Below are 203,509 nucleotides of genomic sequence, written 5' to 3' on the forward strand. Positions count from 1 at the left end.
GAAGCTTTCAATGAAGATATTAGACATTGCTACCACTTGGAGTTCATCCAGATTAAGTTCCGGTTTTATAGTTTCCATTATTTTAGCAACTGAAACTTCAACAGGAATTTCCTTAGGTTTTTCAGGAGTTCTGGTTTGATCCATTCCGCTATTCATCCTACGATTTCCTCCGTAACCGTTCCCGTTTCCATATCCATTATTATAACCGCCGTTTCCGTATTGTGCTGAAATGGTGTGGACTGATAATAATACAAATGTGATCACTAGTACTGATTGAATTGTTTTCATGTGTAGCATTTAAAATATTAAAAAATCGTTTAAAAAATTATACCGGTTCTCCGTACAAATCAAATTCCGTTGCTTCGATAATTTTGATCATCACAAACTCTCCTGTTTTTACATAATGTTTTGATGCATCTATTAAAACCTCATTGTCTACGTCTGGACTGTCAAACTCAGTTCGGCCTACAAAATGGCCACCTTCTTTTCTGTCGATGATGCATCGGAACGTTTGACCTACTTTTTCCTGATTTAAATCCCATGAAATTTGTGATTGTAACTCCATAATCTCATTGGCGCGCTCTTGTTTTACAGTATCTGGAACATCATCTTCCAGTAAATAGGCATGTGTGTTTTCTTCATGAGAATAAGCAAAACAGCCCATTCTATCAAATTTCATTTCCTGAACCCAGTCTTTCAATATATTGAAATCTTCTTGTGTTTCTCCGGGGTATCCTACGATCAAAGTGGTGCGTATTGCAATTCCAGGTACTGCTTCGCGAAACTCTTTTAATAATTTTGTTGTTTTTGCTTGCGTTGTTCCGCGACGCATGGATTTCAAAATTGAATCTGAAATGTGTTGCAACGGAATATCAATGTAATTACAAATCTTAGGTTCGCGTTTCATGATTTCCAGTACATCCATAGGAAAACCGGTTGGAAAAGCATAATGCAAACGAATCCACTCAATTCCTTCTACTTTAACTAAAGCTTCCAGTAGTTCTCCAAGCGCTCTTTTTTTGTAGATATCTAATCCGTAATACGTCAAATCCTGAGCAATCAAGATCAATTCTTTAACGCCATTTTTTGCTAGACCTTCGGATTCTTTTACCAGTTTTTCAATTGTTTGTGAAACGTTTTTTCCTCGCATTAAGGGTATTGCACAAAAACTGCATGGTCTGTCACAACCTTCGGAAATTTTTAGATAGGCATAATTTTTTGGAGTTGTAGTCAGTCGTTCTCCAAGCAACTCGTGCTTGTAGTCCGCTCCCAAGGCTTTTAATAATTGTGGTAGCTCTGTAGTTCCAAAAAATTGATCCACATTTGGAATCTCTTTTTCTAAATCAGGTCGGTAACGCTCGGACAGACATCCAGTAACAAATACTTTATCAACTAATCCTCTTTCTTTTTTGTCCGCATATTCCAGAATCATGTTGACAGATTCGGCCTTGGCATTATCAATAAATCCGCAGGTATTTATTACAATGATATTTCCCTCTTCGGCTTCCGGAGCTTCATGCGTAACGTCTTTGCCGCTTGCGCGTAGCTGACCCATAAGCACTTCACTATCATATACATTTTTTGAACACCCAAGAGTGATCACGTTTATTTTATTCTTTTTTAAAGACTTCGTTCTCATAACATTAGAATCCCGATAATTTGGGAATTTTGCAAAATTACACTTTTTTATTCAAACGGAACTTGTTTCTGTTTCTTTTACACTTTTTAAGGAGCTATTCCTGCTGTACGCTACAAACAAAGTTCACTGAACTCCTATAAAAATGACTACTAGAGGAAGTAATCTCCCGAAAATAATCGGGAGGATTTTCACTGCCATCAGGGCTAAAAAAAATCCGTTTCACAATCACGAAACGGATTTTTCTAATTCATTTTTCAGGACGTTACAACTCAAACAATAGTGTCAAAGAAACATTGTTGTTAATAGCATCTATACTTGCTCCATCAGTGAATCCTTGGTTAAAAAAACCTTGTTGGGAATTTCTTTTGGCATAGGAATAGGCTAAATCCAGTTTGGTAGATCCAAAATTATATCCTAAACCTGCGGAATACCCAGTTAAATCACCCACGGTTACGGCATTTTTATACGGACTTTGTTCGTGCCGGTATCCTGCTCTTAGACTTAATGCCTTAATTTTATATTCGGCACCTATTCTTAACTCTCCGGTAACGTTGAGCAATTCATTCATGTCATTATTTAAGGTTCTGAATAAGGGATCGTTTTCAGGTTTAAATTTGGTGTCGCTGTAATCTTTAAAAGCGTAATCGATACTGATTAATCCAGATTTTCCAAATACGTAGGCAAAACTCCCGGTCAACTTACTTGGCGTTTGCAATTTATAGGGCTCGTAAACATTAACCACTTGCGGGTCTACCACATCTTGCGGTAATTCACCGGTTGAATTGCCGCTTACCGTAATTAACTTTTGTGAAAGCTCGTCGTTCAAAGTATACCATGTAGAAGATTCATAGACCATACCTACTCGAATTTCGTTAGTAATTTTTGCAATAGCACCTACTTGAAATGAAAATCCCGATCCGTAAGTATAAAGATCATTGTCAAATTGTACTCTTGTGATTTGATCATTAGTGCCTAATGGGTTGCTATTGTCTTCGTAAAAGCTAGACGATTTATTGAAATCAGTAAAGTGAGAATTTAAATTTAGTCCAAAATAGAATTGGTCATTATAAGAGGTTGCTGCATTAAAGGATAATTTTCCGTTGTATCCCGTACTGTAAACGGAATTTTCTTGATAATAATTTCCTCCAGCAGGAACGTTGGATAAAAAAGTAGAGTTGTTATTGGACTCGTCTGCGGCATTTAAAACATAACCTTGATACCCCAAAAAAGCTTGCTGAGCTGCGAAGCCACTTAAATTAGGATATTGACCATTTGGAAGATTGCTACCCAAGAAAGAATACAATTGGGATATAGATTCTCCCGGATTTGTGTTTACAAAATCTTGAGGAACTGGAGCACCACCGTTCCCATTATTGGCATAACTCAAAAAATAATTAGCTATAGAATTGTTTGGATTGGTTCCTGCGGAAAACAGCCCATTATCAAAATTATTGGCGTTTTCATAATTTATGGCTAAGGAAATTTTTCTCCACTTGCTGTTTGGGTTTCTGGTATTAAAAACAAATACAATTCCTGCTTGATTCAAATCAAAAGAGTTTTCTTTCTCTGTTGCTGTCCCGCCAAAGTAATTTGAATTGTTTTTAGTATCGAAGTTTGTCAATGTAACAGCCATTTGATTATTGGTAAACACCGCTGAACCAGCAGGGTTTACATTGATAGATGACAGGTCGCCCCCAAGCGCTCCAAAAGCACCGCTCATGGCTCTGAAACGGGCTGTTCCATTTAAATTGTCCTGTGAATACCGAAGTGCATCAGAAATTTCTTGTGATTGGGCTACGGTAAACGATAAGCCAGCGAGTAATAAATATAGGTGTTTTTTCATTTTTTGTTGGGATATTTAATTTTTATCAAAAAGGATGGTTCCGCACTATTTTTTATCCTCTTCCACCTCTTCCACCATCGCCAGATGATCTACCACCACCACTACCACCAGATCTTCCGCCACCTGAATTATTAGATCTGGACATGTTTGAACTAGGGCTATAAGACGACGGGCTGTTGTTGTCATTTCTTGTTGGTGTGAAAGATCGTGAAGGCGCATTGTTTTGATTGCGCACATTGTTTATATCGGATCTTCTTCTGGGAGTATTGTACGAACTGTTTTGTGGTTGACCTTGATTCCTAGAGAATGTAGGACTTGTTCGGTTGATGCTATTCGTTGCGTTTCGTCGCAAATCAGTGGTGTTGTTTCTAAAGTTGGCGTTATTAGTTCGTCTGCCAATAGTGGTATTGGTTTGGTTTCTGGAATATTCTCTGCTTGTTTGATTGGTGTTGTTTATCGTATTTGAATTGGAATACGAAGACCCTCTTCGGCCTGCATTAGAAGAATAATTGACATTGTTTTGACCATCTCCATAGTTTCCCCAGCCGTTACCGTACCAATTGTTCCATCCCCAATTGTTTCCATACCAGTTGTTCCATCCCCAATTGTTGCCATACCAGTTATTCCACCCAAATCCCATGTTCATTCCCCATCCAAAACCACCGTTAAATCCCCAGTTGTTTCCGTACCAGTTATTCATGCCCCAATTGTTCATACCCCAATTGTTTCCGTACCAGTTATTCATACCCCATCCGTTGTCATAGACATTTACGGATTGCGCATTACCTCCCCATCCAGGATAAGTAGTGTAGTTTTCCTGAAGAGTGTCATTTTCTAAATCATAATCACTGTAAGTATCTACATCTGTAAAAATTTCATTGGATTGGTAGTTGTTTTGAAGTGAATTGAAATACGCAGTATATTGGTTATTTGGATCATTTTGTGGTTCTCGTTCAGTAATTTTATAGGAAGTGTTACCATATATTCCGTCAGAATCATAGTACGAACTGTTTTGATAAGAGCTGCAAGAGGCCAACAATAGTGTTAAAAAACTAATCGTATAATATATTGATGTGTTCGGGGCGGAAAAAGGGGTAGTTTTCATATATGTGGAGTTTTTATTGTTGGACAATACAAAAATAGTTAGTTTTGCGTAATTATTAGTTAAATAAATATTAAACAAAATTTGTGCCAAAATATAAAACATGGGTAAGAACTTAACTACAAGAGCGGAAGATTATTCAAAATGGTATAACGAGTTGGTTGTCAAAGCCGATTTAGCCGAAAATTCAGGGGTGAGGGGGTGTATGGTTATCAAGCCTTACGGATATGCAATTTGGGAAAAAATGCAAGCGGAGTTGGATCGAATGTTTAAAGAAACCGGACATCAAAATGCATATTTCCCTCTATTTGTTCCTAAAAGCATGTTTGAAGCCGAAGAAAAAAATGCAGAAGGTTTTGCTAAGGAATGTGCTATTGTTACCCATTATCGATTAAAAAACGATCCTGACAGACCTGGTAAACTAATGGTGGATCCCAATGCAAAATTAGAAGAAGAATTAATTGTACGTCCTACAAGTGAAGCTATTATTTGGTCTACTTATAAAGGATGGGTACAATCGTATAGAGATTTGCCATTACTGATTAACCAATGGGCAAATGTGGTGCGCTGGGAAATGAGAACGAGATTGTTTTTGCGTACCGCAGAATTTTTATGGCAAGAAGGGCATACCGCTCACGCTACTAAAACAGAAGCGGTAGAAGAATCAGAAAAAATGATGCATGTGTATGCTGATTTTGCCGAGAATTTTATGGCAATTCCAGTTATAAAAGGAATAAAAACTGAAACCGAGCGTTTTGCCGGAGCAGAAGAAACCTATTGTATCGAAGCGTTGATGCAGGATGGTAAAGCATTACAAGCGGGGACTTCACATTTTTTAGGGCAAAACTTTGCTAAAGCATTTGATGTCAAATTTGCTACAGCCGAAGGAAAGCAAGAGTATGTTTGGGGAACTTCGTGGGGTGTTTCTACTCGTTTGATGGGGGCATTAGTGATGACGCATTCAGACGACCAAGGCCTGGTATTGCCTCCTAGTTTAGCGCCTATTCAGGTCGTGATTGTTCCTATTTATAAAACAGAGGAACAATTAGCGGCAATAACTGAAGCAGTAACTGTTTTGACTGTGGCTTTGCGAAAATTACAAATCGCTGTCAAATATGATAACAGAACCACTCAAAAGCCTGGTTTTAAATTTGCAGAATGGGAATTAAAAGGGGTGCCGGTTAGGATTGCTGTAGGTCCAAAAGATTTAGAAAATGGAACTTTTGAGGTTGCAAGAAGAGATACATTGACTAAAGAAGTCGTTTCTAAAGATGGAATTGAAACGTATATCAACGATTTACTAGCGCAAATTCAAAAAGAATTATTTGAAAAAGCATTGCAATATAGAAATACACATGTTACTGAGGTAAACAGTTTTGAAGAGTTCAAAGCGGTTTTAGATGCGAAAGGAGGTTTTGTATCAGCACATTGGGATGGAACTGCAGCAACTGAGGAAAAGATTAAAGACTTAACGAAAGCAACCATCAGATGCATCCCTTTAGACCGAATAGAAGAAGCGGGAAGCTGCGTTTTTACTGGTGAAAACTCAGTAGGCCGAGTACTGTTTGCGAAGGCATATTAAAAAAAAATAATTTTTTTTGCATGTACTATTGTACGTTTCAAAAATAGTTGTATTTTTGCATCCGCATTAGAGAAGCAGGGCCCGTTCGTCTATCGGTTAGGACGCATGGTTTTCATCCATGTAAGAGCGGTTCGATTCCGCTACGGGCTACTATTTTTTTTGCAGGTTAAAGTGATCCCGAACTCAGAGGGAAAATGGCCCGTTCGTCTATCGGTTAGGACGCATGGTTTTCATCCATGTAAGAGCGGTTCGATTCCGCTACGGGCTACAAATTCAATTTTGATTAATTGATAAAACTTAGGGGATAATGGTCCGTTCGTCTAGGGGTTAGGACGCCAAGATTTCGTCTTGGTAACAGGGGTTCGATTCCCTTACGGACTACAAAAATATAGTAAAAGATAAAAACATAATAAAATGGCAAATCATAAATCAGCTCTAAAAAGAATTAGAAGTAACGAAAAGAGAAGAGTATTAAATAGATACCAACATAAAACTACTCGTAATGCTATAAAAGCATTAAGAATAGCGACTGATAAAGTAGATGCTACTTCTAAATTATCAAACGTGATTTCTATGATTGATAAATTAGCTAAAAAGAATATCATTCATGATAACAAAGCGTCTAATTTAAAATCTAAATTAACGAAGCTTGTTGCTAAATTGTAATTAAAACAATTTATTTTATATAAATAAAAAGCTCTCATTCTTAGGATGGGAGTTTTTTTTATGGGTAATATTAGCTAATCTTATTCTTTAAATATTCAAGCATAGATAGGGTTATTGGTTTTGATAAAAAGTCAATTACCATGGGGTATTTTTTTGCTTTTTCTAAGTCTTCCGGATCAATTGTAGAAGAAAGTACAATTACCTTAATAGCACTAAAATCTGAAAACTCCGGGCTGTTAAAATAATCCAGAAATTCCCATCCTCCCATTACGGGCATATTTAGATCCAAAAAAATTAATTGCGGATGGTGGTGTTTGTCATCATTATTTTGTCTGATAGTATTGAAGTATTTCAGCGCTTCTTCGCCATTTTGAGAAGTAATTATTTCGTTAGAAAAGGATGATTTGTTGATTACTTTTTTGCATAGCATAAGTGTTATTGGGTCATCATCAACACATAAAATTGTATCTAACATATTATTTATTTTTAAAAGTTAATGTAAATATAGTTCCTTTATTGACTTCACTTTCAATATTAATTGTTCCTCCCATAGTTTCAACTTGAGATTTTACTAAATAGAGCCCTAATCCTTTGCTGTCCGGATAATTATGAAATCTCTGGTAAAGGCCAAAAACTTTATCTCTGTTTCTTTCCAGATCGATGCCTATTCCGTTGTCTTTGAAAATTAATACAATTGTGTCGTCAATTTCGCTAGTTGTGATTGTTATTTTTAGTTTTCTATTTTCGGATTTGTATTTTATAGCGTTGGTTAATAGGTTTAGTAAAATGCTTTCTATATACGCTTTATTGATGTTGATAATTGAAACTTTTTCAAAATTAATTTTTATAATGGGTTTGTATAATTCAATTTGAAAGTTGAGTTGATTGAACACATTTTCAAAAATATCTTGAAGAAGTACTGCTTCTTTTTTGATTGATGGATTGTCTTTGATAATGATTACTTTGACTAAGTCATTAATGGTTTCGTTTAATAAATGCGTAGATTTATTGAAGCCATATAAAATTTCTTTTAACTCTGGATTATCAATAGGAATGTCTTCGATTAAGTTCAAAAGTCCTGTCAAATTTGATAATGGAGCCCTAAGGTTGTGTGAAGTAATGTACGAAAACTGTTTTAGATCTTTGTTGTTTTGTGTTAGCTCTCGAATAAGCTGTTCTTTTTCCTTTTCTTGTTTTTTTTCATCAGTGATGTCTCTCTGGATGGAGATCCAATGTGAAAGTTCGTTATCAGTATTGTATATTGGTATCATGGAGAAGCGTACCCAGTATTCTTTTTTGTTTTTTGTATAGCTGATGGTTTCAATAATGCACTCTTCTTTATTTTGTATAGCGGCTATCAGTTTTTTTAATTCCTCGTAATCTGAATTGGGACTATTAAAAAGTTCTGGAGATTTTCCTATACTTTCTTCGGAATTGTATCCTGACATGATTGAAAAAGCCGGGTTTACGTAGGTGATATTTGGGATATTTCCGTCGATCGAATTGGCTTCGGTGATGATGATGGAATCTTTTGATTGAATAATAACAGTCTCTAGCAATTTTAGTCTTTGTTCTTCTTCTTTTTGTTTTGTGATGTCTTGAATGGCTCCAATCATTCTAACGGCTTTCCCATTTTCATCTTTCAAGAGAAAACCTCTGTCAAGAACATACTTATAGGAATCGTTAGCGCATTTAAAACGGTATTGATCTTGCCAGTTTTCGGTTTTTTGTTCGATAAAAGAGTAGAGTTTGACAGACATTTTAATACTGTCCTCGGGGTGAATTTTATCAAACCACCATTTTGAACTATTACCAACTTCGTATTCTTTATAACCAAAAACAGTTTCAATACCTTTGTTCCAAGAAAAGCTGTCTTCTTGTATTTTCCAATCCCAAATAGTATCACTTGTCGCTTTTGCTACAATATGGTATTGTTCATTCGATTCCTTTATTTCATCATTTGTGTTTTTCAGCTTTTCAAAAATGGATATGTTTCGAGTGTCATTTTTTGATAAAATGAGTTTGAAAATTATTCCGGTTAAAAATATGAATAAGATGTCTTTTGTGAAAGTGTAAAATTGGTGGTTTGAATCAGAAATAAAAGGTTGTAATAATTTATGACTAATGGTTGCTACAAACATTGAAATTACAATGTAAATGATAATTATTTGATTGGTTTTACTTTTCATTACTCAAATATAAATAATTATTTGTGAATTATTAAACAACATAATAACTTATTTTTCGTGATTTTTTTAAAGACCTATTTCTGTGTCTAATGCGTTAAGAATATGTAAACTATTACATAAATATTTTTTATATCAAAATAAAGTGTACCTTTGCACCCATTAAAAATCACAGATGGAATCTATTAGAAACATTGCAATTATTGCCCACGTCGATCACGGTAAAACAACTTTGGTTGATAAAATTATGTATCACTGTCAGTTATTTCGCGATAACGAAAATACAGGTGACTTAATCCTTGACAACAACGACTTAGAGCGTGAAAGAGGTATTACCATTACTTCAAAGAATGTTTCTGTAGTATACAAAGGAACAAAAATCAACATTATTGATACTCCTGGTCACGCCGATTTTGGTGGAGAGGTAGAGCGTGTATTGAATATGGCTGATGGTGTTTGTCTACTAGTAGATGCATTTGAAGGGCCTATGCCACAAACTCGTTTTGTATTACAGAAAGCACTAGACCTTGGTTTGAAACCATGCGTTGTTATTAATAAAGTAGATAAAGAAAACTGTACTCCTGAAGAAGTGCATGAAAAAGTTTTTGACTTAATGTTCGAATTAGGAGCAGAAGAGTGGCAGTTGGATTTTCCAACAGTTTACGGATCAGCTAAGAACAATTGGATGTCTGATCATTGGGAAAACGTAACTGATAATGTGGAAGCATTATTAGATATGGTTATTGCTAATGTACCGGCTCCTAAAGTATCAGAAGGAACTCCTCAAATGTTGATTACTTCATTAGACTTCTCTGCTTTTACAGGTCGTATCGCTATTGGTCGTTTAGAAAGAGGTGTTTTGAAAGAAGGAATGCAGATTTCTTTGTGCAAAAGAGATGGTGTAATCATGAAATCACGTATTAAAGAATTACATACTTTTGAAGGATTAGGTCGTAAAAAAGTGCAAGAAGTAATTGCTGGAGATATTTGTGCAATTATTGGAGTTGAAGGTTTTGAAATTGGGGATACTATCGCTGATTTTGAAAATCCGGAAGCCTTACAAACAATTACTATTGATGAGCCAACGATGAGTATGTTATTTACCATCAATGACTCTCCTTTCTTTGGGAAAGAAGGTAAGTTTGTAACTTCTCGTCATATCAGAGACAGGTTGAATAAAGAATTGGAAAAAAACTTAGCGATGAAATTGGGTGAAACTGATTCAGCGGATAAGTTCATGGTTTTTGGTCGTGGAGTACTTCACTTGTCTGTTCTTATTGAAACAATGAGAAGAGAAGGGTATGAGTTACAAATTGGGCAACCACAAGTTATCATCAAAGAAATTGACGGTAAAAAATGTGAGCCAATTGAGGAATTGACAATCGACTTACCAGAGAATTTGTCTGGAAGAGCGGTAGAGTTTGTTTCTTTCCGTAAAGGAGAAATGTTGAGTATGGAAACTAAAGGGGAGCGTATGATCATAAAATTCAATATCCCGTCTCGTGGAATCATTGGATTGCGTAACCTATTGCTTACTGCTACAGCTGGTGAGGCTATTATGGCACACCGTTTTATAGGATATGAGCCTTACAAAGGAGAAATTTCTGGACGTAACAAAGGGTCATTGATTTCTATGGAAAAAGGAAAAGCGATTCCTTACTCTATCGATAAATTGCAAGATCGTGGTAGATTCTTCGTTAATCCTAATGATGAAATTTACGAAGGTCAAGTAATTGGAGAAAACTCCCGTAGCGATGATATGTGTGTCAACGTAACTAAAGAGAAAAAACAATCTAACGTTCGTTCATCAGGAAATGATGATAAGGCTAGAATTATTCCTCCAGTTATTTTCTCTCTTGAAGAAGCTTTAGAGTACATTCAAAAAGATGAATATGTTGAGGTAACTCCAAAATCGATTCGTTTGAGAAAAATATATTTGACAGAAACGGATAGAAAAAGATTTAAAATCTAATTTTATTTTTATAAAACTGAAAAGCCATTCGTTGATTCGAATGGCTTTTTTTTGGTGTTTAGATCCCTTTTATTGGTTTTAATTCGCTGTTTGCTACACAATTTTAATGGCCTCTTGTGAGGTATAAATGTCAGTTGTTTTTTTGCGGCACATTTTAACTATGACGGTATTGTACCATAAAATTTAGATTAATTGATATTCATAAATAATATTATCCGGGATTTGCATGAGGGATAGCAGCAAGCTACCGAAGTAGCGCGGATAGCCCGACAGCATAAATAGAAAGGGCTAATTCCGCATAATGATAAGTAGGCCTTTTCTATTTATGGTGGCATGCCCTATTAATTGTTTTATCGTTTCAAACTAAAATGACCTTTAGCTTCTCTTCCATCAGCTAATTTTATGGTATACCAATAATCATCAGAGGGTAATGGCTGCCCTGTAAAAGTACCGTCCCAGCCTTGACTGGAAGCTGTAATTTGTTTTAGTAATTTGCCGTATCTATCATAAATATAGATGGTAGAATTTGCATTAAAATCAGCATTTACTCCTTTTACATTCCAATAATCATTTTGGCCGTCTCCATTTGGAGTGAAAAATTTAGGTACGCCAATTAAGGCTATTTTTTGGCTCACTGTTCCACAACCATTTTTGTCATTGATGTATACTTCATGAATTCCAGCTGGTACATAATCAAAGAAATTTGAATCTTGAAAAGGTCCAAATGGTTCGTCAAGACTGTATTCATAAATTCCTTTTCCGGATACATTAACGGTTACCGTATTTGTATCTGCTAAATCAATTACATCAATGCTGGTAATACTAGCAATATCAGAAGCTGTAACTTTTATAGTTCGAATTCTAGAACATCCTGAAACTATTCTTACTTCTACAGTGTAGTTTCCTTCTTGATTTACATCTAGCGTGTAGTTGTTCTCATTTGGTAGAAGAACGTTATCTTTAAACCATTTATAGGTGTAGTCAGTAGTTGGGGATCCATCTTGAATCCCTGCATTTAGTGTTACAAAAAAAGTAGGAAGGTTCGAACAGACCAATTCGTTTTCTGATCCATCAGAATTTAAGTTTATAGGTGGTAAACTATTTACAATGAAAGGTAAAATAATTGAAGCTTTACAGGTTGAGTTAGCAGTATTCTCCACAACGGCTGTAATGTTTTGGGTGCTGCTAATGAAAGGATTTGGCAACGGACTAGATAATGAAGCTCCATTTGCATCAAAATATTTGACAACCATTCCTGTTTGATTTCCTAAAATCGTATTCTGAAAAGTACTCGTATTAAAACCAAACTTACCATCTTGTAACAAAGGATCTATTTCATCATCACATACGGTTGTTAAATTTACAGTTACTTGGAAAGCTTCTGGAAGATCATCCACTGTGAATGTTATCAAAGTTTCGTCAAAACATTTTAAAGTTGAATTATTAGTAACAATTGCTTTTATCGTTTGTGTGCCTGTAGTATAGGTTGAAGGAAATGGGCTTGATATCGAATTGTTGTTTTGATCAAAATAAGTAACAGTAACATTAGTTTGTCCTTGTTTTAAATCAGATTCTAATGTAGCTGTATTAAAAGTATATTTTCCATCTTGGTTGTCATCACATTGTCTTGGGATAGTCACAGCGTAGGCAAATGGAAGTTTTTCAACTGTGAGTGATACGTATGGTCCCAAGCCATAACAAGCGTTATCTGTATCACTGTCTACGCGTCCCCAAATTTCTTGAGTGTTTATGTAACCAATATTTCTGTAATTAGATATATTGGTGATTGCATTTATTTCTGCTAATGCATCGGATTGATTGCGATAAAATGTTATTGTATAATTTCCCGCGGGTAATAAATTTTTTATATCTGTTTCTGCACTGCTAAAGTCAAAAGTACTTACACCATCTCTTTTATCATTGTTTGCATTGTTATTGCCGTTTATGTCTAATAAATCATCACATTGCACGAACTTTCTTTTGAATGTACTTGGAATTTGTGTTGCTAAAACTTTTAGGGTCAATTCAGCTACACTAAAACAACCATTAGAATTAAGTACTCTTGCATATACTTTCATAATTCTAGGTGTTGTATTCGTAAAAGCCTTAGGCGTACTAATTAACTCTGAAGCGTTTGCCGTTGTAGCACCTAAAAATGAAGTGTAGTAAGAAAAGGTTTCATTTGCAAAATTGCTTGAAATCTCATCATTTTTAACCGTTAGAGTAAATGTGGTTACCTCATCTAAATCATCGTCACATTGAATAATCGTTGCATTATTTACTGTTGGTAACGTATATACAATTAAAGTAGTGTCATTTGAAAGTAAGCCACAACTGTTTCCAATTTTATCTAATTTTACACGATATTTATATCCATTCATTGTGGTTTTTACATTGGTAACAGTCAATGAATTTGTAGTTACTCCAGAATATGTTGCGTCATCAGTAATATTAGTCCAAATGGTTCCATTAGTGGATACTTGCCATTGATAGGTGTTTCCGCCATTATCAGCTAGAGTAATTACTGCATTTTGTAGTTCACAAGTTGGCGAAACTGTTGGTTGTGTTGTTATAGTTATAGGAGCAGCGGTCGTATAATTACTATTTGGTGTAGTATATCCTAAGCCGCTTATTACTTGACCATTTGTATTTACTGAAACTGGATTATTGCCCAATACTCCGTCATTGTTTGGGTCTAAGAATCCGGCTTCGATGACATCATTGCATAAATCACCATCAGCATCTAAATCACGATAATTTCTGATTCCATCTGAATCAAGGTCATTACCTGTTTCTATTGAATCTAAAATCCCATCATTGTCACTGTCTAAATCTAAATAATCAGCGACACTATCGAGATCGGTATCAATAGGAGTAAGTCCTGGCTCAAACGCATTATCAATTCCGTTTTTATTGGTATCGGTATTTGTTGGTACTACAGTAGCATTTATTTGTGCTTCAATGGTATCTGCAATTCCATCATTATCGCTATCACTGTCTAATTGATCCGCAATTCCGTCATTATCGGAGTATTTAGGAACGCAAACAGCGTTTACTGTTAATGTGGATTTATTGGAATTAGTATCCGATAAATTTTTATGAGTGAAACTAATTGAGTTCGATAAATAGGTTAAAAACTGAAATGTGCCTGTACCTGCTGCCAATGGAGTGATGCTGTTTAATCTAAATCTGATTTCAAATGAAGAATGCTGTTTTACCCCACTTTCATAGATGCCATCATAATTAGTATCAATTAACAATTGATCATTTGGATTAAGTACAGTAATGGTTTTGTTTACATCTGAATTTACTATATATTCAGCATCAGCATTCAGCAAGTCAGTTGCATTTGCGGTAATAGGATATTTCATTTCGAGACTGATTGGCTGAGCAAAAGTCATTTTATAACTAACAAAGTTTCCTTTTCCTGCTGGTACCTCAGTAATAAAACTACCATTAGAACTTCCTATAAAAGGAGTTGTAATTGCAGCCGATGATGTAGTAATTGTTCCAGTAAATGAATTGGAGTAAAGACCAACAGTTACAGTTCCATTTGAAGGATTGGAGATGTCTATAACTTGATTTCCATAAGATTCAGTGCAATTTGTTATGCCGTCTTTGTCATTATCAAGATCGATATTGTCATTTACGGTGTCAAGATCTACATCTGTTTCGCAAGTACTAACAGGAATTAAATCAGATAAAACGGGAGGGGCACTACATCCTGAAATGCTTCCGCGAACTTGATAATAACCTGGTTGTGTAGGCGTATAAGAATTGCTGTTCGTATTGGGTATAGCCTCGTTATTAAAATACCATTCAAAGCTATCATAAGAGGAAATAGAACTTACTTTTAGAACAACATTTGGAATACAATTCGAGCTTGTTACTGCAATATTATCACTTACAATTTCAGGTTTTGTATCAAAGCCGGAATAGTACCCACCATAAGTTGCTGCGCTATTAGAACCAAAGTAAGAAACATAAACTTGTTTAGTTGAAAACACACTAATATCACCTGTTAAGCCTGTTACAGTATAGGTTTCATAAAGTACGTTTCCAATTACGTCCTTTGGGCTAACGCCTATAGGTTGCCTAACACCGTTTATTGCAATTTCAACTGTTGCACCTTTTTCAGTGACGATGTTTAAACCACTATTTGTTGTAAAAGTTCTTGTCCCAATCCGTTCAATTGATGGAATATTATCTACAATATTTGGTGTTGAACAGTTTAAAGGTGGTACAAAAAACATTTCTTGATTTGCTTGACTAAAACCGCCAACACTTTGGTAAGCAAACACTTTTTTGGAGGTATTAACATACAAGCTTCCGTTGGCAGAATAATCGTTGCCATCCAGAATAATATATTGTCCGGCATTTAAAGGTGTTGCATTAAATGGGGTAGTATTCCCATTAATATAGACATTAGTGTTGTCCTCATGAATAACTAATAAGGGCCGTTCTGTAATACTTGAACCAAATCCACGAACAAAAATATATTCATTTCCGATAATATTTGCGGGAACTATTTGATCAAAACCCAAATCTAAATTTCCATTTATATTACCATTTGTGCCTCCATAAGAACCACAATTCATTACAATTGGCTTATTCGATTTTACTAATGCGCCAATTAATCCGTCTTTGTTGGCAATACTGTTGTCTTCTGTGGCTAAAACATAACTCTGACCTCTGTTTAATGTTACGCTTGGAGGAGTGTTTCCAACTCCAATATTTCCAACTAAAGTTACTCCTGGTTTGATACTGCTAAAATCAACTACAGTATTGTTCTCAGTTGCTAATATAGACAAGAAAGTATATCTAAATGTAGCACTATTTGTAGTGGCAGTGTTCACGAAAGCACCAACTCTAAATTCCTGACCAATGGCAGAAATTCCTTTAGAAACCAATGACCCTGACTGATTGTATCCTCCCGCTAGTACCCTCGCAGCAACATATATTAAGCTTTCAGCTTCAATAATAAATCCTTTATTATTTAACGGGATGTTTAGTAAACTTGGATCTACATGCAATTGACTGCTGGTGTCAAATCCTATATTGTACTCACGGGGTGCACTTTTGGAGACTGTAACTTCGGTAATACCAACGCCAATAGCGTTAATTTTTACTTTTACTGGCGTACTACTTGGAGTTGAAATATATAAAAATTGATCTTGGGCTGCTATTTGATCAGAGCCGGATAAAGGCGGAATATAATGTGTTTTACTGAATTGTGCGAAACAGCCAATTGATAAAAAAGTGAAGAAAATAAGTAAAGTTTTTTTCATGTGTTAAAAATAACAAAATTTATATTATCTTCTTACTGAAAAATCGCCTTTTATTACTTTGCCAGTATCAAATTCCAGCTTTTCACTGACTTTTGCAGATTGGATTCCTTTGATTTTGCAAACCAACTTTAAGTTTTCCTTAGCCGTCATGTAGGGATAAAAGTTAGGTCTTTCAATAATGGTACCCACTTTTTTCAAGGCTTCATGAGTTTCCATTGTCCCGCCAAAAGCGGTATACACTGGAGGTTTTATTGACCACATTCAGCGCAATTCCTAAAGTAGTTGATTTCCCGCTGCCGTTAGGACCTAGAATCCCGTATACATTACCTTTTTGTATTTCGAAAGAAACGTTTTTTAAAGCTTGAAGTGTGCCATAACGTTTGTGGAGATTTTTAATAAAGAGTATCGTTTCCAAAGGGGTCATCTTTATAATTTTATATAGGACGAATAAGGTATGATTTTGGTACTCTAAAATTCATATTAGTTTATTTCTTCGATTAATTTACGTAATAAATCTAATTTTTGTGCCGTAATAGGTTTGTCGATATAGTCTTTTACTACACGGTATTTTTTTGTCTTTTCAATATCATTAGGGTCAATTGAGGATGTCATGATGAAAATTATAATTTTTTTTTCTAAGGCTATCAGCAAAAATTCATCTAAAAATTGCCAACCATCCATGACCGGCATATTTAAATCTAATAAAATAGTGTCCGGCAGGTTTTCATTAGTATCAAAACAATGTTTTAATTTATCTAAGGCTAATTGGGGATTATGAAAAGATTCAATTTCGTCACAAAACTTATTTTTAGAAATGAGAATGCTCATCAATTTTACATTTAATTTATCATCGTCAATGATGTATGTTAATTTATTCTTCATATAAATAAATTTTAAAATTAGAACCTTGCCCCACTTCACTTTCTACTTCAATTTTTCCACCCATGGCTTCCAGCTGGTTTTTGGTTAAGAATAATCCAATTCCTTTCGCGTCTTCATTGCCGTGAAACGTTTTGTACATACCAAAAAGCTTGTGACCATTTTTTTCTAAATCTAATCCCAAACCATTATCTTTGAAATTGATAATGCTGTAATTGTCTTTAGCTTCGTAGCTAATTTCTAAAGTTGCAGTTCTATGGGGGGATTTATATTTAATTGCATTGGTAAATAAGTTAAGTAATATGCTGTCTAAATAAGCGGGGATAGCATTTACAATCAAATGGTCAGGAATGGTGTGAGTAATTACTATTTGACTCTCTTTGATGGCCTGACTCAAAGCCATTCTTGTTTTTTCAATTTCTTGCCTTAAGCGAATTCCTTTCTTTTCAATATTTATTTTTTGCTGAATGGTTATAATCTCATTCAAATATTCAATTGTTTCAGAGAGTTTCTGGGTGCCTTCTTTGAATAAATCAAAATAAGATAGTTTTTCAGTAATATCATCGGTATGATCTATCACATCAATTACCATAGATAGATTGCTGGTGTGGGAGCGGATGTTGTGGGAAACAATATGCGTGAAATTGTATAATTTATTATTTTGACTGTTGGTAATATCCAATAATTTTTTTAACTCTAATTCTTTTTCAATTCTTGAGGTTACATTTCGACCTACGCCTATGAAATGAATAAAGGTATTATGGCTGTCAAATACCGTTGTTATATTAAGTTCAAACCAATATTTTTCTTTGTTTTTAGTGTAATTAAGAATGGTGATTTTTATACTTTCCTGATTCTGAATTGCCTTTCGCAGGAATTCGCAGGCTTGTTCATCCGTTTCTGGACCTTTAGAGGCATAGCCGGGTTTTTGGCCTATTACTTCTTCCATTTTCAACCCTGTAAGGTCTAAATAAGCCTGATTTGCCCATACTGCTTCACCGTTAGGATTTGCAATTACAATGGTGTCTGTAGTTTCGGAGGCTGCTAGGGAAAGCAAACTCATTTTTGCTTCAACATTTTTTCTTTCGCTGATATCTCTGACAAAACAGACTAAATAGGTAATGTTGTCCACCATAAATTTTTTGCCTGAAGCAATTTCAACAGCAATTGATTTTCCAGATTTGGTCCTTAAGGATGTTTCGTTGACAGTATATTCATTCTTTGTTAAATTGTATTTCAAGAAAAAACGAAGCTCTTTTCTAAATGTCATAGGAAACAGTTTCGAATGGTGTATTCCTTTGATTTCCGAATCATAATATCCGGTAAGTTCGGTGGATCTGGAATTACAGTCTGTAATAATACCATTAGAGGTATCTATAATTAGGATGGCATCATTGGCACTGGAAAAAACAGAAGAGAATTTTTCAACACTGAGCTGAAGTTCATTGATTAGATTTTGCTCCTTTGTAATGTCTTGAAAAGTACCTAGTAGAGATACTGCTTTTCCATCAATCACATCGACTTGACAAATGCATTCTACATATTTGATATTGTTTTTTGCGGTCGTAATCTCAAATTTATCACTAAATGGAATCCCGTGGTTTATTGCACTATTAATAAGAACTTTGATTCGGTCTCTATTCTCACCCATGGTGTAAAAATTAATTCCATTCCCAATTATGGGTTCATAATTTTCAGGAACTTCTAGAATACATTTCGTAACCGCATCCCAAAAAATGTGATTCGTTTGCAGGTCCATTTTCCATATTCCAATCTTAGCTGATTGAGCCGCCCTGAAATAAAGTTCTAGTTTGTTCTTCATCAGTAGGTTTTAAATAGTTAAAGAGTCTTGGAGACTACCAAATATAAAGGTTATTTTTTTTTGTATCAAATATTTTTAACATAAAATGATGGTTTTGCTATTTATATCTTATTTTATTGTCTAGTCAGTATTTATTTTATGAAAAAAAATGAGAATTTATTAAAATATCTTTTAGAAACTAATCGCAAGCAACGCCTTAATTTATCGTAATTTTGTATTAAATTTTTTTTTCAATGAGTGAGCCAGTAATGCTTTTTAAAAAACCATCCTATCCTGTAAATAAATCACTTTTAGAATACTTGGGACGGTTTGATCGCTTGTCAAAAGTTTCTATTTTTTACGATGACTTATTGCGTTTTTCCGGATCAATAACGGTCTATGATAAAAATGACCAGGATACGTTATGGATACGGGTATACTACAATGATTTTGAGCGAGAAGAAATTGATTTGAATCTAAAAAAAATCTATTCACTACTCCATTCTGACGGTAATCTGGGGATTATCAAATTCTTGAATGTGGATTCCATTGATTACTGCACTTTTGGAAATTCAAAACCTTTTCGAATAAAAGTCAGGAACATACTGAATGATAATTACACCCATTTTTATATTAAAAAAGCAGATGCTTCTCGTATTTACGGACTGGAGTTAGAGCATATTCTTTCTCCGGACAAAATAAATTTTTTAGTATATGAAGACACTTTAATAGAAGAGCATATTATGGGGATTCCTGGTGATGTGTTTATGAAAACACTGCTCATTGATTGCACCGAAACCGAAAAAGCGCAAATAGCCAAAGAATTTGTCAAGTTCAATGAACGCTGTATGATTAGATTATTAGGGGATATGCGTTCCTATAATTATGTAATTGTGCCCACCCATGATTTTGATCAAGTGGTCTATAAAATACGTGCTATTGATTTTGATCAGCAATGCTACGAAGGAAACTTCAAAGTGTACCGCCCTCAGTTTTTTAAAGAAAATTACCCCATGGTAAAATTAGTTAAAGAAAAGCTTCAAAACAGTTCCATAGAGCAATATAAGGATGAAGAAAGAGCCGTTTTAGCCAAAAGAATCCTTTCTGCCGAAAACAGGATCAAGCGGTTGTTGAAAATTATGCGCGAGGACGTAATTGCTCCCGAGGCACATATTGAACAATTGCGATTAGAGCTTTATCGGTACACCAATGATTTGAATTTTAAAAGTGCAAAATCAATGGGCGGTATCATGAGTGCAGCTTTTCATTTTATTACCAGAAATTTCAAAACCAGTACTTTATTCAAAACAAAAGTATAAATTTCCTTGTTTTTCAGTTGAATCACGGTATTGCTGTGTTTTAAAAAAATTACCTAGTTTAAACTGGAAAACGCTCGATTTTTAGGAGTAATGCTTTGGCATAATTGGCGTGACAATCTACGTTGGCACCCGCAATTTCTTCCAAGGCTTCGATAAGCTTATGAAATGAAATCAAGGTTTTAAACGGACTTTCTTTGAAAAATGGATGCGCCATTTTTGGTAGTTTTTAAGAACCGTAAATTTACAAGGTTGGTTTTTGCATTTATTTCTAAAAAAAAATCTCCAATTACACTTTCGTAATTGGAGATTGATATCATTATTGGTGCTTTAAACGGCAATAGAACACTGTAAACTTAAACTAGCTCTTCTCTTCTTTGTTGAAATAAACGAGATAGTAATACATTTGTTTTTCCTCGTCCCATCCTTTTTCAACATATTTTTCAGCACTTTCAGGATTGATAAAATCCATTTTAATTTGGATATGTGTGTCTAAATTAATGATGTTTTTGATTGATTTTCTAGCATCAGAAACTGCTGCATTTGCAATAGGAAAAGAAGTAACATCTTCAATACTGTATTTTTCTCCTTTGTCCATTTTGTAGTTCTTGAATTCAGGAATAAGGTCTGGATTGTCTAAAACTTCGTTCAGGAAATTAGTTTCTTCAAACTGATCATTTTTGGCAAAATAGTTCACGGAACGGTTCATGAACATTACTTCTTCTTTCTTGTCCTCGGCTGGGAAAACAACATCCTTAGCAAAGTTCTGACAAAATTTTAAATACTTTTTAGTGATAAAGTTTTCATCCTCAAAAGCATCTACTGATAAGAAATGCTCTAGCCAGTATCTGGCATCGTAGCGGTTGCTGTCAACAGTCAGGATTTTGTACCCTTCCTCTTTTTTATAATTAAAAATGATGCAGCCTTTATCTAACTTGTTTAAACTCACACCTTGTTGCAAAATCATCTCTAAATGGGTTGCTTTTTCTTCAAACTGCAAGAAATCTGCTTGTATTTCACTTTTGAAAATCCCTATCGCATCCACGACATTATTATCAATACTTACGTTAGATAAATATGTAACGTACACTTCGCCATTCTTGATATGCGGATGATTGGATTGCTCAAATAAGTGGGTTGTGATTTTTTTAGAAATCTCATGAACGCTGCTTGGATTGTCAAAAACTTCTGTTGCAAACTTGAACATATCATTGTAATCCAAATCAATTTCATGGGCAAACTGAAAATAGTTTTCTTCTTTTTCTCTAAAGGCTTTAAAGAAAAATTCTTTCATCAAGGGAACAATTTCATCATTTAAATTAAAGGGCTGCTCTGATAAAAAAATGGCTTCGTTTCTGCTTTTATTACCCACTCTATGAATGGATAAGTTCTCGATGTGTGTGTTATATAAGTTGATCATGTTTTTTATAAGATTTCCTCCCCTCAGTCCCTTCCTAAGGAGGGGTAGATGAGACGTAATTTTGTATTTGTTAATTTTTTTTATAATTGTCTGGAATCATACCTAACAAAGAAAGCCACGTAAAAAAATGTTCATTGGGTATCAATACGGACATTCATTTTATTTTTATATGGTTAGTCGCCCTCACCTTTGGAGCAGGTTGGGGAGAAGGCTAATTCCAATTTTCCTCAAATCCGTAGTCTTCAAAACTATCATCGCCTTCAAACATGTCCAGATCATCTTCGTCCAAGCCATCTTCAAATTCATCATTATAGTTATCGGCATTGTCAGATTCAAAGTTTTTCTCCATCGCTTCATCCGGCATTTCCCCGTGAGAAAAAATAGTTTCCGGATATAAATTACCCAGCACTTGGTCTTCTACAGCAGCAAGTTCTACAAGGAATGTCCACATATTGATAAAGTCATAGACATAAAGAATTTTGGTATTTTGTTTGTCTAAAATATCAGATAATTGATAGTCACTCATGATTTTTTGCTCACCGGGAACATCACCGGTATCAAAAAGTGAAATTTCCTCTTCTTGGTTCCAAGTCTCATCACAAGTATAAAAAGAAGCTACTTCCATCCCGTCAAAACCAAAAGAATTGAAAATAGCATTGTGTAAATCTTCTAAAGTATCGTCTTCAAGTATTGCAATGTCTCTAAAAACATCTTCTTCCGCGTCTAGAATCACTCTAAATTTATAAACCATAATCTTTATTTATATTAAAAGTCCAAAGGTAAAATATAATTTTAGATTTAGATTTCAGATTTCAGATTTGTTAATAAGATTTTTGCGTATGCACGAGAAAGGAATACATCAATGTCAAAGTCTTTTTGAAGAAAAGAAGGAAAGTATATTTTGTTTTCAAATCACTTATTTGAATAAAAAGTTACAGTTTTTTTATTTTAAATACACGGGCTACTCTTTTTCGGTACTGGTGGTATTTTTTATGATTTGGGTATTGTCTTTTTGATGTCATGTTATTTACAATCAATGCAATAACAAGGAGTATGAGTGAGCCAGTTAGCACAGGATACAGCACATACCAGTATCCCAGTTCTTTAATTTTTGAGGAGCCAATTATGGCTATCAATGCTGTGGCACCTCCTGGCGGGTGAAGCGTCTTTGTCATTTGCATTAAAACTATAGACAAGGAAACTGCAAGCGGTGCGGATAACCATAGAATATCAGGGACAAATTTAGCAATTGTTACACCTATAATAGCTGAAACCAGGTGGCCGCCAATAAGGTTTCTAGGCTGTGCTAATGGACTTTGAATCACACCATATACCAATACACTCGATGCTCCAAAGGATCCAATTAAATATATAACATCAGATTTTGGTAAAGCTTTTGATTGCAAATAGGCTATTATTCCAATACCAATAAAAGAACCCAAAAAAGCCCAGGAATGTTCTTTAAAATCAACCAAAGTCTCCTTGTAGAGGATGTATTTGGTTTTGCGATAACTCCTTTTTATTTTTTGAACGTGCATAGGAGATTATTTTATTAAACTTGGCGAATAGGAATAAACGGTAAAAGGGTAAATCATTTTTGCCGTATATTTTGATATTAAGCAAACCAACAAAATAGGAATAAACAAAGTGTAATCATTCGTTAGCCCACAAACTAAGAAAATAGCAGTAAAAGGGGCATGAATACTGGCGCTTAAAACGGCAGCCATCCCCATGATAATAAAGTTTATCGGAATTACATGAGCATTAAAATAAGTGTTTGTAACTAAAGCAAGAAGCAATCCTAAAAAAGCACCCATGAAAAGACTGGGTGCAAAAACGCCTCCATCTCCTCCTGAAGCAAGTGTGGCTGATGTTACAATGGGTTTCAGGATGATGATGCCAATGATTGTTAGTGCCAGAGGGAAAGTCAATGACATTTCATTCGAACTAACAAAAATAGTTTTAATAGCATGATATCCTTCGCCATAAAGCTGTGGAAACAGGAATAAAGAGGAACTTAAAATCAGCGATCCTATTATAATTTTGAAATATGGAATTTTTATTCTCGTAAATTGGGCTTTGAAAAACAATACACTGCGCGTTAGATACACAGAATTCAATCCTGACAAAATGCCTAAAAGAATAAAATAGGGAATGGCTTTAAGATGCCAAGTTGTAATATTTACTGCAAACAGTGGTTTTTCGTCCAATAAAAATACCAGCCCAAAAGCAATGGCTACCGCAATCAAGTTACTAAGTAAGAATGCTCGAGTGACTTTTCTAGAAATAACCTCTATCGCAAAAAGAATTCCAGCGATCGGGCTGCTGAATATAGCTGTAATTCCAGCGGCAATTCCGGCACATATCAATTCAGTTTTGTATTGTCTAAACACATTTTGCTTTCTTTGCGCTACGGAGCCAATGGTTGCCGAAGCCACAACAGTTGAGACTTCTATCCCGGTGGAACCGCCAAAAACGACGGTCAATAATCCGTTAATGAAATGAGAAGGGATTTTATAACTGGGTAAATTTTTAGATTTAGAATTGGTGCTTTCAAAGATTTCTTTTATGCCTTTGTTTTCCTTTTTCTTAAATAAATATTCCCTAAGAAAATAAATAATCGACAATCCAAATACGGGGAAAATAACTAAGAATAGTGGATTGATAGTCGCTTGATGAAAAAATATTTCCTCATAATATTCTGTAGCATTTTTTAAAATAACACCTAAAAAAGCAGAAAGAAAACCAATCAAAACAGAGACAATAACTAATTTTCGGAATTTAATGAAGCGATAATTTTTTTTTATTCTTGCAGTAGTGTTCATTTAAAAGGGGGATGGAATCTTTATTAGTGTAATAAAAAGAATTTAACTCAATGTTGCAAAGATAAAGAAACAAAGCCAGATTAGAATTAAAAAAAGAAAGGCATGGTTTTCTTTTGCGATTCTGGTATTATTTTATTCTTTTAAATTTAGGAAGCATCTTATTTTTCATAAAATTCTAAAGGTAATTCATCCGGATCGGCAATAAAGAAGAACTTTTTTTGGGTAAATTCATCGATGCGTATTTCTTCGGAAGGGATGTTTTGATTCACAAAATAATCGCGTGTTTTCTGAATATCGTCTACTTCAAAAGCTAAATGACGCATTCCTGCCGCTTCAGGAGCGGAAGAACGTTTTGGCGGATTTGGAAAAGAAAATAATTCTATTACATATTCTCCGTTAAGTGCCAAATCAAGTTTATACGATCGTCTTTCCTCACGGTAAATTTCCTGAATAATGGTAAGTCCTAAAACAGTTGTATAGAACGTTTTAGATTTTTGATAATTGGCACAAATAATGGCAATATGATGAATTTTGTTAAGTTGGATCATATTATTGTTGATTTAATTGCCGGATCACTTTTGCCGGATTTCCTACTGCCAAAGAATTGTCAGGAATGTCTTTAGTAACCACTGAACCTGCACCAATAACACAGCCATTTCCAATAGTGATTCCAGGACAAATAACGGAATTTCCTCCAATCCAGCAATCATCACCAATGGTTATTGGTAAGGCATTTTCCAGCGTTTTTCTCAGTTCAGCATCCAGCGGATGTGTGGCGGTGTACAATTGAACTCCTGGTGCAAAAAACACATTGGAACCAATAGTGACCTTGGCACAGTCTAAAACAACACAGTTTACATTAAAATACACATTTTTCCCACAACTGATATTGTAGCCGTAATCGCAAAAGAATGGAGGTTCAATGTAAAGATTTGCTCCTGCATTAGGAATTAGTTCTTTTAGAATTTCCCGTGCTTTTTTAGTTATTCTGTATTCCACAACATTTAATCGGTGGAGCAAATTTTTAGATTTTCGCCTGTCTTTTACTAAAACAGGATCGCCTGCTAAATAATATTCTCCGGCAATCATTTTCTCTTTTTCGGTTTTTATTTCCATACTTAGTTTTTTTGTTTTTGGGCATGCCCTGCGCAAAAGCTCCGGTCGGGCTATTCGTTACAATCTTTCTTGTCTCGCTTTAACATCGAGCCAAGAAAGGATTTTCACTACTATCCCTCATGCTGATCCTGCTTTTGAAGCGCAATAGTACGTTGTAAATATAATCTAAAATTAAAATTATTACAACTCATCCTCGTATTTCAACAGTTCAGTATTGTATTGTTTTTCGACCTTCTTTTCTAAAATATATTTGATTCATAAAAAAATTAAATACGATGAAACTAACATGTATTAAACAGCCAAATCATTCCAAGAAAAGTCTTAATTCGATTTTTTTATTTGCCTTTTTATTATTCAGCTTGACTATTTTTTCACAAAATACAGTTTCCGGGAAAGTGGTAGATGAAAAAGGAAAACCGGTTTCTGGAGCTAATATTTTTATCGAAGGAACGTATGATGGTACTTCCAGCAGCGAAAAAGGCGATTTTAGTTTTACAACTATGACAACAGAAAATCAAACATTGGTAGTGAGTTTCCTGATTTATGAAACTTCAAAAACCATAATTGATGTCGCTAATTTTAAAAATAAAACTATCAAATTACGAGAAAGCGTTACGTCGCTAGATGCAGTTGTGATTACGGCTGGAACTTTAGAAGCGGGCGATAAAGCTAGAGTTTCGGTTTTGAAACCATTAGACATCGTAACTACAGCGGGTTCTGCGGGAAATATTATTGCGGCTTTGCAAACGTTGCCAGGAACACAAACGGTAGGTGAGGATGGGCGATTGTTTGTTCGTGGCGGCGAGGCTAATGAAACACAAACTTTCGTTGATGGGATTCGGGTGGCGCAACCTTATGGCGCAACCACGAATAATCTGCCTACACGAGGAAGGTTTTCTCCTTTTCTGTTCAGCGGAATTTCATTTTCTACAGGCGGCTATTCAGCGGAATATGGCGAAGCGTTATCCAGTGTTTTATTGTTGAATACACAAGATGACCCAGACCAAAATAAAACTGAAATAGCATTGATGACTGTGGGTTTAGGAATTGGAAATACCCAAAAATGGAAAAAAAGTTCGTTGAGCGTAAATGCGAATTACATCAATTTAGCACCTTATCAGGCTTTGATTCCACAAAATGTGGATTGGAATAGTCCTTTTCAATCGGTGTCTGGAGAAACGGTGTACCGTTATAATTTTAATAATGGGATTTTGAAAGTATACGCTGCTTTTGACTCTTCAAAATTTGATATTAATCAGGAAAATATCAATTCGCCGGAGAAAATCAGAGTTGATTTAAATAACAATAATTTCTATTTAAATTCGTCTTACAAAGGCGTTTTTGGGAACAATTGGCAAATTACTACTGGATTGAGTTATGGCTACAGCAACAACAAAATAAATTTAGATTCAGATAAAGTGGCGAATGATGAAAATGCGGCTCATTTGAAATTAAAATTGAAAAAAAGTTTTTCTGAAAGAGTAAAAATTTCCTTTGGAGCAGATTATTTTATTACCCAGTTCAATGAAGATTTCAACGAAAATTCAGGGTCGGTTTTCACCAATGGCTACAATGCAAACATTGCGGCTGTTTATACGGAAGCTGATGTTTTCTTCTCTAAAAAATGGGCTGCAAAAGTAGGCTTAAGAGCTTCGAATAACAATTTGCTGAACGAAACCGCTATTTCCCCCCGAATTTCATTTGCGTATAAAATGGCAAAGAACAGTCAGTTTTCATTTGCCTATGGCGATTTTACTCAAACTCCAAGTGCTGAATACATTAAATATTCCAACAACAATCAGTTTGAAAGCGAAAAAGCCTCGCATTACATTTTGAATTTTCAATACCATAAAAACGGGAAAACATTTCGTGCCGAAACCTATTATAAAGACTACAGTAATTTAGTAAAATTCGACACCCAAATGGCCGCATATAATTCGGTTTACAATAATACCGGTTCTGGTTATGCTAAAGGTTTGGATTTGTTTTGGAGAGATGGAAAATCAATCAAAAATTTAGAATATTGGGTTTCCTATTCCTACATTGATACCGAAAGAGATTATAAAAATTTCAGTTTTCAAGTTACACCAAGTTTTGTTGCGGATCACAGTTTATCAATCGTTACTAAATACTGGATAAACGATTGGAAATCGCAAATAGGTTTCACGAATTCATACAGTTCCGGACGACCCTACAACAATCCAAATGAAACGAAATTTATGAATGGAAAAACCAAATCGTACAACAGTTTGAGCTTCAATTGGGCGTATTTGCTATCACAGCAAAAGATTTTATACTTCTCAGTTTCTAATGTTTTAGGAAGTCAAAATGTTTTTGGCTACGAATATGCGAACAATCCGGATAATGCGGGCTTTTATAACAGAAAATCAATTATTCCTACGGCCGATCGTTTTTTCTTCGTAGGATTCTTTTGGACGATTAGCAACGATAAAAAAGACAATCAGTTGAAAAATCTTTAAAAATGGTCATAATGTCAAAGGTATAAAATCCTAATAAACGTAAATTCATTCCACTTTATGACTTTCGGCTTTAAGACTTTCGACTTTATGACTTTCGACTGACACACAATTCATCCATCAAAATTGACAGTTCAGTATTTATAAATTTTAATCCAATGAAAACCGAGATACTTTTGAAGTATAAATAACACAATGTTTCAATCATCAAAAAAACAACCATTAAAAACAAGAAATCATGACCAAAATTATCACCACAATCGTATTTTTTATCTGTAGTTTATTATCGGCTCAAGGGCAATTTGAACAAGGTATGGGAAAAGCATTCCAATTATGGGGCGAAGGAAAAAACACGGAAGCTTCTGATTTGTTCGAAAGAATTTCCGGTGCTGAAAAAACAAGCTGGTTGCCAAATTATTATGTTGCATTGGTGAATACCACAACTGCTTTTAGAACAAAAGATAAAGATCAAATGAATTTATTACTTTCGAAAGCGCAAAAATCATTAGATTTAGAAATGGATAAAAATCCAAATAATGCCGAATTATTGGTCATGCAAGCAATGATTCATACGGCTTGGATTGCTTTTGACCCAATGACAAACGGACAAAAATTATCCGGAACGGTTATGGAATTGTACGGAAAAGCACAAGCAATTGCTCCGGAAAACCCAAGAGTTGTTTTTGGTAAAGCCGAATTTGAAATTGGTAGCGCTCAATTTTGGGGAACAGACACGAAGCCAATGTGTGCGCAAATTGAAAAAGCTATCGGACTTTTTGCTACTTTTAAACCTGAAACACCTTTTTCTCCAAAATGGGGATTGGACAGAGCATTAGCAGCACAGAAAAATTGTAAATAATATATTGAAGTAAGAAGCAGGAGAAAAGAAACGAATTTCATTGACAGCCTTTTCTCTTTCCTATTTTTTCTAAAACTGAATAAAATGAAACTATCTTTTAAAGAATTGATTAGATCACTAATTATAGGTTGCGTTATTTTTATAATATTACTATTAGTGAATATTGCTTTGGGGCATAAATATGTTTTCAACAGTAATTTAGCCGTTACATTTTTATACACTTTATTTTATACACTTACGATTGGATATGCAAATAAATTAGTTTTTGTTTATTTGGATAGCGTTTTTGTAAAAGATAGGTTTTCGGTAAAACGAATAGTTGTTGGTTTTTTTAGTTCATTTTTCGTTTCTTTAACTGTTGTTTTTTTATTGCGAATCTTTGAAGATGTCATCATAGAAAAAAGAACTTTTGAAGTGTTTTGGAAAAATGAAAATCCTGCTAATTATATTTTTGCAATTGTTATTACCTTTTTGATAATTTTATCTTTCCATGTTTTTTATTTCTATAAAGCGTTACAGGAAAATAAAGTCAAAGAACAGAAAATCATCGCAGGAACCGCAAATGCTAAGTTTGAAAGTTTAAAAAATCAAATAGATCCCCATTTTCTTTTCAATAGTTTGAATGTTTTAAGTGCTCTTATTGAAGAAAATCCAGAAAATGCGCAACGATTTACGACTTCATTATCTAAAATTTACCGGTATGTTTTAGAACAAAAAGACAAGGAATTGGTTCCAGTGGAAGAAGAACTGGCTTTTGCCAAAACCTATATGAATTTATTAAAAATGCGTTTTGAGAACAGCTTGTTTTATGAAGTACCAACAACAGCTATAAATCCAGAAGCCAAAGTGGTGCCACTTTCTTTACAGCTTTTGCTCGAAAATACGGTAAAGCACAATGTGGTTAGCGAACAAAGACCGTTATATATCAGGATCTATGTGGATGGTGATTATCTGGCTGTTCAAAACGATTATCAAAAGAAAGAAGTGTTGCAAGATCGGCAAGGTGTTGGTTTACAAAATATTGTCAACAGATATAGAATTATTACTACTAGAAAAGTCCTGATTGCTCAAAACGAACAAACCTTTACGGTCAAAATCCCCATTTTAACTAAACAAATTACAGGTATGGAAACACAATATAGTAACGATGAAACTGGAGCATATTTGAGAGCATCAGAACACGTAAAAAAACTAAAAGGATTCTACGGAAATTTAATTTCATATTGTTTAGTAATCTCGTTTTTGATTTTTATTAATTTAAGTTATAGTGCAAATTTTCAATGGTTTTGGTTTCCGTTATTGGGTTGGGGAATGGGACTTACTTTTCATGGTTTTGAAGTTTTTGGGTACGGAAAATCATGGGAAGAGCGAAAGATTAATGAGATTTTGAAAAAAGACAATCAGAATAATAAATGGAATTGAGATTCCCTAAATTTAAAAAAAATACAAACTAATATGGACAACTCAGAAAAATATTTTCAAGCAAAAAAGCAGGTAGGAAAAATAAAAGATTTTTACAGACATTTAACGGTTTATAGTATTGTGATTATTTCTTTGGCAATCATTAATTTGACTACATCCCCTCAATACTTATGGTTTTTTTGGCCGTTATTTTGGTGGGGAATTGGATTGTTTTTTCATGGCATGAAAGTCTTTAATTATATGCCGTTTTTGGGAACTAATTGGGAAGAAAAAAAGATTAATGAGTTGATGGATAAAGATAAAAATCAAAACCGCTAATATCATGAAAACAGATGCAATTACAGAGTTACAGTATAATGAAGCGCTCGCACGTGTAAAAAAAATAAAAGGATTTTACATACATTTGATTGTTTATCTAGTAGTGAATTTAATGATTGTGTTTGTCAATATTCAAGATTTAGATGTTGGTGAAAGCTATTTTAAAATGGAGAATTTCTTTACGGCTTTCTTCTGGGGAATTGGATTAACAACTCACGCTTTTTCTACTTTTTTGCCCAATTGGATTTTTGGAAAAAACTGGGAAGAAAAAAAAATTAAGGAATTGATGGAAAAAGAGAAAAGCGAAAAATGGCAATAAGGATAAATGTTCAGTGTTCAGTTTTTTTAGTATTCAGTAAAACCTCTTACTTCTATTCTCTATTTTCTAACCTCTAACTTAAAAAATGACAACAATAATTATCGAAGACGAAAAACCAGCGGCGAGGTTGCTCCAACGAAAACTGGAAAAACTAAATATTAAAGTTGGAGTGCTATTGCATTCCGTGGAAGAAGCTATTGCTTGGTTTTCTAATAATGAACATCCGGATTTGATCTTTCTGGACATTCAATTGTCAGATGGATTATCGTTTGAAATATTCGAAAAAGTATCTATTAAAAGTGCAGTAATTTTCACCACGGCTTATGATAAATATGCTTTACGGGCTTTCAAATTGAACAGTGTTGATTATCTTTTGAAGCCTATTGACGAAGATGATTTAGAGGTTTCCGTTACAAAATTTAAGGCGCGTTTACCTAAACTGGAAACAGTACAATTGGATTTTGAACAAATCAAAAAAATGCTGTCTAATCCATTTGAAAAAAATTACAAAAAAAGATTTTCTGTAAAAATAGGCCAACATTTAAAGGTGATTTCTGCCGATGAAATTGAGTGTTTTTTTAGTGAAAATAAAGGAACCTATTTGCATACTTTTGACAATAGGAATTATTTAATAGAAACAACTTTAGAACTTTTGGAACAGGAATTAGATCCAAAGGATTTTTATCGGGTAAGCCGAAAATTCATAGTTCCTCTTAAAGCAATTAAAGAAATTGTAGTCTACAGCAACTCCCGTTTGAAAGTTATTTTACCTTCTTACAAAGACGAAGAAGTAATTGTGAGTAGAGAAAAGGTTTCTGATTTCAAGAGTTGGATAGGCTGATAATAGTATTAAACAGATAAAGTATATAATGGGTATTAAATAACTCTTTTTTAGTGAATTAGGTATTTAGTATAGAATATGTCTATAGTGCTTTTATACCTTTAAAAATGTTTTTCGGATTCCAATTAGAACAAAAATGAGTGCCGTGTAAAGTATAAAAAACGGAATGATATATTCAATTAAATTCATAGGTAACATTACCGCAATTATCAATAGTTGGAAGCCCAAACCGTAGATAGAAAGTATCGTCATAAACCAATTAGGAAACGTTTTTACTTTGTAAGCTTCTTTATCAAGTGTGTGAATGATCTTGTCGAATGTGCCATAAACGAGGGTGTAAACACGGAACAGAATATCGACAGATTTTTGGGTTTCACCGGGTAAAGCTCTGGGTGATTTGTACTCGAAAATTTTACTGGTAGTGTCTCCGCCAACGGATTTATTTCTTAAAATCACATAGTAGTAATTGTATAAAGTGCCCTGCAATTGGATGCCGATAAAAGCCAAAATAGTAACCCAAAATGATGTTTTTGAAACATAACAAATAGTCATTAAAAGCAGAAAATTTAAGATGATATCAAATACACTGTCCAAGTATCTTCCAGTATAAGAAGGCGTGTTTTTTAAGCGTGCCAGTTCACCATCTGCTGCATCAATCATTGATTTCAAAATGATAAAAAAACTTGCGAAATAGTAACTTCCTTGCAGAATACAGTAAATAGCAATCAAGCCCGAAACACCAAAAAGTAAGGTGACATGAATAGGAGTAAACCGAGTGTTTTTTAATTGATTGGCAAGAAATTTCCCGAAGGTTCTTCCATAATCTGATAAATCTAAAAATTTATCTTGAGCGGCAAGTTTAGACATTTATGTTGGTAAACAAAGAAATGCGACAATATAGTCAGGTGTTATTTTGAATTGACCACGGTTTAAACCATGGGTTATGTTTATTTCTTATTTAGATAATCGGTGTAAAGTGAATGTCATTGCCGTTAATAAAAAGAAAGCCATCACTTGATGTAGTAATCCCAACCAAAGTGGGACACTGTAAAGCAGAGTAAGGATACCTAATGCAAATTGCAAGAAGACAATCAACACCAATATATTGATTCCTTTTTTCTGAAGTGAGGAAAGAGTGTGTTTTCTGCTTGTAAAATAAAGAGCAAGAATTAATCCTACCACGACATACGCCATAGTTCGATGTACGAACTGAACGCCGCTTTTTCCTTCGATAAGATTTAAAAACAAGGTGCTTTTTTCTATAAAGACACTCTCGTGAATGAATTGACCATCACTCATCAGCGGCCAATGATTGTGAATCAAACCCGCATTTAAACCCGCAACAAACCCGCCATAAATGATTTGGATAACTAGAAAAATTAATGCGACACGCGCAAGATTTCGTAATGGAGGTATAGCTGTCGCTTTGTTTGGGTAGATTAAATCCAAAGCTACCCAGAGTGTGTAAGCAAACGTTATAAAGGCAAATGTAAGGTGTAATGCCAATCTAAAATGACTTACATCCGGATTGTCGATTAATCCGCTACGTACCATAAACCAGCCCAGAAATCCTTGAAAACCACCCATGAATAGTAGAACAACACATTTTTTTATAGTCTCTGTCGAAAGACGTTTCTTGAACAAGAAGTATATAAAAGGAAGGATAAACGCTAAACCTATTATTCTCCCTATAAAACGGTGAAACCATTCCCAGAAATAAATGAATTTGTAATCACTTAACGTAAAATCATTGTGGATGTTTATTTTTTGGTACTCCGGAAATTTTTTATATTCTTCAAAAGCGTATGACCATTTTTCTGCTGTTAAAGGAGGAAAAGTATCAGTTACTAAATGCCAGTCGGTCATTGATAAACCGGAATTGGTCAATCGGGTAATTCCTCCCACTACAACCATCATAAACAATAATAAGCATCCTGATAACAACCAAATGATAACGTAATTATTCTCTTTTTTCATTGTTTGAAATTAATTTTTGCAAAGATATTTGAAATGTAATTAATTGTTAATTCAACAAGCGTTAATCTTTAATCCGATTTTTGCGGCTCTTTTTAGCATAAATTGAAAAGCAGCTTCATATTCATTTGGAATTTCTCCTTCTAAAATGGCTTCTTTTATGGCTTCTTTCAGCATTCCGATTTCTTTTGAAGGCTTTAAGTTAAATTTTTCCATAATTTCTTCACCTGATATTGGTGGCTGGAAATTACGTACCTGATCCCGTTCTTCGACTTCTACAATTTTCTGGCGGACGATTTCAAAATTATTGTGGTATTTCTTGAATTTATTTGGATTCTTCGTTGTGATATCCGCTTCGCATAGTGTCATTAAATTCTCAACGTCTTCGCCAGCGTCAAAAACCAAACGGCGCACTGCAGAATCCGTTACCGTATCTTGGGATAAAACAATCGGTCGTGAACTCATCATGACCATTTTTTGCACAAATTTCATTTTTTGATTCAACGGCATGTGCAAACGTTCAAAAATCTTTTTTGCCATTTTGCCACCAAGAAATTCATGTCCGTGAAAGGTCCAGCCTTGTTTTTTAGTAAAACGTTTCGTTGGTGCTTTACCTATGTCGTGCAATAATGCTGACCAGCGCAACCAAACATCATCAGTATGCGGACAAATATTATCGACAACTTCCAGCGTGTGATAAAAGTTATTTTTATGGGTATGGCCTTCAATTTCTTCCACTTGATTCAGAGCAGTCAATTCTGGAAGAATAATATCTAAAAGTCCAGTTTTGAACAATAGCAAGAATCCTACGGAGGGTTTGTCTGTCGAAAGTATTTTATTCAATTCATCGACAATTCGTTCTCCGGAAATAATTTTGATTCGTTCCGCATTTTTGGTTATCGAATTCAGCGAATCTTCTTCGATTTCAAATCCCAATTGGTTTGCAAAACGAATCCCTCTCAACATGCGCAAAGGATCGTCAGAAAAAGTAATATCCGGATCCAAAGGGGTTCTGATTATTTTGTTTTTTAAATCTTCCAATCCGTTAAAAGGATCGGAGAGTTCTCCAAAATTAGCGGTGTTCAAAGATAAAGCCAGTGCATTTATGGTGAAATCACGACGGTTTTGGTCGTCTTCTAAGGTGCCGTTTTCTACAACTGGATTCCTGCTTTCAAAATTATAGGATTCTTTTCTGGCTCCAACAAATTCAATTTCGGTGTCTTCAAAACGCAGCATCGCTGTTCCGTAAGTTTTGAAAACCTGAACTTTTGGTTTGTTAGGAAGCAGTTGTGACACTTTTAAAGCCAATTCAATTCCGCTGCCCACGGCAACAATATCAATGTCTTTTTTAAAGTCTCTCTTCAAAAGTAAATCTCTTACGAAACCACCAATCACATAACTGTCAACGCTAAGTTCTTGAGAAGCTTGAGAAATTACTTCGAATATTTTGTTATGTAAGGCTGTTTTGTAGTTCATTTTTTATTACCGCAAATTCGCTAATTATTTTTTGGTATCAACGATACGTTTGTATTCTAAAGAGGTCAAGTTAAAATTAACCAATATTGCAAGTTTGTTTCCAGAAATTTTTAAATAATTTAAACACTGATTGTAATGACTATTGTTAAAACATTCGACAGTTTTTATTTCAAGAATTATTTTGTCATGGATAATAAAATCTGCATAAAATTTATGTTTTAAAATGGAATTTTTATAACTAACAGAATATTCTTTTTCCCTCTCATAGTGAATATTATTTTCGTTAAATTCAAATTCTAAGGCATCTTTATAAACTATTTCAGAGAAACCTTTACCAAGATTTTTGTGTACTTCATACAGGAGTCCAACAATTTTATAACATTCATCTTTATAAATTAAATCATCCATTTTTAAAATTGAATTAGCGAATTAGCGGTAAAAAAACAATTATTTCCGAATCACTTTTACCTGAGAATCACTTGTCAATTTTATAATTGTAGATGGTTTTCCGGCAATTTTTTCGCGATGCAAATTTACAACATAGTCCACGCCTTTTATAATTTCAGGACTGATTTCTTTGAAACTTTTTGGAGTAGGTTGTCCGGAGATATTTGCTGATGTGGAAACCAACGGTTTTTTCATTTTTTCCATCAATTTAAAACAAAAAGGTTCCTTTACAAGTCTAATTCCTAGTGAGTTGTCAGCTGCGATTAAATTGGGTGCTACGTTTCGTGGTTTGTCCAGAATTAAAGTGGTTGGGTTTTGATTTGCCAGTTCACTATCGGTCAGGTCAGAGAAATCCATAATTTGCCAGGCTACTTCCGGAATGTCTTTGAATACATTGTAAATCATTTTATCGCCATTCATCAAAACAATCATGCTTTGGGTTTCGGCTCTTTTCTTGAGTTTGTAAATTTTAGCGACAGCCTCTGGATTTGTGGCGTCACAACCAATTCCCCATACGGTATCAGTGGGGTAGAGGATGATTCCTCCATTTTTTATGACTTCGTAAGCATTGTGTATTTCTTGGTTGATATCCATGATTATAGATCGATTATTTTATAAGTGGGAATTGCTTTGATTTTTAATTTATTATGATAAACATATAGATTAATTAATCTTTCAGATATAAACCCGAAAATTCGTGCTTGATAGTCATCCTTGGGAATACTGACTTTAGATTCCAATTCAAATAGAATAGAAAAAAGCCAGGTGTAATAATCATCCCAAATTTTCTTGGAACAAATCATCATATTTGCTACATGAAACAGTCGACCTTCGTCTAAATGGGTTACAATACTTTCTTTGTATTGCGGGTACTTCTCACTAATTATTTTTTTTGTTAAATCCCAATCTTCTTTTCGGTGATCTTCACAGTAGTTTTGAGTCAGTGTAGTATTTTTAAATTTATATGGTTTACAAAGAATTACATCGTACTCCGAGAGTATTTTAATGATTTTTTTTTCTAAAATTTCTCCATCAGTTTTAACTAATTTTGTTTTTTTAAAATCATCAATCTTAATTTTTTTTTGAGCGGAAGGTTGGAAATTATAAAAGGGATTGAAAAAATTAAAATACCTCCTGTAATGACAGATTCCAACGTATTCAACATCCGTAATATTTTTCCAAATCCAATAAGAAGCAGTTAATTCACAGTAGTTTTTGTTTTTATTAGCAATGTTATCGAGCGTGTTGTCTCGCAAAATATTTGTTGCAATGTCTACATTTTCGCCGACTTGTATCGGGATATGCAATTCGTTAAATAAAATAGGGGTCTCTTTATGTGTAACTGTAAAAATTTTAACCATTTTCTAGTTCTTTTTTAGATTTAATTAATGCGGATGCAATTATTTGGTGCATGTCGTAATATTTGTATTCTGCCAATCTGCCTCCGAAAATTACATTATTAAGGGTTTCGGAAAGCTTTTTATAATTGAGATATATCGCTTGATTTTTTTCGTCATTAATAGGATAATAAGCCTCTTTTTCGGACGTCCAATTTTCAGGATATTCTTTTGTCACTACAGTTTTCTTTTGGTTGCCAAATTCAAAATGTTTATGCTCTACGATCCTCGTATGTTGATATTCAATGTCATTATAGTTAATGCCTGCATTTCCTTGAAAATTCTCGGTATCCAGAATTTGTGTTTCAAATCGCAACGAGCGATATTCTAGTTTTCCAAACCGGTAATCAAAATATTCGTCAATTTTCCCCGTGAAAACAATTTTTGTTGCGATATTTTCAAAGTACTCTTTGTTTTCGAAATAATCTGTATCAAGTTTCACTTCAATGTTTTCCAATAAATTTTCTATAATTTTATTGTAACCTCCAATGGGGATTCCTTGGTAGCGATCGTTAAAATAATTATTGTCAAAAGTAAATCTAACGGGAAGTCTTTTAATAATGAAAGCAGGCAGTTCGGTGGCCTTTCTGCCCCATTGCTTTTCAGTATACCCTTTGATCAAGGTTTCGTATATGTCTTTTCCCACCAATGAAAGTGCTTGTTCTTCGAGGTTTTTAGGGTTGTCGCTTCCAAATTCCTTAATTTGCTGCTCAATTTTATTTTTTGCTTCAGCCGGCGTTTTGGTTCCCCATAGCTGATAAAAGGTATTCATGTTAAAAGGTAGATTATAAAGTTTACCCTTTGAAAGCGATAGAGGCGAATATACGAAATGATTAAAATTCACGAATTGATTTACATAATCCCATATTTTCTTGTCATTAGTATGAAAAATATGCGGGCCATATTTGTGGACATTTATCCCTTCAATATTTTCACAATAAATATTTCCTCCGGTGTGTTTTCTTTTATCTAAAATCAAACACTTTTTACCCGCTTTTGTTGCCTCATGCGCAAAAACACTACCGAAAAGACCTGATCCTACTATTAAATAATCATATTCTTTTTTCATTCAACAAAAATAGATATTTAATACTAAATTGCAACAAATTTCAAATTGATGTTTATGTTAGGAAAAATACAAGTAGGTTATTTAGTCTCGTACGATTATGAACTATTAAAAAATTCGATACCAACAATATACAAAGAATCTAATACTATTTTTTTAGCTATTGATAAGGAACGAAAAACATGGAACGGTGAATTTTTTACTATTGATGATACTTTTTTTGAATGGATTGATGCATTTGATGTTGAAAATAAAATTGTTATATATGAAGATGATTTTTACGTGTCAAGTTTAACTACAATGGAATGCGAGGTTAGAGAAAGAAAAATGCTTTCTGATAAAATGGGAATAGGAAATTGGTTAATTCAAATTGATGCAGATGAATACTTTTTAGATTTTTCAGGTTTTATAAATGATCTTAGGAAGTATGATTCTTTTTTGAAAAACCCAAAAGAAAATCCTGTTCAAATAGGTTGTTTTTTAACTCACTTGTACAAATATACTGATGAAGGAATATTGTATGTTGAAAATATTACAAGAGTTTTACTTGCTACAAACTATCCAAATTACAAAGTAGGCAGAAAGACAAAAGCAAGGGTAATTTACACGGATAAAATTCTTTTGCATGAATGTTTATCAAGAACCGAAGACCAATTAGCTTTCAAATTAAAAAATTGGGGACATAATGTACAAATTAATAACTCTTTCTTTGAAAAATGGAAAGCAGTAAATCAAGATAATTATAAAACATTTAAGGATTTTTATTACATAGAAGCTGATACATGGAAGACTTTAGGTTATTTTCCTACAAAAAATATAGATGAAATTAAAAACTATGTTAGTAATAATAAAGTACTTAGAATTTCATCACTTTATCTTTTTTTTAAAAATTTCGGACAATGGTTTAAGTATTTAGCTAAATAATATTTTTGCTTTTATTAAAACAATCGACTAATCTTATAATAAAACAATTGAAAAGAACTATAATTTTTAATACGTCATTGATAACCAATCAAAAGGTGTTAATTGATATCATTGAAAGCTTCAATTCAAAAGGAATTCTTTTTGGCGACGGAGTGCGAAACAAAATAAAACTTTTTGAATTAGAAGGGAAAACGATAAATATCAAATCTTTCAAAACCCCAAATCTGATCAATAAAATTGCCTACAAATATTTCAGAAAATCTAAAGCCAGACGTTCTTTCGAATATGCAGCTATTTTATTAGAAAAGGGAATTGGTACGCCACAACCTATAGCTTGTGCTGAAAATTTCACTTTGTTGGGATTACAAGAAAGTTTTTATATCAGTGAGCATCTTCAGGCAGAGTTAACTTTCAGAGAATTAGTGCTGCAACCTGATTATCCGGATCATGAGAATATCTTGCGGCAGTTTACCCGATTTACATTTGATTTACATCAAAAAGGAATTGAGTTTTTAGATCATTCTCCAGGAAATACTTTGATTAAAAAAGCAGATGATGGAAGCTATAGTTTCTACCTAGTTGATTTAAATAGAATGAATTTCCATCAGTTTATGGACTTCGAGCTACGCATGAAAAATTTCAACAGGCTTACGCCAAAAAAAGAAATGCTGGCAATAATGAGTGATGAATATGCCAAACTTTACAATAAGAAATACGATGAAGTTTTTGTAAAAATGTGCTTTTATACCAACGATTTTCAAATGAAATTTCATAGAAAAATTGCTCGTAAAAAGAAATTATTGTTTTGGAGATAACTGTTGTTGTCTTTTCCAAAGTTGTTCTAATTCTTGATATCGGATGTGAATTGAATTGGCGTTTAAATAGCAAATAATCAAACCTTTTTTTCCGTCAAGAAATCCTAATCGGATAATGTAATTGAACAAAAAATTATAAGCAGGATGTAAAAAATGTAATAAAACCGAAGGCTTTTGCTTTTTTAAAAACTTCTCCTGTGCTTTGAATTCTCCGTACCGAATCGTTTTCGATTTATACGCTTGAAAATTAGCATAGGAATAATGAATCAGTTTGTTTTTTAGAACACCTATTTTTCCATTCACTTTTAATTTTTCATGAACAAGCCGGTCTGTGGTATATTCAGCTTGATTTTTATTAAAAAGCCTAAATATTTTATCATTCTGATTCCCGCTGAAATGCAATACTTTGCCTTCAAACATAAAAGTTCTGTAGAAAAGAAAAGCCGAAAAGGTTTCATTGGTTTTTATTGTGGCTATAATTTCATTCTTTAATGCAGGAGTCAGTCTTTCATCTGCATCCAAAAATAAAATCCAGTCATTTTTTGCATGTAAAATAGCAAAGTTCCTTTGAGAAGAATAGTTTTTGAATTTATTTTGAATGAAAGTGACTTTTTCAAATGATTTACAAATAGCTTCTGTTTTATCGGTACTGAATGAATCGACAACAATAATTTCATCAGCAAAATCTAAATCAACCAAAAGTGGCTTAATTTGATTTTCCTCGTTTAATGTAATTATTAAAACTGAAATGTTCGTGTTGTGATTGTATTTCATTAATTTTTGAATGTTTTACAAAAATAGAATATTATTCTAAATGTGTTTCCAAGAAAGTATGTAAAGCAGGAATAATCAACTCGGGAGTAAACTCTTTGTAAAACGCAATGGTTTCTTTTTTTATGATTTTAGCCGTTTTGCCTTCAAATAAATCAGGTTTAAACTCTTGTAAATGCAGAGAAACATGATTAATTCCATCTTCAAATGTGGCCCATCCTTTTTTGTCAATCCAAGGCGAAAAAATAATAAAAGAGGGTTTTTCTAATGCTTTTGCCATATTTATTGCCCCGCCATCGTTGCCAATTATCATATCACAATGATTCATGATGGCGATAAACTCTCGAATGTTTTTTCCTAAGAGGGAGAAATAAATTTTTTGTCTAGTACTTTCTTTACACCCATTGTAAATTGTTTTTGCATCTTCAATTTGCTTTGGAAAATAATTAAAAAGAATATTCACATCTTCCTTATCTGCAATAAAATCGACTAATTGAGACATATATTCCAACGAATAGGTTTTGTCTGGACTGCTTCCAATTATGCTGACCATAACTGTTTTTTTAGATTGGTCTATACCGTGAGATTCAAAAAGTGAACTAGCAAAATCATTCTCTACTTTTGTGACATAAATTCTGGGAAATGTTTCTAATTCAATATCCAGATGCAAAGGATTTAGCAATGCTAATCGCTGTTCAATTATTAAACCTAAATTGGTATTGGTCGTTTTTTTTCTAATCACCGTATCCGTATAAAGAAAGTCTCTTCCTTTTTTCCAATACGATATTTTTTGTTTTGCACCCGATAACAATACGACAAGCCAGCTTTCTAATTTGGAATACGCATCTATAATAATATCATATTTTTCAGTTCGAATGGATTTCAATAATTTAAAATATTCCCATTTGCTTTTTTGATGTTTTTCCTGGAAAAGGATGAGATTATCGAAACTTGTATTTCCTTGTAAAACAGCAATGGTAGATTCGTAAACCATATAATCAATTTGCGCTTTTGGGTAGGCTTTGCGCAAATTATTGCATAATATGGAGCTTACTAAAACATCTCCAATCATTTTTTGTTGAATTACAAGTATTTTCATTTGAAGTAAATTTGAAAAGTTATGCTTTTGTTTTCAAGTAATTCATTGCACGAGGACTAATCCAGGTTTGTTTTCGTAGGACATTTAAATAATAAATGGATAAATTTTTAAGCATCAATCGATTCACTTTCAATTTTGGAATAAAAAATAAAAACACGCTTAAAAGCGACAAAAATAGTTTCTCACTAAGAACTCCTAAAATTAATAATGTATGTAAATAGAGTTGTATTCCTGTTGAAAATTGATTGCTGATGTACACGTGTTTTGAGATGATCACTTCTGTTTTCGTGAGTGCTTTTGTCTTTACATTTAATCGGGATGCACCACCATGTTGATGGAAAATAGTAGCTTTTCGGGTAACGGCAACTTTTCCATCCGTATCAGAAATTTTTTTACAAAGTGCAACATCTTCAAAATAAAGCCAAAAATCTTCATTCCAGCCTTGAATTTTGTTAAACCATTCTCGGCTTATGAAAATGACCGCTCCGGTAACCCAATCTGGGTAAAACAACTCATTGTTGTTATTAAAACGTTTTTCTAATTTTGCCTTATTCAGTTTTCTAAAAATAGATCTTGACACTCCGAAAAATCGTCCTAAAGCCGGAAATAAATTGTTTTGTTTGTAAAAAACTTCGTTTTCGTTTATTTGTAAACAGGATAAAATTCCAATTTCTGGATGGGAAACAGCCGTTTCTAAAAGAATTTCAAGGGCTTCAAGAGTAAGTTTTGTATCTGGATTTAAAAAAAGGAAATGGTTTCCCGTAGCAATGCTTGCACCAAAGTTGCAACCATTTGAGAAACCATTATTACCAGTGTTTTCTATAAATGTAAACTTGGAATATTTTTGTTTAAAAATGTTGAATTGTCCGTCATTCGAAAAATTATCAACAATGATGACTTCGAATGAGAATGTTTTCGAAATAATTGTATCAATGGATTCTAAACATTCGTCTAAGGCTTTCCAACCACGGTAATTGACAATAATTATTGAAATATCCAATAGGTCTTTTTATAAAGATTTTTAAACGAATACGGATTAAACCGCTACGTCATATTCACGTAAAGCATTGTTCAATGATGTTTTCAAATCAGTTGAAGGTTTACGAGTTCCAATGATTAAAGCACAAGGAACCTGGAAGTCTCCTGCTGGAAATTTCTTAGTGTAACTTCCTGGAATCACAACGGAACGGGCAGGAACATATCCCTTCATTTCAACGGGAGTTTCTCCGGTTACATCAATAATTTTTGTGGAGGCAGTCAGGCAAACATTGGCACCAAGTACAGCTTCTTTCCCAACATGTACCCCTTCAACTACGATACATCGGGAACCAATGAAAGCGCCGTCTTCAATAATTACAGGAGCCGCTTGCAAAGGTTCAAGTACGCCACCAATACCAACGCCACCGCTTAAGTGTACGTTTTTACCTATTTGAGCACAACTACCTACGGTTGCCCATGTGTCTACCATAGTTCCTTCGTCTACATAAGCACCAATGTTTACATAACTTGGCATCAAGATAACACCACTGGAAATATAAGCACCGTAACGCGCTACTGCGTTAGGAACAACACGAATTCCTTTCTCGGCATAGCCTCTTTTCAATAACATTTTGTCATGGTATTCGAAAATTCCAGACTCTAATGTTTCCATTTTTTGAATAGGGAAATACATTACTACTGCTTTTTTTACCCATTCGTTTACTTGCCATCCCTCTCCAACTGGTTCAGCAACACGTAATTTTCCGGTATCTAATAATTCAATAACTGCTCTGATAGCATCAGTTGTTGTAGTTTCTTGTAACAAAGCACGGTTTTCCCAAGCTTGTTCTATAATCGGCTGTAATGGATTCATTTTTGATAGATTTTTGACAAAGATAGGGTTTTTAACTAAAAGCAAAAAGTCAAATTAATTTGAAAATGTTATATATTTGTACTTTAAATTGTAGGTACTATGGAAACCATTAGATTAGAATTTCAACCCGAAATCAAAGCCAAAATTCTGGAGTTATTGAGTTCCTTTTCATCAGATGAACTTACAATAGTTCAGGAAAGGTCAATTTTTGAAGAAGAAAAAAGAATGCTTCAGTCCAGGATTGATAAGATTGATAATGGTACTGCTGTATATTCTACTTTTGAGGAATTGGATATTTTGCTGGAAAAAACGATATCAAAATATGAGGATTAAATTAACTATCGAATTTAATCATGATTTAGATGTTATAATTGATTTCATTTCAAAAGACAAACCGCTTACTGCAAGAAAATTTAAAATTGCATTGATAAAAAACATAAAAAAAGATATGCAGCAGCCTTTTCTTTTCAAAAAATCAATTTATTTTGATAATGAAAACACAAGAGATTATGTTTTTAAAGGTTATACAATCGTTTTTAAAGTTGATGTTGCACACGAAACTGTTTTAGTTGTGGCAATTTTGAAACATAGGAATTCGTTTTAAGTAAAAATAGTATGGAAACCATTAGATTAGAATTTCAACCCGAAATCAAAGCCAAAATTCTGGAGTTATTGAGTTTCTTTTCATCAGATGAACTTACAATAGTAAATAGTACAGGAAGATGAGGCGTTTACTAGAAATAAAAAAAAATTAGACGCTTCACTAGAAAAAAATCATAATGGTACTGCAAAACTTTATACAATATACTAAGTTGATGCCTATCTTGATAAAGTGATTTCAAAATATGAAAATTAATTATTCTGATTTTTTTTATGGATTTAGCCGATTAAGCTCAATATGTTTGTAAAACTTCTTATAAATGCCTAGAATTCTCTCCATAGACTACGGTCAAAAACGAACCGGAATAGCGGTTACTGATGAAATGCAAATTATAGCTTCGGGTTTAACCACAATCCCATCGGCAACTGCAATTGCTTTTTTGAAGGATTATTTTGCTAAAGAAAAAGTAGAAGCCGTTCTTATTGGTGAACCCAAACAAATGAATGGCGAACCCTCAGAAAGTGCATCGATCATTAAAGGATTTGTCACGCACTTTACCAATCATTTTCCGGAGATGAAAGTCATTCGGGTTGATGAACGGTTTACTTCAAAAATGGCTTTTCAATCCATGATAGATAGCGGCATGAGTAAGAAACAGCGTCAAAACAAAGCACTTATTGACGAAATATCGGCCACGATTATGCTTCAGGACTATTTGACCAGGAAAAAATTTTAAAATCAGTGTAAAAAAGCTATTTTTTTGCTAAAACGGTTTGATAAATGTAACTTTTGAGGTAAAATTTATGCTTTTTTTTGTGAATATATCATTTACCTTTGCACTTTAAAATCTAGTTATGCCTGACACAACCATACGTACAAATAGTGAAGTAGTTCTTATTGGAGCTGGAATTATGAGCGCCACGCTGGGCTTAATCCTAAAAGAACTGCAACCGGATATAAAAATTGAAATTTACGAACGATTAGATAGAGCGGCGGCTGAAAGCTCTGATGCATGGAATAATGCAGGAACTGGACATGCTGCTTTTTGTGAACTCAATTACACTCCCGTAGGACCTGATGGAAGCATCAGCCCAAAAAAAGCGATCAGTATCGCGGAGTCTTTCGAAGTTTCCAGACAGTTCTGGGCATATCTCGTTCAAGAAAACAGAGTTCCTTCTCCTGAAAATTTTATTAAAAGCATTCCCCACATAAGTTTTGTATGGGGAGAAAAAAATGTTGCTTATCTTAAAAAAAGATTTGACGCGTTGCATTTGAATCCTCTTTTTAAGCAAATGGTTTTTAGTACTGATTTTGCACAATTAAAAGAATGGATGCCGCTGGTTATGGAAGGGAGATCAGAAACCGAAAAAGTGGCCGCCAGTTCAATGGCAATTGGGACAGATGTAAATTTTGGAGAATTGACCCGAAGTATTTTTGGTTATTTAGCAAAACTAGATGGGGTTACCATTCATTATAACCACGAAGTTCAAAAATTAAAACAACGAGAAGATAAGTTATGGCGCATAAAAATCACTGATTTAGCTTCCGGTCAAAAGAGAAAAACATACTCTAAATTTGTTTTCATTGGTGCTGGGGGTGGTTCCTTGCCATTATTAGAAAAAGCAAATGTGCCCGAAGGCAAAGGCTATGGCGGCTTCCCAGTGAGCGGACAATGGCTAAAATGCACAAATCCGGAAGTGATTGCAAAACACCAGGCTAAAGTATATGGTAAGGCAAGCGTGGGAGCACCACCAATGTCTGTACCACATATTGATTCCCGAATGATAAATGGAGAAAAGCAATTGCTTTTTGGTCCTTTTGCGGGTTTTTCGACTAGGTTTTTAAAAAATGGCTCCTATTCAGATTTACCTTTATCGATAAAATCAGATAATATTATTCCAATGTTAGCCGCAGGTATTAAGAATATACCCCTTACCAAATATTTAATTGAGCAAGTGCGCCAATCCCCTAAAGACCGAATTAATGCGTTAAGAGAATATGTTCCCAAGGCACGATCCAAAGACTGGAAAATTGAACGTGCCGGACAACGGGTACAAGTGATAAAAAAAGACGAAAAAGAAGGAGGCATACTGGAGTTTGGTACCGAAGTAATTACCACTGCAGATGGATCTTTATCCGTTTTGCTGGGGGCTTCTCCAGGTGCTTCAACAGCAGTTTCTATTATGATAGATTTGATAGGAAGATGTTTCAAAGAGGAAATTAAAACGGCGGAGTGGCAGGAGAAATTAAAAATCATGATTCCTTCTTATGGTCAAAATCTCAATGAAGATCCAATTTTATTAGAGAAAATCAGAAAAGAAACGGCTGCCGTCCTAAAACTGAATAATTAGAAAGTCAGCACAAAAATAAAAAGAGTTTGAATTAGATAGGAATCTGGTTCAAGCGCTTTTCTTGTTAAGATTCCTTTAATGCTGTTGTGGTTTTTAAAATAGTTTCGGATAAACTGGTCAGCCAGATTAATTGTTCGATTACCAATTGTGCTTCTTGCATTTTCAATTGAAAAGCCTTTTCATCAATAGGAATTCCTGCTTTCAATTCTCGGGCACGTATATTTTTCAATTCGGTAAAACGTAGCGCTAAATCCTCTTTGGGAAGGTTTTCTTTTAGCTTGAAATCATTTTCCTTCAAAAGTGCAATAGCCTCATCCAGATTTCTAATCACAGTATCCACCACCACATTGAATGCTTCAGATGCGGAGGTTGTTTTATGGGATTGAATGTAAGTTCCTAAAGACGCTAATGAGGAGAGAAGAGAGTGATTTAATACCGTTAGTTTATAGACTTTAGGCAGCTGTTTTTGTTTTGATTTAGGCTCTTGTGCCATTCTCTGAAAAGAAGCCATTAAATTCCCAATCTCGATGAAAGCATTTTTACGAGCCAAGCGGTACGATGTAGAAACGGTTCCTTTTTTATTATAAAAAATTGAAATTTCCTTCAGGTAATTTTGATTGGCATTGATGGATTTTTCTAAATGCATGGGCATGTTTAAAAATTCCCAAGAAGGCCATAAAAAATGATTGGCCAAAAAAGCAAGACCGGCACCTACAATGGTGTCCAGTATTCTAAATTGAACAAGATCCCCTATGTTAGGAGTCACAATTCCATAAATAAAAACAACATACATGGTTACAAATGTGGCACTGACTTTGTAATTTGTTTGGGTAAAAGAGAATCCTAAAAGCAAGCAAAGAATAGAAAGAATACTGATTATAATGTTGTCTTTGACAAAGAAAAGAATTCCAAAGGCAATTAATCCACCTAAAACAGTACCTAGAATTCTATGAAAAGAACGTTGTTTAGTCAAGCCGTAACCGGGTCGCATGATAACGATAATAGTCAATAAAATCCAGTATACATTATGAAAAGGCAGTATTTTTCCAATAATAAAACCAACTAATAGCGCTATTGTTAATCGTAAGGAATGCCTGAAAATAGTGGAGGAAAAACTCAGATTCTCTGTCAAAGTACGCCACGGATAATACTGCGGCGTTAAGAATTTTTCTAAATCGGTATCGATTCCTGTAAAATCCTGTAAATTAACAATTGAGGTAAAAGCACGTTCTACAATTTTTATTTTCTCGACTTGCTTTTCCGCATATTCCAGCATAGTGGTAAGCATAAAAACGCCTTCTGAGGCAGAATTTTTCCCTAAATCTTTTTCATAATCAGTGATTGCCAGCTGTAAGGCGTTCAAATCGTTTAGCAATGTGTGTTTTGGAATATAATTCGTTCGTTTTTTTACACTTTCAGATAATTGTTTTAAACTTGCGGCCAGATTGTAGGCTAAGTTTTGATACGTCAGCAAGACCCTTGGATGATTGTCGAATTTTCGGTGCAATTTATCATGGTCAAATGACGTAGACAATGCCACTTCAAGGATTTCTACCATTGCTATAAAAACAAGCAACATTTTTCGATTTTGATTAGAAGAACCTGCGCTGATATGGCTGTTAATCAATACTTCTCTTATGTTTTGATGAATTGTGTTCAACTCGACCTGAAGGTTTAACTGCTTTTCAATAATTGCTTTTTTATCTGCATCTATGGTCCATAAATCTCCTCTTAGCTTCAAATATTTAGCCGTAAGTTTGATGCATTCAGCAATTTGTAATTCGATGTAGCGATGTGGTCTGATGTAGTGAAAAGTAAGTGAAACAACGAGATAGAATAATCCTCCTGCTAGAATCAAACCGGAATGTTGTACCATAGCCCAACCGGTATTTATATCAGAAAATGTCAAGGAGAGTGAAATCAGGGCGGAGAAAGAAACCATTGTAGCTCGTTGTCCGTAAACGGATAACATGGATGTCAGGAAAACTAATAAGGCTAAAAAAGGATAAAAAATCCAAGAATACGGATAAATTATATTTACTAGCAAATTCACACTAGCAACAAGAATGGTGGCAACAAGAATCCCGTTGACTTTATGTTTCAGACTACTTGGAATGTCACTGGGATAAGTAAAAAAGGCTCCAAGAGCTATTGTAAAGCCTACTTCGAATTTGCCAAAAAAAGAAAACAGCATCACCGGAATCACAGTGGCGATAGTTACTTTTAGGGCATTAGTGAAATACGTCGTATCGGTAAATTTTTGGATTTTATGAATCATACAATTGTATTGCTTGCAAAGGTAAGGATTGTAGGAATTTTTCAAAGGAATACTATCGGTCTTTTAACCTAAATTTTAAATAGTGATGAATTATCATTAGAGCATTATTCATTGGCTATTTTTTTACTATTTTTGCAGACCGAATTAAAAGAGAACTTATTTCGATTTTAATAGCTAATATTTAATACAACACGAATGATTTTACCAATTATAGGATATGGTGATCCAGTTTTAAGAAAAATAGGGGAAGTTCTCTCACCAGAACATCCAAACTTGAAAGAAACGATTGCCAATATGTATGAAACAATGTATAATGCCTATGGTGTGGGTCTTGCTGCACCACAAGTAGGATTAGCGCTTCGTTTATTTGTAATCGACACGACTCCTTTTAGCGACGATGAGGAATTAGAAGATGCAGAACAAAAAGAATTAAAAGGATTCAAAAAAACCTTTATCAATGCAAAAATGATACAAGAAGAAGGTGAAGAATGGAGTTTCAATGAAGGCTGTCTGAGTATTCCGGATGTCAGAGAGGATGTTTATAGAAATCCAACCATAACAATTGAGTATTGCGAAGAGGATTTTGTAATGAAAACCGAAGTTTTTGACGGATTAATCGCCAGAGTAATCCAACATGAATACGATCATATTGAAGGAATTTTATTCACCGATAAAATTTCATCATTAAAAAAACGATTGATTCAAAAGAAACTGAAAAACATTTTAGAGGGAAAAACATTCCAAGACTACCGAATGAAATTCTTTGCCAAAAAAGGAAGATAAAACAGCTTTTTAACTTCGCTTGGTATGATTTTTGGTTTCAAATAAAAATAAATAAGTCAAATTCTTAATAATAATTCCACAATAACATGAATTTAGAAAAAATATTAGCCATTTCTGGGAAACCAGGTTTATATGTATTGAAAGTGCAAACAAGAACCGGATTTGTAGCAGAATCATTAGCGGATGGAAAAAAAATCACCGTAAACTTGAAAAGCAATGTAAGCTTACTATCGGAAATTTCAATTTATACCTATGAAGGCGAAAAACCTTTAGCCGAAATCATGCAAAAAATTGCTGATAAAGAAAGCAAAGGTGCGGCAATATCCCATAAAGAAGACAACACTACATTGATGGCTTATTTCAAAGAAGTTTTACCTGATTATGATGAAGAAAGAGTATATCCTTCTGATATCAAAAAAGTGCTGAACTGGTATAATATGCTTCAAGCAAAAGGACTTGTTACTGATGAAGCTCCTGCTGCTGCAGTGACAGAAGAGGTTGCAGCCGAAGAAACTCCAGTAGCGGAAGTTAACGCTCCTGCTAAAAAAGCAAAAGCTAAAAAAGAATAATCAGATTTTAAAATACTATTTAATCCTGTTCAGTTGTTTTTCTGAACAGGATTTTTTTATTTTTACCAAAAACTATCCCTAATGAATTCAAGACAAAACCAACTGCAAGCTTTCGAACGAGTATTAGATATTATGGATGATTTGCGTGAAAAATGTCCTTGGGACAAAAAGCAAACTATGCAAACCTTGCGCCATCTTACCATTGAAGAAACCTATGAATTAGGCGATGCTATTTTAGACAATGATTTGAACGAAGTCAAAAAAGAATTGGGTGATTTGTTGTTGCATATTGTTTTTTATGCCAAAATAGGAAGCGAGACGAACGATTTTGACATTGCTGATGTGTGTAATGAAATTTGTGAAAAGCTAATTCACCGTCATCCCCATATTTACAGTGATGTGGTGGTAAAAGACGAGGAAGAAGTGAAACAAAACTGGGAAAAACTAAAACTCAAAGAAGGCAGAAAGTCCGTTCTGGAAGGTGTTCCAAGAAGTTTACCCGCATTAGTAAAAGCAAGCCGAATCCAGGAGAAAGTAAAAGGAGTGGGTTTTGATTGGGAAGAATCGCATCAGGTTTGGGATAAGGTTCAAGAAGAATTAGACGAATTACACGTTGAGGTTGAAGCAGGAGATCAGGATAAAATTGAAGCCGAATTTGGGGATGTTTTATTTTCAATGATCAATTATGCCCGATTTTTAAATGTAAATCCAGAAGATGCTTTGGAACGAACCAATAAAAAATTTATCAAGCGCTTTCAATATTTGGAAAGTAAAGCAGGAGAATTGGGAAAACCTTTAATGGATATGACACTTGCTGAAATGGATGTTTTTTGGGAAGAAGCGAAGAAACTATAGTGTTTATTATTAAATAATTAAATTAGGATCACTTATAAAATTATCCAATGCCAGAAAATAAAACCGAGTTAAAACGTTCTTTAGGATTAATCGATGCCACGAGTTTAGTTGCCGGTTCTATGATAGGATCCGGAATTTTCATTGTAACATCAGCCATGGCAAGAGATATTGGTTCTGCTGCCTGGTTATTAGTTATTTGGTTGGTAACGGGATTAATCACGGTTGCCGCGGCATTGAGTTATGGAGAATTGGCAGGAATGATGCCTAATGCGGGCGGACAATTTGTGTATATTCAACGCGCTTATGGGCGATTGGTTTCTTTCCTGTATGGTTGGACTGTTTTTACAGTAATTCAAACGGGAGTTATTGCGGCTATAGCGGTTACTTTTGCGAATTATGCCGCTATATTCTTTCCTGTTTTAGATCAAACTCTTTTTAGGGTTGGTACTGGTTTTATTTTTTCGTATCAAAAAGTATTGGCTATTTTTAGTATAATCCTGTTAACCTACATCAATACCAAAGGAGTAGAAAGCGGAAAAACAGTTCAGTTGCTCTTTACTTCGGCAAAATTAATAGCGCTTTTTGCCTTGATAATTTTAGGATTATACGTGGGTCTGCAAACGGATGTTTTGTCCAATAATTTCGCAACTATGTGGGAAGCCAGCAAAACGGTAGTCAATCCTGACGGAACAATTACAGTAACAAAATTAGCAGGAATGGCTATTTTGGGAGCAGCAGGAGCTACCATTATTAATTCCTTGTTTTCTAGTGATGCATGGAATAATGTCACTTTCATTGCAGGGGAAATTAAAGAACCTAAAAAGAATATCCCCCGTAGTTTGTTTCTTGGAACTTTAATTGTTACTGTTATTTATGTTTTAGCAAATCTGGCGTACTTGGCTTTATTGCCAATGCAGGGAACTCCAAACGCTGCTGATATTGCCAGTAACGGAATCATGTTTGCCAGCAATGATCGAGTAGGAGCGGCCGCAGCAAGTATAATTATGGGTAATATAGGTGTATTTGTGATGGCTGGGTTGATCATGGTTTCTACTTTTGGATGCAACAGCGGATTGATTCTTTCGGGAGGACGATTATTTTTTGCTATGGCAAAGGATGGACTTTTTTTTAAACAGGCTACAGAACTGAATAAAAATCAGGTTCCGGCCCAAGCATTGTGGGTGCAGTGCATTTGGGCTTGTATGCTTTGTGTTTCAGGAAAATTCGGGGACTTATTAACCTATGCTACTTTTGCGTCATTGTTGTTTTATATCCTGACTATTCTGGGAGTTTTCATTCTTAGAAAAAAAGAACCCAATGCCGATAGGCCTTATAAAGCGTTTGGATATCCGGTTGTACCCGCACTTTATATTGTGGTGACATCAGCCATTTGTCTGACTTTACTGATTTATGATACCTTCAATACGGGATTGGGATTGTGCATTGTGGCGTTAGGAATTCCGGTGTATTATTTTGTAATGAACAAGAAAGAGTAAAGCAAATGGAATTAATTAGCTAATTTTTTGAGTGAATTGATGTCTTTTTAAAACGATTTTTTTACCGGTTAATTCAATCAATCCTAGTTTTTTTAAATCCGAAAGTAAACGGATACAGCTTTCAATGGCTGTTCCAATCATGCTGGCTAGTTCATTTCTCTAAAGTTGTACTTTTAAGGAGTTATCTTCGTTTTTCCCAAAGGTGTCATGCAAATAGAGAAGCGTCCCGGCTAATCTTCTCTTGACTGTTTTTTTGGCTAAATGCACCATGTGATCGTCGGCTTCTTTTAGATCACCGCAAATGCTTTTCATCACATTCATCGAAAACTGATTGTTCTTGCCAAAGCATCCCATCACTTCTGATTTTGGAATACAAATACCATCTTTTAGATAGTAAATACCATTTACATTATCTCCCTCTTCAAATGTAACCGCTTCTTTTTTAATACTATGGGAGGTTTTACAATAAGAAAGTTTTAGTAATTCGTCTTTTGTTAAGGTTTTTAAAGAGCTAAATTCTCTGACGATACATTGTTCGCATTTGCTCATATTCTTTGGTGTTAAAAGGCAAATGGATATACAAACTGATACCTTCAGAACGATTGCTCTCTGTGAAAGATTTCTTCAAAATTTCTTCTGAAAAATCCATTTCATCCTAATTAGGATAACTGGTGTATTTTGGTTCCGAAACATTGTATTTTTGTATTAAGGAATTTTTCATGGCAAAATCATTTATAGTTAGTCAAAAGTAAAGCGACTGCTCACATATTAAAATGACAATTATCATATTGAAAAAAAACTTTTACAAAAAAAAGAGGCTTCAAAAGCCTCTTCACAAAGAAATTTGTTCTTTAAATAGTAATAGAACGATCATGTAAAGCAAATACAGGATGTACCTGTGGTTGAATAAAAGCTGAAGAATGAATGCTGTCAGCAGAAAAGAATGAATGTGACTTTTCTGTTTGAATTGAATCCAATGAAATAGCATTTGCATTAAAAGCAAATAACAGAGCTATTGAAAAGCCAATAAAAACAACAGTTTTCTGAATCCATTTCATTTTGTAAACATAAAAAAGGAGACTGACTTTATGAAATTTTTTTTAATAAATGATCGTTAAATGTTAAAATCAGCTAAGTCGTGTCTCCCCATAAAAAAACCTCGAGCAGTTTATTCTCGAGGTTTTGATCACCAGTATGTGCTGAAATTTATTCGGTTTTTAAGTTTCGTAATTGTTTGAGTTTTTCTTTCCAAACATCAAGACTCTCTTTATGAATAGCAATGTTTTTACGAACTTCTAATACGATGGAATTTTCTTTTTTTGCATTTCTGGTATTGGCAAAAAACTGAATGTTATTTTCCAATTGAAAAATTTCATTTTGAACTTCATCAATTTTACGCATTACAAAAATCTTTTCATTATCTAATTTGCGCGTATCATGGCTTTCTGACAAATGATCCATTCTGTTTGAGAAACGCAACATATCAGTATCTTTTTTACTCAAACTTAATTTTTCAAAAAGGGCATCCAGTATTTTGTTGAATTTTCCCTCAATATGTCTTCTTGTGAACGGTACTTTACCAAAGTTTTTCCAGGTTTCAATATGCAATTTTATGGAGTCTAAATCTGTTTTATGGTCTCCGATCAATTGGAACTCTCTTAAGGTTTCCAGGTAGGTTTTTTTAGCATCAAAAGCGGCTACTTCTTCCCCATTTTCCTCATTTTTTTGCTCTTTTAATTTGTCAAAATAATGATTGCAGGCATCCTTAAACTCTTTCCATATTTTATCCGAATATTTTCTTGGTACATGCCCTATTTGTTTCCATTCATCCTGAATTTGTTTCATGATAGGAGTTGTAGCATCAAAATCAGTGCTTTCCTGCAATTCTTTGGCTTTAGCTACAAGAGCTGTTTTCTTGCTTAAATTGTCGTTTTGGTCTTTCTTAATGTCTTTATAAAATGAATTTTTGAAAGAATTGAAATTTCTTACAGCAGTTTTAAAACTGGCCCAAGTATCCTCATTTACCTCCGATGGCACTTTTCCGGCAGAGAAGAAAGCAGTTCTCAAGGCTTCTACCTTTTCTATTTGAGCCAGCCATTGAGAATGTGCATTCACTTTCTCGGTCGCCAAAACTTCAATTTGAGCAATAATTTCTTTTTTCTTTTCTAAATTCTCTTGTTCAGTTCCTCTTTGATTTTCGAATAAAACTTCCCGTTTATCATGCATTTGCTTGGTCAAATCACTGAATTTATTCCAAATATCATCTCGATGTTCTCTAGATACCGGTCCAATATCCTCCTTCCAGATTCGATGTAAATCCTGTAGTTCTCTGAAGGCTTTGTTAATATCAGCTTCAGTAACCAATTCTTCAACACGCGCTACAATTTTTTGTTTTTGTTCTAAGTTGTGTTTGAAATCCAAATCTCTCGCTTCCCGGTCTAAATGCAGATAATCATAGAAATTTTCCACATGAAAATGGAAGTTATTCCACACGTGGTTGTATTTGTCCTTAGGAATTGGCCCGGCAGTTTTCCATCGTTCTCTTAAATCATTAAAATGTTTTAAGGTGTCTTTGATGTTTTCCTGAGGGTTAATCAACTCTTTTAATTCCTCAACAATTGCCAAACGATTTTCTAAATTTGTTTTTAGATTCGTTTGCAAGCTCTTGAAATGGGTATTTTTAGTATCTCTAAAAAGAGAGTAATAAGTATCAAATTGAGATTTCAACGAAGAATGATATTGAAATTCTTCGTTAGGGTCTTGATTTTCTGTTAGAAATTCTTCTTTTTTCTCTTCGAGGAGGTGGTTGTATTTAGCTAAAAATGCTTTTTTAATTTCTTCAATATGCTGCTTAAAAGTCAAAATTTTGTCGCTGGAAACTAAATTTTTCAGTTCGTTGACCAATACTTCAAGTGATAAGGTATCATAATCCTGCATCGGAATATCGTAACTTTCTTTGAGTGTTTCGTCTTCACTTTCAGCTGCATTTGTTTGTGTAATGGCATGAAGCGCAGTTGTATTTGCTGTTTCTGGCGCTATTACATTCTCTTCGGCGGGAACAGCAGCTTCGGGTTCATTTGTTGGATCAGTGGCGTGAGTTGCTAAAACGTTTGATTCTAATGAATTAGATTCAATAGTATTTTTGTCTAATTTTCCGTCTGCTTCAGGCAGGTTATCATTCTTTTCTTCTAACATTTTTTCAATGTGTAAGGTTTCTAAATAGATTCAACTCGAAAGATACTAAAGCAGTATGAAAATACAAAACAAAAACTTAATTTATAGTCATTTTAGGTTAAATGGCTTTTTTTTTGGAGCTATTTCCTGCTGTCCGCTGTATTCCCAATTAATAAAAACTACGGCTGAAAAGCCTTGTTTTTCTAAATCGGGAGATGCCGCTTCCATCAGGGCTAGGGATTTGGGTTAAAATTATGAATTGTTTTCAAAAAAAAAGTCCCACCGAAGCAGGACTAAAGATTTTCATCTACGGCATATAGCCTTATTGTGATAAGATTAAAGATTAGAAATTTTAATCAGTTGTAAATATACATATAAAATAATTAGGTTGCAATGAGGGAAACCGTAAAGCGGTTAATTATTTTCTCCGTAGCTTTAAAAATTCTTACAAAATACAGATTGTTATGGCAAAAATATTAGGATTGGATTTAGGGACAAATAGCATTGGGTGGGCAATTGTGGATAAAGATGGAACAGATTTTTCACTTGTAGATAAGGGAGTCAGGATATTTTCCGAAGGGGTTAAATCTGAAAAAGGAATTGAAAGTTCTCGTGCGGCAGAACGTACAGGTTTTAGAAGTGCTAGAAAAATAAAGTTTCGCAGAAAATTGAGAAAGTATGAAACTCTAAAAGTTCTATCTGAAAATAATATGTGTCCATTATCTGTAGAAGAAGTTATAGAATGGAGAAAATCTGGTTTTAAAAAATATCCACTTAATCCGGAATTCATTGCTTGGTTGCGTACCGATGATGACAAAAACTTAAATCCTTATTATTTTAGAGATAAATCAAGTAAACAAAAGACTTCATTGTTATCGTTAGGAAGGGCTTTCTATCATATTGCACAACGAAGAGGTTTTTTGAGCAATAGATTAGATCCTTCTGCGGAGGGTGTTATCGAGCAACATAAACCCGATCTAGAAGATATTCTTGAAAACGTAGCAACTATTACGGAACTTCAAATGGAATTAACGGACTATTTTCAAAATCGTGATTTAATTGAACGCAAAGCAACGGATTTAGACGATGGAGAAAAGAAACTGAAAACCTTATATAATTCATTCTTTAAAACGATTAAAGATAATCCAAAAGACTTTGAGAGAACTAAAACCATACTTCTTGAACGGTTGAATAAAAAAGAAGACTTAGGCGCTGTCAAACAAAAGATTGGAGAGATTTCTCAAGCAATGAAATTAGGCAATTATGCAACTTTAGGACAATATTTTTTCAGTTTATACAATATAGGTAAAATTAGAAATCAATATACGGCACGGGAAGAACACTATCTTTCTGAATTTGAAGTCATTTGTTTGGTTCAAGGAATAGACGGAATAATAGCAACTGAAAAATTGCCTGAAAAAAGATATTTTGGACTAGCTAAAGAATTGTATAAAGCTATCTTTTTTCAAAGACCTTTAAAATCTCAAAAAGGCTTAATAGGCAAATGTACTTTTGAAAAAAGTAAGTCAAGATGTGCCATTTCACATCCCAATTTTGAGGAATACAGAATGTTGTGTTTTATTAATACCATAAAGATAAAAACTCCCGATGATGAAACTCTAAGATTTCTTACTAACGAAGAAAGATTGAAAATCACTCCCAAGTTTTTGCGAAAAAAGGACAATTTTAATTTTGAGGATTTAGCCAAAGAATTGGTTCCAAGTGGCGGTAAATATGCTTTTTATAAATCATCTGCTGCTCCAAATGTTAATTACCTGTTTAATTATAATATGAATTCTTCTGTGAGTGGATGTGTAGTATCTACTTCATTAAAAAATGCTTTGGGTGAAGATTGGAAGACTAAAATCTATAGCTATGAAACTCTTAATAAAAGCGGTGAAATAGTAACACGAAATGTAGATTATAATGATTTATGGCATTTGATTTCCGTATCTACTTCTGATTTGTACTTACAGGAATTTGCAAAATATAAATTGAAATTGGATGATAAAAAAGCTATTTTATTCAGTAAAATAAAGCTAAAGAAAGACTTTGCCAGTTTGAGTGTAACAGCAATTAATAAAATAAATCTTTTTTTGAGAGAAGGATTGTTGTATTCGCACGCTGTTTTTATGGCCAATATTAAAAATATTGTAGATGTCGACATTTGGAAAAATCTTGAGGATAGAAAACACATCCAAACTAAAATTGCCGAATTAATAGCTACAAACACTTTTGATAATAATTTATTGGAAATTGTAAACGGGCTCATTAAAGAATGTAAAGTTGGAGGTTTTTATTATTCAAAAGAAGCCGAAGGAACCTATAAATCAGATTTAGAAAAAAAGGTAAGTTATTTTGTGAAATCAAATAAAATTGATGACCAGAATGAGGTTATTGTAAAAAAGTTATTTCCTATTTACATTGAGCAATTAAAAAAATACGAATTTTTAACAATAAAACGATTAGACGAAAAAGTATTTGATTTTTTAGATGGTCAAAATGATGACGGACAGGTTTTTTGTAACGCCAAGAATAAACTTAATAAACTATATCATCCATCGGATATTGATGTTTTTAGAAAGCAAATTTTAAAAGATGGAAATGGAAACGAAAAATTAGTTTTAGGAAGTCCGTTAATTTCTTCAATAAAAAATCCGATGGCGATGCGAGCCTTGCACCAATTACGGAAAGTGTTGAATGCTTTAATTATTGAAGGTCTAATTGATGAAAAAACTAGAATTCATATTGAAATGGCCAGAGAATTAAACGATGCCAATAAACGAAAAGGAATTCAGGATTATCAAAGAGATATAGAAAACAGCAGAAAAGCATACATTGAGGAGATTAAAAAAGACTATAAAGCGGAAACTGGAATAGACATTGAACCAACAGAAGACGATATTTTACGCTATCAGTTATGGATTGAGCAAGACAGAAAAACAATTTATGAAGAACAATATACTAATATTAGTATATGCCAAATTATAGGTAGTGACCCTGATTATGATATAGAACATACTATTCCAAGAAGCAGGTCACAGGACAATTCACAAATGAATAAAACGCTGTGCAGCAAGCGATATAATCGGGAGATTAAAAAAAATAAAATGCCTATTGAGTTGAGTAATCATAGCGATATTTTAGATCGAGTTGCGCCTTGGCAAAAAAAATATTTGGCATTGGAATATGATATAATTGGGATTTCAAGAGCAATTAAAGCGGCAACCACAAAGGAACAAAAAGACCGAAAAATCAGATTGCGCCATAAATTGAATTTACAGAAGGAATATTTCAAAGGAAAATACGAACGGTTTACTTATAAAGAACCGAAAGTAGGTTTCAAAAACAGCCAAATTCCAGATACGGGAATTATAACCAAATATGCCAGTGCGTATTTAAAATCATATTTTGGTAGAGTAGAAGCCGTAAAAGGCGGAATGGTTGCTGAATTTAGAAAAGCCTGGGGAATTCAGGAAAGTTATATTAAAGACGGCAAGAAATATTATAAAATTAAAGACCGCAGCAAGCACACACACCATTGTATTGATGCGATTACAATTGCCTGTATGACCAAAGACAAATATGATGTAATGGCGCATGCTTGGGATTTAGAAGATGACTTGGAAAAAAATCAATACAAATTGATGAAATCCGTTTTAGAACAATCAAAACCTTGGAAAACCTTTACAGAAGATTTAAAAAAGATTGAGGACGAAATTTTGGTTTCCCATCATACACCAGATAATGTAAAGAAACAATCTAAAAAAATTATCAGAATACGAGGGAAAAAACAATTTGTTGCCGAAATGGAAATTGATACAAACGGAAAAAATGTTCCGAGAACGGACATCAATAACAAAATAATTTTTAAGAAAGATAGCAACGGAGAGAAAATGGCGAGGTTTCACCAAGGTGACACTATTCGAGGTTCTTTGCATCAAGACAGTATTTATGGGGCAATTAAAAACCCATTGCATCAAGAAGAAATACGCTATGTAATCCGGAAAGATTTAGAAAGTATTAAAGCTTCTGATGTGGAAAATATTGTGGATGAGGTTGTAAAAGAAAAGGTAAAACAAGCAATTGCCGCTAAGGTTTTACTGCTATCTTCAAATCCACAACAAAAAAACAAACTTGCTGAAAATCAAAAGGTTTGGATGAACGAGGAAAAAGGAGTAGCCATTAATAAAGTTCGTTTGTATGCCAACTCTGTCAAAAATCCTTTGGAAATAAAAGATCATGCCGTGCTGTCGCAATCACGCCATAAGCACAAACAAAAGGTTTATGCTCAAAATGACGAGAATTTTTGCATGGCAATTTATGAAATAGATGGAAAGAGAGATTTTGAATTAATTAATAATTTTAATTTAGCCAAGTTACAAAAACAAGGAGAAGGATATTATCCTTTGTTTAAAGAAAAAAATGTTAATGGTAAAACAGTACAAATACCTATCGCCAAAAGAAACAAACGTGATTTGGTTTTAAAGAGAGGGCAACAGGTGATTTTTTATGATAAAGAAGTTGAAAATCCTAATGATGTATATGACTTAGTTGATTTAAAAGGAAGAATTTATATCATAGAAGGATTGTCTATTCAAAGGATTAATTCATCAGGTAAGCAGTACGATTTTGGGGTAATTATGTTTCGATATTTTAAAGAGGCAAGAAAATTAGAGGATTTAAAGAATGATAAATACAAACCAGATGGTGTTTTTAAATTGGAAGAAACAAAGCCAACCAGAAAAATGAATCACAATCAGTTTAATGCTTTTGTTGAAGGAATTGATTTTAAAGTAATGTCATCTGGTAAAATTGAAAAGATATAGTTTTATTTAAAAGTTCGGTGTGAATTTATACCACTAAATGTTTTTATTATGTCAAGACAAAGTATCACATTAGCCAATCAAAACGATGAATGGTTAAAACAACAAGTTGCCAACGAAGAATTTACCAGCAAAAGTGAAGCGGTAAATTATTTAATCAAGCAAGCTCGTGATCGAGATGAGTATGTTGAATTTGTTCGAATGAAGTTAGATAGAGCTGAAAAAAGCGGATTTAGCACCAAAACAAAAGAGGAATTATTAGCAGAAATTAAGAAAAAACTAAATGTTTAGTTATAAACTTAATATACAAGCAGGGAAGATTTGACTCGAATTTTTGAATATGGAATTGGTCGTTTCGGATTTCTTCAAGTTAATAAATATTATGAAATGTTTTTTGATTGCTTTTCAAAAATCGGATCAAATCCATATCTATTTCCTGAAGCTATTCGTTTTCGTCAAGGTTATAGATATTGTATTTGTGGAGTGGATACTATTTTTATAAAATTAATGCCAATGAAATAGAAATAATGGCAATTATAGGAAGACAAGATTTTTAAAGGTTCTTTGACATACAGTTTTTCATTGTCTTAAACAGCCAAACCACAACTGAAAGGTATGGCATCCGCCCAGCAGGGATGCAGTAGCTTTCAGTTGTGGTTTGATTAAAGATTAGAAAACACGATATTATCGAAAACAATCTTAAATACAATAGGGTTGTTGTGGTTTGATTAAAGATTAGAAAACACGATATTTTGCTCTGTAATTATAAACAGAGAAACCATGTTGTGGTTTGATTAAAGATTAGAAAACACGATATTATTCATCGATTTATTGATTGTTGACAAAGAGTTGTGGTTTGATTAAAGATTAGAAAACACGATATTAAAACCATTTGCAGGAATTATGGTAAGAGGGTTGTGGTTTGATTAAAGATTAGAAAACACGATATTCAAGGATATGTTATGCGCTAATGATCTCACGTTGTGGTTTGATTAAAGATTAGAAAACACGATATTTATATTATCACCAATTGTGTTGTTGCTGATGTTGTGGTTTGATTAAAGATTAGAAAACACGATATTTGGAAGGAAACGTAAATTTTGACCCACCCAGTTGTGGTTTGATTAAAGATTAGAAAACACGATATTGGAGATTATTCAATTGAAAAGGAATACAGTGTTGTGGTTTGATTAAAGATTAGAAAACACGATATTAAAGCCCAATTCACAATCGAACGTTTCAATGTTGTGGTTTGATTAAAGATTAGAAAACACGATATTGAACAATTTGTAACGTATGATGAAACTGCAGTTGTGGTTTGATTAAAGATTAGAAAACACGATATTTTCAAAGAGGTAAACAATGATAATAGGTATGTTGTGGTTTGATTAAAGATTAGAAAACACGATATTATTGATACTATTTTTGAAAAGACAAACTATGTTGTGGTTTGATTAAAGATTAGAAAACACGATATTTAGAAAAGTGGAAAAATAAAACTATCTATGTTGTGGTTTGATTAAAGATTAGAAAACACGATATTTGGCATAACTTTAGTTGCAGGAGATCGTAGTTGTGGTTTGATTAAAGATTAGAAAACACGATATTACTAGTTGGAGGAACAGGAACAAGTGGAAAGTTGTGGTTTGATTAAAGATTAGAAAACACGATATTTGATAGCTTAGAGGTAATTACAAGTGAAAAGTTGTGGTTTGATTAAAGATTAGAAAACACGATATTCTTTCTTAATTTGCCTTTATCGTTACAGGGTTGTGGTTTGATTAAAGATTAGAAAACACGATATTATAGTTTTTAAAGGAACTCTTATTGTACTGGTTGTGGTTTGATTAAAGATTAGAAAACACGATATTCAAACGGCTTTAGATTTAAAAGAAAATGTAGTTGTGGTTTGATTAAAGATTAGAAAACACGATATTTAACCTTGATATTTTAATAGACAAGGAGTGGTTGTGGTTTGATTAAAGATTAGAAAACACGATATTCATCTAAATTAGGGGAATTAGGAGTTAGTGTTGTGGTTTGATTAAAGATTAGAAAACACGATATTAGTAGAAAAAGCAATTCAATCAGATGCTAAGTTGTGGTTTGATTAAAGATTAGAAAACACGATATTTCTCTTGGTTGTTTCTTATTGTAATCATAGTTGTGGTTTGATTAAAGATTAGAAAACACGATATTTTGCTTATTGAAATAGAGCTTAATGTGTCTGTTGTGGTTTGATTAAAGATTAGAAAACACGATATTCACGAAACTGGAAGATAACTAATGGCTACGGTTGTGGTTTGATTAAAGATTAGAAAACACGATATTTGTGATTATGCTTTCTTTAACGAAGTGATGGTTGTGGTTTGATTAAAGATTAGAAAACACGATATTGAGACAAAGACAATAACATTCCAAATAAGAGTTGTGGTTTGATTAAAGATTAGAAAACACGATATTGAAAATTTTTGCTATTGTTGTTGCGTTCAGTTGTGGTTTGATTAAAGATTAGAAAACACGATATTTTGATTAAAATTCAAAAACAGAATAGAAGAGTTGTGGTTTGATTAAAGATTAGAAAACACGATATTCTAGGATCAGGGGTAAGTTGAGATAGAAAGTTGTGGTTTGATTAAAGATTAGAAAACACGATATTGAATTGGTGCAAAACGCATATATTATTGAAGTTGTGGTTTGATTAAAGATTAGAAAACACGATATTTCCATCTGTATATCTTACGATTGTCTATAGGTTGTGGTTTGATTAAAGATTAGAAAACACGATATTACATCATTTTCCTGATACAATACAAGTTGGGTTGTGGTTTGATTAAAGATTAGAAAACACGATATTGGCAACATCCTTTTACCAATCATCAGATAGGTTGTGGTTTGATTAAAGATTAGAAAACACGATATTAAGTCCGCAGGCGTTCCCTTCGGATAAGTTGTTGTGGTTTGATTAAAGATTAGAAAACACGATATTTAATCTTTTTCTACTCACCAATTGACCGTGTTGTGGTTTGATTAAAGATTAGAAAACACGATATTCAATAATATTACAATACTCTTTCATAATGGTTGTGGTTTGATTAAAGATTAGAAAACACGATATTTAAATCTTCACCTGAAAAATCAACTTCTAAGTTGTGGTTTGATTAAAGATTAGAAAACACGATATTGAAATAATTATATTCTGTTGACGGTTGAACGTTGTGGTTTGATTAAAGATTAGAAAACACGATATTCCGGCAATAACAATCGATTTTCCAGATCCTGTTGTGGTTTGATTAAAGATTAGAAAACACGATATTATTACCAGCCTCTATGGTTTTAGATGCAATGTTGTGGTTTGATTAAAGATTAGAAAACACGATATTAGTGTAAAAATCCTTATATACGAAGTATAAGTTGTGGTTTGATTAAAGATTAGAAAACACGATATTGCTTTGCCTTTACTTCGAGCCAAACGGATGGTTGTGGTTTGATTAAAGATTAGAAAACACGATATTATTTAAAAGAATTAGCTTCATGTAATGTAAGTTGTGGTTTGATTAAAGATTAGAAAACACGATATTAGTTGGCTTGTTACCTTCTAATTATCAAAGGAATATGGGTGAATGTCGTATAAAAAAATGCCTCTTTTTTGGATTGATATCCCAATATTGAGGCATTTTTTTATTTCTATCAATAAAAATTCGATAAATGGTAGTAGAATCATAGTAAGAGGCAAGATTCAATGATTAATTTTTAGTGCAATCTGCAGGGACAGGTCGCGACCTGTCCGTACGTTAGAGATTAGTCGCAAAATAATTTATATTTTTTACGATTTGTGCGCAAGATAGGAAATGTTGTTTAGGGAATGTGAATAGGGCAGGAATAGGGCAGGAATAGGGCAGGGACAGGTCGCGACCTGTCCGTACGTTAGTAATTAGTCGCAAAATAATTTATATTTTTTTACGATTTGTGTGTAGGATAGGAAATGTTGTTTAGGGAATGTGAATAGGGCAGGAATAGGGCAGGGACAGGTCGCGACCTGTCCGTACGTTAGAGATTAGTCGCGAAATAATTTATATTTTTTTACGATTTGTGTGTAGGATAGGAAATGTTGTTTAGGGCAGGAATAGGGCAGGGACAGGTCGCGACCTGTCCGTACGTTAGAGATTATTCGCAAAATAATTTATATTTCGTTACGATTTGTGTGCAAGATAGAAAATGTTGTTTTGGGAATGTTAATACGGCAGGAACAGGTCGCGACCTGTCCGTACGTTAGAGATTATCCGCAAAATAATTTATATTTTTTTACGATTTGTGTGTAGGATAGGAAATGTTGTTTTGGGAATGTGAATAGGGCAGGAATAGGGCAGGGACAGGTCGCGACCTGTCCGTACGTTAGAGATTAGTCACAAAATAATTTATATTTTTTTACGATTTGTGTGTAGGATAGGAAATGTTGTTTAGGGAATGTGAATAGGGCAGGGATAGGTCGGGACCTGTCCGTACTAATTATGAAAAAGAAAAAATAATGAAAAATAGAAAGCGAAATAGAATGCTGGGATATGATTATTCGCAAAATAATTTATATTTCGTTACGATTTGTGTGCAAGATAGAAAATGTTGTTTTGGGAATGTTAATACGGCAGGAACAGGTCGCGACCTGTCCGTACACGAGCCAATGAATCCGTATATGGAATGGAATGAATATGGTTCTATTGCACAAAAACAATGGAATTGGTTGGATAATCAGTATGCGTATGTTATTTTACATTCTTTTATAGTAATGCCGAATCATGTCCACGCAATTTTGGAAATTGATAGTAATTTGATATCTGATTGTGAAATAAAAATAAAATCAGTATCGGAACTAATTGGTGCTTATAAAACGACCTCATCAAAACAAATTCATTTAGCCGGTTTGTCTGATTTTGCCTGGCAGCGTTCTTTTCATGATCATATAATTAGAAACGATGGGTCTTATGAAAGAATTTATAATTATATCGAAACAAATCCTGAGAGGTGGAATACAGATGCGCTTTTTGAAAAATAAAATTATTGTTTAAAACAATTCCAACTGTGTTGGGGCATTACTATTTTCCTGTTTGGCTTTTCCTAAATAGTTGATAATCATTCCAAATTGTTTGTCGGTAATACGTAAAACACTAACTTTTCCTAACGAAGGAACGAGTCGGTTAATGCGTTTTTCATGAACATCAGCACTTTCTCCACTCGCACAATGCCTAATATAAACTGAAAATTGCATCATGCTAAAGCCATCTTTTAAGAGATTTCCTCGAAACTGAGAGGCATTCCTTTTGTCTTTTTTAGTTTCTGTAGGCAAATCGAAAAACACGAACAGCCACATTATTCGGTATCCGTTAAGTTCCATAATTTAGGATATTTAATTTTTTTTCGGTGACCTGTAAAACAGTGCTGGAGCGAACTAGCCGTTTTTTGCAATCCTACCATTAAAGGGCTTTTTTCTTCTTTGAAATAAACAGTTTGTGTCAGCATTTGTAATAGTTCCGCTTTTATTGCGGTGTTTAGTTCTTGTTCTTGATACCGGTTCATAATATCAAAAACTTTTTCGTCAACAATGGGACGAAAAGGTTCCATAATATCATCAGCAAGTGCAAAAGCATTGTATTTACTTTTATGATGAATACCAAGTGTATTCAATAATCCGCTTCCGGAAAGTGCTCTAGCTGTAGCGGCTCTTAAAATAGCATACCCGTAGTTTAAAAAATTGTTGGGATAATCACCATAACGTTCTCTTTTTATGCCATTTTTTGCATGATTAGGTAACGGAAAATTTTTCCAATATTGTTGTGCAGCAACGCCTTCCATATTTGTGGTGTCACCGCTTAATACTTTGCTAGCCAGAAACTCAAACGTATTTTTATTTTCAGTTATTTTTGCTAACAATTCCCCTTGATTTTTAATTTTTTCAATAATAGTTTGTTGCCATAGTTGTTTTTTCAGAGGAATTGAAGCTTCGATTTGATTTTTGAATATTTCCTGCTGAATGTGATGGCTGTTGAGGTTGAGTAACATTCCATTGGGTAAGTGGTTGCTACCACAAATAATAATAGCAGTATTATTTTCTACAATTAAGTTCATAGCAGGAATACTCAGATAAATTTCAGCATGATCGAGTACCAGAAAACCAATGTCTTCTATTGGAATGGTACTTTCTCTTATTTCTGATTTTAGTATTAGCTGTTGGTTTTTTGTCGTGATTGAGGATTTATTTTCGATAAGAATTGTTCTTTTGATCATAATTTAAGTCGTTAAATTAATTGCAAATATTTGATTATCAATCAAATTAACATATTTAATAATCAGTTATTTTACGGGAAACCTCAATCTGCCTTTTAAATTGCTTGTATAAAAAAATCGTCTCGTTTTAAAACAGTAAAATGGCTGTTTTAAAACGAGACGACCGATAGAAATTTTAATTAATTAATTAATTAATTTAAGCGAGAGCTAATACAATAATCTTGATTACGCTCGATTTGACAAGAAATAAACTTCTTAGTTATTTATTCCAGATTTTCCACGCTTTCTCTGCTTGAAAAATAAGCATATCCAAACCATTTTTGATTTGTGCTCCTTGCTGTTTGGCTTTTTTTAGGAATTGTGTTTCTGCAGGATTGTAAATCAAGTCAAATGCAATGTGCTTTTCTGTGAAAAACTCATACGGGATCAATGGAAACGCATCCACATTTGGACTTGTTCCTACTGGAGTCGAGTTGATGATGATTTGGTAATTGTCGAATGTTGTTGCGTTGATTCGGTTATACTCAATCGCATTTTCTTTAGCTTCTCTCGACACAAAAGTATAAGGAATGTCCAGTTCATCCAAAGCAAAAGCAACTCCTTTAGAAGCTCCTCCTGTGCCTAAAATCAAGGCTTTTTTGTGGTGCGGTTGCAACAGGGGTTCTAATGATTTTTTGAAACCATAATAATCGGTATTATACCCTTTCAACGTTCCTTTTTTGGTGATTTTGATGGTATTTACAGCGCCAATTAATTCCGCTTTTTTAGATAATTTATCCAGAAACGGAATGACGGTCTCCTTGTATGGAATAGTTATACTTAACCCTTTTAAATTTAAAGTGTTTTTTAGTATCTCTGGAAGTGCTGTTATTTCTGGAATATCAAAATTTTCATAGGTGCAACCAGTAAAATTTTCATTGTTAAATTTATCGGTAAAATATCCTTTAGAAAAAGAATAACTAATATTGCGACCCAGTAACCCAAAACGTTTTCTAACTGTTTCTGTCATTATTTTTTTTTATGTTTTGCAATGTAGTTTTGCACCATTTTTTTGGCCCAAACTACTGGAAATAAATCTTCTAAAAGGATGTAATTATCAAAATTTAATCGTAGGGCATTGCTTAAATGGAATTTTGCTTTTGTATTATCTGTTAGCATAAAATACAATCCTGCTAAGCGGTATTCAACTTCATTTTCTTCCGGAAAATATTCTGAAGCTTGTAATAAGGTTTGAATGGCACTTTCGAATTCTCCTAAAAATTGTAGAATATCCACCCAGAATAACCAGGTGTCAAGTTCAGTATCGCCAAATTCAACTGCTTTCCTGTATCCAAATTCAGCTTCTTCAAAGAAGTTCATTTGCTTATTGATAGTCGCAAAGCGTTTCCAATACAAGCGATTTTGGTTGTCAATCGCTAATGCTTTATTGACATAAAATAATGCTTTTTGGTAATTTTTTTGACGTACATAAAAATCCGTGATGGCAATCCAACCTTTATCTAAGAGTGGATCTTCATGCACTGTTTGATTGAAATATTTTAAGGCTAAAGCTTTGTTTCCTAATCTTTCATAACATTTTCCCATTCGAAGTAACGCATACGAAGTTGCATCATCTAATTCAATGGTTCTGCTATAACTTTCTATGGCTTTCTCGTATTTTTTTAATCGTTCAAACGCTTTTGCTTTTTCCATGAAAGCACCAAGGAATTCATCATCAATTAAAGTAGCGTAATCAAAGGCACGAATCGCATTTTCATATTCTTTTACACCATAATGCAAACGGCCCAGTTGGTGCCAGGCAATTTCGCTGTATGGATTTTTGTCAATGTATTTATTTAAATAAGTAATCGCTTCTTGGTTTTGATCTAAAAATTCAAAACAATACACTACGTTATACAAAGCGGATTGGTCTTCCAGATCTTCTTCTAAACACTTGATGAAGCTTTCTTTTGCCAGTTCAAGATTGTCCATAAAAAGATATTCCATGCCTATTAAATTATAGACATCAGCATAATCATCTGTGTATTTTAACGCGGTTTGTAATAATTCAACCGCCTTTTCGTGTTGGTCTCTTTTGGAGCAGATATTGGCTTTTTGAATGTAAATTTCTTCATTGGTTGGTTCAATGGCATACAACTCGTTCAATAGCTTTTCGGCTAGTTCGAGTTTGTCGTCATAAACTAGCATTTCCACCTGAACTAATTTTAGTCCGGTAGATTTTGGGTGCTGTTCTAATGCCAGTTTGAGTGCTTTTTTTGCTAAAGCGGCCTTACCCATATCGAGGTAATGAAGAATAATTTCTTCAAATTCTTCGGAGTCAAAAAAGAGTACTTTGTTGGTTTTCAACATGGACTCAAATTTAGACAATGATAAGTTATAGTCTTCTTCTTCGTTGCTTAATTGCATACTGTGTGTTTTTAATTTGGCCTAAATAAATTTAGGGAATCGTGCGTGTACTGCGAGGGAAAGTTGGAATTGTTGTGAACAATTTAATTAACAAAAAAAGAGGTAGTTTAAACGTATGCCCTAGCCCTGATAAGAGTGGAAATCCTTTTGCTTTTTGCTGACAAAAAGTAAAAGATTAAAACGGATAGCAGGAATAGCTCCCAATTTTTTTAATTGTTTTGAATAGGTATTTCAATATGTATCCAATAGTACAACTTCTGCTATCAAAAATCGTTAATCATTTTTCTTCAATCATTATTCCATCCATTACTTCTAATATGATGCTGCAACCTTCTCGTATCTCTTGTTCAGAAATGGTAAGCGGTGGCGTAATTCTTACGGCGCAATCTTCAAATAATAACCAGAATAAAATGAGTCCTTTGTCTTGACATTTAAGAATCACTTCGTTTGTTATATCGGCACTTTGGGTCATTGCAGCCAGCATCAATCCTTTTCCTCTTATATCCTGTATCAAAGGATGTACCAAAAGTGATCTGAATAGCTTTTCTTTCTCCATCGCCTCATCCATGAGATTGGTCTCGGTAATTTCCTGCAAAGTAGCCAAGCAGGCTGACGCAATGACAGGGTGGCCTCCAAAAGTCGTGATATGACCCAGTTTTGGATTATCGCTCAACAAATCCATCATTGCTGATGAAGCCGTAAAAGCACCTACAGGCATGCCACCTCCCATTCCTTTTCCCATAACTACGATATCAGGAACAACATCATAATTTTGGAATCCAAAGAGTTTTCCGGTTCTCCCAAAGCCTGGTTGGATTTCATCGAGAATCATCATTGCACCCACTTCTGTGCAGCGCTCGCGTACTTTTTTGAGATAATCATCGTTTGGCTGAATAAATCCAGCACCACCTTGAATGGTTTCCAGAATAATTCCAGCCGTTTTAGTGGTTATTTTTTGTAAATCGGCTTCGTTGTTGAAGGTAATAAAATCAACATCAGGTATCAATGGACGAAAAATTTGTTTGCGTTCTTCAAATCCCATGACGCTCATAGCACCCATTGTATTGCCATGGTATGCGTTATGACACGAAATCAATTGGCTTCTTCCGGTAGTTCTTCTAGCTAGTTTTAAAGCACCTTCAATGGCTTCGGTTCCTGAATTGACCAAATAAGTTTTATCTAAAGGTGCGGGCAGGAGCGAGGCTAACAATTTGCAATACTGAACCGCCGGACTTTGTGAATATTCGCCATAGACCATAACATGAGAATATTTGTCTAACTGATCCTTTATGGCTTGATTGACTCTAGGATGTTGGTGTCCCAATGTGCATGCGGAAACTCCCGCCACAAAATCCAAGTATTTCTTAGCGTTCGTATCGTAAATATAAGAACCTATAGCATGTGAGACTTCCATGCCCAATGGATATGGTGAGGTTTGCGCTTGGTATTTTAAGAAATCGTTGTTCACGGTTATTTTTTTAATCTTTTATTTGTTAAACTGAGAGAATAGTGACTGACCAGTATACCTAGCAGACTGACCACTAATCCCAAAGAGTCAGGACTGCTCACTGATCACTTACTTCTTCTTCTTCTTCTTCTTCTTCTTCTTCTTCTTATCGTAATTCAGGGTTTCTTTTCGGATTTTCATAGGAATATCCTCTTTGGCCTCTGCCGCTTTAGTTGCTTTATCTATTTTATCGTTGTCTTCATTTTCTTCGGCAGGAAAAATATCGTCCTTGGATTTTATTCGTTCCTCTCCTCGCCAAAGCAGTCCTCTTAGAATACGTGCATTTTCTGGCAACTCTTTCTCTGGATAAATATCGCCATCCACTTGCTGGAAAAACGTGATAGTTTCTATCGCATTTTCTTCTAAAATAAGATTGATTTTGCTGCTTACATTCTTATTGATACCAATGAGTTCCTGAGCTTCGTTGCGCATGTAATAAATGACTTCGGCATTCTTTATAATATCAACATCATGGAGTTTTCCTTCTTTAAATTTCCCATAGAGATTTTGACCCTTTACTTGATTGTATCCAGTTCCTATCGTGTCTTTGGAGACTATAAACGTGTTGTTGAGTACTTTGAGCGAATCTAGTTTTTGGGTATTGTTGTCTCCTATGAGATGCATGACATCTCCTGTGATTTGGTTTTCTGCGTTCCAAAGTATTGGATTTCCAATCATTTTGGTCAACGCTGTTTTAGAACTTGAATGAATCGAATCACATTTTCCGCTCATATCAGTTTTGAAAAACCGGACATTGTTAAACGCTCTGATAATTCGGTTTCCTTCTTTTCCAGTAACCATTAATTTTTTTCCATGGATGTAAACCGAGTCATTTTCGACAAAATTCACGGCAACAGCTCTTTTGGTTACGTACATAGAATCCAGTTTTTTATACACTTCAGCATAATGCCCTTTTATAATTCCGCGATTGATGGAATCCGTTATTTTTACGTTTCGCGTTGCCGATGCAAATTCCCGGTTTCGATCATAGTACAAACTGTCGCCTTTAATCACCCGATCATCGTATTTGATGTACGATTTATTCAGGAAATGAGCCAGATTTTTTTTGGTATCATAAAATCCTTTTTCGGTATATATATAATTGGCTTTACTGGTAATTGTGGATGGTCCAAAAAGATACGAATGCCCGGAATTACTGAAATAATCCAAGTGATTTGATTTAATTACATAGGTTGGATTAGTAATAGTAACAGCTGTAAGGAATTGGAATTTCTTTTGTTTCACATAATATCTTCCTGAATTGCTTTTTAGCGTATTGTCTTTATTGGTAATTGTTCCTGGCGTATCGTAAAATACTTCTTGAGTGTTTCGGTCAAAATTAATAATCTCTGTTACCAAAGTCGCATCTGGGGAACTCATTACGGCATCTCCGGAAGCATAGGCTTTTTTTACATTTCCATTGTATTCCGCATATTTACTGTTTAGGAATAAAGTGTCACCTTGCACCATTTGAACATTGCCAAAAGCCTTGATGTAGTTTTCTTTTTGAAAATAATACGCTTTATTACAAGTCATTATCACGCCATCATGATTGACACGTACGTTCCCAATCAGCAATAATGCATCCGGTATTTCTACCTGATTTACATCGGCAAAATCTGAGTTTTCTACAATAATTTTTTTTGGGGCTTGCGCCAAAACTAAATTAGCAGTGAACAGTATGAAACAATAACGAAGGAAAAAAAACGATTTTTTCAATGGATTTAATTTTTGTCAAATTTATGAAAAAGGATACAATCCTAATCCATATTAGGATTTATTTATAATTAGTCAAAAGTGCATGATAAACGATGACTTTTCCTTTTTAAAGTTATCAACAAATGCGGCAACTCCTTCGTTGTAGTTTGTTCTAATGGAGAGATGATTATATAATTTCAAACAATATAGAGTTCTTTATATTTAAAAAATATTAAATTTAAAAATTGATATTCATTTTAGTGTCAAAAGAATTAAAATCAGCATAAATAATTTTATATGATGAAAAAAACAACTATTGTTGCTGGTATAAGCGTAGTGCTTTTGGCGACAGCCTGTAAAACGAAAGAGTTAAAAATGAATACGGAACAAAAGGAGTCAGTTTCCCATAAAAAAGAAGTGGTGTATCAGGTTTTTACCCGATTATTTGGGAATAAAAATACGAACAACAAGCCTTGGGGAACCATTGAAGAAAATGGAGTAGGGAAGTTCAACGATTTTACAAATACGGCCTTAAAGGAAATAAAGGATTTGGGAGTTACTTATATTTGGTACACTGGAGTTCCGCATCATGCTGTGATTCGGGATTATTCCGCTATTGGAATTTCTAATGATGATCCGGAAGTGGTCAAAGGACGAGCCGGTTCTCCTTATGCCGTAAAAGATTACTACAATGTGAATCCAGATTTGGCTGTAAATCCTGAAAATCGTTTGCAGGAATTTGAAGCTTTAGTTGCGCGAACTCACCAAGCTGGATTAAAGGTGATTATCGATATTGTTCCCAATCACATTGCGCGAAAGTATGAAGGAAAAAGTAATCCGGTTGGTGTCAAAGATTTTGGTGCAGATGATGACACGACCGTTGAATACAAAAGAGACAATAATTTTTATTATATTCCAAATACACACTTTGAAATCCCTGACACAGACAAGCCATTAAATGGAGAAAAGAATCTGTTAATTGATGGAAAATTTGTAGAAAGTCCAGCAAAATGGACTGGTAATGGTTCTCGTATGGCAAAACCAGATCGAAATGACTGGTACGAAACCATCAAAGTAAATTACGGTATTCGTCCGGATGGTTCCAAAGATTTTCCGGAACTTCCTGCTGGTTTTGATTCCAAATCCTATCAGGAACATTTCGATTTTTGGAAAGGAAAAGATGTTCCAAACTCTTGGGATAAATTCAAAGACATTGCCTTGTATTGGACGGCAAAAGGAGTCGATGGTTTTCGATTTGACATGGCCGAAATGGTGCCGTATGAATTTTGGAGTTATATGAATTCAGCCATTAAAGTAAATAATCCGAATGCTTTTTTATTAGCCGAAGTCTACAATCCTAAAGAATATAGAAATTATATTCATCTAGGTAAAATGGATTATTTGTATGATAAAGTAGAAACGTATGATAAATTGAAAGATATCATTCAAGGAAAAGCATTGCCTGATGGATTATCTGACATCCAAAACGGAATTTCAGATATTGAGCATCACCTGTTGCATTTTCTGGACAATCATGATGAACAACGTTTAGCAAGTCCGGAATTTGCGGGAACGCCACAAAAAGGGAAGCCTTTGATGGTGGTTTCTACAACCATAAGTACTTCGCCTACGATGGTTTATTTTGGACAGGAAGTAGGAGAGGCTGGAAATGAAAATGCTGGATTTGGTACCCATTCCAGAACGTCAATCTTTGATTATATAGGTGTTCCCAATCACCAACGCTGGATGAACGGAGGAAAATTTGATGGTGGTCAGTTAACGCAGGATGAAAAGGACTTGCGAGATTTTTATAAAAAATTATTGAATTTCTCTTTGAATAGTACTGCTTTAATGGGGAAATACCAAGAAATACAAACGGTGAATCGCCATATGACTCAAGGATACGATTCTGGAATTTATGCATTCACACGCTGGTCTGATACGCAAAAATTAATCGTTATCACTAATTTTTCATGGCTTACTACTAGCAATTTCGAGTTAAAAATCCCTTCAGATGTAATCCAAAAATGGAATTTGAAAGACGGAAATTATACACTTACGGATCAATTATACCATAAAAGTTCTGTTGAGCTGAAAGTATTCAATGGTGAAGGAAACGCGAAAATTACAATAGCACCTTCAGAATCGTTTATTTATCAATTGTAAAGGATTTTTAGTTAGCAAAAGGATAAAAAAAAGCTAATATAAATTTATATCAGCTTTTTTTAGCTCAAACGAATACTATTTTTTTGTTACAGCATCATAATTTTCTTCTATTTTTTTCCAATTAATTACATTAAAAAAAGCATCAATATAATTTTTTCTTCGGTATTGGTAGTCTAAATAATAAGCGTGTTCCCATACATCTAAAGCTAATATTGGAGTTCCGGGAACAACTGCATTACGCATCAAGGGATTATCCTGATTAGGTGTGCTGGTTACTTGTAATTTTCCGGATTTATCTAGAATCAACCATGCCCAACCGGAGCCAAATTGTTTTGTCGCTTCAACTTTAAACGCTGTGGTAAAGTTTTCAAATGAACCAAAATCTCTGGTAATTGCTTCAGCCAATGCATTTGATGGTTGACCTCCTCCTTTTGGCGTCATGCATTTCCAATACAAAGAATGATTGTAAAAACCTCCTGCATTGTTGCGAAGTGTGGGGTCATTTGGATCTAATTTACTTAATACTTCCTCAATTGTCAGATTTTCAAGTGGAGTTCCTAAAATAGCCTTGTTCAAATTGTTAGTATAAGTCAAATAATGTTTGGAATAATGGATTTCTAAAGTAGTAGCTGATATGTTTGGAGCTAATGCATTGTACCCGTAAGGAAGTTTTTCCAGTTGAAAAGAACCTTCATTAGCCTTTACGTCCTCCGGAATTCCGGTTAATACTTTCTCTTCGGTCGTAGGTAAGGGAACTTCAACGACTTCGGTAAATTTTTTTTTATTACAAGAAATTATGCCAATCAGTAGCAGTATAACTGGAATTAAAAAATATAATTTTTTCATAATAATACTATTTTTTTAACAAAGAATAAATAGTTTCTATGTATTGTTTTTTGGCCTCATCTGAGGTAAGGTGGCTGATTTGCATCCATGCATTGGTTTTAAAAGCATCTCTCAAATGGTAAGTAGAAGTTTGTTTTAGATCTAAAGTTCCAAAAGTAGCTTGTTTGTAAAAGGCATAAAGTCGCAATTGAACATCTTGCGGTAAAGATGCCTGTGTCATCGATGAAGCTATTTTTACAGCTTCCAGAAATTGTAGCTCTAATTCTTTTTCATTCATTATCTTTTGGTAGCAATAATAGTTTTACCTCCAATTGCCTTTTGATTCAATTCAACATTAACTTCTGTTCCTAATGGTAAAAAGAGATCTACTCGTGAGCCAAATTTGATAAAACCGGCATCAGTTCCCTGAATAACCTGCATTCCTTCTTCAGCGTAATTTACGATTCTTCGCGCTAAGGCTCCGGCAATTTGACGGTATAGTACTTCACCAAAGGTTTTATTTTCGATGACAATTGTAGTTCTTTCGTTTTCCTCGCTTGCTTTTGGGTGCCATGCTACTAAAAATTTCCCAGGATGGTATTTGCTGAATTTTACAATTCCGCTCAATCCATAACGGGTGACATGCACATTAATGGGCGACATGAAGATGGATATTTGTAAACGTTTGTCTTTAAAATATTCGCTTTCATACACTTCTTCAATAACCACAACTTTACCGTCTACTGGCGCAAGAATTTGGTTTTCAGTGATGATTACGGTTCTTTTTGGATTTCTGAAAAATTGCAGTATGATGATCAAAAGCAACAGCGCTGCTATTTGTATGGCCATTTTGAGCCAGATGGCGTCTATGAAATTATCAGACAATAAGAGCACAACGGCAGTAAAAATAGTGCCTAATAAAATAGATTGGGTTCCTTCTTTATGAAACATAGTTTAAAATTTGATAAAATAAAAATATAATTGGTGCTACAAATATAACACTATCTAGTCGATCTAGGATGCCTCCGTGACCAGGCATTATTTTTCCGCTGTCTTTGACACCGGCAATTCGTTTGAATTTAGATTCAATTAAGTCTCCTATAGTACCTGCAATTCCAACAATAACAGCTATTGAAGTCCAGATTAGTATGGATCGTTCACTAAATTCAGGGTTGGCTTTTATGTAGTACTTTGAGATCAAATAACCGGCTAAAATAGCAAAAATGATTCCGCCTAAGAACCCTTCAATTGTTTTTTTGGGCGATATTTTTTCAAATAATTTGGTTCGGCCTATTGATTTACCAACAATATAAGCAAAGGTATCATTAGTCCATATTAAGATGAATAATCCAATTATAATTTTGGGATTATAGTCATTTATTCCAAATGAAATTTTAGTAATAAATACAAAAGGTAATATGATGTAACCTAGTAAATACAAGTATTTTGATGAAGTGCTTATTTTTTGAATGTTATCATAAAATAAGAAAAGGATACATTTTATAGATACAACTAACGCTATAACCAATAAAACAACATCTAGTTGCTGTATGTTTATTGAAATTTCTAAATTAGAATTAAATAGCTGATTGAGGGTATCCGTAGTGATTTTATTATAATGGCTTACTAAAGTAACAGCTGTATACAAGGTTGCACCAAAAAGAACCGGTAAAATTTTATGTATTTGAATTAAATTACAAAATTCATAAATGGCAATAAGTAGAAAAATACCAAAAAGAATAAAAAAGCTTTCAGTAGAGTATAAAATAGAAGCAAGTAATAATAGGATATAAACAGCTCCCGATATACCTCGTTTTAGAGTTTCATTCATCTTACAGATCTTCTAAAAGCAATAAATAAAGATTTTTTGCAGAACTTCCGTATTGCGTGAAGTCTTCTTCTTTGGCTTTTTCGAAATATTTTATAGTAGTAATATTAGTAGGGTAGTCCCTTTCATATTTCTTTTTTATAGCGCTAAGTCCATCGCTTTTGGCTTCAAGAATTTGACTTGTATTTGCTAAAATTATAATGTTTGTGGGTAATTCGTTTGGTTTGTCTTGCTTAATTTGTTTTGAAGAAAACAATATAGATCCTTCTTCAGAAATTAAATTTTCACAACTGGCCAGTAAAAATGAAGGATTTTTTGGTTTAGAGAAACTTAATTTATTATCCTCAAGCATACTGAAAAGTTCTGGTTCATAGCATAAAACTTCACTTTCGAACCAGTCATTCTCTTCAAGAATATTTTCAAAGTGTTCTTTTACTTCCTCTGGATTTTCACAGTATAAAAACTTACCTCCATTTTTTTTAAAATTACTGATAAATTTTTCATCTATAGAGATCGTGCTATCAGCATTGGTTTTACTAAATTCACTTTCTTTATCTTCCTCAGAAGCCGGATTAATTGAACCAAAAATTTTTCTAAAAAGACTCATATCGCTGTCAACTACTTTAATTTATTACTTGAAAACGTTCAAAGATAAAAAAATCTTAATTCAAAAGTAGTTTTTGAATTAAGATTTTAAAAATAATTAAATATTTAGATGTTTCTAAGACACTACTTCTTCAAGATTTTTATCAAATGTTCTTTTTCCGAATATAGCTTCTAAATCATCTTTAAAAATAACTTCTTTTTCGATCAAAATATTTGCGAGCTGATTCAGTTTGTCTTTGTTATCCTCTAAAATCTGAATGGCTCTTTGGTATTGGCCTTCAATTAGTAATGATATTTCTTCATCAATAACTTTAGCCGTTTCTTCAGAATACGGTTTAGATAAATTATATTCGCTTTGTCCAGTTGAATCATAATAGGTAACATTTCCTATTTTTTCATTCAAACCATAAACCGTTACCATGGCACGAGCTTGTTTGGTTACTTTTTCTAAATCACTTAGCGCTCCTGTCGAAATTCTATTGAAAGTTACTTTTTCAGCAGCTCTTCCACCCATAGTAGCGCACATTTCGTCAAGCATTTGGTCAGGACGTACAATTAAGCGTTCTTCCGGCAAATACCAAGCGGCACCTAAGCTTTGTCCTCTAGGAACAATTGTTACTTTTATTAGTGGTGCTGCGTGCTCAAGCATCCAACTAACTGTAGCGTGACCTGCTTCATGAATAGCGATTGCTCTTTTTTCATCAGGTGTTACAATTTTATTTTTCTTTTCCAGACCTCCTACAATTCGATCAACTGCATCAAGGAAATCTTGTTTGTCAACTGCTGTTTTGTTATGTCTCGCTGCAATCAAAGCGGCTTCATTGCACACATTAGCAATGTCTGCGCCTGAAAATCCTGGAGTTTGTTTGGCTAAGAAGTCAGTGTCTAGTCCTTCCACTTTTTTCAATGGCTGTAGGTGTACTTTGAATATTTCTGCACGTTCACGAATATCGGGTAAGTCAACAAAAATTTGTCTATCAAAACGTCCGGCACGCATTAAAGCTTTATCCAGTACATCTGCTCTGTTTGTAGCGGCTAGAACTATTACATTTGAATTTGTTCCAAAACCATCCATCTCTGTCAGTAATTGGTTTAATGTATTTTCACGTTCGTCATTTCCTCCGGACATGTTGCTTTTTCCTCTGGCTCTACCTACGGCATCAATTTCATCAATGAAAATGATTGCAGGAGATTTTTCTTTGGCTTGTTTGAACAAATCACGCACACGTGATGCGCCCACACCTACAAACATTTCTACAAAATCAGAACCGGATAAAGAGAAGAACGGTACTTGAGCTTCACCAGCTACGGCTTTAGCCAATAATGTTTTACCGGTGCCTGGAGGTCCTACGAGTAAAGCTCCTTTTGGTATTTTTCCTCCCAGGTTGGTGTATTTTTCAGGATTTTTCAAAAATTCAACAATTTCTTGAATCTCTTCTTTCGCTCCTTCTAAACCAGCAACATCTTTGAAAGTAGTTTTAATATCTGTTTTTTCGTCAAATAGTTTTGCTTTGGATTTTCCAATATTAAAAATTTGGCCACCACCACCACCGGCTCCACCAGACATTTTTCTCATGATAAAGATCCAAACGGCTATAATAATTATAATTGGCAATAAACTGATTAGGATATCTGACCAATTACTTTTTGCCAAGAAATTAAAATCGTTTAATTTACCTTTGGCAACTGCTTCTTCCAGCTTTTTTTGAAATATTTGATCATTACCAATGTTGAAAACGTAATGTGGTCCTTTATTAGGTCTGTCAAAAACATCTTTCGAAACTTTTTTGTGTGCTGCATCTTTCATTGCTGCCGCATTCAGAAAAACTTCAGCTTCGGTTTTGTTGTTTACAACAACTTTATCGATCTGACCTTTCTCTAAGTAGTCGTTAAACTTAGACGAGGTTAATTGTCCGGGTTCATTAAGACTGGAGCCATTAGTTATAAAACTTATAAATAAGAAAATTAATAATATTGCAGCGTAAATTAGCCAAGGGCTTACTTTAAACTTATTCGGATTTGGATTATTTTCTTTAGCCATTACTACGGATTATGTGTCTTTAGTATTTGTTTTCTATAGTTGTTATTTTAGCATCGCCCCATAAACTTTCGATGTTGTAGTACTCTCTAATATGTTTTTGAAATACATGAACCACTATATTCACATAATCCATTAATACCCATTCTGCATTATCAGTTCCCTCAACATGCCAAGGCTTGTCTTTTAATTCTTTTGAAACTGTTTTTTGGATGGAGTTGACTATTGCATTTACCTGCGTGTTTGAATTTCCATTACAGATTACAAAATAGTCGCAAACTGCAGTGTCTATTTCTCTTAAATCAAGGATAGTGATATCATTCCCTTTTACTTCTTCTATCCCTTTAATGATGTTCGCTAATAGAACGTCATTATTTATAGTCTTTTTCGCCATGAATTATTTTTAATATAAGTTTGTAAAGTTACCATTTTTTGTGATTATTTTTGAACCTTAACACAATATTAAATTATGTTTCACAAAAAAACGTATAGTAAGGTAATCAAACTCGATGCCATAGATTCTACAAACGAATTCCTTAAAGGGTTATCGAACAAACAAGAGCTCGAAAACTTTACTGTTGTTACCGCTGAGAGTCAAACAAAAGGAAAAGGACAAATGGGAGCTGTTTGGGTTTCTGAACCAAGTAAAAACTTAATAATGAGTATTTTGGTCAAGGATTTTTTAGCAGATATTTGTCAGATTTTCAACTTAAATATTTTGGTTTCACTTGCTGTAATTGAGGTTTTAGAATCGCTTAGGATTCCTGATCTTAGTATCAAATGGCCTAACGACATTATGTCATACAATAAAAAAATAGGTGGCATTTTGATAGAGAATAGCATCAAAAGCGACGGAACAATTGTTTCTATTGTAGGTTTGGGACTCAATGTAAATCAAACTAATTTCGAAAATTTAGCAAAAGCTTCTTCTTTGGCCGTGATTTGTGCAACTGAATTTGATAAAGAAGCACTTCTTTCTTCTATTGTTACATCCTTAGAAAAAAATAGAGCATTATGGAATCAGCAATCCAGTACTTCTTGGAACAAATACACAAACACATTATACAAAAAAGGTATTCCCATGGCCTTTTCAGCTCATAATAACGGTAACTTTATGGGAATTATTCAGGGCGTTTCGGTATCTGGGAAACTTCTGGTTCTTCTGGAAGATGATCGTGTCGTTGAATTTGACATCAAAGAAATTCAAATGTTGTATTAAATGGGTAATTTTAGTTTCAATTAATTACTGAAGCGTTCCTTTAGATTTCCTTTTTTATAGGAATGAATGTAGGAAAGAGATGAGTTACTTTTTTTATCGAAAGAAAATAAAAAATATTTCTCCAGGGCATTGCCGACATGAATACCGACAAAATTTTTATGAACCGTGGTAAAAATGTCAAAAACTTTATAAATTCTCAGTCCAATTGCAAAACAGAACAAGCATGTTCAAATTATAGGAGGATAACACGTTATCAATCATAATCTGATTTGTAAAAACGGCAATTTGTGCGGTTGCTGCAAAGTGAAACTGCAAAAATATAAATGTACCATAGGTTTTTTATACTCTCCAATTGATAGAATAATGGACAATACAAACTGCTGGTTTCCTTTTGTAGATAACCTTATTAGATTTATTCTTTTTTTTCTCCTCTTCTACAACGAGAATCAAAAGGTAATTGTTTTTTCCTTTTTCAAATTCTAAGATCTGAAAATTGTAATCCTTTTTCTTCTAATGAAATATACTGCTCGATATATTTTCAAGAAATATTTTCCGGTAAATATTTTAAATGGTTTTAATTGCGCTAATGACTCAATCGTTACTCTTTAATTGGGGTCAGTAATTGGCATGGCAGTTGGTTTTTGTCTTTGGTTAACAATAGTATAAATTTAAAACACACAAATAACGTTATGATAATCAGTAGTTTATATATGTTAATATTAATATTTTCCGCCCATAACAAACTAAAAAAACTTGATAAAATGACAATTTCTTATTAAAAAAAAAGTCTCTTAGTGTATACTGAAAGACTTTTAAAATATTATTATATTGTTACTACTTAAACAGTTTTTACAATTTATTCATATTGGCTGCTAAAGTTTCTATAAATTTTCCAATTGGTCCTTTTATCATCATGGCCATCATAGGGTTAAATTCTCCTTCAAAATCAAGTTTTACAGCACTGGATTGCTCTGTTATAGCCTCAATATTTGCTATAAGAGTAAATGGAAGTTTGTCACTTGCAGCTCCCAAAACAATTTTTACAGGCGCTACTTTTTCTTTCATTTTAAGTTTGATTTCGGGCATGCCTTTTAATCCAAAAATAAATGCATCATCACCAATAACCTCAAATTTAGCAATGTTTTCAGGCATTAGTTTTTCAAAATTTTTTACATCGCTTAATAAACCAAATAATTCTTGAGCGGATTTGGGTACAGTAACTTTTGGACTTTCTAAGTTCATGTTTTGTAGGATTTTGTTTTTATTTTTTTTAAACTTAAATGTTCCAGGTAGACGGATTTACATTCCATTCTCTTAAAGTTTGTTCTTCTTCTTCAGTAATGTATCTTTTGGCTACAGCCAAATTCAATAAATTTTGATAATTGCTTAAAGTGTATAAATCCACATGTGCGCTCTTGAAATTAGTTTCAGCTACATCAAAACCATACGTAAATATCGCGGCCATGCCCTTGACATTGGCTCCTGCTTCGCGCAACGCTTCCACAGCAAGTAAACTACTGTTTCCGGTACTGATCAAATCTTCTACCACTATTACATTTTGCCCTTTTTGTAAAAAACCTTCGACTTGATTTAGTCTCCCGTGTTTTTTAGGTTCCGGACGCACATATACAAACGGGACTCCTAAACTTTCAGCAACCAGCATACCAATTCCTATTGCTCCAGTGGCTACACCGGCAATAACATCTGGTTTACCAAATTGTTTCTGAATATTCTTAGAAAATTCATCCCGGACATAATTTCGTACCGCTGGAAATGAGAGGATTAATCGGTTGTCACAATAAATAGGCGATTTCCATCCAGAAGCCCATGTAAAAGGATTTCTTGGATTCAATTTAATTGCATTTATTTGCAAAAGAAATTCGGCTGTTTTTTCGGCTGTATCTTTATTAAAAATCATAGTACAAATGTATAAAGTTTTTGTTAACGACAAACCACTTTTTTTAACAAATCATATCTCTAAGGAGACCGATTTTCAACTATTTTTGCTAGAAAGCATTGATATAGAGCAACTTATAGTTAAAATTTTTCAAAATAAAATTAATAAAGCCTATTTATACCATCCGGATGAAAGCTTGATTATGAAGACTTTGAAAGCAAAAATTCCGGTTAGTAAAGCAGGAGGCGGCTTGGTGTACAATAAAAAAGGAGAAGTCTTATTCATTTTTAGAAACGGAAAATGGGATTTACCCAAAGGAGGAATCGAAAAAGGAGAGGAAATTGGGGATACTGCTATGCGAGAAGTAGAGGAGGAAACCGGAGTAAATGGCTTGACAATTTCCCATAAACTTCAAAAAACGTATCATGTTTTTAGACGTAACGGCAAGTACAAACTAAAAATCACACATTGGTTCGAAATGCAATCTGATTTTGAAGGAACACCTCATGGACAATTAGAAGAAGGAATTGATAAAGTAGCCTGGATGAATCCGGAGCAAATTAAGGAAGCTTTGAAAAATTCCTATGAAAATATAAAATTATTATTTGAAGAAGAAAAGCACTTGAGATAGTACTTCATTTTGTCAAAAGATAAGCTGATTGAACAGTTTTGAACTGATTTTTAAATTGGCATAGTAAGTTAAACACTAATTTCACTAATTTCCACGAATTAATCTGTGGGAATTCGTGAAATTTGTGTGTAATAAACATTTTAACGAGCGTTTTTTTATTTTAAAACACGATACACAGGATAGCGTAAATGTGCCTTTTCATAATAAACGGAATGTTTGTAGATCCAGTCCAGTTGCGCTTCCGGATTATTGATAAAGGTAACGTCACTTTGTTTTTTTAAATCAAATTCGGCTTTTAATTTTGGATTATCTTTCAAAATTTGTGTTGCAGAATCTTCAAAAACATAATCGGAATACCCTTCTTTTTGTTGTAGCATCGTGTCGAAAAAATTCCAATTGAAAAAAGAATCGACGGCCTCTGGTTCCAATGTTTCCAATAGGTATTTGATTCCCTTTTGTTGTGTAGGAATAACGTAATCCCCTTTGGCGAAAGCCACTTTCTCCATTTTAGCGGTTACCGAAGTGTTTCGGTGTAAATAATGACCTTCGTATGCGGAACTTGCCGTTTTGAAATCCGCAATCCTGTAGCTTTCAACTTCAATTATTGTGTCCTTTTTTAATTGGCGATAGGAGATCGTATTGCTCTTTAATAATTCAATTACAGGCCAAAATCCTCTCGGAATTATATACGCTTCTGGTATTATTATCTCTTTTACCGATTTAAATTCCTTATTGTACGGAATATCTTTTTTGTACGGTTTTGTTTGGTCATAAAACAAACGGTTTCCGGAGGTGACGTCGCTTTTTTTGTAACTGGCTTCATAGCCTAAAAACGAAAAAGGAATCGTTTTTGTACTGTCAATTTCCCATTTTATCGTGTACGATTGTTGTGGTTTATACTGCTCTTCATTTTTTAATCGCAGTTGTTTGATTTTTTTGTAATTAGCATCTGTAAAATCAATTGCGGAACGCATGTATTCGTAAGTTACTTTCACCCGATCCACATAATTTTTTAGCATGTGCGTTTCTACCACAAACCCAATGGTGTTGAACAATGAAGTATAACCGGTTGCAAATCGTGGACTCTCAAAAAACTGACCAAAACCTTTGTCTGGTGTGTCCTGAAAAGCATTGACATAAGGCGTAGTTTCGATATTCTTTTTTTGTAAATCTTCGACCAAAGCAGGCATCATTTCAGTATTTAAAAAATTCCCTAAAATAGTTCCTAGTTTATTATGTTGGGTCATAATATACGTCAGTTTGTATTGGTAATCCGCGCCATTGCTGACGTGATTGTCAATAAAAACATCTGCATTTACTTTATGGAATATTTCTACAAAGCTTTTCGTGTTACGGGTGTCTGATTTGATAAAATCTCGATTCAAATCGTAGTTTCTGGCATTGCCACGAAAACCATAGATTTCAGGTCCGTCCTGATTGGCTCTTGAAGTGGAGTTTCTGTTTAAAGCGCCGCCAATATTGTACACCGGAATACAAACGATAATGGTGTTTTTTGGCACTTTTATTTTGCCTAAAGCTAAATCTCTAAACAGTTGCATAGAAGCGTCAATTCCGTCAGGTTCCCCTGCGTGAATTCCGTTATTAAGCAGAATTACCGCTTTGTTTTTTTGGATGGTTCCAAAGTCAAATTGCTGTTCCGGATTAAAAATAACCATGTGCAAAGGCTCACCACTATCCGTTAAACCCATTTTTTGAATTTCGATAGTAGGGAAATCATCCGCCAGAAGTTTGAAGTACGCAATTGTTTCTTGGTAAGATGCCGATTGATTTCCATTACCTTTTTCGAAAAAAGTATCGTATTTATTGTTTTTTTGTGCAAAAGCACTGATGGAGAATAGTAAAAAAAGGAATGTGAAAAGTCTCATTTTTCGGTTTTTTAAATGGAATATCAAATGTAGCTTTTTTTAGACAGCTGTAGATATGAATGTAAGAAAAGGAAATACCCGATTGAAAAAGAATGAAAATACAAAATTCATAACTGAGAATTAAAAATTACCTTTGTCCAAATAAAAAAAATGAATAAGAAACACCATTCCAATAATATACTTTCGAATTTAGGCATCGAAAGCCTGAACAAAATGCAGGAAGTAGCACAAGATGCAATCTTGAATGACAATAATATTTTATTACTTTCGCCAACAGGTTCCGGAAAAACTTTGGCTTTTTTGTTGCCGATTTTAGAAATGTTACAACCCGAAATTCAATCGGTTCAATGTTTAATTTTGGTTCCTTCACGCGAATTAGGATTGCAGATTGAGCAGGTTTGGAAAAAAATGGGAACCGATTATAAAGTAAATGTGTGTTATGGCGGACACTCCATCGATACCGAAATCAAAAATTTAAGTAATCCTCCAGCAGTTTTAATAGGAACTCCGGGAAGAATCGCGGATCATATCGACAGAGGCACTTTCCGTGTGGATAAAATTCAAACCTTGATTTTGGATGAGTTTGATAAATCGTTGCAATTGGGTTTCCATGAACAAATGTCTTTTATAATTGGAAAATTAACGAAACTCAACAAACGCGTTTTGGTTTCGGCCACTTCCGATATTGAAATTCCACGATATACAAGAGTCGTAAACCCGACTATTTTGGACTTTATTCCAGAAAACGTGGCCGAAACGAATCTTTCGATGAAAATGGTCGTTTCGAAAGAAAAAGATAAAATAGGAAGTTTATTCAACTTGATCTGTTCGTTGAAATCACAATCGGCAATTGTTTTTTGTAATCATCGTGATGCTGCAGAGCGCATCAGCGATACGTTGAACGAAAAAGGAATTTATGCCACGTATTATCATGGCGGAATGGATCAGGACGAAAGAGAACGCGCCTTAATCCAGTTTAGAAACGGAAGTGTAAGTTATCTAATCACAACTGACTTGGCTGCTCGTGGACTCGATATCCCTGAAATGAATCATGTTATTCATTATCATTTGCCATCTAAAGAAGACGAATTTACCCATAGAAACGGACGTACAGCACGTATGCTAGCTTCTGGTACGGCGTATATTATTGCTCATGAAAGTGAGAAAAAAATGGATTACATCGATTACGGAATGGAAGCTTTGAAAGTGGAGAATTCCACTTCATTGCCAAAACCACCTGAATTTCAAACGATTTACATCAGTGGTGGAAAGAAAAATAAATTGAATAAAATTGATATCGTAGGTTTCTTTTCCCAAAAAGGGAAATTAGAAAAAGACGATTTAGGATTAATTGAAGTGAAAGATTTTATCTCATTTGCAGCGGTGAAATTCAATAAAGTGAAAGACTTATTGCAAGCCATTAAAGACGAAAAAATGAAAGGCAAGAAATTCAAAATCGAAGTCGCTCGAAAAGTGATTAAGAAAGAAGAGGAGTAGTTTTTTAGTGTTCAGTTTTGAAAAGTGTTCAGTGTTCAGTCCTGAAGCTTCTGGGTTAGCTATCCGTAAAATAATTGACAATAAAAAAATCGTTAAAGGTAAATTAAATTTACTGTTAACGATTTTTTGCTTTAATGAAGTCTCTGATTACACTTATTTCTGACCACTGAATTTTTTTATCAACTCAGGTACTGATCATTAAAAACTGTCAACTGACCATTATATTTTCTTAACGTATTGTGTAATAATGACAATAGTCTGGCCGTCTACTTTACCCTCAATATATTCGGCATTTTCATGATCCAGTCTGATGTTACGCACTGCAGTTCCTTGTTTAGCTACCATGCTTGAACCTTTTACTTTCAAATCTTTGATTAAAACTACTGAATCTCCAATTTCAAGAATCACGCCGTTGCTGTCACGGTGAATGACTTTGTTCTCCTCTTCTTCGCCTTCACCTGTTGCTTGTGCCCAAGCCAAAGTATCTTCGTCTAAATACATTTGGTCTAATAATTCTTGAGGCCATCCAGAACCACGCAAACGGCTTAACATTCTCCACGCGACAACTTGTACGGCAGTATGTTCACTCCACATGCTATCATTTAGACATCTCCAATGATTTAAATCTACGGTATCCGGATTTTCAATTTGGTCAATACAGGTGCTACAAGCCATGATGTTTTCCTCAATCCCTCCTTTTTTGGTAGGCAATACCTGGTACACTTTCAGGTTCTCAGTTGCGCCACAAAGTTCACATTTTGACCCGCTGCGTTTGCTTAATTCTCTTTCTATACTCATGTTAACGGCTTTTATTTTTGGCAAAATTACGGATTATTGCCTCGTTTTACAAGTTATATTGGGACTGTTTATTTGTCAAGTCGAGCGCAGTCGAGACCTATCCATTAGTATCGACTGCGCTCGACTTGACAAAATCGCTTTAAAATTATTTTACTCGGACTGCATCGGGAACAAGCATTTCATATTGCCCGTTGTTGCGAATTACATCTCGTACAATACTGGAACTGATGTACGACGTTTTTGCAGCGGTCAATAAAAACACAGTTTCAATTTTTGATAACCGACGATTCGTGTGCGCAATTGCTTTTTCAAATTCGAAATCAGCAGGATTGCGCAAACCGCGAAGGATAAAATTAGCGTTTATTTTGTGGCACAGATCAATCGTCAAACCTTCATAGGTAATCACGGAAACTTTTGGTTCGTTTTTGAAGGTTTCCTCAATGAATTGTTTTCTTTCTTCGAGGGAAAACATATATTTTTTTTCGGCATTGATACCAATGGCAATAACGATTTCATCAAATAAGGAAATGCTTCTTTTGATGATGTCTTCATGTCCTAAAGTGATAGGGTCAAATGAACCTGGAAATATTGCTTTTCTCATTTATTTTTTCTGTTTTGTCATTCTGACAGCGGAGGAATGACATTATTTGAATGTATTCCTTTGTTTAAATGACACGTTTGTTTAGTATTTAAGAATTAAGTGATTTATTACAAAGCCAGTTCTATCGCATTTGTAAACAAATCTTCCAATGAAATTCCGGCGGCTTTGGCTTGTTGCGGAATCAAACTTTCCGTTGTTAATCCCGGAATGGTGTTCATTTCCAACATGTGTGGCTCTCCGTTTACCAATATAAATTCGCTTCGGGAAAAACCTTTCATTTTCAGGACTTCATATGCACGTTTAGCAATTTCACTCACTTTTTGAGTCATTTCATCCGAGATTCTCGCTGGAGTGATTTCCTGTGATTTACCCAAATATTTGGCTTCATAATCGAAGAAATCATTGTCTGAAACAATTTCAGTTATTGGTAATACGGTTACTTTTCCTTTATAATTGATTACTCCTACAGAAACTTCGGTGCCATCCAAGAAGCTTTCTATGATAATTTCGTTGTCTTCTTTGTAAGCAACTTCTATTGCAATGGGCAATTCGGCAGCAGTTTTTACTTTGGAAATGCCAAAACTAGAACCGGCTTTGTTGGGTTTTACAAAACAGGGCAAACCTACTTTAGCTACAATTTCGTCCGTATTGATACGGTCACCTTTGTTTAAGTAATAGGAAGTGGCTGTTTTTATGCCGTATGGTTTTAAAACTGATAATAAATCGCGTTTGTTGAACGTTAATGCTGCTTGGTAATAATCGCAGGAAGTTTGCGGAATATGCAATAATTCAAAATAGGCCTGCATTAATCCGTCTTCGCCTGGTGTTCCATGGATGGCGTTGAACACACAGTCAAAAGTGATTTTTTTACCATCAACAGTTACTGAAAAATCATTTTTATCGATAGTGAATTCGGCATCATCAGCATCAACATAAACCCATTTTTCTTTGAAAATATGGATTCGGAATCCGTTGTATTTTGTTTTGTCCAGAAATTGATATACGACGTTTCCGCTGATAAGAGAGATTTTATACTCGCTGGAATATCCGCCCATGATGATGGCAATGTTTTTCATTATATACGTTTAATCGGTTAAACGTTTAATCGATTGACCGACTAAACGAATTCTAAACAAAATTATCATTTTTTTTGAAACGAAATAGCTTTATCTTTGCCAGATATAAAAATAAATTTATGAGTTTACGTAAGTATCTTACCAGCCGTGTTTTCTTTGTTCAAATACTAATTGCACTTGCCATTATTGTCGCTTTGGGTTATTTATTTATGCATTGGTTGACTTTTACAACAGATCATGGACATGAAATTACCGTGCCGGATTTGCGTAAGTTGACAGAAGAACAAGTCGAGGAAAAACTGAATGAGCTGGATTTAGATTATGTACTTTTAGACAGCGTAGATTATAGAAGTGATTTTCCGCAATTTAGTGTAGTTAAGCAAGATCCAACGCCCGGTACGAAAGTAAAAGTAGGACGAAAAATATATATTAAAATAAATACTTCGGGATTTTCATCGGTTCGTATTCCGGATTTAGTCAATAAAACGTATCGCGAAGCAGTACCTACATTGAAAGCTTTAGGGCTTGAGGAAGGAGAAATTACCTACGTTCCCAATCTTGGAAAAGACATGGTGCTGGAAATGCGTTTCAAAGGCAGAAACCTGAAAGCAGGGGACAGAGTCTTAAAATCCTCCAAAATCGACTTGGTTTTAGGAGACGGAAAAATGAGTTATGAAGAGACCAGTGCTGCAGATACACTGGCAACACCAATAGAAGAAATACCAGTTGATGAACAATAATAGTGATACAATAGATTTAGAAGACGAGTTATTTGAACATTTTAGATTTGAAGTTCCTAAAGGACAAACGTCTTTGCGGATTGATAAATATTTGATGAGTTTGATTCAAAATGCAACTCGCAATAAAATACAAATTGCGGCGACTGATGGCAATATTTTTGTAAACGATGCCACCGTAAAGTCGAATTACAAGGTAAAAGCCCATGATGTAGTTCGGGTGATGCTTACGCATCCTCCTTATGAAAACCATATTATTCCGGAGAATATTCCGCTTGATATTGTGTATGAAGACGATACTTTGTTATTGATCAACAAATTGCCAGGAATGGTAGTGCATCCCGGTCATGGAAATTACACCGGAACTTTAGTACATGCTTTGGCGTATCATTTTGATAATTTGCCAATGAACAGCAGCGAACGTCCCGGATTAGTGCATCGAATTGACAAAGACACTTCTGGTTTATTAGTGATTGCTAAAACCGAAGCGGCTATGACACATCTTGCCAAGCAATTTGAAGCTAAAACTTCCGAAAGAGAGTATGTGGCTTTGGTTTGGGGAAATGTAGTCGAAGAACAAGGAACGATTGAAGGAAACTTGGCACGTCACCTTAAAGACCGCATGCAGATGGCGGTTTTTGCTGATCCGGAAATAGGGAAGCCAGCCGTGACGCATTACAAAGTGTTGGAGCGTTTTGGTTATGTTACTTTAATTTCATGCCAACTGGAAACCGGGAGAACGCACCAAATTCGGGCACACTTGAAGCACATAGGACATCCTTTATTTAATGATGAGCGGTATGGCGGTCATTTGATTTTAAAAGGTACTACGTTTACAAAATACAAACAGTTTATTGACAACTGTTTCAAAGCATTGCCAAGACAGGCTTTGCATGCTAAAACATTGGGTTTTGTTCATCCTACAACCGGTGAGATGCTGCGTTTTGATACGGAACTTCCGCAGGATTTGCAGGACTGCATCGAGAAATGGAGAGGCTATTCAAAGTCACATAGTACGGAGGAAGAGGAATAAAACAGGAAAAGCCCCAGAGATTGGGGCTTTTTTTGTTTCTAGTCTGAAAGTCTGGACTTAGAGTAATTGTATAAGTTAATTACAAATTCTTTTTTTTAATTGTCATATTAAAATTGATATTCGCTTTTAAGGCGCTAAACACTTTAAATATTGTTTCAATCGTTGGGCTATTGGTATTGCTTTCAAGTATAGAAATCTTTGCTTTTGAGACACTAATAAGTTTCCCCAATTGTTCTTGAATTAAGTTTTGTTTTTGTCTGGTATTTTAATCATCCGTCCTAAATATCCGTACGAAGTTGATATTTATGTTTTTCTCTTTCTTCCGTTTAATGTTTTCTGATATATTTATCTTTTATTTTTTGGTTGTCAGGGCATTACCTTTTTTGGTCTATCTTCAAAATATTTTGCTGGCTCTTGCTATTTCGTTTCTGGGAACTTTTTCTGTTTTTTACAAATTCGTGGTTTGCAAAAACTTACGTATTTTTATTGTCTGCTTTATCCCAAAAGCCAACTAAGTAAGTCGGAAGTTTAAACGTCATAAAGTCAAAAGGAGCATTATGCTAAACATTATTTTAAGATCAATCTGTTTGGACAATAGTTTTGCAACAAAGACACGCCCATAAAAATGAAAAGCCTAAAAAAAAACCGACTTGTTTTTACAAATCGGTTTGTATTTTAATGAAGATTTTTGTTTATACAAATAAGCCTTCGATGCTTAAATAATGTTCGCCAGTGTCGTAACAAAAGGTTAATATTTTAGCATTTTCTGGGATTTCTGGTAGTTTTTTTGCTACCGCTGCCAGAGATGCTCCAGAGGATATTCCTATGAACATGCCTTCTTCTTTTGCGGCTCTTTGGGTATAGGCAAATGCATCGTCTTTGCTTACTTGGATGGTTCCGTCCAGTAAATCAGTACGCAAGTTGGTAGGTATGAATCCTGCTCCAATTCCCTGAATAGGGTGGGGAGCCGGTGCGCCACCGCTGATAACGGGAGAAGCTTCGGGTTCAACTGCATATACTTTAAGGTTTGGGAAATGTTTTTTCAATATTTCGGCACAACCCGTGATGTGCCCTCCGGTTCCTACGCCGGTGATCAAATAATCCAGACCGTCAGGGAATGCTTTTATAATTTCCTGTGCCGTGGCTGTTTTATGAATTTCGATGTTGGCGGGATTTTCAAACTGAAGTGGTGACCAGGCATTAGGTATTTCGGTAACTAATTCCTGTGCTTTTTCCAGCGCGCCTTTCATCCCTTTTTCACGGGGCGTCAAGACAAATTCGGCACCATAAAGGCTCATGAGTCGGCGTCTTTCTATGGACATTGATTCAGGCATTACCAGTATTAATTTATAGCCTTTTACGGCCGCAACCATCGCGAGTCCAATTCCTGTATTTCCGGAAGTGGCTTCAATGATAGTACCTCCGGCTTTTAATAATCCTTTGGTTTCGGCATCTTCAATCATGGCAAGAGCGATCCTGTCCTTGATACTGGCACCGGGATTGGCACGTTCTAATTTGATCCATACATTGTGATTGGCACCAAATAAACGATTGATTCTTACATGTGGGGTGTTGCCTATTGTTTCGAGTATGTTATTGTATTTCATAATATTTATATAGAGAAAAAATTAATATCTTTTATTTCCTGCTGATTCAGAACCGTATTTTTATTGGATTGCATAACAAAGGAATACGGATTCATACTCTTGGTGATAAACGTGTTTCCGCCTACAATACTGTGGTTTCCTATGATGGTGCTGCCGCCCAAAATAGTGGCATTTGCATAAATAATTACATGATCTTCTACGGTAGGATGGCGTTTTTTTTCCTGCATATTTTTCTCTACTTGCAATGCTCCCAAAGTGACTCCTTGATAAATGCTTACGTGTTTCCCTATGATTGTAGTCTCGCCAATGACAATTCCGGTACCGTGATCAATCATGAATGGAACATCAATTGTGGCACTGGGGTGAATGTCGATTCCGGTTTTGCTATGAGCATATTCGGTTAGAATTCGCGGCAGCAGACACGAGGTACGAGAAGCAATAGCGTTAGCAATACGATAAACTTCTATAGCAAAAAAACCGGGATAGGAATTGATAATTTCCTGAATGCAATCAGCAGCGGGATCCGTATCCAGAATAGCTTGTGCATCTTTTTGCATCGAATCATAAAGTTTTGGAAGCGCGCGATAAAAAGATTCGGCATCATCTAGAATTTCATTGGACGTTTTGTCTTTTACAATTTCCGATAGGATAGCAATAAAACAGGCTTTGTTTTGGTCCAAAAGCAATTCAATTTGGATCGTTTCTAAAGCTTTCTCCGGAAATAATATTTTGAACAAATCATCAATCCAATTGATGATTTTAGAGGAATCTATGGCTCTTACCCAATTTTTATTTTGGTTTTCATGCAGAGTATTCGAAAAACGGTTGGTTTCAGTATTCATTTATAATGGAATAAAATCAGAATTAAACGAGTAAAAATCCTCGAAATACAAATATAAAGCAGAATTGAATAGATTCATAACCCTGCTTTGTAAATAAATGTTAATATGTTAAATTCCCACAAAATAAGCGTTTGGTGTTGGAAATGATTTCATAAAAAAATCCGATTTGTATGAACAAATCGGATTAATAAATCTGAAATCAAAAATTGTTAATTTACAATCTACAAATGTATTACCTCACCATACGCATCAGCAACCGCTTCCATAACCGCTTCACTCATGGTTGGGTGTGGGTGAATTGATTTTAAAATTTCGTGTCCTGTAGTTTCCAGTTTACGCGCTACAACTGCCTCAGCAATCATATCGGTAACTCCGGCTCCAATCATGTGACATCCTAACCATTCTCCGTATTTAGCATCAAAAATTACTTTTACAAAACCATCTGGTGTACCGGAAGCTTTTGCTTTTCCGGAAGCTGAAAATGGGAATTTACCAATTTTTAATTCGTATCCTTTTTCTTTAGCTTGTTTTTCAGTCAAACCTACAGAAGCAATTTCAGGAGTGGCATAGGTACAGCCCGGTACGTTTCCGTAATCGATAGGTTCCACGTGTAATCCTGCAATTTTCTCCACACAATTGATTCCTTCGGCAGAAGCTACATGTGCTAGTGCTTGTCCTGGCGTAACATCACCAATAGCGTAATAACCCGGAATGTTAGTTTGGTTGTAAGCATTTACCAAAATTTTATCTTTGTCAGTAGCGATTCCTACTTCTTCTAATCCTATGTTTTCAATGTTTGTTTTGATTCCAACAGCCGAAAGTAAAATCTCAGCTTCTAACACTTCTTCTCCTTTTGCTGTTTTTACATACGCTTTAACACCTGCTCCAGTGGTGTCAATTTTCTCAACAGAGGAACTGGTCATAATTTTGACACCTGCTTTTTTCATAGAACGCTCCATTTGTTTCGAAATGTCTTCGTCTTCAACAGGAACTACATTAGGCATAAATTCTACAATAGTTACCTCGGTTCCCATAGAGTTGTAGAAATGTGCAAACTCTACTCCAATCGCTCCAGAACCAACGATAATCATTGATTTTGGTTGTGTTGGTAATGTCATTGCTTGACGATATCCTATTACTTTTATACCATCTTGAGGCAAGTTTGGCAATTCACGAGAACGTGCTCCAGTAGCGATAATGATATGATCTGCACTGTATTCAGTAATTTTATTGTCTTTGTCCGTAACATCAATTTTTTTTCCTGGTTTTAGTTTTCCAAAGCCATCAATCACATCGATTTTATTTTTTTTCATCAAGAATTGAACCCCTTTGCTCATTCCGTCAGCTACGCTGCGACTGCGTTGTACAACAGCAGGGAAGTCTTTATCAAATGATGAAATAGTCAATCCGTAATCAGAAGCGTGTTTTAGATAATCAAAAACCTGAGCTGATTTCAGCAACGCTTTCGTCGGGATACAGCCCCAATTCAAGCACACACCACCTAAATTTTCTTTTTCGATTACGGCTACTTTAAAGCCTAATTGTGATGCTCTAATAGCTGTAACATAACCACCTGGACCACTTCCTAAAACTATAATATCGTATTTCATTTTTATGTGTTTTTCTTATTTAATTGATTGGGCGAATTTAAGGATTTATTCTGTTTTGAGAAAGTTTCAAACTAATAAAGTAGCAAACTAACTAATTTTCAAGAAAACATCTTTGTTTTAAACAAATTGCAGAAGTGTAAATCGATCTTTGTTTTTGTAACTGCTATTCCTTTGCAGCAAAAACTAATTTGCTACCGAAAACTGAGAATCATACAAATTCTTGTAATACCCACTTTCGCGGTTGATTAATTCCTGATGCGTTCCTTGTTCTACAATCAGTCCTTTGTCCATCACCACAATTTTATCAGCATTGACAATCGTGGCCAAACGGTGCGCAATCACAATCGAAGTTCTGCCTTTAGTAATGGTTTCTGTAGCACGCTGAATCAATTCTTCAGAGTAGGTGTCAATCGATGAAGTAGCTTCATCTAGAATCAAAATACTTGGATTACTCACATACGCTCTCAAGAAAGCAATTAATTGACGCTGACCGGAAGAAAGCATAACGCCGCGTTCCTTCACGTCAAAATCATAATTATCCGGTAAGCTCATAATGAATTCATGGACGCCAATATTTTTGGCTGCAGCCAAAACCTGTTCCCGATTAATTTCAGGATTATTCAAGGTGATGTTGTTGAAAATAGTATCGGCAAAAAGGAAAACATCCTGCAATACTACTGCAATTTGTTTACGTAAGGAACCTAAAGTGTAATTCTCAATATTGTGATTATCGATGTAAATAGAGCCACTGTTGATTTCGTAAAAACGATTCAGTAAGTTAATGATCGTAGATTTTCCGGCACCTGTAGACCCTACGATGGCAATCGTTTGACCGGCACTTACCTCCAGATCGATTCCTTTTATTACTTCTTCATCCGGAATATATCCAAAACGGACATTCTTGAATTCGATATCTCCTTTAAAAATTGGAGCTTCAATAATTCCGGTATCCTGAATTTGATCTTCGGTGTCTAAAATGTCAAAAACACGGTTTGCCGCAATCATTCCCAGTTGCATCTCGTTGAACTTATCAGCAATTTGGCGCAACGGGTTAAACAACATTCCAATGAACATTGTATAGGAAAATAAATCCCCAAAAGTGGTAAAATTATCTCCGTTCAAGATCTTGATGCCGCCATATAGTACAATAAAACCAAGGGTTAAGGACGAAATGATATCTGCAATAGGGAAAAATATGGAGTTATACAGAATGGTTTTTATCCACGCTTTTTTGTGCTTGTCATTTATGTTTTTGAATTTGTTGTATTCAATTTTTTCACGATTAAAGAGTTGTACAATCTTCATTCCTGTCACACGTTCCTGAACAAACGAGTTCATGTTAGCGATTTGATTTCGCACTTCTTCAAAAGCGACTTGCATTTTACGCTGAAAAATTCGGGTAAAATAAACCAGAATGGGCATTGCAATAATTACGATCCAAGTCAGTTTCCAGTTCATGTAAAACATGAAAATCAGTACTACGAACATTTTCATCAAGTCACTGATAATCATAAACAAACCCTGACTGAAAATACGAGCAATGGATTCTATATCCGAAACCGAGCGTGTCACGAGCTGTCCTACGGGAACGTGATCAAAATATTTCATTCGGAAACTCAAAATGTGTTGAAACAGTTTTGTCCGAATGTCTTTTACAATATCTTGACCGAGCCAGTTTGCCCAATACACAAAGTAAAACTGCGAGAATACCTCCAGCAATAGTACAATTCCCATCAGGATCACATACAATAATAATCCCTGTTGGTCTTGGGTCGAAATGTAACCATCTACAGTTTGTTTCAATAAATACGGGCGCAATGCCGCAAATACTGATAGCGAAACGGCAAAAATAATCACTCCGTTAAAACGCCATTGATAGGGTTTAGTAAATTTTAATATTCGTTTGAATAATCTAGTATCAAATGCTTTTGCTTTCATGTTTTTTGGAGCTGTTTCCTGCTATTCGTTGCAATCTTTTATGTTTTTAAAGAAAAACATAAAAGGATTTTCACTACTATCAGGGCTATTGCGTAATGTAATCGTAATCTATTTTGGTTAAATACAAACCATGTGCCGGAACCGAAAAACCAGCTTTATCTCGGTTTTTACTTTCTATGATGGCAGTAAAATCAGCCAGTGTACTCTTGTGTAATCCTATATTTACTAATGTTCCCACAATGGAACGAACCATATTGCGTAAAAAACGGTTGGCAGAAATGGTAAAAATCAAATTGCTGTTTTCTTGTTTGTCTGCGCCCTGTTCAGCTGTGCTGCGAGTCCAATATGCTTCAAAAATAGTGCAGTCAAAGGTATTTACATCTGTGTTGACTTTTGAAAAACATTGAAAATCAGTGTGATTGAATAATAGTTGCGCCGCTTCATTCATCAAATCAATATCTAATTTTTGATGGAAATACCAACTTTGTTCTTGCAAAAAAACATCTTTGAATGTATTGATGTGATATTCATAGGTTCTTTTAGTGGCATCAAAACGAGTGTGCGCTTCATCGTGTACTGGTATAATGTCATAAATAACAATGTCTTTGGGCAAGTAGGAGTTGAGTTTGTGCAGTAAACTTGGAATATCAATTGGTGTTTCAAAATCAAAATGGGCATACATTTCTTTGGCGTGAACCCCGGTATCCGTTCTACCGGCGCCCATAAGATTGACGGTTGTGTTCAATAGCACCGAAAACGCTTTGTTCATCGTTTCCTGAACAGAGGCAGCATTGGGTTGGTATTGCCAGCCGTGATAATGGGTTCCGCTGTATGCTAATTTGATAAAATATCTCAAGTGAATTTTTTTGAAGCCACAAAGATACTTATTAATTTTTTTGCCACGAAGTTGCCAAGGTGCAAAGTTTGTTAAGTTTCGATTTGATTTTTTATTTGGAATTCGAATGTTTATTTTTACCACAAAATCGTAGCCCAGATTACTTCACTAAACTTTTATTTTCATAGGAGTTCAGTGAATGTAAACATTTGCAGTGGGAATCCTTTATTGTTTTTTCTTTAAAAACAATAAAGATTGAAACGGATAGCTGGACACGAGCGAAGCGAACTGGCGAAGCAAATTGCTTCAGATTACTTCGTACCTCGTAATGACACTATAAATATGAAAAAAATACTTTTGCTTTCTGACACGCACAGTCATATTGATGATACCATTTTGAAATATGTTGCATTGGCTGACGAAGTTTGGCATGCGGGTGATATAGGCGATTTGGCCGTGACTGATGCGATACAAAAGCTGAAACCGTTGCGCTGCGTGTATGGAAATATTGATGATGCAACGGCGCGACTGGAATTTCCGTTACACAACCGTTTTATGTGTGAAGGCGTTGATGTTTGGATTACGCATATTGGTGGTTATCCGGGGAAATACAATCCCAATATTAAAGCGGAGTTGGAAGCCAATCCGCCAAAATTATTTATTTGTGGACATTCTCACATTCTAAAAGTCATATTCGATAAAAAACATAATTTATTACACATGAATCCTGGTGCGGCGGGAAAAAGTGGTTTTCATCAGGTGCGAACGATGTTGCGTTTTGTGATTGAAGGAGATAAAATCAAAGATTTGGAAATTATTGAGATTGAAAAACGGGTCTGATTATTTTTTTTTGATAGGTGATGGGTACTATTATTTTTATGGTTGTACCGAAACCTATTTTGGAGTTTATGACAATAGTTCCTTTAAGATTATTGATACGGGCTTTGATTTGGTTGATGCCAAAACCTTCAAGGATATGAAATTTACTAGAATCAAAACCTTGTCCATTATCCATAACATTGACATTCAGAAAATCATTATCTTCGTGAATGCTTAATTCTGAACGTGTTGCCTGACTATGTTTTATGGTATTGTTGAGGATTTCCATAATTATGAAATAAATTTTAATTTCGAAATCTTCATCATAACGGGTTTTTCGATCTACGGAACTTGCGTATTCAAAGTACAGAATGGAATTGGAGTTTTTTTCACACAAATCGTCTAATGCATCAAATAATCCAAAACGGGCTAAAAGCGAAGGCATCAGTTCGTGGGATAAATCCCGTACTTGATCGTGTGCTTCTTCAAGAATAGCCTTAGTTTTTATGATTTCTTGTGCTGAATATTGATTTTTAGAGGTATACGCATGAAGATGTAGTCCTGCTGATGAAAGTAAAGCACTAATGTTATCATGCAAAAATGCCGCAATTTTTTTTCGTTCTAATTCTTGTCCGTTAATGGATGCGTTGATCATGTTTTCCTGAACTTTGCTTTGTAAGTCCTTTAGTTTGTTTTTTTGTTTTAGTTGTGTGTTTTGAGAATAGAAGTAAAAAAGGATGAAAAATAGCAGTAGAACAGCAATTAGTACAATCACAATTTTTTTATTTCTGGATTGTTCTTGCAGTAAAAAAAGTTGTTTTGTTTTATATTCTGTTTCGATCTTGTCGATTTCTCTTTTGTACTCATCAATTTCAAGGTTTATGCCAGCAACATTCGCTTTATTGTGTTTTTCTTGGTCGTTTAGTTCCTCAGTAATTGTATTATATCGGATTAAATTTTTATAGGCATTTTTATAATCATTGTTTTTCAATAAAAATTTAGAAAACTCTAGGTGGGAATATGATAAATCAGATTTTTCAGTTCCTTTAATTCCTTTTTCAATTGCTTTTTGGAAAAAATAATGGGCTTTTTTAGTGTTGTTTGTATGGCTATGATACATGCCGTTGAGCATATTTAAAGCTACAATTGTAGACTCGTCTCCATGTTTTTTGTGGTGTTTGTTGATGTAGTTTAAATAGGGAAGCCCTTCTTGATAGCGATCATTGTCGAAATAGGCCCACGTCAAATTGAGTTTTGTAAATATAATTTGTGCTGAATCTTTTGTTTTAGTGCTGTAATGCAGTGATTTTTTATAATAATAAATTCCTTTTTCATATTGTTTTTTATCAAAGCAATAGATATTTCCTAAATTATTGTTTAACCAATTTTTTAAAACATCATTATTAGTTTTATTAGCGTATTCCAGTCCTTTGTTGTAGTAGAAAAAAGCTTTGTCAGATTCCGATAATTGATCAAAATTAGCAGCAATGGTATTATAAGCTCTTGCTATCAGGTTGTTGTCCTTGATTTTGATTGCTTGGCTCAAAGCAAGTCTCGATTGTATTAAGGACTTCTCGTAATTACCAGCTTTCATATGCTGATTAGCTTCTTTTGCTAATGTTAGAGCTTCCTTTTTTGGAGTTTCTTTCTTTTGAGCACAAACAAAACTACCAGTGAGGTTTAATAGTAAAACTAAGACTATAGCAATTTGTTTCTGAGGCATAAATAATTGAATAGATTGGTTATTTCTGGTTTTTTAAATCCACCTTATTTTTCAAAATAAACTGACTTTAAATCAGGATTAAATTGGTTGGTTTTCTTTTTTTTAATTAAAAAAACAGCATTTAAGTTTCATCTAAATCCATTCAGGATTTGATTAATTTATTTTTAAGGGCATATTTCACTAGGCTTATAGAGTTTTTTGCGCTGAGTTTTTTCATTATGTTTTTGCGATGGGTCTCTACGGTATTAACACTAATAAATAATTGATCACTGATTTCTTTGCCGCTATATTCTAATGAAATCAGGATTATGATTTCCAGTTCTCTTTCGGTTAAAAGTGAATTTGGACTTGGGACTTGTTTGTTTAGTTTTGGATTGTCTTTAGTTACAGTACTAAATATTTTTTCTCTAACAGATTTACTAAAATATTCTTCACCATTAGTAACCGCTAGAATGGCTTCAACTATATTTTCTCCGGCACATTTCTTAGTTAAGTAACTGCTGCAGCCTAACTTCATGACCTCTTTTATTATTCGTAAGTCATCATAACTGGACAAAATGATAATCTTACATGGAAATCCTTTTTTAGCAAATTCTTTGAGGACCTCAATGCCGTCTTTTTCCGGCATGTTAATGTCTAAAATAAGAATGTCCGCTTTATTATTAGTGACTTCCTCATAAATATTAGTGCCGTTTAAGGAATATCCCACTACTTCAAATGTAGGGATTGTGTGTAATAAAGTTCTAATTCCATCAATAAGAATTTGATGGTCATCAGCAAGATGAATCCGTATTTTTTTTACCATGTTGTATTTATCATTTCCAAATTTATAAAAAATATTCAGCTAAATTTTAAATTATAAGGTTTTTATTGCATTGCAGATATAAAAAAAACCCGAATTGTTACATTCGGGTTTCCTTCGCACTAATAAACTAAAATTTATAGGTTTACCTCAATCTGTCCACAGATTTTACAAGATCCTCATCCTTTTTGATTGCCTTATTGGCCAAAACCAATAATACGATAGCAGCTACAGGAAGAAACATCCCAATACCTTTCTCCGAAACAGCAGGTGTTTCTCCAGATAGATTTAGTGAACGATATACAAACAATCCTAATAAAATCAAATTTAATATGATATTCAATCTGCCAATAACAAACTGATTTTGTCTTTTTTTATAGGAAACAATACTAAATAAAGTCAACGTAGTACTCAATCCCAATAGTATAGTATACACTTGACTTTGCATAAAATAAAATGCCTTACCGGTATCCATTGTCCATAATGGAATAAAAAACAGTAAAATACCTGTTACTACAAATACGAGTAGTAAATAAATGGTTTGAATTCTTTGTATCATTTGTTAAATATCTACCACAAAAATATATTTTCTTTTTTATAAATACTATTGTATCATTAAATTTTATTCGTAATATTGCATCATAATACCGTAAGCACTTCATACTGCGGTTGATTCATTTTAATGTTTACTACCTATCTTTTACATTATTTTCAAAATTAATTAAACTCCTAGAACATTCATGTTTAATATTTCTGCATTAAAAGAAATGAAGCTTTCTGAGCTTCAAGAAATAGCTAAATCAGCTAAAACCATAAAATTTAACGGTGTAAAAAAAGAGACTTTAATCAGTCAGATTTTAGCGCATCAAGAGGCTAACGTTGATTTAACATTAGAGACAAAAACCAATAGTAATCTGGAAGAGGATAAACCAAAAAGAACCAGAATACTGCCTGTAAAAAAAGTTGCTATTCAAAAAACGATGAAAAATTCATTTTTTGAAACCGAAGAAAATTTGACAGCATCTTCTGTTTCCGTTGAAGACCATTCTGTTGAAATATTGCCAGTTGACAAAGACGACGATTCCTCTTCTGTTCAGGAACTTGAATCCGGAGCTAAAAAAATAGGAAAGGTGATTAAGTTTAATAAGTCAGCGTACGAGAAAAAAATTGCTTTAAAAAAGGATAAAGAAGAAGGCAAAGAAACAGCAAAAGAGACTGATGCAGAAATCACAGCACAGGAGAAAGAAGAAGTTTCAGCTCCGGTTAAAAAAATAAATCCAAACCAATTACACAAACAAAATCCTAATCCAAGTCAAAATGGAAATGGGAATCAAAATCCAAACTTCAAAAACAAAAAAAATAATTTTGCTGCTTCTGATTTTGAATTTGATGGAATTATAGAAAGCGAAGGTGTGCTGGAAATGATGCCGGACGGCTATGGTTTCTTGCGTTCTTCGGATTACAACTATTTAGCGTCGCCGGATGATATTTATTTGTCGACTTCTCAAATCAGATTGTTCGGTCTTAAAACCGGAGATACTGTAAAAGGTGTAGTTCGCCCACCAAAAGAAGGAGAGAAATTTTTTCCATTAGTTCGGGTTTTAAAAATAAATGGACACGATCCTCAAGTGGTTCGCGACAGAGTTTCATTCGAACATTTAACGCCTGTTTTTCCATCAGAAAAATTCAAATTGGCAGAAAAACAAAGTACGATTTCAACACGAATTATCGATCTGTTTTCACCAATAGGAAAAGGACAACGCGGAATGATTGTGGCGCAGCCAAAAACAGGTAAAACCATGTTGTTGAAGGAAATTGCCAATGCTATTGCGGCCAATCATCCTGAAGTATATTTGATTGTTTTATTGATCGATGAACGCCCGGAAGAGGTTACGGATATGCAACGTAGTGTGCGTGGTGAAGTAATTGCTTCTACATTTGACAGAGAACCACAAGAGCATGTTAAAATTGCGAATATCGTTCTTGAGAAAGCAAAAAGATTGGTTGAATGTGGTCACGATGTAGTGATTCTATTGGATTCCATTACACGTTTGGCCAGAGCGTATAATACGGTTCAGCCTGCTTCAGGTAAGGTGTTAAGTGGTGGTGTGGATGCAAATGCATTGCAAAAACCAAAACGTTTCTTTGGAGCTGCCCGTAATGTAGAAAATGGGGGTTCGTTGAGTATCATTGCTACTGCATTGACTGAAACCGGCTCGAAAATGGACGAAGTTATTTTTGAAGAATTTAAAGGTACTGGTAATATGGAATTGCAATTAGATAGAAAAATTGCTAATAAACGTATTTTCCCAGCTATCGATTTGACTTCTTCTAGTACAAGACGTGACGATATGTTATTAGATCAAAAAACATTGCAAAGAATGTGGATCATGAGAAAATACCTTTCGGATATGAACCCAGTAGAGGCGATGGATTTTATCAATGATCGTTTCAAGAAAACCAAGAATAATGAAGAGTTTTTAATCTCAATGAATGATTAGGGATATTAAAAGAGAATAGAATAAACAAAACAGATAACACATAAAAAAATCCTCGATTTATTCGAGGATTTTTTTTTGAATTCTAGAATCTTAAATCTAGATACTATATTATTTCTTTTTGTACTCTTTTTTCTTTCTGTTCTGAGCTTTCTTTACGTTCTAATAAAGCCATATAAAATCCATCAAAACCTGACTCTGAAGCCAATATTTTTTGGTCTTTAATAAAATTGAATTGTTTTCCAATGTCAGTTGTCAGGAAACGAGCAATTTGATCTTGATTTTCGGAGGGTAGTATAGAACAAGTAGCATACACTAATTTTCCACCAGGTTTTACAATTTTAGAATAGCTTTCTAAAACTTCCGATTGTACCTTACGGATGTTGTCGATGAATTCCGGTTTCAATTTCCATTTAGCGTCCGGATTTCTTTTCAGAACGCCTAAACCACTACAGGGTGCGTCAATCAAAACACGGTCTGCTTTTTCGTGTAATTTTTTGATGATTTTTGTAGAGTCAATAATTCGGTATTCAATATTGAAAGCGCCGTCTCTTTTGGCTCTGATTTTTAATTGCTTTAATTTGCTTTCATACAAATCCATAGCAATTAATTGTCCTTTATTTTCCATCAAAGAAGCAATGTGCAACGTTTTTCCACCAGCACCTGCGCAGGTATCCACAATACGCATTCCTGGTTTTACATCAAGAAAAGCAGCCACTAATTGGGAGTTGGCATCCTGAACTTCAAAGAAACCTTGTTTGAAAGCATCAGTCAAGAAAACATTGGCTCTTTCTTTTAAAACCAAAGCATCTGGTTGATTTTTTAACGTTTCTGTTTCAATGTTTAAATCCATTAAAATAGCACGCAGCGCTTCTCTGGTTGTCTTTAGCGTATTTACCCTTAAGATTACTTTAGCAGGCTGGTTTTGAGCTGTAATTTCAGTTGCCCAAACTTTTTCGCCTAGTTCCTTAACTCCTAATTCGTCCATCCAGTCCGGAATAGATTCTTTTAAAGCTCTCACTTTTGAAAGTTCGTCAAAACGCCCTTTTATTTTTCGTTCTGGAGTGCCTTCCAGCTGGCGCCAATCCGGAATAGGATAGCCTCTTAATACAGCCCAAACAGAAAACATTCTCCAAAGATTGTCTCTGTCAAAGGGCTCTTTTACTTCGGCTATTTCTGCGTATAATCTTTTCCAACGCACAATTTCGTAGATGGTTTCGGCAACAAACTTTCTATCAGAACTTCCCCAACGTTTGTCTTTTTTTAAAGATCGGGCAACTACTTTATCCGCATATTCTCCTTCGTTAAAAATGGCGTTCAAAGCGTCTATTGTTGTGTAAACTAAATTTCTGTGTAATCTCATTTTAAATAATTGAGGTGCAAAGGTACTATTAATTGATTGAATGTTATATTTTAAATAATGAATGTTGTTTTTAAATTTTTCGACATAAAAAAACACTGTATTATTACAGTGTTTCTTGGAGGATTAAAAAAACAGAAAGAATTATTTTACTCTTGTCAGTCCAATGTTCTCAGGAGCATGGAGCACCATTGGAAATTGTTCCACTTTTACGGAACTGCTATCCAAACCAAAGGCTCTTTCTTCAGATAAACTTAATTTTTTAATGAAGAAATAGGAGTTCATAATTATTTTTTCGTGCCAACGTAAATCACTGTCATTGGAAAGGAATTTTTCGGATAATACAAATTTGAAATCACCTATGATATTATTTTTATTCAAAGATTCGTAGCGGCTGGTTATATCTACTTCTCCTTTTTGCACCATATCCCGGATTACCTCTCTAAACATCAGATTTATTTTTGTAGGTTCTCTAAAACCAAGATTAAAGTCTACACGATACAAATCATCTTTGACAATTTCAGTTACTTTATATTCGGTTTTATAAGGTTCAGTCAATATATTCACGTGAACAAACCAATAAATATCAGCTCTTTTGGGTCTTTTTTGTAAGATGGAATACATTACTTTTTCTTCGATCTCGTCAATTCTACCGGCATTAGTCATATATACTAAATGTGTTGCGTATTTAGGAATGGATAAATCAGCACTTAACTCCACTAGTACTTTTTTGTAGTCCTCAATTTTAACAATTTTGGTGTAACTTTTGTTAATTTTTTTGGCCAGGTACCAAATAGTCATTATACCTATTAAAGTGATTGCTATAAAAAGCGTTACATAGCCACCTTCAGCAAACTTCGTAACATTAGCTGCGAGGAAACTAAATTCGATTATTAGATAAATAGTAATCAATGGAACTATAAAATATAATTTCACTCTTTTCATTATCAGGTAAAAATTCAGTAAAATAGTGGTCATTATCATACACAAAATGATCGCCAGTCCATAAGCATGCTCCATATTACTGGATTCTTCAAAGTGCAGTACAATTCCAACGCAACCAATAAATAATAACCAGTTTGTAGACGGAATGTATAATTGTCCTTTTAATTCTGTAGGATATTTTATTTTTACTTTTGGCCAAAAATTCAATCGCATTGCTTCATTTATCAATGTAAATGACCCGCTGATTAAGGCTTGTGAGGCAATAACAGCTGCTAGAGTAGCAATTATAATTCCTATAGGCTGAAACCAGTCCGGCATGATGAGATAGAATGGGTTTCCATTTTTTCCTCCTAAAGTTTGTAATGTCTCTCCTTCGTGGCGAATTAAATAGGCGGCTTGTCCAAAATAATTCAACACTAATGCAGTTTTTACGAAAATCCAGCTAATTCGGATGTTTTTTCGTCCGCAATGTCCCATGTCTGAGTATAATGCTTCAGCTCCTGTTGTACACAGAAATACAAAACCTAAAACAAAAAAACCTTCTGGATGGATGGTCAATAAATGATAGGCGTAGTAAGGATTGATTGCTTTTAAAACTTCGGTGTGTTGTGAAATTTGTGCGATTCCAAGTATCGCTAGCATCCCAAACCAAATAAGCATCATTGGAGCAAAAAATTTACCGACTAACTTGGTGCCGAATTGCTGGATAGAAAAAAGTACAAAAAGAATACTTATTACAATTGGAATGGTATTGATTTCTGGATAGTACGTTCTTATTCCTTCAACTGCTGAAGATACGGAGATGGGTGGCGTTATGATTCCGTCAGCTAATAAAGCACTTCCTCCGATTATAGCCGGGACAATCAACCACTGAATTTTTGTTTTTTTGACCAAAGCATATAAAGCAAAAATTCCGCCTTCGCCATGATTATCAGCGCTTAACGTGATTAGTACGTATTTGATTGTGGTTTGCAGTGTAAGGGTCCAAAAAACACACGATATTCCACCTAAGACAATATCCGAATTAATAATGTGGGTGCCAAGTATGGCTTTCATTACATACAATGGTGAAGTTCCTATGTCACCGTAAATTATTCCTAATGAAATTAATAAACCTCCTAATGTCCATTTACTGTGCAGGTCTTTGTGCGATACGCTCATGTGTGATTTTTAAAAAACTTTTCAAATTTACACTTTTAAAATAAATTAGCGCTTTTTATCCGATAAAAAAGAAACACGGTTTAGGGAGCCGTGTTTCTTTTTTTGTATTTAAGATTTTTAGGAGCTTCTATTTTCATTTTTTGAAGAAGAATTGCCTCTTTGAGATTCCGTTCTCTGAGGACCTGATGCTCTTGATGTGTTGCCTCTGTTTTGAGATTCCGCTCTTTGCGGTGCTGCTTGCCTGGAAGGACTTGTTCTGTTTTGAGAATATTCTCTGGACGATTGAGCTCTTTGCGGTGCTGGTTGTCTTGAAGGACTTGTTCTGTTTTGAGAATATTCTCTGGATGATTCAGCTCTTTGCGGTGCTGGTTGTCTTGAAGGACTTGTTCTGTTTTGAGAATATTCTCTGGAAGATTCAGCTCTTTGCGGTGCTGCTTGTCTTGAAGGACTTGTTCTATTTTGAGAATATTCTCTTTGCACTATTGCTCTTCTATTAGAATAACCGGTTTCATTTCTGGATACTCTTCTTTGATCTAATTCATGGCGGTTATTTACAGTACTATTTCTTCTGGAAAAAGACGCATTTGGATGTTGTCTTTCATATCCGTTTGAACGTCTTGAATTGTGTAAAACTACTGCACGATTACTTCTACGGTTATTGACATAGTTATAATTGTTGTTGATATTCAAATTAATGTTTATGTTATTTATGTATCTAAAAACGGGAAATGGATTCCAAGCATAATAATAGGACGGATAATAATTCCAATTCCAAGTGGAATAGTAAGGGCGGTAATTAGTAGACCAGAAGGATGCATAAATTACTGGAGTACTGTAATAAACTGGCTCATAAATGTAATTTTGTCCATACATAAATTCATTACCAACTATTTGTACATGAATTTTATTGTTTCTGTCTTTCTCAACATCAATTGTTGCAACATCTTGGTAGATATCTTCATCAATCACTGACTGAACGATGATTAGATGGGTTCTGTTTTCTACCGTTTCAATAATCCGTAAATAGTCAACTTCATTATCATTATTCAAATCTAAATTTGATATTTGCAGCTCAGGATCATTAAGGCGTCTTTCAAAATCCTGCAGGTCTCTAGAATCACCAAAGATATCAGCAACAGCTCTCAGATCAAGATTATCACTGATTTCGGCATTCACAGCATTTACGTATGTTCTGTTTTGTGCCTGTATTTGTGTTGCGAAAACAGCGGTCAACAGACTCAATAGTAATAGTTTCGTTTTCATAATTAATTGGATTAAGTTTTTCCTTTTTTTCAATATCCAATTACTGTGCCAATATAATTTGGGTGCTATTTGTATTTATATTATTAATTGTAAATTAGCCTTAAAATGTACAAAAATGAAAAATATTTTTTTAGTGCTGTTGGTTTTAAATGGATTTGTATCCTGTAAAACAAGTGTTTATAAGTCGGAAAAGTTACATAACGTTAGTTTTCAGTCCGTTGAAATTGATACCTTATTTCAAGATCAAATAAGTATCAGAGCGATTCAAATTGATAAAAACAAAATCTGGTATGCTGCTGATAAAGGTAGATACGGGTTATATAATTTAGATACCAATCAAAAAATAGAGCACAAAATCACCAAGGATTCTTTGATACTTGATTTTAGGAGTATCGCTCAAACAGCCAATCATATTTTTATTCTCAATGTGGCAAATCCTGCAGTGTTGTATCAAATTTCAAAAGAGGAAAAGGATTCACAAATAGTATATCAGGAAAGCCATGAGAAGGTCTTTTATGATAGTATGCAATTTTGGGACGATACAGAAGGTATTGCTATGGGAGATCCAATCGCTGATTGTCTTAATATTATTACAACGCGCGATGGAGGCCGATCATGGAATAAAATTCCGTGCGATAAATTACCAAAAGTGATGCAAGGCGAAGCTGCTTTTGCGGCAAGCAATACTAATATTGTAATTAAAGGGAATAATACTTGGATTGTTTCTGGTGGAAAAAAAGCAAGGGTTTTTTATTCTCCTGATAAAGGAAAGAGTTGGACCGTTTTTGAAACTCCAATGGCACAAGGAAAGGCAATGACCGGAATTTTTACTGCCGATTTTTATGATGCAAAAATCGGTTTTGTAGCAGGAGGGGATTATGAAGATCAAAACCAGAATTTTTCCAATAAAGCCCGTACTGCGGATGGTGGGAAAACATGGGGGCTTATTGCTGAGAATCAAGGATTTGGGTATGCTTCCTGTGTGCAATATATTCCTGAAAGCAATGGTAAGAAACTCGTTACTGTGGGGACTTCAGGGGTTTATTACTCCTCGGATGGTGGTGAATCATGGCAACAAATAGCAAAGGATAAAAGTCTTAATACGCTCCGGTTCATAGATAAAAAAACGGCTGTTGCTGCAGGGAAAAATAAAATGATTCGGATCAATTTTAAATAACAAAAACATCCTAAGCTCAAGTTTTTACTTGTGTTTAGGATGTTTTATCGAACTAATAAAAAAAGATGTTATTTTTTATGCGCTTTGTTGCGGTATTGTTGCAACAGCTTTCTATTGAAGTCTTCCTCTGCTTTTTTAAGTTTTAAAATTTTTACAGATGGAAATATTTCTCTCAAATTTTGAACAAATTTCTTCCGTAAAAAAAACAATTCTTCTTCGGTTTCTTCTATTTGAACTAAAAATGAATTGGCTTCTTTCTCCGTGATTTGATCTAAAGATCCATCATTCATTCTTCTCATGAAACTTTTCATTTTCTGATGTCTTAATTCAAATTGTTTGTCATCAAACAGGTTGTAAATAGGCCAGAATTTTTCGGCTTCACTAGTGGTCAAGTTTAACTCAGTCGTCAAAAAGGCTACTTTCAAAGCTTTAATTTGTTCTTTTTTCTCTTTCATGTTTTCATGTTGACCATAAAAATTAAAGGAAAGAAGTAGCAACAGTATTGGGAATATTTTTTTATATTTCATTTTTGTTTTATTTATTGTAATCGGTGAACGCGTTTTTTATTCTAAAAGAAGATGCTCCAGATTAGCATTTTCGGATAAATGATCCTCTATAGCTTCATCTTCTAAAACTTCATTATCTGCTTTAATATTATTGATATCTTCGGTTTCTAATTCACTTATTAAATCATAAGGGTTTACACTCGATTGATAGGTTAAATAATTTTCCAGAGTGAGCGTGTCTATTTCGTTAGGGTTGCTTGCTGACGGGCTTAAAACAGGAATCATCAGGGCTATTACTAAAATTGCTGCAACCATTAGAATCCTGTTTTTTCTTTTTTGAAAAATAGAAATTACTTTTGGCTCCTCTATGGGTAATTGCTTCATCATTTTTGCTGAAAAATTTTCAAAATAATGGTCAGGGATCTTAAATCCAGTCTCAATTTTGGGCTCGTTTTCTAATTTAAATGTTTTCATACTATTCATTAGACAGTGGTATTGCAAAAAGGTTTAATTAGTAGATACAAATGCTTCTATTTTTTTTACAGCAAGGTGATAGGAAGCTTTTAATCCTCCAACTGAGGTGCCTAAAATAAGAGATATTTCCTCGTATTTTAGTTCTTCAAAATATTTCATTTTAAAAACTAACTGTTGTTTTTCAGGTAATAAAGCAATTGCTTTTTGTAATTTTAGTTGAATTTCGTTTCCATCAAAAAACACATCAGCTTCGAGATTATCAATAGTTTTACTTTGTAAAATTTCAGACGATACCGTATTGATTTTTGATTTTTGTTTCAAAAAAGTCAATGCTTCATTAGTAGCAATACGATACATCCAAGAGAAGAGTTTACTGTCTCCTTTAAAATTTTTTAAATTTTGAAATATTTTGATAAAAGTATTTTGCAAGATATCATCTGCGTCATCGTGATTTAAAACAATGTTACGAATGTGATTGTATAACGGTCTTTGATACTCTTGTAACAACTGCTGGAACGCTTGATTTTGTGTTTTCGAGTTCAACAAGTTATTTATATATTCCTGTTCGTCTTGCAAATTTTTTATTTATGAATTTAGAATACTCTTTATCAAAAAGGTTTAATTCGGTGGAAAGATAATATTAAAATTCAGATTGTTCTTCTTCCTTTTTTTGTGCAGGTTCCGGTGTTTTTACCGCTGGAGGTTTATTGATTGCTGCTGGAGCAAAGACTTTAGCAGGAATTACTTTTGGTTTTATTGGAAAGTAAATGTCAGTAATCCACTTTGATGGATTTTTTATTTCCGCTTTGCCGATGGTATAGTTCTCTAGGTGTGAAAATTTAGTGTCAATACTTATTTTGTTAGCATTGCTGTACGCTGTTGTTTTATCTAGCGCTTTTTTTATGTGTGAATAATCACCGGTTAAGGTTGTTTTCAAGGCTTCGAAAGGTTCGAGTTTACCGGATAAAATATCACTGCCTGAACTGGTTAAAATTTGATTTTTTATAGGGATACAAAAAGACAATCTACTCAATCCATTTACTGGATCGTAAGTGTGATAAATAATAAAAGGCTTTCCATTCAATTCTATATTGTTTTGTTCACAAAAAAGAATGATTTTTGGAAAAACGATTCGGGCATTTTTAGTGATATTTGAAATTTTGCTTGTAAAAGTTTGGTGCAAATAAAAAGTTGCTAGTTTTTTTACCACACCTTTTACCTTTATTTGATGGGTATTTATCTCGTAAACTAGTGTTTTGTCTAGATTAGCCAAGCTTTTTTCCTGCATGGCACCTATAACTGTATCGATACCGCCGTTTAACGCAGCAGTGATCTTCATAACGAAACTCATTTTCCCGGTGGTTTTCCAGGTGACCTTTGTTCCGCCAACCGTGTCTTTTAAACTCAAGAAAACGGATGATACCCCTCCGTTGTAATTTATTTTTTGAGAAATACTTTCATTTTCTTTTACAAAAACCGTTTGCATATCCCCTTTGACTTCTTTTCCTTCCCAAGTGAAGGAAGCTCCCTTTCCTACAGTGTTTTTAGGATAGGTGATTATAATTTCAGGATCTTCAACGATCCAGGCACCAAAATCCTGCCAATTTTTATAATCATTAACAAAATTAAATACCGTTGATTTAGGAGAATTAATAATATGACTTCTTTGTACAGTGAATTCCCCTTTTTGTGTAGCTACAAAAATGGATAAAGCCACTAAACTAAGCAGCAACAAAAGAAATAAATATTTTATAATCCTCATGATATCTAATTGTATTAATTTTTGTAAAGTTAAAAATTTAATTTACAAGTCGCCAAAAGTGTTAAATAAAAAAACGCGACTTGAATGTTTTAATTAAATAGTTGTTTTACGAAAGGAATACTTTAGGAGAATGATTTCTAGAATAAAATTTATAGGGGACATGTTCAGGTAGCACTATTTGGCACCTTGCACTAATTAGCAATTAGGATTTGTTTTTAAAATAAGAAAAGAACAAATTAAAAAAAGTCCTCTTTTCAGAAGACATTTAAAAAAAACTAACGTTTGAAAAAGACTTTTATCAAAAATAAAATGCCAATAAAAACTCCAAACCCAATTAAAATTTTATAATTTCCTTTATAAAATTTTCGGTGTAACGCTAAATCTTTTCGGTAGGCATAAATCATTGCAATACTGAATGCAACAAAAAAAAAGCCGGCAAAAATGAATTGTCCCTGACTAAACATACTTTATATTATTTTTGACAAATTTAGCTATTTGTTTAATAATAGTTTGCTAATTTGTATTTTCATTTAATAAAATTTAAATTATGCAAAAACAAATTAATGCCGTCAAAGAATTCCATACCGCTTTCAAAATTGGGCATAGCGAAACTCCAATAGCCGGCTTAGCTGAAACCAAACATATCCTTCGTTTCAATTTGATGAAAGAAGAGAATGAAGAATATTTAGAGGCTGTTCAGAATAATGATTTAATAGAAATTGCCGATGCATTAGGCGATATGATGTACATTTTATGCGGAACGATTATTGAGCATGGGCTGCAAGACAAAATAGAAGCCGTTTTTGATGAAATTCAACGTAGTAATATGAGTAAGTTGGGTCAGGATGGGGAGCCTATTTACCGTGAAGATGGTAAGGTCATGAAAGGGCCAAATTATTTCAAGCCTGATTTCTCTATAATAATTGGTAAATAGAGGTAGAAATTTCAGAAATTCTTTGATGATGTGTATGATATAAAAAAGCGATTTTCACACTGAAAATCGCTTTTTTTTAATTTTTAAATCTTTGAATTATACTTTAACAGTCCAGCCAAAAGGATCCGCATCTAATTTATTTTGGATATTTTCTAATTTAGTTTTCAGTTGCAAAGCCATTGTGTTTTCAATTTTTGGTAATTCATGATACACATCCTGATAGGAGAATCCTGAAATGGGACTTACCACAGCAGCTGTTCCTGCACCAAAAATTTCTTTTAAAGTTTCGTTTTTAAATGCCTCAACAAGTTCAGATACTAAAACTGAACGAATTTCTACATTTATACCTTCACTCCTTGCTAAATCAATCAGTGTTTTTCGAGTAACACCATCAAGTATTCTTTCACTTACAGGAGCCGTTAATAATGTGTCATTTATTCTAAAAAACACATTCATCGTACCGGCTTCTTCTAATTTTGTGTGTGTGGCATCATCAGTCCAGATTATTTGTTGAAAGCCTTCTTTATTCGCTAAAGTAGTTGGATAAAATTGGGCTGCATAATTTCCGGCTGCTTTTGCAGCTCCAATTCCACCATTAGCCGCCCTGCTGTAATGCTCCGCAATTATTACTTTTACATCACCTGAATAATAAGAGGAAACAGGCGATAAAATAATCATGAACTTATATTCATTTGATGGGTTTGCAATTACTCCGGTACCTGTTGCAATCATAAAGGGTCTGATATATAAGGCATTTCCTTTTCCTTTTTTTATCCATGCTTCGTCTAATTGCAGCAATTGATTTAAACCATTCAGGAATATATCTTCTGGAACTTCCGGCATAGCCATCCTAACAGCAGAGGTGTTGAAACGGCTGTAGTTTTGATCGGGTCTAAAAAGCCAAACGTCATTGTTCTCATCTTTGTACGCTTTCATACCTTCAAAAATAGCTTGACCATAATGAAAAACTCTTGACGATGGATCTAACAAAAAAGGTGCGTAAGGCTTAATGACTGGTTGTTGCCATTCCCCATTTTTAAAATCACATTCAAATAAATGATCTGAAAAAACAGATCCAAAGCTTAAACTTTTAAAATCAACTTCATTTATTTTTGAAGTGGGTGCTTTAATTATTTCAATTTTGCTAGTTTGAGTTGTACTCATGATAATGTATTGTTTATTTTTATATGTTACTACAATTGGGTATTAAAATCTTGATTATGCAAAAAGAACTTTAATAATTGCAAAATTAAATAAAAATCACTAAAATACTTGACAAAACACCATTAATTATAGCCTTTACGTACGATTTATTTATTTTTGAAAAAACAGAAAAAATCAGCATCAATTTTATGGGATTTGCATAATAAATGTACTTTATTTAGGACAATCATTTTAGTTTTGATTAAATTTGGACTGCTCATATAATTATAAAACTTCAAATAACCTCAAATAATAATTTTGAAAAGAGAAATAATACAAACACTTGATGGTTCCACAACCATACGAATAGAGGAATGGGATGAGTGTTATCATTCTAAACATGGAGCCATTCAGGAAGCGCAACATGTCTTTATTAAAAACGGACTTTCCTTATTTCAAAATAAAGCGGTTTCTATTTTAGAAATTGGTTTTGGTACCGGATTGAATGCTTTTATTACCTTATTAGAAGCAAAAAAAATGAATCAGTCTATCGATTATGTTGGCGTAGAGGCATATCCTATATCTCCTGACGAAGTTTTATGTATGAATTATGTTACAGAGTTGAATGCTGCTCAAGAAAGTGACATTTTTATAGCAATGCATCAAAGTGTCTGGGGAGAGAAAATAGCGCTTAGTAATGATTTTTTGTTGACTAAAAGAAAGCAGTTTTTTGAAGTAATTGACGACAATAACACATTTGATTTGATTTACTTTGATGCTTTTGGTTACAGAGTGCAGCCTGAATTATGGAGTACGGATATTTTTAAAAGAATGCATACAGCACTGAAAAGTAATGGAGTTTTAGTGACTTATGCAGCCAGAGGAGTTGTAAAAAGGAGCATGTTAGAAGTAGGTTTTACGGTTGAAAAATTAGCCGGACCACCAGGAAAAAGAGAAATGTTCAGAGCTACTAAAAAATAAATGTTTGTTAAGTGGCTTATTATCAATAATATATTATATTTTTGATCAAAAGTAGTACGAAAAATAAAAAAACTAAAAACTACGTTAAATAACTATGTTCTAGTTGTAAAAAATGTATTTTTACATCACTTTCAATTAAAATCTAACCTAAAATCTTCATTAATTATGTCGAAAATCATGTATGATTATACTAAATCAGTTTTAGAAAGAGTAAGCTTTGATGTTATGCTTTTTAGCAAAGAATTAGAAAAAGCTATTAAGACATTATTGCCCTATGAAATGGATCAATTACGGGAGTGGTTATTAAATTTCACTATTGGTAAACCGGAACTAAAGCACTGTTTACTAATAGTAAATTCATAGTAAAAAAGGAACCATAAACGGTTCCTTTTTTTATTTTTTTGCGATGGGACTTATTATCTGAACATTTTGAAAAACAATTGCTCCTTTTACAACTCCTGTTATGGTATTTCGAAGTGCATCTATTATTTGAATTTTTAATTCGCTTTTAGGAAAAATCAAACTGACTTCTCTTGCAGGCTTAGGTTCTTTAAAATGACGAAGTTTTAGCTTGTCTTTTTCTTTTAAATCTAAGGTATGCAAATAAGGAAGCAGCGTTGTTCCCAGACCTTCATCAGCTAGTTTTATCAAGGTTTCAAAACTGCCACTTTGTATTTGAAAATGGTTGATTTCATTTTTACCAGTACTCTTGCATAAGTTTAAAATTCCTTCTCTAAAACAATGTCCGTCTTGTAATAATAAAATTTCATCCAAGTTTAAATCTGAAACTTCTATTTCTTCTTTTTGAAAATTATGGTGGTTTTCAGGGATGTACGCAACAAAAGGTTCGAAATACAAGACTATTTCTTTAATTTTTTCTTCCATCAAAGGAGTTGCGGCAATTGCAGCGTCCAGGTGTCCATTATTGAGTTTAATAATAATTTCTTCGGTATTTAACTCTTCAATAATAAGTTTTACTTTTGGATATTTTTTTATAAAATTATTTAGAAACATTGGCAATAAAGTAGGCATGATTGTTGGAATGATGCCTAATCTAAATTCACCGCCTATAAAACCTTTTTGTTGTTCAACAATATCTTGTATTCTATCAGCTTCATTGACTATATTTTTTGCCTGGTTTACAATTTTATACCCGATATCAGTTAGCTGGATTGGTTTTTTGGTACGGTCAAATATTTGAATACTTAATTCTTCTTCTATTTTTTGAATTTGCATACTCAGTGTAGGTTGAGTAACAAAACATTTTTCTGCAGCAAGAGTGAAATTCTTGTGTTCAGCTACTGCAAGTACGTATTTTAATTGAGTAATTGTCATGGTTATAATTATATCTGATACAAATTTAATAAAACAATAACTTTTTATTATAGTGTTTTTCGTTAATCTTACACTAAATTTGTCATATAACGGAAATAAATATAAAACAACATTAAAATGAAAACAAATATTTTAGGTTTACCGGTAAAAGAGTCAGAATTAATAGCAACTGAACTAAATGTTTTGTTAGCTAATTTCCAAGTATATTATCAAAATTTAAGAGGAATTCATTGGAATATTAGAGGAAAGCGTTTTTTTGATTTGCATGTAAAATTTGAGCAATTATACACGGATTCTCAAATAAAAATTGATTTAATTGCTGAAAGAGTTCTCACTGTTGGTGGAACGCCGCTCCATACGTTTGAAGACTATATAAAAAACAATCAATTAGTAGTTGGTAAAAATATTTCAAATGATGAAAAAGCAGTACATTTAATTGTTACATCACTATCTCATTTATTAAAGATTGAAAGAGTAATTCTTGACAAATCGGCACAAATCAATGATGAAGGTACAAATGCGATGATGAGTGATTTCATTTCAGAACAAGAAAAGACAATCTGGATGATGCAGGCCTGGCTTGAAGAAAGTTTGTAACACTTAAAATTCAAAAAAAAACCAGATAAAAATGATGCATTTTTATCTGGTTTTTTTTTGAATTTTATTTTTTTTAAAATAAATAAAAACTGTTACTTTTATTATAAACTAAATTCTATTTTTGCGACAATGAAAATGATATCTAAAATATTTTTAATTCTATTTTTAGCTTTCCTTGTCACCCCAACTATTGTTGCGGTGATTGAGAAAAGTTCAGATATCTCTGTTTTCTATAGTTTTTCTGAAGAGGAACACGTTCACAAAGAAATTAAAGTATTATTTAGTTCTGAATCTTCTTTGGAAATAATTATTGCAACAAAATTATCTTCTAGTGCTATTCTTTCTGAAAATTTATCAAAGCATGATAATATTACCTCTTCTATATTTATACTACCACCCAACCAAGTTTAAGACAGTGTTGGTTTTAGTGTTTCTTAAATCAATTTTCACATACTTTCAACGTGAAAACAGCTCTTTGTATTCAATCTTTAGTTTGGTATTATGACAAGAAAAATTAATCTTTTTGCTACCCTTAAATCTGATTTTGCATCAGGATTAGTGGTTTTTTTAGTAGCTTTGCCCTTGTGTTTGGGTATTGCAATGGCTTCGGGTGCTCCATTATTTTCAGGAATTATTTCAGGAATTGTTGGAGGAATTGTCGTTGGGTATTTAAGTACATCACACATCAGTGTTTCAGGCCCTGCAGCAGGTCTTACCGCAATTGTTCTTACCGCAATAACGGATTTAGGTGCATTTGATGTTTTTTTGACGGCTGTTTTTATAGCAGGTCTAATACAATTAGTTCTAGGATTTCTTAAAGCAGGAAGTATATCTAATTATTTTCCAACAAATGTCATCGAAGGAATGCTGGCCGGTATTGGAATTATAATTATTTTAAAACAATTGCCTCATGCCTTTGGATACGATAGCGATTTTGAAGGCGATTTAGCTTTTATGCAAAAGGACGGAGGTAATACATTTTCAACCTTATTAAATATTTTTGATTATATTCAGGTTGGATCTATAATTATCACTTTAATCTCTGTAACGGTATTGATTTCCTGGAATAAAGTCCCTTTTTTGAAGGATTTAAAATTAGTTCCTGGTGCATTGGTTGCTGTAGTTTTAGGTGTTGTTTTGAATGAGATTTTCATCAGAACAGGAAGTCCGTGGGCTATTACTAACGAGCATTTAGTTTCTTTACCGGTTCCTACCAGTCTGGAGGAATTTAAGACGATTATAGTTACTCCCAATTTTTCTGGGATTTCGAATCCAAAAGTTTGGATAGTAGCCTTTACTATTGCAATAGTCGCTTCGATAGAAACGTTATTGAGTATTGAAGCAGCAGACCGAATGGATATTCAAAGACGTTATACGCACACTAATATGGAATTGAAAGCACAAGGTGTTGGAAATGTGATAAGCTCACTTCTAGGAGGTCTTCCCTTGACCTCGGTAATTGTGCGTACCTCAGCAAATTCTAATTCAGGTGCTAAATCAAAGATGTCTACTATAATTCATGGGGTACTATTATTAGTGAGTGTACTTGTAATTCCTGTTATCCTGAATAAAATTCCATTGGCTACATTAGCCGCAATTTTAATTTTGGTTGGTTACAAGTTAGCTAAACCAGCCACTTTCAAACATTTTTTGGAAAAAGGGAAATATCAATTTGTTCCTTTTATTGCGACTCTATTAGCAGTTGTTTTTACGGATTTATTAAAAGGGGTGGCATTAGGAATTGTCATCAGTGTTATTTTTGTTTTAAAAGGAAACCTGAAAAGAGCTTACAGTTTTAGAAAAGAAGAATATGAAGATGGTGATGTTATCCACATTGATTTGGCGCAAGAAGTTTCTTTTTTGAACAAAGCAGCCATCAAATATACTTTAAACGAGATTCCTGAAAATTCTAAAGTAATAATTGATGCCAAAGACACCGTGTATATAGCGCATGACATTTTAGATTTGATATATGAATTCAAAACAACAAGAGCTATAGATCATAATATAAAAGTCAAACTCAAAGGATTTAAAAAAGCCTATGATTTAGAAAATACTCAAGAAACCAAAAACCATGTAACTATTGAGCATTATTATGATGCAGCAAAAAGGGTAATGGTTAAACGAGAGGTGCCTGACGAAGAATTCACTAAAAATAAAAATTAATTTCGCACTAATAAATTTAAAAATGAGTCCTTTACAAAGCATTAATTTGTCACTAAGTAAGGATATAAACAAAATAAGTACACAACGATTATGAGTGATTTTTATAAAAAAATACTGGAAAATAATGAAAAATGGGTAGAAACATCTTTGGCTTCTGATCCTAATTATTTTGAAGACCTGGCCAAAGGGCAAACACCACCCTTATTATGGATAGGCTGTTCTGACAGCAGGGTTCCTGCAAATGAAATTATAGGAGCTAAACCAGGCGAAGTTTTTGTTCATAGAAATATTGCTAATATGGTGGTTCATTCAGATATGAATATGTTAAGTGTACTGGATTACGCAGTAAATGTATTGAAAGTAAAACATGTACTGGTATGCGGACATTATGGTTGCGGCGGTGTCAAAGCAGCTATGGGTAATGATTCTATTGGTATCATTGACAACTGGATTCGTCACATAAAAGATGTCTATCGTTTGCACAGTGCCTACTTAGATTCTATTTTAGATGAAACAGAGCGATTTAACACTTTTGTAGAATTGAATGTTAAAGAACAAGTTTTTGATTTGGCTAAAACTTCAATTGTTCAGGCAGCATGGCGAAATGGTCAGGACTTAACCTTACACGGATGGGCTTATGGTCTTAATTCCGGTTTTGTAACGGATTTAGAGGTGAATATCAGTTCCGAAAAAGATTTGGATGAAGTCTATCAGTTGAAATTTTAATCCCCAAAATTTGTAATAAATAAAAGCCGCTTTTAGCGGCTTTTATTATTCGTCATCAAGATTTTCGTTAAAAGCGGAGGGTAGTAGTTGAGGTATAAATTTAATTAAAATAGGCAGCAATAAGCTACCGCCAGGAAGAAGGAATATAGTCAACGACGGAATGGTTTTGCAAATTTCCAGTAATTGTTTCTTGACTTTTTTCTTCTCTTTCTCGTCTAAATCCCTGCGAGTAGAGTAGGCTAATAGTACCATTAACTCCTTACTTTGTGCGATTTCCTTAGACAATCTGTTCTTATTACGACTAATCAGTGTGACCACACTTTGAGTCGTTTGGGCATAAAAATGTTTTACTGGATTTGAATAATTAAAATAAGGAATTTCCTTTTTATGTTTCGTAATAAAGGCATTCGTATTGCGGATACTTTCATCCGAAAAACCATCCGGGATCGAAACCGTTTTAGCCAGTGAATGCAAAAAATAAGCTTCATTATCTTCAATTTCTCCATCACTCCATAAAGCCATTCCTGCAAGATCTATCAAATAGTATTTTTCTAAGTCATTTGAAAAATAATCTAGTTCAAGTGTCTCTAAGCTTTGTACTGATACCTTAGAGAATTTACTGTAGCGAATAGAAGCTTCAAAAAGTTTGATTAATAAATCATCGTATTGAGATTTTTTTGTTTTAATTTTTAAAGCAAGTGTGACCACATTTACAATAGTTTCCTCGATCTTTTTTAAATACTTTTCCGGAATTTCACCATGAATTAAGTATTGGCGAAAGGCCAAGACATCAATAAACAGTAAGGCATTAGTTACTAGGTGAGAAAAATTTTTACTGATGATGCTATCATTTGTTTGAACACGCTCATCAATTATTTTTTCTAAAGTTAAAGCAGGAGAATTCTTTGGCAGTATTTTTTTAAATAGGTTAAAGCCTTGAGGATTCATTTGATTGTAAAAAGTAACGGCTTGTTTAATGAAATTATCAGGGCTGATATTTTCATTTGTTAAACAAAAAACTGCATGCAAAGTATTTAAAAGTGCGACTTTTGAAATCTCTTCTTTGAACCAACCCTTAGTTTCAATAGGTGCTACAGTTTCAAATGCAATGATATGGCCATATATAAAACCTGTTTCTCTAACTTTTTGATAAAATATATCGGTAGTTTTTGAAACCGTTTCTTTTGAAAACTTTTGTTCAATAAAAAATTTATCTATCCAACCTGATGCTGAAGGGTTAATCATTGCTTTAATTTGAAGGTACAAAGCTATACTTTTTTTCGTAATTTTAACTTCTGTTTTTTAGTTTAACACAGATATTACTTTTAATTAGTATTGGTTTTTTTAATTTTGAACAGTACGGATTTCTAACGAATAATTATTAAAAAATGAAGTCTCAGAGGCCCCTTTTTTTTAAATAAAAAACCCGGAATCCTACTTTTTAATTCAGGGTTTTTATTGTTTTTTAAGAATTAAATAAGTTTTCGGCGGCATCCCAATCAACTACATTCCAAAAAGAGTTTATATAATCAGCTCTTCGGTTTTGATTTTTAAGATAATACGCATGTTCCCAGACATCTAAAGCTAAAACGGGTTTTCCTTTAAGTCCCTTCCCTCGTAATCGCATCAAAGGATTGTCTTGGTTTGCCGTAGAACCTATTACTAATTTTCCGTCTTGCACCACTAACCAGGCCCAACCGGAACCAAATCTTTTCATAGATGCATCACTAAATTGTTTCTTGAATTCATCAAAAGAACCAAAAGTTGTGGTTATGGCTGCTGCCAATTTGCCTTTTGGAATACCACCACCATTAGGTTTCATTAAACTCCAAAACAAGCTGTGATTGTAATGTCCGCCTCCGTTATTCCGAATGGCTTCTGGGAATTTAGACATTTTTTCAAAGATACTTTCTAAAGATTTTGAATAATCAATTAAGTTTTTATCCAAAGTATCAATGGCTTTATTCAAATTTGTCACATAAGCTTGATGGTGTTTGCTGTAGTGAATTTCCATTGTAGCTTTATCAATATGAGGCTCTAATTCATTATAGCTATAACCTAATTTAGGAAGACTGTAGGTTCCAGGAGTATCTGTGAAAGCTGCTTCATAGGGTTGATTGTCAATTTGCAGTACTGGCTGGGCAGCAAATGCAGCATTGAATAATCCAGAGCCAATAATTGTACCTGTAGACAATAGGGCCGTTTTTTTTAAAAAATTTCTTCGTGTATTATTATTTTCCATAATTTATTTGTTAGTCTTAAATAGGGATTAAATATTTGTATAAAAATAATCATTAATAGACCGACTTGGGTTAATAAAGACTTAAAATTTGATTTGTTTTACCTACAATGATATTTTGAATATCTATTTTTTTTACGGAAATTATATAAATTTCATTTTGAATTGGCATATCCTGAAATTAACAAGTATTTAAAAATGAAGTAATTAGTTGCTTTTTTAACAAGTTGAATTTAAACAAAAAAACCATTCGTTTTGCGAATGGTTTTTTTAGTTTAAAATTAATTCTTAGTTGTGGCTAAAGCCAGAACTACAACATTGTTGATGCATAAAGCTATTGGACTCCTCATGCCATGGGAAATTAGCATTGTATGCGTTGTTTTCCCAATAAAAATTTTCTCTTTTTTTAGGTTCGTTACCTATTTCATTCATTGTTTCGGATTCGTACATTCGGCCATTTGCGATGGTATACAATAACGTATTGGAGTTTTGGATATTTTCTAATGGGTTTTTATCCAAAACTAAAATGTCAGCCAATTTTCCGGTTTCTAATGAACCAATGTCTTTTCCGGCTCCGATATAATTGGCTGCATTAATGGTGGCTGTTTTCAAACTTTCTAAATTGCTCATTCCACCTTGATGAATACTCCATAATTCCCAGTGAGCTCCCATTCCTTGCAACTGTCCGTGTGCTCCCATATTGACTTTTACGCCATTGTCAGCAAGTGTTTTTACGGTTTTAGACGTAAGAATATGATCGTTTTCATACTCTTCATCAGGAGCCATCATGCGATATCTGGAGCGCGAATCAATTACGCTTCTCGGCATGAATTGAAGTAGTTTTTTGTTTTCCCAAACATTCGTTTTTTGATACCAATAATATTCGGCATTCAATCCGCCATAATTTACAATTAGGGTAGGAGTATATCCTACTTTACTTGTACCCCAAAGTTCGAGTACATCTTTATAAACGGGTGCCACCGGTATATTATGCTCCACTCCGGTATGACCGTCAATCACCATGGTCATGTTAGTAAAGAATGTCGAGCCGCCTTCTGGTACCACATTAATTTCTTCTTCTCTGGCCGCTTGCAATACCTGTTGACGTTGGTCACGTCTTGGTTGATTATAGCTTTTTACAGAAAGTGCTCCAAAAACTTTGGTCCGTTTTACTGCAAAACGAGCGTCATCAATAGTATTGACAATTGCTTTAAAGTCTCCTTCAGCACCGTACAAAATAAATCCGGTTGAATATATTCGGGGTCCTACAATGGCACCACTTTTTACCATTTCCGAAAGGGTAAAAATAGATTCCGTGTTAGAAGACGGATCATGCGATGTCGTTACTCCAAAGGCTAAATTTGCATAGAAAGGCCAATTTTGTTGGGTGGTTAATCCATAACGAAAAGCACCTACATGGGCATGAGCATCTACCATTCCGGGCATAATAGTTTTACCAGTCAGGTCATAAACCATAGCCGTTTCAGGAATACGAATGTCACTTGCATTACCAATGGCCTCAATCCGATTTTCATTGATTATTATACTACCGTTTTCAATCACTTTGTCGCCGTCCATAGTGATGATACGAGCATTCGTCAGGGCAATTCTGCCTTTTGGTTTATCAACTTTTGATTTTAAATCTATTTTAATACCTATATCAGATGGTTTTTCAACTTTTTCAGGTGAATCCGGTAAAAAAGTAAATCTGTTTTTTACGGCATTCGAAAAATAAGTATTGCCTAACATCCACATCACGTTTTTGCTATTGGGAGACCAATGTAAATTAATTCCAGCCTCTTTTGACAATTCTGACACAGGTACATTCGTAGTTTTTTCGTCCAAATCTACTTCTTGGCCGTTGATGTTTAATGGAGCCACATAAGCTTTGTGTAAATGGGTGAAAGCGATCCACTGATTGTCTGGACTTGGCACCAATCGGTTAGCATATTTGGATTTAATATGGGTGCGTTCTTCTTTTCCGTTAAGGTCAACACTTTTGAGTTCTTTGGTTAAATCCCCAAAAAAGACTCCCCCAGTTTGGAAGAAAATACGATTTCCTTCTTTAGTAAACACAGGATATTCTCCTTTTGAGGTAATAAATTTTGATTTGCCACCTGTAACATTCATGGTGTAAATCCCTGGTTTTTTTGAAAAAGCAAAACCTTGATCCATATTTCCGCCTTCCTTGACGTAGACAATTGTTTTTTGGTCAGGAGAGAGACTTGGTGTTCTGTAAATTCCTTTTTCAGAGGTTAATTTAACAGATTTTTTACTTTCTAAATTAATTTTTCTGATAGCGCCTAAATTTGTGTCGTTCCAACTAACATAAATTATCTCTTTACCATTAGCGGTAAAAGTAGGTTCTGCTTCAAAATCAGTATCTGTAGTCAATCGTTTTGGACTTCCATTGGGCAAGCTTTTAGTCCATAAATATCCTAAAGCTCTAAAGACTACTGTTTTTCCATCGGGAGCGGTTACAGCATCACGGATCATTTTTACTGTAAAGTCATTGTCAGTTATTGGAGTATCAGAATGTACCCGATCTGCAATGTCAATAGCGACATCGGCTGTGAAAGGAATCTGTGTTACCTGATTTGTTTTTGTATTTATTTTTTGAATTTTACCTCCGGTCCAAATTATAATGTCTTCATTGTTTGGCATCCAATTGAAATTAGGATACACACCAAACAAAGCCCAAGCGGCTTGTTGATCTTTGTTAAGTTTATCATAAACGGGACCTTCTTCACCTGTTTCTAAATTATGAACATACAAAACCGTTGCGGTACGCACTCGTTTTACATACGCTAACAGTTTACCATCTCTTGAAATTTGTGGTCGAGCGGCGCCTCCCGGACCACCCGTAATTTTTTCTGTTTCTCCCGTTTCAAAATCATAGCGATTGATAGCATAGATTTCACTGTTAGGATCTTTATTGTATTTGAAATAACCACCGGGAGAAACGTCTTCACTGTAATACATGTATTTGCCATCAGGAGAAATTACAGGTTCGTTAACATCTTGCTGGTCGTTTTTTCGTTTGGTCAATTGTACGCCACTACCACCGCTAATGTGGTATTGCCACATTTCACCAGCGCCAAGAGAACGGCTTGATGTAAAGTGTTTTCTTGCTACCAGATAATTGCCGTTGGGCATCCAAGTCGCATTGTTCAGTAGTTGAAAATTTTCCTTAGTGATTTGTTTCACTTCACTTCCATCGGCTTTCATGAACCAAATATTATCGCCACCACCAGCATCGCTAGTGAACGAAATGTGTTTTCCGTCAGGACTGAATCTGGGTTGTACTTCAAAAGGAATACCGGAACGAAGTATTTTTGCTGTTCCGCCTGTTATAGGCATTTGGTAAATATCTCCCAAGAGATCAAAAACGATAGTTTTCCCGTCTGGACTCACATCGAGGTTCATCCAAGTTCCTTCGGATGTGGTAAATTTATGGGCCTTGTAATTGAATTCTTTTCCAGGTTTTGCGACATCCCATTTCGGCTTTTCCTGTCCATAAATGGTGGAAATAAAAGAAAATGCGAGTAGAAATAAGCTTGTTTTTTTATTCATTAAAAAGAAATTAAATAGTGATAGAGGATAAATATAGGTAATAAAATGAAGTAGTTTGTATTTCTATTTATATCTTATTGCTATAAAAGCAAAAAACCACCCGCAGTTGCGAGTGGTTTTTGTATCAATTAAAGCAGTATTTTTTTTTGTAATTAAAAACAATATTCATTTTCAGCTACTAATTTAACCGTTATTGTTTCTCTTAATCCTACAACATTTGGCATATTTGTATATTTAGTAAAACGACGTAGTCCCATCAACATCATACGTTGTTCATCGCCTTCAGCAAAGGAAATAACACTTTCTTTTCCTTTTTGAGTAACAATATCTACGGCTTTATACAAGTATAATTTGGCCATTGCAATTTGCTCTTGTACTTTAGTTTCTCCTTCTTTTTTGGCTAACTTCTCCGTTCTAAGGATTGTGCTTTCAGCCATATAGATTTCGATTAAAATATCTGAAGCGGCCATCAATAACTGTTGGTGTGCATCTAAATCCGGACCGTATTTTTGAACAGCTCCACCGGCTACCATTAAGAATGCTTTTTTTAATTTGCCAATCATTTCTTTTTCTTCTGCAAACAATTCAGAATAATCAGGGGTTTCAAAAGAAGGAATTCCCATTAATTCTTCTTGTACTTTTGATGCAGGTCCAAGTAAATCAACGTGACCTTTCATCGCTTTTTTAATCAGCATCCCTACTGAAAGCATTCTGTTGATTTCGTTAGTTCCTTCGTAAATACGGGCAATTCTGGCATCTCTCCAAGCACTTTCCATCGGAGTGTCCTCAGAGAATCCCATTCCGCCAAAAATTTGAATTCCTTCATCAGCACAATTTTGTACATCTTCAGAAACGGCTACTTTAAGGATTGAACATTCAATAGCATATTCTTCAACGCCTTTCAATTCTGCTTCCTGATGTGAAACTCCTTCGGCTTCACGAGCTATAATTCTGTCTTCAATATCTTTTGCAGCGCGGTAGGAAGCGCTTTCTCCAGCGTAACAACTTGTAGCCATTTCTGCTAGTTTTGCACGGATAGCACCAAACTGAGAAATTGCAGTATTGAACTGGATTCTTTCATTAGCATATTTCACTGAACCTGAAATAACTCTGCGCTGTGCATCCAAACAAGCAGCTGCTAATTTGATGCGACCTACATTCAAAGCGTTCATGGCAATTTTGAAACCGTTTCCTCTTTCGGACAACATGTTTTCTACAGGAACTTTTGTTTCATTAAAGAAAACCTGACGCGTAGAGGAAGCACGTATTCCTAATTTATGCTCTTCTTCGCCCATTGATATTCCGTTATCAGCTGTGTTTTCTAGGATAAAACCAGTGATATTTTTATCATCACCAATACGGGCAAAAACGATAAACAATGAACAAAATCCAGCGTTTGAAATCCACATTTTTTGTCCTGTGATTTTGTAATGTGTACCATCTTCTGATAAAACAGCTTTTGTTTTTCCAGAATTAGCATCAGATCCTGCGCCTGGTTCTGTCAAACAATAGGCTCCAAACCATTCGCCAGAAGCTAATTTTGGAACGTATTTTTGTTTTTGTTCTTCTGTTCCGTACAAAGTTATTGGCATAGTCCCAATTCCGGTATGTGCTCCAAAAGCAGTTGAGAATGAACCTGTTGCTCCCGAAATATAATCACAAACCAACATTGTTGATACAAATCCCATTCCTAATCCACCATAAGCTTCAGGTACAGCAACTCCTAAAAGTCCTAAGTCCCCAGCTTTTTTCATGGTTTCTTGTGTATACGCATAATCCTTTTTCTCAAAACGATCTTTGTGTGCCCACAATTCTTTATCTACAAATTCTTTTACAGAGTCACGCATCATTAATTGCTCTTCTGAAAAATCTTCTGGTGTAAAGATATCTTCGCACTTTGTTTGTTTAACTAAAAACTGACCGCCACGGGTTACGTTTTTTTCAATTGTATCTGCCATTTCTTGTTATTTTAAATGATGAATTTTATTTATAAATTGAATTGTCAATATTGTCATTCCAAACAAGGAGGAATCTCAGTAGCTAATTCTGCATTAATAGTAAAGATTCCTTCTTTGTCGGAATGACAAACGGATGGAAATCTTTGACTACAAAAGTTCGTAAACCCCAGCAGTTCCTTGTCCAGTTCCCACACACATACTCACAATTCCGTATTTGTTGCCTCTTTTTTTCATTTCGTCGAAGAGTTGAACAGACAGTTTTGCTCCGGTACAGCCCAGTGGATGTCCCATTGCAATTGCTCCACCGTTGACGTTTACGATATCAGGATTCAATCCTAATTCACGAATTACGGCTAACGATTGTGATGCAAAAGCTTCGTTTAATTCAATTAAATCAACATCATTTAATGTTAATCCTGCTTGTTTCAATGCTTTTGGAATCGCTTTTACCGGGCCAATTCCCATTAATCTTGGTTCTACTCCTGCCGAAGCGAAGTTCACCAAACGAGCAATAGGAGTAAGGTTCAATTCCTTAACCATTTCTTCGCTCATGATTAGAACAAAAGCGGCTCCGTCACTCATTTGAGAAGAATTCCCGGCAGTTACACTTCCGCCTTCTTCAAAAACAGGACGTAAACCAGCCAAAGCTTCTACTGAAGTTCCAGCTCTCGGGCCTTCATCTTTATTTACGATATAGGATTTGGTTTCTTTTTTACCATTTTCATTGATAAATGTTTGTTCTACCGTAATAGGAACAATTTGTTTGTCAAATTTGCCTTCGGCTTGTGCTTTAAGAGCTTTCAGGTGTGAGTTGTAAGCAAACTCATCTTGGTCTGCACGAGACACATTGAATTGTTTGGCAACAGCTTCTGCAGTTAGCCCCATTCCCCAATAGTAATCTTCGTTCCCCGCTTTTGCAACAGCATAATCCGGAGTTGGTTTGTACCCTCCCATTGGAATAAAACTCATGCTCTCGGCACCACCGGCAATAATACAATCTGCCATTCCCGATTGAATTTTGGCTGTAGCCATACCAATTGTTTCTAATCCTGACGCGCAATAACGGTTTACGGTTACACCTGGTACATCTTCAATTTTCAATCCCATTAAGGAAATTAATCGTCCCACGTTTAGTCCTTGTTCTGCTTCTGGCATGGCATTTCCTACCATCACGTCATCGATACGTTTTTTGTCAAAATCAGGCAACTCATTCATCATAAACTGAATGGTTTCTGCTGCCAATTCATCAGGACGTTTAAATCTAAACACGCCTTTTGGGGCTTTCCCCACGGCTGTTCTGTATGCTTTTACTATATAGGCTGTTTTCATTTTTTTTTTTTAAGAGTTGAGAATATAGAGAATAAATAATAGACTTTAAATTTTGTTTTTAATCTATATTCTATTCTCCTTGTTCTATTTTCTAATTGCGTAACGGTTTTCCTTTGGTTAACATAAACTGGATTCTTTCTAATGTTTTTCTTTCTGTACAAAGAGATAAGAATGCTTCACGTTCCAGATCCAATAAATATTGTTCGGTTACTAAAGTTGGTTCTGATAAATCTCCACCAGCCATAACATAAGCTAGTTTGTTAGCGATTTTCTTGTCGTGTTCCGAGATGTATTTTCCGGCTTCCATTTGGTCTGTTCCTACTAAGAACATTCCCAAAGCTTGTTTTCCAAGAACTTTTACGTCGCTTCTGCGAATTGGTTGTGTGTAACCTGCTTCTGCCATTAATAAAGCGTGTTTCTTTGCTTCAGCAATCTGACGGTCTTTATTCACAACGATGATATCTTTTCCGTGTTGTAAAAGTCCGGTATCAAAAGCTTCGTAACCTGAAGTAGATACTTTTGCCATAGCGATCGTCAAGAAATATTCTTGCAATACGTTCAACTCCACATCATTTTTATGGAATAAATCTGCAGCACGCAATGCCATCTCTTTAGATCCGCCACCGCCAGGAATAACTCCAACGCCAAATTCAACTAATCCCATATACGTTTCGGCTGCAGCAACAACTTTATCAGCGTGTAAGCTCATTTCACAACCACCGCCAAAAGTCATTCCGTGTGGCGCAACCACAACTGGAATTCCGGAGTAGCGCACGCGCATCATTGTGTCTTGGAACATTTTGATGGCCATATTCAGCTCGTCGTATTCTTGCTCGACGGCCATCATGAAAATCATTCCTATGTTAGCACCCACAGAGAAATTCGCTGCCTGATTTCCAATAACCAATCCTTGATATTCTTTTTCAGATAAGTCAATCGCTTTGTTGATCGCCTGTAAAACATCGCCACCAATCGTATTCATTTTAGACTGGAATTCTAAGTTCAAAATTCCATCTCCTAAATCTTGAATAATGGCGCCGCTATTGCTCCACACTTTTTTGCTTTCGCGTATGTTGTTCAGGATAATAAAGGCATCCTGACCAGGAACCTTAGTTGCAGATTTTGTTGGAATATCATAAAAATAAGTAGCACCTTCTTTTATGGAATAGAAACTTTTAGTTCCATTAGCAAGCATATCAGTTACCCAAGCAGCTGGTTCAAGGCCTTCCGCTTTCATCATTTCGATTCCTTTGGCAACACCAATGGCGTCCCAAATTTCGAAAGGACCATTTTCCCATCCAAAACCGGCTTTCATGGCATCGTCAATCTTGAATAATTCATCTGAAATTTCAGGAATTCTGTTGGAAACGTAAGCAAACATTCCCGCAAAACTTTTACGGTAAAATTCGCCTGCTTTATCTTTTCCTTTTACCAAAACTTTAAAACGGTCAATAGGTTTATCAATCGTTTTTGTCAGTTCTAAAGTGGCGAAAGACGCTCTTTTAGCCGGACGATATTCTAAAGTATCTAAATCCAATGATAAAATATCCTTGTCTACTTTTTTATAAAAACCTTGACCAGTTTTGCTTCCCAACCATTTGTTCTCCATCATTTTGTTGACAAAATCCGGCAGTTTAAACAAATCGTGTTGCTCGTCATTCGGACAATTTTCGTAGATTCCGTTGGCAACGTGCACCAAAGTATCCAATCCAACTACGTCAACAGTTCTGAAAGTAGCTGACTTTGGTCTTCCAATAACTGGACCGGTCAATTTATCCACTTCTTCAATCGTCAATCCCATTTCTTTAACTAAATGAAACAAACTTTGAATCCCATAAATCCCGATTCGGTTTCCAATAAACGCTGGAGTATCTTTGGCCACGACCGAAGTTTTACCCAAGAATTTGGATCCATAATCCGTAAGAAAATCCAAAACTTCCGATGCTATGTGCGGGCCAGGAATGATTTCGAATAATTTCAAATAACGCGCAGGGTTAAAAAAGTGTGTCCCGCAGAAATGCTTTTGGAAATCGTCGCTTCGTCCTTCACTCATAAAGTGAATTGGAATTCCAGATGTGTTTGAAGTTACTAGAGTTCCCGGTTTTCTGAATTTTTCAATTTGTTCAAAAACCATTTTCTTGATGTCTAACCGTTCTACAACAACTTCAATAATCCAATCCACAGTAGCGATTTTCGCCATGTCATCTGTGGTATTTCCAGTAGTAATTCTGCTGGCAAATTTTGGATTGTAAATAGGAGAGGGTTTCGATTTCAGGGAATTGGCCAAATGCTCATTTACCAATCGGTTTCTAACGATTTTGCTTTCTAAAGTCAGTCCTTTTTTAGCTTCCGCTTCGGTAAGTTCTCTTGGAACAATATCTAATAACAGAACTTCAACTCCAATGTTAGCAAAATGACAAGCAATTCCTGAACCCATAATTCCGGATCCAATCACTGCAACTTTTTTAATTGTGCGTTTCATATAAATAATATTTGATTTTCATTAGAAAATGACAGCGCTATTTTTATTGAAGGATTTCAATTTTGGCGGTGTCATTCGCTGTTTTTTCAGTTTGTTCCGCCAGTTCGCTGGCGCTCGTGTGCGTAAATATATTTTTCTCTTGAATTAATTCATTGATGGCTTCTGCAACTTCAATAAAGTGCTGCAGTTTCTCTTCCGAAATAGTTTGTTTCACCGTTTCATTGAATTTCAACACCGTATTTTTTGACAATTCTCTTTTTTCTTTACCAAAATCCGTGAGGTAAATCAATACTCCACGGCCATCCACTGGATTTTTCTTGCGAATAATCAAGCCTTTTTCCTCCATAGATTTAAGGGTTCTGGTTAAGCTGGTAGCTTCCATTCCCATTTTTGGTCCTAATGAGGTCGATGGCGTCCCACCTTCCTTATCAATACTCAATAAAGCGAACCCAGTAGCCATGCTCGCATCGTATTTCGAAGCTTCTTCATTATACATTCTGGCCACTGCTTGCCAGGTGGCACGTAAAATATAATCTATCGTTTTATCTTTCATAAGTAACTATATCGTTTTCAAATATAATAAAAAATACTATGCACGCATAATATATTAAAACATTTTTTTGTTAAAAAGCATTAAATATAAAAAATCTCCACTGAAATAGAGGAGATTATACTCTTTTTTTAAGAGTAATTAATTTTTTGGTCGTATCCCTGCGTAAAAACTCCGGGTCGGGCTGTACGTTGTATCCACGCTAAAAAGCGTGGGATGCCACTTCCATCCCTTACGCAAATCCTGCTGAGGAGAATGATTGGGGATTTTAATTTAATTGTTGGGATTATGGATTTACGTAATAAGTAGTTTACTATCGTTAAATTTGATTTTTGAGTTTATTGTTCTCGACTAAAAACCAAAAAACCACGAAAATCAATTCGTGGTTTTTTATAGTATCTTTTATTTAACCCTTCTTAAACTCCCCTTTATCCACATCTTTCAAGAACTTAATCACACCCGGAAAATAGGTTTTTGGGTCATCGTATTGTGAAAGGTGACTTCCGTTAGGACAAAACAAGAAACGTCCGTTTTGGACTTCGTTAGCAATCCATTTCATGTGTTCGGGATCCATAGTATCGTATTTAGAACCAATACTCAAGGTTGGAACAGTAAGGGTTTTTAGTCTGGCTTTGACATCCCAATTTTTAAGGGAGGCATTTCCAGTGATGCCAAATTCACTGTGGCCTTGCATAAAAACATATACATTAGGATTAATGTGCTTGAAACATCTGTTGATGGATTCTGGCCATTTTTCGAGTGGCATTCTCAAAATATGTTCCGTGTAGTAATGTTTGAACAGTAATTCGCTGTATTTTGGATTATCAAAATCATTGTTTTTTTCGATATCCTGTAATTGCTTTAGGATTTTAGAATCCATTTGCGGTGCCAGAACGTCTTTTGCGTAAGCGTTATATTCCTGAGCACTCGCCATCATATTTGAGATAATTAATCCTTTCAGGTTTTTTTGGTATTTCAAAGCGTATTCCATTGCTAGGATTCCGCCCCAAGATTGTCCCATCAGGTAAAAATTAGAACTGTCCAAGCCTAATGCGATGCGCACTTGCTCGACTTCCTCCACAAAACGTTCATTGGTCCACAAACTGTTGTCGTTGGGTTGGTCGCTGTAATACGAGCCTAACTGATCGTAATAAATGTATTCAATGCTTTCGTTGGGAAAATAACCGTCAAAGGCCTCGTATAATTCATGGGTCAAACCTGGACCGCCGTGTAGCAACAACACCTTTATTTTAGGATTATTGCCCACTCGTTTGGTCCAGACTTTAAACGTGCCTTTTGGCGTATGAATCGGAATCATTTTGATGCCGCCTGTGAGTTGGTCGTCCCGTTTGGAGAAATCTAAATAATTTGCTTTTATGGAATCTTCCTTTGGTTTTTCCTGACAATTAGAAAAAAAGAACACACTGACAACGGAGTAAATCAAGACTTTTAGTTTCATAACGGCTAGTTGTAGATTTTATGGAATAAATCAATGTATTTTTCCATTACTATTTTTCGTTTTAGTTTCAGGGTTGGCGTAAGCTGTCCACCTTCCACAGACCATAAATCCGGCGTTAGCTCAAAACGTTTTATCTTCTCCCAATTTCCAAATTTTTCGTTCAGATTGTCAATTTCCAATTGGATTCTTTCGATTACTTTTTCGTTGGCAATTATTTCTTCATTGCTTTTTCCTATGTTGATTCCGTGGATAACGGCCCATTCTTTGATGAAATCAAAACTCGGCTGAATAAAGGCAGCCGGCATTTTTTGACCGTCACCAATAACCATAATTTGTTCAATGAAACGCGATTGTTTCATCGTATTTTCGATTAATTGTGGGGCAATATATTTACCACCTGAGGTTTTGAACATTTCTTTCTTACGATCCGTGATTTTTAAGAATCCGTCTTCGTCAAAAATTCCAATATCACCAGTGTGAAAATAGCCGTCAGTTATTACTTCATAGGTCAATTTCTCATCTTTGTAATAGCCCATCATTACGTTTGGTCCTTTACAAAGGATTTCGCCGTCTTCAGCAATTAACACTTCCACATTATCAATTACTTTACCCACCGTTCCCACTCTGAAACCACCATTTCTAATATCATTTACAGAGATTACCGGAGAGGTCTCGGTCAATCCGTAGCCTTCCATAACTGGGATTTCGGCAGCGGCAAAAATGCGGGCTAGTCTTGGTTGCAAAGCAGCGCTTCCGGAAACCATTAAATCGAGGTTTCCACCCAAACCTTCCTTCCATTTACTAAAAATCAGTTTGCGGGCAATTTTGAGTTGTAATTCATACCAAAAACCATTTTTGCCATACGGCTCATAGATTAAACCTAAGTCAATCGCCCAAAAAAATAGTTTCTTTTTGACACCGGTTAACTCCGTTCCTTTAGCGTATATTTTATCGTATACTTTCTCTAAAAGTCTCGGAACGGCAGTAATTACTGTTGGTCTTACTTCTTTTAGATTGTCACTAATTTTATCAATTGATTCGCCAAAATATACTGAAACTCCGTAATATTGGTATAAATACAAAATCATTCTTTCAAAAATATGGCAAATAGGAAGGAAGCTTAAAGCACGGCTTTTTCCGGCTTCAAACGGAATTCTCGAAGCACTGTCTAAAACATTCGATACAATGTTTTTATGCGAAAGCATGACTCCTTTTGGTCTTCCCGTTGTTCCGGAAGTATAGATTATTGTGGCTAAATCTTCAGTTTTTACGTTATTTTTGCGTTGTTCCACTTCGTTTTGGTTTCCGTTGTCTACGCCAAGAATCAGTAATTCATTCCAGTTGGTGCAACCTTCTATTTCGTTGAAGGAATATACTTCTTTGAGTGTAGGAACTTTATGTTTGATGAGGTTTACTTTTCGAAGCACTTCGGCATCCGATACGAAACAGTACATAGAACCGGAATGGTTCAGAATATATTCGTAATCTTCTTCTGAAATGGTAGGATAAATGGGAACGGTTTGTGCGCCGGTTTGCAACACACCAATATCCATAATATTCCATTCGGTTCTGTTATTAGAAGAGATGATAGCAATTTTATCGTCTTTTTGAACACCCATTCGGAGTAGTGCTCTCGAAACGGCATTGGCTTTAGCGATATATTCCTGTGTAGATGTTTTGATCCAAACTCCATTTTGCTTTGTTGTTAAAGCATCCGGAATGGAATTGTATTTTTCTTGCTGATAATAAGGGAAATCAAAAAGGCGGGTGATATTTGTCATTATAGAAAATATTGGATTTGATTGCAAATTAAAAAAAAAATAAGGATAAATTTTAAAAATTAGAAATTATATCGCAAAATTATGAAAGGATTGTTACTATTTAACGAAATCGTTTTCATGAAGTAAAATTTTAGTGTAGGATTATAATAAAAAAGCGTGTACGGCCGTGCGAGATTTTCCGGCTTCGTACCCTTTTCAATGTGCCGTTAAACTTTAGTGCCTAGTCACTAATGTGAACTATAAAGTTTTTGTAACGCAGTTATATAATCTATTCTGTAAAAAATCTTAAAGAAATTTTTAACGATCCGCATTATAAATATTATAATTTGTGTCTTAATTTAAGTATGTACTCGTTGCAAACGAGCACCAAAGAACATGGATAAACGAGCGCCAGTGAGGAAAAGCGTTCACTAGATCATTAGTATTTACAGAGAATCGTTGGCGCAGTTTTGAAAACCGTATCAATTCCAATTAGCCACTAAAATAAATCTAATAAAACCAATTCTAATTCATTTTCTAATCCGGTCTTCGGTTTTTAGGGCTTTATTCTTAGCAGACATTTTTTGTTTTAAAAACAGCAAAAAGCCCTGAATTGCTCATAATTTTTTGCATTGTTTGCTCTCTGTTGTGGGCACAGTTTGTAAAACTGCGCTAACGATTGTGGTATATTAGCGCGGTCAGGTACATTTTAATTTATAAAATTAACAAAAAATTGGAACGTATACTTTTTTTGAAAAAAAAAATTCTAAATTATTTTAAAACTTCTTTTAAGAAAGAATTCATGCGCTCCCAAGAACGTATAGCAGCTTTTTCGTTATACGCTGCTCCTTTTGAATTATCATTACCAGCTTCAATTTCAGTAAAGGCATGTACGGAATTTGCATAATAAATCATTTCCCATTCTGCTTTTGTATCTCTCATTTCTTGTTGAAAGGACGATACTTCCGTTGCTGGCACATAGGTGTCGTCAGCACCATGTAAAACCAGGATTTCAGCCGTGATTGGATTATTTACCCTTGCGGCATCATGTCCTAAACCTCCGTGAAAAGAAACTGCACCTTGAATTTTCATTCCCGCTCTTGCGGCTTCCAGTGCTCCTGTTCCGCCAAAACAATAGCCTATTACTACGATATTGGCAGGATTTGCGCCTGCTTTTACTAATTGGTCTAAAGCAAGTTGAATGCGTCTTTGATAATCAGCTACATTTTTTTTGTAAAAACCAGCTTGCTTTCCGGCTTCTTGTGTGGTTACGGGATAATTCCCTTGGCCATAAATATCTGCTACAAATGCATAATAGCCCATGCTTGAAAGTCTCTCAGCAGATTGTTTTGAATGTGTATCGATTCCTTTCCAAGCGGGAAGGATTAGAATTCCGGGTTTTGTTTTGCTTCCTTTTTTAGGTGCAATAGACAAGCCATTTAATTGTTGGTTTCCATCCGTGTATTTGACGGATTTTAATTGTGCAAATGTGTCATTGGAAAACAAAAAGAATCCTAAAAAGGCAAAGAAAATATTTTTCATATTAGATGTTTTTATTTTTACAAATGTCTCAATCAATTTATCCTAAAACTAAGACTTTGATTTTTTAATTGATGATGTAATTTTTAATTCTTATGGCGTACAGACAAGCGATTACTCGCCGGGATGATATGTTTTTTCGGCATTTTTCTGGACATCCTCTTTATAAAATAATACGTCTTTGAATTGTCCTTTTCGGTACATTTCAGCTTGATCGTAAAAATGTTTCGATTTTGAATCACCGCTATTTCCTCCCGCAAGTAACGATTTGGCTTTTATTTTTGGTCCAAATTCCACCGCACACACAAAACTATTTCCGTTAAATCCGTAGCGTTTTTTGGTATCTTTTTGATAATTGCTTTTAAAAGCAGGTAAACTTCCCCAAAGCGCTGGTCCATAACTAATAGGTAAACTTTCCAAAGCATCACTATAAACCAGATTTATGTCGCCTGATGTTCTCTGGAAACGATTGATTTCGCCCCAAGGAATTTGCCAAGTACCAAATTTTATTTTCAATTCGTTTATCACCATTTGCAATTGTGGAATCAGTTGATCTGGAAACGCATTTTTAGCAAAATCACGGGTATTTTCTACTTGGTCCTTTTGGCCCTGATCAATATATACTTTTTGAATAATGGGGTTTAATTTATAAGCCCATTCCACAGCTAAGGTGGTAGCCACAGAATTTTCCCGGGCGTAATAATCCCAGTTTTTCAATAAGGTTATCGGTTCTGACAGTTCTGTATAAAGCGGATCTTCGGGACTGATGTTTTTCTCAAAACTGGAAATTAAGGACGGAATTAACACTTCGAGGGCCGTTAGTTTCGTGTCGTAACCGTCAGCAATCACTTTGTCTAGTGTATATTTATTGCCTTTGTTCAATAATCGTACAGCATTTAATCCTCTGAAACTTTCTCCGTCTGGAGCCATATAAGGCAAGTAATTTTCTTCTTTTGGACTATAATCTCCTGCCACGGTATATGGTGTAGAATTACAGTTTTGTAACCAGCCGTTTATAGGATTATAAGAATGTACTGTTTCTGAAACTTCATGTAATCCTTTCCATTGTGTAGCCGGTGTCGTACCGTCCATTACTTTTGACCAATTTAGGTTTTTGTCCCGAATGGGAACAAAGTTCCCATGCCAGTAGGCAATGTTTCCTTCTTTATCGGCATAAACAGTATTGTTTGAGGTATTGGCTTTCAAATCCATTGCAGTTTTGTAGTCCTCAAAATTTTTTGATTTTGTTCGTATCCAACTTTGTTCCAGACTTTTCATCGAACGGTTATTGGATTTTAAGCTAATCCATTTCCCGTCTCTTTTGGCCATGATTGGACCGTGATTGGTATAATAAGTATTGAATGTTTTAGGAATCAATTTTCCATTTTCCAGATACTTGATGGTTATTTTTTTCTCGACAACTGGAACTAATTTGGTATCGTATTCGTAAAATAGTTTGTTGTTTTTGGTCACGATTTTCTCGGCATACATATCCGCAACATCAACACTTGAGGAGGTATGCATCCAGCCACAGTTTTCGTTAAATCCTTGGTAAATAAAAAATTGTCCCCAAGTAACGGCTCCATACGCATTCAGCCCTTCTTGACTGCTCATCTGTATTTCTGGCCTGAAATAAAAAGTGGTATGCGGATTAATGTATAAAATGGCATTCCCAGACGCTGTTTTTGAAGGTGCAATTGCAAATCCGTTAGAACCCGTTTGTACGTCTTTTTCTCGTTCTATATAGGCTACTTTATCGGTGTTTCCCGAATAAAAAGCTTTCAATTCTCCAGTAGAAAGATCAGCTGTGCTTATGGCTCCAATACTTCCGTCAGTCCAAAGCAATGGAAACCAAGGCTCAAAATGAGTTAATAAAGCGGGTTTTACTTCGGGGTGATTGTATAGATAAAAGTTGATCCCGTCCGCATAACTGTTTAATAATTTTTTCAACCAAGGCGCTGCTTTTTTATAATCGTTTTTAGCATCTTCGGTATCGATTAAAAGTTTAATTTCTAAATCATTGTACAAAACGGACTGTCCTTTGATTTCGGAAAGACGGCCCAGTTTTTCAATGTAATTCATTTCTACCCGTTTGAAATCGTCTTCACATTGTGCGTACAGCATTCCAAAAACGGCATCTGCATCCGTTTTGCCATACACATGCGCAATTCCCCAATTGTCTCTGATAATAGTGACTTGTTGCGACATTTTTTTTAGTCTTTCTAGTTCTTGGTTTGATATCTTTTGTGAAAACAGGGAGCAACTAAAACAAAAAATTAAAACTGCAAGGGGTAAATGGTTCTTGAAATACGTCATTATTATTGAATTTTAAATTAGAGACTTACGTTTCGTTTAAATGCACACCCCAGTTCGATTATGGAATCTGTTTTGGCAATACCCGGAATAGTGTCTATTTTTTCATACAGAACTTTACGCATGTGCTCATGATTTTTGGCAATTATTTTTATATAAAGGGTAAAAGATCCGGTGATATAATAGCATTCCGTTATTTCTGGAATGTTTTTCAGTTCCTCAATAATCCGGTCAGAATCTTGGTCTTTATTCAAGGTAATTCCTGTGAATGATCCCCAATCATATCCAATTTTCTTTTCATTGATGACCGGTTTTATTCCGATAAGTATTCCTTGTTCTGTTAATCTGTTCATGCGCTGATGCACCATTGTATTTGATATTTTTAGATTGGCTGCAATAGCAGAATACGCCATTCTTCCGTCTTTCTCTAATTCTTTGATAATGTTGATATCAAACTCGTCTAGTATATCCATGTTGGTTTACTTATAAATGATGCTTTTGTGTTTGTATAAAAGTACTTATTTTTATTTATATTGGAATAGTTCTATTATTTGAATTTTATATTTAAAAAATGACTTTTTTTCATGTAAATTAAGTAATTTATTTAAAATAATACTTTTAAAAAAGTCAAAATATTTATTTTTATTGTCAATTTAAAAAAAATCTGTAGTTTTGTACTTTGTAATATCAAAATAGGAATATCATGACACACACAGAACAAAACCTTTCTTCAAAATCGGAAGCGTTAATAGCTAAAGAAAATCAATACGGAGCACACAATTACCATCCTTTACCTGTGGTTTTAGAAAGAGGCGAAGGGGTTTATGTCTGGGATGTAGACGGAAAAAAATATTATGATTTTTTATCGGCCTATTCTGCCGTAAACCAAGGGCATTGTCATCCAAAAATTGTGGATGCAATGATAAAACAAGCACAAACATTGACCTTAACTTCACGTGCTTTTCATAATGATCAACTAGGACCTTTTGAGGAATATGTGACTAAGTATTTTGGTTTTGATAAAGTGTTGCCCATGAATACAGGTGCTGAAGCAGTGGAAACTGCTTTGAAATTGTGTAGAAAATGGGCCTATGAGGTAAAAGGAATTCCTGAAAATCAAGCACAAATCATTGTTTGTGAAAACAATTTTCACGGAAGAACAACAACAATCATTTCATTTTCGAATGATGAGAGTGCCCGTAAAAACTTTGGACCATTCACTGCTGGATTTATTAAAATTCCGTACGATGATGTTGACGCCCTAGAAAACGTATTAAAATCAACCCCAAATATTGCTGGATTTTTAGTGGAACCAATTCAAGGAGAAGCGGGAGTGTATGTTCCTGCCGAAGGATATTTAGCAAAAACAAAAGCGCTTTGTGAAGCACATAACGTTCTATTTATCGCGGATGAAGTGCAAACAGGAATTGCACGCACGGGAAGATTATTAGCAACTTGCGGAAATTGTGACTGTAAAAAAGGATGTGAAGGCAGACCGGAAGTAAAACCAGATATCCTTATTCTAGGAAAAGCTATTTCGGGCGGTGTGTACCCAGTTTCGGCAGTTTTAGCGAATGATCCCATTATGAATGTGATTAAACCAGGACAACACGGTTCCACTTTTGGAGGAAATCCTGTTGCAGCGGCTGTGGCTATTGCTGCACTGGAAGTAGTGAAAGAGGAAAATTTAGCACAAAATGCGGCGTACTTAGGCGAAGTTTTAAGAACAGGACTTAACGAAATTGCTTCCAGAAACCCATTAATTACGTTGGTCAGAGGAAAAGGATTACTGAACGCCATAGTTATCAACAGTGGTGAAGAATCTGATTTAGCCTGGAATATTTGTATGAAATTTAGAGATTATGGATTATTGGCAAAACCAACACACGGAAACAAAATTCGATTTGCACCACCATTAGTAATTTCAGAACCTCAAATACAGGAATGTTTGGGTATAATTGAGCGAGCTCTAAACGATTTCAAATAATTTTAAGTACAATGGGAAAATCTATAAAATTAATAAAGAACAGATCCGATATAGGTGCTGGTACACGAGGATCCGACTTAGGGATTGATGCTATCGAAATTGCGGCAATCAATCAAAACAGTGATTATTTTAATCAGTTTGAGTTTGAAGATGTCAAAACGCACAACGAATCCATATATGATAAAAACCGAAGTTCTTCGGCTAAACGAATTGAGCATGTAGTGGAGCAATGCACCAGAGTTTGTAATGCAGTACAGAAAAATTTAGCAGGAAATTATTTTCCAATTGTTTTATCAGGTGATCATTCTTCGGCATTAGGAACATTAAGTGGTATAAAAGCAGCTTTTCCGGAACAAAATATCGGGGTGTTTTGGATTGATGCCCATGCGGATTTGCATTCACCTTACACTTCGCCATCCGGTAATATTCATGGAATGCCACTATCTGCGGCTCTTGCGGATGATAATTTGAGTTGCCAGAATAACGAAGTGCCTCCGGAAACCCAACAGCACTGGGAAGACATGAAAAATATAGGTTGTAAGGGACCGAAAGTTTTGGCAGAAAACCTGGTATATTTTGGCGTTCGGGATACCGAAGAAGAGGAGGATAAGCAAATTGAAAAATTGCAAATCAAAAATTATAAAGTTGATGAAGTGCGGTATCGCGGTTTACGAAAGTGTGTCGCGGAAGCATTAACTAAACTATCGCATTGTGAAGTGCTATATGTTTCTTTTGATGTGGATTCTATGGATTGTGATATGATTTCTTACGGGACTGGAACACCGGTTTCCAAAGGTTTTGATCAGTATGAAGTAATAGCGATCATCAAACAAATTGTTCAAACCAAAAAAGTAGTTTGTATCGAATTTGTCGAGATTAACCCATTATTAGACACCAAAGGAAATAAAATGGCAGAAACTGCTTTTGAAGTTTTAGAAGCCATTACCTCAGAACTAGTTATTTCTGCAGAATAATTTTTTTTAGCGTGTATAAAAAAGCCCGAAATCAGTTTTAGATTTTTGGCATTAGCCAGCCGGGCAATGAATTGTGTTCGGCAGGAGAAAAAAGCGTTAGGCTATCCCCAACATGTTGCCAGGTACCACCGCATTTTTCTTCTTTATCCAGGAGAAAAACGTTTAATTTATTGCGTTTTAAATAATATCCGCAAGCCAATCCGCTTTGTCCACCACCAATGATAATGACCTCTTTAATTTCATTCATTCTGTTTTGAATCTGGATTAAATTCTATTTTAGTTTTTTAGATCTCCACAGATTTACTGTTTTAAAACAAGTTTAAAACAAAAGAGAGTCTGTAATAAAATAGTTGAGTTCTCTAGTAGCGGAACATTTAAGAGGTTCCAGTTTTTGGGTCTAATTCGGGTTTTGTATAATATTTTTTTCTAAACCAAAAAGCGACGTTTACCAATGCAATTAGCGCCGGAACTTCGACCAGTGGGCCAATAACGCCGGCAAATGCTTGTCCGCTGTTGATTCCAAAAACGCCAATTGCAACTGCAATAGCCAATTCAAAATTGTTTCCGGTTGCCGTAAAAGCGATTGCGGTAGATTTAGAATAATCAGCACCAAAATACTTTCCGAGAAAAAAACTGATCACAAACATTAAGGTGAAATAAATAACTAAAGGAATAGCTATCCGAACTACATCCAGGGGGATTTGCACAATTAATGCGCCCTTCAGACTAAACATTAATATGATGGTAAATAATAAGGCCACTAAAGTAATAGGAGAAATAAAAGGTATATACTTGTTTTGAAACCAAGTTTCGCCTTTGAGTTTTATAAGACCATACCGGCTGATTATTCCCAAAGCAAATGGAATTCCTAAATAAATACCTACGCTTTCTGCAATTTGACCAATACCTATCGTCACATCAAAACCGGTATAGCCAAAATACGGTGGCAAAATGGTTATGAAAACATACGCATATACGCTGTAAAGCAATACCTGAAAAATACTATTCAAAGCGATTAATCCAGCGGCATATTCTCTATTACCGTCGGCCAGATCATTCCAAACCACTACCATCGCAATGCATCGGGCTAATCCGATCAAGATGACTCCAATCATGTATTCCGGATATCCATTTAGGAAAAGTAAGGCTAATGAAAACATGAGGATTGGGCCTACCACCCAATTCAGGAACAGGGAAGCACCCAATACTTTGGTGTTTTGGAATACGTCCCCCATTTTACTATAATTCACTTTGGCTAATGGCGGATACATCATTAAGATTAAACCAATGGCGAGTGGGATATTAGTTGTTCCGCTGGAAAAAGAGTTGATAAAATTTCCACTGGAAGGGATGAAATTCCCTACAGCAACACCAAGTGCCATTGCAAGGAAGATCCAAAGGGTTAAAAATCGATCTAGGAAACCTAGTTTTTTTCTTTCTGCTGCGGGAAAACAAGTAGATGCTGACATATTTATAATTTTATTTGGGAGAAGACATAAAACATTTCGGTGGCAATCTGTAAACTTCGCTCCTGATATTTTTCGGCTTGTTGCGGAGTGTTGTCAAATGCTTTTGGATCTTCAAAAGTAATTGGGATACGTTTTTCAGCACCAGCGATAAAAGGACAGCCTCCATCTGCTTGAGAGCAAGTCATAATCGCTGCAAATTCATTTTTCGGATTAAAATCATCATCGTAGGTCTTGGAAAAACCAATAATAGGAGGCTCATTTTCTCCATATTTTATGCTGTAAATGGGATTATTTCCTGCTGTGATTGCTTTGATTTTGAATCCTGATTGTACTAAAGTTTGGGCAACCATAGGAAATAAAGCAGTTGCTTCGGTCCCACCAGAATAGCAAAATACATTTTTTACATTGAAATGTGCTGCGGCTGTTTGTGCCCAAACTTGTGCCAGATGACTTCTTCTGGAATTGTGTGTGCAAATCAAATTCAATCTGATCTCTTGTTGATGGGCTACTTTTGTCTGAATAAAGTCAATTAGCGGTTGCAAAATAATTTTGCGTTCAACTGAAATATCTTCAAAACCAAAGGCAGTTATTTGTGTTTCTATTTCTGGAAACAAGTTTGTTTTGATTAATGTCATATCTTAGTTTTAAAATTAACAACAGCCACCACCAGGGGTGCAAGTATTGGTTTGACTTGGAATTTCGGATAATTTTACTTTTTGTTTTTCGGGAAGAATTCCGCATTGATCCTCTGCCAAACAAGCCGTTTGCTTGTTGATTAAGGTAAATGCTGTTCCGTTGAAACTAATGTCGTATTTCCCAATAGTTTCTGATTGGAATTCGACTTCTACTTCATAATCTTCAATGCCCAGTATTTTTTCTGAAAGCGCAATAATTTCTAAAAGTTTTTTTGGTTTTAGGCGGTGTTCAAAGTCATTGGCATCCCATAATTGAAAATTTACCACAGTTTCTTTTCTAACTTTTCCACCGCAGTCAATAAAATTTTTAGTGATCAAACCCACTTCAGTTACATGGAAATGTTCAGGAACAAAGGTTCCGTTTGGTAATACAAAAGCAACATTGTCTAATGTGATCAACTCTTTTTTAATTTCGGATAGTTTCATTATTTTTGTAATTTAAAAATTAACAGCATTGATTTTTCTTGTTTTCTAAATAAGTATTGATGTGCTGAAAAAAGCCTTTTATTTTATTAAAGCCTTCTTCGTTTAGGCAATAACAAATTGCATTTCCTTCAAAATTGCCTTTTATGAGTCCGGCATTTTTAAGTTCCTTCAGGTGCTGCGAAACCGTAGGCTGGGCTAGAGGCAGTTCGTTTACAATATCACCGCACACACAACTATCCACCTTGATGAGGTGTTGAATAATAGCAATACGTGCAGGATGGCCTATGGCTTTGGCTAAAGTTGCCAATTCGTTTTGCTCGTCTGTGAAATGGTCTGATTTAGTAATTCCCATCGTTATATATTTATATTGCAATATTACGATATATATTTGAAATAAACAAATGATATTGATTTTTTTAAAGATAGTGTTGGTTTTTAAAAGTTACCTTTAAAAATTAAAGTTCAAATACTTCTTTTGGGATGGCGTGAAACCCCACTGATCGTACTTGATCTTGAATAACACTTACAGGAATCATCTTGGAGGTGTGTATTGTAAATTCTCTAGGGAAAAGATCAGTATTCAAAAGGACGTCTATTATTCCGTCTAACTTCAGCAGACTTGCTTTAATTTCTAATAAATCTAAATCTTTGATCGCATTGGTACCAAAAATTTTACCATGATTTCCTGGAATTACATTGTCAGTGAGTATGCTCATGATTTTGTGTTTTAAATTAGTTGTTTTTAGGTGTCTAAGTATTTTAAGATTAGTTGTTTATACTTTTTAAAACGAATAAACAATCATTTTTAAGTTTTAAAATGCAATAGGTTTACTAAGAAAAAATACGAATGCACCGGAACGGTTTGAAAAAGGATATCGCTACTCTAGTGTTAAATAAATTTGCGTAAGATTACGCTTTATTCACCTGTCCGATTGTTATTTTATACTGAAATAAGCAGCATGAAAGATATATTGTCGCAATTATTAAAAAGAGTTTTGTCATAGATTTGAAGGTTTAAAACGATTTTTAAAGCTAAATGACGAATTAATTTGTGTTAATCTGTGAAATCGGTAGTAAAGAAATTTAGAGTTTTAATAAAATACGATATTAAATTGTAGCTAATATTTTTTAGTACATGACAAAAATATATTTTAATAAAAATCGATACAATAAATAATAATTAATCAGTAAAAACACTGAAATTTAGTATATTAAAGAATTATTACCAGATAATATTTCTAATGAGAAACATCAGTCTTGAGAGTAAAGATACAGCGTTAATTTCAGTTTTGCAAATTCATTTTAAAGTCAAACTCGATCTAGTTAGGGTCAGGGTCAAGCTTATTTGTTTATTTATAACCGCTTTTTGTCATGTAAGTAAGTCGAAAGTTTAAAAGTCGTAAAGTCAAAAGAATTAACTTTAAGTAAAACAGCTTTAAAACAGCTTTAAATCAGATTTTTACATGATTTTATCCTGATTTTAAAATACGACATTATACCATGGTTATTACTTATTTAAAATTGATTCAGTAGAATATTTTGATTCCGTGTCTTGTCCATTAGCTCCTGAAGGTCGAGGAAGTTACCTCGAATTAATAAGTACCACTCTGGATAATAATTTAGCTTCAAGTTGGGTAGCTGCCACCGCTGACGGGCTCTTAACTCAATCCTATCACTACTATTTTGAAGATTCAGAGTATTACTCCCATCAGAGGCATTAAAGTATTAATATGTTAGGCGCTTTAGTTCAAGAGATCAAAGTAACTTTGGAAGCGGCAAGTATGGTTTTAAGTTCTTATTCTAGTGAGATGTATTTTATTACGGTCTATAATCAGGACGACATCACCCGAACAATCATAAAAAAATAAATTTAATAAATAATAGGAATCATTATTAAGAAAAGTTGCGAAAAAGGTCAGATTTTCACACGGCTTTTCTTATGTTTAAGAGAATAAAATGGAGCAGTAGTTTTTCTAAAGCTTTTTTTAGTGCTGTTTTTCTTTTGAAAATAGTTGAAAATCAGAAAGTAATTTTAAGTGCAGCCATTTAATAAGAAGGAAACTGCGGCTTATTATTATTATTAAAAGGGATTGATTATTTGCTATTCAATGTTTAATCCCAAAAAAAGTGTGTATTAGTTTTATAATCAGCTAGTAGCATTCGAGAAATAATCAGTTTCAGCAGTGTACCGTTTTATAGAATCTTGGGGTGTTTTGAGTTTAAAAAAAGTTTCGGTGTGATCATAAGAGTTTATAATTAAATTTATTTTACATTTGTTCATTAAATTTCGATAAATGATAAACAATGTAAAAAATGTGTTCAGTATAAAAGATCTTGAAAATCTTTCAGGTATAAAAGCGCACACCATACGAATCTGGGAAAAAAGATACAATATTTTGCAACCCATGCGTACCGACACTAATATTAGATTGTATGATTTAGTGAGTTTGCAAAAACTGTTAAATATTACATTGTTACACGATTATGGCTATAAAATCTCAAAAATAGCAACCTATCCTCAAGAAAAAATACCCTCTTTAGTACGTGAAATAATTTCGAGCAAAACAGCAAAAAGTCATGCCATAAGTGAATTTAAAATGGCCATGATGAATTTTGATCAGGAGCTGTTTTTTAATACTTATAATTGGTTAATTGCAGAAAAATCATTTAAGGAAGTATTTCATCAAGTCTTTATACCATTAATGAATGAACTGGGATTATTATGGCAATCGGACACGATAACTCCAGCCCACGAGCATTTTATCAGCTACTTAATTAAACAAAAATTATTAGTTAACACCGAAAAACTTCAAGTTTTAAAGCAAACAAAAGTAGATAAAGTTTTTGTCCTGTCACTTCCTATGAATGAAATTCATGAATTAGGTCTGATGTACCTGAATTATGAGATTTTATTGCATGGCTACAAAACTATTTATTTAGGAGAAAGTATGCCTATTGAAAATCTGAAAGACTTGAAAAAACATTTTGATTCCATTATTTTTGTTTCCTACCTTACAGTACAACCAGAAAGATGTCAACTCGATGGATACATTCAAAAAATGTCCAATGAGTTGGTGGATGATACGACTGAATTATGGTATATTGGTCGTATGATTGAGTTTATAAAAAGAGAGGAACTTTCAGATCGAATTACTCTTTTTAGTTCAATTACTGAATTGGTAGATTGGATCTAGTTGTTTTTGTTTAAACATTTCGTATATTTGCTAAACAAATGAAGGATATGAAAAAAATTACAATTATAGGTTCTGGATTCTCGGCTTTAGCCGCTTCCTGCTATTTAGCAAAAAGTGGTCACGATGTGACGGTGTATGAGAAAAATGAAACAATTGGAGGGAGAGCACGACAATTAAAAAAAGAAGGTTTCACCTTTGATATGGGCCCAAGTTGGTATTGGATGCCAGACGTATTCGATCGCTTCTTTGCTGATTTTGGAAAGAAAACCACTGATTATTACGAATTAATAAAATTAGCACCAGCCTATCGCGTGTACTATGGAGTTGATGATTTTATTACCATAGCAGATAATTTAAAGGATATTACAATCGCTTTTGAAGCCATCGAAAAAGGAAGCGGCAGCCTGTTAAACGAATTTATGGCTGAGGCCAAAAGTAATTATGACATCGCCATCAAAGATTTAGTGTATCGCCCCGGGATTTCTCCACTGGAATTAATAACAGCAGAAACAGCCATGAAAGTGGGTCAGTTTTTTAGTACTATCAGTAAAGATGTTCGCAAGAAATTCAAAAACGAAAGATTGATTCAAATTCTGGAATTTCCGGTTTTATTTCTTGGAGCTAAGCCATCTGATACTCCGTCATTTTACAGTTTCATGAATTATGCTGATTTTGGTCTGGGAACTTGGCATCCTAAAACAGGAATGTTTGATGTAGTTCGGGGTATAGAAAGTTTAGCAAGAGAGTTGGGAGTGAAATTTCAAATGAATTCCAACATCGAAAAAATCATCGTAGTGCATAAAACAGCCAAATCAATTCAGGTAAATGGAGAAATCATTACCTCTGATGTAATTCTAAGCGGAGCCGATTACCATCACACGGAAACATTATTGGATATGGAGCACCGTACTTATTCTGAAAAATATTGGGACAGTCGCGTTTTTGCACCATCATCATTATTGTTTTATGTTGGTTTCAATAAAAAAATAAAAAACATTTCACATCATGCCTTATTCTTTGATGTTGATTTTTATCAGCATGCCAAAGACATTTATGATGAACCACAGTGGCCAAAAGAACCCTTATTTTATGCTAATTTTCCATCAGTGACAGATGAAACTGCAGCTCCGGAAGGAATGGAATCAGGGTTTTTTCTAATACCTTTAGCTCCCGGAATCAACGATACTGAAGCACTCCGAGAAGAATACTTTGAAAAAATAATGGATCGTTTCGAAACTTTAACACAACAAAAAGTACGCAATACTATACTATTTAAACAATCCTTTTGTAAAAATGATTTTGTATCAGAATACAATTCATACAAAGGAAATGCCTATGGAATGGCAAATACATTATTGCAAACTGCCTTTTTGAGACCTAAGTTAAAGAGCAAGAAAGTGAAAAATTTATATTTTACCGGTCAATTGACCGTGCCCGGACCAGGTGTTCCACCAGCATTGATTTCCGGAAAATTAGTGTCGGAGTTAATTAATAAACAATTTTTAGCACAACAATTATGAAACAATTATTTGATGATGTATCTTTTAAATGTAGCAAATTAGTCACTAAAAACTACAGTACCTCTTTCTCTATGGCGGTTTATATGCTCTCGCCCAGTATTAGGGATGCCATTTATAGTATTTATGGTTTTGTCCGTTTTGCGGATGAAATTGTCGACACTTTTCATGGTTTTGACAAAGAAATTTTAATCACTGAGTTTGAGGATGAATACTACAAAGCGATTGACAGAGGGATTAGTTTAAATCCCATCTTAAATTCTTTTCAGCAAACGGTGAAGAAATACAACATCTCTGATGATCTCATTCAGGCGTTTTTAAAAAGCATGAAATTAGATTTAATCAAATCGGATTATCACAGTAAAGCAGAGTATGATGATTACATTTATGGATCGGCTGATGTGGTGGGTCTTATGTGTCTCAAGGTTTTTGTTGCCGGAGATCACAAACGATATGAGCAACTGAAAAACGAAGCCATGCGACTGGGATCTGCTTTCCAGAAAGTGAATTTTCTTCGGGATTTAAAAGACGATAATCTTGTCCTGAACCGGAATTATTTCCCAGGAGTCGATTTAAATTCCTTCGATGAAAATGCTAAAGCGGCTATCATTAATGAAATTGAAGCAGATTTTAAAGTAGCCTATGAAGGAATTGTAAAACTTCCTATTGAAGCTAAGTTTGGCGTATACACCGCTTTTGTGTACTACAAAAAACTATTAAAAAAGCTAGAAAACACTCCGTGTCATGAAATTGGAAGTGCAAGAATCCGAGTTTCTAACTACACCAAAGCCGGATTACTGGCAAAATCTTTTGTCTCTTATAAATTGAAGTTAGTTTAAGTTACAGCTTGTTTTTAAATATTTTTTAATTAAACATAGAATAAAATGATATTTTTTTTGATATTTATAGGTACTTTTTTAATAATGGAATGTGTCACCTGGTGTACCCACAAATTCGTTATGCACGGCTCAATGTGGTACTTTCATGCCGATCATCACCAACCAAAATACACTAATGTTTTTGAACGAAACGACATTTTTTTCGTCATTTTTGCCATCCCAAGCATCCTGCTTTTCTATTATGGTGTAGAAGGAGGACTGAATTATAAATTCTTTCTCGGACTGGGAATTATGTTTTACGGCCTTTGCTATTTCATGATCCATGACGTCCTAATTCACCAACGTTTCAAGTGGTTCAAAAACACGAACAACAAGTATTTAATAGGATTGCGAAAAGCCCATAAAGTACATCACAAACACTTAGGCAAAGAGCATGGAGAATGTTTTGGCATGCTGTTCGTTCCTTTAAAATACTACAAAATATAAATTTAATTTGGGCGTGACCCCGCTTTCACTAGTGTTACAGCGGGGTCAGGCTATCCGTTCCCGCTTTTTTATACCAGGCAAAAAAGCCAGGTATAAAAAGAGCTCCACTACTATCCCTCACGCAAACCCAGTGTTCCATAACGGTATTTATCTTTAAAACACAACTATGAAAATATACAAACAAGAAACCGTTCAGCACGTGAATGCAACTGTCCAAGAATGTTGGACTTTTTTTTCCAATCCAAAAAATCTTCAAAAAATCACACCGGAAGGAATGGGTTTTCAAATCACAGATTTCGATAATAAATCTATGTATCCCGGGCAAATCATTCAATATAAAGTAACGCCACTTTTTGGGATTACCTTGTCGTGGATGACGGTAATTACACAAGTAAAGGAAAATGATTATTTTATTGATGAGCAGCGTTTTGGTCCCTATAGTTTCTGGCACCACAAACATTTCTTTGAGACCACACCAAATGGAACAAAAATGACCGATGTGGTCCATTACGGTTTACCACTTGGTATATTGGGACGAATCATGAACACCTTAATCGTGAAAAATAAATTGAAATCCATTTTTGCGTATCGTGTTGCAAAAGTGGACCAAATGTTTAATTCAAAGTAATGAGCAAGCAAGAAATTTCTGTTTTTTGGTTTAGACGCGATTTGCGTCTGGAAGATAACGTTGGATTGTTTCATGCTTTAAAGTCTGAATATCCGGTTATTCCGTTGTTTATTTTTGATGATTCCATCTTAGATACTTTGCCTAAAAACGACGCTCGAGTCGGTTTTATTCACGAATCACTTTCTAGAATAAATAGACAATTACAGGAAATTGAAAGTTCACTTTTGGTTAAAAAAGGAAAAACTACCGCTGTTTGGCAATTTTTATTAAAAGAATTTGATGTTAAAGAAGTCTTTTTCAACAAAGATTACGAACCGTACGCGATACAACGTGACTCTGCAATTTGTGAATTTTTAGAAACTAATAAAACCATTTCTTATTCTTTTAAAGACCAAGTCATTTTTGAAGAAAAAGAAGTTACTAAAGCAGATGGATTGCCCTACACGGTGTATACACCGTTTAAAAATAAATGGTTGGAGAAATACAAGTCAATGACTCCAGTTCAAGAATATGATACTGCTGTTTATTTTGCTAATTTCTATAAAAACAGTTTTGCTTTTCCCACTTTGGAACAAATAGGTTTCGTAGAAAGTCTTATCAAAGTAAAACCACATAACCTTAAATTCATTGCAAATTACCAAGATATAAGAGATTTCCCAGCCTTAGATAAAACCTCTTATCTTTCGCCACATCTGCGCTTTGGAACGGTAAGTATCCGGAAATTAGTCAATTGGGCATTTAATAAAAATGATGTGTTTTTGAGTGAACTAATTTGGAGAGAATTTTTCATGCAAATCTTATTTAGTTTTCCAAAAGTCGGTACGCAAAACTTCAAATCAGCCTATAATGGGATTCAGTGGCGCAATAATGAAGAAGATTTCAAGAGCTGGTGTACCGGAACAACTGGCTATCCTATGGTTGATGCCGGAATGAGGCAACTCAATGAAACCGGGTATATGCACAACAGAGTTCGCATGGTTGTCGCGAGTTTTCTATGCAAGCATTTATTGATTCAATGGCAATGGGGTGAAGCCTATTTTGCCGAAAAATTATTGGATTATGAGATGTCTGCCAATGTTGGCAATTGGCAATGGGCTGCAGGAACTGGCTGTGACGCTGCACCATATTTCCGAGTTTTCAATCCGGAGATCCAGCTAAAAAAATTCGATGAAAAAGGAATCTATATCCGCAAATGGATTAAAGAATTCGATTTAGGATACAAACAACCAATGGTAGAACATGCAATGGCTAGAGACAGAGCTATTGCGACGTACAAAGCCGGAATTCTGAAGTGATTTATTTTATTAATTTGTTCAGCATGCCATTAAATATAAACCCGTGAAACGGCAAAACAGAATACCAATATAAATTTCCCCAAATCCCTTTTGGGAGGAAAGTAGCCGATTGGTACAGCGTATTTCCTATTATTTTGAATTCCAGCCACGCTTCACCAGGTAGCTTCATTTCGGCAAATAAGATTAATTTTCCTTCTTGTTTATTGGCATATAGTACGCGCCAAAAATCCAAAGCATCACCAGAATGAATCTCGTGTCTGTTGGTTCTTCCTCTTCTACTACCTACACCTCCGTATAATTTATCAATAAAACCTCGTAAACTCCAAAGCCAATCGCCATAATACCAACCGGAATCTCCACCAATGGACCAGATTTTATTTATAGTGTATTCTCGGTCTATGATTTCCATTTTGCGTCGGTCTATAAAGCAATCTTTTTTTGGAACCTTCAAATATTCTGACATGTTACTGTTGAAACGGCCGCTAATGAGGGAATCTTTCCAGCTCGAAGCTACTTTGTCTTCATCTACTTTTATCAAAGCACGGGAAAGTGCCTTTTTGTAGGTCATTGGCGTAACATGCAATAACTCATTGATTTTATTATCACTGCAAACAACTTCTACTTTCATGCTGCTGACCAGTGCTGAAGCCAGTCGATAAGATGTTGAGGTTACAAAATACAACCAATAGGAAGATAATTTTGGCGTCATTATAGGAACAGTAAAGATCCATCGTTTTAGCTTTTTGGCTTCTGCAAAACCCAAAAGCATCTCTTTATACGTTAAAATATCAGGTCCGCCAATATCAAAACTTTGATTATAAGTAACGGGGTTTAATAATGATTTGGATAAAAATTCAAGAACATCCGGAATTGCAATGGGCTGGCATTTAGTATTCAGCCATTTTGGGGTAATCATTACAGGCAGTTTATTGATTAAATCCCGAATTATTTCGAACGAAGCACTTCCAGAACCTACAATAATTCCTGCTCTTAGAGTAGTAGTGGGAAAAGTACCGGTATTCAAAATTTCTTCTACTTTTTTTCGCGACGATAAATGTTTGGATAATGATTTATCGTTGATAATTCCACTCAAATAAATTACTTGTTTGGCTTTGGTTTTATTCAAGCGATGCACAAAATTTAGAGCCGATTCACTTTCCAATTCATCAAAATTAGCAGCTGAACCTGACATGGAATGAATCAGATAATACGCCGCATCAATAGTTTCTGGAATAGCTGTCAATGTTTCTTGATTTAGGAAATCTACCTCAATTATGGTAACATTTTTTTGATATTCGACCGGGCAATTAAATCTGTTTTTATCTCTTACACAACAGATTATATCGTGCCCTTGTCCTGATAATAGGGGTAAGAGTCGTTTCCCGATGTAACCTGTTGCGCCTGTTAAGAGAATTTTCATAAGTTTTTATATTTTGCCATAATATCGTAAAGATACTACCTTACCGCTTTAATTGATCCCATTTTAATCTTTTCAGGTTTAATTCCTCGAAGCTCTACTTCTATTTTTTTTGCCACAGATTCACAGATTAAAAAGATTTTTTAAAATCTGTGACAGTTATTTAGTTAATACCTCTGGGGCTATGCACCGAGGTAGTTTATTTTGGGTTTTTGCACTTTTTTAGCCACTTTTAATATGTTTAATTAGTTGTAAAAATTAAATTTAACTCAGTTTAGTAGAAATCAAACTAATAAATTCTCTTCTGGTTTTATTTTTTTCGAACGCACCTGTAAAAGAGGAAGTGGTGGTAACTGAGTTTTGTTTTTGAATCCCTCTCATCTGCATACACATGTGTTGCGCTTCAATTACTACCGCTACTCCAAGCGGATTCAGAGCTTCCTGAATGCAATTTTTTATCTGATCTGTCAATCGTTCCTGCACTTGCATCCTTCTGGCGAAAGCATCCACCACTCTTGGTATTTTACTCAAACCAACAATTTTACCATTAGGGATATAAGCAACATGCGCTTTTCCAAAAAACGGCAACATGTGGTGTTCACACATCGAATATACTTCAATATCTTTTACCACAATCATTTGATGGTGGTCTTCACTAAATAATGCCGATTTTAATATTTCTAATGGATCTAAGCCGTAACCGTGCGTCAAATATTGCATGGCTTTGGCTACACGTTCTGGAGTTTTTTCAAGTCCTTCTCTGGTCACATCCTCTCCTAAATTACTAATAATAGTTTTATAATTTTCAGCTAACGCCTCGGTAGTTTCCGGATCATATTGCTCAACTTTCTCGTAACTTCTCATTTCTTTTATCATGGTATGCTGATTTTCAATTTTGATTTTGGCTAATTATTTTTTTTGGATTCTTGTTTAAACAAACCATTTATAGATTTAAAAAAAACAATCATTCTTTATATATAAGCTTAATTTCTTAATGGTTAATTTTTCTTTTTTGTGTGGTTAACAATAACTTGTTTAGATTTTAAAAGTCACTATTCCGTAATCCATTTCGAATACCTGACCTGAAATTGATTTTGCATTTTCAGATATCAGGAAGTCTGCCATGTGTGCTACTTCTTGAGGTTTCAAATAGCCTTTCATCGGGTGGCGTTCTATCATATTCTCTTTCATACGGTCATTTCTCAAAATTCCTGCGGCTAGTGTCGTTTCCGTAATTGTGGGAGCAATGGCATTGATGCGCACTACTGAAGCTAGTTCTGCTCCTAATGATTTCACTAATCCTTCCACACCCGCTTTTGCAGTAGCAATACTCGCATGAAACGGCATTCCTAATTTTGCAGCAACCGTACTGAACAAAATAATGGATGGATTGGTTCCTTTTTTCAAAACAGGCAAATATTTTTGGATCGCTTTTACGGCACCAATAACATTAATTTCAAAATCTGTTCTGAAATCGTCAATACTAAGACTTCCTATGGGTTTCAAGTTGATAGAACCCGGACAATAAATTAATGTATCTATCGCTTCAATTTCCGGAAGTGTATCTTGTAACACATTTACTGAAAAATGTTTCAGATTGGGATGTGTGATCTCTGGTGCATTTCGGCTGATGTTATACACCATGTTTGTCTCTAATTGCTGCAACAAAATGGCATTTCCAATTCCTTTGCTTCCGCCAATGATTACGATATTTTTCATGTTATTTGGTCAGTTATTTAAATTCTATTTTGATTTTGTCGTTTATTGGATCCAATTTATCGTTTGGAAATCTTATTGTTATTAATCTGTCTTTGCATCGTACATTTAAAGCGGCCTTCGCGAAAATCTCTTAATTTTTCATGTTTTGTTTTACGACCTTGCACTCTTTCGCGCCACATTCTAAAACTGGATGGTTTCATCTCGGTGCGCATCAGGTCAATTACTTCTTGTTCTTTTAATCTAAATTGCAATAAAATTGCATCAAAAGTCGTGCGGTCTTCCCAAGCCATTTCTATGATTCGGTCTTTGTCTAAATCGGTAAGTTCTTTTTTTATATTCACAATATGTTATTTAAAAGTGGTATTGATTTCTTTGTGCTTATCGCTGAAAAATTATTCGATATCGCCAATATCAGCCATGGTATGCAGTTTTAATATCCGGGAAATTTCCTCTTTTACTAATGGATTTTTCTTCATTTTCCATAATAAATCGCTAGCATATTTTCTTGTTCGTTCCATGTTTACAATTTGTTTTGGATAGTGAATGCCCACTTCAAACTCATTAAATTTTTGATCTAAATAGGTCATTTTATTTGGTTCGTGCACAAATGCCCTAGGTAAGTTTCGCAATTCTGGAACCCATTTTTTTATAAACTCACCATCAGGATCGTGCTCATAGCTATTTTTTATGGGATTATAAATACGCAACATATTGATTCCGGTCTCGCCAGCCTGCATTTGCAATTGAGGAAAATGAATTCCGGGTTCAAAATCAAGGAACATTTGCGATAAATGTTGTGTAGCGTTCTGCCAAGGTTGCCATAAATTATGAGTAAAAAAGGAAACTAACATCGCACGCATTCTAAAGTTCAAATACCCTGTTTCGTTCAAACAACGCATGGAAGCATCGACTAATGGAAATCCGGTGTATCCCGTTTTCCAAGCTTTAATATAATTTTCATTCACTTTCTTTTGCAACGAATGGAATCCTTTATTCTCACTTTCAAACTCCATGACTTCTTCCATTTCAAATTTTTGAATGAAATGTGCCTGCCAAGTCAGTCTGGATACAAACGAATCAATTTGTTTTTTGTCGCTGCAGTTGAGTCTGAATGTCGCTGCTTTTTGTAAAACCTGTCTGGAAGATAGATTTCCCCAAGCAATGTAAGGGGATAATCTGCTGCAACTTTTTCGAGCTAGTAATGGTTTTGAAATATGAGAACTGTAATTGTGATACCGTTCCTCAAAAAATGTTTGTAAATACTTTCCAGCCATACTGCTACCTCCTTTTTGGAAAATAGTATCGGGAATGGTTTCCAGATTGGTTTTTTCTAGTGCTTTTTCAAGCTCATTAATTGCTGCCATATTAAGGAAATTCTCTGCTTTCGAATCGAAAATAAATAATGATTCATTCATATATTCTTCCCATTTAGAAACCCAGTTTGCTCTGTTTCTCAATGCCCTGAAAATGCCATTATTAATATTTTCTACCCAATTGATCTGATTATTTTTACAAAATCGTTTGAAGGTTTTATCTCTTTCGTAAGTAATTTTTAACCCTGTTTCCTGATGCGAAAAAACAGTATCAATTTTGTATGTTTCCTCAAGGATATTAAATACCTGAAGCACTTCTGAGGAGACTGCTAAAACCTGCGTGTTCGATTGCTCCAGCTGCTTATTGATATCAACAAGGGACTGCTTGATGAAATTCCAGTGTCTAGAACTGTAATGCGAATCATTTTCTAAAGATTTCTCGAACACATAAAGCAACAAAGTAGGCGTATCTGTTTTTGTGGCATTAAAAATTGCTTCGTTATCCTGCAAACGAAGATCTCTTTTGAACCAAACTACATTGATATTTTTTTTATTTGTATTCATTTATTTTTTATAATAATAATTGTTGTTGTAGCCATAATTTTTGAAATTTTGATTGTCCGTCGTAATTCGTGGCTTGTAATTTAATATTAAATTTGCGATCTCTGGGATCGTTGCCTACTCCTGAAACATACATCCAGTTTCCATAATTGCTGTGAACATCGTAATCAATAAGCATTGCTTCAAAGTATGCCGCTCCTATACGCCAGTCCAATAGCAGATCTTTTGCAAAATACGACGCTACATTTTGTCTGCCGCGATTGCTCATCCAACCTGTTTGTTGTAATTCAAGCATATTTGCATTTATAAAAGGTTCTTCAGTTGCACCATTTATCCATTTATTGACGGCATATTTGTTTCTTTTCCAATCGTATTTTTTGTTTAAAATTCCGCCAATCTTAAAAATTGAATTTCCATTTTTTAACGAAATATATTTAAAATAATCTCTCCAAATTAGTTCAAAAACCAACCAGTATGTTGAGTCATTCTTCTCGATTTGTTGTTCATATTTCAAAATTTCCCAATAAATAGTTTTTGCAGAAATTGATCCATTAGACAACCAAGGTGAAAATTTCGAACTAAAATCAGTTCCAATTAATCCGTTTCGAGTTACTTTATAAACGCTCAGTTTTTTGGTTTTCCAAAAATAATTTTGCAAACGTTTCATTGCTTCATCTTCACCACCACCAAAAGGAAATGCCGTTCTGGAATCTATTTCAAAATCAGTAAAACCTAAATTTTTTATCGTAGGAATAACAGTTTGGTCTATGGTGTAATTATCAATTGACAACGGTTGAACTGAAAACTCAGGTCTGACTTTTGTCGTTTTTTCACATTTATTTCTGAATTGTGTAAAAACATTTGGAACCGCTTCAATTGCAAACGGTATTTCTTCCGGATGAAATAAGAACTGATTATAACTACTTTTAAACGCTACTGAATTTGGAACCTGAGTTTTTATGTTATCGGAAACTATCATTTCCTCAGAAGTCCATTCTTCTTGAAAATAGATCGAACTAATTTCGTTTTGAATGACAATCGCTGGAATACAGTCTTCTGGCTTTTGGTGATAAACCAATAAAGAAACATTCAAATTTTTTAGATTCTGTTTTAAAGCCGCTACCGATTCCAATAGAAATTTAGCACGGAATTTTTCTGTTTTTTTGAAACCATATTCATTTTCTTCAAAATGTCGTGGGTCAAAGCAATAAATTGCAATTACATGGTCATTTTCTTCCACCGCAGTAGATAGAGACTCATTATCATGAACTCTAAGATCATTCCTAAACCAAATTAACCCTTTTTGTTTCTTTTGCATTTTTCACTACAATATTTAACTTCGTTCCAAACTTTTTCCCATTTTTTCCGCCAGCTGAATGGTCGGTTGCAGACCGTACACATTTTTGAAGGCAGATTTTCTTTTTTCACTACTTGTATTTTTCAAATTCATTGACAACTATTTTCGCTTTTAAATCAAACATTAAATTGTACAATCCAAAAAAAGTTCTGTTCATATATATAAAATGTTTAGATCCACGATTTCCATTCATTTTACGAATATTGGTGTCTTTTGAAAATCGTTCCCCCAATTGTGCGATACTTTCAAAAAAACTTTCATCCGAGAAATCGAATATTTTCTCTTGAAAAGGTTTGGTAAACAACGATAATAAATCATGAAACAATTCTGTGAAATAGGCTATCTCTGCATCAGAATCATCAGCACGTAAAATTTCTAATTCAAATAATTTTGAATTGAATATTTTAGTATCGTTAATTACATCTTTACTTACCAGCTCAAAATAGGGGGTGTAAAATTCTGTTGGAATTTGTTTCATACAACCAAAATCTAATGCTACTAATTGGTTTGCATCGTTGACTAAGAAATTTCCAGGATGTGGATCAGCGTGTACTTTTCTTAAAATATGAATTTGGTACATATAAAAGTTCCATAAAGCCTGACCAACTTTGTCTGCTACTTCCTGATTGGTATTTGTTTTTGTAAATTCAGAGAGATGTTTGCCATTCATCCAGTCCATTGTGATGACTTTGTCAGTTGAAAAGGCAGGGTAATATTCCGGAAAAACCAGATTTTTTATTTTTTTGCAGGCGTCAACTACTTCTTGACTTTGTTTTAATTCCAATATATAATTAGTTTCCTCAATCAATTTGTCTTCAACTTCCTTGAAATATTTATCAGAGTCTTTTCCTTGAAGGTTAAACATTCTGATGGCAATAGGTTTCACCATCGATAAGTCAGAGGAGATGCTGTTAGCCACTCCGGGATATTGAATTTTTACAGCTAGTTTTTTACCGTCTTTCATGGCAACATGCACTTGCCCAATACTTGCTGCATTTTTCGATGTAGCATTGAATTCATCAAATATTTCATAGGGTGTCTTCCCAAAATTTGTTTTGAAGGTTTTCAGTACTAACGGAGCTGAAAGTGGTGGGACAGAAAATTGGGATAGTGAAAATTTTTCTACATAAGCCTGAGGCAAAAAACTTTTATCCATACTCAACATTTGTGCTACTTTGAGCGCACTTCCTTTTAGGCTTTTTAGTCCGTCGTAAATATCCTCGGCATTGTCCTCGTTTAATTTATCACGGGTCAAATCAGAATTGACTATTTTTTCACCGTAATATTTTAGGTAATTTACGCCAACTTTAGCACCGGTTTGTACCAGCTTAGTTGCTCTTTCAATTTTTGATGTGGGAATATAATCTATAGTTTTCATTATTTGTTGTATATTTTTTCTTTGAAAATGAATTTTCCAAAGTCGATTAAGCTGTCTATCGGTGCGATATTCATTAATTCAAAAGTTACTTTAACAGATTTTTCAATGTAAATGTCTGTTTTCTCAAAAGCAGCTGAGGCATCATCCAACCAAAACTTTAGCGTTAACAAAAGTTGAATCCAGGATGCTTCCTGAAAGGATTTCTCTTGAAAGTTTTGCAGTTTTTCCTGTTGTATTCTAAATTCATCTGAGATTATTTCAGATAAATAATTTCTGAAACTGTTTCTGAGCCCAGAGAGTTGCATTAGTTTTTTCAACTGATTGTTGTGCTCCTTTAATACAAGAACAACGTAACTCCTGTTAGCAGTCAGGATCTCAAAAAATGTAAAGTAAAAACTTAACATTTTACTTTTCATGTCATACATTTCGTATTCCTTATTTTTGTTCAGTAAGTCAGTAGTTTTTTCTACAAACATTTTAAAAATTTCTTTCTCAATACTTTCAATTGTACCAAAAAAAACATAAAATTCAGTTTCTGTAAAATCATTTATTTTTGTAAAATGATATACTGATTTTGGTTTCTCGCTGTGTTCAAGAACATAATTCATGTAGAACGAAACTATTTTGTCTTTTGTTACGGTTGTTTTTTTAGTAGCCATTTTTACGGTGTTTCAAATTAGAGTATAAAGGTAATAAATGTTTAAACATATATCAATAAAGTTAAACAAAATTTAATATAATTTTAGTATCAATATAAATCAGTAGCTTTACAGTATTATGAAAAAGAATGTTTTAATAAGCGGAGGTTCGGGATTTATCGGAAAAAATTTAACTGCTTTGTTGGTCGCAAAAGGGTATACAGTTTCCATTTTGAGTAGAAGTGAAAAGCGTAATACAGAAGCTGTGTTTTATTATAAGTGGGATGTAGTAAATCACACTATTGATGAAGCGGCAGTTTTGAACGCCGATTATATTGTACATTTAGCTGGCGAGAATATTGGGGAGAGGCGCTGGACGGCCAAACAAAAAGCGGCCATTATTGATAGCAGGGAGCAATCTGTTCAGTTGCTTTATACGGTTCTAAAAAAGCATGATAAAAAAGTAGAAGCGTTTATTTCCGCTTCGGCAGTAGGCATTTATGGTGCTGTCAATGGCGAAGAAATTTGTTCAGAAACCATGGCTCCTGCCAATGATTTTCTAGGATATACCTGCCAGAAATGGGAAGATTCCATAGATTTTATAGAAAATTTAAATATACGTACCGTAAAAATTCGTACTGGATTAGTGTTAGGAAAAAATGATGGTTTTTTAATGAAACTCACTCCTTTATTCAAGTATCGGTTAGGTTCTGCATTGGGATCTGGAGAGCAGTACATGCCTTGGATTCATATCGATGATTTGTGTGCGATCTACTTTCAGGCAATTGTCAATCCCAATATGGCTGGGCCGTATAATGCAGCGATTACTGATAATACTACAAACACCGTTTTTTCTAAAACCTTGGCATGTGTTTTTGGATATTCAATATGGTTGCCAAATGTACCTGCTTTTGTATTGAAATTAGCGATGGGGAAAATGGCGGTAATTGTACTAACGGGACGAAGGGTTTCTTCGGATAAAATAACTCAAACTGGGTTTAAATTTAAATTTAAAAATTTAGAAGGAGCTTTGAGAAATTGTTTAACAAAATAGATTTAATATAAGACACAAATGATTTTTGTGTTCACATTTTTGGATATTTTGCTGCGAACAATGAACGGAATTTTAATCTTGAAATCATCCGTATTTAGGGGAAATGTGGCATATAGCTCAATTCCCTGATCTACTTTTTTTAAGGTTCCGTTAAAAAGGAGCCTTTTAGTTCTTCCACGAATTGTTATTTTTCCATTTATTTGATATTCTCCTACAGTAGTATTTATGTTTTTTAAATCGAATTTAGCAATTTTCCCTTTAAAAATGGCTGTTGGAAAACGGTTGCTCTCCATATAATTATTGTTAAAATGTTCTTGCATCATTTTTTTTTTGAACTTAAAATCTTTGATGCTAATCCAACAAATGATCTGACCTGTCTTAGTGATTAAAATACAGGTTGTTTTCTCGTTGATTGCGTTCACTTCTTCAAATAATGGGATTGAAGCCTCAAAATTAATGATTCCGGAATAGGATACCATTTTTTCTTGAGCAGTGGTTGCTATTACAGTAAAGAGCAGCATTATTTGTATAATTTTTTTCATAATGATTTATGAATTAAATTACTTAAAGTTACAAAATAAGCAGTAAATATAAAATTATTGTTTGCTTGAAATAACAACTGGATAAGTTAATTTATCTGTTCTTTTTTAATAAGAAATTAGAGGTTTATTGTCCAAAAGAACAGCTGGTCTTTTGGATAATAAGTGTTTGCAACATTATAATTCTACCCGAACATTATATTTTTTTATATTTTCTAGTGCTTTTTCTGAACGGTAATCAAACGCTTCTTTATGGAGATTTTTTTCTTCTTTTAACGCTATTAGTTTGATGCAATTATAAAAACGGCGTACTTCATTGAGATTCGTGAGGATCAATCTGGGAACAAGGGTACTGTTGCCTTCCTTATCTTTGGCAACCATTGTGAAATAGGAGGAATTACAATGTTTAATTTTTCCGGTTTGAATGTTTTCGGCTTCTACCCGAATGCCAATAATCATAGAGCTTTTCCCTACATAATTCACGTTGGCTTTCATGGTTACCAATTCACCCACTTCAATAGGTTTAAGAAAGTTTACCGTATCTACCGATGCCGTTACGCAGTAATTTCCTGAAAATTTTGAAGCACAGGCAAAAGCAATTTGATCCATTAGGGATAAGATATACCCACCATGAATCTTGCCACTGAAATTAGTGTTTGAGGGTAACATCAATTCTGAAATACTAATGTCAGATGATGCTACTGTTTTAAAAATGCTGTTCATTTATTTGATTTTAAAGGGAGAATTAACTTTCTTGACATTAGTAATAAAATAGTGTGAATCGCCCCACCATGGATATGTTCTATAACGTTCCATATAAGTTACTTGGACATATTGTCCTTCAAATTTTTTTAAATCCGTAATTACTTTTTCCGCACTGTCCATTACCGAAAAAGAAAAAATTTGCGCACCGGAAATGCCTTGACTAATTTCGCCCTCCCAAGTTTTGAATACAACTCCCTTGCGACTCACTTTTATTAATTCGCCGGAGCGAACTCCTTCACTGTACGTGGCATTGTATATAAAAGTGAAATAACCCGTAACAGTTACTACAAGCAATACGGAAAGGATTAGTATAAATTTTTTCATTAGGATTTAGTTTAAAGTTAATTTTAGTTTTTTTCGGCTCGGTTTATAATGCTTTCGGGAAGTGCTTTTTTCGCTTTAGCGCCCATTTTTTTTAATTTTTCGACACTCACAATTAGATTTCCTTTTCCTTCTACAAGTTTATTCATCGCACCGCTGTATTCTATTTTGCTCTCGTCTATTTTTTTTCCAATTTTGATTAGGTCTGCCACAAAACCTTCAAATTTATCATACAATGCGCCAGCTTGACGTGCAATTTCGAGTGCGTTTTCCTGTTGTTTTTGATTGGTCCACATGCTGTCAATTGTTCGCAGGGTAGCCAGAAGAGTTGCTGGAGTAACAATGACAATGTTTTTCTCGAACGCTTTGTTGTATAAAGACGTATCCTCATTGAGTGCCATGGCAAAAGCAGGTTCAATAGGAATAAATAACAACACAAAATCAGGACTTTCTATTTGGTACAAATCATGGTAGTTCTTATTGCCAAGTTGCTCTACGTGGCGTTTGATGGAACTGACATGCTCTTTTAGATAGGCAATTTTCAGTAGATCATCTTCTTCATTGATATATTTTTCATACGCCGTCAAAGAAACTTTAGAGTCAACGATCATTTTTTTACCCTCCGGCAGATTGATCACAACATCAGGAAAAACACGATTTCCATCTTCGGTTGTAAAGGCTTGTTGCACCTCATATTCACGGCCTTTCTCCAAACCTGATTTTTCAAGAACGCGTTCTAATACTAATTCGCCCCAATTTCCCTGCATCTTACTGTCTCCTTTCAAAGCCTTAGTTAGGTTAATAGTTTCCCTGCTCATCTGGATATTCATTTCGCGTAAGCCCAGAATTTGTTGGCGTAATGCCGCATGATAATCAATACTTTCTTTGTGGGTGTCTTCAACTTTTTTTTCAAACAATTGAATTTTATCCTGTAATGGTGTCAGGATATTTTTCATGTTTTCCTTGTTCTGTTCCGTGAATTTATTGGACTTTTCTTCTAATATTTTATTGGCAAGATTCTCAAATTCCTTGGTGAATTTTTCTTGTAGTTTTTCCACTTCTTCTTTTTGTTCTTTGTTGCGTTCCCAAAGATTCTCAAAATCAACTTCTTTTTTTGAAAGCTGAATGGCTAAACTGTCTTTTTCGTTCCTGATGCTTTCTTTTTGGTAATGGGTGTTTTCTAGTTGCTTTTCAAAAGTTATTTTGTCTACAATTAGTTGTTCTTTCAGTTGATTGAATTGGGTGGAAAATGCAATCAGTTTTTCTTCTAAACTAATTTTTTCCGATTGAAATCGAGCAGAGAAAATGAGCTTGCCAATGAAAACACCAATCGCGAGCGCAACAATAAAAATCAATAAAAACGGAAACATATCTGACATAGAATTTCTTTTTGTAACGTTGTAAAAATAAACAAAAGTTTCCTGATTTTCTTTCGGAAATCAAAATACTAATGCAAGTTTTTTTATAGAAAGTTATTAATTTTGATGACTCAAACAGGCGGAGTTTTAAAAACATATTAGATAAAAAAGCCAGATTTCAAAAATGAAATCTGGCTTTTTTGAATACTGAAATTAGTCGTTTACTTTTTTACTAATTTATCTTTGAAAACTACTTTAGTACCATTGGAAAGGGTATAAATATAAATTCCTACCGGTAAATGAGCCACATCAATTCTTGTTGTGTTATCGCTGTTAAAACCTTTTAATTCAATTGGAACTCCCACCGATCTTCCTTGAATATCATAAATAGTTAGCTTCAGGTCTTTTGTGTTTCCGGAATTAATTACGATAGTAAAGGATTCTGAAGCAGGATTTGGATACGTAACTACTGTTGATTTAGTAGTCGAAATCAAATCATTAGTTGATAAGGTGGTATTCGTTTTAAGTTGGAAACGCGCAATGACCGGCCCATGATCAGAGGTGGTGTTGACATAATTAGCCACATCCAGTCTCGGGTCGTAAACTGTTGTTGAATTTGGTACATACTCTGCCATTAATTCATTTGAAATGATAATATGGTCTAAGAAACCTCCAGAAGACAGGTAGCTGAAAGCTCCCGCTTTGCTGATTTCTAAAGTCAAAGGGTTGTAACGGGCCGTATCCTCAACCATTTTTTGGTACGAGGATGGGTTACCTGCAATTACAGATTCGTCGACATCATCGTTATAATCTCCTAAGAGGATTAAATTGGCCTCTGGATAATTGACATCTAAACTGTCTTTCAACAATTCAGCGTCATATTTCCTCATATTGTATCGTGCGATATCGCTGCCACTATTTGCTCTGGCGTGAATGTTAATGATTTTTATGTCTTTTTTTACACCGCCAATATTAGTTTCAATTTCAACCATTTGCGGTAAGCGACCAGAGGAATAAAAACTAGCGCTATTTCCGCCCGGGTAATTGGGTAAAGTTGCATTTCCTGCACGAATATCATCAAAAAGTTTGCTGAACAGTACTCGACTCTTTTTTACTGAGCTTGTTTGAGTATTGTAAAGAACCACTAATTTTTGAGCAGGGAAGTCAGGTGTAGGCGCATTGAAAGAATAGGACCAAGCAGGAGAAATCACTTTGGCAAAAGTTTTTCCGTTGATGCTTATTTTTTGGATTAATGTCTCTAAAGCCGCATCATCTGAAATCTCTTGTACGGCATAAACATCAGCATTCAACGTATTCATGACTTTTGCTACATTTTCAATTTGTAGCGCATCATCAGTTGGACCAAATTCAGTTCCCGTTGAACCGATTACATTGCTTCCAAAAAATTCTACGTTGTACGTTACGATGTCAAATGTTTCTGTTTTAGGTAATGAGGATCCTGATAAAGATCCAATTTCTTCATTTAATCCGGTTCCAACAGCGGTCAAACGACCTGAAATACTCAATGCTTTTGAGGAAGGGAAAAAACGTGCATAAATTATTTTCCCAGCAACTCCGTCAGCAGCTGAAACCGCTACACTGGATTGAAAATTACTGTTGTCAACAGACAACTGGTAATCAGCAGGAGCTGTAACAGTGATATCGCTATAACCACCAGCCATGAAAACAAACGACTGGCTTGTTGATGCGGTATTTGGTGCTACTTCTCCAAAATTAAAATTAGGATTTGAAGCTAAAAATGACGCTTCATTAGATATTTTCACATCATCAACAGTCCATTCGGCGCTATCCGTACCGCCGGAAGTTGCAGCCTCATATACCCAGGCCACATAAGTATGATTGGTTTTATAGGCCTCGAGATTGATATATTGCGATTGTTTGAAAGTTCCTGTAGTACTTGGAAAATCGCCTTCAAGAACCGTCCAAGTGGCTGTTTCCGGGGTGCTTTTGCCATCATAATCTACTGAGACCATTAATTTAAGCGGTGTTCCAGCGAAAAATTTACGCGAATAAAAAGACAATAATGGGAATTTATCAAAAGTGTCCAAACGTAAATTAGGAGAAATTAACCAATCTTTACTGGCACCTGTTTCTGAATATCCATTCATTTGTACAGCAGCAGGAGAACTGTTGAAACGGGTAGTTGTGCTCACCCATTTACTCTTGCCTCCTGCCACACTATATTCTGTCCAACCACTGTTTGTAAGTACATTTACATCATTAAAATTTTGAAAATAAGGATTTATTCCTGTTCCTGATAAAGACACCGTCTTTGTAGAAGCGCCAGTAGATTCATGAGTGATTTGACCTGAAAAAAGACCAGTTGTAGTAGGTGTAAATCGTACATAAACTGTAGGTGTTGTATTGTTATTGAAATCTTGGGAAGCAAAAACCAATGCCGTTTGAAAACCAGTACTTTGATTTTTAGAAATGGTAAAGTTTCCGGATGTTGTCAGGGTTACTGCTCCAGTAAGATTAAGCGCTTCAATCTGGTAGTTTATTGCCGTTGAACTGAAATTTTGCTCCACAAAATTAAAATCTAATGCAGCTTTAGTAGTCGACAAAGAGGGAACAAGAACGCTGGAAGTTGTTATGTTTAATAGATTGCTTTCAGTTTGAGTATTACCAGTTGCATCTTCAGATATAGAATATAAAACATAATCAGTGCCTAACGATAATCCCGTTATGGTTTTTACAGACTCAATCGCGGCGTCCTTAATTTCCAGGATACCGGATTGTAAAGCGGGTGCATTGGTCGCATTTGTTCCTGCTTTTATTTGTGCACCGCTTGGGGTTGCACTTCCTGAAGGCAATAGCACAAAATAGGTTTTTCCGGGCTCGTCTAGTTTAGTCGAAAAATCAAATCCATCAGAAAGAATGCTGCTTATTTTTGGATATCCCACGGCATTTACAGGAGCTGTAACATCATTTATCACACTAATGTCATCAATGGCAAATGAGGGACGGGAACCACCGCCTGAAACTTGTCTTGAAATCCATCGGATCTGAACTACGTCTTTATTGTCGCATTCTATTGGCAGTACAACTTTTATTTTTTGAATGTTTTGCCCTATTGTTCCTGAAGTTTGTCCTGTTGTACCGCTCGAATACACCGTTGGGGATAAAGTAATAAAAGCATCAGCGGTGCCCACTCTGTATTGCAGGACGAACTCGTTGATCCGCGTATTAGAAGTTCCGTTATAGGGATTACGAATCACCATGGCATCATATTCTACGGTAATTCTAGATTTACCAAGTGTTTTGAAAGCAAATCCTAAAGTTAAATCCAATGAACCGGTATTTAGAAAACCAATTTTTCCATTGTAATTATGGAAATTCCCGCTCGTTGTTGCAGCGGTACTACTGGCCACTAATGGTTTGTCTGCAACAACTGCAGCTGCGGTATTAAATGTACTTCCCGGTGCTGTACTGGCTGTCCAGCCCTGAAATCCGGCGGGATATGTAGCAGAGGCTGCATCTAAAGTTGAAAAATCCTGTAAAAAAAGTAAATCTTGAGGAGCTGGCGCAGTTCCTTGGGCAAAAACAGAGGCCGTAAAGCAATAAAAAAAACTTAAAAAAGCCAGGATATGGCACAAATGGTACTTGTTTTTCATAGGTTTACGATTGAATTAGGAGTCAAAAATAACATTTCTTACGTTAACAGAATATTATAAATTCGTACTTCAGATTGTTTTTAAAGGAATTTATTATAAAAGAAAAGAGCTTCAGTAAAACCCAATTGTTCGCTTTTTTTCAATACGATGAATTCTTATTTTATCCAGTTTTATATTTCCTTCGATTTCAAAAGCTATACTTCAGAATTTATATTTTTGGGTGGATTTTAACTACTACTGCATACTTCATCTGTCAGTCGGCTTTTTCAAACCTAAAGCAATTGTTTTTCTGCAATCTGTATTTTTAAAGTTAAGATAGCAACTTGTTGTAACAGTTCATCATTTATCCAAAGTAATTCTATTCGTTAATAAAATATTTAGTTTACACCAATAAATGTTTTCGGTTTTACTTTTTTAAACCCATTAAAAACTAAGCTATCTTTGTGCCAAAACAGAAAGTATAACATGTCTCATTCGCACTTTATCATACACAAACCATACGGCTATCTGAGCCAGTTTATTTATGAGCTCAAAAGGAAAAAGAAACTGCTGGGTGAATTGTACGATTTTCCCAAAGGAACGATGGCAATAGGACGTCTTGACGAAGATTCAGAAGGGTTATTGTTGCTGACCACGGACGGAATGATGAGCGAAATCATTAGAAGCAAAAAAGTCGACAAGGAATATTATGTACAAGTTGATGGTATTATTAATCAGGATGCCATTCAGCAATTGCAAAAAGGAGTCGAAATTGGTTTTAATGGCACTAAATACATCACTAAACCGTGTACTGCTTTTTTGATAAATGAAGTTCCCGCTTTTGGTGCCAGAGGGAAAAAAATACGGGACGAACGCCATGGTCCAACTTCCTGGGCTTCAATTACTGTCAATGAAGGAAAGTTTCGCCAAGTACGAAAAATGACCGCAGCGGTTGGGTTTCCTACCTTGCGATTGGTTCGAGTGCGGATAGGAAATGTTTTTTTACATGATTTACAGGCGGGAGAAGTTGTGGAAGTGTCTGATTTTGCAGTCCTTTCAAATGAAAAATAACAATAAAAAATACAATAGTTACAATGTTAAATATCGTTTTAGTAGAACCCGAAATACCAAATAATACCGGAAATATTGGCCGATTGTGCGTAGGAACCGAAAGCCGGTTGCATCTAATTCATCCTTTTGGTTTTGTGATCAATGATAAAAATCTAAAGCGTTCTGGACTCGATTATTGGGTGCATCTTGACGTTACCGAATATCAAAATATAGCCGAATGGAAAGTGCAGATTCCGGATTTGTCCCGCGTTTTTCTGATGAGTTCCCATTCTAAAAAATCGTATTTAGAAAATGATTTTCAAGAGGGTGACTGGTTGGTTTTTGGCAAAGAAAGCAAAGGGTTGAGTGAAGCTGTTTTAAACGAATTCCCCAATCATCTGACAATTCCTATGGCACCGCTGATCCGGAGTTTCAATATTGCTAATTCCGTGGCTTTTGTCATTGGCGAAGCAAAAAGACAAATAGGATTGCAGATTTAAGAAATAATAAACTTCCCTTTTTCAGCATCAAAAACAATATGCTCATCTTTGAACAGCGTATTGAAAGTTCCTTTCATAATCAAATTACAAGGTTGGTCCTGAACGACGGTTTCCGGAGTCATAATGATCATTTCATCACTTAATTGTATGGCCATTTCAATATCATGTGTAGAAAAAAGAATGCATTTTTGAGTTTCCGCTGTAAGTTTTTTTAGGAGTTTAAACAACACCACTTTGTGTAATAAATCTAAATGGGTCGTGGGTTCATCCAGAATGATTAACGGTGTGTCTTGTGCTAAAGCCCTTGCGATCAGAACGATTTGTAACTGTCCGTCACTGATTTCGTAATGTTTTTTTGAGACCAAATGACCAATTTGTGTGAGTGCAATTGCTTGGTTAATTTTAGCAATATCAGTGTCGGTTAATTTTCCAATCCAATTGGTGTACGGTTGCCTTCCTAAAGCGATGAGTTCCCAAACGGTCAAATTACTGGGCGGTAATTTTTCAGTTAAAACGATGCTTAAATTTTGTGCCAAGGTTAACGTATCCAGCTCTTGAATATTTTTGTTATTCAGCAAAGCAGTTCCTGAAAGGGGTTTCTGAATTCCGGTTATGGTTCGTAAAAGTGTAGATTTTCCAATTCCGTTAGCGCCTATTAAGGTAATGAGTTTTCCTTTATCTAAGTTTAAGTTGAGGTTTTCGGCAATACAAATAGCCGCACTTTTAGTTTTGTAACCAATGCTCAAATTGTTTGTTGAAAGGATGTTCTTAGTGGTACTCATTTTTCTTTTTTTGGAAAATTTAAACGTCGATTATATCGATTTTAAAAACAAATATAAATATAGGCACGCAATTTTTAATATTATCCCATCATTTTTCGTTTTCGGACAATCAGCCAGATAACTATAGGCGCTCCTAGTAAGGAAGTGATGGCATTTATTGGCAATGTGATATTCGTACCTGGCATTTGGGAAATTGCATCGCAAATGAGCATTATTGCTGCTCCTAAAAGGAGGGTGCTCCAGTACAATATAGAATGGTTGCTGGTTTGAAACAGTAATTTTGCTATATGTGGTACGGCTAAACCAATGAAAGCAATAGGTCCAGCATACGCAGTAATGCTTCCCGCCAAAATACTCGTTGCAATAATGATAATCAATCGTGTTCTTTTGAAATTCAGTCCCATACTTTGGGCATAATTCTCTCCTAAAAGCAAGGCATTAAGTGGTTTTACGCTGAATAGGCTTAATAATAATCCTATAACTACGCACACTGTCAAAATCAAAATCGAGGACCAAGAAAGGTTCCCTAAAGATCCCATAGACCAGAAAGTGAATTTTTGCAATTGTTCTGCCGAGCTAAAATAGGTCAGTACGCCCACCACAGCACTTGTAAAACTACCAAACATCAAGCCTACAATCAGTATGGTCATCGTGTCCCGCAAGCGTCTGGAAATTACTAAAATGGCAAGTAGAACGATAGAACTGCCAAGGGTAGAGGCAAGGACGACTCCGTAAGACGACAGTAAAATACCACTTAGAAATGGAGGTAATAATCCCGCACCCAAAATTACAAAGGCAACTCCCAGACTCGCTCCTGAACTCAACCCTAAAACATAGGGACCAGCCAGCGGGTTTCTAAAAAGGGTTTGCATTAATAATCCGCTGATCGAAAGTCCCATTCCCACTAAAACCGCAGTGATAGCCTTAGGTAAGCGGTAGTTGATGATAATGTATTCCCAAGTTGATCTGCTGGACTGACCACCGGTTAAACTCGTGTACACCTCCCGAAAAGGAATTCGTATCGAACCCAAACTGATGTTCAGAAAAAACAAGAAAAGAAGCCCTAAAGCAAGAGCGGAAAATAAAAGGATATTTCGGTTTTTATTGGCCAACTTAGTTCAGTTTTTGTGCAAAAGTAAAAGTATAATTTGGAAGCAATTCAGGGTGAAAAATTTTGATGTAGTCTTTTAAAATCAAATCCGGTCTGCTCGGTCCTGTTTCATAATAAATGGTTCCTCCTGTTGCTCCTAATTTGCTTTCGAAAGTATAAATATTTTTGGTAGAAAAAGCGTTAAACTGACTGTAATGGGGATTGCTTTTTTCTAATTCTGACAGGTTTTTAAATGACCCGGAAGCAATCCAGTGAGTCGCATTTTTTGCTTTATACAATACCTGTTCAAAAGAAAGTGCCTGGCTTCCTGTTCCTTCCAGATTTGCCCAGAGATACGTTGCTTTTGCATCTTTCATGAATTGTGCCACCCAGCTGTTTCCCTTGGCAACAAACCATTGATCTTGATACATTGAGCCATACAATACAGTAGATTCAGGCTGTTTGTCTGCAACTAATTGTACCGCTTCCTTGTAGTCTTTTGTAATCTGGTCAAAAAGTATTTTAGCTTCTTTTTCTTTGCCAAAAAGAGCGCCATAAAGTTTGAGCCATTCTGCTTTTCCAAGAGGAGATTGTTCCATCCAGTCGCCTTGAATCATGATTTTCAATCCGCTTTTTTGTAAGTTTTCAATCATCGGGTTGTTATTGTCGATGCCAAAAGTGACAATCAGGTCAGGAGCGATATCGATGAGTTGTTCCATGTTTAGCTTTTCATTTTGCCCCACATTTTTGACGGAACCCTTGCCAATTAAACGACGGGTTTTCTCAGAAGATACGTAATCAGTATGCGGAAAACCAACTAATTTGTTTTCGGCACCAATCATTTCCAGGAAAGGAATATTGGTTGTTGAGGTAACCACAATCGTTTCTAACGGCACTTGAATTATGAGGTTTTTTTGTAAAGTATCGGGAATAACAGCTCCTTTTTCTTTTAAGATATAAGTGAAGTCTGTAGCAGCATTTGGCCATGGATTACTCACTTTTACCAGCGAGTACCCTTGATATTTGTAAATAGCCAGACCACTTGCATATTCAATTTCGTTGTTAGCGTTACTTATTTTTAGTGTTGCAGGGTTTTCGTTTTTTTTGCAACTGACGAATGATAAAAGTGCCACCGCAAAAAGGATTTTATAAAGATAAATTTTCATGATTCCATTTTCAATACTGGCAAAGGTAGGCCATTTATAAAATTTATTGTTTAATTTTTATAGTAAAAATTTCAACAAATACTATCTTTGACAAATGGATAGCCTAAAGATTAAAAACTGCTCCAGTTGTACAAAACCTTTTAACTGCGGGGACGATTTTCAAGGTAATAGCTGTTGGTGTGCTGATTTTCCTCCTGTTTTTTCTCCTTTAGATGGTGTGGATTGCCTTTGTCCCAGCTGTTTTGCTACGGCTTGTTCGATTAAAATTGAGGAGTATGTGGGCACAATAACCCCGGAAACGGCTAAAGGAAATAAAGCAGCAACTTTGCCTAAAACGGATCAGCTAATCGAAGGGATCGATTATTATATTGCACAAGGCAATTACGTTTTTAAGGCTTGGTTTCATTTAAAAAGAGGACATTGTTGTACTAATGGTTGCCGCCATTGTCCCTATGGATTTAAAAAGAAGTAGCATGATATATTTGATAACAGGTGGAGAACGCTCCGGAAAAAGTAGGTATGCTCAGGACCTGGCAATGGAACTTTCGGCCAGACCCATGTATGTGGCAACCGCCAGAAAATGGGATGGTGATTTTCAAAAGCGAATTGATCGTCACCAACAAGAACGTGACGAGCGCTGGATAAATATCGAGAAAGAAAAACAATGGAGCGAGATCGATTTTTCCGGTAAAGTAGCCGTGATTGATTGTGTGACCCTTTGGTTGACTAATTTTTTTGTAGACACTAAAAATGATGTCGCTTTATGTTTGGAACAAGCCAAAGCCGAATTTGAACAAGTGGCCAATCAGGAAAATACAACCGTTATTATTATCACTAATGAAATAGGCATGGGCGTACATGCTGAAACTCAAATTGGTAGAAAATTTACCGAATTACAAGGTTGGATGAATCAATATTTAGCTAAAAATGCGGATAAGGTGATTTTGATGATTTCTGGAATTCCAGTTACCATAAAACAATAAAAGATGAATTTTGTAAGTTCTTGGAGCGGAGGAAAAGACAGCTGTTATGCTGTGATGAGAGCTAGTCAAAACGGTTTTATTCCAAAGGGATTACTCAATATGATGAATGAAAACGGGAAAGTTTCCCGCTCACACAGATTGCCGTTGTCTGTTTTGAAGCAGCAAGCCTAAAAAATGCAGGTGGCTATTGAATCACTGTTTGTCCAAACTTTAAAAGTACTCAAAAACATCGTATTTCAAGATGAAAAACTTAGATGAAATTATAAAATCGCGCCGAGATACCCGTCATTTTACCTCGGAACCAGTCCCTGAATCTGTTATTGAAAAAGCATTACAGGCCGGTCATTATGCTCCTTCTGTTGGATTGACGGATGCTACAAAGTATTACCTCATTAAATCAGATGTCATAAAAAAATCCATAAAAAATTTATTTTTGGATTTTGATAAAAAAGCAGCGAATCAAACTGACACGGCAGTACAAAAAACGCAGTATCAAGCTTTAAAATTAGAGGCAATAGAGGAAGCACCGCTTGGATTGGTGATTTGTTATGATCGTTCGGTTTTGAATAATTTTACCATCGGCACCGTGGGAAGTAATGAAGCCATCAAATTTAGTGCGGTTTGTGCTGCGCAAAATATTTGGCTTTCCCTAACCGAACAAGGGTATTCCATGGGCTGGGTTTCTATTTTGAATTATAGTCAGTTCAAGGAATTATTGGGTTTGGGAGAAAATATGGAGCCTTTAGGGTATTTTTGTGTGGGAAAACCAGCTACTGATTACGACAACCAACCCATGTTACAGCAATTGAATTGGAAACAAAAATCAGAAAGTCCATCTGTCGAAGAAATTACGAAAGTGCATCAAAAAGATAATATTTCGGTGCCGGAATTTAAGACTGCAATTCTAGATACAATCCATTTATCTGAAGCACTGCAGTATAAAATCGATCAGAAGACCAAGCCAACAGGTTCATTGGGTGTTTTGGAAGTTTTAGCCAAACAAATTGGCGAAGTTTTTCAAACATTGGAACCAAAAATTTTAGAACCTACACTTGTTGTTTTTGCTGCAGATCACGGAATTGCTGCCCACGGTGTTAGCGCTTATCCACAAGATGTTACCAGACAAATGGTGGCTAATTTTCTGGACGGTGGAGCTGCAATAAATGTGTTTTGTAAACAAAATTCCATCAAATTAGCCATAGTTGATGCAGGAGTAAATTATGATTTTTCGATGACGAGTACTTTGATTTCGGCCAAAATTGCCAAAGGAACCCAATCGTTTCTGCAGGGTCCTGCAATGAGTCTTACCGAATTGCAGCACTGTTATACCAAGGGGAATGAAATTGTTACCGCTATTGCCAAAACGGGAAGTAATTGTATTGGTTTTGGAGAAATGGGTATTGGGAATACATCAACTGCTTCAGTTTTGATGAGTGTAATTACTGGAATTGCAATTGAAGACTGTATCGGAAAAGGAACGGGAGTTAGCGATGAAAGACTACTTCAAAAACACCGGTTACTCAAAAAAGCTATTGAGGATTATCAAGGCTCGCCAACATTAGAAGATAAGTTAGCTCATTTTGGTGGCTTTGAAATTATGCAAATGGCTTCTGGAATGCTCACGGCACATCAAAACAGAATGCTGCTTCTTGTAGATGGATTTATTTGCAGTGTGGCTTTTTTGATTGCCTATAAAAAAAATCCACTGATTCTAAAAAATGCTGTTTTCTGTCATTGTTCTGCAGAACAGGCGCATGCTAAATTATTGGATTATTTAGGTGTAAAAGCCTTGCTCCAACTTGACTTGCGCTTGGGCGAAGGAACGGGTTGTGCGGTGGCTTTTCCAATTATTCAATCGGCAGTTGCTTTTTTTAATGAAATGGCCAGTTTTGACAGTGCCGGTGTGAGTACAAAATAATAATTTTTTCAGTCCAAATTCATAAATAGAGCACTAAAAACGACATAAAATCCAGATTGCATTCACATGAAAAAAGAACTACACATATTTTTTACCGCATTGATGTTTTACACCCGAATTCCCTGTCCTAAAAACATCGATCATAACTCGGATTATTTAAACAAGGCATCTCGTTATTTTCCTTTAATTGGTTGGATTGTAGGTACTATTAGTTTTATAGTCTATGATGTATCGGTTGGTGTTTTTACCCCTGAAATAGCGATTGTTCTCTCGATGATTGCTGGAATCCTTACTACCGGTGCTTTTCATGAAGATGGTTTTGCTGATGTTTGTGATGGTTTTGGTGGGGGTTGGACCAAAGAAAAAATCTTGGTGATAATGAAAGACAGTGCCATTGGAGCTTATGGCGCCATAGGTTTGGTACTGCTGTTTTTATTGAAGTTTCAGGCTGTTTCGGAGGTGCTTAGTCCTTCTTCAGCAAAGAATTTATTGTTATTTGTTGCAGCACATTCCGTGAGTCGTCTGGCAGCCATTTCTATTGTTTTTACGCATCAGTATTCCCGTGAAGATGCTTCGAGTAAAAGCAAGCCCATTGCGCAAAGTTATTCCTGGCGTGAGGTGATTGGGGCGTTCTTTTTTGGGTTGTTACCGCTTATTGTTTTGTCTTTTTTTCATTGGCAAATGCTGTTGGTGTTAGTGCCGGTTTTTATCACCCGCTTTTTTCTGGCTCGTTATTTTCATAAATGGATAGACGGCTATACGGGGGACTGTCTTGGTGCAACACAGCAAGTTTGTGAAATTATATTCTACTTATCTTCTATTGCTTTATGGAAGTTTATTTAGTACGCCATACCGAAACCGTTTGTGAAAAAGGAATTTGCTACGGACAAGCTGATGTGGCATTGTTGGAACCTTATGAACAACAATTTGAAGCCATAAAAGCACAAATTCCTGCTGAAAGTATCGTGTACTCTAGTCCGTTGAATCGGTGCGTGGAGTTGGCAAACTTCCTATCATCAACAAAAATACAAATGGACTCCCGGTTAATGGAAATGAATTTTGGTGATTGGGAATTAAAAAATTGGGATAGCATTCCTGTTATCGATTTGACCCCTTGGATGAATGATTTCGTTCATGTTCGTGTGCCAAACGGGGAGTCTTTTACAGACCTCCATGATAGAGTTAGCGATTTTTTAGATAATGGACTTCCTAAAAAGACCATTAAACCTATTGTGATCGTGACCCATGCCGGAGTGATTCGAAGTATTTTGTGTAAAATTACAAAGTTGCCACTACGAGATGCGTTTCAAAATAAAGTGAACTTTGGAGCGGTGATTAAAATTGAAGTATAAAATTGAGAATAGTGTAGGATAATAACGTAATATAATTTTATCTTTGCCACCGTAATGAGGTTGCTGTTTTGTTTTTCATACCAGCATTAAAAGGGAATCAGGTAAGCGATTACAGATTTCAGTATTCAGATTAGAGAGTTTACATCCTAAATCAAGAATCCTAAATCAAGAATCAAAAATCCTGGGCTGTACCCGCAACTGTAAGCTATAAAGCTTGTTGTTATCTACAAAACCACTGTTCGTCTTTGCGAATGGGAAGGTAAACAACAAGACGCGAGCCAGGAGACCTGCCTGTTACATCGAGTATCAAACTTTCGGGAAAAAAGGTTTGGGTATGGGTAATTCTATGCTTTTCTCCCATTTATAGTCATGTGGCAGTACCATAAAACTGCTATTAAATGTTTCAAAATGAACAAGAAAATCGTTCGTATTAGTGCGCTCTGCGTGCTGATGACTTCGTGTGCTTTCGCACAACAAAAAGACACCATTGCATCCACAAATCAATTGGATGAGGTCGTAATTTCCGATTCTAAATTTGCTTTGCCAAAAGAAAAGTCCGGAAAAGTAATCGTAAAAATTACAGCCGAAGATTTAAAGAGAAGACAAGGGCAAACTGTAGCTACCATTTTGAGTTCAGTAGCCGGAATTGAAATCAACGGAAACCAAAGCCGGAATGGAAAGGATTTAGGGGTTTACATTCGTGGGGGACGAAATCATCAAGTGCTAATTCTTATTGATGGCGTTCCGGTTACCGATGCTTCTGGAATTAGCTTATCGTATGATTTGCGCTTGCTGCCCGTTGAACAAATAGAAAGTATTGAGGTGATGAAAGGCGCTTCAAGTACTTTATACGGATCAGGTGCCGCTGCCGGAGTTATTAATATTACGTTGAAAAAAGCCTCTAAAAAAGCGATTGCAGCAAATGCATACCTTAATGTGGGCACCCAAACGATTGCCAATCAGGAAAATTATAGCATAAATGACTACAGCCAAGGGATTGCTTTGAACGGAAGTGCTGAAAAAATTAATTATTATGCTTCCTTAAACAGTACCGAAACCACGGGAATTTCTGAGGCAAAATCACCTAATGACGCTGTTTTATTTGAAGCTGATCGTTTTTCCAGAGTGAACTCAGTGGTGAAAATTGGTTTCAAGCCAACAGCTAAATTAGATTTGGATTTCTTTGCAAACTACGATAAAATAAAAAGCGATTTTGATGCAGGATCTTTTGCGGATAACGATAAAAACGGCAGTGCCTCTGAACAATTTAGAGTTGGGTTTTCACCAAAATACAAATATAAAAAAGGAGAATTTGTAATCAATTCAAGTGCTAATTTAATTACAAGATCCATTTTTAATTATGGAACAATGTTGGATTATAAATCCAGAAGCGTCAATGCAGATGCGTTTAATAAATATGAAATTTCATCTGAATTGTTCCTGGTAACAGGTGCTCAATTTCAATTTCATGAAATGTCTAATGAAAGTCCGTATGAGGCCATTGCAAATGAATTGGCCAAATTTAATATGATTGATCCCTATGTGACGGCGGTTTACAGCTCTGAATTTGGGTTAAACCTGAATTTGGGAGCTCGTTACAACATGCACAGTAAATACGGAAATAATTTAGTTTACAATGTAAATCCTTCTTTTTCATTTCCTAATTTACCCTTGAAACTACTAGCTTCTTACAGTACGGCTTTTGTAGCCCCTAGCTTGTATCAATTGTATTCTCCTTATGGTGATTTGAATTTATCCTCAGAGAAAGATAAAACATTTGAATTGGGTTTTGAAACAACGATGATTGATAAAAAATTGGTTCTGAATGCTTTGGTTTTTCAAAGAGAGGAAGAAAATGCGATTGGGTTTGATTTAGTGTCTTACAAGTATTTTAATGTTGCGGGTCTAAATAAAGTCAAAGGGTTTGAGACCATGATTTCGTATGCTTTGACGGCTAAAATAAATTTGACTGCCAATTATGCGTTTACAGAATTAGAAAAACAATCACGAGTGCTGAATCCAAAACACAAAGCGAACGCCGCAGTTGATCTGCAAGCAACGCCACGTTTGGCTTTTAATGCCACATATCAATTTGTTTCGGATCGCTATTTTGAGTATACAACATATCCGGCACCCACTTTTGATCCGGTATTGAATTCTGAAATACTGAAAGATTACCAGCTGATCAACATGAATGTACGGTATGAGTTGATCAAAAATCGAATGAATATTTTTGCAGCAGCAGATAATATTTTAGATAAGGATTTTGTTGAAACAAGAGGGTTTAGTACCAGAGGACGAAATTTCAAAGTAGGTTTGAATATCAAAATGTAATACCATTGCATTATTCCATAAAAAAAGAGGCTTTCAGTGATGAAAGCCTCTTTTTAGTTTATAAAATATTCTTATTTCAATTCTGAAATGAATGCTACGATAGTTGCTGCAATTTTATTTTGTTCCACATCATTGGTTAAATAGTCTCTGTCACCAAGGTTTGACATATAACCCAATTCAACGAGTACAGCCGGCACTTCTGATTTTTTTAAAATGTAGAATGGAGCTTTCTTTATTTCTGATGATTTTATAGTAGTATTGCGGATAAATTTGTTGCGAAGTTCCACCGCAATTTCATTTGACCTTTCATTCGCAATTGATTCTGTGGCAATATAAAATTCCATTCCTGATTTTGATAGATTTAAATTTTGATTGACATGAAGTGACAAAACTAAATCGGGTTTGATCTTGTTGATCAACGCAGAACGGTCACTCAAAGAAAGAAATTGGTCTCCAATTCTTGTAAGGTGTATGGTCACTTTCTCATTTTTGTTCAAAAATTTGATTTTGTCTGTGATTTGCGCTACAATTTGTTTTTCAGTAGCACTACTGGAAGTTGCTCCAAAATCAGATCCACCATGTCCGGCATCAATAACAATATTTATTTGTTTGGATGGGACAGTATTCGGAATTACAAATGCAAAAGAGACGACGGTGGCAAGAGTTAGAAATAACGGAATTGCTTTTTTCATGTGGTTTTGTTTAATTTGTTATTCAATTGTAACTTACAAAAATAAGAATTATTGTGTAACTTTATTCTATTCCAAAGCTCTCAAAAGACCTTCTGGTGCTTTCTCAATGTACATTTGGTTTTGGATTCCTTTTATTGATTTGGCATCCGTGAAAAACTCAAAATCTTGTCCGGGACTTTGTCGCAATACGCGACCAGTTCCAGTAATTTTGCGAATGGCTGTACTTAATAACGGTTCTGCAGAATCGCCAAGGATTCCCAGAGTACTCAATGTTTCTTTTTGTAGAAAATCAGGTTGTAACCCACTGAAATAATCCCCAAAACCCACTGAATTGACAATTTTTAACACGATAGGCTGCATGGCATATCTGTGATTGGGATTCCTGCTTTGAGCTCCAAAAGTCGGGGAGTCATAAAGCGTTACGGATCCTACGTTTTTTCCTACTGTAACATCCCCAATTTGTATAACTTGAATGTGAGGTTCTAGCCCGTTGATTACTAACTCGCTTGCTGATGCAGAGCTTTTCGTAGTTAAAATATAAATTTTAGTCAATCCTAAACTATTGATGGCTGTGCTTCCTATTTTATCGGTAAAATAATTGAATAATGCTTCGGGATTTTCAGCCTCGAAATAAGCATTAATTTTTGCATTCCATTGTTGTTTAGCAAAGACTTTTCCTTTAAATTGTCCGGTAATCATACTTGCCAATCGTGTAGCCGTTTGTACAGAACCACCGCCATTGTATCGTAAATCTAAAACCAAGTCCGTAACTCCTTGTGATTTTAGAGATGCAAAAGCATCGTTTAATTGAGTGTCAAAATTAGCATAAAAGCCATTGTACATCAAATAGCCTATTTTGTGAGAGCCGGAGGTGATTACTTTATTGATTAAAATTGGATTTTCGGATAGGACTGTTTTTGTCAATGCCACTGATTTACCGTTGCTGACAATTGTAGTTCCGTTAAAATCAGCAAGATTTAGTGTGTAATTTTCGTTTGAACCAAAAAGTAACGATTCATAATTGCTTAAAGTCAGCTGTGTACCATTTACAGCAGTAAAAAAATCACCACGTTTTATAGCTTTACTGGAGGCGTCTGAGTTTGCAATAATATAACGAACGTAGCCAAATATTTCAGTTGTACTACCCGGTTTATAACTTAAACCAAAATCGATACCATTGTTTTTAGTAGTGCCCTGAAGCGTTCCTTCAAGTTCTAAATAATCGCTTACAATCCAACTAAATCGATCCGTAGAAGGAGTAACCCGCAACGCATCAAATAAATCCTCAGGCACCGGATATTCCCTTAAAAAAGAGTTTAGTGCAGTTTGATCCGCGAATCGGTTATCGGCTAAATTTGGAACATCAGCTTGCCACAAATAGTACAGATTCATTCCTTTCCAAATAAAATCCTGAATCTCCAGACTTGCAGGTGGTGTCACGTCATCATTGTCCTGACAGCTTTGTAAAGTGAAAGTAGCTATGAAAAATAAAAGTGTAAATTTGAATACTGTTCTCATAATTGTATTTTAATACTTTATTAACGTAAAAATACTAACTTTAGTTTTATTTTATGTTTTTTTGTTGCAAAAATAAATAGGATTCATCTTAATAGTATAACTCGTTTGATTTTTAATGGATATGAAAGAGTACGCAATCCGGGTGTCACTTTCCCGGGCACGAAAAACGATTAAAGAATTTATGATACAAATACACAATTATGGAATCAAATAAAGTCGAGGGTTTATTAGAAAAATACTTTCAGGGAGCGACCACTTTAGTCCAAGAAAAAGAGTTACGGGATTATTTTTCGTCTCAGGATGTTGCTTCGCATTTACAACAGTATGCTTCATTATTTGACTGTTTTGCTGTTGCAAAAGAGCAGCAGAATATGAATAAAACTCCAGTATTTGAAGTTGTTATGGCTAAAAACAAGAATAAAAAAGGCAATTTAGGCTGGGTTTCTATTGCAGCTTCAGTTGTTGTTTTGATGGGAATAGCAACGTATGTCCTTTTTGATTTGGATGCTACAAAAGAAAATACAAATTTAGGAACCTATGAAGATCCTGAAGCCGCTTTTAGGGCCACTCAAAAAGCATTGTCATTATTATCCAAGAATGTGAATATTGGCATAAAAAGTGTACAATACATTGAAGAATATCAAACCGTTAAAAACAGGGTTTTTGTAAGCGCTAAAAAAGAGTGGAAAAGATCCTGAAAATCAAACTAAGAATACTAACAATAAAATAATTAAATAAAATGAAAGCAACCATTCAAAAAAGTATCAATAGGAGTTTTAGCAAAAAGTGTCTGATCACTTTAGTATTTCTAGTTATTTCGAGTCCATTTTTTGCGCAAGCAGTCTTTGACAAATTTGACGGACAAGATGATGTTACGTCCATTATAGTCAATAAAAAAATGTTCGACTTGATGAGTAAGGTCAAAGTAGATGCTTCTGATAAAGAAACGCAACAGTACCTGAGTTTGATAAAAAAATTGGACAACCTAAAAGTTTTTACTACAAAAAGTACCAGAGCAGAGGGAGAAATGAAAGCTGCTGCAGAGAAGTACATCAAAACAGCGGGATTAGAAGAGTTGATGCGCGTGAATGAAAACGGAAGGAATATAAAAATTCTGGTAAAATCAGGAACTTCAGATTCTCAAATTAGAGAATTGCTGATGTTTATTGAAGGAGCTAAAAATGAGGATACAGTGCTGATGTCATTGACAGGAAATTTTGATTTGAATGAAATTTCAGTTCTTACCGATAAGATGCGAATTCCAGGAGGTGATGACTTAAAAAAAGCAACTAAAGGCAGAAAATAAGAGGAACCCAACCAGCGTAATGATTATGATGAGCGTATTGCACCAATCGAACATTGATTTAGAACAATTGAAGCCGCTACAGCAGTTCATGAAATAAACAGAGTTATATCTATAAAAAAAAGCGTCTTGATGTTGTAATCGAGACGCTTTTTTTATGCCTATTTCAAGAATATTATTTGCAAAACATTTTTTTGTTTTTAACGGCACTTTGGCTTCCTAATTTAATGGCTTTGGTGAAATCAGCGCACGCATTTTTTTTATTTTGAATGTGAATATTAGATAACCCTCTAAGATTATAGGCAATGTAGTCTTTAGGATTTAACGTGATAGATATCGTACAGTCTTCAATGGCTCCCGTATAATTTTCAGCCTTGTAATTGATGTCAGCCCTGGTGGTATAAGCATCTCCTTTTTTAGGTTCAATGAGGATGGTTTTATTGACATCATCTAACGCCCCTTTTATATCGCCTGATTTTTGTTTCAAAAGGGCTCTGTTTAAGTAGGCTTCAGCAAACAATGGATCAGCTCGTATGGCTTTAGTATAATCAGCAATAGCGCCTTTTAGATTGCCTATTTCTGCTTTTTTTAAAGCTTGGTCAAAAAAATCGTAGGCAATTGGACTCTGACTCCAGCCAGTTAAGGAACTTAATAATAATGCAAGAAAAATTAATTTTTTCATAAAAATAGATTGCAGGGTATTGGGCTTGTAGAACTCGGGTAAAGAATAAAATTGCACTATAAATGTACTATTTTTTTATTTAGATATTAAATTAACGCATTTAAATGTAATTTATTTTACAAAATGAAACCAATAAAAAATCACCAAAAGTTGGTATTGTGAATGGATATGCTAACGAAATTAGAGCAGCAAGTTAAGGAAAATTGTGACTTAAGCTAAGTACTTTTGTCTTTGTCTCCAATATGATAAGACTCACTAGTTTTTGATAATTTATTTAATGCTTTAAATAATTTGGACCGTAAACTCAGCAAACACATGACGTTCTTAATCAATTAAAACTATCGACGATTTTGTTGAACAAAAAAAGCCTGCAAAATTAGTGCTTTGCAGGCTTTTTTTATTGTGACCACGGTGGGATTTGAACCCACACGCCCTTGCGAGCACCAGCCCCTCAAGCTGGCAAGTCTACCGTTTCTCCACGTGGCCTTATAAAAAAAAAGGTCCAGTAATAAATTACTCGACCTTTTGTGACCCGACTGGGGCTCGAACCCAGGACCCCATCATTAAAAGTGATGTGCTCTACCAACTGAGCTATCGAGTCAATGCTTCAAGGAAAGTATGTGTTGATCACTAAAATTGTGACCCGACTGGGGCTCGAACCCAGGACCCCATCATTAAAAGTGATGTGCTCTACCAACTGAGCTATCGAGTCATTTTCTTTCCTTGAATGCGGGTGCAAATATAAGGACTTATTTTGGAGTTTTCCAAGCAATTTTATTATAAATTTGTCTTTTTTAAACAAAATTACTCAACACCTTAATTTGTAAGGTTTTATTCAGATGAAAAAAATAATTTTATTAGGTTATATGGGGTGTGGTAAGTCTACAATTGCAAATAAGTTGTCCAAAATTATCCAATTTCCTTTTGTAGATTTGGATGAAAAGATAGTAGAGAAGATGAATTTGTCCATAAATGCCATTTTTGAAAAGCATGGAGAAATTTATTTTAGAAAGGTAGAACACGAAGTTTTTATCGAATTATTAAACGCTCCCGAATCATGTATTATAGGTTTAGGTGGAGGAACTCCTTGTTATGCCAATAATCATGAGTTGCTAAAAGGAGATAATGTTGTTTCTATTTATCTAAAGGCTTCTATTGAAACGTTATTGAACAGATTGGCTTTTAATGTAAGTAAGCGTCCACTGATTGCGGATAAAAGTCCTGAAGATATGAAAGAGTTCATAGCAAAACACCTTTTTGACAGGAGCTTTTATTACAACCAAGCGCAATATAAAGTTGTGGTTGATGGTAAAACAATCGATCAGACTGCGCAGGATATCGTGGCTCTTTTAGCTTAAATACGCATAATTAGTATCGTTTTCATCAAAAACAACTTGTACGTGCTCTAATAACGAAGTAGAAAGCGAGATTCCTTTAAAATCTGCTTTTACAGGATACTTTTTGTGATTTCTATCCACAAGCACTGCGGTTTTGAATTTTTTTAAAGGAACATCTATAAAGTGTCGTACGGCATAGATAAGTGTCGTTCCGGAGTTTAATACATCATCTACCAGAACTAAACCTTTATTGGTATACTGTTCTTTTGATAACGAAGTATGAATGGGTAATTGAGGGGTTTGTTTGTTGATCTGCACTTCGCATAGTGCAACTTTAAGAGGGGAAATAGTTTCCAGGACGGCGGCTATTTTTTTTGCGAAAATGAAACCATTACTGGCGATTCCTGCAATGACTATTTCCTCTTCATCTACGAAAGTTTCATATATTTGGTAGGCAATTCTTTTTATTTTGTGATCAATTTCCTGATTTGTTAAGATGATATTTTTGCTCATTATTTAAAATTTTTATATTCCCCTCCCCAGCCCTCCCCGAAGGGAAGGGAGCTAGGACTGGCAAAGGTTATTCGATGTTTTACTTAATTTTTATTTGTCACTTATCTTACATTCAAAACTCTGGGGTGAGAATTGCGTTTGATAAAGTTCATTCGGGATTGTACTTAATTTACTAAGGCTAGTCTCCCTCCCCGAAGGTGAGGGTCGGGGAGGGGAGAAATTCATCAATATCTCTTCGATCTTTTTTGGTAGGTCTTCCCGTGCCATTCTTTCGATAATGTTCTTTTGATAGTTTTAGTAATTCTAAATGTTGATACGCTTCTGCCGGAGTATCGTTTCGTCTGTAAATATCAACCAGTTTTGCTCCGACACGATTTTCCGGGATATCCAACACGGTGATTATTTGGGTAATTTGGTCTTTCCGAAACGTGATTTTGTCAGTAGCGAAAACTTCTTTAGAAGGCTTGGCAACAAGACCGTTAACGGTTACGTGATTCTTTTTGCAGGCTTCAGTAACCATATTTCGGGTTTTATAATACCGCACGCACCATAAATATTTATCTATTCTCATAAATTTTCTAAAATAGGAGTTAAATTGTTTACAAAAATCAATCAATATTGTATCTTGCGCACTTAAAAAATTAGCTATAATGAACAAATTTAAGTATTATTTTATTCTATTAATTACAACTATCTCTTTATTTTCATGCTCAAAGGATGAGGCTGCTGAAATTCAACCGCCTAGAGATTTCGCAGTGCAATATGCGACTGATTTAACGGATATCGAAGAATATTTAAAAAACTATTATATCACAGTTGTAAATCACGCCGGTTTCCCGGACGACCAGGACGTTAGCTATACAAAAATTCCTGCAGGAGGTAGCCAGCCCTCTATTTGGTCTTATAAAGATAAAACAACCTTTCCTAAACTTTTGAGTAGAGATGTCAAACTTCATGATATAACGTATACCTTGTATTATTTAGTGCTTAGAGAGGGAGCGGGCAAATCTCCTACTAATGCTGATGCGGTATTGGCTTCTTACAAAGGAGATTATTTATCCCGAACCACGGTTTCGGAAGTTACGACACTTTCTGCTACTCAGTTTGAGGTGGTGAAAAACCCACAACAATTCTTTAGTTTGCTTACTACAGTAGTAGGATGGGGCGAAACTTTTCCGCAATTTAAGACTGGGACTTACGATTCTAATACAGATGGCACCGTATCTTACAGAGATTTTGGAGCAGGAGTAATGTTTTTGCCTTCTGGATTAGGATATTATAATTCAGGAAGTGGATCGATTCCTTCCTACGCACCTCTAGTTTTTAGTTTTAAATTATACGAAATTAACAGACTGGATTCAGATGGTGATGGAATCATGAATTTTCAAGAAGATCTTGACGGCGATGGTTATATGCGCGTTTTAGCGACAGGAGTTATAAATCCGGATGATACGGATGGAGATGGAATTCCAAACTTTTTAGATACTGATGATGATGGAGACAGTGTGAGTACCAGAACGGAAATCACGGATGCTAATGGCGTTTTAATCCCATTTGAATCTATCCCAAGCTGTAACGGAAATACTACTGATCCGGCAAGAATCAAAAGACATTTAGTAAAATGCAATTAAAACATACAAATCAAAAAAAATCCAGTTCAATTTGAACTGGATTTTTTTTTTGTATAAGTAAAAGGAAGCTATTATTTTCTTTTCATTACTCTTTGAACCGCTTCAACAATCGCTTGATTGTTCAATTTGTATTTATCCATTAATTGTTCTGGTGTTCCGGACTCTCCAAAGCTGTCATTCACTGCCACGAATTCTTGTGGTAATGGGCTGTTCAAAGCTAAAACTCTAGAAATGCTTTCGCCCAGACCACCAAGAATGTTATGCTCTTCAGCGGTAACAATACATTTTGTTTTTTCCAATGATTTCAAAATTGCTTCTTCATCTAATGGTTTGATCGTGTGAATATTGATTACTTCAGCAGAAATACCTTGTGCTTCTAATGCTTCAGCTGCGATAAGAGCTTCCCAAACTAAATGTCCCGTAGCAACAATAGTTACATCAGTCCCTTCCGTTAAAACAATCGCTTTCCCTATTTCGAAAGGTTCGTCAGCGGGCATAAAGTTAGGCACAACCGGACGACCAAAACGCAAATAAACAGGACCGTGGTGATCCGCAATTGCCAATGTAGCCGCTTTTGTCTGGTTGTAATCACACGTATTGATTACCGTCATTCCCGGTAACATTTTCATTAAACCAATATCTTCCAGGATTTGGTGTGTTGCACCGTCTTCCCCTAAAGTTAATCCGGCGTGTGAAGCACAAATTTTTACGTTTTTCTCTGAATACGCAACCGACTGACGAATTTGGTCGTACACTCTTCCCGTAGAAAAATTAGCGAAAGTTCCCGTGAAAGGAATTTTTCCTCCAATAGTTAAACCGGCAGCAATTCCAATCATGTTGGCTTCTGCAATTCCAATTTGGAAAAAACGTTCTGGGTGATTTTTCTTGAAATCATCAAATTTAAGAGAACCAATTAAATCTGCACAAAGTGCCACAACATTCTCGTTTTTTTGACCTAATTCAGTCATTCCCGCTCCAAAACCCGAACGTGTATCTTTACTTCCTGTATTTGTATATTTTTTCATTTTCCTCCCCCAACCCCTCCAAAGGAGGGGAGCTCCTATTGGGGTAAATAGGGTTTTAAATTTTTATTTAATGATTCTGTAGCTGTTTCTCCCCTTCGGGGAGGCTAGGTGGGGATTAGTAGTCGCTTTCTGCTGCTGTGTAGTTTTGGCCTAAAGCAATTTCAAGTTGCGTATCATTAGGCGCTTTACCGTGCCAAGCGTGACTGTACATCATAAAATCTACCCCATTACCCATTTCAGTGTGCAACAATACACAAACTGGTTTTCCTTTTCCAGTTCTGGATTTGGCATCATTCATTCCGGCAATAATAGCTTCGATATCATTTCCTTTTTCAATTTCTAAAACATCCCAATCAAAAGCTTCAAACTTGGCACGAATACTTCCCATGGCTAAAACCTCGTCAGTTGTTCCATCAATTTGCTTTCCGTTTAAATCGATTGTAGCAATAAGGTTGTCCACTTTTTTTGCAGCAGCATACATGATTGCTTCCCAGTTTTGACCTTCCTGTAATTCACCATCACCATGAAGTGTATAAATAATATGGTTGTCACCATTCAATTTTTTTGCTTGAGCAGCACCAATCCCTACTGATAATCCCTGTCCAAGAGAACCAGATGCAATACGTATTCCTGGTAAGCCGTCATGTGTAGTTGGGTGTCCTTGTAGTCTTGAATTGATCAAACGGAAAGTAGCTAGTTCTGCTGCTGGAAAATAACCGCTTCTAGCTAAAACACTGTAAAATACAGGTGAAATATGCCCGTTTGAAAGAAAGAAAAGATCTTCTCCAATACCGTCCATATCAAAACCTTCTTTGCGTTCCATTATATTTTGATATAAAGTGACAAGGAATTCAGTACAACCTAGAGAACCACCTGGGTGACCTGAGTTGACAGCGTGTACCATTCGAAGAATATCTCTTCTGACTTGGATTGTTAAATCGTTTAATTGTTGTGTGTTCGGTTTCATTTGTGTGTTAAAATTAGACTGGGCAAATGTAGTCAGATATTTTGATTTATACAGACTTCCATTTTTAGATTTATCAATAGTTATCAAGGATTGTTTTTTTAGCAGCAATACTATTTTTAAGAATTCTTGATTATTTAGTATCTTGCAACCATGTTTCAACAATTATTCAAAAGCATTCAGGAAAAAGTGATACTGACTCAGGAAGAAATGGAGTTGTGTAAAACTTTTTTTATCCCTAAAAGATTACGCAAAAAACAAATCCTGTTGCAAGAAGGAGACATTTGTGTCTACAATGCCTTTATTGAAAAAGGAATACTGCGCTCTTTTTCCATCGATGAAAAAGGAAATGAACACATCGTACAATTTGCAATTGAAGGCTGGTGGATCGCAGATTTGTCCAGTTTTCTAACAAATAGTTCCTCTATTTATACGATTGAAGCCTTGGAGGATTCTGAACTGCTTTTGCTGACAACATCGGCAAGAGAAGCTTTAATGGATAAAGTCCCCATGTTTGAAAGATACCAACGCTTGCTTTTGCAAAATGCCTACATCGCCAATCAAGCCAGAATAAATTCGACTTTAACAGAAACCGCCGAAGAAAAATACACCAATTTAGGAATTGCTTATCCCGGAATTGTTCAACGTGTACCCCAACACATGATCGCCTCTTACCTTGGTCTGAAACCGGAAACATTGAGTCGGGTTCGCAAACAAATTAACAATCGAAGTTCATTTTAATTGACATAGATCAATAGAATTTCTTGTTTTACATCAACGAAAACTTTTGCAATACAGCCTTAAATTTGTCCTGTAAATATAAGTCGATGTCAAATAGAACCACATTTGCAGTCCTAGGAGTTTCAGTAACCAATAGTATTGTTTTAGCAAAGCAAATTGCCAAAACCAATCCCGTTTTGCTGTTTGATCAAAAAGCCGCTACACTTTTGGAGGTGTATACCGAAATTATTTCAGAGAATCCGAAGGCAAATGTAGAAATGATGATTTGTCCAACCAATGCAAGTTGGGAGGCAGATATTATTATACTTTCAAATGATGTGGCAACAAATGTTACTCTTATTGAAAAAATCAAAAAAGTGGCAACGGGTAAAATCGTACTTATTTTGGGAAACGAAATGGAGGTGATTAATTCCGAAAGTACACTGGATAAATTACAGCATTTGTTTCCTTTTTCTAAAGTTGTTCTGAGTAACGAATCAGCGTATGATTCTAACGATTTCCTTCTTTTGAAAGGAAATGAGCAAGAAACCTTAAACACTATTTTAACTCTATTTACAAGTATTGGTTTGAAAGCCAGTATTTAATTTAATAAAACACTAATTTTTAACAAAAATCAAATGAGTAAATCAATTTTATTTCAACCCTATACATTAGGAAGCAGTACTTTAAAAAATCGAATGGTGATGGCTCCAATGACCAGAAGCCGTTCTAATAATGAAGGTAATGTTCCTACTGCACTTACGGCAGAATATTATACACAAAGAGCTACAGCAGGTTTAATTGTTTCCGAGGGAACTTTTGTGAGTACAAAAGCAGTGGGTTTTATCAATGTGCCCGGAATTTACAGTGCAGCACAAACCGAAGGTTGGAAACTGGTTACAAAAGCAGTTCACGAAAAAGGAGGAACTATATTTGCACAATTGTGGCACACGGGACGGTTGTCGCATCCGGATTTGCATAATGGCGAATTACCACATGCGCCATCCGCTTTGAATCCGTATGCAAAAGCTTACACAAAAGACGGTTTTGTAGACACTGTTGTTCCAAAAGAAATGACTATTGAAGACATAAAACAAACCGTTTTAGATTTTAAAAATGGAGCTAAAAATGCTATTGAGGCGGGTTTTGATGGTGTCGAATTGCACGCTGCCAACGGCTATTTACTACAACAGTTTTTTAATGGTTATTCCAATAATCGTACCGATGAATATGGTGGTTCAATAGAAAATAAAACCCGAATCCTTTTTGAAATTCTAGATGCTTTAGCCGGTGTTATTGATTATTCTAAAGTGGGCGTTCGATTGAATCCTACCCTGCATAATACGCAGGGAATGATGTTAGATGAACAGACAATTCCTACTTATGAATATATTGTAAACCGTTTGAATGACTATGGTTTAGCGTATGTGCATTTGACGGAGCCTTTTACGCCGGTTGATGATGTACCTTTTGCTGTTACTGAAGTAGCTAAGCATTTCAGACCGTTTTACAAAGGAACATTAATCATCAATAAAGGGTTTACAAAAGAAATGGGAATCAAAGTGCTTGAAGATGGGTATGCAGATCTTGTTGCTTATGGAGTTCCCTTTATTGCAAATCCGGATTTAGTGGCTCGTTTTGAGACTGATGCTCCATTAAGTAAACCAGATCAAAGCACGTTTTACACGGATACTGTGAAAGGATATACTGATTACCCGGCCATGGTTTAATAAAGAAGTATGCTTGTCTGTAGTTCTACGTAAGAAATATTTTTTGACACACATTTCATATATTTTTACAAATTAGACATTTTTTTATTGAAAATCTGTGGAATCTGTGTCGGTTTTTTGTTTGGTACGATTGCGTACAAGCAAATAAATAAATTAAACAAGAATAGTGTCAAAATACCATTGTCTTTATTTTGAGGTTCAATTATAATTCACAAGAAAGCCCGCAATAGCGGGCTTTCTATTTTTATAAACTGTATTTTATGCTTACTTTTTTTTGTAAAGAAAAACGGGTAGTGCGCATGCTGATGAGGCTTGTTTGCTAAAAAGGAACATCGCTGTCATCATCCGGATCATTCAAATTGCTTCCAAAAGCATCATTGGCAGAGGGCAGGTTTTTAGTAATGAAAGGGTTGTCATCCTGATTCATACTGGATGGTAAGTCATCATATCCGCCACTGTAATCTTCCAGGTTATCAAATTTTCCCAGATGTCCAATAAACTTCAACCGAACGTTTTCTATACTACCATTACGGTGTTTGGCAATCATTATTTCTGCCTGACCGGCTGTTGGTGAGGCTTCTTCATCATCCCATTCGTCTATTTTGTAGTATTCAGGACGGTATAAAAAAGACACAATATCCGCATCTTGCTCAATCGCTCCTGATTCCCGTAAATCAGACAATAACGGTCTCTTGCTGGATCCACGGGTTTCTACCGCTCGAGATAATTGAGAAAGTGCAATAACAGGAACGTTCAATTCCTTGGCTAATGCTTTCAAGTTTCGGGAAATGCTAGAAATTTCCTGCTCTCTGTTTCCGCCTCCTTTTCCGTTTCCGCCAGCCGTCATCAATTGCAAGTAATCCACAATGATAATTCGGATCCCATGTTGCGAAACCAATCGCCTGGCTTTAGCCCGTAAATCAAAAATCGATAAGGAAGGCGTATCATCAATAAAGAGAGGTGCTTTTTCTAAGTTTTTAACTTTGGTACTCAACTGTTCCCATTCGTGTTTTTCTAGTTTTCCGGTACGCAATTTCTCTGATGACAAACCTGTTTCAGAGGAAATTAGCCGGGTAATTAACTGTACTGATGCCATCTCCAGAGAAAATAAGGCCACTGGTATTCCGTAATCAATAGCCATATTTCTGGCCATGGATAATACAAATGCAGTTTTTCCCATTGCAGGTCGTGCCGCAATAATAATTAAATCGCTGGGCTGCCAACCGGAAGTAATCTTATCTAACTTATCAAAACCAGTGGCAACACCGCTCAATCCTTCTTGACCGGCAATTTCTTCAATTCGTTTTTTTGCCTGTAGCACTAAACTTTGAGCTGTCTCTGAACTTCGTTTGATGTTTCCTTGTGTTATTTCATATAATTTAGATTCAGCTCTGTCTAATAAATCAAAAACATCCGCTGATTCATCGTAAGAGTCTTCAATGATTTCAGTAGAAATCCGAATCAAACTGCGTTGAATAAACTTTTGAAGAATGATTCTGGAGTGAAATTCAATGTGTGCCGAAGAGGATATCTTTTGCGTAAGCTGAATTAAGTAAAAATCACCGCCTGCTAAATCTAATTTTGCATTTTTCTTCAGTTGGGCAGAAACGGTTAATAAATCAATAGGCTGTGTTTCTGTAAACAATTGAACAATAGCCTCAAAAATATGTTTGTGTGCTTCTTTATAAAAAGCATCAGGTTGTAAAATGTCAATAACATCATCAACCCCTTTTTTGTCAATCATCATGGCACCAAGCACAGCCTCTTCTAAATCGAGCACCTGTGGTTGTAATTTTCCTTTTTCAAGGCTTATAATAGTCGTTTTATCAACCTTGACAGGATTAATATTTCTGAAGTTTTCCATGAAGCGAAAGTAACTAAAATTAAAAAAACATAGTCGTTGAGTTGTTACAAATAATTGTTCATAACTAACTATTTTTTGTTTATAACCAAAAAAAAATCCGAAACGGCAAGGCTTCGGATTAAATAGTAATTCGTAAGATTTTACTCTTTATATTCTCCCATTTTGCAGTATTTATCCATTCTTTGAGCCACTAATTCTGCTGTTGATAAGTCTTTCAATTCGTTGAAACCTTTCATGATATATTGCTCTACCGTTTTGAAAGCAGTTGCTCTGTCATAATGTGCACCGCCTAGTGGTTCAGGAATAATATCATCTACTAATTTTTGTTTTTTCATGTCAGCTGAAGTCAGCTTCAGTGCTTCGGCAGCTTGTTCTTTATATTCCCAGCTTTTCCATAAAATAGAAGAACATGATTCTGGAGAAATGACGGAATACCAGGTGTTTTCCATCATGTATACCTTGTCACCAACTCCTATTCCTAATGCGCCACCAGAGGCACCTTCTCCTACGATAACAGTAATAATTGGCACTTTAAGACCAATCATTTCAAATATGTTTCTGGCAATGGCTTCTCCTTGTCCGCGTTCCTCGGCTTCTAATCCCGGGTAAGCCCCTGGAGTGTCGATCAACGTCAAAACAGGAATCCCAAATTTCTCTGCCATCTTCATCAATCGCAACGCTTTTCTATATCCTTCCGGATTGGCCATTCCAAAATTACGGAACTGTCGCGTCTTAGTGTTGAATCCTTTTTGCTGACCCACAATCATAAAGGATTGCCCGTCAATTTTTCCTAAACCACCAATCATGGCTTTATCATCTTTAAAACCTCTGTCGCCAAAAAGTTCCAGAAACGTATCGCCACACAAGGCACGCACGTGGTCCATTGTATACGGGCGGCTTGGATGTCTGGATAATTGGACACGTTGCCAGGCAGTCAAATTTTTATAGATTTTTCTTTTGGTCTCTTCTAGTTTTTTGTTGATTTGTTTGCAAGTATTCGTTACATCAACATCTGATTCCTGACCAATAATAAGACATTTATCTAACTGTTCTTCTAGTTCTTTTATTGGAAGCTCAAAATCTAAATATTCCATAGGATTTTTGCGTTTTTGTTTTTATTTCGAACCGCAAATATAAAATTTTAAATCGTTCGAAAAGGTAAATATTCTATTTATGTGTAAAAGTTTGCTTCTCTAAAGCGGGAGATTCTTTTTTAATTTTATTTTTTTGATAGTGTTTAATCACCCCGTTTAGGATTACGGTGATTACAATTATTAGTGCACCAATGTAAAATTCAAAACTCATTTTCTCTTTTCCGCCAAGGATAAAATAGGCCAAAACAATGCCGTAAACCGGTTCTAAATTCGTAGTCAGCATTACGGTATATGGCGTTAGTTTTTGCATTATTTTTACTGAAGCAGTAAAGGCATAGGCGGTACAAACGGATGCCAGAATCAATATCAGGATCCAATTATTAGCCGTTAATACAAAGAAATCGGCCGTGAATTTTTGTTCGAACACAAAGTAAATCGATATGAAACCAACACCCGCCAGGAATTCATAAAACGAGATAACCGAAGGATCGTGATCCGCAATGAGTTTTCCGTTCATCAGCGTAAATAAAACACCTAATATAATGGATGCTAAGGCGTATAACATTCCGTCCAGGTAATTGATTTCGACCTTCATAATCAGTCCCAGCCCTGCAATTATGATCAGACCAAAAAAGACTTCGTACCACAGTACTTTTCGACCATAAAAAAGTGGCTCCAGCAGCGATGCAAAAAAAGCACCCAATGAAAAAACGGATAACGTAATAGACACATTAGAAACGTGGATCGCTTTGAAAAATAAAATCCAATGCAAAGCAATCAATAATCCGACAAAAATTAATTTAAAAAATGATTTTAGCGGAATCCGAAACGATTTTTTCTTATACACCAGAAAAATAGCTAAAAAGATACCGGCAAAAAACATGCGGTACCACACCAAGGCATCTGCCGTTATAGTGATTAGAGCGCCTAAAATGGCGGTAAAACCCCAAATAAAAACAATCAAATGGAGATTTAAGTAACTTTTTAAATTATCGTTTTGCATTTCGTAATAGGTAGATGGCTAAAATTCCAAAAGCAATATTGGGCAACCAAACCGCTAATAGGGGAGGGAAACTGGATTTTTCTGCAAGAACACCAAAGATTTTATCAAAGAATACAAAGGCAAAAGCCAGCGCAATTCCTATGGCCAGATTCGTTCCCATTCCGCCTCTTCGTTTCATCGATGAGACTGCAACTGCAATAATGGTCAGGATAAATGCGGATATCGGGACACTGTATTTTTTGTACAAAACCACTAAATAGATGTTGATATTAGAGGAACCGCGTTCTTTTTCTTTGGCAATAAAGGCATTCAATTTTCCTAAATTCAGGGTTTCTGCAATATACACCACTGGAGTTAAATCCTCTAAATCGAATGTGAAAATAGCCTCTTTCTGGGGTAGTTTTTCAATTTTATCATTCAGTTCGCCCACCGTTCTTTTTGTATAATCATACAGGGTGTAGGTACTGTCCTTTGGATTCCATTTGATCCTGCTGGCCGTGATTTTATGAACGAGTTTTTCGTTTTTAAATTTTTCCAGTGAAAAATTAAAAGCTATTTTAGACTCCGTATTAAAACTGTTTACATAGATAAATTCATCATCACTAATTTGGCGATACACATCCGTATTATCCCCGCGCATGGCCTCTTTTCCGCCTCCTTTTAAATACGTATACCTAAAGTTATTAAAGCCTTCGCTGGCAGCGGGAACAACAAAAAATCCCATTAGTAAAACAAAAACAGAAACTATGGAAGCACCAATAATATACGGTCTTAAGAAACGCGTAAATGAAATTCCGGAGCTTAAAATAGCAATAATCTCAGTATCATTTGCCAGTTTTGAGGTAAACCAAATCACCGATAAAAACAAAAATATCGGAAAAAGAGAATTCGCAAAATAAACCGTAAAGTTGTAGTAATAAAGTGCAATCTCTAAAAACGGAACCTTGTTTTCCAGCATTTTGTTGATCTTCTCAGATACATCAACAACGATTCCTATGGGGATAAACAACAACAGCATCACCACAAATGTGGTTAAATATCTTTTTAGGATGTATTTGTCTATTATTGTAAGCATAGTAAAGTTTAATCGGTTATTTGTTTAATCGTTTAACCGAATTAACGATTAACCGATTAAACATTTTTAAAGTCTCTGGTTCATGTTTTTCACCATCATTTCTTTCCAAGGTCTAAAATCGCCCGCTAAGATATGTTTTCTGGCCTCCCGAACCAACCACATATAAAAACCAAGATTGTGTATCGTGGCAATTTGTTTCCCCAAGTATTCATTGGCAGCAAAAAGGTGACGCAAATACGCTTTCGTATATTCTGTATCTACAAAGGTGATTCCCATTTCGTCAACGGGCGAAAAATCAGCTTCCCACTTTTTGTTTTTGATATTGATGGTGCCATTCGCTGTAAATAACATTCCATTTCTGGCGTTTCGGGTAGGCATCACACAGTCAAACATGTCAATTCCAAGGGCAATATTCTCCAGAATATTTATAGGAGTTCCTACGCCCATCAGGTAACGCGGTTTGTCTTCCGGTAAAATTTCGCAAACTATTTCGGTCATGGCATACATTTCCTCGGCAGGTTCCCCTACGGAGAGTCCACCAATGGCGTTTCCTACTTGATTAGAATTTGCAATATATTCCGCTGATTGCTGACGCAAATCCTTATAACAGCTTCCTTGAACAATTGGGAAAAAAGCCTGATCGTAACCGTATTTTACAGGCTGCGTGTCTAAATGATTGATGCAACGATCCAGCCAGCGGTGTGTCATTTTCATCGAGCGTTTTGCATAGTTGTAATCACAGGGATACGGCGTACATTCATCAAACGCCATGATAATATCGGCACCAATGGTACGCTGAATTTCCATCACATTCTCTGGCGTAAAAAAGTGATAGGAACCATCAATGTGCGATTTGAACTTCACGCCCTCCTCCTTGATTTTTCTATTGGCCGAAAGCGAATACACTTGGTAGCCACCAGAATCCGTCAAAATATTACGGTCCCAGTTCATGAATTTATGCAAACCTCCGGCTTTCTCTAGGATTTCCGTTTGAGGTCGCAAGTATAGGTGGTAGGTATTTCCCAGAATAATATCCGGGTTAATGTCTTGTTTCAATTCCCGTTGATGCACTCCTTTGACCGAAGCTACGGTCCCCACAGGCATAAAAATTGGGGTTTCAATCACCCCGTGATCAGTAGTAATACTTCCCGCTCTGGCTTTGGACAGCGGATCTTTTTTTAATAAATCAAACTTCATCTAGTATTTTTATTGTTTTTTCGGTCACATGCTATTCGCCAATAAAGCTGTTTTACCAAACATTTACCGCAGCGCAGAACATAGCAACTTATTTCAACCGATTGTTCGGCTGGCAAAGATAGGTTAATTTGAAACCTACATCAAAAAAATGTTTGCCATCCCGCAAAGTAATAAAGTGCATCGAAAGCTGTGGGATGACAACCAAAACAACCTTTTTTTTAAGAAATAATTAAACAATAATAGTATTCAAAAACACACATACCATTTAGCACATGGACTTGGGCGTGCCCTAAAAAGGTCGGGCTATCCGTTATAATCTTTTACTGCGCTGCGCTTCATAAAAGGATTTCCACTATTATCCCTCACGCGAGATTTGGTTTAACAGCAACTAAATTTTCCCATTACTATTCAAAAAGCATCCAACAAATAAAAAGTCCTTTTGATGATTTGTAAGAAAATTTTAGTATATTTGAAAATAAGTAAAGCGAAACAAACTTTCGCCAATCTACCCAATTTTGGGTGTATATGCGAAGGTTTGTTTCGCCTGTATACAAGTTAGCGGATATCTCAAAAAAAATGTGGATGAAAAAGAGATTCATTTATCTGAATGCAATATTAATATTAGTAATATTACTTGTTTTTATTTTTGGTGATTACTTCTCACCAATTGAAATGAAATTTCAGTATTGGTGGAGTACGAAATATCTCGAATGGAAAATGTTGTCAATAATATTTTTAAGTTTCGCATTTTTTTCTGCTGTAATAAGCTTAATTGACATCAAAAATTTGAAATATATAAGTAAGTTTAGTAGAGTTTTCTTTTCTCTAAATTGTTTACTACTATTATTCTTAATCTACAATTTCACAGAATTATATTTAACAACAAAGAGTGAATTAACTAAACGAGAAAACGAATTAATAAAAGAGGCAAAACGTGATGTAAAAGACGATAATGTCACTTATAAATTTGCTGGCGGACTTCAACTTCCGATGCATACGCAAAAAAATGAAAATAGAATTGATAGTATTAGAAAGAAATATGGTATAAAATATAAAAACACAGGTTGCATCGTAGATTTGATTGAAATACAAGCACAAGAAAAATATTCAGAAACTGTAAAACCATATTTAGAAAAGAGAAACGGAAAAAATTGGGAATATAAAATGCAAAAAGAAATTGAACTTATAAAAAGAGACATCCGCTAACAGCTAGGGATTCGTTGCGTGCGTAGCACGAACAATGAATTATAATCACCGAATACCAACAAAAATAAATTCAATGAGGTAAACCCGGGTTGAACGGAACCGATTGTACGTCCGTAAACACTATGGAGTTGCCGGAAAGTTTTTAGAGAGAATACGAAGAGGATTTAGTGTCCTCTTTTTTTGTAGAGTTATTTGCCTTTTTTAATTCTTTTCATTCATTAACCACATGTAAGTTTCATCTCTTAAAGAATTTTAATTGTAGTTTAAATAACATATATTTACTCTATGAGTAATAAAATACAGTTCGTTTAGTGGTTTTTAGACGAACTGACGTTAGCGGTAATTTTAGAGCGACACCTCAATAACAGTAATAATAAATAAAAAATGAAATTAACAACTATAATTGCACTTCTTTTAATTGGACATCTTGCATTTGGTCAAGACAGGATTTAAAAAATTGACAGTTTACTCAATTCTCTTTATTCAAAAGAGAAAATCAATGGCAATTTTCTGATTGCAGAAAAAACGAAGGTTTTTTCACAGACTGACGTTAGCCGTCAGTTTCGCGCAACATAAAACTGAAAATAATAAATAGTAGAAGCGAATAATATAATAAAGTGAAAATTTAACAAGAAACAAAATGGAAAAACATTCAGAAAAAAGAGAAGAATTAATATCAAAATTTCAAAGAAATTTTGAGCTTATTGTTGACTTTGTATTATCATATGAATGTTATTGTGACATTTCAGATACTTGGGAAGAAAAAGCATTTAATGATTCAGAAGTTACTCATCGACTATATTATGAAACTATAAAAAAAGTTTCTGATTTGGATTATTCTGAAGAACAATGTGAAGCAATTAAAACTTCTTTTATTCACGAAAATGCTGTAGAAGATTACATTAAAAGTTTAGATTCTCAGTATGTAAATTTAAAACCACTTTGCGAAGAAATCAAAGCAAAGGAAGATAAACTTTTAAATTTATTATAGAATATAATTATTATAAACGATTCTTTAAAACTTTTAAGACAGAACTTTGAAAAATAACTAACTAAATATAAACATAAATGAAACTTATTATTACTTTTTTTGTATTTATTCTCTTTGTAAATTGCAAACATAAAGAAGAAAATGAGAAAATTCTATATGAACAAAATCAAGAAATTAAAAATAACACTGTAAAAGTGGAAGAAAATATTTTAAAAAATTTCACTTACGAAGATATTGCAAGATTTACTATTGCTTCTGTAATGGGACAACCAATAAAAATTGTCAAAGCAACTAAAAATAACGATTTGTATTTCGTTACATATTTAAGAAAATCTGATAAGCAAAAGTTTGAATATAAAGTTAAATTTGACGGTAACGATGTTATTTGGGCTAGTATTGAAGGAAGATGGAGAAATTCAAAATATGATGAAAAAATAAGTTTTGAGGAAAATGGTGAAAAGCTAAAAATAATTACGACTTTTAGTGATATGTCGCAAGATATTCAAGAATATAAAAAAGGTGAATAAAAAGCTAAACTTATCAAAAACAAATTAACAAATAAAAAAAGCCAAATGAGAAAATTATTTCTTTTAACGTTAGTATCTTTTACACTAACTTTCTGCAAAAACAATACCGATATCGAAACTGAACAAAACGTGCCCGAAACTTCTGTAATGTCGAAATCGGAATCCGACCAAAAGTTAATCGAAGTTTGCGAAAATATGGATGGTATTGTCGATGCTGATATAAAGAATGATATATTAACTGTTAAAGCTAACATTTCTAAAAATGAAGCACAGAAATTAAGTGATGGAATGTTGAGCGAAATCACAAAATATAATAACGATATTAAAACAGTTTTGGTTGTCGATTTAGAATATCAAATATTAGGATATTCAGGGAAATAAAAAAACGAACGCCTAACAGCTAGGGATTCGTTGCGTGCGTAGCGCGAACAATGAATTATAATCACTGAATACCAACAAAAATAAATTCAATGAGGTAAACCCGGGTTGAACGGAACCGATTGTACGTCCGTTAACACTATGGAGTTGCCGGAAAGTTTTTAGAGAGAATACGAAGAGGATTTAGTGTCCTCTTTTTTTGTAGAGTTATTTGCCTTTTTTAATTCTTTACATTCATTAACCACATGTAAGTTTCATCTCTTAAAGAATTTTAATTGTAGTTTAAATAACACATATTTACTCAATGACTAATAAAATAGAGTTCGTTTAGAGGTTTTTAGACGAACTGACGTTAGGCGTCATTTTGCCTAGACAGAACGTTCAAAACTGAATTTGCAAGATTAAATTATTTTTTATAATTTTGTATCCAAACGAATACAACTTAAAGGATGTACTTTCTTGAAAAGACGACGGAATTTGAGAAATGGTTTAATAAACTGAATGACTTTAGAGCAAAAGCAAAAATTTTGTTCCGACTTCAAAAGTTAGAAAAGGACGAACACTTTGGAGATTGCGAACCTGTTGGAGATGGAATTAGAGAACTGAAAATTAACTACGCAAAAGGTTACAGAGTTTATTTCAAAGAAATTGATGGGAAAGTTATTATTTTACTTATTGGAGGAGATAAATCTACTCAACAAAAAGACATTGAAAAAGCAAAAGAAATTTGGAAAAAATTAAAAAAATAAAAAATGGAAACGTCAGAATTTGATATTGCAGATTATTTGGACAGCAACGAAATGATTGCTGAATATCTAAATACAGTTTTGGAAGAAGGCAATGATGCTGAAATTGTTACCGCAATTGGACATATTGCAAAAGCAATTGGTATGACCAAAATTGCAGAAGAAACTGGAATGAGCAGACCAAGTTTGTATAAAGCATTGTCGAAAGGGTCCAAACCACGATTTTCAACGATAATGAAAGTTTTGAAGGCAGTTGGAGGACAAATACATATAAATCCATTAACCGCATAAAAAAACGAACGCCTAACAGCTAGGGATTCGTTGCGTGCGTAGCGCGAACAATGAATTATAATCACTGAATACCAACAAAAATAAATTCAATGAGGTAAACCCGGGTTGAACGAACCGATTGTACGTCCGTCAACACTATGGAGTTATCGTAAAGATTTTAGAGAGAATTATAAGAGGCAAGCGAGCCTCTTTTTTTGTAGCGTGGTTTCAGCTTGGTTTTTCTCGTGTTTTCCATCACTATTGAGCATAATTGCCCTTACCCATAATTTAGCTTTTATAGGAATTTGAACTTTGGCTGGGTATTCCGGGGCAAACTGAACACCCTATTCCGGTTTAAACTGTACAGGAGAACTGATGTTATGGGCTATGGCTGCTCGCTATCGCTCGGGTGGCAAATCCGAAAATAGGAATGAATTTAGTCCCAAACCCGCTGTAGTCCCAGAACGTTAGTGGCTATGGCACTACCCCAATGTCATTAAGTTAAGGTTTTATTGTTTTGATTTACAGCTATTTATTGTATTTAAAATTAGGTTTTTTATAGTAT

General features: G+C 34.8%; 186 protein-coding genes, 6 tRNA genes, 5 pseudogenes, 1 CRISPR repeat array and 1 riboswitch (1 of these 199 running past the window's edge). Of the genes and pseudogenes, 76 read left to right on the forward strand and 121 right to left on the reverse strand.

Annotated features, from left to right (window positions below):
- From EKL95_RS07810 to EKL95_RS07825, 4 genes are all read right to left on the reverse strand, one after another.
- Positions 1-288: the 5' portion of a hypothetical protein gene (locus EKL95_RS07810; RefSeq protein WP_126460371.1), read on the reverse strand. The gene continues 192 nt to the left of window position 1, outside the view; only the first 288 of its 480 coding nucleotides appear in the window; its start codon is at positions 286-288; its stop codon lies beyond the left edge, outside the window.
- A gap of 37 nt (positions 289-325) precedes the next feature.
- Positions 326-1,639: a 30S ribosomal protein S12 methylthiotransferase RimO gene (gene rimO, locus EKL95_RS07815; protein WP_126460374.1), complete on the reverse strand. Its 1,314-nt coding sequence runs from the start codon at positions 1,637-1,639 to the stop codon at positions 326-328.
- Between the two features lie 262 nt (positions 1,640-1,901).
- Positions 1,902-3,482, reverse strand: coding sequence for an OmpP1/FadL family transporter (locus tag EKL95_RS07820; RefSeq protein ID WP_126563916.1), 1,581 nt, complete (start codon positions 3,480-3,482; stop codon positions 1,902-1,904).
- Positions 3,483-3,534: 52 nt separating this feature from the next.
- Positions 3,535-4,587, reverse strand: a complete 1,053-nt coding sequence (locus EKL95_RS07825) for a hypothetical protein (RefSeq protein WP_126563917.1) — start codon at positions 4,585-4,587, stop codon at positions 3,535-3,537.
- A 100-nt stretch (positions 4,588-4,687) separates the two neighbouring features.
- Between EKL95_RS07825 and proS the strand changes: the two genes are divergently transcribed.
- The 5 genes from proS (at position 4,688) to rpsT (ending at position 6,832) form a co-directional block, all read left to right on the forward strand.
- Entirely contained in the window at positions 4,688-6,166 is a 1,479-nt protein-coding gene (gene proS / locus EKL95_RS07830) for a proline--tRNA ligase (RefSeq protein WP_126554393.1), read from the forward strand.
- A 78-nt stretch (positions 6,167-6,244) separates the two neighbouring features.
- Positions 6,245-6,316, forward strand: a tRNA-Glu gene (locus EKL95_RS07835).
- 46 nt (positions 6,317-6,362) lie between these two features.
- Positions 6,363-6,434, forward strand: a tRNA-Glu gene (locus EKL95_RS07840).
- A gap of 41 nt (positions 6,435-6,475) precedes the next feature.
- Positions 6,476-6,547 (forward strand) — tRNA-Glu (locus EKL95_RS07845).
- 33 nt (positions 6,548-6,580) lie between these two features.
- Complete coding sequence (rpsT, locus tag EKL95_RS07850; protein ID WP_091166799.1) at positions 6,581-6,832, forward strand: 30S ribosomal protein S20; 252 nt, start codon at positions 6,581-6,583, stop codon at positions 6,830-6,832.
- A gap of 70 nt (positions 6,833-6,902) precedes the next feature.
- Here the strand turns inward: rpsT and EKL95_RS07855 are convergent, their stop codons facing one another.
- Both EKL95_RS07855 and EKL95_RS07860 read right to left on the reverse strand, forming a co-directional pair.
- A complete protein-coding gene (locus EKL95_RS07855) occupies positions 6,903-7,307 on the reverse strand; it encodes a response regulator (protein WP_126460385.1) in 405 nt (134 codons plus the stop codon).
- Position 7,308: 1 nt separating this feature from the next.
- Positions 7,309-9,021 carry a PAS domain S-box protein gene (locus tag EKL95_RS07860; RefSeq protein WP_126554394.1) on the reverse strand — a complete coding sequence of 571 codons (1,713 nt, stop codon included), beginning with the start codon at positions 9,019-9,021 and terminating at the stop codon, positions 7,309-7,311.
- Positions 9,022-9,193: 172 nt separating this feature from the next.
- Here EKL95_RS07860 and typA point away from each other — a divergent pair, with 172 nt between their 5' ends.
- The gene (typA, locus tag EKL95_RS07865; RefSeq protein WP_126456299.1) at positions 9,194-10,990 is read left to right on the forward strand and encodes a translational GTPase TypA; all 1,797 of its coding nucleotides are present in this window, start codon (positions 9,194-9,196) and stop codon (positions 10,988-10,990) included.
- Between the two features lie 350 nt (positions 10,991-11,340).
- Here the strand turns inward: typA and EKL95_RS07870 are convergent, their stop codons facing one another.
- The 4 genes and pseudogenes from EKL95_RS07870 to EKL95_RS07885 all read right to left on the reverse strand — a co-directional run bounded on the left by EKL95_RS07870 (position 11,341) and on the right by EKL95_RS07885 (position 18,979).
- Positions 11,341-16,278: a T9SS type B sorting domain-containing protein gene (locus EKL95_RS07870; RefSeq protein WP_126563918.1), complete on the reverse strand. Its 4,938-nt coding sequence runs from the start codon at positions 16,276-16,278 to the stop codon at positions 11,341-11,343.
- 72 nt (positions 16,279-16,350) lie between these two features.
- A pseudogene (locus EKL95_RS07875) lies at positions 16,351-16,693 on the reverse strand (ATP-binding cassette domain-containing protein); the annotation flags it as partial.
- 65 nt (positions 16,694-16,758) lie between these two features.
- Complete coding sequence (locus tag EKL95_RS07880; RefSeq protein ID WP_126460394.1) at positions 16,759-17,160, reverse strand: response regulator; 402 nt, start codon at positions 17,158-17,160, stop codon at positions 16,759-16,761.
- The gene (locus EKL95_RS07885; RefSeq protein ID WP_126563919.1) at positions 17,150-18,979 is read right to left on the reverse strand and encodes a PAS domain-containing sensor histidine kinase; all 1,830 of its coding nucleotides are present in this window, start codon (positions 18,977-18,979) and stop codon (positions 17,150-17,152) included. Before EKL95_RS07885 ends, EKL95_RS07880 begins: the two co-directional genes overlap by 11 nt.
- 233 nt (positions 18,980-19,212) lie before the next feature.
- Between EKL95_RS07885 and EKL95_RS07890 the strand changes: the two genes are divergently transcribed.
- Positions 19,213-20,277: a hypothetical protein gene (locus EKL95_RS07890; RefSeq protein WP_126460400.1), complete on the forward strand. Its 1,065-nt coding sequence runs from the start codon at positions 19,213-19,215 to the stop codon at positions 20,275-20,277.
- 58 nt (positions 20,278-20,335) lie between these two features.
- Here EKL95_RS07890 and EKL95_RS14915 read toward each other — a convergent pair whose 3' ends face one another.
- The 7 genes from EKL95_RS14915 to EKL95_RS07920 all read right to left on the reverse strand — a co-directional run bounded on the left by EKL95_RS14915 (position 20,336) and on the right by EKL95_RS07920 (position 25,629).
- Positions 20,336-20,491 carry a hypothetical protein gene (locus EKL95_RS14915; protein WP_158614849.1) on the reverse strand — a complete coding sequence of 52 codons (156 nt, stop codon included), beginning with the start codon at positions 20,489-20,491 and terminating at the stop codon, positions 20,336-20,338.
- Positions 20,492-20,635: 144 nt separating this feature from the next.
- Positions 20,636-21,694 (reverse strand): nucleoid-associated protein, encoded by a 1,059-nt coding sequence (locus EKL95_RS07895; protein ID WP_126563920.1) that lies wholly within the window; start codon positions 21,692-21,694, stop codon positions 20,636-20,638.
- 211 nt (positions 21,695-21,905) lie between these two features.
- Positions 21,906-22,445 carry an IS1096 element passenger TnpR family protein gene (locus tag EKL95_RS07900; protein ID WP_126554398.1) on the reverse strand — a complete coding sequence of 180 codons (540 nt, stop codon included), beginning with the start codon at positions 22,443-22,445 and terminating at the stop codon, positions 21,906-21,908.
- Between the two features lie 181 nt (positions 22,446-22,626).
- Positions 22,627-23,232 (reverse strand): HPP family protein, encoded by a 606-nt coding sequence (locus EKL95_RS07905; protein ID WP_126563921.1) that lies wholly within the window; start codon positions 23,230-23,232, stop codon positions 22,627-22,629.
- A 6-nt stretch (positions 23,233-23,238) separates the two neighbouring features.
- Positions 23,239-24,519, reverse strand: a complete 1,281-nt coding sequence (locus EKL95_RS07910) for a chloride channel protein (protein WP_126460411.1) — start codon at positions 24,517-24,519, stop codon at positions 23,239-23,241.
- Positions 24,520-24,677: 158 nt separating this feature from the next.
- The gene (locus EKL95_RS07915) at positions 24,678-25,067 is read right to left on the reverse strand and encodes a VOC family protein (protein WP_126563922.1); all 390 of its coding nucleotides are present in this window, start codon (positions 25,065-25,067) and stop codon (positions 24,678-24,680) included.
- 1 nt (position 25,068) lies between these two features.
- Complete coding sequence (locus EKL95_RS07920) at positions 25,069-25,629, reverse strand: sugar O-acetyltransferase (RefSeq protein WP_126554457.1); 561 nt, start codon at positions 25,627-25,629, stop codon at positions 25,069-25,071.
- A gap of 281 nt (positions 25,630-25,910) precedes the next feature.
- Here EKL95_RS07920 and EKL95_RS07925 point away from each other — a divergent pair, with 281 nt between their 5' ends.
- The 6 genes from EKL95_RS07925 to EKL95_RS07950 all read left to right on the forward strand — a co-directional run bounded on the left by EKL95_RS07925 (position 25,911) and on the right by EKL95_RS07950 (position 31,871).
- Positions 25,911-28,115 carry a TonB-dependent receptor gene (locus EKL95_RS07925; RefSeq protein ID WP_126563923.1) on the forward strand — a complete coding sequence of 735 codons (2,205 nt, stop codon included), beginning with the start codon at positions 25,911-25,913 and terminating at the stop codon, positions 28,113-28,115.
- A 235-nt stretch (positions 28,116-28,350) separates the two neighbouring features.
- Positions 28,351-28,971: a hypothetical protein gene (locus EKL95_RS07930; RefSeq protein WP_126563924.1), complete on the forward strand. Its 621-nt coding sequence runs from the start codon at positions 28,351-28,353 to the stop codon at positions 28,969-28,971.
- Positions 28,972-29,055: 84 nt separating this feature from the next.
- Positions 29,056-30,393 carry a histidine kinase gene (locus EKL95_RS07935; RefSeq protein ID WP_126563925.1) on the forward strand — a complete coding sequence of 446 codons (1,338 nt, stop codon included), beginning with the start codon at positions 29,056-29,058 and terminating at the stop codon, positions 30,391-30,393.
- Positions 30,394-30,426: 33 nt separating this feature from the next.
- Complete coding sequence (locus EKL95_RS07940; protein WP_126561903.1) at positions 30,427-30,711, forward strand: 2TM domain-containing protein; 285 nt, start codon at positions 30,427-30,429, stop codon at positions 30,709-30,711.
- Between the two features lie 4 nt (positions 30,712-30,715).
- Complete coding sequence (locus tag EKL95_RS07945) at positions 30,716-31,030, forward strand: 2TM domain-containing protein (RefSeq protein WP_126554411.1); 315 nt, start codon at positions 30,716-30,718, stop codon at positions 31,028-31,030.
- A gap of 85 nt (positions 31,031-31,115) precedes the next feature.
- On the forward strand, positions 31,116-31,871 hold the full coding sequence (locus EKL95_RS07950; protein ID WP_126554413.1) for a LytR/AlgR family response regulator transcription factor: 756 nt from the start codon (positions 31,116-31,118) through the stop codon (positions 31,869-31,871).
- 93 nt (positions 31,872-31,964) lie between these two features.
- Here EKL95_RS07950 and EKL95_RS07955 read toward each other — a convergent pair whose 3' ends face one another.
- The 7 genes from EKL95_RS07955 to glf form a co-directional block, all read right to left on the reverse strand.
- Entirely contained in the window at positions 31,965-32,738 is a 774-nt protein-coding gene (locus tag EKL95_RS07955; protein ID WP_126563926.1) for a CDP-alcohol phosphatidyltransferase family protein, read from the reverse strand.
- A gap of 87 nt (positions 32,739-32,825) precedes the next feature.
- Positions 32,826-33,848: a COX15/CtaA family protein gene (locus EKL95_RS07960; RefSeq protein WP_126563927.1), complete on the reverse strand. Its 1,023-nt coding sequence runs from the start codon at positions 33,846-33,848 to the stop codon at positions 32,826-32,828.
- A gap of 51 nt (positions 33,849-33,899) precedes the next feature.
- Positions 33,900-35,321 (reverse strand): CCA tRNA nucleotidyltransferase, encoded by a 1,422-nt coding sequence (locus EKL95_RS07965; protein WP_126460441.1) that lies wholly within the window; start codon positions 35,319-35,321, stop codon positions 33,900-33,902.
- 24 nt (positions 35,322-35,345) lie between these two features.
- Positions 35,346-35,729, reverse strand: a complete 384-nt coding sequence (locus EKL95_RS07970; protein WP_126554421.1) for a GxxExxY protein — start codon at positions 35,727-35,729, stop codon at positions 35,346-35,348.
- A gap of 39 nt (positions 35,730-35,768) precedes the next feature.
- Positions 35,769-36,362 (reverse strand): L-threonylcarbamoyladenylate synthase, encoded by a 594-nt coding sequence (locus tag EKL95_RS07975; RefSeq protein ID WP_126554423.1) that lies wholly within the window; start codon positions 36,360-36,362, stop codon positions 35,769-35,771.
- Positions 36,363-36,364: 2 nt separating this feature from the next.
- Positions 36,365-37,129: a DUF4422 domain-containing protein gene (locus tag EKL95_RS07980; RefSeq protein WP_126460464.1), complete on the reverse strand. Its 765-nt coding sequence runs from the start codon at positions 37,127-37,129 to the stop codon at positions 36,365-36,367.
- The gene (gene glf / locus EKL95_RS07985; protein WP_126460467.1) at positions 37,122-38,234 is read right to left on the reverse strand and encodes a UDP-galactopyranose mutase; all 1,113 of its coding nucleotides are present in this window, start codon (positions 38,232-38,234) and stop codon (positions 37,122-37,124) included. The genes EKL95_RS07980 and glf overlap by 8 nt, the downstream gene beginning before the upstream one ends.
- A gap of 54 nt (positions 38,235-38,288) precedes the next feature.
- On the opposite strand from glf, the gene EKL95_RS07990 reads away from it, so the two are divergent.
- Both EKL95_RS07990 and EKL95_RS07995 read left to right on the forward strand, forming a co-directional pair.
- On the forward strand, positions 38,289-39,155 hold the full coding sequence (locus tag EKL95_RS07990; protein WP_233589393.1) for a hypothetical protein: 867 nt from the start codon (positions 38,289-38,291) through the stop codon (positions 39,153-39,155).
- 77 nt (positions 39,156-39,232) lie between these two features.
- Entirely contained in the window at positions 39,233-39,970 is a 738-nt protein-coding gene (locus EKL95_RS07995) for a lipopolysaccharide kinase InaA family protein (protein WP_370275742.1), read from the forward strand.
- Here EKL95_RS07995 and EKL95_RS08000 read toward each other — a convergent pair.
- Genes EKL95_RS08000 through EKL95_RS08015 form a run of 4 tightly spaced genes read right to left on the reverse strand, consistent with a single transcriptional unit; the run spans position 39,953 to position 43,692 of the window.
- A complete protein-coding gene (locus EKL95_RS08000; RefSeq protein ID WP_126554426.1) occupies positions 39,953-40,744 on the reverse strand; it encodes a glycosyltransferase family 2 protein in 792 nt (263 codons plus the stop codon). The genes EKL95_RS07995 and EKL95_RS08000 overlap by 18 nt on opposite strands.
- A gap of 31 nt (positions 40,745-40,775) precedes the next feature.
- Positions 40,776-41,840: a glycosyltransferase family 9 protein gene (locus EKL95_RS08005; RefSeq protein WP_233579278.1), complete on the reverse strand. Its 1,065-nt coding sequence runs from the start codon at positions 41,838-41,840 to the stop codon at positions 40,776-40,778.
- Positions 41,841-41,859: 19 nt separating this feature from the next.
- Positions 41,860-42,840 (reverse strand): glycosyltransferase family 2 protein, encoded by a 981-nt coding sequence (locus tag EKL95_RS08010; RefSeq protein ID WP_126563929.1) that lies wholly within the window; start codon positions 42,838-42,840, stop codon positions 41,860-41,862.
- 36 nt (positions 42,841-42,876) lie between these two features.
- Positions 42,877-43,692, reverse strand: a complete 816-nt coding sequence (locus EKL95_RS08015) for a 2,3,4,5-tetrahydropyridine-2,6-dicarboxylate N-succinyltransferase (RefSeq protein ID WP_126460476.1) — start codon at positions 43,690-43,692, stop codon at positions 42,877-42,879.
- 99 nt (positions 43,693-43,791) lie between these two features.
- On the opposite strand from EKL95_RS08015, the gene EKL95_RS08020 reads away from it, so the two are divergent.
- The 4 genes from EKL95_RS08020 (at position 43,792) to EKL95_RS08040 (ending at position 46,644) form a co-directional block, all read left to right on the forward strand.
- On the forward strand, positions 43,792-44,025 hold the full coding sequence (locus EKL95_RS08020; protein ID WP_126460479.1) for a hypothetical protein: 234 nt from the start codon (positions 43,792-43,794) through the stop codon (positions 44,023-44,025).
- Positions 44,015-44,296, forward strand: coding sequence for a type II toxin-antitoxin system RelE/ParE family toxin (locus tag EKL95_RS08025; protein ID WP_126460482.1), 282 nt, complete (start codon positions 44,015-44,017; stop codon positions 44,294-44,296). Before EKL95_RS08020 ends, EKL95_RS08025 begins: the two co-directional genes overlap by 11 nt.
- 316 nt (positions 44,297-44,612) lie before the next feature.
- Positions 44,613-45,029 (forward strand): Holliday junction resolvase RuvX, encoded by a 417-nt coding sequence (gene ruvX, locus EKL95_RS08035; protein WP_126460485.1) that lies wholly within the window; start codon positions 44,613-44,615, stop codon positions 45,027-45,029.
- 118 nt (positions 45,030-45,147) lie between these two features.
- Entirely contained in the window at positions 45,148-46,644 is a 1,497-nt protein-coding gene (locus tag EKL95_RS08040; protein ID WP_126515525.1) for a malate:quinone oxidoreductase, read from the forward strand.
- Between the two features lie 64 nt (positions 46,645-46,708).
- Here the strand turns inward: EKL95_RS08040 and EKL95_RS08045 are convergent, their stop codons facing one another.
- Positions 46,709-48,922 carry an FUSC family protein gene (locus tag EKL95_RS08045; protein WP_126554428.1) on the reverse strand — a complete coding sequence of 738 codons (2,214 nt, stop codon included), beginning with the start codon at positions 48,920-48,922 and terminating at the stop codon, positions 46,709-46,711.
- Between the two features lie 195 nt (positions 48,923-49,117).
- Between EKL95_RS08045 and def the strand changes: the two genes are divergently transcribed.
- The 4 genes from def to EKL95_RS08065 all read left to right on the forward strand — a co-directional run bounded on the left by def (position 49,118) and on the right by EKL95_RS08065 (position 52,625).
- Positions 49,118-49,705, forward strand: a complete 588-nt coding sequence (def, locus tag EKL95_RS08050) for a peptide deformylase (RefSeq protein ID WP_126563930.1) — start codon at positions 49,118-49,120, stop codon at positions 49,703-49,705.
- Between the two features lie 86 nt (positions 49,706-49,791).
- Positions 49,792-50,274: a DUF5606 domain-containing protein gene (locus EKL95_RS08055; RefSeq protein WP_126460497.1), complete on the forward strand. Its 483-nt coding sequence runs from the start codon at positions 49,792-49,794 to the stop codon at positions 50,272-50,274.
- Positions 50,275-50,355: 81 nt separating this feature from the next.
- Complete coding sequence (gene mazG / locus EKL95_RS08060; protein WP_126561896.1) at positions 50,356-51,129, forward strand: nucleoside triphosphate pyrophosphohydrolase; 774 nt, start codon at positions 50,356-50,358, stop codon at positions 51,127-51,129.
- Positions 51,130-51,176: 47 nt separating this feature from the next.
- Positions 51,177-52,625: an APC family permease gene (locus EKL95_RS08065; RefSeq protein ID WP_126563931.1), complete on the forward strand. Its 1,449-nt coding sequence runs from the start codon at positions 51,177-51,179 to the stop codon at positions 52,623-52,625.
- Between the two features lie 11 nt (positions 52,626-52,636).
- On the opposite strand, the pseudogene EKL95_RS08070 reads toward EKL95_RS08065, so the two are convergent.
- The 4 genes and pseudogenes from EKL95_RS08070 to EKL95_RS08085 form a co-directional block, all read right to left on the reverse strand.
- Positions 52,637-53,174: pseudogene (locus EKL95_RS08070) on the reverse strand (Crp/Fnr family transcriptional regulator).
- Between the two features lie 13 nt (positions 53,175-53,187).
- Positions 53,188-53,346: pseudogene (locus tag EKL95_RS15150) on the reverse strand (coproporphyrinogen III oxidase); the annotation flags it as partial.
- A gap of 130 nt (positions 53,347-53,476) precedes the next feature.
- A complete protein-coding gene (locus EKL95_RS08080) occupies positions 53,477-53,683 on the reverse strand; it encodes a hypothetical protein (RefSeq protein WP_126554434.1) in 207 nt (68 codons plus the stop codon).
- 148 nt (positions 53,684-53,831) lie between these two features.
- Entirely contained in the window at positions 53,832-55,820 is a 1,989-nt protein-coding gene (locus tag EKL95_RS08085; protein ID WP_126554436.1) for a DUF349 domain-containing protein, read from the reverse strand.
- A gap of 55 nt (positions 55,821-55,875) precedes the next feature.
- Between EKL95_RS08085 and EKL95_RS14920 the strand changes: the two genes are divergently transcribed.
- The 4 genes from EKL95_RS14920 (at position 55,876) to EKL95_RS08100 (ending at position 65,675) form a co-directional block, all read left to right on the forward strand.
- Positions 55,876-56,049 carry a hypothetical protein gene (locus EKL95_RS14920; RefSeq protein WP_158614850.1) on the forward strand — a complete coding sequence of 58 codons (174 nt, stop codon included), beginning with the start codon at positions 55,876-55,878 and terminating at the stop codon, positions 56,047-56,049.
- Between the two features lie 214 nt (positions 56,050-56,263).
- On the forward strand, positions 56,264-60,628 hold the full coding sequence (gene cas9 / locus EKL95_RS08090) for a type II CRISPR RNA-guided endonuclease Cas9 (RefSeq protein WP_126554438.1): 4,365 nt from the start codon (positions 56,264-56,266) through the stop codon (positions 60,626-60,628).
- 48 nt (positions 60,629-60,676) lie between these two features.
- The gene (locus EKL95_RS08095) at positions 60,677-60,916 is read left to right on the forward strand and encodes a type II toxin-antitoxin system ParD family antitoxin (RefSeq protein WP_126460518.1); all 240 of its coding nucleotides are present in this window, start codon (positions 60,677-60,679) and stop codon (positions 60,914-60,916) included.
- Positions 60,917-61,275: 359 nt separating this feature from the next.
- Positions 61,276-64,206: a CRISPR direct-repeat array (repeat unit 36 nt; unit sequence GTTGTGGTTTGATTAAAGATTAGAAAACACGATATT).
- Positions 64,207-65,153: 947 nt separating this feature from the next.
- Complete coding sequence (locus EKL95_RS08100) at positions 65,154-65,675, forward strand: transposase (RefSeq protein WP_126460523.1); 522 nt, start codon at positions 65,154-65,156, stop codon at positions 65,673-65,675.
- Between the two features lie 9 nt (positions 65,676-65,684).
- On the opposite strand, the gene cas2 is transcribed toward EKL95_RS08100, so the two are convergent.
- The 6 genes from cas2 to EKL95_RS08130 form a co-directional block, all read right to left on the reverse strand.
- On the reverse strand, positions 65,685-66,014 hold the full coding sequence (gene cas2, locus EKL95_RS08105) for a CRISPR-associated endonuclease Cas2 (RefSeq protein WP_126455227.1): 330 nt from the start codon (positions 66,012-66,014) through the stop codon (positions 65,685-65,687).
- On the reverse strand, positions 65,990-66,904 hold the full coding sequence (gene cas1, locus EKL95_RS08110) for a type II CRISPR-associated endonuclease Cas1 (RefSeq protein WP_126455229.1): 915 nt from the start codon (positions 66,902-66,904) through the stop codon (positions 65,990-65,992). The genes cas2 and cas1 overlap by 25 nt, the downstream gene beginning before the upstream one ends.
- Before the next feature lie 259 nt (positions 66,905-67,163).
- Positions 67,164-67,913, reverse strand: a complete 750-nt coding sequence (locus EKL95_RS08115) for a shikimate dehydrogenase family protein (protein WP_126554441.1) — start codon at positions 67,911-67,913, stop codon at positions 67,164-67,166.
- Positions 67,913-69,310 (reverse strand): tetratricopeptide repeat protein, encoded by a 1,398-nt coding sequence (locus tag EKL95_RS08120; RefSeq protein WP_126460534.1) that lies wholly within the window; start codon positions 69,308-69,310, stop codon positions 67,913-67,915. The genes EKL95_RS08115 and EKL95_RS08120 overlap by 1 nt, the downstream gene beginning before the upstream one ends.
- A 277-nt stretch (positions 69,311-69,587) precedes the next feature.
- Positions 69,588-70,778 carry an aspartate aminotransferase family protein gene (locus tag EKL95_RS08125; RefSeq protein ID WP_126563932.1) on the reverse strand — a complete coding sequence of 397 codons (1,191 nt, stop codon included), beginning with the start codon at positions 70,776-70,778 and terminating at the stop codon, positions 69,588-69,590.
- Positions 70,779-70,886: 108 nt separating this feature from the next.
- Entirely contained in the window at positions 70,887-72,536 is a 1,650-nt protein-coding gene (locus EKL95_RS08130) for an OstA-like protein (RefSeq protein WP_126563933.1), read from the reverse strand.
- Positions 72,537-72,812: 276 nt separating this feature from the next.
- Between EKL95_RS08130 and EKL95_RS08135 the strand changes: the two genes are divergently transcribed.
- Positions 72,813-74,681 carry an alpha-amylase family protein gene (locus EKL95_RS08135; RefSeq protein ID WP_126563934.1) on the forward strand — a complete coding sequence of 623 codons (1,869 nt, stop codon included), beginning with the start codon at positions 72,813-72,815 and terminating at the stop codon, positions 74,679-74,681.
- Between the two features lie 75 nt (positions 74,682-74,756).
- Here EKL95_RS08135 and EKL95_RS08140 read toward each other — a convergent pair whose 3' ends face one another.
- From EKL95_RS08140 to rsfS, 7 genes are all read right to left on the reverse strand, one after another.
- Positions 74,757-75,527: a superoxide dismutase gene (locus EKL95_RS08140; RefSeq protein WP_126460546.1), complete on the reverse strand. Its 771-nt coding sequence runs from the start codon at positions 75,525-75,527 to the stop codon at positions 74,757-74,759.
- A 7-nt stretch (positions 75,528-75,534) separates the two neighbouring features.
- Positions 75,535-75,804: an acyl-CoA-binding protein gene (locus tag EKL95_RS08145; RefSeq protein WP_126460549.1), complete on the reverse strand. Its 270-nt coding sequence runs from the start codon at positions 75,802-75,804 to the stop codon at positions 75,535-75,537.
- Positions 75,804-76,457 (reverse strand): phosphatidylserine decarboxylase family protein, encoded by a 654-nt coding sequence (locus tag EKL95_RS08150; RefSeq protein ID WP_126563935.1) that lies wholly within the window; start codon positions 76,455-76,457, stop codon positions 75,804-75,806. Before EKL95_RS08150 ends, EKL95_RS08145 begins: the two co-directional genes overlap by 1 nt.
- On the reverse strand, positions 76,447-77,337 hold the full coding sequence (locus EKL95_RS08155) for a phosphatidate cytidylyltransferase (RefSeq protein WP_126460555.1): 891 nt from the start codon (positions 77,335-77,337) through the stop codon (positions 76,447-76,449). Before EKL95_RS08155 ends, EKL95_RS08150 begins: the two co-directional genes overlap by 11 nt.
- Position 77,338: 1 nt before the next feature.
- Positions 77,339-77,941, reverse strand: a complete 603-nt coding sequence (locus EKL95_RS08160) for an LUD domain-containing protein (protein WP_126460560.1) — start codon at positions 77,939-77,941, stop codon at positions 77,339-77,341.
- Between the two features lie 114 nt (positions 77,942-78,055).
- Positions 78,056-79,981, reverse strand: a complete 1,926-nt coding sequence (gene ftsH / locus EKL95_RS08165; RefSeq protein WP_126455818.1) for an ATP-dependent zinc metalloprotease FtsH — start codon at positions 79,979-79,981, stop codon at positions 78,056-78,058.
- Positions 79,982-80,000: 19 nt separating this feature from the next.
- Entirely contained in the window at positions 80,001-80,372 is a 372-nt protein-coding gene (rsfS, locus tag EKL95_RS08170; RefSeq protein WP_126455820.1) for a ribosome silencing factor, read from the reverse strand.
- A 75-nt stretch (positions 80,373-80,447) separates the two neighbouring features.
- Between rsfS and EKL95_RS08175 the strand changes: the two genes are divergently transcribed.
- Complete coding sequence (locus EKL95_RS08175; protein WP_126563936.1) at positions 80,448-81,197, forward strand: biotin--[acetyl-CoA-carboxylase] ligase; 750 nt, start codon at positions 80,448-80,450, stop codon at positions 81,195-81,197.
- Positions 81,198-82,046: 849 nt separating this feature from the next.
- Here EKL95_RS08175 and EKL95_RS08180 read toward each other — a convergent pair.
- The gene (locus tag EKL95_RS08180) at positions 82,047-82,439 is read right to left on the reverse strand and encodes an SRPBCC family protein (RefSeq protein ID WP_126460566.1); all 393 of its coding nucleotides are present in this window, start codon (positions 82,437-82,439) and stop codon (positions 82,047-82,049) included.
- Between the two features lie 34 nt (positions 82,440-82,473).
- Positions 82,474-83,115, reverse strand: a complete 642-nt coding sequence (pyrE, locus tag EKL95_RS08185; protein ID WP_126460569.1) for an orotate phosphoribosyltransferase — start codon at positions 83,113-83,115, stop codon at positions 82,474-82,476.
- Between the two features lie 7 nt (positions 83,116-83,122).
- Between pyrE and EKL95_RS08190 the strand changes: the two genes are divergently transcribed.
- Positions 83,123-83,725, forward strand: coding sequence for an NUDIX hydrolase (locus tag EKL95_RS08190; RefSeq protein ID WP_126563937.1), 603 nt, complete (start codon positions 83,123-83,125; stop codon positions 83,723-83,725).
- Positions 83,726-83,880: 155 nt separating this feature from the next.
- Here EKL95_RS08190 and EKL95_RS08195 read toward each other — a convergent pair whose 3' ends face one another.
- Positions 83,881-85,611, reverse strand: a complete 1,731-nt coding sequence (locus tag EKL95_RS08195) for a M14 family metallopeptidase (RefSeq protein WP_126563938.1) — start codon at positions 85,609-85,611, stop codon at positions 83,881-83,883.
- Between the two features lie 150 nt (positions 85,612-85,761).
- Between EKL95_RS08195 and EKL95_RS08200 the strand changes: the two genes are divergently transcribed.
- Positions 85,762-87,108, forward strand: coding sequence for a DEAD/DEAH box helicase (locus EKL95_RS08200; protein WP_126563939.1), 1,347 nt, complete (start codon positions 85,762-85,764; stop codon positions 87,106-87,108).
- Positions 87,109-87,327: 219 nt separating this feature from the next.
- Here the strand turns inward: EKL95_RS08200 and EKL95_RS08205 are convergent, their stop codons facing one another.
- The 3 genes from EKL95_RS08205 to EKL95_RS08215 form a co-directional block, all read right to left on the reverse strand.
- Positions 87,328-87,906 (reverse strand): PhnA domain-containing protein, encoded by a 579-nt coding sequence (locus EKL95_RS08205; RefSeq protein ID WP_126460579.1) that lies wholly within the window; start codon positions 87,904-87,906, stop codon positions 87,328-87,330.
- A gap of 145 nt (positions 87,907-88,051) precedes the next feature.
- Positions 88,052-88,507 (reverse strand): pantetheine-phosphate adenylyltransferase, encoded by a 456-nt coding sequence (gene coaD, locus EKL95_RS08210; protein ID WP_126554451.1) that lies wholly within the window; start codon positions 88,505-88,507, stop codon positions 88,052-88,054.
- A 107-nt stretch (positions 88,508-88,614) separates the two neighbouring features.
- Positions 88,615-89,583: a D-alanine--D-alanine ligase gene (locus EKL95_RS08215; protein ID WP_126460583.1), complete on the reverse strand. Its 969-nt coding sequence runs from the start codon at positions 89,581-89,583 to the stop codon at positions 88,615-88,617.
- A 119-nt stretch (positions 89,584-89,702) separates the two neighbouring features.
- On the opposite strand from EKL95_RS08215, the gene EKL95_RS08220 reads away from it, so the two are divergent.
- Complete coding sequence (locus tag EKL95_RS08220; protein ID WP_126460585.1) at positions 89,703-90,323, forward strand: PASTA domain-containing protein; 621 nt, start codon at positions 89,703-89,705, stop codon at positions 90,321-90,323.
- Positions 90,313-91,353: an RluA family pseudouridine synthase gene (locus EKL95_RS08225; protein ID WP_126460588.1), complete on the forward strand. Its 1,041-nt coding sequence runs from the start codon at positions 90,313-90,315 to the stop codon at positions 91,351-91,353. The genes EKL95_RS08220 and EKL95_RS08225 overlap by 11 nt, the downstream gene beginning before the upstream one ends.
- A gap of 79 nt (positions 91,354-91,432) precedes the next feature.
- Here the strand turns inward: EKL95_RS08225 and EKL95_RS15155 are convergent.
- The 6 genes and pseudogenes from EKL95_RS15155 to truA form a co-directional block, all read right to left on the reverse strand.
- Positions 91,433-91,600: pseudogene (locus EKL95_RS15155) on the reverse strand (helix-turn-helix domain-containing protein); the annotation flags it as partial.
- Positions 91,601-92,045: 445 nt separating this feature from the next.
- The gene (gene cysK / locus EKL95_RS08235; RefSeq protein WP_126561720.1) at positions 92,046-92,960 is read right to left on the reverse strand and encodes a cysteine synthase A; all 915 of its coding nucleotides are present in this window, start codon (positions 92,958-92,960) and stop codon (positions 92,046-92,048) included.
- Between the two features lie 5 nt (positions 92,961-92,965).
- The gene (locus EKL95_RS08240; RefSeq protein ID WP_126563940.1) at positions 92,966-93,802 is read right to left on the reverse strand and encodes a serine O-acetyltransferase; all 837 of its coding nucleotides are present in this window, start codon (positions 93,800-93,802) and stop codon (positions 92,966-92,968) included.
- A 221-nt stretch (positions 93,803-94,023) separates the two neighbouring features.
- Positions 94,024-95,412, reverse strand: a complete 1,389-nt coding sequence (lpdA, locus tag EKL95_RS08245; protein WP_126556235.1) for a dihydrolipoyl dehydrogenase — start codon at positions 95,410-95,412, stop codon at positions 94,024-94,026.
- A gap of 183 nt (positions 95,413-95,595) precedes the next feature.
- The gene (locus EKL95_RS08250; RefSeq protein ID WP_126556232.1) at positions 95,596-97,350 is read right to left on the reverse strand and encodes an ABC transporter ATP-binding protein; all 1,755 of its coding nucleotides are present in this window, start codon (positions 97,348-97,350) and stop codon (positions 95,596-95,598) included.
- A gap of 85 nt (positions 97,351-97,435) precedes the next feature.
- The gene (truA, locus tag EKL95_RS08255; RefSeq protein ID WP_126563941.1) at positions 97,436-98,206 is read right to left on the reverse strand and encodes a tRNA pseudouridine(38-40) synthase TruA; all 771 of its coding nucleotides are present in this window, start codon (positions 98,204-98,206) and stop codon (positions 97,436-97,438) included.
- A gap of 321 nt (positions 98,207-98,527) precedes the next feature.
- Here truA and EKL95_RS08260 point away from each other — a divergent pair, with 321 nt between their 5' ends.
- Positions 98,528-99,025, forward strand: a complete 498-nt coding sequence (locus EKL95_RS08260) for a metallophosphoesterase family protein (protein WP_126561791.1) — start codon at positions 98,528-98,530, stop codon at positions 99,023-99,025.
- On the opposite strand, the gene EKL95_RS08265 is transcribed toward EKL95_RS08260, so the two are convergent.
- From EKL95_RS08265 to EKL95_RS08275, 3 genes are all read right to left on the reverse strand, one after another.
- A complete protein-coding gene (locus EKL95_RS08265; RefSeq protein WP_126563942.1) occupies positions 99,000-100,727 on the reverse strand; it encodes a tetratricopeptide repeat-containing sensor histidine kinase in 1,728 nt (575 codons plus the stop codon). The genes EKL95_RS08260 and EKL95_RS08265 overlap by 26 nt on opposite strands.
- A gap of 142 nt (positions 100,728-100,869) precedes the next feature.
- Positions 100,870-101,532 carry a response regulator gene (locus EKL95_RS08270; protein ID WP_126563943.1) on the reverse strand — a complete coding sequence of 221 codons (663 nt, stop codon included), beginning with the start codon at positions 101,530-101,532 and terminating at the stop codon, positions 100,870-100,872.
- A 142-nt stretch (positions 101,533-101,674) separates the two neighbouring features.
- Positions 101,675-102,088, reverse strand: coding sequence for a DUF4293 domain-containing protein (locus EKL95_RS08275; protein WP_126460610.1), 414 nt, complete (start codon positions 102,086-102,088; stop codon positions 101,675-101,677).
- 181 nt (positions 102,089-102,269) lie between these two features.
- Between EKL95_RS08275 and rho the strand changes: the two genes are divergently transcribed.
- The gene (gene rho / locus EKL95_RS08280; RefSeq protein ID WP_126563944.1) at positions 102,270-104,030 is read left to right on the forward strand and encodes a transcription termination factor Rho; all 1,761 of its coding nucleotides are present in this window, start codon (positions 102,270-102,272) and stop codon (positions 104,028-104,030) included.
- Positions 104,031-104,133: 103 nt separating this feature from the next.
- Here the strand turns inward: rho and EKL95_RS08285 are convergent, their stop codons facing one another.
- The 3 genes from EKL95_RS08285 to EKL95_RS08295 form a co-directional block, all read right to left on the reverse strand.
- The gene (locus tag EKL95_RS08285; RefSeq protein WP_126455602.1) at positions 104,134-105,390 is read right to left on the reverse strand and encodes an RsmB/NOP family class I SAM-dependent RNA methyltransferase; all 1,257 of its coding nucleotides are present in this window, start codon (positions 105,388-105,390) and stop codon (positions 104,134-104,136) included.
- 141 nt (positions 105,391-105,531) lie between these two features.
- Positions 105,532-107,493 carry a KUP/HAK/KT family potassium transporter gene (locus EKL95_RS08290; protein WP_126460620.1) on the reverse strand — a complete coding sequence of 654 codons (1,962 nt, stop codon included), beginning with the start codon at positions 107,491-107,493 and terminating at the stop codon, positions 105,532-105,534.
- 117 nt (positions 107,494-107,610) lie between these two features.
- Positions 107,611-108,756, reverse strand: a complete 1,146-nt coding sequence (locus tag EKL95_RS08295) for a hypothetical protein (RefSeq protein ID WP_126460623.1) — start codon at positions 108,754-108,756, stop codon at positions 107,611-107,613.
- Between the two features lie 115 nt (positions 108,757-108,871).
- On the opposite strand from EKL95_RS08295, the gene EKL95_RS08300 reads away from it, so the two are divergent.
- Positions 108,872-109,933 (forward strand): sialidase family protein, encoded by a 1,062-nt coding sequence (locus EKL95_RS08300; protein ID WP_126563945.1) that lies wholly within the window; start codon positions 108,872-108,874, stop codon positions 109,931-109,933.
- A gap of 68 nt (positions 109,934-110,001) precedes the next feature.
- Here EKL95_RS08300 and EKL95_RS08305 read toward each other — a convergent pair whose 3' ends face one another.
- From EKL95_RS08305 to EKL95_RS15160, 5 genes are all read right to left on the reverse strand, one after another.
- Positions 110,002-110,460, reverse strand: a complete 459-nt coding sequence (locus tag EKL95_RS08305; protein WP_126460629.1) for a sensor of ECF-type sigma factor — start codon at positions 110,458-110,460, stop codon at positions 110,002-110,004.
- Between the two features lie 36 nt (positions 110,461-110,496).
- Entirely contained in the window at positions 110,497-110,913 is a 417-nt protein-coding gene (locus EKL95_RS08310; protein ID WP_126460632.1) for a hypothetical protein, read from the reverse strand.
- 33 nt (positions 110,914-110,946) lie between these two features.
- Positions 110,947-111,489, reverse strand: coding sequence for an RNA polymerase sigma factor (locus tag EKL95_RS08315; RefSeq protein ID WP_126460635.1), 543 nt, complete (start codon positions 111,487-111,489; stop codon positions 110,947-110,949).
- A gap of 64 nt (positions 111,490-111,553) precedes the next feature.
- Positions 111,554-112,675 carry an SRPBCC family protein gene (locus tag EKL95_RS08320; protein ID WP_126563946.1) on the reverse strand — a complete coding sequence of 374 codons (1,122 nt, stop codon included), beginning with the start codon at positions 112,673-112,675 and terminating at the stop codon, positions 111,554-111,556.
- A 275-nt stretch (positions 112,676-112,950) separates the two neighbouring features.
- A complete protein-coding gene (locus EKL95_RS15160; protein WP_126460641.1) occupies positions 112,951-113,139 on the reverse strand; it encodes a hypothetical protein in 189 nt (62 codons plus the stop codon).
- A gap of 83 nt (positions 113,140-113,222) precedes the next feature.
- On the opposite strand from EKL95_RS15160, the gene EKL95_RS08330 reads away from it, so the two are divergent.
- Positions 113,223-113,609, forward strand: a complete 387-nt coding sequence (locus EKL95_RS08330; protein WP_126563947.1) for a nucleoside triphosphate pyrophosphohydrolase family protein — start codon at positions 113,223-113,225, stop codon at positions 113,607-113,609.
- Between the two features lie 96 nt (positions 113,610-113,705).
- Here the strand turns inward: EKL95_RS08330 and EKL95_RS08335 are convergent, their stop codons facing one another.
- On the reverse strand, positions 113,706-114,773 hold the full coding sequence (locus EKL95_RS08335; protein ID WP_126563948.1) for a branched-chain amino acid aminotransferase: 1,068 nt from the start codon (positions 114,771-114,773) through the stop codon (positions 113,706-113,708).
- Between the two features lie 297 nt (positions 114,774-115,070).
- Between EKL95_RS08335 and mnmD the strand changes: the two genes are divergently transcribed.
- Positions 115,071-115,733, forward strand: a complete 663-nt coding sequence (mnmD, locus tag EKL95_RS08340) for a tRNA (5-methylaminomethyl-2-thiouridine)(34)-methyltransferase MnmD (protein ID WP_126460647.1) — start codon at positions 115,071-115,073, stop codon at positions 115,731-115,733.
- A 165-nt stretch (positions 115,734-115,898) separates the two neighbouring features.
- On the forward strand, positions 115,899-116,096 hold the full coding sequence (locus EKL95_RS08345) for a hypothetical protein (protein WP_126455626.1): 198 nt from the start codon (positions 115,899-115,901) through the stop codon (positions 116,094-116,096).
- 30 nt (positions 116,097-116,126) lie between these two features.
- Here the strand turns inward: EKL95_RS08345 and EKL95_RS08350 are convergent, their stop codons facing one another.
- Positions 116,127-117,068 (reverse strand): LysR substrate-binding domain-containing protein, encoded by a 942-nt coding sequence (locus tag EKL95_RS08350; RefSeq protein WP_126460650.1) that lies wholly within the window; start codon positions 117,066-117,068, stop codon positions 116,127-116,129.
- A gap of 117 nt (positions 117,069-117,185) precedes the next feature.
- On the opposite strand from EKL95_RS08350, the gene EKL95_RS08355 reads away from it, so the two are divergent.
- From EKL95_RS08355 to can, 4 genes are all read left to right on the forward strand, one after another.
- Complete coding sequence (locus EKL95_RS08355) at positions 117,186-117,665, forward strand: Dps family protein (RefSeq protein WP_126460653.1); 480 nt, start codon at positions 117,186-117,188, stop codon at positions 117,663-117,665.
- Positions 117,666-117,800: 135 nt separating this feature from the next.
- On the forward strand, positions 117,801-118,076 hold the full coding sequence (locus tag EKL95_RS08360) for a hypothetical protein (RefSeq protein ID WP_231507420.1): 276 nt from the start codon (positions 117,801-117,803) through the stop codon (positions 118,074-118,076).
- Positions 118,077-118,166: 90 nt separating this feature from the next.
- Complete coding sequence (locus EKL95_RS08365) at positions 118,167-119,831, forward strand: SulP family inorganic anion transporter (RefSeq protein WP_126563949.1); 1,665 nt, start codon at positions 118,167-118,169, stop codon at positions 119,829-119,831.
- 90 nt (positions 119,832-119,921) lie between these two features.
- On the forward strand, positions 119,922-120,557 hold the full coding sequence (can, locus tag EKL95_RS08370) for a carbonate dehydratase (protein WP_126460659.1): 636 nt from the start codon (positions 119,922-119,924) through the stop codon (positions 120,555-120,557).
- A 45-nt stretch (positions 120,558-120,602) separates the two neighbouring features.
- Here the strand turns inward: can and EKL95_RS08375 are convergent, their stop codons facing one another.
- The 12 genes from EKL95_RS08375 to EKL95_RS08430 form a co-directional block, all read right to left on the reverse strand.
- Complete coding sequence (locus EKL95_RS08375) at positions 120,603-121,802, reverse strand: LETM1-related biofilm-associated protein (protein ID WP_126460662.1); 1,200 nt, start codon at positions 121,800-121,802, stop codon at positions 120,603-120,605.
- 220 nt (positions 121,803-122,022) lie between these two features.
- Complete coding sequence (locus tag EKL95_RS08380; protein WP_231507424.1) at positions 122,023-122,682, reverse strand: superoxide dismutase; 660 nt, start codon at positions 122,680-122,682, stop codon at positions 122,023-122,025.
- Between the two features lie 402 nt (positions 122,683-123,084).
- Positions 123,085-126,369 carry an amidohydrolase family protein gene (locus tag EKL95_RS08385; RefSeq protein WP_126563950.1) on the reverse strand — a complete coding sequence of 1,095 codons (3,285 nt, stop codon included), beginning with the start codon at positions 126,367-126,369 and terminating at the stop codon, positions 123,085-123,087.
- A gap of 152 nt (positions 126,370-126,521) precedes the next feature.
- A complete protein-coding gene (locus EKL95_RS08390; protein WP_126556028.1) occupies positions 126,522-128,327 on the reverse strand; it encodes an acyl-CoA dehydrogenase family protein in 1,806 nt (601 codons plus the stop codon).
- 147 nt (positions 128,328-128,474) lie between these two features.
- Positions 128,475-129,656 (reverse strand): thiolase family protein, encoded by a 1,182-nt coding sequence (locus EKL95_RS08395; RefSeq protein WP_126460675.1) that lies wholly within the window; start codon positions 129,654-129,656, stop codon positions 128,475-128,477.
- A gap of 91 nt (positions 129,657-129,747) precedes the next feature.
- Entirely contained in the window at positions 129,748-132,138 is a 2,391-nt protein-coding gene (locus tag EKL95_RS08400; RefSeq protein ID WP_126563951.1) for a 3-hydroxyacyl-CoA dehydrogenase/enoyl-CoA hydratase family protein, read from the reverse strand.
- Positions 132,139-132,181: 43 nt separating this feature from the next.
- A complete protein-coding gene (locus tag EKL95_RS08405; protein ID WP_231507419.1) occupies positions 132,182-132,691 on the reverse strand; it encodes a MarR family winged helix-turn-helix transcriptional regulator in 510 nt (169 codons plus the stop codon).
- Positions 132,692-133,094: 403 nt separating this feature from the next.
- Positions 133,095-134,147, reverse strand: coding sequence for a proline iminopeptidase-family hydrolase (locus tag EKL95_RS08410; RefSeq protein WP_126515481.1), 1,053 nt, complete (start codon positions 134,145-134,147; stop codon positions 133,095-133,097).
- A gap of 5 nt (positions 134,148-134,152) precedes the next feature.
- Positions 134,153-135,928, reverse strand: coding sequence for an AMP-dependent synthetase/ligase (locus EKL95_RS08415; RefSeq protein WP_126563952.1), 1,776 nt, complete (start codon positions 135,926-135,928; stop codon positions 134,153-134,155).
- Positions 135,929-136,678: 750 nt separating this feature from the next.
- The gene (locus EKL95_RS08420; RefSeq protein WP_126561736.1) at positions 136,679-137,449 is read right to left on the reverse strand and encodes a dienelactone hydrolase family protein; all 771 of its coding nucleotides are present in this window, start codon (positions 137,447-137,449) and stop codon (positions 136,679-136,681) included.
- A gap of 111 nt (positions 137,450-137,560) precedes the next feature.
- Positions 137,561-139,654: a penicillin acylase family protein gene (locus EKL95_RS08425; RefSeq protein WP_233589394.1), complete on the reverse strand. Its 2,094-nt coding sequence runs from the start codon at positions 139,652-139,654 to the stop codon at positions 137,561-137,563.
- Positions 139,655-139,779: 125 nt separating this feature from the next.
- Positions 139,780-140,232, reverse strand: coding sequence for an Lrp/AsnC family transcriptional regulator (locus tag EKL95_RS08430; protein ID WP_126454003.1), 453 nt, complete (start codon positions 140,230-140,232; stop codon positions 139,780-139,782).
- A 230-nt stretch (positions 140,233-140,462) separates the two neighbouring features.
- On the opposite strand from EKL95_RS08430, the gene rocD reads away from it, so the two are divergent.
- Both rocD and EKL95_RS08440 read left to right on the forward strand, forming a co-directional pair.
- The gene (gene rocD / locus EKL95_RS08435; protein WP_126556038.1) at positions 140,463-141,746 is read left to right on the forward strand and encodes an ornithine--oxo-acid transaminase; all 1,284 of its coding nucleotides are present in this window, start codon (positions 140,463-140,465) and stop codon (positions 141,744-141,746) included.
- A gap of 11 nt (positions 141,747-141,757) precedes the next feature.
- Entirely contained in the window at positions 141,758-142,720 is a 963-nt protein-coding gene (locus EKL95_RS08440; RefSeq protein WP_126460693.1) for an arginase, read from the forward strand.
- Between the two features lie 37 nt (positions 142,721-142,757).
- Here EKL95_RS08440 and EKL95_RS08445 read toward each other — a convergent pair whose 3' ends face one another.
- The 6 genes from EKL95_RS08445 to EKL95_RS08470 form a co-directional block, all read right to left on the reverse strand.
- Complete coding sequence (locus EKL95_RS08445; protein WP_126563954.1) at positions 142,758-142,967, reverse strand: FAD-dependent oxidoreductase; 210 nt, start codon at positions 142,965-142,967, stop codon at positions 142,758-142,760.
- A 127-nt stretch (positions 142,968-143,094) separates the two neighbouring features.
- Positions 143,095-144,189 carry an ACR3 family arsenite efflux transporter gene (gene arsB / locus EKL95_RS08450; protein ID WP_126460699.1) on the reverse strand — a complete coding sequence of 365 codons (1,095 nt, stop codon included), beginning with the start codon at positions 144,187-144,189 and terminating at the stop codon, positions 143,095-143,097.
- A 2-nt stretch (positions 144,190-144,191) separates the two neighbouring features.
- A complete protein-coding gene (locus EKL95_RS08455; protein WP_126556044.1) occupies positions 144,192-144,824 on the reverse strand; it encodes a low molecular weight phosphatase family protein in 633 nt (210 codons plus the stop codon).
- Between the two features lie 15 nt (positions 144,825-144,839).
- Entirely contained in the window at positions 144,840-145,310 is a 471-nt protein-coding gene (locus EKL95_RS08460) for a DUF6428 family protein (protein ID WP_126563955.1), read from the reverse strand.
- A gap of 19 nt (positions 145,311-145,329) precedes the next feature.
- A complete protein-coding gene (locus EKL95_RS08465) occupies positions 145,330-145,662 on the reverse strand; it encodes an ArsR/SmtB family transcription factor (RefSeq protein WP_126460708.1) in 333 nt (110 codons plus the stop codon).
- A 103-nt stretch (positions 145,663-145,765) separates the two neighbouring features.
- Positions 145,766-146,026 (reverse strand): heavy-metal-associated domain-containing protein, encoded by a 261-nt coding sequence (locus tag EKL95_RS08470; RefSeq protein ID WP_126460711.1) that lies wholly within the window; start codon positions 146,024-146,026, stop codon positions 145,766-145,768.
- Positions 146,027-147,040: 1,014 nt separating this feature from the next.
- Between EKL95_RS08470 and EKL95_RS14925 the strand changes: the two genes are divergently transcribed.
- The 7 genes from EKL95_RS14925 to EKL95_RS08500 all read left to right on the forward strand — a co-directional run bounded on the left by EKL95_RS14925 (position 147,041) and on the right by EKL95_RS08500 (position 153,269).
- Entirely contained in the window at positions 147,041-147,178 is a 138-nt protein-coding gene (locus EKL95_RS14925; RefSeq protein WP_158614851.1) for a hypothetical protein, read from the forward strand.
- Between the two features lie 426 nt (positions 147,179-147,604).
- Complete coding sequence (locus EKL95_RS08475; RefSeq protein ID WP_199736794.1) at positions 147,605-148,504, forward strand: MerR family transcriptional regulator; 900 nt, start codon at positions 147,605-147,607, stop codon at positions 148,502-148,504.
- A gap of 38 nt (positions 148,505-148,542) precedes the next feature.
- Positions 148,543-150,024 carry a phytoene desaturase family protein gene (locus EKL95_RS08480; protein ID WP_410503651.1) on the forward strand — a complete coding sequence of 494 codons (1,482 nt, stop codon included), beginning with the start codon at positions 148,543-148,545 and terminating at the stop codon, positions 150,022-150,024.
- Positions 150,021-150,860, forward strand: coding sequence for a phytoene/squalene synthase family protein (locus tag EKL95_RS08485; RefSeq protein WP_126561741.1), 840 nt, complete (start codon positions 150,021-150,023; stop codon positions 150,858-150,860). The genes EKL95_RS08480 and EKL95_RS08485 overlap by 4 nt, the downstream gene beginning before the upstream one ends.
- A gap of 45 nt (positions 150,861-150,905) precedes the next feature.
- Positions 150,906-151,346, forward strand: a complete 441-nt coding sequence (locus EKL95_RS08490) for a sterol desaturase family protein (RefSeq protein ID WP_126561742.1) — start codon at positions 150,906-150,908, stop codon at positions 151,344-151,346.
- 166 nt (positions 151,347-151,512) lie between these two features.
- The gene (locus EKL95_RS08495) at positions 151,513-151,974 is read left to right on the forward strand and encodes an SRPBCC family protein (RefSeq protein WP_126561743.1); all 462 of its coding nucleotides are present in this window, start codon (positions 151,513-151,515) and stop codon (positions 151,972-151,974) included.
- A complete protein-coding gene (locus EKL95_RS08500) occupies positions 151,974-153,269 on the forward strand; it encodes a cryptochrome/photolyase family protein (protein ID WP_126563957.1) in 1,296 nt (431 codons plus the stop codon). Before EKL95_RS08495 ends, EKL95_RS08500 begins: the two co-directional genes overlap by 1 nt.
- Position 153,270: 1 nt before the next feature.
- On the opposite strand, the gene EKL95_RS08505 is transcribed toward EKL95_RS08500, so the two are convergent.
- The 9 genes from EKL95_RS08505 to EKL95_RS08545 all read right to left on the reverse strand — a co-directional run bounded on the left by EKL95_RS08505 (position 153,271) and on the right by EKL95_RS08545 (position 161,673).
- Positions 153,271-154,689, reverse strand: coding sequence for an SDR family oxidoreductase (locus EKL95_RS08505; RefSeq protein ID WP_126563958.1), 1,419 nt, complete (start codon positions 154,687-154,689; stop codon positions 153,271-153,273).
- 261 nt (positions 154,690-154,950) lie between these two features.
- Positions 154,951-155,562 (reverse strand): GTP cyclohydrolase I FolE, encoded by a 612-nt coding sequence (gene folE / locus EKL95_RS08510; RefSeq protein ID WP_233579281.1) that lies wholly within the window; start codon positions 155,560-155,562, stop codon positions 154,951-154,953.
- A gap of 159 nt (positions 155,563-155,721) precedes the next feature.
- Positions 155,722-156,405, reverse strand: a complete 684-nt coding sequence (locus EKL95_RS08515; protein ID WP_126563960.1) for an SDR family NAD(P)-dependent oxidoreductase — start codon at positions 156,403-156,405, stop codon at positions 155,722-155,724.
- A gap of 56 nt (positions 156,406-156,461) precedes the next feature.
- Entirely contained in the window at positions 156,462-156,746 is a 285-nt protein-coding gene (locus EKL95_RS08520) for a TIGR03643 family protein (protein ID WP_255416236.1), read from the reverse strand.
- A gap of 51 nt (positions 156,747-156,797) precedes the next feature.
- Entirely contained in the window at positions 156,798-158,282 is a 1,485-nt protein-coding gene (locus EKL95_RS08525; protein WP_126556068.1) for a cryptochrome/deoxyribodipyrimidine photo-lyase family protein, read from the reverse strand.
- 7 nt (positions 158,283-158,289) lie between these two features.
- Positions 158,290-159,597, reverse strand: coding sequence for a DASH family cryptochrome (locus EKL95_RS08530; RefSeq protein WP_126460744.1), 1,308 nt, complete (start codon positions 159,595-159,597; stop codon positions 158,290-158,292).
- The gene (locus EKL95_RS08535; protein WP_126460749.1) at positions 159,573-159,707 is read right to left on the reverse strand and encodes a DUF2256 domain-containing protein; all 135 of its coding nucleotides are present in this window, start codon (positions 159,705-159,707) and stop codon (positions 159,573-159,575) included. Before EKL95_RS08535 ends, EKL95_RS08530 begins: the two co-directional genes overlap by 25 nt.
- Positions 159,707-161,014 (reverse strand): ABC1 kinase family protein, encoded by a 1,308-nt coding sequence (locus EKL95_RS08540; RefSeq protein WP_126563961.1) that lies wholly within the window; start codon positions 161,012-161,014, stop codon positions 159,707-159,709. The genes EKL95_RS08535 and EKL95_RS08540 overlap by 1 nt, the downstream gene beginning before the upstream one ends.
- Positions 161,014-161,673, reverse strand: coding sequence for a TetR family transcriptional regulator C-terminal domain-containing protein (locus EKL95_RS08545; protein ID WP_126563962.1), 660 nt, complete (start codon positions 161,671-161,673; stop codon positions 161,014-161,016). The genes EKL95_RS08540 and EKL95_RS08545 overlap by 1 nt, the downstream gene beginning before the upstream one ends.
- Positions 161,674-161,791: 118 nt before the next feature.
- Between EKL95_RS08545 and EKL95_RS08550 the strand changes: the two genes are divergently transcribed.
- A complete protein-coding gene (locus EKL95_RS08550) occupies positions 161,792-162,706 on the forward strand; it encodes a TIGR01777 family oxidoreductase (RefSeq protein ID WP_126455561.1) in 915 nt (304 codons plus the stop codon).
- Between the two features lie 2 nt (positions 162,707-162,708).
- On the opposite strand, the gene EKL95_RS08555 is transcribed toward EKL95_RS08550, so the two are convergent.
- From EKL95_RS08555 to EKL95_RS08575, 5 genes are all read right to left on the reverse strand, one after another.
- A complete protein-coding gene (locus tag EKL95_RS08555; RefSeq protein ID WP_126563963.1) occupies positions 162,709-163,248 on the reverse strand; it encodes a YceI family protein in 540 nt (179 codons plus the stop codon).
- Positions 163,249-163,422: 174 nt separating this feature from the next.
- Positions 163,423-163,968, reverse strand: a complete 546-nt coding sequence (locus tag EKL95_RS08560; RefSeq protein WP_126455565.1) for an acyl-CoA thioesterase — start codon at positions 163,966-163,968, stop codon at positions 163,423-163,425.
- A complete protein-coding gene (locus EKL95_RS08565) occupies positions 163,969-164,334 on the reverse strand; it encodes a 6-phosphogluconate dehydrogenase (RefSeq protein ID WP_126563964.1) in 366 nt (121 codons plus the stop codon).
- 23 nt (positions 164,335-164,357) lie between these two features.
- On the reverse strand, positions 164,358-165,710 hold the full coding sequence (gene rmuC, locus EKL95_RS08570; protein ID WP_126563965.1) for a DNA recombination protein RmuC: 1,353 nt from the start codon (positions 165,708-165,710) through the stop codon (positions 164,358-164,360).
- A 200-nt stretch (positions 165,711-165,910) separates the two neighbouring features.
- Positions 165,911-169,324 (reverse strand): T9SS-dependent choice-of-anchor J family protein, encoded by a 3,414-nt coding sequence (locus tag EKL95_RS08575; RefSeq protein WP_126563966.1) that lies wholly within the window; start codon positions 169,322-169,324, stop codon positions 165,911-165,913.
- Positions 169,325-169,789: 465 nt separating this feature from the next.
- Between EKL95_RS08575 and EKL95_RS08580 the strand changes: the two genes are divergently transcribed.
- Both EKL95_RS08580 and EKL95_RS08585 read left to right on the forward strand, forming a co-directional pair.
- Complete coding sequence (locus EKL95_RS08580) at positions 169,790-170,374, forward strand: pseudouridine synthase (protein WP_126561754.1); 585 nt, start codon at positions 169,790-169,792, stop codon at positions 170,372-170,374.
- Positions 170,375-170,397: 23 nt separating this feature from the next.
- Positions 170,398-170,853, forward strand: a complete 456-nt coding sequence (locus EKL95_RS08585) for a tRNA (cytidine(34)-2'-O)-methyltransferase (protein ID WP_126455575.1) — start codon at positions 170,398-170,400, stop codon at positions 170,851-170,853.
- On the opposite strand, the gene EKL95_RS08590 is transcribed toward EKL95_RS08585, so the two are convergent.
- The 3 genes from EKL95_RS08590 to EKL95_RS08600 form a co-directional block, all read right to left on the reverse strand.
- The gene (locus tag EKL95_RS08590) at positions 170,850-171,635 is read right to left on the reverse strand and encodes an ABC transporter ATP-binding protein (RefSeq protein ID WP_126563967.1); all 786 of its coding nucleotides are present in this window, start codon (positions 171,633-171,635) and stop codon (positions 170,850-170,852) included. The genes EKL95_RS08585 and EKL95_RS08590 overlap by 4 nt on opposite strands.
- A gap of 80 nt (positions 171,636-171,715) precedes the next feature.
- Positions 171,716-172,747 carry an iron ABC transporter permease gene (locus EKL95_RS08595; protein ID WP_126460775.1) on the reverse strand — a complete coding sequence of 344 codons (1,032 nt, stop codon included), beginning with the start codon at positions 172,745-172,747 and terminating at the stop codon, positions 171,716-171,718.
- A 1-nt stretch (position 172,748) separates the two neighbouring features.
- Positions 172,749-173,891 (reverse strand): ABC transporter substrate-binding protein, encoded by a 1,143-nt coding sequence (locus tag EKL95_RS08600; RefSeq protein ID WP_126563968.1) that lies wholly within the window; start codon positions 173,889-173,891, stop codon positions 172,749-172,751.
- A gap of 94 nt (positions 173,892-173,985) precedes the next feature.
- On the opposite strand from EKL95_RS08600, the gene EKL95_RS08605 reads away from it, so the two are divergent.
- The 7 genes from EKL95_RS08605 to EKL95_RS08635 all read left to right on the forward strand — a co-directional run bounded on the left by EKL95_RS08605 (position 173,986) and on the right by EKL95_RS08635 (position 180,478).
- Positions 173,986-174,363: a DUF5522 domain-containing protein gene (locus EKL95_RS08605; RefSeq protein ID WP_126455583.1), complete on the forward strand. Its 378-nt coding sequence runs from the start codon at positions 173,986-173,988 to the stop codon at positions 174,361-174,363.
- A 1-nt stretch (position 174,364) separates the two neighbouring features.
- Positions 174,365-174,874 carry a bifunctional adenosylcobinamide kinase/adenosylcobinamide-phosphate guanylyltransferase gene (locus EKL95_RS08610; RefSeq protein WP_126455584.1) on the forward strand — a complete coding sequence of 170 codons (510 nt, stop codon included), beginning with the start codon at positions 174,365-174,367 and terminating at the stop codon, positions 174,872-174,874.
- A gap of 3 nt (positions 174,875-174,877) precedes the next feature.
- Positions 174,878-175,045 carry a hypothetical protein gene (locus tag EKL95_RS08615; protein ID WP_126556250.1) on the forward strand — a complete coding sequence of 56 codons (168 nt, stop codon included), beginning with the start codon at positions 174,878-174,880 and terminating at the stop codon, positions 175,043-175,045.
- A gap of 70 nt (positions 175,046-175,115) precedes the next feature.
- Complete coding sequence (gene cobT, locus EKL95_RS08620; RefSeq protein WP_126556253.1) at positions 175,116-176,792, forward strand: nicotinate-nucleotide--dimethylbenzimidazole phosphoribosyltransferase; 1,677 nt, start codon at positions 175,116-175,118, stop codon at positions 176,790-176,792.
- Between the two features lie 66 nt (positions 176,793-176,858).
- Positions 176,859-177,635 (forward strand): adenosylcobinamide-GDP ribazoletransferase, encoded by a 777-nt coding sequence (locus tag EKL95_RS08625; protein ID WP_126556256.1) that lies wholly within the window; start codon positions 176,859-176,861, stop codon positions 177,633-177,635.
- Complete coding sequence (gene cobC / locus EKL95_RS08630; protein ID WP_126563969.1) at positions 177,620-178,144, forward strand: alpha-ribazole phosphatase; 525 nt, start codon at positions 177,620-177,622, stop codon at positions 178,142-178,144. Before EKL95_RS08625 ends, cobC begins: the two co-directional genes overlap by 16 nt.
- Before the next feature lie 40 nt (positions 178,145-178,184).
- Positions 178,185-178,454: riboswitch (cobalamin riboswitch) on the forward strand.
- A gap of 98 nt (positions 178,455-178,552) precedes the next feature.
- Positions 178,553-180,478, forward strand: a complete 1,926-nt coding sequence (locus EKL95_RS08635; RefSeq protein WP_233589396.1) for a TonB-dependent receptor plug domain-containing protein — start codon at positions 178,553-178,555, stop codon at positions 180,476-180,478.
- Between the two features lie 71 nt (positions 180,479-180,549).
- Here the strand turns inward: EKL95_RS08635 and EKL95_RS08640 are convergent, their stop codons facing one another.
- On the reverse strand, positions 180,550-181,170 hold the full coding sequence (locus EKL95_RS08640; protein ID WP_126563970.1) for an N-acetylmuramoyl-L-alanine amidase: 621 nt from the start codon (positions 181,168-181,170) through the stop codon (positions 180,550-180,552).
- Positions 181,171-181,236: 66 nt separating this feature from the next.
- Positions 181,237-182,688: a S41 family peptidase gene (locus tag EKL95_RS08645; protein ID WP_126563971.1), complete on the reverse strand. Its 1,452-nt coding sequence runs from the start codon at positions 182,686-182,688 to the stop codon at positions 181,237-181,239.
- A 112-nt stretch (positions 182,689-182,800) separates the two neighbouring features.
- Here EKL95_RS08645 and EKL95_RS15165 point away from each other — a divergent pair.
- The 3 genes and pseudogenes from EKL95_RS15165 to EKL95_RS08655 all read left to right on the forward strand — a co-directional run.
- A pseudogene (locus EKL95_RS15165) lies at positions 182,801-182,902 on the forward strand (RNA polymerase subunit sigma-70); the annotation flags it as partial.
- Positions 182,889-183,386, forward strand: coding sequence for a hypothetical protein (locus tag EKL95_RS08650; RefSeq protein ID WP_126556268.1), 498 nt, complete (start codon positions 182,889-182,891; stop codon positions 183,384-183,386). The pseudogene EKL95_RS15165 and the gene EKL95_RS08650, both read left to right, overlap by 14 nt.
- Positions 183,387-183,427: 41 nt before the next feature.
- A complete protein-coding gene (locus tag EKL95_RS08655; RefSeq protein WP_126460802.1) occupies positions 183,428-183,994 on the forward strand; it encodes a DUF4252 domain-containing protein in 567 nt (188 codons plus the stop codon).
- Positions 183,995-184,166: 172 nt separating this feature from the next.
- Here EKL95_RS08655 and EKL95_RS08665 read toward each other — a convergent pair whose 3' ends face one another.
- The 4 genes from EKL95_RS08665 to EKL95_RS08680 form a co-directional block, all read right to left on the reverse strand.
- The gene (locus tag EKL95_RS08665; protein WP_126563972.1) at positions 184,167-184,673 is read right to left on the reverse strand and encodes a tetratricopeptide repeat protein; all 507 of its coding nucleotides are present in this window, start codon (positions 184,671-184,673) and stop codon (positions 184,167-184,169) included.
- 403 nt (positions 184,674-185,076) lie between these two features.
- A tRNA-Leu gene (locus EKL95_RS08670) sits at positions 185,077-185,159 on the reverse strand.
- Between the two features lie 42 nt (positions 185,160-185,201).
- Positions 185,202-185,274, reverse strand: a tRNA-Lys gene (locus EKL95_RS08675).
- A gap of 38 nt (positions 185,275-185,312) precedes the next feature.
- A tRNA-Lys gene (locus tag EKL95_RS08680) sits at positions 185,313-185,385 on the reverse strand.
- Between the two features lie 127 nt (positions 185,386-185,512).
- Here EKL95_RS08680 and EKL95_RS08685 point away from each other — a divergent pair.
- Entirely contained in the window at positions 185,513-186,031 is a 519-nt protein-coding gene (locus tag EKL95_RS08685) for a shikimate kinase (RefSeq protein ID WP_126460808.1), read from the forward strand.
- Here EKL95_RS08685 and EKL95_RS08690 read toward each other — a convergent pair.
- Positions 186,023-186,523 carry a phosphoribosyltransferase family protein gene (locus EKL95_RS08690; protein ID WP_126563973.1) on the reverse strand — a complete coding sequence of 167 codons (501 nt, stop codon included), beginning with the start codon at positions 186,521-186,523 and terminating at the stop codon, positions 186,023-186,025. The two genes, EKL95_RS08685 and EKL95_RS08690, sit on opposite strands and share 9 nt — an antisense overlap.
- A gap of 178 nt (positions 186,524-186,701) precedes the next feature.
- The gene (locus EKL95_RS08695; protein ID WP_126563974.1) at positions 186,702-187,094 is read right to left on the reverse strand and encodes an RNA-binding S4 domain-containing protein; all 393 of its coding nucleotides are present in this window, start codon (positions 187,092-187,094) and stop codon (positions 186,702-186,704) included.
- Positions 187,095-187,173: 79 nt separating this feature from the next.
- On the opposite strand from EKL95_RS08695, the gene EKL95_RS08700 reads away from it, so the two are divergent.
- The gene (locus EKL95_RS08700; RefSeq protein WP_126460814.1) at positions 187,174-188,154 is read left to right on the forward strand and encodes an FKBP-type peptidyl-prolyl cis-trans isomerase; all 981 of its coding nucleotides are present in this window, start codon (positions 187,174-187,176) and stop codon (positions 188,152-188,154) included.
- A gap of 71 nt (positions 188,155-188,225) precedes the next feature.
- Here EKL95_RS08700 and EKL95_RS08705 read toward each other — a convergent pair whose 3' ends face one another.
- Together EKL95_RS08705 and EKL95_RS08710 are read right to left on the reverse strand one after the other, a co-directional pair.
- On the reverse strand, positions 188,226-189,179 hold the full coding sequence (locus EKL95_RS08705; protein WP_126515735.1) for a transketolase family protein: 954 nt from the start codon (positions 189,177-189,179) through the stop codon (positions 188,226-188,228).
- Positions 189,180-189,294: 115 nt separating this feature from the next.
- A complete protein-coding gene (locus EKL95_RS08710) occupies positions 189,295-190,146 on the reverse strand; it encodes a transketolase (protein ID WP_126556365.1) in 852 nt (283 codons plus the stop codon).
- 150 nt (positions 190,147-190,296) lie between these two features.
- Here EKL95_RS08710 and EKL95_RS08715 point away from each other — a divergent pair, with 150 nt between their 5' ends.
- The 3 genes from EKL95_RS08715 (at position 190,297) to EKL95_RS08725 (ending at position 192,593) form a co-directional block, all read left to right on the forward strand.
- Complete coding sequence (locus EKL95_RS08715; RefSeq protein ID WP_126455733.1) at positions 190,297-190,884, forward strand: Crp/Fnr family transcriptional regulator; 588 nt, start codon at positions 190,297-190,299, stop codon at positions 190,882-190,884.
- Between the two features lie 86 nt (positions 190,885-190,970).
- Complete coding sequence (locus tag EKL95_RS08720) at positions 190,971-191,468, forward strand: hypothetical protein (protein ID WP_126563975.1); 498 nt, start codon at positions 190,971-190,973, stop codon at positions 191,466-191,468.
- Between the two features lie 33 nt (positions 191,469-191,501).
- Positions 191,502-192,593: an alkene reductase gene (locus tag EKL95_RS08725; RefSeq protein WP_126460826.1), complete on the forward strand. Its 1,092-nt coding sequence runs from the start codon at positions 191,502-191,504 to the stop codon at positions 192,591-192,593.
- 319 nt (positions 192,594-192,912) lie between these two features.
- Here the strand turns inward: EKL95_RS08725 and dnaB are convergent, their stop codons facing one another.
- The 5 genes from dnaB to tgt form a co-directional block, all read right to left on the reverse strand.
- On the reverse strand, positions 192,913-194,457 hold the full coding sequence (gene dnaB / locus EKL95_RS08730) for a replicative DNA helicase (RefSeq protein WP_126460829.1): 1,545 nt from the start codon (positions 194,455-194,457) through the stop codon (positions 192,913-192,915).
- 140 nt (positions 194,458-194,597) lie between these two features.
- Positions 194,598-195,551 carry an acetyl-CoA carboxylase carboxyltransferase subunit alpha gene (locus EKL95_RS08735; RefSeq protein ID WP_126455741.1) on the reverse strand — a complete coding sequence of 318 codons (954 nt, stop codon included), beginning with the start codon at positions 195,549-195,551 and terminating at the stop codon, positions 194,598-194,600.
- 73 nt (positions 195,552-195,624) lie between these two features.
- Positions 195,625-196,554, reverse strand: coding sequence for a DMT family transporter (locus EKL95_RS08740; RefSeq protein ID WP_126563976.1), 930 nt, complete (start codon positions 196,552-196,554; stop codon positions 195,625-195,627).
- Positions 196,541-197,629: an LptF/LptG family permease gene (locus EKL95_RS08745; protein ID WP_126561768.1), complete on the reverse strand. Its 1,089-nt coding sequence runs from the start codon at positions 197,627-197,629 to the stop codon at positions 196,541-196,543. Before EKL95_RS08745 ends, EKL95_RS08740 begins: the two co-directional genes overlap by 14 nt.
- A 66-nt stretch (positions 197,630-197,695) precedes the next feature.
- Positions 197,696-198,826: a tRNA guanosine(34) transglycosylase Tgt gene (gene tgt, locus EKL95_RS08750; RefSeq protein WP_126460838.1), complete on the reverse strand. Its 1,131-nt coding sequence runs from the start codon at positions 198,824-198,826 to the stop codon at positions 197,696-197,698.
- A gap of 582 nt (positions 198,827-199,408) precedes the next feature.
- Between tgt and EKL95_RS08755 the strand changes: the two genes are divergently transcribed.
- The 6 genes from EKL95_RS08755 (at position 199,409) to EKL95_RS08785 (ending at position 202,965) form a co-directional block, all read left to right on the forward strand.
- The gene (locus EKL95_RS08755) at positions 199,409-200,032 is read left to right on the forward strand and encodes a hypothetical protein (RefSeq protein WP_126563977.1); all 624 of its coding nucleotides are present in this window, start codon (positions 199,409-199,411) and stop codon (positions 200,030-200,032) included.
- Positions 200,033-200,672: 640 nt separating this feature from the next.
- On the forward strand, positions 200,673-201,023 hold the full coding sequence (locus EKL95_RS08765; protein WP_126563978.1) for a hypothetical protein: 351 nt from the start codon (positions 200,673-200,675) through the stop codon (positions 201,021-201,023).
- Positions 201,024-201,100: 77 nt separating this feature from the next.
- Complete coding sequence (locus tag EKL95_RS08770; protein ID WP_126563979.1) at positions 201,101-201,550, forward strand: hypothetical protein; 450 nt, start codon at positions 201,101-201,103, stop codon at positions 201,548-201,550.
- A gap of 45 nt (positions 201,551-201,595) precedes the next feature.
- Positions 201,596-201,931: a hypothetical protein gene (locus tag EKL95_RS08775; protein WP_126563980.1), complete on the forward strand. Its 336-nt coding sequence runs from the start codon at positions 201,596-201,598 to the stop codon at positions 201,929-201,931.
- Positions 201,932-202,377: 446 nt separating this feature from the next.
- Positions 202,378-202,677: a type II toxin-antitoxin system RelE/ParE family toxin gene (locus EKL95_RS08780; RefSeq protein WP_126563981.1), complete on the forward strand. Its 300-nt coding sequence runs from the start codon at positions 202,378-202,380 to the stop codon at positions 202,675-202,677.
- Positions 202,678-202,680: 3 nt separating this feature from the next.
- Positions 202,681-202,965 carry an addiction module antidote protein gene (locus EKL95_RS08785; protein ID WP_126563982.1) on the forward strand — a complete coding sequence of 95 codons (285 nt, stop codon included), beginning with the start codon at positions 202,681-202,683 and terminating at the stop codon, positions 202,963-202,965.
- Positions 202,966-203,509 lie beyond the last annotated feature (544 nt).

The organism is Flavobacterium sp. LB2P53 (genome assembly GCF_003970305.1).
In the GTDB taxonomy this organism is placed as follows: Bacteria; Bacteroidota; Bacteroidia; order Flavobacteriales; family Flavobacteriaceae; genus Flavobacterium.

What these genes read in the sequence shown, in the direction of transcription:
- rimO (WP_126460374.1), bottom strand. Translation starts at nt 1,639, where the DNA reads ATGAGAACGAAGTCTTTAAAAAAGAATAAAATAAACGTGATCACTCTT.
- EKL95_RS07820 (WP_126563916.1), bottom strand. Translation starts at nt 3,482, where the DNA reads ATGAAAAAACACCTATATTTATTACTCGCTGGCTTATCGTTTACCGTA.
- EKL95_RS07825 (WP_126563917.1), bottom strand. Translation starts at nt 4,587, where the DNA reads ATGAAAACTACCCCTTTTTCCGCCCCGAACACATCAATATATTATACG.
- proS (WP_126554393.1), top strand. Translation starts at nt 4,688, where the DNA reads ATGGGTAAGAACTTAACTACAAGAGCGGAAGATTATTCAAAATGGTAT.
- rpsT (WP_091166799.1), top strand. Translation starts at nt 6,581, where the DNA reads ATGGCAAATCATAAATCAGCTCTAAAAAGAATTAGAAGTAACGAAAAG.
- EKL95_RS07855 (WP_126460385.1), bottom strand. Translation starts at nt 7,307, where the DNA reads ATGTTAGATACAATTTTATGTGTTGATGATGACCCAATAACACTTATG.
- EKL95_RS07860 (WP_126554394.1), bottom strand. Translation starts at nt 9,021, where the DNA reads ATGAAAAGTAAAACCAATCAAATAATTATCATTTACATTGTAATTTCA.
- typA (WP_126456299.1), top strand. Translation starts at nt 9,194, where the DNA reads ATGGAATCTATTAGAAACATTGCAATTATTGCCCACGTCGATCACGGT.
- EKL95_RS07870 (WP_126563918.1), bottom strand. Translation starts at nt 16,278, where the DNA reads ATGAAAAAAACTTTACTTATTTTCTTCACTTTTTTATCAATTGGCTGT.
- EKL95_RS07880 (WP_126460394.1), bottom strand. Translation starts at nt 17,160, where the DNA reads ATGAAGAATAAATTAACATACATCATTGACGATGATAAATTAAATGTA.
- EKL95_RS07885 (WP_126563919.1), bottom strand. Translation starts at nt 18,979, where the DNA reads ATGAAGAACAAACTAGAACTTTATTTCAGGGCGGCTCAATCAGCTAAG.
- EKL95_RS07890 (WP_126460400.1), top strand. Translation starts at nt 19,213, where the DNA reads ATGAGTGAGCCAGTAATGCTTTTTAAAAAACCATCCTATCCTGTAAAT.
- EKL95_RS14915 (WP_158614849.1), bottom strand. Translation starts at nt 20,491, where the DNA reads ATGGCGCATCCATTTTTCAAAGAAAGTCCGTTTAAAACCTTGATTTCA.
- EKL95_RS07895 (WP_126563920.1), bottom strand. Translation starts at nt 21,694, where the DNA reads ATGATCAACTTATATAACACACACATCGAGAACTTATCCATTCATAGA.
- EKL95_RS07900 (WP_126554398.1), bottom strand. Translation starts at nt 22,445, where the DNA reads ATGGTTTATAAATTTAGAGTGATTCTAGACGCGGAAGAAGATGTTTTT.
- EKL95_RS07905 (WP_126563921.1), bottom strand. Translation starts at nt 23,232, where the DNA reads ATGCACGTTCAAAAAATAAAAAGGAGTTATCGCAAAACCAAATACATC.
- EKL95_RS07910 (WP_126460411.1), bottom strand. Translation starts at nt 24,519, where the DNA reads ATGAACACTACTGCAAGAATAAAAAAAAATTATCGCTTCATTAAATTC.
- EKL95_RS07915 (WP_126563922.1), bottom strand. Translation starts at nt 25,067, where the DNA reads ATGATCCAACTTAACAAAATTCATCATATTGCCATTATTTGTGCCAAT.
- EKL95_RS07925 (WP_126563923.1), top strand. Translation starts at nt 25,911, where the DNA reads ATGAAACTAACATGTATTAAACAGCCAAATCATTCCAAGAAAAGTCTT.
- EKL95_RS07930 (WP_126563924.1), top strand. Translation starts at nt 28,351, where the DNA reads ATGACCAAAATTATCACCACAATCGTATTTTTTATCTGTAGTTTATTA.
- EKL95_RS07935 (WP_126563925.1), top strand. Translation starts at nt 29,056, where the DNA reads ATGAAACTATCTTTTAAAGAATTGATTAGATCACTAATTATAGGTTGC.
- EKL95_RS07940 (WP_126561903.1), top strand. Translation starts at nt 30,427, where the DNA reads ATGGACAACTCAGAAAAATATTTTCAAGCAAAAAAGCAGGTAGGAAAA.
- EKL95_RS07945 (WP_126554411.1), top strand. Translation starts at nt 30,716, where the DNA reads ATGAAAACAGATGCAATTACAGAGTTACAGTATAATGAAGCGCTCGCA.
- EKL95_RS07950 (WP_126554413.1), top strand. Translation starts at nt 31,116, where the DNA reads ATGACAACAATAATTATCGAAGACGAAAAACCAGCGGCGAGGTTGCTC.
- EKL95_RS07955 (WP_126563926.1), bottom strand. Translation starts at nt 32,738, where the DNA reads ATGTCTAAACTTGCCGCTCAAGATAAATTTTTAGATTTATCAGATTAT.
- EKL95_RS07960 (WP_126563927.1), bottom strand. Translation starts at nt 33,848, where the DNA reads ATGAAAAAAGAGAATAATTACGTTATCATTTGGTTGTTATCAGGATGC.
- EKL95_RS07965 (WP_126460441.1), bottom strand. Translation starts at nt 35,321, where the DNA reads ATGAACTACAAAACAGCCTTACATAACAAAATATTCGAAGTAATTTCT.
- EKL95_RS07970 (WP_126554421.1), bottom strand. Translation starts at nt 35,729, where the DNA reads ATGGATGATTTAATTTATAAAGATGAATGTTATAAAATTGTTGGACTC.
- EKL95_RS07975 (WP_126554423.1), bottom strand. Translation starts at nt 36,362, where the DNA reads ATGGATATCAACCAAGAAATACACAATGCTTACGAAGTCATAAAAAAT.
- EKL95_RS07980 (WP_126460464.1), bottom strand. Translation starts at nt 37,129, where the DNA reads ATGGTTAAAATTTTTACAGTTACACATAAAGAGACCCCTATTTTATTT.
- glf (WP_126460467.1), bottom strand. Translation starts at nt 38,234, where the DNA reads ATGAAAAAAGAATATGATTATTTAATAGTAGGATCAGGTCTTTTCGGT.
- EKL95_RS07990 (WP_233589393.1), top strand. Translation starts at nt 38,289, where the DNA reads ATGTTAGGAAAAATACAAGTAGGTTATTTAGTCTCGTACGATTATGAA.
- EKL95_RS08000 (WP_126554426.1), bottom strand. Translation starts at nt 40,744, where the DNA reads ATGAAATACAATCACAACACGAACATTTCAGTTTTAATAATTACATTA.
- EKL95_RS08005 (WP_233579278.1), bottom strand. Translation starts at nt 41,840, where the DNA reads ATGAAAATACTTGTAATTCAACAAAAAATGATTGGAGATGTTTTAGTA.
- EKL95_RS08015 (WP_126460476.1), bottom strand. Translation starts at nt 43,692, where the DNA reads ATGAATCCATTACAGCCGATTATAGAACAAGCTTGGGAAAACCGTGCT.
- EKL95_RS08020 (WP_126460479.1), top strand. Translation starts at nt 43,792, where the DNA reads ATGGAAACCATTAGATTAGAATTTCAACCCGAAATCAAAGCCAAAATT.
- EKL95_RS08025 (WP_126460482.1), top strand. Translation starts at nt 44,015, where the DNA reads ATGAGGATTAAATTAACTATCGAATTTAATCATGATTTAGATGTTATA.
- ruvX (WP_126460485.1), top strand. Translation starts at nt 44,613, where the DNA reads ATGCCTAGAATTCTCTCCATAGACTACGGTCAAAAACGAACCGGAATA.
- EKL95_RS08040 (WP_126515525.1), top strand. Translation starts at nt 45,148, where the DNA reads ATGCCTGACACAACCATACGTACAAATAGTGAAGTAGTTCTTATTGGA.
- EKL95_RS08045 (WP_126554428.1), bottom strand. Translation starts at nt 48,922, where the DNA reads ATGATTCATAAAATCCAAAAATTTACCGATACGACGTATTTCACTAAT.
- def (WP_126563930.1), top strand. Translation starts at nt 49,118, where the DNA reads ATGATTTTACCAATTATAGGATATGGTGATCCAGTTTTAAGAAAAATA.
- EKL95_RS08055 (WP_126460497.1), top strand. Translation starts at nt 49,792, where the DNA reads ATGAATTTAGAAAAAATATTAGCCATTTCTGGGAAACCAGGTTTATAT.
- mazG (WP_126561896.1), top strand. Translation starts at nt 50,356, where the DNA reads ATGAATTCAAGACAAAACCAACTGCAAGCTTTCGAACGAGTATTAGAT.
- EKL95_RS08065 (WP_126563931.1), top strand. Translation starts at nt 51,177, where the DNA reads ATGCCAGAAAATAAAACCGAGTTAAAACGTTCTTTAGGATTAATCGAT.
- EKL95_RS08080 (WP_126554434.1), bottom strand. Translation starts at nt 53,683, where the DNA reads ATGAAATGGATTCAGAAAACTGTTGTTTTTATTGGCTTTTCAATAGCT.
- EKL95_RS08085 (WP_126554436.1), bottom strand. Translation starts at nt 55,820, where the DNA reads ATGTTAGAAGAAAAGAATGATAACCTGCCTGAAGCAGACGGAAAATTA.
- EKL95_RS14920 (WP_158614850.1), top strand. Translation starts at nt 55,876, where the DNA reads ATGAAAATACAAAACAAAAACTTAATTTATAGTCATTTTAGGTTAAAT.
- cas9 (WP_126554438.1), top strand. Translation starts at nt 56,264, where the DNA reads ATGGCAAAAATATTAGGATTGGATTTAGGGACAAATAGCATTGGGTGG.
- EKL95_RS08095 (WP_126460518.1), top strand. Translation starts at nt 60,677, where the DNA reads ATGTCAAGACAAAGTATCACATTAGCCAATCAAAACGATGAATGGTTA.
- EKL95_RS08100 (WP_126460523.1), top strand. Translation starts at nt 65,154, where the DNA reads ATGAAAAATAGAAAGCGAAATAGAATGCTGGGATATGATTATTCGCAA.
- cas2 (WP_126455227.1), bottom strand. Translation starts at nt 66,014, where the DNA reads ATGGAACTTAACGGATACCGAATAATGTGGCTGTTCGTGTTTTTCGAT.
- cas1 (WP_126455229.1), bottom strand. Translation starts at nt 66,904, where the DNA reads ATGATCAAAAGAACAATTCTTATCGAAAATAAATCCTCAATCACGACA.
- EKL95_RS08115 (WP_126554441.1), bottom strand. Translation starts at nt 67,913, where the DNA reads ATGACAGAAACAGTTAGAAAACGTTTTGGGTTACTGGGTCGCAATATT.
- EKL95_RS08120 (WP_126460534.1), bottom strand. Translation starts at nt 69,310, where the DNA reads ATGCAATTAAGCAACGAAGAAGAAGACTATAACTTATCATTGTCTAAA.
- EKL95_RS08135 (WP_126563934.1), top strand. Translation starts at nt 72,813, where the DNA reads ATGATGAAAAAAACAACTATTGTTGCTGGTATAAGCGTAGTGCTTTTG.
- EKL95_RS08140 (WP_126460546.1), bottom strand. Translation starts at nt 75,527, where the DNA reads ATGAAAAAATTATATTTTTTAATTCCAGTTATACTGCTACTGATTGGC.
- EKL95_RS08145 (WP_126460549.1), bottom strand. Translation starts at nt 75,804, where the DNA reads ATGAATGAAAAAGAATTAGAGCTACAATTTCTGGAAGCTGTAAAAATA.
- EKL95_RS08150 (WP_126563935.1), bottom strand. Translation starts at nt 76,457, where the DNA reads ATGTTTCATAAAGAAGGAACCCAATCTATTTTATTAGGCACTATTTTT.
- EKL95_RS08155 (WP_126460555.1), bottom strand. Translation starts at nt 77,337, where the DNA reads ATGAATGAAACTCTAAAACGAGGTATATCGGGAGCTGTTTATATCCTA.
- EKL95_RS08160 (WP_126460560.1), bottom strand. Translation starts at nt 77,941, where the DNA reads ATGAGTCTTTTTAGAAAAATTTTTGGTTCAATTAATCCGGCTTCTGAG.
- ftsH (WP_126455818.1), bottom strand. Translation starts at nt 79,981, where the DNA reads ATGGCTAAAGAAAATAATCCAAATCCGAATAAGTTTAAAGTAAGCCCT.
- rsfS (WP_126455820.1), bottom strand. Translation starts at nt 80,372, where the DNA reads ATGGCGAAAAAGACTATAAATAATGACGTTCTATTAGCGAACATCATT.
- EKL95_RS08175 (WP_126563936.1), top strand. Translation starts at nt 80,448, where the DNA reads ATGTTTCACAAAAAAACGTATAGTAAGGTAATCAAACTCGATGCCATA.
- EKL95_RS08180 (WP_126460566.1), bottom strand. Translation starts at nt 82,439, where the DNA reads ATGAACTTAGAAAGTCCAAAAGTTACTGTACCCAAATCCGCTCAAGAA.
- pyrE (WP_126460569.1), bottom strand. Translation starts at nt 83,115, where the DNA reads ATGATTTTTAATAAAGATACAGCCGAAAAAACAGCCGAATTTCTTTTG.
- EKL95_RS08190 (WP_126563937.1), top strand. Translation starts at nt 83,123, where the DNA reads ATGTATAAAGTTTTTGTTAACGACAAACCACTTTTTTTAACAAATCAT.
- EKL95_RS08195 (WP_126563938.1), bottom strand. Translation starts at nt 85,611, where the DNA reads ATGAGACTTTTCACATTCCTTTTTTTACTATTCTCCATCAGTGCTTTT.
- EKL95_RS08200 (WP_126563939.1), top strand. Translation starts at nt 85,762, where the DNA reads ATGAATAAGAAACACCATTCCAATAATATACTTTCGAATTTAGGCATC.
- EKL95_RS08205 (WP_126460579.1), bottom strand. Translation starts at nt 87,906, where the DNA reads ATGAGTATAGAAAGAGAATTAAGCAAACGCAGCGGGTCAAAATGTGAA.
- coaD (WP_126554451.1), bottom strand. Translation starts at nt 88,507, where the DNA reads ATGAGAAAAGCAATATTTCCAGGTTCATTTGACCCTATCACTTTAGGA.
- EKL95_RS08215 (WP_126460583.1), bottom strand. Translation starts at nt 89,583, where the DNA reads ATGAAAAACATTGCCATCATCATGGGCGGATATTCCAGCGAGTATAAA.
- EKL95_RS08220 (WP_126460585.1), top strand. Translation starts at nt 89,703, where the DNA reads ATGAGTTTACGTAAGTATCTTACCAGCCGTGTTTTCTTTGTTCAAATA.
- EKL95_RS08225 (WP_126460588.1), top strand. Translation starts at nt 90,313, where the DNA reads ATGAACAATAATAGTGATACAATAGATTTAGAAGACGAGTTATTTGAA.
- cysK (WP_126561720.1), bottom strand. Translation starts at nt 92,960, where the DNA reads ATGAAATACAATAACATACTCGAAACAATAGGCAACACCCCACATGTA.
- EKL95_RS08240 (WP_126563940.1), bottom strand. Translation starts at nt 93,802, where the DNA reads ATGAATACTGAAACCAACCGTTTTTCGAATACTCTGCATGAAAACCAA.
- lpdA (WP_126556235.1), bottom strand. Translation starts at nt 95,412, where the DNA reads ATGAAATACGATATTATAGTTTTAGGAAGTGGTCCAGGTGGTTATGTT.
- EKL95_RS08250 (WP_126556232.1), bottom strand. Translation starts at nt 97,350, where the DNA reads ATGAAAGCAAAAGCATTTGATACTAGATTATTCAAACGAATATTAAAA.
- EKL95_RS08260 (WP_126561791.1), top strand. Translation starts at nt 98,528, where the DNA reads ATGAAAAAAATACTTTTGCTTTCTGACACGCACAGTCATATTGATGAT.
- EKL95_RS08265 (WP_126563942.1), bottom strand. Translation starts at nt 100,727, where the DNA reads ATGCCTCAGAAACAAATTGCTATAGTCTTAGTTTTACTATTAAACCTC.
- EKL95_RS08270 (WP_126563943.1), bottom strand. Translation starts at nt 101,532, where the DNA reads ATGGTAAAAAAAATACGGATTCATCTTGCTGATGACCATCAAATTCTT.
- EKL95_RS08275 (WP_126460610.1), bottom strand. Translation starts at nt 102,088, where the DNA reads ATGATACAAAGAATTCAAACCATTTATTTACTACTCGTATTTGTAGTA.
- rho (WP_126563944.1), top strand. Translation starts at nt 102,270, where the DNA reads ATGTTTAATATTTCTGCATTAAAAGAAATGAAGCTTTCTGAGCTTCAA.
- EKL95_RS08285 (WP_126455602.1), bottom strand. Translation starts at nt 105,390, where the DNA reads ATGAGATTACACAGAAATTTAGTTTACACAACAATAGACGCTTTGAAC.
- EKL95_RS08290 (WP_126460620.1), bottom strand. Translation starts at nt 107,493, where the DNA reads ATGAGCGTATCGCACAAAGACCTGCACAGTAAATGGACATTAGGAGGT.
- EKL95_RS08295 (WP_126460623.1), bottom strand. Translation starts at nt 108,756, where the DNA reads ATGAAAACGAAACTATTACTATTGAGTCTGTTGACCGCTGTTTTCGCA.
- EKL95_RS08300 (WP_126563945.1), top strand. Translation starts at nt 108,872, where the DNA reads ATGAAAAATATTTTTTTAGTGCTGTTGGTTTTAAATGGATTTGTATCC.
- EKL95_RS08305 (WP_126460629.1), bottom strand. Translation starts at nt 110,460, where the DNA reads ATGAAATATAAAAAAATATTCCCAATACTGTTGCTACTTCTTTCCTTT.
- EKL95_RS08310 (WP_126460632.1), bottom strand. Translation starts at nt 110,913, where the DNA reads ATGAAAACATTTAAATTAGAAAACGAGCCCAAAATTGAGACTGGATTT.
- EKL95_RS08320 (WP_126563946.1), bottom strand. Translation starts at nt 112,675, where the DNA reads ATGAGGATTATAAAATATTTATTTCTTTTGTTGCTGCTTAGTTTAGTG.
- EKL95_RS15160 (WP_126460641.1), bottom strand. Translation starts at nt 113,139, where the DNA reads ATGTTTAGTCAGGGACAATTCATTTTTGCCGGCTTTTTTTTTGTTGCA.
- EKL95_RS08330 (WP_126563947.1), top strand. Translation starts at nt 113,223, where the DNA reads ATGCAAAAACAAATTAATGCCGTCAAAGAATTCCATACCGCTTTCAAA.
- EKL95_RS08335 (WP_126563948.1), bottom strand. Translation starts at nt 114,773, where the DNA reads ATGAGTACAACTCAAACTAGCAAAATTGAAATAATTAAAGCACCCACT.
- EKL95_RS08345 (WP_126455626.1), top strand. Translation starts at nt 115,899, where the DNA reads ATGTCGAAAATCATGTATGATTATACTAAATCAGTTTTAGAAAGAGTA.
- EKL95_RS08350 (WP_126460650.1), bottom strand. Translation starts at nt 117,068, where the DNA reads ATGACAATTACTCAATTAAAATACGTACTTGCAGTAGCTGAACACAAG.
- EKL95_RS08355 (WP_126460653.1), top strand. Translation starts at nt 117,186, where the DNA reads ATGAAAACAAATATTTTAGGTTTACCGGTAAAAGAGTCAGAATTAATA.
- EKL95_RS08360 (WP_231507420.1), top strand. Translation starts at nt 117,801, where the DNA reads ATGATATCTAAAATATTTTTAATTCTATTTTTAGCTTTCCTTGTCACC.
- EKL95_RS08365 (WP_126563949.1), top strand. Translation starts at nt 118,167, where the DNA reads ATGACAAGAAAAATTAATCTTTTTGCTACCCTTAAATCTGATTTTGCA.
- can (WP_126460659.1), top strand. Translation starts at nt 119,922, where the DNA reads ATGAGTGATTTTTATAAAAAAATACTGGAAAATAATGAAAAATGGGTA.
- EKL95_RS08375 (WP_126460662.1), bottom strand. Translation starts at nt 121,802, where the DNA reads ATGATTAACCCTTCAGCATCAGGTTGGATAGATAAATTTTTTATTGAA.
- EKL95_RS08385 (WP_126563950.1), bottom strand. Translation starts at nt 126,369, where the DNA reads ATGAATAAAAAAACAAGCTTATTTCTACTCGCATTTTCTTTTATTTCC.
- EKL95_RS08390 (WP_126556028.1), bottom strand. Translation starts at nt 128,327, where the DNA reads ATGGCAGATACAATTGAAAAAAACGTAACCCGTGGCGGTCAGTTTTTA.
- EKL95_RS08395 (WP_126460675.1), bottom strand. Translation starts at nt 129,656, where the DNA reads ATGAAAACAGCCTATATAGTAAAAGCATACAGAACAGCCGTGGGGAAA.
- EKL95_RS08400 (WP_126563951.1), bottom strand. Translation starts at nt 132,138, where the DNA reads ATGAAACGCACAATTAAAAAAGTTGCAGTGATTGGATCCGGAATTATG.
- EKL95_RS08405 (WP_231507419.1), bottom strand. Translation starts at nt 132,691, where the DNA reads ATGAAAGATAAAACGATAGATTATATTTTACGTGCCACCTGGCAAGCA.
- EKL95_RS08410 (WP_126515481.1), bottom strand. Translation starts at nt 134,147, where the DNA reads ATGAAACTAAAAGTCTTGATTTACTCCGTTGTCAGTGTGTTCTTTTTT.
- EKL95_RS08415 (WP_126563952.1), bottom strand. Translation starts at nt 135,928, where the DNA reads ATGACAAATATCACCCGCCTTTTTGATTTCCCTTATTATCAGCAAGAA.
- EKL95_RS08420 (WP_126561736.1), bottom strand. Translation starts at nt 137,449, where the DNA reads ATGAAAAATATTTTCTTTGCCTTTTTAGGATTCTTTTTGTTTTCCAAT.
- EKL95_RS08425 (WP_233589394.1), bottom strand. Translation starts at nt 139,654, where the DNA reads ATGTCGCAACAAGTCACTATTATCAGAGACAATTGGGGAATTGCGCAT.
- EKL95_RS08430 (WP_126454003.1), bottom strand. Translation starts at nt 140,232, where the DNA reads ATGGATATACTAGACGAGTTTGATATCAACATTATCAAAGAATTAGAG.
- rocD (WP_126556038.1), top strand. Translation starts at nt 140,463, where the DNA reads ATGACACACACAGAACAAAACCTTTCTTCAAAATCGGAAGCGTTAATA.
- EKL95_RS08440 (WP_126460693.1), top strand. Translation starts at nt 141,758, where the DNA reads ATGGGAAAATCTATAAAATTAATAAAGAACAGATCCGATATAGGTGCT.
- EKL95_RS08445 (WP_126563954.1), bottom strand. Translation starts at nt 142,967, where the DNA reads ATGAATGAAATTAAAGAGGTCATTATCATTGGTGGTGGACAAAGCGGA.
- arsB (WP_126460699.1), bottom strand. Translation starts at nt 144,189, where the DNA reads ATGTCAGCATCTACTTGTTTTCCCGCAGCAGAAAGAAAAAAACTAGGT.
- EKL95_RS08455 (WP_126556044.1), bottom strand. Translation starts at nt 144,824, where the DNA reads ATGACATTAATCAAAACAAACTTGTTTCCAGAAATAGAAACACAAATA.
- EKL95_RS08460 (WP_126563955.1), bottom strand. Translation starts at nt 145,310, where the DNA reads ATGAAACTATCCGAAATTAAAAAAGAGTTGATCACATTAGACAATGTT.
- EKL95_RS08465 (WP_126460708.1), bottom strand. Translation starts at nt 145,662, where the DNA reads ATGGGAATTACTAAATCAGACCATTTCACAGACGAGCAAAACGAATTG.
- EKL95_RS08470 (WP_126460711.1), bottom strand. Translation starts at nt 146,026, where the DNA reads ATGAGCATACTCACTGACAATGTAATTCCAGGAAATCATGGTAAAATT.
- EKL95_RS14925 (WP_158614851.1), top strand. Translation starts at nt 147,041, where the DNA reads ATGTTAGGCGCTTTAGTTCAAGAGATCAAAGTAACTTTGGAAGCGGCA.
- EKL95_RS08475 (WP_199736794.1), top strand. Translation starts at nt 147,605, where the DNA reads ATGATAAACAATGTAAAAAATGTGTTCAGTATAAAAGATCTTGAAAAT.
- EKL95_RS08480 (WP_410503651.1), top strand. Translation starts at nt 148,543, where the DNA reads ATGAAGGATATGAAAAAAATTACAATTATAGGTTCTGGATTCTCGGCT.
- EKL95_RS08485 (WP_126561741.1), top strand. Translation starts at nt 150,021, where the DNA reads ATGAAACAATTATTTGATGATGTATCTTTTAAATGTAGCAAATTAGTC.
- EKL95_RS08490 (WP_126561742.1), top strand. Translation starts at nt 150,906, where the DNA reads ATGATATTTTTTTTGATATTTATAGGTACTTTTTTAATAATGGAATGT.
- EKL95_RS08495 (WP_126561743.1), top strand. Translation starts at nt 151,513, where the DNA reads ATGAAAATATACAAACAAGAAACCGTTCAGCACGTGAATGCAACTGTC.
- EKL95_RS08500 (WP_126563957.1), top strand. Translation starts at nt 151,974, where the DNA reads ATGAGCAAGCAAGAAATTTCTGTTTTTTGGTTTAGACGCGATTTGCGT.
- EKL95_RS08505 (WP_126563958.1), bottom strand. Translation starts at nt 154,689, where the DNA reads ATGAAAATTCTCTTAACAGGCGCAACAGGTTACATCGGGAAACGACTC.
- folE (WP_233579281.1), bottom strand. Translation starts at nt 155,562, where the DNA reads ATGATAAAAGAAATGAGAAGTTACGAGAAAGTTGAGCAATATGATCCG.
- EKL95_RS08515 (WP_126563960.1), bottom strand. Translation starts at nt 156,405, where the DNA reads ATGAAAAATATCGTAATCATTGGCGGAAGCAAAGGAATTGGAAATGCC.
- EKL95_RS08525 (WP_126556068.1), bottom strand. Translation starts at nt 158,282, where the DNA reads ATGAATACAAATAAAAAAAATATCAATGTAGTTTGGTTCAAAAGAGAT.
- EKL95_RS08530 (WP_126460744.1), bottom strand. Translation starts at nt 159,597, where the DNA reads ATGCAAAAGAAACAAAAAGGGTTAATTTGGTTTAGGAATGATCTTAGA.
- EKL95_RS08540 (WP_126563961.1), bottom strand. Translation starts at nt 161,014, where the DNA reads ATGAAAACTATAGATTATATTCCCACATCAAAAATTGAAAGAGCAACT.
- EKL95_RS08545 (WP_126563962.1), bottom strand. Translation starts at nt 161,673, where the DNA reads ATGGCTACTAAAAAAACAACCGTAACAAAAGACAAAATAGTTTCGTTC.
- EKL95_RS08550 (WP_126455561.1), top strand. Translation starts at nt 161,792, where the DNA reads ATGAAAAAGAATGTTTTAATAAGCGGAGGTTCGGGATTTATCGGAAAA.
- EKL95_RS08555 (WP_126563963.1), bottom strand. Translation starts at nt 163,248, where the DNA reads ATGAAAAAAATTATACAAATAATGCTGCTCTTTACTGTAATAGCAACC.
- EKL95_RS08560 (WP_126455565.1), bottom strand. Translation starts at nt 163,968, where the DNA reads ATGAACAGCATTTTTAAAACAGTAGCATCATCTGACATTAGTATTTCA.
- EKL95_RS08565 (WP_126563964.1), bottom strand. Translation starts at nt 164,334, where the DNA reads ATGAAAAAATTTATACTAATCCTTTCCGTATTGCTTGTAGTAACTGTT.
- rmuC (WP_126563965.1), bottom strand. Translation starts at nt 165,710, where the DNA reads ATGTCAGATATGTTTCCGTTTTTATTGATTTTTATTGTTGCGCTCGCG.
- EKL95_RS08575 (WP_126563966.1), bottom strand. Translation starts at nt 169,324, where the DNA reads ATGAAAAACAAGTACCATTTGTGCCATATCCTGGCTTTTTTAAGTTTT.
- EKL95_RS08580 (WP_126561754.1), top strand. Translation starts at nt 169,790, where the DNA reads ATGTCTCATTCGCACTTTATCATACACAAACCATACGGCTATCTGAGC.
- EKL95_RS08585 (WP_126455575.1), top strand. Translation starts at nt 170,398, where the DNA reads ATGTTAAATATCGTTTTAGTAGAACCCGAAATACCAAATAATACCGGA.
- EKL95_RS08590 (WP_126563967.1), bottom strand. Translation starts at nt 171,635, where the DNA reads ATGAGTACCACTAAGAACATCCTTTCAACAAACAATTTGAGCATTGGT.
- EKL95_RS08600 (WP_126563968.1), bottom strand. Translation starts at nt 173,891, where the DNA reads ATGAAAATTTATCTTTATAAAATCCTTTTTGCGGTGGCACTTTTATCA.
- EKL95_RS08605 (WP_126455583.1), top strand. Translation starts at nt 173,986, where the DNA reads ATGGATAGCCTAAAGATTAAAAACTGCTCCAGTTGTACAAAACCTTTT.
- EKL95_RS08610 (WP_126455584.1), top strand. Translation starts at nt 174,365, where the DNA reads ATGATATATTTGATAACAGGTGGAGAACGCTCCGGAAAAAGTAGGTAT.
- EKL95_RS08615 (WP_126556250.1), top strand. Translation starts at nt 174,878, where the DNA reads ATGAATTTTGTAAGTTCTTGGAGCGGAGGAAAAGACAGCTGTTATGCT.
- cobT (WP_126556253.1), top strand. Translation starts at nt 175,116, where the DNA reads ATGAAAAACTTAGATGAAATTATAAAATCGCGCCGAGATACCCGTCAT.
- EKL95_RS08625 (WP_126556256.1), top strand. Translation starts at nt 176,859, where the DNA reads ATGAAAAAAGAACTACACATATTTTTTACCGCATTGATGTTTTACACC.
- cobC (WP_126563969.1), top strand. Translation starts at nt 177,620, where the DNA reads ATGGAAGTTTATTTAGTACGCCATACCGAAACCGTTTGTGAAAAAGGA.
- EKL95_RS08635 (WP_233589396.1), top strand. Translation starts at nt 178,553, where the DNA reads ATGAACAAGAAAATCGTTCGTATTAGTGCGCTCTGCGTGCTGATGACT.
- EKL95_RS08640 (WP_126563970.1), bottom strand. Translation starts at nt 181,170, where the DNA reads ATGAAAAAAGCAATTCCGTTATTTCTAACTCTTGCCACCGTCGTCTCT.
- EKL95_RS08645 (WP_126563971.1), bottom strand. Translation starts at nt 182,688, where the DNA reads ATGAGAACAGTATTCAAATTTACACTTTTATTTTTCATAGCTACTTTC.
- EKL95_RS08650 (WP_126556268.1), top strand. Translation starts at nt 182,889, where the DNA reads ATGGAATCAAATAAAGTCGAGGGTTTATTAGAAAAATACTTTCAGGGA.
- EKL95_RS08655 (WP_126460802.1), top strand. Translation starts at nt 183,428, where the DNA reads ATGAAAGCAACCATTCAAAAAAGTATCAATAGGAGTTTTAGCAAAAAG.
- EKL95_RS08665 (WP_126563972.1), bottom strand. Translation starts at nt 184,673, where the DNA reads ATGAAAAAATTAATTTTTCTTGCATTATTATTAAGTTCCTTAACTGGC.
- EKL95_RS08685 (WP_126460808.1), top strand. Translation starts at nt 185,513, where the DNA reads ATGAAAAAAATAATTTTATTAGGTTATATGGGGTGTGGTAAGTCTACA.
- EKL95_RS08690 (WP_126563973.1), bottom strand. Translation starts at nt 186,523, where the DNA reads ATGAGCAAAAATATCATCTTAACAAATCAGGAAATTGATCACAAAATA.
- EKL95_RS08695 (WP_126563974.1), bottom strand. Translation starts at nt 187,094, where the DNA reads ATGAGAATAGATAAATATTTATGGTGCGTGCGGTATTATAAAACCCGA.
- EKL95_RS08700 (WP_126460814.1), top strand. Translation starts at nt 187,174, where the DNA reads ATGAACAAATTTAAGTATTATTTTATTCTATTAATTACAACTATCTCT.
- EKL95_RS08705 (WP_126515735.1), bottom strand. Translation starts at nt 189,179, where the DNA reads ATGAAAAAATATACAAATACAGGAAGTAAAGATACACGTTCGGGTTTT.
- EKL95_RS08710 (WP_126556365.1), bottom strand. Translation starts at nt 190,146, where the DNA reads ATGAAACCGAACACACAACAATTAAACGATTTAACAATCCAAGTCAGA.
- EKL95_RS08715 (WP_126455733.1), top strand. Translation starts at nt 190,297, where the DNA reads ATGTTTCAACAATTATTCAAAAGCATTCAGGAAAAAGTGATACTGACT.
- EKL95_RS08720 (WP_126563975.1), top strand. Translation starts at nt 190,971, where the DNA reads ATGTCAAATAGAACCACATTTGCAGTCCTAGGAGTTTCAGTAACCAAT.
- EKL95_RS08725 (WP_126460826.1), top strand. Translation starts at nt 191,502, where the DNA reads ATGAGTAAATCAATTTTATTTCAACCCTATACATTAGGAAGCAGTACT.
- dnaB (WP_126460829.1), bottom strand. Translation starts at nt 194,457, where the DNA reads ATGGAAAACTTCAGAAATATTAATCCTGTCAAGGTTGATAAAACGACT.
- EKL95_RS08735 (WP_126455741.1), bottom strand. Translation starts at nt 195,551, where the DNA reads ATGGAATATTTAGATTTTGAGCTTCCAATAAAAGAACTAGAAGAACAG.
- EKL95_RS08740 (WP_126563976.1), bottom strand. Translation starts at nt 196,554, where the DNA reads ATGCAAAACGATAATTTAAAAAGTTACTTAAATCTCCATTTGATTGTT.
- EKL95_RS08745 (WP_126561768.1), bottom strand. Translation starts at nt 197,629, where the DNA reads ATGCTTACAATAATAGACAAATACATCCTAAAAAGATATTTAACCACA.
- tgt (WP_126460838.1), bottom strand. Translation starts at nt 198,826, where the DNA reads ATGAAGTTTGATTTATTAAAAAAAGATCCGCTGTCCAAAGCCAGAGCG.
- EKL95_RS08755 (WP_126563977.1), top strand. Translation starts at nt 199,409, where the DNA reads ATGAAAAAGAGATTCATTTATCTGAATGCAATATTAATATTAGTAATA.
- EKL95_RS08765 (WP_126563978.1), top strand. Translation starts at nt 200,673, where the DNA reads ATGGAAAAACATTCAGAAAAAAGAGAAGAATTAATATCAAAATTTCAA.
- EKL95_RS08770 (WP_126563979.1), top strand. Translation starts at nt 201,101, where the DNA reads ATGAAACTTATTATTACTTTTTTTGTATTTATTCTCTTTGTAAATTGC.
- EKL95_RS08775 (WP_126563980.1), top strand. Translation starts at nt 201,596, where the DNA reads ATGAGAAAATTATTTCTTTTAACGTTAGTATCTTTTACACTAACTTTC.
- EKL95_RS08780 (WP_126563981.1), top strand. Translation starts at nt 202,378, where the DNA reads ATGTACTTTCTTGAAAAGACGACGGAATTTGAGAAATGGTTTAATAAA.
- EKL95_RS08785 (WP_126563982.1), top strand. Translation starts at nt 202,681, where the DNA reads ATGGAAACGTCAGAATTTGATATTGCAGATTATTTGGACAGCAACGAA.